The organism is Sphingomonas sp. SP3 (assembly GCF_058514305.1).
The window spans coordinates 1,939,663-2,156,271 of sequence record NZ_JBZSOE010000001.1; the positions used below are offsets into that span (position 1 = coordinate 1,939,663).

The 216,609-nt window shown below is 64.2% G+C and carries 249 protein-coding genes, 1 tRNA gene and 3 pseudogenes (1 of these 253 only partly in view); 172 read left to right on the plus strand and 81 right to left on the minus strand.

Features of this window, described 5'->3' with window-relative positions; all coding sequences use genetic code 11:
- Positions 1-537, minus strand: the 5' end (the start) of a protein-coding gene (locus AC4K8G_RS10025; protein ID WP_491734004.1) for a CDP-alcohol phosphatidyltransferase family protein. The gene continues 585 nt to the left of window position 1, outside the view; 537 of the gene's 1,122 nt are visible here — the first part of the coding sequence; its start codon is at positions 535-537; the stop codon falls past the left edge of the window.
- 96 nt (positions 538-633) lie between these two features.
- On the opposite strand from AC4K8G_RS10025, the gene AC4K8G_RS10030 reads away from it, so the two are divergent.
- From AC4K8G_RS10030 to AC4K8G_RS10045, 4 genes are read left to right on the plus strand one after another with little or no spacing between them, the layout of a single operon-like run.
- Entirely contained in the window at positions 634-1,749 is a 1,116-nt protein-coding gene (locus AC4K8G_RS10030; protein WP_491734005.1) for an MlaE family ABC transporter permease, read from the plus strand.
- On the plus strand, positions 1,749-2,549 hold the full coding sequence (locus AC4K8G_RS10035; protein ID WP_491734006.1) for an ABC transporter ATP-binding protein: 801 nt from the start codon (positions 1,749-1,751) through the stop codon (positions 2,547-2,549). Before AC4K8G_RS10030 ends, AC4K8G_RS10035 begins: the two co-directional genes overlap by 1 nt.
- Entirely contained in the window at positions 2,549-3,502 is a 954-nt protein-coding gene (locus AC4K8G_RS10040) for an MlaD family protein (protein WP_491734007.1), read from the plus strand. The genes AC4K8G_RS10035 and AC4K8G_RS10040 overlap by 1 nt, the downstream gene beginning before the upstream one ends.
- Entirely contained in the window at positions 3,499-4,104 is a 606-nt protein-coding gene (locus AC4K8G_RS10045; protein WP_491734008.1) for an ABC-type transport auxiliary lipoprotein family protein, read from the plus strand. Before AC4K8G_RS10040 ends, AC4K8G_RS10045 begins: the two co-directional genes overlap by 4 nt.
- A gap of 4 nt (positions 4,105-4,108) precedes the next feature.
- Here the strand turns inward: AC4K8G_RS10045 and pepN are convergent, their stop codons facing one another.
- Positions 4,109-6,718: an aminopeptidase N gene (pepN, locus tag AC4K8G_RS10050; RefSeq protein WP_491734009.1), complete on the minus strand. Its 2,610-nt coding sequence runs from the start codon at positions 6,716-6,718 to the stop codon at positions 4,109-4,111.
- A gap of 92 nt (positions 6,719-6,810) precedes the next feature.
- Here pepN and AC4K8G_RS10055 point away from each other — a divergent pair, with 92 nt between their 5' ends.
- The 4 genes from AC4K8G_RS10055 to AC4K8G_RS10070 are packed head-to-tail and all read left to right on the plus strand — an operon-like array spanning position 6,811 to position 8,478.
- Positions 6,811-7,071, plus strand: a complete 261-nt coding sequence (locus tag AC4K8G_RS10055; protein ID WP_491734010.1) for a DUF2171 domain-containing protein — start codon at positions 6,811-6,813, stop codon at positions 7,069-7,071.
- 26 nt (positions 7,072-7,097) lie between these two features.
- Positions 7,098-7,514 (plus strand): hypothetical protein, encoded by a 417-nt coding sequence (locus tag AC4K8G_RS10060; protein ID WP_491734011.1) that lies wholly within the window; start codon positions 7,098-7,100, stop codon positions 7,512-7,514.
- 36 nt (positions 7,515-7,550) lie between these two features.
- Positions 7,551-7,877: a hypothetical protein gene (locus AC4K8G_RS10065; protein WP_491734012.1), complete on the plus strand. Its 327-nt coding sequence runs from the start codon at positions 7,551-7,553 to the stop codon at positions 7,875-7,877.
- A gap of 43 nt (positions 7,878-7,920) precedes the next feature.
- Positions 7,921-8,478, plus strand: a complete 558-nt coding sequence (locus AC4K8G_RS10070) for a hypothetical protein (protein WP_491734013.1) — start codon at positions 7,921-7,923, stop codon at positions 8,476-8,478.
- Here AC4K8G_RS10070 and AC4K8G_RS10075 read toward each other — a convergent pair.
- Complete coding sequence (locus tag AC4K8G_RS10075; RefSeq protein ID WP_491734014.1) at positions 8,470-9,363, minus strand: TSUP family transporter; 894 nt, start codon at positions 9,361-9,363, stop codon at positions 8,470-8,472. The genes AC4K8G_RS10070 and AC4K8G_RS10075 overlap by 9 nt on opposite strands.
- A 107-nt stretch (positions 9,364-9,470) precedes the next feature.
- On the opposite strand from AC4K8G_RS10075, the gene AC4K8G_RS10080 reads away from it, so the two are divergent.
- The 4 genes from AC4K8G_RS10080 (at position 9,471) to AC4K8G_RS10095 (ending at position 11,034) form a co-directional block, all read left to right on the plus strand.
- Positions 9,471-9,803, plus strand: coding sequence for a hypothetical protein (locus AC4K8G_RS10080; RefSeq protein WP_491734015.1), 333 nt, complete (start codon positions 9,471-9,473; stop codon positions 9,801-9,803).
- Between the two features lie 38 nt (positions 9,804-9,841).
- Positions 9,842-10,024, plus strand: a complete 183-nt coding sequence (locus AC4K8G_RS10085) for a hypothetical protein (RefSeq protein WP_491734016.1) — start codon at positions 9,842-9,844, stop codon at positions 10,022-10,024.
- Between the two features lie 68 nt (positions 10,025-10,092).
- Entirely contained in the window at positions 10,093-10,317 is a 225-nt protein-coding gene (locus tag AC4K8G_RS10090; protein ID WP_491734017.1) for a hypothetical protein, read from the plus strand.
- 249 nt (positions 10,318-10,566) lie between these two features.
- The gene (locus AC4K8G_RS10095; RefSeq protein ID WP_491734018.1) at positions 10,567-11,034 is read left to right on the plus strand and encodes a hypothetical protein; all 468 of its coding nucleotides are present in this window, start codon (positions 10,567-10,569) and stop codon (positions 11,032-11,034) included.
- A 6-nt stretch (positions 11,035-11,040) separates the two neighbouring features.
- Here AC4K8G_RS10095 and AC4K8G_RS10100 read toward each other — a convergent pair whose 3' ends face one another.
- Positions 11,041-11,340, minus strand: coding sequence for a hypothetical protein (locus AC4K8G_RS10100; RefSeq protein ID WP_491734019.1), 300 nt, complete (start codon positions 11,338-11,340; stop codon positions 11,041-11,043).
- A 264-nt stretch (positions 11,341-11,604) separates the two neighbouring features.
- Here AC4K8G_RS10100 and AC4K8G_RS10105 point away from each other — a divergent pair, with 264 nt between their 5' ends.
- From AC4K8G_RS10105 to AC4K8G_RS10115, 3 genes are all read left to right on the plus strand, one after another.
- The gene (locus tag AC4K8G_RS10105) at positions 11,605-12,018 is read left to right on the plus strand and encodes a hypothetical protein (protein WP_491734020.1); all 414 of its coding nucleotides are present in this window, start codon (positions 11,605-11,607) and stop codon (positions 12,016-12,018) included.
- A gap of 155 nt (positions 12,019-12,173) precedes the next feature.
- Positions 12,174-12,341 (plus strand): SEC-C metal-binding domain-containing protein, encoded by a 168-nt coding sequence (locus AC4K8G_RS10110; RefSeq protein WP_491734021.1) that lies wholly within the window; start codon positions 12,174-12,176, stop codon positions 12,339-12,341.
- A 10-nt stretch (positions 12,342-12,351) separates the two neighbouring features.
- The gene (locus tag AC4K8G_RS10115; protein WP_491734022.1) at positions 12,352-12,996 is read left to right on the plus strand and encodes a thermonuclease family protein; all 645 of its coding nucleotides are present in this window, start codon (positions 12,352-12,354) and stop codon (positions 12,994-12,996) included.
- Between the two features lie 25 nt (positions 12,997-13,021).
- Here the strand turns inward: AC4K8G_RS10115 and AC4K8G_RS10120 are convergent, their stop codons facing one another.
- The 9 genes from AC4K8G_RS10120 to AC4K8G_RS10160 are packed head-to-tail and all read right to left on the minus strand — an operon-like array spanning position 13,022 to position 18,621.
- Complete coding sequence (locus AC4K8G_RS10120; RefSeq protein ID WP_491734023.1) at positions 13,022-13,363, minus strand: hypothetical protein; 342 nt, start codon at positions 13,361-13,363, stop codon at positions 13,022-13,024.
- Between the two features lie 28 nt (positions 13,364-13,391).
- Entirely contained in the window at positions 13,392-14,039 is a 648-nt protein-coding gene (locus tag AC4K8G_RS10125; RefSeq protein WP_491734024.1) for a hypothetical protein, read from the minus strand.
- 37 nt (positions 14,040-14,076) lie between these two features.
- A complete protein-coding gene (socA, locus tag AC4K8G_RS10130; protein ID WP_491734025.1) occupies positions 14,077-14,655 on the minus strand; it encodes a type VI toxin-antitoxin system SocA family antitoxin in 579 nt (192 codons plus the stop codon).
- 2 nt (positions 14,656-14,657) lie between these two features.
- Complete coding sequence (locus tag AC4K8G_RS10135) at positions 14,658-15,728, minus strand: ribonucleotide-diphosphate reductase subunit beta (protein WP_491734026.1); 1,071 nt, start codon at positions 15,726-15,728, stop codon at positions 14,658-14,660.
- Positions 15,729-15,733: 5 nt separating this feature from the next.
- Entirely contained in the window at positions 15,734-16,045 is a 312-nt protein-coding gene (locus AC4K8G_RS10140) for a hypothetical protein (protein WP_491734027.1), read from the minus strand.
- Complete coding sequence (locus AC4K8G_RS10145) at positions 16,045-16,401, minus strand: hypothetical protein (protein ID WP_491734028.1); 357 nt, start codon at positions 16,399-16,401, stop codon at positions 16,045-16,047. Before AC4K8G_RS10145 ends, AC4K8G_RS10140 begins: the two co-directional genes overlap by 1 nt.
- Positions 16,398-16,625, minus strand: coding sequence for a hypothetical protein (locus AC4K8G_RS10150; RefSeq protein WP_491734029.1), 228 nt, complete (start codon positions 16,623-16,625; stop codon positions 16,398-16,400). The genes AC4K8G_RS10145 and AC4K8G_RS10150 overlap by 4 nt, the downstream gene beginning before the upstream one ends.
- Positions 16,626-16,627: 2 nt before the next feature.
- A complete protein-coding gene (locus AC4K8G_RS10155; protein ID WP_491734030.1) occupies positions 16,628-16,759 on the minus strand; it encodes a hypothetical protein in 132 nt (43 codons plus the stop codon).
- A complete protein-coding gene (locus tag AC4K8G_RS10160; RefSeq protein ID WP_491734031.1) occupies positions 16,750-18,621 on the minus strand; it encodes a ribonucleoside-diphosphate reductase subunit alpha in 1,872 nt (623 codons plus the stop codon). Before AC4K8G_RS10160 ends, AC4K8G_RS10155 begins: the two co-directional genes overlap by 10 nt.
- A gap of 363 nt (positions 18,622-18,984) precedes the next feature.
- Between AC4K8G_RS10160 and AC4K8G_RS10165 the strand changes: the two genes are divergently transcribed.
- The 9 genes from AC4K8G_RS10165 (at position 18,985) to AC4K8G_RS10205 (ending at position 25,901) form a co-directional block, all read left to right on the plus strand.
- Complete coding sequence (locus tag AC4K8G_RS10165) at positions 18,985-19,668, plus strand: ferritin-like domain-containing protein (RefSeq protein WP_491734032.1); 684 nt, start codon at positions 18,985-18,987, stop codon at positions 19,666-19,668.
- Between the two features lie 8 nt (positions 19,669-19,676).
- Positions 19,677-20,111, plus strand: a complete 435-nt coding sequence (locus AC4K8G_RS10170; RefSeq protein WP_491734033.1) for a GtrA family protein — start codon at positions 19,677-19,679, stop codon at positions 20,109-20,111.
- 3 nt (positions 20,112-20,114) lie between these two features.
- Complete coding sequence (locus tag AC4K8G_RS10175) at positions 20,115-21,254, plus strand: glycosyltransferase family 4 protein (RefSeq protein ID WP_491734034.1); 1,140 nt, start codon at positions 20,115-20,117, stop codon at positions 21,252-21,254.
- A gap of 24 nt (positions 21,255-21,278) precedes the next feature.
- A complete protein-coding gene (locus AC4K8G_RS10180) occupies positions 21,279-23,048 on the plus strand; it encodes a M28 family metallopeptidase (protein ID WP_491734035.1) in 1,770 nt (589 codons plus the stop codon).
- Positions 23,049-23,090: 42 nt separating this feature from the next.
- Positions 23,091-23,540, plus strand: coding sequence for a MarR family winged helix-turn-helix transcriptional regulator (locus AC4K8G_RS10185; protein WP_491734036.1), 450 nt, complete (start codon positions 23,091-23,093; stop codon positions 23,538-23,540).
- A 61-nt stretch (positions 23,541-23,601) separates the two neighbouring features.
- Positions 23,602-24,195: a carbonic anhydrase gene (locus tag AC4K8G_RS10190; protein WP_491734037.1), complete on the plus strand. Its 594-nt coding sequence runs from the start codon at positions 23,602-23,604 to the stop codon at positions 24,193-24,195.
- A gap of 39 nt (positions 24,196-24,234) precedes the next feature.
- A complete protein-coding gene (locus AC4K8G_RS10195) occupies positions 24,235-24,630 on the plus strand; it encodes a DUF6632 domain-containing protein (protein WP_491734038.1) in 396 nt (131 codons plus the stop codon).
- An 11-nt stretch (positions 24,631-24,641) separates the two neighbouring features.
- Positions 24,642-25,007 (plus strand): RidA family protein, encoded by a 366-nt coding sequence (locus AC4K8G_RS10200; protein ID WP_491734039.1) that lies wholly within the window; start codon positions 24,642-24,644, stop codon positions 25,005-25,007.
- Between the two features lie 126 nt (positions 25,008-25,133).
- A complete protein-coding gene (locus tag AC4K8G_RS10205; RefSeq protein WP_491734040.1) occupies positions 25,134-25,901 on the plus strand; it encodes a transporter in 768 nt (255 codons plus the stop codon).
- On the opposite strand, the gene AC4K8G_RS10210 is transcribed toward AC4K8G_RS10205, so the two are convergent.
- The 3 genes from AC4K8G_RS10210 to AC4K8G_RS10220 are packed head-to-tail and all read right to left on the minus strand — an operon-like array spanning position 25,898 to position 28,935.
- Positions 25,898-27,073: an LL-diaminopimelate aminotransferase gene (locus AC4K8G_RS10210; RefSeq protein ID WP_491734041.1), complete on the minus strand. Its 1,176-nt coding sequence runs from the start codon at positions 27,071-27,073 to the stop codon at positions 25,898-25,900. The two genes, AC4K8G_RS10205 and AC4K8G_RS10210, sit on opposite strands and share 4 nt — an antisense overlap.
- A gap of 25 nt (positions 27,074-27,098) precedes the next feature.
- Positions 27,099-28,304, minus strand: a complete 1,206-nt coding sequence (locus AC4K8G_RS10215; protein WP_491734042.1) for a serine hydrolase domain-containing protein — start codon at positions 28,302-28,304, stop codon at positions 27,099-27,101.
- A 10-nt stretch (positions 28,305-28,314) separates the two neighbouring features.
- The gene (locus AC4K8G_RS10220; RefSeq protein WP_491734043.1) at positions 28,315-28,935 is read right to left on the minus strand and encodes a trimeric intracellular cation channel family protein; all 621 of its coding nucleotides are present in this window, start codon (positions 28,933-28,935) and stop codon (positions 28,315-28,317) included.
- Positions 28,936-28,953: 18 nt separating this feature from the next.
- Here AC4K8G_RS10220 and AC4K8G_RS10225 point away from each other — a divergent pair, with 18 nt between their 5' ends.
- Positions 28,954-30,726, plus strand: a complete 1,773-nt coding sequence (locus AC4K8G_RS10225) for a PHA/PHB synthase family protein (RefSeq protein ID WP_491734044.1) — start codon at positions 28,954-28,956, stop codon at positions 30,724-30,726.
- A gap of 6 nt (positions 30,727-30,732) precedes the next feature.
- Here the strand turns inward: AC4K8G_RS10225 and AC4K8G_RS10230 are convergent, their stop codons facing one another.
- Positions 30,733-30,954 (minus strand): hypothetical protein, encoded by a 222-nt coding sequence (locus AC4K8G_RS10230; protein WP_491734045.1) that lies wholly within the window; start codon positions 30,952-30,954, stop codon positions 30,733-30,735.
- A gap of 15 nt (positions 30,955-30,969) precedes the next feature.
- Positions 30,970-31,881, minus strand: a complete 912-nt coding sequence (rarD, locus tag AC4K8G_RS10235; RefSeq protein WP_491734046.1) for an EamA family transporter RarD — start codon at positions 31,879-31,881, stop codon at positions 30,970-30,972.
- 119 nt (positions 31,882-32,000) lie between these two features.
- Here rarD and AC4K8G_RS10240 point away from each other — a divergent pair, with 119 nt between their 5' ends.
- Genes AC4K8G_RS10240 through AC4K8G_RS10270 form a run of 7 tightly spaced genes read left to right on the plus strand, consistent with a single transcriptional unit; the run spans position 32,001 to position 36,355 of the window.
- Positions 32,001-32,684 (plus strand): DUF4893 domain-containing protein, encoded by a 684-nt coding sequence (locus AC4K8G_RS10240; protein WP_491734047.1) that lies wholly within the window; start codon positions 32,001-32,003, stop codon positions 32,682-32,684.
- The gene (locus AC4K8G_RS10245; protein WP_491734048.1) at positions 32,681-33,049 is read left to right on the plus strand and encodes a ribose-phosphate pyrophosphokinase; all 369 of its coding nucleotides are present in this window, start codon (positions 32,681-32,683) and stop codon (positions 33,047-33,049) included. The genes AC4K8G_RS10240 and AC4K8G_RS10245 overlap by 4 nt, the downstream gene beginning before the upstream one ends.
- Positions 33,050-33,061: 12 nt before the next feature.
- Positions 33,062-34,174, plus strand: a complete 1,113-nt coding sequence (locus AC4K8G_RS10250; protein WP_491734049.1) for an RluA family pseudouridine synthase — start codon at positions 33,062-33,064, stop codon at positions 34,172-34,174.
- The gene (locus AC4K8G_RS10255; protein ID WP_491734050.1) at positions 34,174-34,785 is read left to right on the plus strand and encodes an FMN-binding negative transcriptional regulator; all 612 of its coding nucleotides are present in this window, start codon (positions 34,174-34,176) and stop codon (positions 34,783-34,785) included. Before AC4K8G_RS10250 ends, AC4K8G_RS10255 begins: the two co-directional genes overlap by 1 nt.
- Complete coding sequence (locus AC4K8G_RS10260) at positions 34,775-35,443, plus strand: HAD-IA family hydrolase (protein ID WP_491734051.1); 669 nt, start codon at positions 34,775-34,777, stop codon at positions 35,441-35,443. The genes AC4K8G_RS10255 and AC4K8G_RS10260 overlap by 11 nt, the downstream gene beginning before the upstream one ends.
- Positions 35,436-35,663, plus strand: a complete 228-nt coding sequence (locus AC4K8G_RS10265; protein ID WP_491734052.1) for a hypothetical protein — start codon at positions 35,436-35,438, stop codon at positions 35,661-35,663. The genes AC4K8G_RS10260 and AC4K8G_RS10265 overlap by 8 nt, the downstream gene beginning before the upstream one ends.
- Positions 35,660-36,355 carry an ATP12 family chaperone protein gene (locus tag AC4K8G_RS10270; protein ID WP_491734053.1) on the plus strand — a complete coding sequence of 232 codons (696 nt, stop codon included), beginning with the start codon at positions 35,660-35,662 and terminating at the stop codon, positions 36,353-36,355. The genes AC4K8G_RS10265 and AC4K8G_RS10270 overlap by 4 nt, the downstream gene beginning before the upstream one ends.
- Here the strand turns inward: AC4K8G_RS10270 and gmk are convergent.
- A complete protein-coding gene (gene gmk / locus AC4K8G_RS10275) occupies positions 36,352-37,008 on the minus strand; it encodes a guanylate kinase (protein ID WP_491734054.1) in 657 nt (218 codons plus the stop codon). The genes AC4K8G_RS10270 and gmk overlap by 4 nt on opposite strands.
- A gap of 140 nt (positions 37,009-37,148) precedes the next feature.
- On the opposite strand from gmk, the gene AC4K8G_RS10280 reads away from it, so the two are divergent.
- Positions 37,149-37,892 (plus strand): phasin family protein, encoded by a 744-nt coding sequence (locus tag AC4K8G_RS10280; protein WP_491734055.1) that lies wholly within the window; start codon positions 37,149-37,151, stop codon positions 37,890-37,892.
- Between the two features lie 133 nt (positions 37,893-38,025).
- Entirely contained in the window at positions 38,026-38,376 is a 351-nt protein-coding gene (gene clpS / locus AC4K8G_RS10285) for an ATP-dependent Clp protease adapter ClpS (protein ID WP_491734056.1), read from the plus strand.
- A gap of 4 nt (positions 38,377-38,380) precedes the next feature.
- On the opposite strand, the gene AC4K8G_RS10290 is transcribed toward clpS, so the two are convergent.
- A complete protein-coding gene (locus tag AC4K8G_RS10290) occupies positions 38,381-38,716 on the minus strand; it encodes a DMT family protein (protein ID WP_491734057.1) in 336 nt (111 codons plus the stop codon).
- A gap of 76 nt (positions 38,717-38,792) precedes the next feature.
- Between AC4K8G_RS10290 and murA the strand changes: the two genes are divergently transcribed.
- The gene (murA, locus tag AC4K8G_RS10295) at positions 38,793-40,079 is read left to right on the plus strand and encodes a UDP-N-acetylglucosamine 1-carboxyvinyltransferase (RefSeq protein WP_491734058.1); all 1,287 of its coding nucleotides are present in this window, start codon (positions 38,793-38,795) and stop codon (positions 40,077-40,079) included.
- On the opposite strand, the gene AC4K8G_RS10300 is transcribed toward murA, so the two are convergent.
- From AC4K8G_RS10300 to AC4K8G_RS10315, 4 genes are all read right to left on the minus strand, one after another.
- Positions 40,076-40,861, minus strand: a complete 786-nt coding sequence (locus tag AC4K8G_RS10300) for a GNAT family N-acetyltransferase (protein ID WP_491734059.1) — start codon at positions 40,859-40,861, stop codon at positions 40,076-40,078. The genes murA and AC4K8G_RS10300 overlap by 4 nt on opposite strands.
- Complete coding sequence (locus AC4K8G_RS10305; RefSeq protein WP_491734060.1) at positions 40,858-42,060, minus strand: DUF445 domain-containing protein; 1,203 nt, start codon at positions 42,058-42,060, stop codon at positions 40,858-40,860. The genes AC4K8G_RS10300 and AC4K8G_RS10305 overlap by 4 nt, the downstream gene beginning before the upstream one ends.
- A gap of 111 nt (positions 42,061-42,171) precedes the next feature.
- Positions 42,172-45,558 (minus strand): efflux RND transporter permease subunit, encoded by a 3,387-nt coding sequence (locus AC4K8G_RS10310; protein WP_491734061.1) that lies wholly within the window; start codon positions 45,556-45,558, stop codon positions 42,172-42,174.
- 20 nt (positions 45,559-45,578) lie between these two features.
- Complete coding sequence (locus AC4K8G_RS10315; RefSeq protein ID WP_491734062.1) at positions 45,579-46,754, minus strand: efflux RND transporter periplasmic adaptor subunit; 1,176 nt, start codon at positions 46,752-46,754, stop codon at positions 45,579-45,581.
- 194 nt (positions 46,755-46,948) lie between these two features.
- Between AC4K8G_RS10315 and AC4K8G_RS10320 the strand changes: the two genes are divergently transcribed.
- Positions 46,949-47,215: a GlsB/YeaQ/YmgE family stress response membrane protein gene (locus tag AC4K8G_RS10320; protein WP_491734063.1), complete on the plus strand. Its 267-nt coding sequence runs from the start codon at positions 46,949-46,951 to the stop codon at positions 47,213-47,215.
- Positions 47,216-47,292: 77 nt separating this feature from the next.
- The gene (locus AC4K8G_RS10325) at positions 47,293-48,015 is read left to right on the plus strand and encodes an SIMPL domain-containing protein (protein WP_491734064.1); all 723 of its coding nucleotides are present in this window, start codon (positions 47,293-47,295) and stop codon (positions 48,013-48,015) included.
- Positions 48,016-48,083: 68 nt separating this feature from the next.
- On the opposite strand, the gene AC4K8G_RS10330 is transcribed toward AC4K8G_RS10325, so the two are convergent.
- The 3 genes from AC4K8G_RS10330 to AC4K8G_RS10340 all read right to left on the minus strand — a co-directional run bounded on the left by AC4K8G_RS10330 (position 48,084) and on the right by AC4K8G_RS10340 (position 49,096).
- Positions 48,084-48,335, minus strand: coding sequence for a GlsB/YeaQ/YmgE family stress response membrane protein (locus AC4K8G_RS10330; protein WP_491734065.1), 252 nt, complete (start codon positions 48,333-48,335; stop codon positions 48,084-48,086).
- Positions 48,336-48,480: 145 nt separating this feature from the next.
- Complete coding sequence (sciP, locus tag AC4K8G_RS10335; protein WP_491734066.1) at positions 48,481-48,780, minus strand: CtrA inhibitor SciP; 300 nt, start codon at positions 48,778-48,780, stop codon at positions 48,481-48,483.
- 91 nt (positions 48,781-48,871) lie between these two features.
- Positions 48,872-49,096 (minus strand): hypothetical protein, encoded by a 225-nt coding sequence (locus tag AC4K8G_RS10340; protein ID WP_491734067.1) that lies wholly within the window; start codon positions 49,094-49,096, stop codon positions 48,872-48,874.
- Positions 49,097-49,182: 86 nt separating this feature from the next.
- Here AC4K8G_RS10340 and mnmA point away from each other — a divergent pair, with 86 nt between their 5' ends.
- The 3 genes from mnmA to AC4K8G_RS10355 are packed head-to-tail and all read left to right on the plus strand — an operon-like array spanning position 49,183 to position 51,864.
- The gene (mnmA, locus tag AC4K8G_RS10345; RefSeq protein ID WP_491734068.1) at positions 49,183-50,298 is read left to right on the plus strand and encodes a tRNA 2-thiouridine(34) synthase MnmA; all 1,116 of its coding nucleotides are present in this window, start codon (positions 49,183-49,185) and stop codon (positions 50,296-50,298) included.
- 43 nt (positions 50,299-50,341) lie between these two features.
- Complete coding sequence (locus AC4K8G_RS10350; protein ID WP_491734069.1) at positions 50,342-50,752, plus strand: NUDIX domain-containing protein; 411 nt, start codon at positions 50,342-50,344, stop codon at positions 50,750-50,752.
- Entirely contained in the window at positions 50,752-51,864 is a 1,113-nt protein-coding gene (locus AC4K8G_RS10355) for an alpha/beta fold hydrolase (protein WP_491734070.1), read from the plus strand. The genes AC4K8G_RS10350 and AC4K8G_RS10355 overlap by 1 nt, the downstream gene beginning before the upstream one ends.
- Here AC4K8G_RS10355 and AC4K8G_RS10360 read toward each other — a convergent pair.
- The 4 genes from AC4K8G_RS10360 to pdxH are packed head-to-tail and all read right to left on the minus strand — an operon-like array spanning position 51,809 to position 54,535.
- On the minus strand, positions 51,809-52,246 hold the full coding sequence (locus AC4K8G_RS10360; RefSeq protein ID WP_491734071.1) for a YybH family protein: 438 nt from the start codon (positions 52,244-52,246) through the stop codon (positions 51,809-51,811). The two genes, AC4K8G_RS10355 and AC4K8G_RS10360, sit on opposite strands and share 56 nt — an antisense overlap.
- Positions 52,246-53,028, minus strand: a complete 783-nt coding sequence (locus AC4K8G_RS10365; protein ID WP_491734072.1) for a PhzF family phenazine biosynthesis protein — start codon at positions 53,026-53,028, stop codon at positions 52,246-52,248. The genes AC4K8G_RS10360 and AC4K8G_RS10365 overlap by 1 nt, the downstream gene beginning before the upstream one ends.
- Positions 53,025-53,963 carry a cation diffusion facilitator family transporter gene (locus AC4K8G_RS10370; protein WP_491734073.1) on the minus strand — a complete coding sequence of 313 codons (939 nt, stop codon included), beginning with the start codon at positions 53,961-53,963 and terminating at the stop codon, positions 53,025-53,027. Before AC4K8G_RS10370 ends, AC4K8G_RS10365 begins: the two co-directional genes overlap by 4 nt.
- Entirely contained in the window at positions 53,960-54,535 is a 576-nt protein-coding gene (gene pdxH / locus AC4K8G_RS10375; RefSeq protein WP_491734074.1) for a pyridoxamine 5'-phosphate oxidase, read from the minus strand. Before pdxH ends, AC4K8G_RS10370 begins: the two co-directional genes overlap by 4 nt.
- Before the next feature lie 78 nt (positions 54,536-54,613).
- Between pdxH and AC4K8G_RS10380 the strand changes: the two genes are divergently transcribed.
- The 4 genes from AC4K8G_RS10380 to AC4K8G_RS10395 all read left to right on the plus strand — a co-directional run bounded on the left by AC4K8G_RS10380 (position 54,614) and on the right by AC4K8G_RS10395 (position 57,689).
- Positions 54,614-55,576 carry a DnaJ C-terminal domain-containing protein gene (locus AC4K8G_RS10380; RefSeq protein ID WP_491734075.1) on the plus strand — a complete coding sequence of 321 codons (963 nt, stop codon included), beginning with the start codon at positions 54,614-54,616 and terminating at the stop codon, positions 55,574-55,576.
- A gap of 63 nt (positions 55,577-55,639) precedes the next feature.
- Positions 55,640-56,620: a YihY/virulence factor BrkB family protein gene (locus AC4K8G_RS10385; protein WP_491734076.1), complete on the plus strand. Its 981-nt coding sequence runs from the start codon at positions 55,640-55,642 to the stop codon at positions 56,618-56,620.
- Positions 56,617-57,420 carry an enoyl-ACP reductase FabI gene (gene fabI, locus AC4K8G_RS10390; RefSeq protein WP_491734077.1) on the plus strand — a complete coding sequence of 268 codons (804 nt, stop codon included), beginning with the start codon at positions 56,617-56,619 and terminating at the stop codon, positions 57,418-57,420. The genes AC4K8G_RS10385 and fabI overlap by 4 nt, the downstream gene beginning before the upstream one ends.
- A complete protein-coding gene (locus AC4K8G_RS10395) occupies positions 57,420-57,689 on the plus strand; it encodes an acylphosphatase (RefSeq protein WP_491734078.1) in 270 nt (89 codons plus the stop codon). Before fabI ends, AC4K8G_RS10395 begins: the two co-directional genes overlap by 1 nt.
- On the opposite strand, the gene AC4K8G_RS10400 is transcribed toward AC4K8G_RS10395, so the two are convergent.
- A complete protein-coding gene (locus tag AC4K8G_RS10400) occupies positions 57,686-58,975 on the minus strand; it encodes an adenylosuccinate synthase (protein WP_491734079.1) in 1,290 nt (429 codons plus the stop codon). The two genes, AC4K8G_RS10395 and AC4K8G_RS10400, sit on opposite strands and share 4 nt — an antisense overlap.
- 166 nt (positions 58,976-59,141) lie before the next feature.
- Here AC4K8G_RS10400 and AC4K8G_RS10405 point away from each other — a divergent pair, with 166 nt between their 5' ends.
- Positions 59,142-59,405 (plus strand): hypothetical protein, encoded by a 264-nt coding sequence (locus AC4K8G_RS10405; protein WP_491734080.1) that lies wholly within the window; start codon positions 59,142-59,144, stop codon positions 59,403-59,405.
- 80 nt (positions 59,406-59,485) lie between these two features.
- On the opposite strand, the gene serA is transcribed toward AC4K8G_RS10405, so the two are convergent.
- Positions 59,486-61,075, minus strand: a complete 1,590-nt coding sequence (serA, locus tag AC4K8G_RS10410; RefSeq protein WP_491734081.1) for a phosphoglycerate dehydrogenase — start codon at positions 61,073-61,075, stop codon at positions 59,486-59,488.
- Positions 61,072-62,211: a phosphoserine transaminase gene (locus AC4K8G_RS10415; protein ID WP_491734082.1), complete on the minus strand. Its 1,140-nt coding sequence runs from the start codon at positions 62,209-62,211 to the stop codon at positions 61,072-61,074. The genes serA and AC4K8G_RS10415 overlap by 4 nt, the downstream gene beginning before the upstream one ends.
- A gap of 371 nt (positions 62,212-62,582) precedes the next feature.
- Between AC4K8G_RS10415 and AC4K8G_RS10420 the strand changes: the two genes are divergently transcribed.
- The 3 genes from AC4K8G_RS10420 to xth are packed head-to-tail and all read left to right on the plus strand — an operon-like array spanning position 62,583 to position 64,797.
- Entirely contained in the window at positions 62,583-63,632 is a 1,050-nt protein-coding gene (locus tag AC4K8G_RS10420; RefSeq protein WP_491734083.1) for a M23 family metallopeptidase, read from the plus strand.
- A gap of 37 nt (positions 63,633-63,669) precedes the next feature.
- On the plus strand, positions 63,670-63,999 hold the full coding sequence (erpA, locus tag AC4K8G_RS10425; protein WP_491734084.1) for an iron-sulfur cluster insertion protein ErpA: 330 nt from the start codon (positions 63,670-63,672) through the stop codon (positions 63,997-63,999).
- A gap of 24 nt (positions 64,000-64,023) precedes the next feature.
- On the plus strand, positions 64,024-64,797 hold the full coding sequence (xth, locus tag AC4K8G_RS10430; RefSeq protein WP_491734085.1) for an exodeoxyribonuclease III: 774 nt from the start codon (positions 64,024-64,026) through the stop codon (positions 64,795-64,797).
- Here xth and AC4K8G_RS10435 read toward each other — a convergent pair.
- Positions 64,794-65,339 (minus strand): hypothetical protein, encoded by a 546-nt coding sequence (locus AC4K8G_RS10435; protein WP_491734086.1) that lies wholly within the window; start codon positions 65,337-65,339, stop codon positions 64,794-64,796. The two genes, xth and AC4K8G_RS10435, sit on opposite strands and share 4 nt — an antisense overlap.
- A gap of 81 nt (positions 65,340-65,420) precedes the next feature.
- Here AC4K8G_RS10435 and AC4K8G_RS10440 point away from each other — a divergent pair, with 81 nt between their 5' ends.
- Positions 65,421-66,479, plus strand: a complete 1,059-nt coding sequence (locus AC4K8G_RS10440) for a winged helix-turn-helix domain-containing protein (protein WP_491734087.1) — start codon at positions 65,421-65,423, stop codon at positions 66,477-66,479.
- Here AC4K8G_RS10440 and AC4K8G_RS10445 read toward each other — a convergent pair.
- The gene (locus AC4K8G_RS10445) at positions 66,476-67,615 is read right to left on the minus strand and encodes a GNAT family N-acetyltransferase (RefSeq protein WP_491734088.1); all 1,140 of its coding nucleotides are present in this window, start codon (positions 67,613-67,615) and stop codon (positions 66,476-66,478) included. The two genes, AC4K8G_RS10440 and AC4K8G_RS10445, sit on opposite strands and share 4 nt — an antisense overlap.
- Positions 67,616-67,715: 100 nt before the next feature.
- Here AC4K8G_RS10445 and AC4K8G_RS10450 point away from each other — a divergent pair, with 100 nt between their 5' ends.
- From AC4K8G_RS10450 to rplQ, 3 genes are all read left to right on the plus strand, one after another.
- Complete coding sequence (locus AC4K8G_RS10450) at positions 67,716-68,819, plus strand: fatty acid desaturase family protein (RefSeq protein WP_491734089.1); 1,104 nt, start codon at positions 67,716-67,718, stop codon at positions 68,817-68,819.
- A gap of 65 nt (positions 68,820-68,884) precedes the next feature.
- Entirely contained in the window at positions 68,885-69,403 is a 519-nt protein-coding gene (locus tag AC4K8G_RS10455; RefSeq protein ID WP_491734090.1) for a CPBP family intramembrane glutamic endopeptidase, read from the plus strand.
- Between the two features lie 168 nt (positions 69,404-69,571).
- Positions 69,572-69,991 (plus strand): 50S ribosomal protein L17, encoded by a 420-nt coding sequence (gene rplQ, locus AC4K8G_RS10460; RefSeq protein WP_491734091.1) that lies wholly within the window; start codon positions 69,572-69,574, stop codon positions 69,989-69,991.
- 11 nt (positions 69,992-70,002) lie between these two features.
- Here rplQ and AC4K8G_RS10465 read toward each other — a convergent pair whose 3' ends face one another.
- Together AC4K8G_RS10465 and AC4K8G_RS10470 are read right to left on the minus strand one after the other, a co-directional pair.
- Positions 70,003-71,328, minus strand: a complete 1,326-nt coding sequence (locus AC4K8G_RS10465) for a surface lipoprotein assembly modifier (RefSeq protein ID WP_491734092.1) — start codon at positions 71,326-71,328, stop codon at positions 70,003-70,005.
- A 63-nt stretch (positions 71,329-71,391) separates the two neighbouring features.
- Positions 71,392-72,225, minus strand: a complete 834-nt coding sequence (locus AC4K8G_RS10470; RefSeq protein ID WP_491734093.1) for a HupA family protein — start codon at positions 72,223-72,225, stop codon at positions 71,392-71,394.
- 172 nt (positions 72,226-72,397) lie between these two features.
- Here AC4K8G_RS10470 and AC4K8G_RS10475 point away from each other — a divergent pair, with 172 nt between their 5' ends.
- Both AC4K8G_RS10475 and AC4K8G_RS10480 read left to right on the plus strand, forming a co-directional pair.
- Complete coding sequence (locus AC4K8G_RS10475) at positions 72,398-72,589, plus strand: hypothetical protein (protein WP_491734094.1); 192 nt, start codon at positions 72,398-72,400, stop codon at positions 72,587-72,589.
- A 132-nt stretch (positions 72,590-72,721) separates the two neighbouring features.
- Positions 72,722-73,303 carry a hypothetical protein gene (locus AC4K8G_RS10480; RefSeq protein ID WP_491734095.1) on the plus strand — a complete coding sequence of 194 codons (582 nt, stop codon included), beginning with the start codon at positions 72,722-72,724 and terminating at the stop codon, positions 73,301-73,303.
- Between the two features lie 58 nt (positions 73,304-73,361).
- Here AC4K8G_RS10480 and AC4K8G_RS10485 read toward each other — a convergent pair whose 3' ends face one another.
- Both AC4K8G_RS10485 and AC4K8G_RS10490 read right to left on the minus strand, forming a co-directional pair.
- Complete coding sequence (locus tag AC4K8G_RS10485) at positions 73,362-73,862, minus strand: SRPBCC family protein (protein ID WP_491734096.1); 501 nt, start codon at positions 73,860-73,862, stop codon at positions 73,362-73,364.
- Positions 73,859-74,200: an ArsR/SmtB family transcription factor gene (locus AC4K8G_RS10490; RefSeq protein WP_491734097.1), complete on the minus strand. Its 342-nt coding sequence runs from the start codon at positions 74,198-74,200 to the stop codon at positions 73,859-73,861. Before AC4K8G_RS10490 ends, AC4K8G_RS10485 begins: the two co-directional genes overlap by 4 nt.
- A 91-nt stretch (positions 74,201-74,291) precedes the next feature.
- Here AC4K8G_RS10490 and guaA point away from each other — a divergent pair, with 91 nt between their 5' ends.
- The 5 genes from guaA (at position 74,292) to AC4K8G_RS10515 (ending at position 79,564) form a co-directional block, all read left to right on the plus strand.
- Complete coding sequence (gene guaA / locus AC4K8G_RS10495) at positions 74,292-75,851, plus strand: glutamine-hydrolyzing GMP synthase (protein ID WP_491734098.1); 1,560 nt, start codon at positions 74,292-74,294, stop codon at positions 75,849-75,851.
- Positions 75,852-75,867: 16 nt separating this feature from the next.
- Positions 75,868-76,785: an NADP-dependent oxidoreductase gene (locus AC4K8G_RS10500; protein WP_491734099.1), complete on the plus strand. Its 918-nt coding sequence runs from the start codon at positions 75,868-75,870 to the stop codon at positions 76,783-76,785.
- A gap of 16 nt (positions 76,786-76,801) precedes the next feature.
- Positions 76,802-77,182: a VOC family protein gene (locus AC4K8G_RS10505; protein ID WP_491734100.1), complete on the plus strand. Its 381-nt coding sequence runs from the start codon at positions 76,802-76,804 to the stop codon at positions 77,180-77,182.
- Between the two features lie 104 nt (positions 77,183-77,286).
- A complete protein-coding gene (locus AC4K8G_RS10510) occupies positions 77,287-77,862 on the plus strand; it encodes a L,D-transpeptidase family protein (RefSeq protein ID WP_491734101.1) in 576 nt (191 codons plus the stop codon).
- 52 nt (positions 77,863-77,914) lie between these two features.
- Complete coding sequence (locus AC4K8G_RS10515; protein WP_491734102.1) at positions 77,915-79,564, plus strand: CAP domain-containing protein; 1,650 nt, start codon at positions 77,915-77,917, stop codon at positions 79,562-79,564.
- Here AC4K8G_RS10515 and AC4K8G_RS10520 read toward each other — a convergent pair.
- From AC4K8G_RS10520 to AC4K8G_RS10530, 3 genes are all read right to left on the minus strand, one after another.
- Positions 79,561-80,919 carry a sensor histidine kinase gene (locus tag AC4K8G_RS10520; RefSeq protein ID WP_491734449.1) on the minus strand — a complete coding sequence of 453 codons (1,359 nt, stop codon included), beginning with the start codon at positions 80,917-80,919 and terminating at the stop codon, positions 79,561-79,563. The two genes, AC4K8G_RS10515 and AC4K8G_RS10520, sit on opposite strands and share 4 nt — an antisense overlap.
- Before the next feature lie 27 nt (positions 80,920-80,946).
- Positions 80,947-81,630: a response regulator transcription factor gene (locus tag AC4K8G_RS10525; RefSeq protein ID WP_491734103.1), complete on the minus strand. Its 684-nt coding sequence runs from the start codon at positions 81,628-81,630 to the stop codon at positions 80,947-80,949.
- Positions 81,631-81,739: 109 nt separating this feature from the next.
- The gene (locus AC4K8G_RS10530; RefSeq protein ID WP_491734104.1) at positions 81,740-81,976 is read right to left on the minus strand and encodes a hypothetical protein; all 237 of its coding nucleotides are present in this window, start codon (positions 81,974-81,976) and stop codon (positions 81,740-81,742) included.
- A 171-nt stretch (positions 81,977-82,147) separates the two neighbouring features.
- Between AC4K8G_RS10530 and AC4K8G_RS10535 the strand changes: the two genes are divergently transcribed.
- Both AC4K8G_RS10535 and AC4K8G_RS10540 read left to right on the plus strand, forming a co-directional pair.
- Positions 82,148-82,585 carry an RrF2 family transcriptional regulator gene (locus AC4K8G_RS10535; protein ID WP_491734105.1) on the plus strand — a complete coding sequence of 146 codons (438 nt, stop codon included), beginning with the start codon at positions 82,148-82,150 and terminating at the stop codon, positions 82,583-82,585.
- Between the two features lie 13 nt (positions 82,586-82,598).
- Positions 82,599-83,030, plus strand: a complete 432-nt coding sequence (locus AC4K8G_RS10540; RefSeq protein ID WP_491734106.1) for a hypothetical protein — start codon at positions 82,599-82,601, stop codon at positions 83,028-83,030.
- Between the two features lies 1 nt (position 83,031).
- On the opposite strand, the gene AC4K8G_RS10545 is transcribed toward AC4K8G_RS10540, so the two are convergent.
- Complete coding sequence (locus tag AC4K8G_RS10545; RefSeq protein ID WP_491734107.1) at positions 83,032-83,229, minus strand: hypothetical protein; 198 nt, start codon at positions 83,227-83,229, stop codon at positions 83,032-83,034.
- A 130-nt stretch (positions 83,230-83,359) separates the two neighbouring features.
- Between AC4K8G_RS10545 and panB the strand changes: the two genes are divergently transcribed.
- A complete protein-coding gene (panB, locus tag AC4K8G_RS10550) occupies positions 83,360-84,229 on the plus strand; it encodes a 3-methyl-2-oxobutanoate hydroxymethyltransferase (RefSeq protein WP_491734108.1) in 870 nt (289 codons plus the stop codon).
- Positions 84,230-84,232: 3 nt separating this feature from the next.
- Here panB and AC4K8G_RS10555 read toward each other — a convergent pair whose 3' ends face one another.
- Entirely contained in the window at positions 84,233-85,654 is a 1,422-nt protein-coding gene (locus tag AC4K8G_RS10555; RefSeq protein ID WP_491734109.1) for a M20/M25/M40 family metallo-hydrolase, read from the minus strand.
- Positions 85,655-85,838: 184 nt separating this feature from the next.
- Here AC4K8G_RS10555 and AC4K8G_RS10560 point away from each other — a divergent pair, with 184 nt between their 5' ends.
- From AC4K8G_RS10560 to AC4K8G_RS10575, 4 genes are all read left to right on the plus strand, one after another.
- Positions 85,839-86,537, plus strand: a complete 699-nt coding sequence (locus AC4K8G_RS10560; protein ID WP_491734110.1) for a tetratricopeptide repeat protein — start codon at positions 85,839-85,841, stop codon at positions 86,535-86,537.
- Positions 86,538-86,545: 8 nt separating this feature from the next.
- Positions 86,546-87,880 carry a PQQ-binding-like beta-propeller repeat protein gene (locus AC4K8G_RS10565; protein ID WP_491734111.1) on the plus strand — a complete coding sequence of 445 codons (1,335 nt, stop codon included), beginning with the start codon at positions 86,546-86,548 and terminating at the stop codon, positions 87,878-87,880.
- 40 nt (positions 87,881-87,920) lie between these two features.
- On the plus strand, positions 87,921-89,270 hold the full coding sequence (gene der, locus AC4K8G_RS10570) for a ribosome biogenesis GTPase Der (protein WP_491734112.1): 1,350 nt from the start codon (positions 87,921-87,923) through the stop codon (positions 89,268-89,270).
- A 79-nt stretch (positions 89,271-89,349) separates the two neighbouring features.
- Positions 89,350-89,784 (plus strand): Hpt domain-containing protein, encoded by a 435-nt coding sequence (locus AC4K8G_RS10575; protein ID WP_491734113.1) that lies wholly within the window; start codon positions 89,350-89,352, stop codon positions 89,782-89,784.
- Here AC4K8G_RS10575 and bfr read toward each other — a convergent pair.
- The 7 genes from bfr to AC4K8G_RS10610 are packed head-to-tail and all read right to left on the minus strand — an operon-like array spanning position 89,781 to position 96,081.
- A complete protein-coding gene (bfr, locus tag AC4K8G_RS10580) occupies positions 89,781-90,263 on the minus strand; it encodes a bacterioferritin (RefSeq protein WP_491734114.1) in 483 nt (160 codons plus the stop codon). The two genes, AC4K8G_RS10575 and bfr, sit on opposite strands and share 4 nt — an antisense overlap.
- Before the next feature lie 52 nt (positions 90,264-90,315).
- Positions 90,316-90,507, minus strand: coding sequence for a (2Fe-2S)-binding protein (locus AC4K8G_RS10585; protein WP_491734115.1), 192 nt, complete (start codon positions 90,505-90,507; stop codon positions 90,316-90,318).
- A gap of 39 nt (positions 90,508-90,546) precedes the next feature.
- Positions 90,547-91,209 (minus strand): CPBP family intramembrane glutamic endopeptidase, encoded by a 663-nt coding sequence (locus AC4K8G_RS10590; protein WP_491734116.1) that lies wholly within the window; start codon positions 91,207-91,209, stop codon positions 90,547-90,549.
- A 51-nt stretch (positions 91,210-91,260) separates the two neighbouring features.
- On the minus strand, positions 91,261-91,710 hold the full coding sequence (locus tag AC4K8G_RS10595) for a hypothetical protein (RefSeq protein ID WP_491734117.1): 450 nt from the start codon (positions 91,708-91,710) through the stop codon (positions 91,261-91,263).
- Between the two features lie 19 nt (positions 91,711-91,729).
- Positions 91,730-93,988, minus strand: a complete 2,259-nt coding sequence (gene purL, locus AC4K8G_RS10600; protein ID WP_491734118.1) for a phosphoribosylformylglycinamidine synthase subunit PurL — start codon at positions 93,986-93,988, stop codon at positions 91,730-91,732.
- A 33-nt stretch (positions 93,989-94,021) separates the two neighbouring features.
- Positions 94,022-95,683 carry a serine hydrolase domain-containing protein gene (locus AC4K8G_RS10605; protein ID WP_491734119.1) on the minus strand — a complete coding sequence of 554 codons (1,662 nt, stop codon included), beginning with the start codon at positions 95,681-95,683 and terminating at the stop codon, positions 94,022-94,024.
- Between the two features lie 59 nt (positions 95,684-95,742).
- The gene (locus AC4K8G_RS10610) at positions 95,743-96,081 is read right to left on the minus strand and encodes a hypothetical protein (RefSeq protein ID WP_491734120.1); all 339 of its coding nucleotides are present in this window, start codon (positions 96,079-96,081) and stop codon (positions 95,743-95,745) included.
- 87 nt (positions 96,082-96,168) lie between these two features.
- Between AC4K8G_RS10610 and AC4K8G_RS10615 the strand changes: the two genes are divergently transcribed.
- The 30 genes from AC4K8G_RS10615 (at position 96,169) to tatC (ending at position 126,475) form a co-directional block, all read left to right on the plus strand.
- On the plus strand, positions 96,169-96,399 hold the full coding sequence (locus AC4K8G_RS10615) for a hypothetical protein (RefSeq protein WP_491734121.1): 231 nt from the start codon (positions 96,169-96,171) through the stop codon (positions 96,397-96,399).
- Positions 96,396-97,127, plus strand: coding sequence for a hypothetical protein (locus tag AC4K8G_RS10620; RefSeq protein ID WP_491734122.1), 732 nt, complete (start codon positions 96,396-96,398; stop codon positions 97,125-97,127). Before AC4K8G_RS10615 ends, AC4K8G_RS10620 begins: the two co-directional genes overlap by 4 nt.
- A 273-nt stretch (positions 97,128-97,400) precedes the next feature.
- Positions 97,401-97,898, plus strand: coding sequence for a division/cell wall cluster transcriptional repressor MraZ (locus AC4K8G_RS10625; protein ID WP_491734123.1), 498 nt, complete (start codon positions 97,401-97,403; stop codon positions 97,896-97,898).
- On the plus strand, positions 97,895-98,851 hold the full coding sequence (rsmH, locus tag AC4K8G_RS10630; protein ID WP_491734124.1) for a 16S rRNA (cytosine(1402)-N(4))-methyltransferase RsmH: 957 nt from the start codon (positions 97,895-97,897) through the stop codon (positions 98,849-98,851). The genes AC4K8G_RS10625 and rsmH overlap by 4 nt, the downstream gene beginning before the upstream one ends.
- Positions 98,848-99,627, plus strand: coding sequence for a hypothetical protein (locus AC4K8G_RS10635; protein ID WP_491734125.1), 780 nt, complete (start codon positions 98,848-98,850; stop codon positions 99,625-99,627). The genes rsmH and AC4K8G_RS10635 overlap by 4 nt, the downstream gene beginning before the upstream one ends.
- Complete coding sequence (locus AC4K8G_RS10640; protein WP_491734126.1) at positions 99,624-101,336, plus strand: peptidoglycan D,D-transpeptidase FtsI family protein; 1,713 nt, start codon at positions 99,624-99,626, stop codon at positions 101,334-101,336. The genes AC4K8G_RS10635 and AC4K8G_RS10640 overlap by 4 nt, the downstream gene beginning before the upstream one ends.
- 9 nt (positions 101,337-101,345) lie before the next feature.
- Positions 101,346-102,761, plus strand: a complete 1,416-nt coding sequence (locus AC4K8G_RS10645; protein WP_491734127.1) for a UDP-N-acetylmuramoyl-L-alanyl-D-glutamate--2,6-diaminopimelate ligase — start codon at positions 101,346-101,348, stop codon at positions 102,759-102,761.
- Between the two features lie 29 nt (positions 102,762-102,790).
- Positions 102,791-104,176 carry a UDP-N-acetylmuramoyl-tripeptide--D-alanyl-D-alanine ligase gene (locus AC4K8G_RS10650; protein ID WP_491734128.1) on the plus strand — a complete coding sequence of 462 codons (1,386 nt, stop codon included), beginning with the start codon at positions 102,791-102,793 and terminating at the stop codon, positions 104,174-104,176.
- On the plus strand, positions 104,164-105,234 hold the full coding sequence (gene mraY / locus AC4K8G_RS10655) for a phospho-N-acetylmuramoyl-pentapeptide-transferase (protein WP_491734129.1): 1,071 nt from the start codon (positions 104,164-104,166) through the stop codon (positions 105,232-105,234). Before AC4K8G_RS10650 ends, mraY begins: the two co-directional genes overlap by 13 nt.
- Complete coding sequence (gene murD / locus AC4K8G_RS10660; RefSeq protein ID WP_491734130.1) at positions 105,231-106,520, plus strand: UDP-N-acetylmuramoyl-L-alanine--D-glutamate ligase; 1,290 nt, start codon at positions 105,231-105,233, stop codon at positions 106,518-106,520. The genes mraY and murD overlap by 4 nt, the downstream gene beginning before the upstream one ends.
- Entirely contained in the window at positions 106,517-107,740 is a 1,224-nt protein-coding gene (locus AC4K8G_RS10665; RefSeq protein ID WP_491734131.1) for an FtsW/RodA/SpoVE family cell cycle protein, read from the plus strand. Before murD ends, AC4K8G_RS10665 begins: the two co-directional genes overlap by 4 nt.
- Entirely contained in the window at positions 107,737-108,897 is a 1,161-nt protein-coding gene (gene murG / locus AC4K8G_RS10670; RefSeq protein ID WP_491734132.1) for an undecaprenyldiphospho-muramoylpentapeptide beta-N-acetylglucosaminyltransferase, read from the plus strand. Before AC4K8G_RS10665 ends, murG begins: the two co-directional genes overlap by 4 nt.
- Positions 108,897-110,306 carry a UDP-N-acetylmuramate--L-alanine ligase gene (murC, locus tag AC4K8G_RS10675; RefSeq protein ID WP_491734450.1) on the plus strand — a complete coding sequence of 470 codons (1,410 nt, stop codon included), beginning with the start codon at positions 108,897-108,899 and terminating at the stop codon, positions 110,304-110,306. Before murG ends, murC begins: the two co-directional genes overlap by 1 nt.
- Positions 110,255-111,199 (plus strand): UDP-N-acetylmuramate dehydrogenase, encoded by a 945-nt coding sequence (murB, locus tag AC4K8G_RS10680; protein WP_491734133.1) that lies wholly within the window; start codon positions 110,255-110,257, stop codon positions 111,197-111,199. The genes murC and murB overlap by 52 nt, the downstream gene beginning before the upstream one ends.
- Positions 111,196-112,122, plus strand: a complete 927-nt coding sequence (locus AC4K8G_RS10685) for a D-alanine--D-alanine ligase (RefSeq protein ID WP_491734134.1) — start codon at positions 111,196-111,198, stop codon at positions 112,120-112,122. Before murB ends, AC4K8G_RS10685 begins: the two co-directional genes overlap by 4 nt.
- Positions 112,119-113,030 carry a cell division protein FtsQ/DivIB gene (locus AC4K8G_RS10690; RefSeq protein WP_491734135.1) on the plus strand — a complete coding sequence of 304 codons (912 nt, stop codon included), beginning with the start codon at positions 112,119-112,121 and terminating at the stop codon, positions 113,028-113,030. The genes AC4K8G_RS10685 and AC4K8G_RS10690 overlap by 4 nt, the downstream gene beginning before the upstream one ends.
- 5 nt (positions 113,031-113,035) lie before the next feature.
- Complete coding sequence (ftsA, locus tag AC4K8G_RS10695; RefSeq protein ID WP_491734136.1) at positions 113,036-114,289, plus strand: cell division protein FtsA; 1,254 nt, start codon at positions 113,036-113,038, stop codon at positions 114,287-114,289.
- Positions 114,290-114,460: 171 nt separating this feature from the next.
- Complete coding sequence (gene ftsZ / locus AC4K8G_RS10700; RefSeq protein WP_491734137.1) at positions 114,461-115,813, plus strand: cell division protein FtsZ; 1,353 nt, start codon at positions 114,461-114,463, stop codon at positions 115,811-115,813.
- A gap of 237 nt (positions 115,814-116,050) precedes the next feature.
- Positions 116,051-117,226, plus strand: coding sequence for a tetratricopeptide repeat protein (locus AC4K8G_RS10705; protein WP_491734138.1), 1,176 nt, complete (start codon positions 116,051-116,053; stop codon positions 117,224-117,226).
- Positions 117,223-118,386: a deoxyguanosinetriphosphate triphosphohydrolase gene (locus AC4K8G_RS10710; RefSeq protein WP_491734139.1), complete on the plus strand. Its 1,164-nt coding sequence runs from the start codon at positions 117,223-117,225 to the stop codon at positions 118,384-118,386. Before AC4K8G_RS10705 ends, AC4K8G_RS10710 begins: the two co-directional genes overlap by 4 nt.
- Positions 118,387-118,453: 67 nt before the next feature.
- The gene (locus tag AC4K8G_RS10715; RefSeq protein ID WP_491734140.1) at positions 118,454-119,422 is read left to right on the plus strand and encodes a hypothetical protein; all 969 of its coding nucleotides are present in this window, start codon (positions 118,454-118,456) and stop codon (positions 119,420-119,422) included.
- A 33-nt stretch (positions 119,423-119,455) separates the two neighbouring features.
- A complete protein-coding gene (gene argS / locus AC4K8G_RS10720) occupies positions 119,456-121,189 on the plus strand; it encodes an arginine--tRNA ligase (RefSeq protein ID WP_491734141.1) in 1,734 nt (577 codons plus the stop codon).
- Between the two features lie 2 nt (positions 121,190-121,191).
- A complete protein-coding gene (locus AC4K8G_RS10725; protein ID WP_491734142.1) occupies positions 121,192-121,926 on the plus strand; it encodes an SPOR domain-containing protein in 735 nt (244 codons plus the stop codon).
- Positions 121,923-122,591 carry an SPOR domain-containing protein gene (locus tag AC4K8G_RS10730; protein ID WP_491734143.1) on the plus strand — a complete coding sequence of 223 codons (669 nt, stop codon included), beginning with the start codon at positions 121,923-121,925 and terminating at the stop codon, positions 122,589-122,591. Before AC4K8G_RS10725 ends, AC4K8G_RS10730 begins: the two co-directional genes overlap by 4 nt.
- On the plus strand, positions 122,591-123,598 hold the full coding sequence (locus AC4K8G_RS10735; protein WP_491734144.1) for a glycoside hydrolase family 3 N-terminal domain-containing protein: 1,008 nt from the start codon (positions 122,591-122,593) through the stop codon (positions 123,596-123,598). Before AC4K8G_RS10730 ends, AC4K8G_RS10735 begins: the two co-directional genes overlap by 1 nt.
- 63 nt (positions 123,599-123,661) lie before the next feature.
- A complete protein-coding gene (locus tag AC4K8G_RS10740; protein ID WP_491734145.1) occupies positions 123,662-124,420 on the plus strand; it encodes a segregation and condensation protein A in 759 nt (252 codons plus the stop codon).
- Complete coding sequence (scpB, locus tag AC4K8G_RS10745) at positions 124,420-124,986, plus strand: SMC-Scp complex subunit ScpB (protein ID WP_491734146.1); 567 nt, start codon at positions 124,420-124,422, stop codon at positions 124,984-124,986. The genes AC4K8G_RS10740 and scpB overlap by 1 nt, the downstream gene beginning before the upstream one ends.
- 26 nt (positions 124,987-125,012) lie before the next feature.
- Positions 125,013-125,288, plus strand: coding sequence for a twin-arginine translocase TatA/TatE family subunit (locus AC4K8G_RS10750; protein WP_491734147.1), 276 nt, complete (start codon positions 125,013-125,015; stop codon positions 125,286-125,288).
- Positions 125,289-125,303: 15 nt separating this feature from the next.
- Entirely contained in the window at positions 125,304-125,639 is a 336-nt protein-coding gene (gene tatB / locus AC4K8G_RS10755) for a Sec-independent protein translocase protein TatB (protein WP_491734148.1), read from the plus strand.
- Entirely contained in the window at positions 125,636-126,475 is an 840-nt protein-coding gene (tatC, locus tag AC4K8G_RS10760; RefSeq protein ID WP_491734149.1) for a twin-arginine translocase subunit TatC, read from the plus strand. The genes tatB and tatC overlap by 4 nt, the downstream gene beginning before the upstream one ends.
- A 123-nt stretch (positions 126,476-126,598) precedes the next feature.
- Here the strand turns inward: tatC and AC4K8G_RS10765 are convergent, their stop codons facing one another.
- Entirely contained in the window at positions 126,599-128,131 is a 1,533-nt protein-coding gene (locus AC4K8G_RS10765; RefSeq protein ID WP_491734150.1) for a sensor histidine kinase, read from the minus strand.
- 27 nt (positions 128,132-128,158) lie between these two features.
- Positions 128,159-128,344 carry a NepR family anti-sigma factor gene (locus AC4K8G_RS10770; RefSeq protein WP_491734151.1) on the minus strand — a complete coding sequence of 62 codons (186 nt, stop codon included), beginning with the start codon at positions 128,342-128,344 and terminating at the stop codon, positions 128,159-128,161.
- Positions 128,345-128,650: 306 nt separating this feature from the next.
- Between AC4K8G_RS10770 and AC4K8G_RS10775 the strand changes: the two genes are divergently transcribed.
- The 4 genes from AC4K8G_RS10775 (at position 128,651) to AC4K8G_RS10790 (ending at position 133,851) form a co-directional block, all read left to right on the plus strand.
- On the plus strand, positions 128,651-129,451 hold the full coding sequence (locus AC4K8G_RS10775; RefSeq protein ID WP_491734152.1) for a response regulator: 801 nt from the start codon (positions 128,651-128,653) through the stop codon (positions 129,449-129,451).
- Positions 129,452-129,789: 338 nt separating this feature from the next.
- Positions 129,790-130,434 carry a sigma-70 family RNA polymerase sigma factor gene (locus AC4K8G_RS10780; RefSeq protein WP_491734153.1) on the plus strand — a complete coding sequence of 215 codons (645 nt, stop codon included), beginning with the start codon at positions 129,790-129,792 and terminating at the stop codon, positions 130,432-130,434.
- 261 nt (positions 130,435-130,695) lie between these two features.
- On the plus strand, positions 130,696-133,383 hold the full coding sequence (locus AC4K8G_RS10785) for a bifunctional [glutamine synthetase] adenylyltransferase/[glutamine synthetase]-adenylyl-L-tyrosine phosphorylase (RefSeq protein WP_491734154.1): 2,688 nt from the start codon (positions 130,696-130,698) through the stop codon (positions 133,381-133,383).
- The gene (locus tag AC4K8G_RS10790; RefSeq protein ID WP_491734155.1) at positions 133,384-133,851 is read left to right on the plus strand and encodes a peroxiredoxin; all 468 of its coding nucleotides are present in this window, start codon (positions 133,384-133,386) and stop codon (positions 133,849-133,851) included.
- On the opposite strand, the gene AC4K8G_RS10795 is transcribed toward AC4K8G_RS10790, so the two are convergent.
- Together AC4K8G_RS10795 and AC4K8G_RS10800 are read right to left on the minus strand one after the other, a co-directional pair.
- The gene (locus tag AC4K8G_RS10795; protein WP_491734156.1) at positions 133,799-135,298 is read right to left on the minus strand and encodes a M20/M25/M40 family metallo-hydrolase; all 1,500 of its coding nucleotides are present in this window, start codon (positions 135,296-135,298) and stop codon (positions 133,799-133,801) included. The genes AC4K8G_RS10790 and AC4K8G_RS10795 overlap by 53 nt on opposite strands.
- A gap of 11 nt (positions 135,299-135,309) precedes the next feature.
- Complete coding sequence (locus AC4K8G_RS10800) at positions 135,310-136,752, minus strand: M20/M25/M40 family metallo-hydrolase (protein WP_491734157.1); 1,443 nt, start codon at positions 136,750-136,752, stop codon at positions 135,310-135,312.
- Positions 136,753-136,878: 126 nt separating this feature from the next.
- On the opposite strand from AC4K8G_RS10800, the gene AC4K8G_RS10805 reads away from it, so the two are divergent.
- A complete protein-coding gene (locus AC4K8G_RS10805; protein ID WP_491734158.1) occupies positions 136,879-137,427 on the plus strand; it encodes a phosphatase PAP2 family protein in 549 nt (182 codons plus the stop codon).
- On the opposite strand, the gene zapE is transcribed toward AC4K8G_RS10805, so the two are convergent.
- Both zapE and AC4K8G_RS10815 read right to left on the minus strand, forming a co-directional pair.
- Positions 137,424-138,530, minus strand: a complete 1,107-nt coding sequence (gene zapE, locus AC4K8G_RS10810; RefSeq protein WP_491734159.1) for a cell division protein ZapE — start codon at positions 138,528-138,530, stop codon at positions 137,424-137,426. The genes AC4K8G_RS10805 and zapE overlap by 4 nt on opposite strands.
- The gene (locus AC4K8G_RS10815; protein ID WP_491734160.1) at positions 138,527-139,021 is read right to left on the minus strand and encodes a PaaI family thioesterase; all 495 of its coding nucleotides are present in this window, start codon (positions 139,019-139,021) and stop codon (positions 138,527-138,529) included. The genes zapE and AC4K8G_RS10815 overlap by 4 nt, the downstream gene beginning before the upstream one ends.
- Before the next feature lie 488 nt (positions 139,022-139,509).
- On the opposite strand from AC4K8G_RS10815, the gene AC4K8G_RS10820 reads away from it, so the two are divergent.
- On the plus strand, positions 139,510-139,629 hold the full coding sequence (locus tag AC4K8G_RS10820; RefSeq protein WP_491734451.1) for an SEL1-like repeat protein: 120 nt from the start codon (positions 139,510-139,512) through the stop codon (positions 139,627-139,629).
- Here AC4K8G_RS10820 and AC4K8G_RS10825 read toward each other — a convergent pair.
- Positions 139,626-140,402, minus strand: a complete 777-nt coding sequence (locus tag AC4K8G_RS10825) for a succinate dehydrogenase iron-sulfur subunit (RefSeq protein ID WP_491734161.1) — start codon at positions 140,400-140,402, stop codon at positions 139,626-139,628. The two genes, AC4K8G_RS10820 and AC4K8G_RS10825, sit on opposite strands and share 4 nt — an antisense overlap.
- 82 nt (positions 140,403-140,484) lie before the next feature.
- Positions 140,485-140,892 (minus strand): hypothetical protein, encoded by a 408-nt coding sequence (locus AC4K8G_RS10830; protein ID WP_491734162.1) that lies wholly within the window; start codon positions 140,890-140,892, stop codon positions 140,485-140,487.
- Between the two features lie 115 nt (positions 140,893-141,007).
- Between AC4K8G_RS10830 and AC4K8G_RS10835 the strand changes: the two genes are divergently transcribed.
- Entirely contained in the window at positions 141,008-141,382 is a 375-nt protein-coding gene (locus tag AC4K8G_RS10835) for a VOC family protein (protein WP_491734163.1), read from the plus strand.
- A gap of 53 nt (positions 141,383-141,435) precedes the next feature.
- Here AC4K8G_RS10835 and AC4K8G_RS10840 read toward each other — a convergent pair whose 3' ends face one another.
- Complete coding sequence (locus tag AC4K8G_RS10840; RefSeq protein WP_491734164.1) at positions 141,436-141,789, minus strand: hypothetical protein; 354 nt, start codon at positions 141,787-141,789, stop codon at positions 141,436-141,438.
- Between the two features lie 201 nt (positions 141,790-141,990).
- Here AC4K8G_RS10840 and mdh point away from each other — a divergent pair, with 201 nt between their 5' ends.
- The 7 genes from mdh (at position 141,991) to AC4K8G_RS10875 (ending at position 151,146) form a co-directional block, all read left to right on the plus strand.
- Positions 141,991-142,953, plus strand: a complete 963-nt coding sequence (gene mdh, locus AC4K8G_RS10845; protein WP_491734165.1) for a malate dehydrogenase — start codon at positions 141,991-141,993, stop codon at positions 142,951-142,953.
- Positions 142,953-143,837, plus strand: coding sequence for a succinate--CoA ligase subunit alpha (gene sucD / locus AC4K8G_RS10850; RefSeq protein WP_491734166.1), 885 nt, complete (start codon positions 142,953-142,955; stop codon positions 143,835-143,837). The genes mdh and sucD overlap by 1 nt, the downstream gene beginning before the upstream one ends.
- Positions 143,838-143,851: 14 nt before the next feature.
- Positions 143,852-146,641 (plus strand): 2-oxoglutarate dehydrogenase E1 component, encoded by a 2,790-nt coding sequence (locus tag AC4K8G_RS10855; protein WP_491734452.1) that lies wholly within the window; start codon positions 143,852-143,854, stop codon positions 146,639-146,641.
- Positions 146,642-146,650: 9 nt separating this feature from the next.
- Positions 146,651-147,961: a 2-oxoglutarate dehydrogenase complex dihydrolipoyllysine-residue succinyltransferase gene (gene odhB / locus AC4K8G_RS10860; RefSeq protein WP_491734167.1), complete on the plus strand. Its 1,311-nt coding sequence runs from the start codon at positions 146,651-146,653 to the stop codon at positions 147,959-147,961.
- Positions 147,962-148,377: 416 nt separating this feature from the next.
- Positions 148,378-149,769 (plus strand): dihydrolipoyl dehydrogenase, encoded by a 1,392-nt coding sequence (gene lpdA / locus AC4K8G_RS10865; protein ID WP_491734168.1) that lies wholly within the window; start codon positions 148,378-148,380, stop codon positions 149,767-149,769.
- Between the two features lie 142 nt (positions 149,770-149,911).
- Positions 149,912-150,631: a hypothetical protein gene (locus AC4K8G_RS10870; RefSeq protein ID WP_491734169.1), complete on the plus strand. Its 720-nt coding sequence runs from the start codon at positions 149,912-149,914 to the stop codon at positions 150,629-150,631.
- A gap of 26 nt (positions 150,632-150,657) precedes the next feature.
- On the plus strand, positions 150,658-151,146 hold the full coding sequence (locus AC4K8G_RS10875) for a hypothetical protein (protein WP_491734170.1): 489 nt from the start codon (positions 150,658-150,660) through the stop codon (positions 151,144-151,146).
- Here AC4K8G_RS10875 and sppA read toward each other — a convergent pair.
- A complete protein-coding gene (gene sppA / locus AC4K8G_RS10880; protein WP_491734171.1) occupies positions 151,143-152,999 on the minus strand; it encodes a signal peptide peptidase SppA in 1,857 nt (618 codons plus the stop codon). The genes AC4K8G_RS10875 and sppA overlap by 4 nt on opposite strands.
- Before the next feature lie 66 nt (positions 153,000-153,065).
- Between sppA and AC4K8G_RS10885 the strand changes: the two genes are divergently transcribed.
- The 4 genes from AC4K8G_RS10885 (at position 153,066) to groL (ending at position 157,113) form a co-directional block, all read left to right on the plus strand.
- The gene (locus AC4K8G_RS10885) at positions 153,066-154,460 is read left to right on the plus strand and encodes an MATE family efflux transporter (protein ID WP_491734172.1); all 1,395 of its coding nucleotides are present in this window, start codon (positions 153,066-153,068) and stop codon (positions 154,458-154,460) included.
- A 30-nt stretch (positions 154,461-154,490) separates the two neighbouring features.
- Complete coding sequence (locus AC4K8G_RS10890; protein WP_491734453.1) at positions 154,491-154,967, plus strand: GNAT family N-acetyltransferase; 477 nt, start codon at positions 154,491-154,493, stop codon at positions 154,965-154,967.
- 128 nt (positions 154,968-155,095) lie between these two features.
- Entirely contained in the window at positions 155,096-155,383 is a 288-nt protein-coding gene (gene groES, locus AC4K8G_RS10895) for a co-chaperone GroES (protein WP_491734173.1), read from the plus strand.
- Between the two features lie 86 nt (positions 155,384-155,469).
- Complete coding sequence (gene groL, locus AC4K8G_RS10900) at positions 155,470-157,113, plus strand: chaperonin GroEL (RefSeq protein WP_491734174.1); 1,644 nt, start codon at positions 155,470-155,472, stop codon at positions 157,111-157,113.
- 276 nt (positions 157,114-157,389) lie between these two features.
- Here the strand turns inward: groL and AC4K8G_RS10905 are convergent, their stop codons facing one another.
- Positions 157,390-157,641: a circumsporozoite protein gene (locus AC4K8G_RS10905; protein ID WP_491734175.1), complete on the minus strand. Its 252-nt coding sequence runs from the start codon at positions 157,639-157,641 to the stop codon at positions 157,390-157,392.
- 166 nt (positions 157,642-157,807) lie between these two features.
- On the opposite strand from AC4K8G_RS10905, the gene AC4K8G_RS10910 reads away from it, so the two are divergent.
- The 5 genes from AC4K8G_RS10910 to AC4K8G_RS10930 are packed head-to-tail and all read left to right on the plus strand — an operon-like array spanning position 157,808 to position 165,356.
- Complete coding sequence (locus AC4K8G_RS10910; protein WP_491734176.1) at positions 157,808-158,767, plus strand: ArsR/SmtB family transcription factor; 960 nt, start codon at positions 157,808-157,810, stop codon at positions 158,765-158,767.
- Positions 158,764-159,666 (plus strand): methylenetetrahydrofolate reductase, encoded by a 903-nt coding sequence (metF, locus tag AC4K8G_RS10915; protein WP_491734177.1) that lies wholly within the window; start codon positions 158,764-158,766, stop codon positions 159,664-159,666. The genes AC4K8G_RS10910 and metF overlap by 4 nt, the downstream gene beginning before the upstream one ends.
- Positions 159,663-160,709, plus strand: coding sequence for a homocysteine S-methyltransferase family protein (locus AC4K8G_RS10920; protein WP_491734178.1), 1,047 nt, complete (start codon positions 159,663-159,665; stop codon positions 160,707-160,709). The genes metF and AC4K8G_RS10920 overlap by 4 nt, the downstream gene beginning before the upstream one ends.
- A gap of 2 nt (positions 160,710-160,711) precedes the next feature.
- A complete protein-coding gene (gene metH / locus AC4K8G_RS10925; RefSeq protein ID WP_491734179.1) occupies positions 160,712-163,342 on the plus strand; it encodes a methionine synthase in 2,631 nt (876 codons plus the stop codon).
- Positions 163,343-163,373: 31 nt separating this feature from the next.
- Positions 163,374-165,356, plus strand: a complete 1,983-nt coding sequence (locus AC4K8G_RS10930; RefSeq protein WP_491734180.1) for a protein-disulfide reductase DsbD family protein — start codon at positions 163,374-163,376, stop codon at positions 165,354-165,356.
- Here AC4K8G_RS10930 and AC4K8G_RS10935 read toward each other — a convergent pair.
- Positions 165,322-166,968 carry an amidohydrolase gene (locus AC4K8G_RS10935; protein WP_491734181.1) on the minus strand — a complete coding sequence of 549 codons (1,647 nt, stop codon included), beginning with the start codon at positions 166,966-166,968 and terminating at the stop codon, positions 165,322-165,324. The two genes, AC4K8G_RS10930 and AC4K8G_RS10935, sit on opposite strands and share 35 nt — an antisense overlap.
- Before the next feature lie 69 nt (positions 166,969-167,037).
- Here AC4K8G_RS10935 and AC4K8G_RS10940 point away from each other — a divergent pair, with 69 nt between their 5' ends.
- On the plus strand, positions 167,038-168,252 hold the full coding sequence (locus AC4K8G_RS10940) for a threonine ammonia-lyase (RefSeq protein WP_491734454.1): 1,215 nt from the start codon (positions 167,038-167,040) through the stop codon (positions 168,250-168,252).
- Positions 168,253-168,371: 119 nt separating this feature from the next.
- Positions 168,372-169,184 (plus strand): arginyltransferase, encoded by an 813-nt coding sequence (locus AC4K8G_RS10945; protein ID WP_491734182.1) that lies wholly within the window; start codon positions 168,372-168,374, stop codon positions 169,182-169,184.
- Here the strand turns inward: AC4K8G_RS10945 and AC4K8G_RS10950 are convergent.
- A complete protein-coding gene (locus AC4K8G_RS10950) occupies positions 169,181-170,005 on the minus strand; it encodes a trypsin-like serine peptidase (protein WP_491734183.1) in 825 nt (274 codons plus the stop codon). The two genes, AC4K8G_RS10945 and AC4K8G_RS10950, sit on opposite strands and share 4 nt — an antisense overlap.
- A 115-nt stretch (positions 170,006-170,120) precedes the next feature.
- Positions 170,121-170,834 (minus strand): response regulator transcription factor CtrA, encoded by a 714-nt coding sequence (ctrA, locus tag AC4K8G_RS10955; RefSeq protein ID WP_491734184.1) that lies wholly within the window; start codon positions 170,832-170,834, stop codon positions 170,121-170,123.
- A 171-nt stretch (positions 170,835-171,005) separates the two neighbouring features.
- Here ctrA and AC4K8G_RS10960 point away from each other — a divergent pair, with 171 nt between their 5' ends.
- The 3 genes from AC4K8G_RS10960 to AC4K8G_RS10970 are packed head-to-tail and all read left to right on the plus strand — an operon-like array spanning position 171,006 to position 172,532.
- Positions 171,006-171,653 carry an RluA family pseudouridine synthase gene (locus AC4K8G_RS10960; RefSeq protein ID WP_491734185.1) on the plus strand — a complete coding sequence of 216 codons (648 nt, stop codon included), beginning with the start codon at positions 171,006-171,008 and terminating at the stop codon, positions 171,651-171,653.
- Complete coding sequence (gene arfB / locus AC4K8G_RS10965) at positions 171,643-172,053, plus strand: alternative ribosome rescue aminoacyl-tRNA hydrolase ArfB (RefSeq protein WP_491734186.1); 411 nt, start codon at positions 171,643-171,645, stop codon at positions 172,051-172,053. The genes AC4K8G_RS10960 and arfB overlap by 11 nt, the downstream gene beginning before the upstream one ends.
- Positions 172,053-172,532 (plus strand): GAF domain-containing protein, encoded by a 480-nt coding sequence (locus AC4K8G_RS10970; protein ID WP_491734187.1) that lies wholly within the window; start codon positions 172,053-172,055, stop codon positions 172,530-172,532. Before arfB ends, AC4K8G_RS10970 begins: the two co-directional genes overlap by 1 nt.
- On the opposite strand, the gene AC4K8G_RS10975 is transcribed toward AC4K8G_RS10970, so the two are convergent.
- Positions 172,529-173,002 carry a universal stress protein gene (locus AC4K8G_RS10975; protein WP_491734188.1) on the minus strand — a complete coding sequence of 158 codons (474 nt, stop codon included), beginning with the start codon at positions 173,000-173,002 and terminating at the stop codon, positions 172,529-172,531. The genes AC4K8G_RS10970 and AC4K8G_RS10975 overlap by 4 nt on opposite strands.
- Before the next feature lie 122 nt (positions 173,003-173,124).
- Between AC4K8G_RS10975 and AC4K8G_RS10980 the strand changes: the two genes are divergently transcribed.
- The 8 genes from AC4K8G_RS10980 to AC4K8G_RS11015 all read left to right on the plus strand — a co-directional run bounded on the left by AC4K8G_RS10980 (position 173,125) and on the right by AC4K8G_RS11015 (position 180,788).
- Positions 173,125-174,438 carry a pyruvate dehydrogenase complex dihydrolipoamide acetyltransferase gene (locus AC4K8G_RS10980; protein ID WP_491734189.1) on the plus strand — a complete coding sequence of 438 codons (1,314 nt, stop codon included), beginning with the start codon at positions 173,125-173,127 and terminating at the stop codon, positions 174,436-174,438.
- Positions 174,439-174,745: 307 nt separating this feature from the next.
- On the plus strand, positions 174,746-175,123 hold the full coding sequence (locus AC4K8G_RS10985) for an acyl-CoA thioesterase (protein ID WP_491734190.1): 378 nt from the start codon (positions 174,746-174,748) through the stop codon (positions 175,121-175,123).
- Between the two features lies 1 nt (position 175,124).
- A complete protein-coding gene (lpdA, locus tag AC4K8G_RS10990; protein ID WP_491734191.1) occupies positions 175,125-176,540 on the plus strand; it encodes a dihydrolipoyl dehydrogenase in 1,416 nt (471 codons plus the stop codon).
- Positions 176,541-176,555: 15 nt separating this feature from the next.
- A complete protein-coding gene (locus tag AC4K8G_RS10995; protein WP_491734192.1) occupies positions 176,556-177,833 on the plus strand; it encodes a Xaa-Pro dipeptidase in 1,278 nt (425 codons plus the stop codon).
- Positions 177,830-178,759 (plus strand): cation diffusion facilitator family transporter, encoded by a 930-nt coding sequence (locus AC4K8G_RS11000; protein ID WP_491734193.1) that lies wholly within the window; start codon positions 177,830-177,832, stop codon positions 178,757-178,759. The genes AC4K8G_RS10995 and AC4K8G_RS11000 overlap by 4 nt, the downstream gene beginning before the upstream one ends.
- Before the next feature lie 6 nt (positions 178,760-178,765).
- Positions 178,766-179,107, plus strand: coding sequence for a DUF3140 domain-containing protein (locus tag AC4K8G_RS11005; RefSeq protein ID WP_491734194.1), 342 nt, complete (start codon positions 178,766-178,768; stop codon positions 179,105-179,107).
- A 41-nt stretch (positions 179,108-179,148) separates the two neighbouring features.
- Positions 179,149-180,066: an aminotransferase class IV gene (locus AC4K8G_RS11010; protein WP_491734195.1), complete on the plus strand. Its 918-nt coding sequence runs from the start codon at positions 179,149-179,151 to the stop codon at positions 180,064-180,066.
- A complete protein-coding gene (locus tag AC4K8G_RS11015) occupies positions 180,063-180,788 on the plus strand; it encodes a sulfotransferase-like domain-containing protein (protein ID WP_491734196.1) in 726 nt (241 codons plus the stop codon). The genes AC4K8G_RS11010 and AC4K8G_RS11015 overlap by 4 nt, the downstream gene beginning before the upstream one ends.
- Here AC4K8G_RS11015 and AC4K8G_RS11020 read toward each other — a convergent pair.
- Positions 180,785-181,003 carry a hypothetical protein gene (locus tag AC4K8G_RS11020; protein WP_491734197.1) on the minus strand — a complete coding sequence of 73 codons (219 nt, stop codon included), beginning with the start codon at positions 181,001-181,003 and terminating at the stop codon, positions 180,785-180,787. The two genes, AC4K8G_RS11015 and AC4K8G_RS11020, sit on opposite strands and share 4 nt — an antisense overlap.
- A gap of 278 nt (positions 181,004-181,281) precedes the next feature.
- Here AC4K8G_RS11020 and rpsL point away from each other — a divergent pair, with 278 nt between their 5' ends.
- The 27 genes and pseudogenes from rpsL (at position 181,282) to AC4K8G_RS11155 (ending at position 198,216) form a co-directional block, all read left to right on the plus strand.
- Positions 181,282-181,653, plus strand: a complete 372-nt coding sequence (gene rpsL / locus AC4K8G_RS11025) for a 30S ribosomal protein S12 (protein ID WP_028969180.1) — start codon at positions 181,282-181,284, stop codon at positions 181,651-181,653.
- A 58-nt stretch (positions 181,654-181,711) separates the two neighbouring features.
- Complete coding sequence (gene rpsG / locus AC4K8G_RS11030) at positions 181,712-182,182, plus strand: 30S ribosomal protein S7 (RefSeq protein ID WP_491734198.1); 471 nt, start codon at positions 181,712-181,714, stop codon at positions 182,180-182,182.
- A 66-nt stretch (positions 182,183-182,248) separates the two neighbouring features.
- Positions 182,249-184,342 carry an elongation factor G gene (gene fusA, locus AC4K8G_RS11035; protein ID WP_491734199.1) on the plus strand — a complete coding sequence of 698 codons (2,094 nt, stop codon included), beginning with the start codon at positions 182,249-182,251 and terminating at the stop codon, positions 184,340-184,342.
- A gap of 75 nt (positions 184,343-184,417) precedes the next feature.
- Positions 184,418-185,608 (plus strand): elongation factor Tu, encoded by a 1,191-nt coding sequence (tuf, locus tag AC4K8G_RS11040; protein WP_491734200.1) that lies wholly within the window; start codon positions 184,418-184,420, stop codon positions 185,606-185,608.
- Between the two features lie 118 nt (positions 185,609-185,726).
- On the plus strand, positions 185,727-186,038 hold the full coding sequence (rpsJ, locus tag AC4K8G_RS11045) for a 30S ribosomal protein S10 (RefSeq protein WP_028969184.1): 312 nt from the start codon (positions 185,727-185,729) through the stop codon (positions 186,036-186,038).
- Positions 186,039-186,230: 192 nt separating this feature from the next.
- Positions 186,231-186,896, plus strand: a pseudogene (gene rplC / locus AC4K8G_RS11050) (50S ribosomal protein L3); the annotation flags it as partial.
- A 274-nt stretch (positions 186,897-187,170) separates the two neighbouring features.
- Positions 187,171-187,797, plus strand: coding sequence for a 50S ribosomal protein L4 (rplD, locus tag AC4K8G_RS11055; RefSeq protein WP_491734201.1), 627 nt, complete (start codon positions 187,171-187,173; stop codon positions 187,795-187,797).
- Positions 187,790-188,110, plus strand: coding sequence for a 50S ribosomal protein L23 (locus AC4K8G_RS11060; RefSeq protein ID WP_491734202.1), 321 nt, complete (start codon positions 187,790-187,792; stop codon positions 188,108-188,110). The genes rplD and AC4K8G_RS11060 overlap by 8 nt, the downstream gene beginning before the upstream one ends.
- Positions 188,110-188,946 (plus strand): 50S ribosomal protein L2, encoded by an 837-nt coding sequence (gene rplB / locus AC4K8G_RS11065; protein ID WP_491734203.1) that lies wholly within the window; start codon positions 188,110-188,112, stop codon positions 188,944-188,946. The genes AC4K8G_RS11060 and rplB overlap by 1 nt, the downstream gene beginning before the upstream one ends.
- Positions 188,947-188,949: 3 nt before the next feature.
- A complete protein-coding gene (rpsS, locus tag AC4K8G_RS11070) occupies positions 188,950-189,222 on the plus strand; it encodes a 30S ribosomal protein S19 (protein WP_491734204.1) in 273 nt (90 codons plus the stop codon).
- A gap of 2 nt (positions 189,223-189,224) precedes the next feature.
- Entirely contained in the window at positions 189,225-189,602 is a 378-nt protein-coding gene (gene rplV / locus AC4K8G_RS11075) for a 50S ribosomal protein L22 (protein ID WP_491734205.1), read from the plus strand.
- 1 nt (position 189,603) lies between these two features.
- Entirely contained in the window at positions 189,604-190,317 is a 714-nt protein-coding gene (gene rpsC / locus AC4K8G_RS11080) for a 30S ribosomal protein S3 (RefSeq protein ID WP_491734206.1), read from the plus strand.
- Positions 190,318-190,337: 20 nt separating this feature from the next.
- Complete coding sequence (rplP, locus tag AC4K8G_RS11085; protein ID WP_491734207.1) at positions 190,338-190,772, plus strand: 50S ribosomal protein L16; 435 nt, start codon at positions 190,338-190,340, stop codon at positions 190,770-190,772.
- A 1-nt stretch (position 190,773) separates the two neighbouring features.
- Positions 190,774-190,983, plus strand: a complete 210-nt coding sequence (gene rpmC, locus AC4K8G_RS11090; RefSeq protein WP_491734208.1) for a 50S ribosomal protein L29 — start codon at positions 190,774-190,776, stop codon at positions 190,981-190,983.
- Between the two features lie 14 nt (positions 190,984-190,997).
- Positions 190,998-191,243, plus strand: a pseudogene (rpsQ, locus tag AC4K8G_RS11095) (30S ribosomal protein S17); the annotation flags it as partial.
- Between the two features lie 169 nt (positions 191,244-191,412).
- Positions 191,413-191,781: a 50S ribosomal protein L14 gene (rplN, locus tag AC4K8G_RS11100; protein WP_491734209.1), complete on the plus strand. Its 369-nt coding sequence runs from the start codon at positions 191,413-191,415 to the stop codon at positions 191,779-191,781.
- 2 nt (positions 191,782-191,783) lie between these two features.
- On the plus strand, positions 191,784-192,104 hold the full coding sequence (gene rplX / locus AC4K8G_RS11105; protein WP_491734210.1) for a 50S ribosomal protein L24: 321 nt from the start codon (positions 191,784-191,786) through the stop codon (positions 192,102-192,104).
- Positions 192,105-192,261: 157 nt separating this feature from the next.
- Entirely contained in the window at positions 192,262-192,837 is a 576-nt protein-coding gene (gene rplE / locus AC4K8G_RS11110) for a 50S ribosomal protein L5 (RefSeq protein WP_491734455.1), read from the plus strand.
- A gap of 31 nt (positions 192,838-192,868) precedes the next feature.
- A complete protein-coding gene (gene rpsN, locus AC4K8G_RS11115) occupies positions 192,869-193,174 on the plus strand; it encodes a 30S ribosomal protein S14 (protein WP_491734211.1) in 306 nt (101 codons plus the stop codon).
- A 10-nt stretch (positions 193,175-193,184) separates the two neighbouring features.
- Positions 193,185-193,580 (plus strand): 30S ribosomal protein S8, encoded by a 396-nt coding sequence (gene rpsH / locus AC4K8G_RS11120; RefSeq protein WP_491734212.1) that lies wholly within the window; start codon positions 193,185-193,187, stop codon positions 193,578-193,580.
- The gene (gene rplF, locus AC4K8G_RS11125; protein WP_491734213.1) at positions 193,580-194,116 is read left to right on the plus strand and encodes a 50S ribosomal protein L6; all 537 of its coding nucleotides are present in this window, start codon (positions 193,580-193,582) and stop codon (positions 194,114-194,116) included. The genes rpsH and rplF overlap by 1 nt, the downstream gene beginning before the upstream one ends.
- 3 nt (positions 194,117-194,119) lie before the next feature.
- Positions 194,120-194,473 carry a 50S ribosomal protein L18 gene (gene rplR / locus AC4K8G_RS11130; RefSeq protein WP_491734214.1) on the plus strand — a complete coding sequence of 118 codons (354 nt, stop codon included), beginning with the start codon at positions 194,120-194,122 and terminating at the stop codon, positions 194,471-194,473.
- Between the two features lies 1 nt (position 194,474).
- On the plus strand, positions 194,475-195,293 hold the full coding sequence (gene rpsE, locus AC4K8G_RS11135) for a 30S ribosomal protein S5 (protein WP_491734215.1): 819 nt from the start codon (positions 194,475-194,477) through the stop codon (positions 195,291-195,293).
- 5 nt (positions 195,294-195,298) lie between these two features.
- On the plus strand, positions 195,299-195,478 hold the full coding sequence (rpmD, locus tag AC4K8G_RS11140; RefSeq protein WP_491734216.1) for a 50S ribosomal protein L30: 180 nt from the start codon (positions 195,299-195,301) through the stop codon (positions 195,476-195,478).
- A 53-nt stretch (positions 195,479-195,531) separates the two neighbouring features.
- The gene (gene rplO / locus AC4K8G_RS11145) at positions 195,532-196,068 is read left to right on the plus strand and encodes a 50S ribosomal protein L15 (protein WP_491734217.1); all 537 of its coding nucleotides are present in this window, start codon (positions 195,532-195,534) and stop codon (positions 196,066-196,068) included.
- Between the two features lie 99 nt (positions 196,069-196,167).
- Positions 196,168-197,535 (plus strand): preprotein translocase subunit SecY, encoded by a 1,368-nt coding sequence (gene secY / locus AC4K8G_RS11150; RefSeq protein WP_491734218.1) that lies wholly within the window; start codon positions 196,168-196,170, stop codon positions 197,533-197,535.
- 36 nt (positions 197,536-197,571) lie between these two features.
- Positions 197,572-198,216, plus strand: coding sequence for an adenylate kinase (locus tag AC4K8G_RS11155; protein WP_491734456.1), 645 nt, complete (start codon positions 197,572-197,574; stop codon positions 198,214-198,216).
- Here AC4K8G_RS11155 and AC4K8G_RS11160 read toward each other — a convergent pair.
- Positions 198,213-198,704 carry a dihydrofolate reductase gene (locus AC4K8G_RS11160; protein WP_491734219.1) on the minus strand — a complete coding sequence of 164 codons (492 nt, stop codon included), beginning with the start codon at positions 198,702-198,704 and terminating at the stop codon, positions 198,213-198,215. The genes AC4K8G_RS11155 and AC4K8G_RS11160 overlap by 4 nt on opposite strands.
- Before the next feature lie 47 nt (positions 198,705-198,751).
- Here AC4K8G_RS11160 and AC4K8G_RS11165 point away from each other — a divergent pair, with 47 nt between their 5' ends.
- Positions 198,752-200,167: an FAD-binding oxidoreductase gene (locus AC4K8G_RS11165; RefSeq protein ID WP_491734220.1), complete on the plus strand. Its 1,416-nt coding sequence runs from the start codon at positions 198,752-198,754 to the stop codon at positions 200,165-200,167.
- Here AC4K8G_RS11165 and AC4K8G_RS11170 read toward each other — a convergent pair.
- Positions 200,164-200,619: an arginine repressor gene (locus tag AC4K8G_RS11170; RefSeq protein ID WP_491734221.1), complete on the minus strand. Its 456-nt coding sequence runs from the start codon at positions 200,617-200,619 to the stop codon at positions 200,164-200,166. The genes AC4K8G_RS11165 and AC4K8G_RS11170 overlap by 4 nt on opposite strands.
- Positions 200,620-200,735: 116 nt before the next feature.
- Positions 200,736-200,812: transfer RNA gene (locus tag AC4K8G_RS11175), tRNA-Arg, on the minus strand.
- Between the two features lie 59 nt (positions 200,813-200,871).
- Here AC4K8G_RS11175 and AC4K8G_RS11180 point away from each other — a divergent pair.
- Positions 200,872-201,618 carry a queuosine precursor transporter gene (locus AC4K8G_RS11180; protein ID WP_491734222.1) on the plus strand — a complete coding sequence of 249 codons (747 nt, stop codon included), beginning with the start codon at positions 200,872-200,874 and terminating at the stop codon, positions 201,616-201,618.
- Between the two features lie 61 nt (positions 201,619-201,679).
- A complete protein-coding gene (locus AC4K8G_RS11185; protein ID WP_491734223.1) occupies positions 201,680-201,889 on the plus strand; it encodes a hypothetical protein in 210 nt (69 codons plus the stop codon).
- Here AC4K8G_RS11185 and purQ read toward each other — a convergent pair.
- Entirely contained in the window at positions 201,886-202,554 is a 669-nt protein-coding gene (gene purQ / locus AC4K8G_RS11190) for a phosphoribosylformylglycinamidine synthase subunit PurQ (RefSeq protein ID WP_491734224.1), read from the minus strand. The two genes, AC4K8G_RS11185 and purQ, sit on opposite strands and share 4 nt — an antisense overlap.
- Before the next feature lie 63 nt (positions 202,555-202,617).
- A complete protein-coding gene (gene purS, locus AC4K8G_RS11195; protein WP_491734225.1) occupies positions 202,618-202,857 on the minus strand; it encodes a phosphoribosylformylglycinamidine synthase subunit PurS in 240 nt (79 codons plus the stop codon).
- Positions 202,858-202,993: 136 nt separating this feature from the next.
- On the opposite strand from purS, the gene AC4K8G_RS11200 reads away from it, so the two are divergent.
- The 3 genes from AC4K8G_RS11200 to AC4K8G_RS11210 all read left to right on the plus strand — a co-directional run bounded on the left by AC4K8G_RS11200 (position 202,994) and on the right by AC4K8G_RS11210 (position 205,966).
- Positions 202,994-203,146: a hypothetical protein gene (locus tag AC4K8G_RS11200; protein WP_491734226.1), complete on the plus strand. Its 153-nt coding sequence runs from the start codon at positions 202,994-202,996 to the stop codon at positions 203,144-203,146.
- A gap of 66 nt (positions 203,147-203,212) precedes the next feature.
- Positions 203,213-205,291, plus strand: a complete 2,079-nt coding sequence (locus tag AC4K8G_RS11205) for a 3-hydroxyacyl-CoA dehydrogenase NAD-binding domain-containing protein (RefSeq protein WP_491734227.1) — start codon at positions 203,213-203,215, stop codon at positions 205,289-205,291.
- A gap of 51 nt (positions 205,292-205,342) precedes the next feature.
- The gene (locus AC4K8G_RS11210; protein ID WP_491734228.1) at positions 205,343-205,966 is read left to right on the plus strand and encodes a cytochrome b; all 624 of its coding nucleotides are present in this window, start codon (positions 205,343-205,345) and stop codon (positions 205,964-205,966) included.
- Here the strand turns inward: AC4K8G_RS11210 and AC4K8G_RS11215 are convergent.
- Positions 205,926-207,110: an MFS transporter gene (locus AC4K8G_RS11215; RefSeq protein WP_491734229.1), complete on the minus strand. Its 1,185-nt coding sequence runs from the start codon at positions 207,108-207,110 to the stop codon at positions 205,926-205,928. The two genes, AC4K8G_RS11210 and AC4K8G_RS11215, sit on opposite strands and share 41 nt — an antisense overlap.
- 151 nt (positions 207,111-207,261) lie before the next feature.
- On the opposite strand from AC4K8G_RS11215, the gene AC4K8G_RS11220 reads away from it, so the two are divergent.
- Positions 207,262-207,603, plus strand: a complete 342-nt coding sequence (locus tag AC4K8G_RS11220) for a MarR family winged helix-turn-helix transcriptional regulator (RefSeq protein ID WP_491734230.1) — start codon at positions 207,262-207,264, stop codon at positions 207,601-207,603.
- Here AC4K8G_RS11220 and AC4K8G_RS11225 read toward each other — a convergent pair.
- Positions 207,600-207,824, minus strand: coding sequence for a plasmid stabilization protein (locus tag AC4K8G_RS11225; RefSeq protein WP_491734231.1), 225 nt, complete (start codon positions 207,822-207,824; stop codon positions 207,600-207,602). The genes AC4K8G_RS11220 and AC4K8G_RS11225 overlap by 4 nt on opposite strands.
- A gap of 117 nt (positions 207,825-207,941) precedes the next feature.
- Between AC4K8G_RS11225 and typA the strand changes: the two genes are divergently transcribed.
- From typA to AC4K8G_RS11250, 5 genes are all read left to right on the plus strand, one after another.
- Positions 207,942-209,774: a translational GTPase TypA gene (gene typA / locus AC4K8G_RS11230; RefSeq protein WP_491734232.1), complete on the plus strand. Its 1,833-nt coding sequence runs from the start codon at positions 207,942-207,944 to the stop codon at positions 209,772-209,774.
- Between the two features lie 358 nt (positions 209,775-210,132).
- The gene (locus tag AC4K8G_RS11235) at positions 210,133-210,357 is read left to right on the plus strand and encodes a hypothetical protein (RefSeq protein ID WP_491734233.1); all 225 of its coding nucleotides are present in this window, start codon (positions 210,133-210,135) and stop codon (positions 210,355-210,357) included.
- 122 nt (positions 210,358-210,479) lie between these two features.
- On the plus strand, positions 210,480-211,553 hold the full coding sequence (locus AC4K8G_RS11240; RefSeq protein WP_491734234.1) for a sensor histidine kinase: 1,074 nt from the start codon (positions 210,480-210,482) through the stop codon (positions 211,551-211,553).
- A gap of 22 nt (positions 211,554-211,575) precedes the next feature.
- Positions 211,576-211,764 carry a hypothetical protein gene (locus AC4K8G_RS11245; RefSeq protein ID WP_491734235.1) on the plus strand — a complete coding sequence of 63 codons (189 nt, stop codon included), beginning with the start codon at positions 211,576-211,578 and terminating at the stop codon, positions 211,762-211,764.
- Positions 211,765-211,866: 102 nt separating this feature from the next.
- Positions 211,867-211,998: a hypothetical protein gene (locus AC4K8G_RS11250; protein ID WP_491734236.1), complete on the plus strand. Its 132-nt coding sequence runs from the start codon at positions 211,867-211,869 to the stop codon at positions 211,996-211,998.
- A gap of 103 nt (positions 211,999-212,101) precedes the next feature.
- Here the strand turns inward: AC4K8G_RS11250 and AC4K8G_RS11255 are convergent, their stop codons facing one another.
- From AC4K8G_RS11255 to AC4K8G_RS11265, 3 genes are all read right to left on the minus strand, one after another.
- Positions 212,102-212,326 carry a hypothetical protein gene (locus tag AC4K8G_RS11255; RefSeq protein WP_491734237.1) on the minus strand — a complete coding sequence of 75 codons (225 nt, stop codon included), beginning with the start codon at positions 212,324-212,326 and terminating at the stop codon, positions 212,102-212,104.
- A 1-nt stretch (position 212,327) separates the two neighbouring features.
- Entirely contained in the window at positions 212,328-212,663 is a 336-nt protein-coding gene (locus AC4K8G_RS11260; protein ID WP_491734238.1) for a hypothetical protein, read from the minus strand.
- Between the two features lie 116 nt (positions 212,664-212,779).
- A complete protein-coding gene (locus AC4K8G_RS11265) occupies positions 212,780-212,989 on the minus strand; it encodes a S1 domain-containing protein (protein WP_491734239.1) in 210 nt (69 codons plus the stop codon).
- Positions 212,990-213,136: 147 nt separating this feature from the next.
- On the opposite strand from AC4K8G_RS11265, the pseudogene AC4K8G_RS11270 reads away from it, so the two are divergent.
- Positions 213,137-213,325, plus strand: a pseudogene (locus AC4K8G_RS11270) (translational GTPase TypA); the annotation flags it as partial.
- 7 nt (positions 213,326-213,332) lie between these two features.
- Here the strand turns inward: AC4K8G_RS11270 and AC4K8G_RS11275 are convergent.
- The 3 genes from AC4K8G_RS11275 to AC4K8G_RS11285 form a co-directional block, all read right to left on the minus strand.
- Complete coding sequence (locus tag AC4K8G_RS11275) at positions 213,333-214,019, minus strand: DUF1223 domain-containing protein (RefSeq protein WP_491734240.1); 687 nt, start codon at positions 214,017-214,019, stop codon at positions 213,333-213,335.
- 150 nt (positions 214,020-214,169) lie between these two features.
- Positions 214,170-214,754: a hypothetical protein gene (locus AC4K8G_RS11280; protein WP_491734241.1), complete on the minus strand. Its 585-nt coding sequence runs from the start codon at positions 214,752-214,754 to the stop codon at positions 214,170-214,172.
- A gap of 126 nt (positions 214,755-214,880) precedes the next feature.
- Positions 214,881-215,090: a cold-shock protein gene (locus AC4K8G_RS11285; RefSeq protein ID WP_491734242.1), complete on the minus strand. Its 210-nt coding sequence runs from the start codon at positions 215,088-215,090 to the stop codon at positions 214,881-214,883.
- Between the last annotated feature and the right edge of the window lie 1,519 nt (positions 215,091-216,609).

Below are 216,609 nucleotides of genomic sequence, written 5' to 3' on the forward strand. Positions count from 1 at the left end.
CGTCAGGCCAGCCCGCGCCGCCCAGCGCGTCAGGTAGAAGGCGGGCCTACGCCACAGGTACAGCGTCAGGACGTCGGTCACGCCCTTGTATGAGGCGTCATAGGCCGCGCGCTCGACCGGTTCGGGGTCGGCCGGGTCCAAGGGCAGCACGAACGGCCGGTCGCGCTTGCGCAATTCGGCGTAGTTCAACTCAGCCGTTTCTGAGGCGAGCACCTCATAGCCTTCGAGCGCTTTCCCGCTATCGAGAGCCGCCGCCACGGGCGTTCGATCTTCGCCGGCGGGCACATGGGCCATTACCGGCTTGCCGCCGAACGTCAGGACTGTCCGCGGCCGGTTGCGCATGGCTTTCAGCCATGCCGGATCCCAGGCGTAGGCCATGCTCGATAAGAGCGCTGATCGCGTCAGGTCCGCCTCATCGCCGCAATCGAACCCGGCGTTCGTCGCCAGGCGGCATGCACGGTCGCGCGAATCCATCCCAAATGGCCGCGCAGGGTTCGTTCCAACCGGTACGAATTTCAGGCGCGTTTCGTCGTTCATGAACTCGCGCATAAAGCTGGGTGGCGGGGCAGGGAAGGCCGGTTAACTTTCTGGCGACTTGCCCCACTCGCCCATTTCGCGCATCAATTCCCTCGGATGGCCGACCAGGACCAGACAGAGGGGCACCAAGACCACGGGGGGCACGGCTCGGTTTACCGGGTGGCGGGTGCGCTGACGATCACGCGCGCGGCAACGACGCAGCGCGAAATCGATTCCTTGCCAGACCCCCTGACCATTGATCTGTCCGAGATCGACCGCATGGACACGGTCGGCGCCTGGATCGTCTATCGCACCGTTCGCGACCGCAAGGCGCAGGTCATTGGTGCCAGCCGCGACGAAGTCAGCCTGTTGAAGCAGGTCGGCGAGTTCGACGAGCCCGCCCAGGTCCACCCTGACGAAAAGCCTGGCTTCTTCCGGATGCTCACCGAGCTTGGGGAGTGGGTCTCCGAGATGGGGACGACGCTCGTCGGGTTGCTCGGCTTCTTCGGGGCAGTGCTGATCGGCTTCGCCAATGTGATTCGCCGGCCGGCGCGCCGCTTCCGCCTCAACGCCGTCGTCACCCGCTTCGATGTGGTCGGCGTTCGGGCGCTCGGCATCATCGGCCTGATGAGCTTCCTCATCGGGATCGTCATTGCCCAGCAGGGCGCGGTCCAGCTCGCCCAGTTCGGCGCCGAGATTTACACGATCAACCTCATCGGCCGGATTACCGTGCGCGAGCTTGGCGTGCTGATGACCGCGATCATGGTCGCGGGTCGGTCGGGCTCGGCCTTCGCGGCGCAGATCGGAACCATGAAGATCACCGAAGAAATCGACGCCATGCGCACCATCGGCGTGTCGCCGATCGAAGCGCTCGTGCTTCCGCGCATGATGGCGGCGATCCTGATGATGCCGCTGCTCGCCTTTTGGGCGATCCTGACGTCGCTTCTCGGCGGTGGCCTGTTCGTCTGGCTCGATCTCCAGATCCCGCCGCTGACATACATCCAGCGCCTCCAGGAAGTAACGCCGCTCACCGACTTGTGGATCGCGCTCATCAAGGCGCCCGTGTTCGGATTCATCATCGCGCTGGCCGGCTGTTTCCAGGGCATGCTGGTCCAGGGCGACAGCGAACAGGTCGGATCCAAAACGACGACTGCCGTGGTCCAGTCGATCTTCATGGTCATCGTCCTCGACGCCGTGTTCGCGGTCTTCTTCAGCTCGATCGGCTGGGTGTGATGTCGACGGGCGACGACAACGATCCGGTGATCACCGTCCGCGGGCTTCGCAATGCCTTCGGCGAGCAGCTTATCCACGACAATCTCGACCTGACCGTCCGCCGTGGAGAAATTCTTGGCGTCGTCGGTGGCTCGGGCACTGGCAAGTCGGTGCTGCTTCGCTCGATCATCGGTCTTCAAACCCCGGAAGCGGGCGAGATTGAAGTTCTCGGCGAGAACATGATCGACCGCGATGAGGATGAAGCGAAGAACATCCGCCGCCGCTGGGGCATCCTGTTTCAGAATGGCGCTTTGTTCTCGACCCTGACCGTCGCGGAAAATGTCGAGGTGCCGATCCGCGAGTATTTTCCCTACATCAAGGAAGACCTGCTCGACGAGATCGCGTCCTATAAGATTGCCATGGGCGGTCTTCCGGCCAACGCCGGCCCCAAGTATCCGTCGGAACTTTCGGGGGGCATGGTCAAGCGCGCGGGCCTTGCGCGCGCTCTCGCGCTCGATCCGGAGCTGCTATTCCTCGACGAGCCGACCGCGGGCCTCGACCCGATTGCGGCCGCGGCGTTCGACGAATTGATCCTGTCGCTGCAGAAGCGGCTCGGCCTTACCGTTTTCCTGATTACGCACGATCTCGACACGCTTCACGCCATTTGCGACCGCATCGCGGTGCTGGCGGATAAGAGGGTCCTGGGTGTGGGTACGATCCCCGAGCTATTGGCTTTGGATCATCCTTGGATACAAGAGTATTTCAACGGGCCGCGGGGGCGAGCTGCTGCTGCGAGCTATGAGCACGAGGTAGTTGCCTGATGGAAACCCGGTCCAACTACATCATGGTGGGCGCAGTGACCGTCGCGCTGTTGGCGGGCGTACTGCTGTTCATCGTTTGGCTTGCGGGTCTCTCGAACAAGCAAACCAAATGCTTCGACATCTATTTCGCTCAAGCGGTTGGCGGTTTGAACAAGGGTTCCAACGTCACCTTCTCGGGCGTGCCGGTCGGCCAGGTGCAGAAGATTTCGCTGCTGCCAAGCCGGCCAGAATTCGTTTGGGTGCGGATCGAGGTCCAGGAGGAGACGCCGGTGCTCCAGGGCACTAGCGCGCAGATCAAGGGTGTCGGCTTCACCGGCGTCAGCGAAATCCAGCTCGACGGAGCGGTCCGCGGTTCGCCGCCAATCACGCAGCTGGGCCCGCAGGGATGCCCGGTCTTACCCGCGACGTCGGGGGGCCTCGGTGCTCTTCTCAACAGCGCGCCGGAGCTGATCGACCGCATCCAACGCCTGACCGAGCGCCTGACCGAGCTGCTCAGCGACAAGAACCAGAATGCGATCGCCGACATTCTCGAAAACATCGATGTGACGACCAAGGTCATCCGCGAGCGTGCGCCGGAGCTTGGCGACACGATCAAGGAGATAAGGTTGGCGTCGCACAATGCCGCGATCGCCGCGAACAACGTTGCGGCGCTCAGCGACAGCACCAACCGCCTGGTCAATGATCAGGGTAAGCCGGCGATGGAGAATCTCAACAAGGCGATCGTCTCGGCGCGCCAGGCGGCGGACAATCTTGACGCGATCATCTCCGACGCACGGCCCGGAGTCCAAAACTTCAGCAAGTCGACACTACCTGAAGCGAACAAGCTGGTCCGCGACCTTCGCCAGCTTTCACAGTCGCTTCAAGACGTGTCGAACCGAGTAAATCAGCAGGGAATTGGCGGCGCCCTCGGGCCCGACAAGCTGCCCGACTACAAGCCAGGGAAACGCCAATGAAGCTGCTCATCAGGATGTTCGCGACGGCGGCCGCTGCTGCCGCGCTCGGCGGTTGCTCGCTCGGCGGCCTGCTTGGCGGTGGCGGAAAGCCGCCTGCAACCTTGCAGACCCTGACTGCTCAGGCGCCTGACCCCGGACCCGTGGCCCGCGCCGTCAATGCGGGACAGGCGGTAACGATCGGCACGCCAACTGTTCCCAAAGAGCTGCGGACGGTACGCGTTCCGGTCCAGCTCAACGCTACAGACATCCAATATGTGACCAACCTTCAGTGGGTCGACACGCCCGACAAGCTGTTCCAGGACCTGCTTGAAGAGACGGTTCGGCGGACCACCAACCGCGTCGTCCTTGACCCGGCGCAACCGTCATTTGACCCGGGCCTAGTCGTGACGGGCGAGCTTCAGCGCTTTGGCTATGACGCCGCATCCGGCCAGGCGGTGGTGGTGTACGATGCATCGCTCTCCACCGCAGGCGGCAGCCGGGTCGAGGCTCGCCGTTTCACCGCAAGCGTCCCCTCGGATGGAACGGGCCCCAGCGTCGGCCCGGCCCTGAACAGCGCCGCGAATCAGGTCGCCGCCGAAGTCGCGAAATGGATCGGCGGCTAACGCTCTAAGCCAGTGACTTGCTGACCTGCTCGAACACGTCCTTCGACAGGCCGGGCGTGCCGACAATCCGTTCCAGCTCTTCGCGCATCATCTGCGCGCGCTTGGGCTCGAATCGGCGCCAGCGGCCGAGCGGCGGCACGAGCCGCGCCGCGACCTGCGGATTGATCTCGTCCGCCGCGATGATCATGTCGGTAAGGAACTTGTAGCCGCGCCCGTCGGCTGAATGAAACGCCCAGTGATTGCCGCCGAACGTGCCCGCCAGCGAGCGCAGGCGGTTTGGATTGGTCATGGCGAAATCCGGGTGCGCGACGAGCTTCAACACCTGGTCGACGGTGTCCTTCCGCTGCGCCGAGGCCTGCAGCGCAAACCACTTGTCGAGCACAAGCGGATCGTCGTGGAAGCGCTCATAAAATGCATCAAGCGCTTCCTGCCGCTCCGGGGCGTCGAGCGAAACGAGCACGCCGAGCCCGCCCTGACGATCGGTCATGTTGTCGGCCGCATCGAACTGGGCCTTCGCGAGGTGGGCCGCCTTGGCTTCATCCGCCGCGCCTAACATGCCGAGTGCGATCGTACGAAGACGCCGGACGCCCTTCGCGGTCGGCGACAGGTCATGCCCAGCGGCCCCGTCGCTACGATGCGCAGCAAGCAATTGGTCGCCCAAGGCCGAGGCGATAGCGCGGCGGAGATTCTCGCGAGACTCATGGATCGCATCGGGATCGACGATGTCCATCCGGTCCGCAATCACGCTTTCGCTGGGCAGCAGGATCGCCTCGGCCTTGAACGCGGGATCGAGCGAGTTGGACTGGAGCGTTGATCCTATGGCGCGGATCACCGGCTCCGCATCGACCTCCTCGCCTCTCGCACCGGCGATCAGCGCGCACATCATCAGTTCCTGCATCGCTTCGTAGCGCGCAAAGGGATCGGTGTCGGTTTGGGCGAGCCGCTCGAGTTCGTCCGGCGCCCGTTCGGCGCTCATGATGATCGGCGCGGAAAACTCGCGATTGATCGATAGCAAAGGCGTTTCGGTGACGTTTTCGAAGGTCACGCTCTGCGTGGCCTCGTCCAAAACAATGAGCCGCTCGGGGCAAATTTCTGCGCCGCTCTCGCTTCCGATCAACGACGTCCTGAGCGGGATCGGCATCGGCTTCTTGACCGGTTGGCCGGGCGTCGGGTCGACATGCTGCTCGAGGTGGAGCGTGGCTGTCCTCGCGGCGGCATCATGCTCCAGCCGCGCCTTGACCTTTGGCGTCCCGGCCTGGCTGTACCAGATCTTGAACGTCGACAGGTCGACGCCGCTGGCGTCCTCGAGCGCCTTCACGAACTGGTCGCAGGTGGCCGCTTCGCCGTCGTGGCGCTCGAAGTAAAGGTCTGTGCCCGCTCGGAACTTCTCGGGTCCAAGCACGGTGTGGAACATGCGGATGAGCTCCGCACCCTTGTTGTAGACGGTCGCCGTGTAGAAGTTCGAAATCTCGATGTAGCTGTCGGGCCGGACCGGATGGGCCAGCGGTCCCTGGTCTTCTGGAAACTGGACGGCGCGAAGGATGCGCACATCCTCGATCCGCTTGACCGGCGGGCTTCCGACATCGGCCGAAAAGCTTTGGTCGCGGAACACGGTGAAGCCTTCCTTGAGGCTGAGCTGGAACCAGTCGCGGCAGGTGACGCGGTCGCCGGACCAATTGTGGAAATATTCGTGGGCGACGACACGCGCGATATTGTCGAAGTCGGCGTCCGTCGCGGTTTCCTGGTCGGCGAGCACATAGGCCGAGTTGAAGATGTTGAGGCTCTTGTTCTCCATCGCGCCCATGTTGAAATCGCTGACGGCGACGATGTTGAACTGGTCGAGGTCATATTCGCGCCCGTAGACCTTTTCGTCCCAGGCCATGGACAGCTTGAGGCTTTCCATCGCGTGTGCGGTTTTTGGCAAGTCGGCTTCGCGGACCCAGATGGCGAGGTCGACCTTGCGCCCGCTCATCGTCGTGAAGCTGTCGCGGTTGGGCTTCAGGTCCCCGGCAACGAGCGCGAACAGGTAACAGGGCTTGGGGAAGGGGTCGTGCCATTCAGCCCAGTGCCGCCCGTTCTCGCCCTGGCCCTCTGCAGTCCGATTGCCGTTTGACAGCAGGATCGGGAATGCCTTGGCATCCCCTTCCATCCGCACATGATATTTGGACAGCACATCCGGCCGGTCGGGGAAGAAGGTGATGCGACGGAAACCCTCCGCTTCGCACTGTGTGCACAGCATACCGTTCGAGGCATAGAGGCCCATCAGCTTGGTATTGGCTTCGGGATTGATCTCGACCTCAATCTCAATCGTGTGCGAATCTAGCGGCAGATCCGTGATGACCAGGTCGCTGCCGTCCATATGCCAGGAGGTTTCGTCGTCACCTCGGGAACGGACGTGAAGCGGGACGAGGCCGTCACCATTCAGTCGCAAGGACACGCCGCTTTCCGTGTTTTCGTTCCGCTCAACCTGGAGCACGCTGCGGACGATGGTCCGTTCGATGCCCAGGTCGAAGTCGAGTTGAATCTCGGGCACCAGCCAGTCGGGCGGGCGATGATCCTCGCGGCGGATTGCAGAGTGTGTGGGGACGGCGGGAGCGGTGCGGATATCGGCCATAAGGCGGCGGGCCTAAGGTCAAATGGTTAAGGCGGCAACCGCTCCGCCGCATAATGTGTTATGGGCCCGACAAACCGCAGCAGGAGATGGTTATGAGCGGCTTCGAAGACATTCGCGAGCATATGGAAGTGATCGGCGCGGACGGCGTGCATCTGGGCACGGTCGACCGGGTCGAGGACAACCGCATCAAGCTCACCCGCCCCGACAGCGGCATGGGCCACGAGGAGCATCACCACTACGTCCCGCGGGGGCTTGTCGCGGAAGTCGAAGGCGACAAGGTGCGCCTGTCCGCGAATGGCGACGTCGTTGCTGACCTGTTTGAGCAAGAGCAGAGCGGCGATCCGATCGGCTGACCTGTTTGCGGGGGGAGGGAAGAGCAATGCGAAAGACGGTGCTGCTGCTCGGCGCGGCGAGCCTTGCCGCGTGCGGGCAGGGTGGTGACCAGACGACCAACCAGCCTGCGCCCGCGCCGAAGAAGGAGAAGCCGAAATATTGCTTCTTCAAGGACGCGGAAAGCAAAGGCTGGGCGGCCAAGCGCGGCAAGGACGGGAACATCACCGTCACCGGCAAGCTCTACCGCTCGGACGGGCGTTACATGGCCGTTCTCGGCGAGCCGAAGGTCGCCGGGTCGACCGTTGAATTGTGGCCGTCGATTACGGTCAACAACACAGGCGCTTCGATGGCCGACGGCTGGTGGGATCTGAAAGCGACAATCCCCAACAGTGCGGCGATCGACACGGTCGACGTGAAGTGCGGCAGCAAGACCTTCGCCCACTTCGTGGTGAAGCCGGCCTAGTTGCAATCGCGGGTCCTCGCGCCCAGTTCGGGCGCGATGGACGACGAGAGGGTAGCGAGTCCACGGGCGGGCCATGATTGGACCCGCCCCGGCGATTATCTGACGGCGCTGGCGAGGCGACGCACGGCGCGCAGGTCGCGAGCACCAAACCCCGAGAACCAGCACGAAGCGACCCGCTTCCCGGTGCACATGGTGCCGTTCGTCGCGCTGATGGCCGTGCTGGCGATCCTGGTCGTCGCGACGGTCCTGATCGCCTTCCCCGGAAACCAACCACCGCCGCGGGCCAAGTCTGCCGAGAAGGCGGAGCGAGGCTATGCCCCCAAGGGCTGGATGCAGGAGGCGGAAAGGGAATTCCACCACTAGCCGACATTGCCGGTTCATCTGTCCTGAGGCACATCGCTAACCGATGAGCGCGTTTGGCCTCACCTTGTTGCTCCTCGCTGGCGATCTCGCCGGCCCGCCCGCGCCGAAGGCGGCGCCGGCAGCAGCGCCGTCACCCCAAGCTCCCCCAGCCCCTGCTTGCGAAGACCGCCAGCAACGCGAAGGTGAGATCGTCATCTGCGCGCAAAAACCAAGCGGCTACCGGCTTGATCCCGACGTGCTCGAGGCCAAGCGCCAGTATCGGGGGAGCAAGCGCAAGCGGCCCGAGAATTTCGTCCACAACGATTGCGCCACCGTCGGGCCCATGGGATGCCGCGGCGGGCCAACCATCAACCTCATTGGCGCCGCGCTGACCGCGGCCGAAATGGCCAAGCGGGTTGCCCAGGGCAAAGAGATCGGCAGCATGTTCATCACCGATCCGCACCCGACCGAATACCAGCTTTACGTCGCGGCCAAGCACCGCCGCGAAGCCGAGCAGGCGGATGCGGCAGCTGCAGCCAAGGCGAAAGCGGATGCGGCAAAGCAGCAGCCGCCGCCGGCCGACCTCGCGGCGACGGCAACGGTCCCGGCGCCGTCAAACTGATTCGGCCGCGATGGCCGCCTCGCTCGGCTCCCGCCCGCGCTCACTGATCGCCGCGCGCAGGACAACCGCACCGGCGTAGACCACCACCAGCGCTACCAGCCAGCGCAGCATCTCTACCGGCATGCTTTTGACCAGGAAGGCGGCGATCAGGACCGCCGGAATGCCGCCGATTGCGAGGCCGAGCGCGACCTTGAGGTTGATCTCGCCAACGCTGATGTGCCGTGCGCCTGCTCCGGCCGCGGCAAGCGCCGCGCCACCGGCCATGATCGGGAAGGCGAGGCGCGGGTCCATGCCCATCAGGCTGAACATGGCTAGCGACGGGGCGTAATTGCCGACCCCGAAGTTGAGGAGGACGCCGAACAGGAAATTGGCGACGATGGCGATGATCATCAATGTCACGGGAAGCGAGCCGGCGGTACCGCCGCCCGGCATCAGCTGGAGGTTGGTCAGGATGTAGAAGGCCGCCGCGACCAGCAGCGCGACTCCGACCACCATTTGCACCACCCACACCCGCGACCGCACCACCAGGGGAACGCCGAAGAGAGCGCCCATCAGCACCGCGATCACACAGCCGATGAGCAAGAACGGGTCTACCAGTACGCCAAGCAGCACGAGGAAGATCAAGGCCTGGGCGAGCGTCGGCAGCGTATGCCCGACGAGCATCGTGCAGGGGATCAAGCGGTCCGGGACCAGGCGGCGGAACTTGAACCAGGCCATGGTCGGCGCGAAAGATCCGATCCCCAGCGTGTCGAAGAAGTTGGTGATGGCGCCGAGCGCGATTGTTTCCGGCATCGGCCAGGCCCGCGCTTTGATGACGGCGCGGCCGAGAATGACGAGATAGGCAAGGCCGGCGAGCGCCAGCGGAACCAGAAGCGCGATCAACATGCCTTGATCCCCTGAAGGCTGCGTCGGTTGCGCGACGATAAGCGCAAAGCCCAAAATCGCGAAATAGGGTAAGAAGAGCGTAAGCTCTGGGGCTTAGAGGGCGGGGGATGACGGGCATCAGCTCACTGTGGATCAGCCGCAAGGAGAAGGAGCGGCGGCGCATTGCCACGCTCCGCTCGCGCGACGGCGAAGATTGCCGCCGCTGCCGCCGGCCGCTGCGCTTCGACCTGCCGAGCGGACACGACCTAGCGCCCAAGATCGAGCCGATGGCGGTCGATGCGAAGGCCGACGAGCTCGAGCAGATGTGCCTCACCCACTGGCGCTGCAACCCGTCGATGCTCGACCATACCGGTGAGGTGCTCGACCGCGTCCGGCGCAAGGCCGAAGCGGAGCTTCTGGCCAAGCCCAAGCGGCGCAAGAGGGCCGCAGGCGCCCGCTAACCTTCCGGAAACCACGTGTCGGCTAGACGACACGCGCGATGAAGCATTGGAACCCCGAGGAAGAACTGGCGCTCGCGCATGCCCGCGAGGCGAAAGCGCAAGCCAAGCCGCGCTGGCCGCAAGGCGCGACCGCCGGCCTGGCGCTGGTCGCGGTCTGCTGCGTCGGCCTCGGCGTCCTGTTCTACCAGCTTGCCGGCCCGCGCGACGTGTTCGCGCCATAAACCGCCCGCGCGACGTGTTCGCGCCATAAACCGGACGTCAACCACTTCGCCGTAGAAACACCCACGTCATGAGTAAGACGTTCAACAAGAAAACCGTGGAGCTTCAGCAGCCGGCGCGCCCGTCGCGAATCCGGCGCGAGCCCGCGCAAGTCGCCATCGCCCAGCAGCTGTCGCGCAATGCCTGGTGGGAATCGCGCGAGTGGGAGATCCGGCTGGCGATCGTTGGCATCGTCTTTTTCGCGCTCGGCATCAGCGCCATCGTGATCGACGTCGGGCATCTGTTCGGCCAGTAACGGCGCGAAAAGTCCCAAAGTTCACAAGCCTACGCGTGCGTGCGCGAGGGCGGCACGCGAAATCCTACGAAGTATACGAAGTACACGCCCTAACGCGCGCGAGAGTCTCCGGGCCTGAGGAGCAGCGGGCATCGCTGAGGATAAGCCACAGACCGGCCGCTGTAGGACAGCGAAATCAGCCGATGCATTCAGCACCGTTGGTCGAAGGGGCTTTGACCACATCCGCTTATTGTCGCAGACCGTGCAGCGATGATCGCCGCATTACTTTTCGCCGCAGCCGCGGGCGCCGCTGAACCGGCGGAACCGCGCAGCGGCACGCCCGCGATCGTCTCGTCGGCCACCGACCCGTGCAAGGCCGCCAATGGCAAAGACATCCTGGTGTGCGGCAAGCGCGGCGACGACCGTTTCAGGATCGACCGTAACGTGCTCGAGGCCGATCGCGCCGCGAATGCGCTTCCGCCCAAGCCGCCGGCAGACGCGACCGCGTCGACCGGCAATGCCTGTGTCGGGCCCGATGCGTGCAAGGACGGGGTGATCCCGCTGGTCGGCATGGCGCTGGCCGCGGCCAAGGCCGCCGCGCTCGCCGCGAGCGGCGGCGACTGGCGCGACGCGATCCGGACGCATGAGGACGAATACCGGCTCTACAAGCAGGCCGAGGAGCGCCGCCGTAAGGAGCGCGGGATCAAGATCGGCGTGAGCGTCGGCGACGCAAAGTAAGTCGAATTAGAAGGGAATGCCCACCGTCGCCATCTTGCGGTTGCGGCGGGTTGGGCCGCGATTGGTCGCCTGCGCGCCAACCTTTACGCCTTTGCCATTAGTCGCCCGCGGCGCGGCGGGGCCATATCTCGGGAGGCGATAGCCGAGCTGCTGCTGCGGGATCGCCTTGCACTCGACGGTGTCGCTGCCAGGTGCCTGGCGGCAGACCTTGGTCGGCGGCGGCGTTGGTGCCGTCGTCGGGGCAGGCGCAGCGTCCGGCGCGGGGGCCGCGGCTTGGGCGGCGAGCATGAGGAATAGAGCGATCATGCGACTTTGCTGGTAATGACCCGTCACAGGGGGACATTTCAAATGAAATCAGCGCTAACTATCCCGTTTTGACAAATGACGGTGGCGAAACTATCTGCGCCAACCCTTCAACCCCAACGAGAGGTGCGAGAATGTTCAAATGTCGCTTTGCGCCTCTGATGAGGCATCCAGGTCGCTGACCTGATCATAGCCCAGCCCAACTGAGGCCGGGCATCACAACAAGCTAAATCGATGCCGGCGCGGGCAAGCGCCGGGGGGTATGTCATGAACTACGTGCGTTTCATCACGCCGGCGCGACGCTTGCGCCGCGTCCAGGCAGACTGCGGGCCGTTCGGCCCGGCCTATCAGGCTGCGTGGGACCCGCGGGTTCCGGCGGTCCTGCAGGATGCCATCTGGCACGAGATCCAGTGGTTCGAGACGAACCTCCCGGTCCCGTCGCCGCGCAAGGATGCGTTCTGCGTCAAGTCGCGCGGACGCTGGTATCCCGACGGCATCTGCTGGTTCGTCGCGGAAGCGCGCGAGATGATCGCACACGCGTTCGTTCTTGCGTCATTGCTGCGCGAAACCGGCATTCCGGTCCGGAAGGTCTGGGCCGACCATGCCGGTACAGTCCTGTACCGCGACCGGTGGCAGATCGTGGCGAAGCCGATCGAGGCGACGCCCACGGTCTGGTGCTGAAGGTGGGGCGGAGCTTCGGCTCCGCCTCATCAATATCTGAAGGAGAGGAACGATGACGACAGACAAACACGCCGACCTGCCCTGCTTTCGAGCGGACGTCCAAGCGGCGTAAGGGCTTCCCGAGCGAGACCAACGTTAAGCGCGGCCTGCGCTTCGTGCGCGGCGGCGAGAAGGAGCTGGTCGAGAAACTCGGCCGGAACGACCCTTGCCCGTGCGGGTCGGGGAAGAGATTTCAAGAAATGCTGCATGCACTCGGGCCGGTTTCGACGGCGCCGAGCGCGACGACTATTGGCGCTAACCGGGTCGTAACCCCGCAGGCGTAGCCTGTGGCGCGTGAGCAGGCACTGGAAACCTGACCGGCGCAGTCAGTGGACCGTCATCGACGGATACGATGGCGCGCGCCCGAAGACGACCGGCGTGCTGCCGCTCGCGGTGCTCGGCGCGATTTCGCTCGGCCTGCTCGGCGGGCTCGGTTGGCAGCGATGGTCAGCGCCCGCGAGCAATCCCTATTCGGACATCGAATGGAATGCGGTCCAGGCCGTGCCCAAGGCCAAGGCCGATCCGGCGGACGCCGAATGGTCGGCGCGGGCGGTGGAAGGCCCCTCGACCAGCGCGGGACAAGCGGAAGCGATGCAGGCGGCGTTCGGCTATTGCTACGCGGGCGGCGGGACCAATTGCGTGGTCGACGGCGACACTTTCTATATCGGCGAGGCAAAGGTGCGGATCGCGGGCATCGACGCGCCCGAAACGCACCCGTCGCGCTGCGATTACGAGGCACAGCTCGGCAATGAAGCGACGACCAAGCTGCACGATCTGCTCAACAGCGGCGCGGTAACGATGACCAGCATCGACCGCGACCGTGATACCTATGGGCGGCTGCTGCGCAATGTCGCGGTCAATGGCGAGGATGTCGGCGAGGCGATGATCCGCGACGGCGTCGCGCGGCAGTATGCGGGCGGGCGAAGGCCGTGGTGTTAGGATTTGGGTCTCAACGTGCGGAAATTTATCTTCTCCACATTTCCCCAAACACAAGAACGGCTGCGATAATGGTGTAGATTAGGACGTAGACATCGATGCCGTTGCCGTTGCCGTTGTCGTTCTCTACCCTGCCTTCGCTACGCGATCGGTCAATTTCTCGGATCATCAGCGGGAAGAGCAACCAACCAGAAATCATCGACACGAGAGCAATACCGAACGCGAGAAGGCCCGCCTCCAGATAAACGTTCAGCACATTGCCAGCGAAATCTCGAAGGCCGTCTGATCGAAATGCGAGACCGATCAAAGTGGCGATTACGGTCGTCACGGACCAGTAGAGATTCTGCTTTTCTAAAAGAGGCCTGAGCATGCTTCTCTGACACCACGAATTGCTGGCGCTAGCGACTTACTGTTCCGAATAGCCCTTCGTCCCAATCATCTTCGGGCCGCGTCGCTGAATGCCGACGCTCTTCGAGCACCGAACGCCAGAGATGATACGTCTCTCGCACCATCACTTCGAGTTCATCATAGCCGAACAGCCGCATTCCCTTCTCAGAGATGATCCGGATGGCCCGGTCTGATGTGTCGGACAGATGCAAAATTTCGTGTTCGACTTGGTGATAATCCGGGTTGTTCTCGCGTAGTGCGATATGCATTACGCTGAACATGAAACGGCGTCCCTCTCGGGTCAGCTTATAGGTCCGACGCATATCGAAGAACGGAACCGCCATCCGATCCTTGTATAGGAACAGGGCGGGGGACCAACATCGAAGCTTTACGCCGATAGGGAAGGAAAGCGGGAACCCTTCAAGTTCGCGCGCTTCAACCTCGTTATCGACGCAGTATTGATGGATCGCTCGCGAGGCCGTTTTGTTCATGCGCTCTTCGTGCGGTGTTTTCGAGAGCCGAGAGAGGTCGTCTTCGATTTGCTGCCAAGCCGTTCGTTTTGATGCGAACGCACCGGGGTGGCGATTGACGATATCCGGCAATTTACGGCGGGTGGGTTCATAGCTACCGGAACCGCCGCCGGACTTCACTTGCTTCAATGCGTGGAGCCGCTCCGAGGGCTCCAAAGTCGCAACTCTAGCCAAGTCCGTGATGGGCAAGGGGCGTATCTTCACTTGGTTCTCCAACGTCGAATAGGTTGCACGTGGACAATTTGTGAAATTGGAATCTTTCCGCGATCAATTCGTTCGAAATTCTCAACCCGATTGTGTTTTGAGACTGTGCTGCTTTGCTGACGACATGCCACGGCCCATCCCGGGCGTGGGACAAGCGTACGAGCTGGCCCGCCGTTAGGTCGCCGTATGAATTCAAGGTTTGTTTGATGACCCGTCGCGCCTCATCGTCTTTAAGCTCGGGAAGGTTTTGTAATTCGCCAGTCCTCAAGTCCTTTCTACGGGCCAAGGAGTCGATAGGGCCGCTGCCACTTTTCTTGAAGGATGCGTACACCGCAGGATGAACGGGCCCGTAGGTCCAGGCTTCGAAGTAACCTGACACCAACGGACGCCGATGCCGCAGCAAAAACAGCCCATGCGCGAAATAGAGAAGCTTCTGCAGCGCGATATGAGTGACAGGATGGCGTTCATCTAAGGCACGGCTGATGATCGCGTTTGCTACAACGCGAGGATCGTATGCGTTATCTTGCCTAAGATCAGTCACTGTTACTCCGCCGCGACTCCCGCCGCGCTGAACATATCGCCTTCGCCTGACGCTTCCGCCTCAGCCGCCGCGCCTTCGTTGGCGTTCGCGGCCTTGGCCTTCTGGCGGCGGTCGAAATTGTCCCACACGGTGTTCCAGTCGCCGCGGGTCGCGGCCTTCGAATATTCGGTCGCGCGGGTTTCGAAGAAGTTGGCGTGCTCGACCCCGTTGAGGAGCGGCGCGAGCCAGGGGAGCGGATGCTCGTCGACCATGAAGATCGGCGAGAAGCCCAGCTGCCCCATGCGCCAGTCGGCGATGTAGCGGATGTACTTCTTGATCTCCTTGGGGCTCATGCCGTTGATCGGCCCCATCTCGAACGCGAGGTCGATGAACGCATCCTCGAGCGCGACGGTGTTGTGGCAGATGTCGCGGATGTCGTTCTTGACCGACTTGGTCAGGCAATCGCGTTCCTTCACGAAGGTGTGGAACAGCTTGATGATGCCTTCGCAGTGAAGGCTCTCGTCGCGGACCGACCAGCTGACGATCTGGCCCATGCCCTTCATCTTGTTGAAGCGCGGGAAGTTCATCAGCATCGCGAACGACGCGAATAGCTGCAGCCCCTCGGTGAAGCCGCCGAACATGGCGAGCGTCTTGGCGATGTCCTCATCGGTGTCGACGCCGAAGGTCGACAGGTAATCGTGCTTGTCCTTCATCTCCTTGTACTGGAGGAAGGCGCTGTACTCGCTCTCCGGCATGCCGATCGTGTCGAGCAGGTGCGAGTAAGCCGCGATGTGCACCGTCTCCATGTTGCTGAACGCCGTCAGCATCATCTTGATCTCGGTCGGCTTGAACACGCGGCCGTATTTGTCGTGGTAGCAATCTTGCACCTCGACATCGGCCTGGGTGAAGAAGCGGAAGATCTGCGTCAAAAGGTTGCGCTCGGTCTGCTCGAGCTTTTGCGCCCAGTCGCGGCAATCCTCACCGAGCGGCACTTCCTCCGGCATCCAGTGGATTTGCTGCTGGCGCTTCCAATATTCGAACGCCCACGGATATTCGAAGGGCTTATACTGCTTGCGGGCTTCGAGAAGAGGCATGTGCGTTACTCCTGAATTCTGCGCGCGCGAACGTTGATGACGTTGTCGCGATAGACGACGTGGGACTTGCGGGCGCCGACGCCGAACACGACGATGCCGAGGAAATAGCCGAAATCGTACCAGCCGCCGTTGTTGGGCACCGCGTAGACCGCGACCTGGCTGGTGAAGAGCGAGACGATCCAGGCGACCGGGAAGATGAAGCCGTGCCACAGGCCGAGGAGGAAGCCGGGCGCTCCGGGCGCGACGGCCGCCGCATCCTGCGTCGCTGCGCAGGCGCTAAGCGCGAAAACTGCGAGGAGGGGAGCAAAACGCCGCATCAGCCGCGCGCCGCGTAGAAAGCCGCAGCGAGGGCGGCGAGGATCGGCACGAGCCCGATGATCGCGGCAATCGAGGCAAGCGTGCGGTTGCGCCCGCGGCCGCGGTGGATCCTGGTCCACAGCAGCAGATAAATGCTGCCGGTCGCGGCGGCTGCGATCGCAGTTACGTCGCGCACCGACGAAATGCGGTAGCTGCCGAGCTCGTCAGGGACCATCGGCGGCACCGACAGCGCGCCCGCAACGGTCACCGCCGCTGCCGCGATCGCGCCGACGCGCTTGGGGATTCCGCTGTGCGACACCAAAGCGAGCCACAGGAGGGCCGCGACGGGCACCAGGAGGAGCATGGTGAAGATCATCGACCCTGACCCTTCAGCGCGTCGAGTTCGCTCTCGCTCGGGTGATAATCGAGCCCGCCAAGCGCGTGGATGGCCATGATCACGCCGACAACGAGCAGGAGCACCGCGCCCTGGCTGCCATATTGCGGGTCGGCCCCGTCCTTTCGGCGATAAAGCCAGACGGCGGCGATGAGGAACATCACCGCCGCAACCAGCTCGATCATTCGCCCAGAGGACAGGCCCATCGTCACCGCTTTAGCACTGTCAGGCCGAGCACGACCGCTGCCGCGCCTGCGGCGAGGTCGAGCGCAACGAGGCCGAGCACGACCATGCCGGCCCGCTTGGCAAACTTGCGGGTGCGGTCGGAGATCACTGGCATGCCAGGCACTCGTCATAATCGGTCGAGGAGGCGAGCTGGATTTCCTTGAGCTCGGGCGTGTTGTCCGCCTCGACCCCGCCGGCAAAGCCCGCGCGCTGCACCGACTTCGAACGCAGGTAATAGAGCGACTTGATGCCGAGCTCCCACGCGCGGAAGTGGAGCATCATCAGGTCCCACTTGTCGACGTCGGCCGGGATGAACAGGTTCAGCGACTGCGCCTGGTCGATGAACGGCGTGCGGTCGGCGGCAAGCTCGATCAGCCAACGCTGGTCGATCTCGAAGCTGGTCTTGAACACGTCCTTTTCTTCCTGCGTCAGGAAGTCGAGGTGCTGGACCGACCCGCCATTCTCCAGGATCGAATTCCACACCGTGGCGCTGTCCTTCGCCTTCTCCTTGAGCATCTTCTCAAGGTACGGGTTCTTGATCGAGAAGCTGCCCGACAAAGTCTTGTGGGTGTAGATGTTAGCCGGGATCGGCTCGATGCAGGCGGACGTGCCGCCGGTGATGATCGAAATCGACGCGGTCGGCGCGATCGCCATCTTGCACGAAAAGCGCTCCATCACGCCCATGTCGGCGGCGTCGGGGCACGGCCCGCGCTCCTTCGCCAGCATCATCGACGCCTGGTCGACCTGCGCGCGGACATGCTTGAAGATCTTGAGGTTCCAGCTCTTGGCCATCGCCCCTTCGAACGGGATATTGCGCGCCTGGAGGAAGGAGTGGAAGCCCATCACGCCGAGGCCGACGCTGCGCTCGCGCTCCGCCGAATATTTGGCGCGCGCCATCTCGTCCGGCGCGCGGGCTATGTAGTCGCTGAGCACATTGTCGAGGAAGCGCATCACATCCTCGATGAACTGCTTGTCGCCGTTCCACTGGTCCCAGGTTTCGAGGTTGAGCGACGACAGGCAGCAGACCGCGGTGCGGTCCGCGCCCAAATGATCCTTGCCGGTCGGGAGCGTGATTTCCGAGCAGAGGTTCGAGGTCGAAACCTTGAGGCCGAGGTCGCGGTGATGCTTCGGCATCGACCGGTTCACCTGGTCGATGAAGATGATGTACGGCTCGCCGGTCGCGAGGCGGGTTTCGACCAGCTTCTGGAACAGCGAGCGGGCGTCGACCGTGCTCCGCTCCGAGCCGTCGCGCGGAGAGCGAAGCGTGAACTCGCTGCCTTCGCGCACCGCCTGCATGAACTCGTCGGTGATGAGCACGCCGTGGTGGAGGTTGAGCGCCTTGCGGTTGAAGTCGCCGCTCGGCTTGCGGATCTCGAGGAACTCCTCGATCTCCGGGTGCGAGATGTCGAGGTAGCAAGCAGCCGAACCGCGCCGGAGCGAGCCCTGGCTGATCGCCAGGGTCAGGCTGTCCATCACGCGGACGAACGGAATGATGCCGCTGGTCTTGCCGTTGAGGCCGACGGGCTCACCGATCCCGCGGACGTGGCCCCAGTAGGTGCCGATGCCGCCGCCGCGGCTCGCCAGCCAGACATTCTCGTTCCAGGTGCCGACGATGCCTTCGAGGCTGTCGGATACGCTGTTGAGGTAGCAGCTGATGGGGAGGCCGCGGCCCGTTCCGCCGTTCGACAGCACCGGGGTCGCCGGCATGAACCACAGCTTCGAGATATAATCGTAGACGCGCTGGGCGTGCTCGTCGTCATCGGCGTAAGCAGCAGCGACGCGCGCGAACAAGTCCTGATAGCTTTCGCCGGGGAGCAGGTAGCGGTCCTTCAGCGTATCCTTGCCGAACTCCGTCAGGAGCGCGTCGCGCTCGGAATCCGTCTTGACGTCGAACTTGGGCGCATCGACGCGCTTGGATGCGGACACGGTGGTCGAAACGTCATCGCTCGGTACTTCTGAGCTGGTCGAAAAATCCATCGCGCTACCCCGTCCTTCCGCGACCCGTTCATGGGTCGTTTGTTCTGCAATTGTTCGACTCGGAGCCATGGCCGGCATCCTAGCCTCTTTTCGCGCTCGACGGGGCTTTTTCACTCCCGTCCCCTGTGGAAATCGGGGACGAGCGCGCCCGTCACCGGAATATAGTGATTCCGGCGCCGAACACCAGTAATTGAGAGTTCCCCCTCTCGCGCTACTACCTATTGTGCCTCAACTGAAATCAGACGCAAGCGGGTAAATGATGGTTAACGCATTTTTTCCTGTGGATTGACCGCAGTGCCACAACCGGCCGGCGCATCGACCAGCAGCCTTGCGCCCGGGGTGATCGACCTCTAGCCCGTGGGCATGCGTACATGGTTCCGGAATCGATACCTGGATGTTCTCGGGTCGATCTACATTTACAACGAGCACCGCGGTTACACCGCCATCGACGACCTCCTCGCGGCAGTGCAGTGGCGCTGGCCGGATAATAGCGAGCTGATCGACCGGATCGAGAAACACCGAGCCGACGAGCGAAAGCATTATTTGATGTTCCGCCGCTGGTTCGAACGGCGCGGGATGATGCCGCTGGCGGTCGACAGCGCGTTCGGCCACATCGACCGCTTCGTCGAAATCATGTTCGGGAAGAAGATCGACGATCTCGACAAGCGCGAAGTCGTTGAGGACGAGGATCTGTTCGGCCGGCTTTGCCGGGTCATCTCGCTGACGGAAAAACGCGGCTACAAGCAGGTCGAGATATTGCTGCGCAATTCGCACGTGCGGAGCGATCGGCAGCTGGCGAAAATCTTCGACATCATCGAGCAGGATGAGCCGAGCCACTGGCAGCCCTATGACGACTGGCTTGCCGCCAATGGCGTGCGCAACGCCAAATGGTGGGAGCGGGCGGTCGACAGTTTCATCCATTCGGAACTACTGTTCCTGAAGCTGCCGTTCCTATTCGTTCACCCGCGGCTGAAGCGGAGCACCAGGTTCGCTGACCAGGGCGAAGCGGTACGACGCTCGTCGCCAATCACGGCACGCGCAGCCTGAGCGAAGGCATGGCCGGCCGGCCCGTTCCCGAAGCTGGGCTGCTGCGTCGGATTTGGTCGCGCCACGCCGCGAACATGCTCGCGCGCAACACGGTCGTCAGCTGCGGCGTGTTCGCGTTCGACCTGGCCTTGTTATGGCTGCTGGTCACCGAATCGGAGCTGGACAAGGTCGTGGCCGCGGCAGTGGCCTTCGTCGCGGCCAACTCGATCCACTACGCGTTGGGCCGGACGTGGATCTTTCGCGGCACGGACCGGCACGTTGCCACCGGCTATTTCTACTTCCTGGTCAACGCGGGCGTAGGGCTCGCGATCACGCTTATCCTGTTTGCGGCGATGATCCGCTGGACGCCGATCAATTACCTGGTGGCGAGGACGTTGGTTTCGGTCGTTGCCGGCCTCGCCGTGTTCCTGCTCAACGCGATCCTCAATTTCCGTCGGCTGTAAGCGATGCGGATCGCGCTCTTCTCCGGCAATTATAATTATGTGCGCGAAGGCGCGAACCAGGCACTGAACAAGATGGTGGGACTGGCAGAGCGCCAGGGCCATGAAGTGCGGGTTTATTCGCCTGTCACCGACACGCCGGCATTCGAGCCGGAAGGCAAGCTGGTCCCCGTACCGTCCGTGCGATTGCCGGTGCGCGGCGAGTTCCGGCTGGCGCTCGGTATCCCAAAAGGCATTCGCCGCGACATCGCGGGCTTTTCGCCCGAGGTCTTGCATGTCTCGACGCCCGACATCCTCGGCACGCGTGCGCAGACGCTGGCGAAGCGCATGGGCGCGCCGATCGTCGCGAGCCTTCACACCAGGTTCGAGACCTATTTCGAACATTATGGCGCGGGCTGGGCGAAACCGCTGGCGGAAGCGCACCTGCGCCGCTTCTATCGTCGCGCGGACCATGTGCTGGTTCCGACGCCCGCCACGATCGGCGAAATAAAGGCGCTGCGTGGCGATGATCATGTCAGCCTGTGGAGCCGCGGCGTCGACCGCAAACGCTTCAACCCGGCGCGGCGAGACGCCGGCTGGCGACGATCAAAAGGCTGGGACGACCAGGATGTGGTCCTCCTGTTCTTCGGGCGGTTGGTCCTTGAGAAAGGCACCGAGGAATTCGTGCACGTGGTGCGACGCCTGAGCGATCAGGGGATCAAGGTCCGCGCATTGGCCGTCGGGGAAGGGCCGGCGCGGAACGCATTCGACTCGCTCGGGGGCGCAGTGCTTACCGGCCATCTTGATAATGAGGCTCTCGGTCGTGCTGTCGCAAGCGCTGACATCCTGCTCCAGCCAAGCCGGACCGAAGCGTTCGGCAATGTCGTGCTGGAAGCGATGGCGTCGGGCCTCGCGGTCGTCTGCGCTGACGCCGACAGCGCGCGGGCGCTGGTCGAGGATGGAGGTACCGGCCTACTCTATCGGGATGAGGGCGAAGCGGTGGCGGCGATTGCTGAGCTGGCCCGCGAGCCGCAGAAGCGGAAGACGCTCGGGATGGCCGCGCGGGAAGCGAGCGCACAGTTCGATTGGGACGCGGCGTCGCAAAGCGTGCTCGACACTTATCGAAAGGTCGCGGGATCAGGACCGAAAGGCCGACAGAGCCGTTAGGCGAGCGGGGCGGATTGGAGGATTATGATGCGGACCTGGCTGCCTTTCGCGACAATGTCGCTGCTCGCGGGTTGCGCGACGCACGAGGCTCCCCAGTTGCTGCCGGCCGATCATAACGGACCGCCCGAACTGCCGGCGGCAATGCCGCATGTAGACCCAGCCGACATCAGCACCGAGCGGATGAGCGAGGTCACGCGCGTGCTGGCTTCCGAAGATTTCCAGGGCCGGTCGATGGGCACGCCGGGCGAAGAGAAGACGATCACCTACCTGATCCAGCAGTTCCACTTGGCGGGGCTGGAACCGGGCGGAGAGAACGGAACCTGGACCCAGACGGTGCCGATGATCCGCACCAAGCTGCAGTCGCCGATGAGCTTTTCGGTGAAGCAGGGCGCGTCGACGACGGCGCTGCGTTTTCCCGACGACATTTACCTGAGCACCGTGCGCGACACGAATGAGGCGCGGATCGCCAACGCGCCGATCGTGTTCGTCGGATACGGGGTCAACGCGCCGGAGCGGAACTGGGACGATTTCAAAGGACAGGATCTCAAGGGCAAGGTCGCGCTGATCCTGGTCAACGATCCGGACTTCGAGGCCGCGGCGGGCGACCCGGTTGCGGGCAAGTTCGGCGGCCAGACAATGACTTATTACGGGCGCTGGACCTACAAATATGACGAGGCCGCGCGGCGCGGGGCGATCGCGGCGCTGATCATCCACGAGACCGCAGGCGCGGGCTACGGCTGGAACGTCGTCCAGTCTGCGATGGGCGAAAACTTCAATATAGTGCTCCCGCAGGGCGCGCAGCAGCCGGTGCTTCTGCAGGGTTGGATCCAGCGGCCGGCCGCCGAAGCCCTGCTGAAGCGCGCGGGCTATGATTATGAAACCTTGAAGCGGCAGGCGCGGAGCGCCGCGTTTAAGCCAATCGACCTCCACGCGACCTTCTCCGCACAAGCGCCGGTCGAGCTCACGCGCCTGACCAGCCTCAACGTGATCGGCAAGCTCACCGGCTCCGCCTATCCGAATGAGACGGTGAGCTATGGCGGGCATTGGGATGCGTACGGGATCGGCGCGCCCGACGCTGAAGGCCGTACAGTCCGCCCGGGCGCTGCCGACGACGCACTCGGCCTCGCCGCGATGATCGAGGTGGCGCGCAAGTTTGCGTCAGGCCCGCGGCCGCAGCGCACCTTATTGTTCACGGCATGGACGGGCGAGGAACGCGGGCTACTCGGCAGCGAATATTACGCGCAGCATCCGCTTTATCCGCACGAGACCATGGCCGCGAACCTGACCTTCGACACGCTCCAGTTTGCGGGACCGGTGAACGATGCGGTGCTGGTCGGGCGCGGGCAGAGCGAGCTCGAGCGCTACATGGAAGAAGAGGCGAAGGCGCAGGGCCGCTACGTCACACCCGAGAGCCATCCGGAGCGCGGCCTCTTCTATCGCGCCGACCATTTCTCGCTCGCCAAGCGCGGCGTACCGGTGCTGCTCGATATGGCGCTTGCCGGCGCTTACGACATGAAGGATGGCGGGCGCGTGGCGGGCAACCGCTGGCTCGATGCCTTCACCGCCAAATGCTACCACCAGCCCTGCGACGCCTGGTCGTCGAGCTGGAACCTCGAAGGCGCCAAGCAGGAGGCCGAGCTGTTCTACGCAATCGGCGCGCGCATCTCGAACAGCCGCGACTGGCCGCAGTGGAACCCGAACTCCGAGTTCGCGAAGGTGAGGGCGCAGAGCCATGACGCGCGCCCGGGCGAGCAGATCGTCGTGGCACCCAGAGGAGAACGGGGCCGCCGCTGATACTTGATTGACGCACCAATCGTACGTGCATATACACGCATCATGTCGTCGGAAGTCTCTCAAGTCGCGCAATCGGTACTCGACCGCTGCCTGTGCAAGCGGACGCGCGCGGCGGCGCGCGCGATCACCCGCTTCTATGACGACGAGATGCGCGCGACCGGGCTCCGCCCATCCCAGGTTGAGGTCTTGGTGACGATCGCCGCGAAGGAAGAGCTGTCGATCAGCGCGCTTTCCGACGAGCTTGGAATGGACCGCACTACGCTCACCCGGAACCTGCGGCCGCTCGAGGCGCGCGGCCTTGTGGCTAGCGTGACAGAAGGACGCACGCGTTTGGTCCGGCTGAGCACGGCGGGGTCGCAGGTCCTGGGCCAGGCAGTCGGACACTGGGAGCGTGCGCAGGCCGAAATGGAGCGAATCCTGGGCGAAGCCGGCGTCGCGACCGTTCGTCGTTCATCGGCAGCAATCGCTTCCGCCGCCCGTTCAGCCGGCTAGTCGTATCTCAATCCAGTACCGCGTTATCTTAACATATGTGCATATACACTAAAGGTGCAGCATGAACGATCTAACCAAATTTGCCTTCAGCTCCACGAAGGGCTTCGACGAAGCCGCCGTGCGCGAGGCTTTCTCCCACGCCGTGCCCCTGAAAACCGTGGTGATTTACTGCTACGATCCACGCGCGGCGCGAATTCCCGAGCTCGTGGCCGAGCGACTGGGAGACGTTTACCCCGGCGAAATCCTGTTTGACGACCAGGGCTTGAAGGTCGCGTCGACCGCGACAGTGTTTCCGATCGTAGTTGCCGGTGGACGGGCGTTCGACGCGCTGCGGTCGATCGCCGTCGCCCAGCATCTCTTCGGGATCGAGAATATCGTCGTCGTCCACCACAGCTATTGCGGCGCCACGACGTTCACCGCGGACGGAATCATCGACGCGTTCCGGCACGAGCAGGAAGCGGACATCGCGCATGCCTTCCCGCGCGAGGCGCTGTGCATCACCGATTACGAGCAGTCGCTGAAGAGCGACGTGCAACTCATCCGCGACCAACCCGGTACACCCAAGTCGGTGGACATTTTCGGCTTCTTCTACGACATCGACAGCGGTGAGCTGGTCCCGGTTGCGACCTCTCCCGGCGTCCCCCGGTCGAAGTAAGCGTAACCTCTCCACGAACCTCTCCAAGAAAGGACAGACATGTCCAAAAGCAATCCTTTGTTGTCCGTCGCGCTGATCGTCTTCGGACTCGCATTCTGTTCGCTCTACGCCATGCTGATCATCTGGCCGTCCGGCTGGGCGTGGCATGAGGGAAGCCCCGCCTCGAGCGATTATTTCATGATGATCGCCGGGGTTTACGTGGTGCTCGGCGTTTTCATGATCCGGGCGGCCAAGGACCCCGCGGCCAACGCGTCGCTGATCTGGTTCGTCGTCTGGTCGAGCGTCGCTCACGCGCTGGTCATGGGATGGGAAGCATTCCGTACGCCGATGATGAAAGGTCATCTCGTCGGCGACGTGCCGTTCCTGCTGGTCATCGCGCTGGTGCTCGGCGTGCTGATGAACCGGACCAGTTCCGTACAGCTGAAAGCCGCTTGATGCCCAAGCGAGTGATCGAGAGTGCAGATATGCCGGCCGCGCTGGGACCCTATTCCCAGGCGGTCGGCGCCTTCGGCGAACTGGTCTTCATTTCCGGGCAGGCGGGCCTTGCTGCCGACGGCAGCGTTTCCGGCGAGTTCGCAGCGCAGGCGCGGCAAGCATTCGAAAATATCAAGAATGTGGTCGAAGCGTCCGGCCTCAGCATGACGGACGTGGCCAAGACGACGATCTACCTAGCGGATGCATCGCAGTTTCCCGTGCTGAATGACTTGTTCGGCGAATATTTTCCGAAGAATCCGCCGACGCGGGCGGTCCCGATCACGCAACTGCCCAAGGGCCTGCTGATCTCGATCGAAGCGATTGCCGTGCGTCCGTAATAAAGGCGTATGAATCGATGGAGGGTGCGTGAAGTTTTCATGAACTTCACCTCCCTCCCTCTCGACGAATAAGTGGCTTCGGCGCAGACAAGCCGCATGGGGGCTTTCACACGATTGATGTTTGGCGTGGCGACGCTTGGGGCGGCCGCAGTCGCGCACGCTGAGGACGCACCGATCTGCGCGGCGCGGCCGGGGAAGTCGACGCCACCCTGCACAGTGCCGGCCGGGCGCTTCCAGATTGAAACGGGCCTTGCCGACTGGAGCCTGCAGAAAAATGCCGGCGAGCGCGATACGTCGCTGGCGATCGGCGAGACGACCTTCAAATATGGGCTGACCGACCGATCGGACATCGAAGTCGATGTGACGCCGTGGCAGCGCGCGACCAGCAAGGCCGGCAGTCTCCATGACCGCGCATCGGGTTTTGGCGACATCACGGTCGGCTACAAACAGCAGCTCACCAACAATGACTCGCACATTCAGGCGGCGCTGCTTCCGGTGGTGAAAATCCCGACCGCCAAGCATTCGCTCGGCAACGGCAAGTGGGAGGCAGGGTTGCTCATCCCAATCGGCTTTTCGATTGCCCGGTCGCCGCTAAGCGTTGGCTTGACGCCCGAGCTCGACTGGGCCGCGGATGGGGACGGGCGCGGACATCATGCGGCGATGGCGCAAGTCGTCAGCCTGGGCTGGCAGGTGACTGATAAGCTCAATGTGTCGGGCGACTTGTGGGGCCAATGGGACTGGGATCCGGCAGGCACCGGCAAGCAGGCGAGCGCGGATGGCTCGATCGCTTATCTCGTGAACAGCGCTGTGCAGGTCGATGCCGGCGCGAACTTCGGCCTCAACAAGCAGACCCCGGATATCGAGTTCTACGCCGGAATCTCGAAGCGCTTCTAAGTGCCGAGCATCTTCTTGATGCCTTTCGCCGCCTGGCGAAGTCGCTGCTCATTCTCGACCAGCGCAAGGCGGACAAAGCCTTCACCTTCCTCGCCGAAACCGACGCCCGGAGCGACCGCGACGTGGGCTTCGGTGAGAAGGCGCTTGGCGAATTCCATCGAGCCCAAATCGCGAAACTGCTCCGGGATCGGCGCCCACGCGAACATCGACGCCTGCGGCACGGGAATGTCCCAGCCGGCGCGGCCGAAACTTTCGACAAGTACGTCGCGGCGCTTCCGGTAGAGATTGCGGTTCGCCTCGATAATGTCCTGGGGACCGTTCAATGCGGCACAAGCAGCCGCCTGGACCGGCGTGAACGCGCCATAATCGAGGTAAGATTTTACACGCGTCAGCGCCTCGATCAGTTTGGCATTGCCGACCGCGAACCCCATCCGCCAACCGGCCATCGAGTAGGTTTTAGACATGGAGGTGAACTCGACCGCGACATCCTTCGCGCCGTCGACCTGCAGGATCGACGGGGTCGGCTCGTCGCCGAAGTAGATCTCGGCATAAGCCAAGTCCGAAATGACGATCAGGTCATGCTCGCGGGCAAAGGCGACAAGCCGCTCGTAGAAGGCGAGGTCGGCGACATAAGCGGTGGGGTTCGACGGGTAGCCGACCACCAGCACCTTGGGCCGCGGCACGCTGTAGTGCATCGAGCGCTCGAGCCGGACGAAAAAATCGTCGCCGGGAGCGGCCGGGATCGAGCGGATCGCGGCGCCGGCGATGATGAAGCCGAAGGTGTGGATCGGGTAGCTCGGGTTGGGTGCGAGGACGACGTCGCCGGGCGCCGTGATCGCCTGCGCGAGGTTGGCCAGACCCTCCTTTGATCCCAGCGTGACAATGACCTCCTTGTCGGGATCGACGGTCACGCCGAAGCGGCGCTGGTAATAGTTCGCCTGGGCCTTGCGCAGGCCGGGGATGCCGCGGCTCGCCGAGTAGCGGTGCGCGGTGGGCTTCGCCGCTACTTCGCAGAGTTTGTCGATGACATGCTTCGGCGGCGCGCCATCGGGGTTGCCCATGCCGAGGTCGATGATGTCCTCGCCGCGCGCTCTTGCAGCGGCCTTCATCGCGTTCACTTCGGCGAAGACGTAGGGCGGAAGCCGGCGGATGCGGTAGAAATCAGTGTCCATCGCCGCGCCTCATGGCGTCGCGCGCCTAGCGCGGCAAGAGCGCGTAGCTGCGGCGGAACGCGGCGGTCTCCGCGGGCGCGAAGGCGCTGGCCTCCGGCGGATCGTCGGGCACGGCGGTAACGAAGTAGGCAATGCCGACGCCGCGCGCCCGGTCGATCCAGATGCCCGAGCGGAGGCCATAGGCGTCGCCCGCGTGGCCGACCAATGTCGCACCCTTTGTCCCGGGGTCGTCGGGGCAGCCTGGGCGGTAGTTGGGGATAGTCTGCGTCGACAGGCCGTAGGCGCAGATGGTCGTAGTCTCGCCGTCGCGGGCGCCATTGCTGCCGTCGTAGCGCCAAAGCGGGGTCAACATGGTGTCGACCGATTCCGGAGAGAGGATTCGCACGCCGTCGAGGGTGCCACGGTTCAGCAGCATCCGGCCGATACGCGACAGGCCGCGAACCGAGATGCGAAGCCCGCCTTGCGGCGAGAACATCGCGCCATTCTCGCCGGGCTTCCAACGGCCGAGGTCACAGGCGTCGCCATCGTTGACTGCGACCGGGCAGGCCGGCCGAACGCCGTGGAGGTCGTCCTTGAGCGGCTTGCCGTCGGGCGCGTCGAGCTCGACCGCGCGAGCGATCAGGGCGCCGCCGCACGTCGCCCAGTTGAAGCAGGCATCGACCTTCATCGGTTCGAGCACATTGCGGCGCATCCACAGGTCGAAGCGCTCGCCGGTCACGCGCTCAACCACCGAGGCGACGATCGGGAAGTTCATGTTGGTGTAGGCGAGGTAATTGGCGGCCGGCCCGTGCACATGGTCCCACTCGCCCGGATCCTGCATCGCCACCTGGAGCGACGCGCCAAGCGGAAGCACGTAATTGTCGTCATGCTCGCGAACCGAGCTCGTGTGGCTGAGCAATTTGCGCAGGTTGATCGGCTGGTCGGGGAAACTGGGGTTGCGCAGGGACCAGCCGAGATAGTCGGAAACGTCGCGGCCGAGGTCGAGCTTGCCCGCCTCGACCAGCTTCATCACGCCGATTGCGACGACGAGCTTGGTGACCGAGGCGACGCGGGCGGGATCGTCGATGGTGATGCGGCGGCCAGCCTGGCGGTCGGCGAAGCCATCGGCATAGCTGGCGATCTCGCCGCGAGAATCGAACGCGATACCGGCTTCGGCGCGGGCGGCGAGTTGCGGCGGGATCGTCGCGCAGGCGGTCAGCACCAGGGGCAGGAACACTAGGGCAGCGCGCATGGCGGCGAGCTTAATCGCGATAGGCCGGCAAGGACCAGCCGCGCGTGATCGCCGCGCCGCGCAGCAGAAATCCGGCGACGATCGCAAGTCCCGCCGCTGGCCAAATATCGAGGCCCAGCAGGATCGCCGCGACATAGAGACCGGCGGAAAGCGCCGCGGGCGTGACGTAGAGCTCGCGCCGCATCAGCACCGAAGGCTCGCCGGCGAGCACGTCGCGGATGATGCCCCCGACACAGGAGGTGAGCACCCCCATCGCGAACGCCGGAACCGGCGCAACGCCAAAGCCTAGCGCCTTCGCCGAGCCGTAGGCCGCATAGGCCGCCATGCCGGCCGCGTCGGACCACAGCAGCGCCTTGCCGGCGAAACGCCGCCGGCGGGCGAACCACACGAGCGCTGCTGCGCCGAGGCAGATCAGCAATGTCGCATTGGTACGTACCCAGAACACGGGCGCGCCGATGAGCAGATCGCGCAGTGTGCCGCCGCCGACGCCGGTCACCACCGCGAAGAAGACGAAGGTAAAGAAGTCCTGCCGCTTCTCCGCCGCGACCAGCGCGCCGGAGATCGCGAACACCGCGATTCCGAAAAAATCGAGCGCCACCAATGCTGTCGGGATTTGCGACGATACCTGCATGACGCCTACATAGCGGCGATGGCGGAAGACACGAACATGGGCAACGCGATCCCCAGCCTTGAGGATTGGCAGCATTGGACCTTGGTGATGGGCCGCGCCCAGCAGATGCTGATGGAATTCTGGGCCGACAGCCTGAAGAAGGACCAGCCGTTCCCCGGAATGAACCCAAGCGCTTTCGGATTCGGCGAAGCGCAGCCGGCTGCCGATCCGATGGCACTGATGACGGCGGGCGCGCAGGCCTGGGCCAAGGGGCTTGAGACGTGGGGCAAGATGCTTGGCGGGGTCCCCGTCGGCGGGGCCGGCGACGAAAAGGAGCGCAAGGACCGGCGCTTCGCAGCGCCCGAATGGCGCGAAAACCCGATCTTCGACACCATCCGCCAGACCTATTTGCGGGTGTCCGACCAGTTGCTCGGCACGGTCGACGAGATCGAGGGCCTCGATCCGGAAATGCGCGAGAAGATGCGCTTCGCCACGCGCAGCTTCGTGGATGCAATGAGCCCGTCGAACTTCGCGGTCACCAACCCGCAGGTGTTGAAGCGCACGCTCGAAAGCCGCGGCGAGAATCTGCTCAAGGGCCTCGCCAACATGTTGAAGGACATTGCCGCGGGGCAACTTACGCAAACCAAGGCGGGCGCGTTCGAGGTCGGGCGCAACCTTGCGACGACGCCCGGCAAGGTGGTCAAGCAGACCAAGCTCTACCAACTGATCCAGTATACGCCGACGACCGACGAGGTGATGACGACTCCCGTCGTGATCTTCCCGCCGTGGATCAACCGCTTCTACATCCTCGACCTCACGCCCGAAAAAAGCTTCGTCAGATGGTGCGTCGACCAGGGCATCTCGTTGTTCATGGTCAGCTGGAAATCGGCCGACGAAACCATCGCCGAGGCCGGGCTCGACGATTATGTGCTGAACGGCCAGATCGACGCGATCGACACGATCCGCGACCTGCTCGGCGTCGATGGCGTAAATGCGATCGGCTATTGCGTCGCGGGCACGACGCTGGCGGCGACGCTCGCTTACCTCCAATCGAAGGGCGAGGCGGACAAGGTCAAATCGTCGACCTTCTTCACGGCGCAGGTCGACTTCGCGGAGGCCGGCGACCTCAAACTGTTCACGGGTGACGAGACCATGTCGCTACTTGACCAACTGACCAAGGAGAAGGGCTATCTCGACGGCCGTTACATGGCCGCGACCTTCAACCTGCTGCGCGGCCGCGACCTCATCTGGAATTATGTCGTCAATAACTACCTGCTCGGCGACGAGCCGGCGCCGTTCGACCTGCTGCACTGGAATTCGGACACGACCAACCTGCCGGCAAGCTGGCACCGCGACTATCTCGAGAATCTCTACAAGGGGAACAAGCTGGCGGTGAAAGGCGGCATCTCGGTCGCCGGGACCGCGATCGATATCGACGCCGTTGCGACCCCGACTTACGTCCAGGCCGGTCGCGAAGATCATATCGCTCCACCCCAAAGCGTGTGGAAGATCATGGACCATTTCACCGGTCCGAAAAGGTTCGTGCTCGCGGGGTCGGGCCACATCGCGGGCGTGGTCAATCCGCCGGCTGCGCAGAAGTACCAATATTGGGTCAACGAGCAGCCCGCGGCCACCTTGCAGGCATTCGTCGACAAGGCCGAGGAACATAAGGGGAGCTGGTGGCCGGACTGGCTCGTCTGGCTGAAGCGGATCGACGGATCGACCGTAAAGGCGGAGGGCGCGCGGGTGCCCGGAAAGGGCAAGCTCGAGGCAATCGAGGACGCGCCCGGGAGCTACGTGAAGGCGCGCTAGTCGCGGCTAGAGAATGCCGCCGCCGAGCATCAGGCGGACGACGCCGATCACAATTACGAACAGGTTGAGGTTTCGCCCGGCCGTGCCGCTCGAAACCATGCCGACGACCGCGCCGATGATGGCGAGGGGAATGATCAGCCAGTTCGCCCAACCGAGCAAAGGTAGGAAGGCAATGGCGGCGAAGATCATCGCGACGAAGCCGATGATCAGGGACACGAGATTAAACATCTCGGTTGCCTAGCATCATTCCGGCGCTTGGGGCAGCCGCGGCTTGCGCACCATTGCCACGACGTAAAGCGCAAGCGCGGTCCAGATCGCCGCGAAGGCGACGGCGTGGGTGGCTTTGAATGGCTCCCCGTAGAGCAGAACCGCAATCATGAACTGCAGGGTCGGGGCAATGAATTGCAGCATCCCCATGGTCGAATAGGGCAGGCGCTTCGCCGCGGCCGTGAAGAGCAACAATGGAGTGGTCGACACGACGCCGGCGAGCAGCAGGAGCATCGCCTGGTGCTGGTTGAAGCCCATGACCGGCTGGCCCGCGACCCATTGCCAGGCGAGCCAGGCGATGGCGACCGGGAACAGGAGTGCGGTTTCCACGCCGAGGCCCGTGATCGAATCGGCCGGGACCACCTTCCGCAGAAGGCCATAGAGAGCGAAGGTGATGCAAAGCGTAAGGCTGATCCACAATTGGCTGAGCGCGCCGGCGGCAAGAACGGAGATGCCCGCGGCTGCGATTGCAACCGCCGCCCACTGCAGCTTGCTCAGCCGCTCCTTGAGGGCGAACCGGCCAAGCAGCACGTTGGCGAGCGGGTTCAGGTAATAACCGAAGCTCGCCGCGAGGATGTGCCCGCTAGTGACCGCATAGACGTAGAGCAGCCAGTTGCCGCCAATTAGCAGCGCGGTAACAGTGAGAATGCCGAGCGTTCGTGGCCGGGTTACGGCGGCCCGAACCTTGTCCCATCCCTTTGAAATGAAAATGAGGAGGGCCAGGAAGGGCAGCGACCAGAGCACGCGGTGGGCCACGATGTCGAACGCCGGGACCGCCTTGATCAGCTTGAAGTAGATCGGGAGGACGCCCCACAGCGCATAAGCGGAGAGGCCGAGGACGAATCCGGCGCGCGGGTGATCGAGCTTTTTGGCTGCTGGTGCGTTCATTACGGGTGCGCCTAGACGCGGCGAGCGCTGCATGAAAGGAGATGATGAACATCGCCTTTGTTGAAACTGTAGCGGCGCACTGTCAGTTTGGTGGCGGAATGACAAAGGGGCGTTCAAGGGTGGGTCAATTCCGTAAATCGGCTGCCGCCATCGGAGGCGCTCTGGCGCTCGCGCTGTTGGCGGGCTGCGCACTGAAGCCCAAGCTGCCGCCCGGTGTGAAGCCAAGTGTCGAGGTCGGTGCCCCGCTGAAGTCTGAGATCTGGAAACACCTCGCGACCGTTCCCGACCAGGACCGCCTCGCGCGGCTGGGCCTCGCCTGGCAGGAAGCGCTGGCCGACGCCAAGAGGTCCAACGCCGCCGATATCCGCCGTGAGGGAAAGCTGCTGATGCCTCGCGCGGCGCTCGCCCGGCCCGCGCCGACGCCGGGCAGTTATAACTGCCGGCTGATCAAGCTCGGCAAGGCGACGACCAAGAGCAAGCCTTACGAGAGCTTCAAACCCTTCTTCTGCTACGTCGAGGTGGACGAGGATCTGTTGTCGATCGTGAAGCAAACCGGAAGCCAGCGACCCGCCGGTCGGTTGTGGGAGGACGACGACCAGACACGGTTGGTCTTCCTCGGTAGCCTTGCGCTTGGCGACGAGCAGCAGCCGCTCGCCTACAGCGACGACCCCAAGCGCGACATGGCCGGTGTGCTCGAGCGGATCGGCCCGTTCAAATGGCGGCTGGTGATCCCCTGGCCGCAAAGCACCTCGAAGCTCGACGTGTTCGAGCTGACTCCGGTCGCGCAACAGCCGGAAGGGTGAACGACGCCGCTGGTTTGCTCGCCGATCCGCAGGAGGTTCGCGCGATTCTGGTCGCCTCGGCGAAGGCCGGTCAGTCAATCACATATTCGGAAGTGCTCGGGTTGCTCGGTCACGCATTCTCGCGGCCGAAGATGCGGCAGTTGTGCAAGGTGCTGACCTTCGTCGACGATGAAACGGCGGAGCGCGGCGAGCCTGAGCTCGCGGTCCTGGTGGTACGCCAGTCCGATGGGCTGCCGGGTCAGGGCTGGTGGATCGGCGGCGCCAAGAAGCATGGCTACAAAGGGCTGTGGGAAGGGCCCAAGGCGGCCAAGCTGATCCGCAAGGTCCAGACCCAAGCGTTCGACTATTGGGAGAAGCGCGGATAAGCAGCCCGCGCAATGGCTGAGCGAACTTTCACTGTCGATGACGATGACGACGGCATCCGCCTGGATCGCTGGTTCAAGCGACACATGCCCGACGTCAGCTTCAACCTCGTGTCGCGCTGGGCACGGACCGGGCAACTACGGCTGGCGGGAAAGCGCGCTGTGCCTGGCGACCGGATCGAAGCGGGGCAGGAGATCCGCCTGCCGCCGCTCGACACGCAGCCCGCGCGGAGCGGGCGGCCGCAGCCGAAGCGCGACCCCCTGACGGAAGAAGAAGAGCAGATGGTCCGCGACATGGTCATCCACCAGGACGCGAACGCGTTTGTGCTCAACAAGCCGCCGGGCCTTGCGACGCAAGGCGGGACCAAAACGCACCAGCATCTCGATCGGCTGCTCGACGGGCTCGCCGATGACGGCGGACGCCCGAAGTTGGTCCACCGGCTCGACAAGGACACGTCGGGCGCGTTGCTGGTCGCTCGATCCGCGCGCGCCGCTGGGCATTTCTCCAAGTCCTTCTCGGGCCGCACCGCTCGCAAGGTCTATTGGGCGCTGGTGGTCGGCGACCTGTCGCCCGACGAGGGGATGATCGACGCGCCGCTCGCCAAGCAGCCCGGCACCGGCGGCGAGAAGATGCATATCAGCGAAGAGCATGGACTTCCGGCCAAGACGAAGTGGCGGCTGATCGACCGGGCGGGCAACCGCGCCGCCTGGGTCGAGCTGCAACCGCTAACGGGCCGTACGCACCAGCTGCGCGCGCACATGGCGTCAATTGGCCACCCGATCGTCGGCGATGCTAAATATGGCGGGCCGGACTCGTTCCTGACTGGCGGGATCAGCCGCAAGCTCCACCTACATGCGCGGCGCATTCGCATCGATGCGCCGGGCGGCGGCAAGATCGACGTGACGGCCGAACTGCCGCCGCACTTCGCCGAAAGCCTGTCGACCCTGGGCTTCGAGCCGATGGCCGGCGATATGATGCCGCTCGAGCAGCCGAAGGCCTCGCCCGAGGCGAAACAGCGCAAGATTGCGGCGGCGGCCAAGACGCGGCGACGCGAGCGCCGCGGGGAACGACGGTCGCGGGGGTCTTCGCAAGGAAAAGCCAAACCAAAACCGCGGGGCAAGCGCTAATGCATCCGGGCGGCACCTTTGATTGGACCGATCGGGAAGCGATGCTGCGCTTCGTCGGCCAACAAGCATTCGCACACATCTTTGCCGCGTCGGACGCGGGCTTGTTCGTGGCCCACGCGCCCGTTCTTGTCACGGCCGAGGGCAAGGTCCGTTTCCACCTCGGGCGGCGCAACCGGATCGTCGATCATCTCGGTGGCCGGAGCGCGCTGATCAGCGTCCTCGGCCGCGATTCCTATCACAGCGCCAACTGGTACGTGTCGACCAACCAGGTCCCGACCTGGCATTATGAATCGGTCGAGGTTGAAGGGCCTGCGCGCCGGCTCTCGCACGAGGAGCTGGTCGACCAGCTCGATGGCCTGAGCGCGGAGATGGAAGGCCGCTTCTCGCCGGACAAGCCGTGGACCCGGTCAAAGATGGACGACAGCGCGTTCGCAGCGATGACCAAGGCGCTGGTCGGTTTCGAGGTCGATCCAAGCGACGTTCGCGGCACCCGCAAGTTCAACCAGCACAAAAAGCGCGCGGACCTCGATGCGACGATCGCGGGCCAGCGCGCCGCGGGTCGCGAGGACATTGTGGCGGCGATCGCAGAAATGGCGGCGCGTGACGAATAAGCTGGCGGTTTTCGACTGCGACGGGACCCTGGTCGACAGCGGCGGCACGATCCACGCGGCGTTGCGCCAAACCTTTGCCGAGCACGGGCTCGAGATCCCGCGGTCGTCAGTGGCGCGGCGGGTGATCGGCCTCAGCCTGATTGAGGCGATGGCGATGCTGGTGCCCGAGGGATCGGCGGAGCAACACCATCGGCTGGCCGAAGACTATAAGCTGGTGTTCCAGCGGCTGCGCGCCGCCGGCAAGGTTGAGGAGCCGCTGTTCGATGGCGTGCTCGAATTGCTCGACGCTTTGGAAGCTGATGGCTGGCTGCTCGCGGTCGCGACCGGCAAGTCGGACCGGGGCCTCAAGCATTGCCTCGACGAACATGGGCTGCACGCGCGCTTCATTTCGCTGCAAACGGCCGACCGGCACCCGTCCAAGCCGCACCCGTCGATGGTCGAGCAGGCAATCGCGGATGCCGGCGCGTCGCGCGAGCTGACGATCGTTGTCGGCGACACCAGCTTCGACATGGCGATGGCGGTGGCGGCGGGCGCTCGCGGGATCGGGGTCGCCTGGGGCTATCACGACGCGCAGGAGCTGATGGACGCCGGCGCGGTGGCCGTTGCCGAAGAGCCCGGCGACGTTCTCAAACTGGTCAGGAGCCATGTCGATGGATGACATCAAAGCCCGCAACCGGCTGCTGGCCTACACAGCGGTCCGGGCCGCCGGCCTCGCGGTCTTCTTCCTCGGGATCGCGATTATCTACACCGACCTGCTTCGTCCCGGGGGGTGGCCTCAGGTCGGCGCCATCGTCGCAATCATGGGCGTGATCGACGGCCTGTTCGCGCCCAAACTGCTGAAGCGCGCCTGGGACGAGCGGGACCGCGACGCCCAGTGAAACGCTTCTGGGAAGACGTGGATGTCGAGGCCGGCGACGGTGGCTTCGGCGTGCTGCTCGACGGGCGCCCGGTGAAGACACCCGCGCGCGCCGCGCTGGCCGTGCCGACCGAGACCTTGGCCGAAGCGATTGCCGATGAGTGGCGTGCGGTCGACGGCGACATCGACCCTGGCGCCATGCCGCTGACCGGGCTTGCCAACGCCGCGATCGACCGGGTTGCGGCCGATAAGTCGACTTTTGCGAGCGGCCTTGCGCGCTACGCCGAATCCGACCTCACCTGCTATCGTGCGACCGGGCCGCGCGAGCTCGCCTCAGTGCAGGAAATGGCCTGGGACGCACTGCTCGGCTGGGCACGCCGCCGCTACGACATTGATTTCGCGATCACGCAGGGCGTGACCCATGTCCCGCAACCCGCCGGAACGGTGGAACAGCTCAGCCACGCCGTCGAGGCGCTTGACGCATTCCACCTCGCCGGCCTTTCGCCGATCGTGACCATCGGTGGCTCGCTGGTCGCCGGACTGGCCTTGCTGGAACGAGCGATCACCCCCGACCAGGCCTGGGACGCGGTTAGCATCGATGAGCGCTGGCAGATCGAGCAATGGGGCGCGGACGAAGAAGCCGAGCGGGCAATCGAGAACCGGCGCAGCGAATTGCTGGCCGGGGCGCGATTCCTGGAGTTGCTGGACGCTTAGTGCTCGGGGCCGATCAGGCTTCGGACGAATTCATTGAGGCTGGTCTGCCGAACGCGTTTCGAGCGCTCCGCCGCGATGATTGCCCGAACACGCGCGAGGCAATCGTCCATCTCGTCGTTGACCAGAACATATTCATATTCTGCCCAGTGGCTGATCTCATCTGAAGCGCGCTGCATCCGGTCCGCGATGACTTCCGCCGAGTCGGTTCCCCGGGCGCGGAGGCGCTGCTCTAACTCAGACATCGACGGCGGGAGCAGGAAGATCGTGACCAGCTGTCCCTTGAAATCGGGTTCGAGTTGCCGCGCGCCCTGCCAGTCGATGTCGAATAATATGTCGCGGCCTTCGCGAAGCGCGTCCTTCACCGGCTGCTTGGGGGTGCCGTAGCGGTAACCGAAGACGGTGGCCCATTCGACGAACTCATTTTCAGCGATCATTCGATCGAATTCGCCGTCGGCGACGAAGTGGTAATCCTTCCCGTCATGCTCACCCGGGCGCATTGGGCGCGTGGTTGCCGAGACCGACATCGCAATCTCATCGTCTGCGTCGAGCAGCATCCGCGAAATCGTCGTCTTTCCGGCGCCCGATGGCGACGAAAGTACGATCAAAAGCCCGCGACGGTGGCGAGCGATCGCGTCGGTTTGCGAACGGTCCATGACCGCTCTTGCTTCGGGTGAAGCGCTTTCGTCAACATGGGGCCGTCACGCGACGAAATGATGCACTGCACAAAAATATGCTTGAAATGGTGCGGCGCAATGATTATTGTGCAGTGCAACAAATTCGGAGGAATGACATAATGGCTGACGAAACCAAGGTTGAAGCTGAGGTTGTTGCCGAGGCTCCGGCCAAGGTTGCCGAAGCGGTTGCCGAGACGATCGAAGCGGTCGTCGAGGAAAGCGCCAAGACCGCCAAGCGCACCCGCGCTTCGAAGGCTCGCCGCGCCAAGCGTGAAGCGGTTGCCGCCAAGGCTGCGCCGCGTCGTGCCAAGGCAGCCAAAGTCACCCGCCGCAAGACCCGTATTTCCGCCCGCAAGGCCACCAGGAAGGCCGTGCGCGCCACTCAGAAAAGGATTGAAACCGTGACCAACAACAATTTCTTCAAGGGCTTCGACGCCGTTCCGGCCTTTGCCCCGTTCCAGTCGTTCTTCGCTGACGCGAGCGAGCGCAATCAGGAGCTCGCCAAGAAGACCCAGAAGGTCGCTGGCGAACTGGCCGAACTCGCCAAGGCGAATGTCGAGGCGGTGGTCGAGGCCAGCCGCGTCGCCGCCGAAGGCGCCAAGGCGCTCGGTCAGGACGTCGTCGCCAAGCAGCGTGACAGCTACGAGCAGGCCGCGGACGCGATCCGTTCGCTCGCCGAAGCGAAGTCGCCGACGGAATATCTCCAGCTGCAGGGCGATTTCGCCCGCGCCTCGTTCGACCGTGCGGTCGCCGAGAGCTCGAAGCTGACCGAATCGCTGGTCAAGCTGGCCGGCGAAGCGTTCCAGCCGATCTCGAATCGCGCGTCGGCCAATGCCGAGCGCTTCAACACCCTCGTTGCCTGACCCTCTCCCCTCCTAAGTTAGGCAACGATATGGCGGTCGCTCCTGTAACCGGAGCGGCCGCCATTTTTTTAAGTCCAATGCTGCTAGATGCCGTCTTGCCGCGTTTCTTGCGCTTGCCATATTCTAGAGTGGAATGAGCATTCGACCTTACATGACCGCGAACGGCGACGGCGATGACGGTATCGACGAGATCGAGACCGGCGTTGCGACGCGCACGCGCCCCAAAACCAAGAAGCCTTCAAACTACAAAGTGCTGATGCTGAACGACGACTACACGCCGATGGAGTTCGTCGTGCTCGTCCTGCAGCGCTTCTTCACCATGGGAATCGAGGACGCGACGCGGGTGATGCTCCAGGTACACCAGCAGGGCGTCGCCGTGTGCGGTGTGTTCACTTACGAAGTCGCCGAAACAAAAGTCACGCAGGTGATCGACTTCGCGCGGGAGAACCAGCACCCGCTTCAGTGCACGCTGGAGAAAGCCTGAGGGTTTAGACCCGGCCGACGAACATGAAGGCGGCCGCGCCGGCGAGGCAGGCGAAGGCGCCGAGATAGCGCCAGCCGATCGGTTCCTTCAGGACGATTGCCGCGAAGACCGCGAACACGCCGAGCGTGATCACTTCCTGCATGACCTTGAGCTGGCTCCCGCTGAACCCCTGCGCATAGCCGATCCGGTTGGCCGGCACCGCGAACGAATACTCGATCAGCGCGATGCTCCACCCGATCAGGATCGCGGTCAGCATGGGCAGGTGCGGAAACTTGAGGTGTCCGTACCAGGCCAACGTCATGAAGATGTTGGAGACGACAAGCAGGGCGATGGTAAGCATCCCGCACCTCTAATCCCTCCACGCGCGCTGTTCCACCTGCGCTTGTCACGCGAAAGTCACACGCTAAAGCGCGGCGGTGGACAGCATCTGGATCAAGGGCGGCAACGCCCTCAAAGGCGAAATTCAAATCAGCGGCGCCAAGAACAGCGCCCTAGCCCTGCTGCCGTGCGCGCTTCTCACCGAAGAGCCGGTCACGCTCGGCAACTTGCCGCGCCTGGCCGACGTCGACAGCTTCGGTCACCTCCTTAACGAGCTTGGTGTTTCCACGAGCGTTTCCGGCGCCAGGAAAGGCGACCAGGCGAAGCGCCGAATGACCCTGACGGCCGACGACATCGCTTCGACGGTTGCGCCCTATGACATGGTCCGCAAGATGCGCGCGTCGATCCTGGTGCTCGGGCCGATGCTCGCGCGCATGGGTGAATCGACCGTGTCGCTCCCCGGCGGCTGCGCCATCGGCGACCGGCCGATCGACCTGCACCTGAGAGCGCTCGAGGCGATGGGCGCCGAGATCGAGCTGGCGGCGGGCTATGTGAAAGCCAGCGCCCCCAAGGGCCGTATCCCCGGCGGCGATTTCAGCTTTCCAGTCGTCTCCGTTGGCGCGACCGAAAATGCGTTGATGGCCGCCGTCCTCGCCAAGGGCAAAACGCAGCTGTTCAACGCGGCGCGCGAGCCCGAGATCGTGGACCTGTGCAACCTCCTGGTGGCCATGGGCGGCAAGATCGACGGCATTGGCTCATCCCACCTGACGATCACCGGCGTCGAAGGCCTGCACGGCTGCGATTATGACGTGATGCCCGACCGTATCGAGGCGGGCAGCTACGCCTGCGCGGCAGGCATTACCGGCGGTTCGCTGCACCTCGTCGGTGTCCGGCCCGAAGAGATGCTGGCGACGACCAACGTGCTCGCGCAGGCGGGGCTGGCGATCGAGTTCACCGAGCGCGGAATGCGCGTCACCGCGCACCAGCCGCTGAAGCCGGTAGCGGTTTCGACCGCGCCGTTCCCCGGCTTTGCCACCGACATGCAGGCGCAGCTGATGGCCATGCTGTGCCTCGCCGAGGGCGACAGTTTCCTCGAGGAGACGATCTTCGAGAATCGTTACATGCACGTGCCGGAGCTGCGCCGCATGGGCGCCGACATCGACATCCACGGGCGCTCCGCGATTGTTCACGGCGTCGAGAAGCTGACCGGCGCCAGCGTAATGGCCACGGACCTCCGCGCATCGATGAGCCTGGTGCTCGCCGGCCTCGCCGCGGAGGGCGAGACCGAGGTGCTGCGCGTCTATCACCTGGACCGCGGCTATGAGCGGCTGGAAGAGAAGCTCAGCGCGGTCGGGGCGACGATCGAGCGGCGCAGTACCGGCTAGAGCTTCTTCATGAAGCGGATGCTGGTCCGCTCGTATCCCATGTGGCGGTAGAAAGCGTGGGCGGCGGTCAGCCGATCGTTGCTGGTGATCTCGACCATCCCGCAACCGAGCTTCTTGAGCAGCGCCTCCGCGGCGTGGGTGAGCTCTCTTCCGACGCCGCTGCCGCGGGCTTCCTTATCGACGACCAGGATCGTGATGCGCCCGACGGGCCGGTCGCGGTGGATCGCGACCATCGCGTGGAGGCCGGCGAGGCCGACCACCTTCTTGTCCAGCGTCGCGACCAGTTGCGAAAGTTTTTGCTTGGCGAGCGCGGCCATTCGCTTGCGCACGCCTTTCGCGTCGACGTCGTGTTCGAGGAGCTTCATCAGACGGACCAGGTCGGCGGCGTCGGCCGGCTTCGCTTCGCGGATCTTTAGGACGGGTTCGGGCTTCGGCTTGGGAGGTTTGGGCGGCCTCGGTGCGGTCTTGGGCTTTTCGACCGGGGGTTCGCGGTCGTTCGCGGCATCCGGCTGGCGCGTGGGTTTGCGCTTGCGCGGAAGCACCGCCACATCGAGTGACGCGCCCCAGTCGGACGCGCCGAGGTTGCGAAGATAGCTCTCGATATCCTCGGGTTTTCCGATCGGGCCCTTGTCGTCCATGCCGAACACGGATTTGCCTTTGGAATCCGTGAGGCCCGCGCGGCCGAAGCGGCGCTTTCCGGGCGACCGAACGCGCGAGCGGACGAGCTTCAGCCCACGATTTCGGGCCATCTCCGACAGCATATCGAGCCGTTCGTCGCTCATATCGTGTCCAGCACGTGCAGGATGAGTCCGACCAGCCCGCCGACGATGGTTCCGTTGATCCGGATATATTGGAGGTCGCGGCCGACCGCGGCCTCGAGCCGGTTGGTCACCGTTCGCGCATCCCAGCCGCGCACCGTCTCCGAGACCAGCTTGACGATCGAGCTGCCGTAACTGGCCGCCATGCCGACTGCGGCGCGGCGCGCGAACTGATTGATCGCCGCGCGGATCCGCCGGTCTTTCTCCAGGGTCGAGCCCATCGACTTCAGCACTTCGCCGAGCTTGCCGGCGAGCACGGCATCGGGGTTGCGAGCCGCCTTGATCATCGCTTCGCGGCCCTTCTGCCAAAGCGTGTCGAGCCACAGGCTGACCGACTTGTTGTCGAGCAACTGCTCCTTGATCGTCTCGACCCTCTCGCGCGTCTCGGGCCGCGTCTGCAGGTCGTTGGCAAGCTGGGCGAGCGCCTCCTCAGCCTTGACCCGGACCGGATGGGCAGGATCGGTCGACATCTCCGTCGTGAGCTTGCGCAAACCGTCGATGATGGCGTCCGCAAGCTTGGCATCGAAGCCGGCGAGCTTCAGCGCCCAGTTCGCCTTCTTTTTGACCATCTGGCGGATCAGTTCCTCATTCGCTTCGAGCGCGCGCGCCATCCAACGGATCGACGCCTCGAGCATCGGCACGTGGCGATCCTCGTTGATCGCGCTCGCCAACGCATGGCCGAGGAGGGGGGACACCTCCATCTTGCGAATCCGCGAAGAAATTGCGCCTTTGACGATGCCGCCCAAGCGCTCGTCGTCCAGGCTTTCGAAGATGTCGGCGATTAGCCGCGAGGCACCGGCGCGGATGCGGTTGCCCTCGCTCGCAGGCGTCTGGAGGAACCGGCCGGTGGCGCCGGCGACGTCGATATTTTGCATCCGCCGCGCGACCACCGACGGGATCAGGAAATTTTCCTTTAGGAAATTGGCGAGCGCTTCGCCGATCCGGTCCTTGTTGCGCGGGATGATCGCTGTGTGCGGGATAGGCAGGCCGAGCGGGTGGCGAAACAAGGCTGTGACCGCGAACCAATCGGCGAGGCCGCCGACCATCGCCGCTTCCGCAAACGCCTTCACATAAGCGAGCCACGGATATTGGGGCTGGAACGCACGCGCGGCCACGAACACGCCGGCCATCGCGACCAGCAAGCCGGTCGCGACGACCTTCATTCCCTGCGCCCCGGGCTGGGCAGGGTTAAAGCGGGATAGAGCGCCGTTGGTCATTGCCCTCATGCCCGCTCAATAAACGAGCGGGCGCCAAGGTTCACAAGCCCTTGTCCATCACTCGGCGGGTACGGCGATGCCTTCGCGGTGCGCACCCTGGCCGATGAAGCGATGGAACAGGCGGCCAATCCTGGTTTCGATCGAGATGGCAATCGAGAAATAGGATGGCACGAGGACCAGGGTCAGAAGCGTCGAGAAGATCAGGCCGCCGATGACGGTGATGCCCATCGGCGCGCGCCAGCTGCTATCGCCGCTCAGCGAGATCGCGGTCGGCAGCATGCCGAACACCATCGCGACCGTGGTCATCACGATGGGCTGTGCGCGCTTGTGCCCGGCCTCCCAGATTGCCTCGTTCTTGCTCATGCCGTGGTTCATCATCTCGACGGCGAAATCGACCAGAAGGATCGAGTTCTTGGCGACAATGCCGAACAACATGAGGATGCCGATGAGCACGAAAAGGGAGATCGGCTGGTTAGCGATGTGCAGCGCTACGGCCGCGCCCAAAGGGGCAAGCAGGAGCGAGCCCATGTTCACGAACGGGGCCAGGAACCGGCGGTAAAGCAGGACCAGCACGGCGAACACCAGCAGCACGCCCGCAATCAACGCTACAGCGAAGTTGAAGAGCAGTTCCGACTGCCACTTCTGGTCGCCCAGGTTCATCTTCTGCACGCCTTGCGGCAGGTTCTTCACGGTGGGCAGTTCATTCACCTTTGCGAACACGTCCCCTTGCGCGAAGCCAGGCGCGAGATCGGCGCCGATCGACAGGCGGCGGAGCTGGTTGGAGCGATTGATCGTCGTCGGACCCGAGCCAAACCCGATCTCGGCCACCGCTTTCAGCGGAACCGACCCGCCGCTGGAGGTCGGAACCGGCAAGTTCTCGAGCGTGCTTATGTCACGCCGCGCATTCTCCGACAGCGAAACATTGATCGGCACCTGGCGATCGCTGAGCGAGAATTTGGCGCTGTTCTGCTCGATCTCGCCAAGCGTCGCGATACGGATCGTCTGGCTAAGCGCTGCGGTGGTGACGCCAAGGTCGGCGGCAAGGTCGAAGCGCGGCTTGATGGTGATTTCCGGCTGCGCGAGGTTGCTCCCGATACGCGGTGCGCGAAGCCCGGGAATGGTTGCCATTTCCTTCGCAATCTCATTGGCCACCGCGTTCAGCTGAACCGGGTCGTCGCCGCCGAGATACAGCATGATGTCGCGCGAATCGGGATCCGGGCCGCCGCCTTGCTGGCTCTGGAAGCTCACGCGCGCGTCGGCCATCGCGGCGAGCGCCGGCGACAGATTGCGCTCAAATTCGGAACTCTTGAGCGGGCGATGTTTCTTCAGAACGATATTCAGGTGGCCTTCGCCGACGTTGATCCGCTCAAACACGCGATCGACGTTCTCATCGCGGCTGACGATCGCCGACGCGCGATCAACGACGGCTTCGGTTTCCTTGAGCGTGCTACCCGGCGGCATGGTGATGTTGACCCGCGAGTAGTCGCTGTTCTGCGGTGGGAAGAAGGACAGTGACAGCGTCCCGAACAGGACGATGCTCAACAGCAGGGTGACGAAGCCTGCGCCGACCATGGCCATGCGATGGTCGTGCATGCGCGCGTTCCAGCGGGCGACGAGGACCCCGTGCCATTCGGCAAAGCCGCTGCCGAACTGCTGGACGAGCCAGGCGACGCCCTTTGCTGCGAAATAGCCCACGGCGCCTCCAACGACGACCGCGATGGCGAAGCCGATCGCGCCGGGCAGGCCGAGCTTGCCAAGGCCAGCCATCGCCGCGCCGGTTCCGGCCCCGAACGCCACGACGACGGGCACAACGAGCAAAGCCGCAAGCGCGTAATAGCCAAAGTGACGCGGCAGCTTTGGCAGCCTGGCGAGAAGCGTATGCGCCTTGGACGTGTCGAGGCTCCAGTTGAGGACCTTCAGGTAGAAGTCCATCCACTTCCAGTTGGCGTGCGGCTGCTCGCCGTGGGAGCGGAGGAAATAGGCCGCGATAAGCGGGGTGATCATTCGGGCGACGAACAAGCTCATCAGCACCGAGAGAACGATCGTGAAGCCGAACGCCTTGAAATACTGGCCGGCGATTCCGGGCATCAGCGCGACGGGGAAAAACACCGCGACGATCGCCATCGTCGTCGCAAGCACGGCTAGCCCGATCTCATCGGCTGCGTCGAGCGCGGCCTGATAGCCCGATTTTCCCATGCGCATGTGGCGGACGATATTCTCGATCTCTACGATGGCATCGTCGACGAGGACGCCGGCGACGAGGCCCATGGCCATAGTCGACATGAAATTGAGGGTGATTCCCATCATGCTCATGAACCAGAAGGCGGGGATCGCCGACATCGGGATCGCGAGCGCCGAGATGGCAGTTGCGCGAATGTCGCGAAGGAACAGCAAAACGACCAGGACGGCCAGGATCGCGCCTTCGACCAGTCCTTCCATCGCCGAATGATATTGGGCCTTGGTGTAGTCGACGGTGGTGAACACCTCCGAGAAATGGATCTTCGGATTTTCCTTCTGGAGCTTGTCGAGCTCCTTCCACATCCCCTCATAGGCCGTGACTTCGGACGAGCCCTTGGCGCGCTGGACCATGAAGGTCACCACCTGCCGGCCGTTCTGCTTGGCGATCGAGCGCTGTTCCGAATTGCTGTCCTGCACCGTTCCGAGATCGGCCAGCCTGACGAAGCGGCCGCCAGGCAACGCGATCTGCGTCTGCGACAGCTCATAGGCGTCCTGCGCATTGCCCAGCACGCGCACCGATTGTTCGGAGCCGGCAATTTCCGCGCGGCCGCCGGCACCGTTCATATTGCTCTGGCGGAGCTGTTGGTTGACCTGCGCCGCCGTGATGCCCTGCGACTGAAGCGCCGCTGGGTCGAGGATGACTCGGATCGTCCGGTCCACGCCGCCGACGCGCTGAACCGCCGCGATGCCCGTGATCCCAAGCAGGCGCTTCGAGACGTTATTATCGATGTACCAACTCAACTGCTCGAGCGTCATGTCCGTCGCTTGCGCGCCGACATAGGAGATCGGCTCGTTATTCGCGTCGATGCGCGTGACTTGGGGCTCAAGGATGCCGTCAGGCAGCGTCCCGCGGATCTGCGCGATGGCGTTGCGCACGTCGTTGACCGCGCGGTCGGTTGGCGTTCCGATCTCGAACTGGACGAAGGTGAAGCTGTTGCCTTCGCTTACGGTGCTGCTGATTTCCTCAACGCCGTTGACGCCGCGGATCGCCGATTCGACGCGCTGGGTGACCTGGGTTTCAAGCTCGTTCGGCGCCGCGCCGGGCTGCGTGACCGAAACGCTCGCCGCCGGGAAGTCGATGTCCGGCGCGTTGTTCACCTGCATGCGGGCGAACGACACGATCCCGCCGAGCATTAACGCAACGAACAGAACGATCGGAAAGACCGGGTTGCGAATGCACCAGGACGAGATGTTACGGAAATTCATCGGTACGACTTCCTAGCGCTTCAGCGCGCAGCTTCCCGCCGCGGATTCACTTTCTGGCCCGGGTTGAGGAATGGGCCGGCCGACAGCACGACCGCTTCATTCCCCGAAATGCCCGCGGCGATTGTGACACCATTCTCGTTGACGGTGCCGATCTTGATGTCGCGGCGCTCGACCTCTTTATTGCCGTTGATGATGTAGACGTAATTACCCTTGTCATCGCTGAGCACGGCGCTTTGCGGCAGCTGCGGGGCGGTGGTCGAACCCGCCGTGATCTTCGCTTCGGCAAAGCCACCCGGCTTGATCGCGGGGTCGTATGGAACGGCAATCCGCACCGCGCCGAGTCGTGATTGCGCGTCGATCATCGGCGCGACCTGCCACACGGAGCCCGAGAAGGCGCGATCCGAGCCCACCGGCGTAACGCTGGCCGGCATGCCGGTGTGGACGAAAGCAAGGTCCTGCTGCGAAAGCTGGGCCTGCATTTCCATCTGACCGCCCTCCGCGAGGCGGAACAGCGCCGGCGAACCTGCACCCACGATCTGTCCGACCTCGACGCTGCGGGCCATGATCAGGCCCGAGGCCGGCGCGGTCACATTCAATCGGCCAATCTCCGCGCGGGTTGCGCCAAGCTGCGCTTGCGCCACCCGGACCTGCGCATAAGCCGCGTCGCGCGTTGCCTTTTTCGAATCGATTTCGGCCTTGGACACGAAGCCCCGGCCCTGAAGCGCGACTGCACGCTCGTAATTGGATTGGGCGAGCGCCGCGTTGGCGCGGGCAGCATCGACCTGCGCGGCCAGCTGCGCCGCCTGCTGCGCCTGAACGGAGCGGTCGACAACCGCGAGGACCTGCCCTGCGCGGACCCAGCTGCCGGCATCGACGAGGACCCGGACGACCTTGCCACCGGCGCCGGCGATGCCGACCGGCTGGTCGCGCTTGGCTGCGAGCGGGCCGCTGGCCGTGACGACGCGGCCCACCTGGCTGCTACCGGGAACGATGACCGTGACAGTAGGAATTTGGCCGGCGCCAGCGCCTGCGGCGGGCGTATCGCTCTTGGTCGCACCGCGGCCGAGCATGACTGCAGCAACAATAATCAACAGCGCCCCAAGGGCAGCCGCAATGATCATCCACCGCCGCCGTTGGCGAGAGCGATCGGTGACCACGAGCGTGTCCGAAGAGTAGATCGAGGTTTCCCGGTTCATCATTCCCTGCCCAGTTCGCGAATCCATCGTGGTGACGGTTCACTGTATTAGCCCGATAAGTCACCTAGCGCAACCGCCGCCGCGCTCGCCATCGCTTTTCGACTAACGGTGGCACTTGTCTGGCAAGCGCGCGTTGCCGCATTTGACGTGAAGGTCCGTTGAACGACTCGAGGGACAAACAGAGGGGATGCGCGATGGAGAATTACGGGATCATCGGCTGGATTGTGATCGGCGGCCTGGCCGGTGCGATCGCCAAGCTGCTAATGCCTGGCCGGGATCCCGGCGGATGCATCATCACCGTGTTGCTGGGCATTGCCGGAGCGCTCGTGGCCGGCTGGGCCGGACGCGCGGTCGGGTGGTACGGACCCAATGACCAGGGCGCGGGCTTTGTCGCGGCGATCGTCGGCGCGTTCCTGTTGCTGCTGATCTATCGCCTGGTCGCAGGCCGCCGCCGCGTCTGAGGAAGCCCGTTCAGCAAAGATGCATGGCTGCGGCGCGACCGTTATGGCGGTGCAATGACTGTTCGGGGACAAAGACCATGAAACATATCCTGATAGCGGCGCTAATGCTCGGCGCGGCCGGATTGCCTGCCACCGCGGAAGCGCAGCAGGCGCAGATCAACCAGACGATCGCGGGAACGCGGCTCGACATCAGCGCGACGGGGGACGTGACTCGAGTGCCCGACGTCGCGATCATCACCGCCGGAGTCGTCACCCGCGCGATGAGTGCCGGAAGCGCGCTTCAACAGAATGCGACGCGGATGGACCGGGTAATCGCAGCGCTGAAGCGGGCGGGGGTCGAGGACCGCGACATCCAGACCAGCAACATCAGCCTCAACCCAGAATATACCTACGCGAACAACCAGCCGCCCAAGATCAACGGCTATTCGGCGTCGAACCAGCTGACTATCAAGTTCCGCGATATCGCGAATTCGGGGAAGATCCTGGATGCGCTGGTCGCTGAAGGCGCGAACCAGATCAACGGACCGAACCTGACCATCGACAAGCCCGAGGCTGCGCTCGACGAGGCCCGGGCGAAGGCGGTCGCGGCAGCGCGGGCGCGGGCGGACCTTTATGCACGGTCGCTTGGAATGCGGGTGGTGCGCGTGGTCGCGGTCAGCGAGAGCGGCGGCAATTATCCGGCGCCCCCGCCAATGCCGATGATGATGCGGGCGGAAGCGGCACAGGCGGCGGACACTAAGATCGTGCCGGGCGAGCAGAAGCTGTCAGTCACGCTCAGCGTTACGTACGAACTGCAATAACCGCGGACATGAAAAAGGCCGCGCGGGAAGCCCCGCGCGGCCTATATCTTGTGCTGCGATGAGCGCCCTTAGCGCACTGAGCCGCGGCGAATGAGGTTCACGATCGCGAGCAAGATAACGGCGCCAAGAAGCGCGTAGAGGAAGCTCTCAATCGTGATGCCGGCGTTCATGTTAACGCCGAACAGAAGGCCCGAAATAACTGCGCCGACGATGCCGACGACAATGTTGAGGATGACGCCCTGCTGCGCGTCGGTGCGCATGATCATGCTCGCAAGCCAGCCGCAGACACCGCCGACGATCAGTAAGATGATGATTCCCATGAGATCATTCCCTCCTGTTTTTGCAGCCGCCATTGAACTGGGCGGCCGTTCCGGCATCACAGACGCGTGACGCGCGCCGGTTGTTCCGGATTCGGAAGGTTCTGTCCAATATTTAGGTTAACGTCCCGGTCGCCCGGGCCGAGGATCAGTAGCGCTGCTGGCGCTCGTACTGATCGCGATACTGCTTGATTCGCGTGACTCGAAGGCCCGGCATGCCGCTACGGTCGACCGCGCGCTGCCAGCTGGTGAATTCCTCGAGGCTCAGCGTGTAGCGCTTGCAGGCCTCATCGACCGTGAGCAGCCCGCCGGACACCGCGGCCACGACTTCGGCCTTGCGGCGAACCACCCAACGAGTGGTTTCGGCAGGCGGCAGCGAGTCGAGCGTCAGGGGCTCGCCGAGAGGTCCGATGACCTGGGCCGGACGAATCTTCTGGTTCTCGAGCATCTTCCGTCACACCTGCTTAATCATTGAAACTGGACACGGCTTAATCCCCGGGCGTTGAAAATATTGTGAAACGCGGTGGTTAATGACCCGGTTAGTCAGCCTTACGCTCCTTTAACCCTGACTCTCCCTCGGCGAATGCGCCGCCGAGGGACTTCACTGCATCCCGCCATCCCTCGCTCCCCGAGAGGTAGCAAGCGATCGCGTCTTCCCGACTCTGACCGCCCGCGTCACCAGTGACGGCAAGTAGGTCGAGCAGCTCGTTGAGGCTCAGCTGCGCTTCGTCAGACCTTACAAAGTCCTTCTCGAAACGCGCCAAATTTGCCCCCCTCGCTGCCGTCGGCTTGCCCTCGGTCTAGCCGCGAGGAGTGAAATTCGGGTAAAGATCGACGCAAGAGACCTCCATTGCGGACAGATTTTCAGCTCGGCCGCCCCTCGGGCGATGCCAGAATCGTCGTCGCCATGTCTGGCGGCGTCGATAGTTCGGTCACGGCCGCGCTTGCCGCGCGCACCGGCAACGAGGTGATCGGCGTAACCTTGCAACTCTACGACCATGGCGAAGCGGTGCGCCGTTCAGGCGCCTGTTGCGCGGGCCAGGATATCTATGATGCGAAGATGGTCGCCGACCGCCTTGGCATCGCCCATTACGTGCTCGATTACGAAAGCCGCTTCCGGAACAGCGTGATCGACCGCTTCGTCGACGAATATGCGGCGGGCCGGACGCCGGTGCCCTGCGCTTCCTGCAACCAGGGCGTGAAGTTCGTCGACCTGATCGCCTTCGCTCGCGAGCTTGGTGCCGATTGTCTCGCGACCGGCCATTATGTGCGCCGCATCCTCAACGGCGACCGGGTAGAGATGCACAAGGGCGCCGACCCGCGCCGGGACCAGAGCTATTTCCTTTACGGCACGACCCGCGACCAACTCGACTTCCTGCGCTTTCCGCTGGGCGACATGCCGAAGGACGAAGTGCGCCGAATCGCCGTTGAGGTCGGGCTCGAGGTTGCCGCGAAGCCCGACAGCCAGGACATCTGCTTCGTGCCCGACGGTGATTATGCCGGCCTGGTGAAGCGCATCCGCCCCGAGACCGAAGCGCCAGGCGACATTGTCGACCTCGAGGGCCGGGTGCTTGGGCGGCACCGCGGAGTGATTCATTTCACGGTCGGACAGCGCCGCGGGATCGAGATCGGCGGCCAGAAAGAGCCGCTGTACGTGATCCGCATCGACCCTCGGAATGCGCAGGTCATTGTCGGCCCGCGCCGCGCCCTCGCGGTTGAAGCCCTAAGGGTCGGGGAGTGGAATTGGCTCGCCGAAGACCAGGACGAGGTGAGCGTAAAGGTTCGTTCCCTCGCACCCGCCGTTCCCGCGGCGCGCGACGGCGACTGGATCCGCTTCGGCCAAGCAGAATATGGCGTCGCGCCGGGGCAGGCGGCGGTCGCTTATGACGGAACGCGGCTGCTCGGCGGGGGCTGGATTGCGGAAACGATCGCGGCAAGCGCGGACGTGGATGCCGCCGCCGCGTAGCGCCGGGGTCCTGCTCTTCCGTCAATCGGGAGAGCGACTGGAAGTGTTGCTGATCAAGCCTGGCGGCCCGTTCTGGAAGAACAAGGATGCGGGCGCTTGGATGATCCCCAAGGGCATGATCGAAGCCGGCGAAGCGCCCGCGGAAGCGGCGCTGCGCGAATTTGAAGAAGAAACGGGCACGAGGCTGACTGCCGTGCCCTTCCCGCTGGCGACGGTCAGGCAGGCAGCGGGCAAGATGGTCGAGGCGTTTGCGGTAGAAGGCGACCTCGACCCAACCAAGATCAAATCCATTGAGTTCGACGTGGAGTGGCCGCCGAAGAGCGGCCGCATGAAGCGGTTCCCGGAAGTTGCAGAAGCGCGCTGGATGATCTTGGACGAAGCGCGCGGCCTGATGCTGCCGAGCCAGCTGCCATTGCTCGATGCGTTGGAAGAAAAGCTGAGGGGAGTGAAGTGATGCTGTTGTTTCTTATGGCGATGGCCATGCAGCCCGCCGCGGCCCCCACCGGCTGGGGCTCGCCGCCACCCGCCTCAGCCAAGACCTGGCCGGTCCGTGAAGGCGACGTCATGCTGAAGGACTTCCGCTTTCGCTCGGGGGAGGCGCTGCCGGAAATCCGGATGCACTATACGACGCTCGGAGAGCCGCATCGCAACAAGGCGGGCGAAATCGACAATGCGGTGATGGTGCTTCACGGGACCGGTGGCGACGGCAAGCAGTTCCTGCGACCCCAGTTCGCCGATGAGCTTTACGGCCCGGGCCAGCCCCTCGACATTCGTCGCTACTTCGTCATTCTTTCGGACAATATCGGGCACGGCAAATCATCGAGGCCGTCCGACGGCCTCCGGATGCATTTCCCCAAATACGACTATGACGACATGGTCGCCGCTCAGCATGCGATGTTGGAAGCCCTGGGCATTACGCATCTCCGACTGATCTTCGGCACGTCGATGGGCTGCATGCACGCTTTCGTATGGGGCGAGACCTACCCGACCTTCGCGCAGGCGCTCATGCCGATGGCGTGCGAGCCGATCGAGATTGCCGGCCTGAACCGCATGTGGCGGCAGCTGGCGATCAACGGGATCGAGGCTGACCCGGCGTGGAAGGGCGGCGAATACACAAGCCAACCGCTGACCGGCCTTCGTGCGGCGGAGAATTTGTTGTTCGTCGCGGGATCGGCGCCGCTCAACTGGCAGACGCAATATCCGACGCGGGCCGCGGCAAGTGCTTATGCGGAGGAGCGGGTCGCGAGCGGGCTCAAGGAACTCGACGCCAACGACCTGATCTATCAGCTCGACGCTTCCCGGAATTACAATCCTTGGCCGAAGCTTGAGGCGATCAAGGCACCGATGATGTGGATCAACTCGGCGGACGACTTCATCAATCCGCGCAACCTCGATGTCCCGCAACGCGCGCTGAAGCGTATGCCGACCGCGCGATTCCGGCTAATCCCGGAGACAGCTGACACCCACGGGCACGGCACCCACACCTGGGCGAAGTTTTGGAAAGCGGACCTTATTTCGCTGTTGGCGCGGTCGGAACGTCGTAAGCCGAGACGTGGTTCACGGTGATCAGCCAGTGCCCATGACGCTTCCGGAATAAACGCGTGTTGACCCCTTCGGTGACGCGGGCGCCGCGTTCGAGCCGGTACTGGCCCACCAGCATCGCCGCGTCGGGCGCGAGCATGTCGATCTTCATGTTGTAGAAGTGGATTTTTCCGCGGCGCTCGGCTGAGCCGCCATAGTCGCGAACATAATGGTCGAGCGTGCCCTGCCAGCCGTCCTGGAATTTGCCGCCGGAGACGAACACAACGTCCGGGTTTGCGAAGCCCGCCATGTAACCTTTGAAGTCGCCGCGATTCCACGCCGCTTCCATGTGTTCGACGGTGCTGAGAATTTGCGCGCGCTCGACCGACGGATTGCTGGCCGCGAGCGCGAGGAAGGCCAGCAGCATCACAGCTGGAATTGGCCGACGATCACCGTGAAACAGCGCCCGCCAAGGAGGACTCGATCGTCTTCGAGGCGGCATTGCAGGATGCCGGTGCGCCTGCTCGCCTGGAGTGCACTGAACTCGTTGCGGCCAAGGCGCTTTGCCCAATACGGCACCAGCGCGGCGTGCGCCGATCCGGTCACCGGGTCCTCGTCGATCCCGCAGTAGGAAACGAACACGCGGCTGACGATGTCTTCGGAAATGCCGGGCGCGGTGACGATCGGCATTCGGTGGATCTTCGCAAGCGCGGCGAAATCGGGCGAGACCGCGCGAACCGCGGCCTCGTCGTCGAGCGCGATCACCGCCGCATCATTGACCCCGTCCGCGAGGAGGACCGGCATATCGGGGAGATTCAACGCCGCACACAATTCCGGTTCGCGCACTTCCTTGAGCGGCGCTGCGGGCAGGTCGAGCTCGAGCGCATCATCGCGGCGGTTGACGACCAGGATACCGGAGCGGGTCGAAAAGCGGACCGACTGACCCGCCATCAGGGCGTGGCCGGCGGCGATGGTCGCATGGCCGCACAGGTCGACCTCGGTCAGCGGCGTGAACCACCGCAGGTCGAAATCGGCGTCGTCGCGTTCGCTCGGAACGGTGAACGCCGTCTCGCTGAGATTATTCTCGGCGGCGATCGCCTGCAGGACCTCGTCGTCGAGCCACTTTTCGAGCGGCATCACGGCGGCGGGGTTGCCCGTCAACGGTCGCTCGGCGAAGGCATCGACCTGAAAGAAGGGGATGCTCGTCATTCCGCTTTCTCCGTGATCTCCGATGGCAGGAGCGTTTCGCGGTCGGTCTGTCCCTCAGGATCGACGTGGATCAGGATTTCCGTGTTTGGAAAGCGCTGTTGCAATTCTTCCTCGATGGCGTCGAGCCGGTCATGCGCTTCCTGGACGGTCCAGTCGGCCGGCACCCACACGTGGAACTGCGCGAAATCATGCGTGCCGCTGCTCCGGGTGCGAAGGTCGTGCAGGCCCTCGAGCTCAGGATAGTCCTTGCACGCATCGAGGAATCTCTTGCGCAGCTCGTCCGGCCATTCGCGATCCATCAACTGGTGCAGCGCGTTGCCTGACGCGCTCCAGGCACCCCAAAGCAGCCACAGTGCGATTAGAAGCCCAAAGATCGCGTCGGCTCCGACGAGGCCGAGGAACTGGTCGAGGACCAGTGCAATGATGACCGAGCCGTTGAGCAGAAGATCGGATGAATAGTGCAGGCGGTCAGTGCCGATGGCGAGCGAACCGGTCCTTTTCACGACATGGCGCTGATAGGTGATAAGCGCGATCGTCAGAACGATCGCGACAATCGACACGCCAATGCCGAGCTCTGCCTGGCCGGTCTCGGCGCCGGCAAGCAGGCGCTGTACGGCTCGGAAACCGATGAAGATTGCCGACACCGTGATGATGATTATCTGGACGAGCGCGGCGAGCGCTTCCGCCTTGCCGTGGCCGAAGCGATGTTCTTGGTCGGCGGGGGTGGCCGCGATCCGTACGGCGAGCAGGACGATGAGGCTGGCGACCAGGTCGAGGCTACTGTCGGTCAGCGAGCCAAGCATCGCCATCGACGAGGTCTGAAGGGCTGCATAGGCCTTCATCGCGATCAGGGTCACCGCCAGGGCGCTACTGGCGAAGGCCGCGCGAGCGGTCAGGCGTGCGCGCTGTTCGGCACTGATCGTTGATTCCGTCATGGGTAGAGCAGCCCTTCCGACCAGCCTTCGCCCGTCATCGTGAACAGGCGGCGTTCGTGGAGACGGTGCTCGCGGTCGATCCAGAATTCGATGCGGTCGGGCACCACGCGATAGCCGCCCCAATGCGGCGGTCGCGGCACGTCCTGGCTCTCGTAACGCGACTTCATCGCTTCGAAGCGGGCCTCGAAGGTCGCGCGCTGGTCGAGCGGCCGTGATTGGTCGGAGGCCCAGGCGCCAAGCTGGGAATCCCGCCCGCGGGTCGCGAAATAGGTGTCTGCCTCGGCGTCCGAAACACGCTCGACGGCGCCTTCGACCCGGACCTGGCGGCGCAGCGATTTCCAGTGGAAGAGCAGAGCCGCTTTCGGGTTTGCCGCGAGCTGGCCGCCCTTGGCACTCTGTTCGTTGGTGTAAAAGACGAAGCCTTCCGGCCCATGGCCCTTCAGAAGCACCATTCGCGCCGACGGCTGGCCATCAGCGGCGGCCGTCGCGAGGGTCATGGCGCCTGGATCATTCGCCTCCGCCTCGCGCGCCTCGGCATACCAAATGTCGAACAGGGCAAACGGGTCGGTCATCTCTCGCGGCATTAGGCTTGGCGCCGACGAAACGGCAACCCATCTGGTCAGGCCACGATCGTTGCGGCATGGAGCGGCATGGCTTTGGACCTGTACCAGCGCTTGGGGCTGAAGCGCGGCGCGAGCGAGGCGGAGATTAAGAAGGCTTACCGCAGCCTCGCCAAGCAGCTTCACCCCGACCGGAACAAGGACAACCCCGACGCTGCCAAGCGGTTCGGCGAGATCACGCACGCCTATGATTTGCTGTCCGACAAGGACAAGCGCGCCCGCTACGACCGGGGCGAGATCGATGAGGACGGCAACCCCAAGATGCCGTTCGGATCCGGCTATGGCGGTTATTCACCAGGAGCGGGGGGGGCGCAGCCGGGCGGGGGGCCGCAGGGCTTCGAAAATTTCAACTTCGGCGGTGCTGACGCGGCGGACTTGAGCGACCTGTTCGATGGCCTGTTTGCCCAGGCAGGGCGCGGACGAGGAGGCGGCGGGCCGTTCAGCGGCTTTCGCCAGCGTGCGCGGGCGCCCCAGAAGGGAGCCGACGTCGCCTATCGGTTAAAGGTGTCCTTCGATGACGCAGTCGCGCTGAAAGCGCAGCGGATCACGCTTGCCGATGGCAAGACCATCGACCTGAAACTGCCGCAGGGCCTCGACGACGGAACCAAGATCCGGCTTGCCGGCAAGGGGCAGGAAGGGCCGGCCGGGCGCGGCGATGCTATCGTCACCCTGGAGATTGCGCCGCATCGTTTCTTCACGCGCGATGGCGCCAATATCCGCCTCGAGCTTCCAGTCACGCTCAAGGAAGCGGTGCTCGGCGCCAAGGTGAAGGTGCCAACACCGGAGGGCCCGGTCATGCTGACCGTTCCGAAGGGCACGACCTCGGGCAAAGTGCTCCGCCTCAAAGGGCGCGGATTCACGTCGAAGAGCGGCAAGCGGGGCGACCAGCTGGTAGCGATCGAGATCGACGTTCCGGCGGATGATGCCGAGCTTCAGAAATTCGCGGAAAAATGGAGCGGCGGCGGCAACCCACGCTCCGGGCTGGGTGTTTAGCGCCGCCTAATGCGCGACGTTTCCCCCCAATCGCCGGAAGCAAGGCGCAAGCGGCTTGCAAGCATGCGCGCGGCCTTCGGCACGGAGGTCGAGGAGAAGCTCAAGTCGCGGGTCACTCCCTGGGAGATCGTCAAGCGGGTCGCGATCGGCGTCTACAACGACGGCTTCATCCACGCCGGCAACCTGGCGTACCTTTCGGTGCTCGCGCTGTTTCCCTTCTTCATCCTCGCCGCCGCTGTCGCCCACCTGTTCGGCCAGAGTCAGGATGCGCAGCTGACTGTCTTCAACGTGCTCCGCCGGCTGCCGCCCAACGTCGCCGAGACGCTGCAGGGGCCGATCCAGGAAGTGCTGAACGCGCGCACCGGGCCCTTGCTGTGGTTCGGCGCGGTCGTCGGACTGTGGACTGCGGCGAGCTTCGTCGAGACGATCCGCGATATCCTGCGGCGGTCCTATGGCGTTAAATTCTGCGCGCCGTTTTGGGAATATCGGCTGGGATCGATCCTGCTGATCCTTGGTGCGGTGCTGCTGCTGATGATCGCATTCGCGGCAAGCGTGATCCTGAGCTCGCTCCACCACGTGCTGGTCGAATGGTTCCCATTCGCGGGCGGGATCGCAACGCGGCTCGGGATCTACCGGCTGGTGCCTGCTTTCACCCTGTTCGGCACCTTCTATGCTTTGTTCTTCGCGCTGACCCCGGCACGTTATCGAAAGCATGGTTGCAGGAAGTGGCCGGGCGCCTTGTTCATCACCCTGTGGTGGCTGGCGACGGTCGAGATCCTGCCGTTCGCGCTCGGCCTGTTCGGCGGCTACAGCCTGACCTACGGCAGCCTCGCCGGGGTCATGATCACCCTGCTGTTCTTCTTCGCGGTCGGCCTCGGCGTGGTGATCGGCGCGGAGCTGAACGCGGCGCTGGCAGAAAGCGGCGCGACCGCGCTAAAGGGCGAGGTCTACACCGGGCCGTACAGCGATGAGCTCGAGGTCGAAGAACCGCAGCCGGGAGAGGATGTCGTGGTGGAACTGGAGACAGGGGGGCCGCAGCTTTGACGGGGTTGATGCAGGGCAAGCGCGGGTTGATCATGGGGCTTGCCAACGATCGCTCGCTGGCATGGGGTATTGCGCGGGCGGTAGCCGGGCAGGGCGCGGAGCTGGCTTTCTCCTACCAGGGTGAGGCGCTTGAGAAGCGCGTCCGGCCGCTCGCCGGTGAGCTTGGTTCAGAGCTGCTGGTCGACTGCGACGTCAGCGACATGAAGGCGCTCGACAAGACGTTCGACGAGCTGAAGGAGCGGTGGGGCAAACTCGACTTCGTGGTCCACGCGATCGGCTATTCCGACAAGAATGAGCTGCGCGGGAAATTCGTCGACACGTCGATGGACAATTTCCTGATGACCATGAACATCTCGGTCTACAGCTTCGTCGCGGTCGCGCAGCGGGCGAAGGCGATGATGGAGCCCGGCGGATCGCTGCTTACGCTTACCTATTACGGCGCCGAGAAAGTCATTCCGCACTACAATGTCATGGGCGTGGCCAAGTCCGCGCTCGAGACGAGCGTCAAATATCTCGCGGCCGACCTGGGTCCCGACGGCATCCGCGTCAACGCCATCTCCGCGGGGCCGATCAAGACGCTGGCTGCCAGCGGCATCGGCGACTTCCGCTACATCATGAAGTGGAACGAATATAACTCGCCGCTCCGCCGCAACGTCACCATCGAGGATGTCGGCGGTGCGGGACTCTACTTCGTTTCCGACCTGTCGTCGGGCGTGACCGGCGAGATCCACCATGTCGACGCCGGCTATAACGTCGTCGGCATGAAGGCCGAGGACGCGCCCGACATCGCCACCGTTTGATGCTCGCGCGGCGGGTCCGGATCACCGGCCTGGTGCAGGGCGTGTTCTTCCGCGCATGGACGCGCGAGGAAGCTAAGCGGCTCGGCCTGGTCGGCTGGGTGCGAAATTGCGCGGATGGCTCGGTCGAAGCGCATATCGAAGGCGATCCCGGCATGGTCCGGTGGATGATCGACAAGCTCGCTTACGGCCCGAAAGGCGCGCGGGTCGACGGCTGTGAAGCGCGCGACGTCGAGCCGGAAAACCTAAAGGCGTTCGAAATCCGGCCCTAGCCGGCGAACGGATCCCGGACGAGGATCGTGTCGTCGCGTTCGGGGCTGGTCGACACCAGTGCGACCGGGCAGCGGATCAGCTCTTCGATGCGGCGCACATATTTGACCGCGCGGGCCGGCAAATCGGCCCAGCTGCGCGCGCCGCGCGTCGAGCCCTCCCAGCCCTTGATCTCCTCATAGATCGGCTCGACCCGCGCCTGGTCCGCGGTATGTGGCGGGAGGTAGTCGAACTTCTTCCCGTCGATCTTGTACCCGGTGCAGATCTTCACCGTGTCGAAGCCGTCGAGCACGTCGAGCTTGGTCAGCGCGACGCCAGTCACACCGCTGACGGCGACGGCCTGGCGGACCAATACCGCGTCGAACCAGCCGCAGCGGCGCTTGCGGCCCGTTACCGTGCCGAATTCATGGCCGCGTTCGCCCAGCTGCTGCCCGACCTCATTGTCCTGCTCGGTTGGGAAGGGGCCCGAGCCGACGCGGGTGGTGTAGGCCTTGACGATACCAAGCACGAAACCGGCGCCCGACGGACCGATGCCGCTCCCCGACCCGGTCGTGCCGGCGACAGTATTGGACGAAGTAACGAACGGGTAGGTGCCATGATCGACATCTAAGAGCACGCCCTGAGCGCCCTCGAACAGGATGCGCTTGCCCTTGCGCAGCGCGCCGTCGAGGTCGCGCCAGACCGGCTTGGCGAAGGGGAGGACGAAGTCGGCGATCTCGGCGAGGTCGCGCTTCAGCCGATCGCGATCGACCGGTGGCTCGCCAAAGCCGGCGCGGAGCGCGTCGTGGTGCGCGCACAGGCGATCAAGCTGCGGATCGAGGTCGTCGAGATGGGCGAGGTCACAGACGCGGATCGCGCGGCGGCCGACCTTGTCCTCATAAGCGGGGCCGATGCCGCGCCCGGTGGTACCGATCTTGCCGGAACCCGCCGCATTTTCGCGCAAGCCGTCGAGGTCGCGGTGGATCGGCAGGATCAACGGGCAGGTTTCGGCGAGGCGCAACACCTCTGGCGTGACGTCGATGCCCTGGTCGCGGATGCGCTCGATCTCGGCCTTCAGCGCCCATGGGTCGAGCACGACGCCATTGCCGATGACCGACGGCGTGCCGCGCACGATCCCGCTCGGCAGGAGCGACAATTTGTAGGTCTGGTCGCCGACGACCAAGGTGTGGCCAGCATTGTGGCCGCCCTGGAAGCGGACCACCATGTCCGCGCGGCTGGCGAGCCAATCGACGATCTTGCCTTTGCCTTCGTCGCCCCACTGGGCGCCGATGACGGTCACGTTACCCACGAGAAATCCTTGTTTTAAGCGGTCCGCAGGCTCCTAGGGTGCAAGGCGCGGCGCGTCCACCCGGTGCGAATTGTTGGCTAAGCGGAACAGAAAAGCCGGGCCGGGCGTATTGCTCGCCTGGACGTGCCCCGGCGCGGCCTATTGAGACCACATAAGGGGAAAGCAAATGAAGACCACCACCGTTCTCGCGATCGCGCTCGGCCTGGGTTCGCTCGCGGCTTGCAACAAGAGCCCGCAGGAACAGACCGCCGACAACATCGAAGCGAATGCCGAGAATGTCGCGGACACGATGGAAGCGAACGTCGACAACGCGGCTGACGCGATGCAGGCGAATACCGAGAATGCTGCTGACGCCGTCCGCGATGCGGGCGAGCAGAAGGCTGACACGGTCCGCAACGGCGCCGACGCCGACGGCAACAGCGCCAACTAATCTATCAAGTACCGGCCGTCCGCACGCAGGCGGCTGGCCACAGGGCGCCCCTCCGACCGGAGCGGGCGCCCTTTTCTTATCTAGAAGCTGAGCGGGACGACTTCGCGGACGCCCGGGATGGCGTGAAGCTCGCCCGCGACATCGCGGCTGATCGGATCGTCGACCGAGACCAAAGCTACCGCCTCGCCGCCGGCTTCATGACGACCGAGGTTGAAGGTCGCGATGTTGATCTTGTTCTCGCCAAGCCTGGTGCCGAGCGCGCCGATGAACCCGGGCGCGTCGTCGTTGACGATGTAGATCATCTGGCCGTCGAGCTCGGCTTCGACCTGGATGCCGAAGATCTTCACGAGGCGCGGCGCGCGGTTCCCGAACAGGGTGCCTTCGACGCGGCGCGGGCCATGGTCGGTGCCGACGGTGACCGCGATCAGGGTGTGATAGTCGCCCTCGCCTTCGTTGCGGATTTCGCGCACGGCAATGCCCCGCTCCTTCGCAAGGTACGGTGCGTTGACCATGTTCACCGTGTCCGACCAGGTGCGCATCAGCCCTGCAAGAACCGCGCCGGTGATCGGCTTGATGTTGAGTTCGGCGGCATGGCCTTCGACCTCAATATCGATCGAGCGAATCTCGGTGCCAGCGATCTGTCCGACCAGGCGGCCGAGCTTCTCGGCAAGACCCATATAGGGCTTTAGCCGCGGCGCTTCCTCGGCCGACAGCGACGGCACGTTCACCGCATTGGTGATTCCGCCGAGCAGCAGGAAATCGGCCATCTGCTCCGCGACCTGGATCGCGACGTTGACCTGCGCTTCGGTGGTTGAGGCCCCCAGGTGCGGGGTGCAGATGAGGCCCGGCGTGCCGAACAGCGGATTTTCCTTGGCCGGTTCCTGGCTGAAGACGTCGAGCGCCGCGCCCGCGACATGGCCGCTTTCGAGCGCGTCTTTCAGAGCCGCTTCGTCGATCAGGCCGCCGCGCGCGCAATTGACGATGCGTACCCCCGGCTTGGTCTTGGCCAGCGCATCGCGGCTGATAATCCCGCGGGTCTGGTCGGTCAGCGGCGTGTGCAAGGTGATGAAGTCGGCGCGGGCGAGCAGCTCATCGAGCTCGACCTTGTCGACGCCGAGTTCGACCGCGCGTTCTGGCGACAGGAACGGGTCGTAAGCAGCGACCTTCATCTTGAGGCCATGGGCGCGGTCGGCGACGATCGACCCGATATTGCCGCAGCCGACGAGGCCCAACGTCTTGCCCGCGAGCTCGACGCCCATGAAGCGACTCTTTTCCCATTTGCCGGCCTGCGTCGACTGGTCTGCCTGCGGGATGTCGCGGGCGAGCGCGAAGAGCATCGCGATCGCATGCTCGGCGGTGGTGATGGAGTTGCCGAACGGGGTGTTCATGACGACGATGCCGCGTGCCGAAGCGGCGGGCACGTCGATCGTGTCGACACCGATTCCGGCGCGACCGATCACCTTCAGGCGGGGGAGCGCGGCATCCATGATTGCGGCGCTGATCTTGGTCGAACTACGGACCGCAATGCCGTCATAGTCGGCGGCAATCGCCGCCAGTTCTTTCGGCGCGAGCCCGGGCTTTTCGTCGACGTGAATGCCGCGGTCGCGGAAGATCGCCGCGGCCCTGGGGTCCATCTTGTCGGCGATGAGAACGCTTACTTGCTCGGTCATTTGGTCTGCTCCCCAACCTGAGCCCAGGCCCAATTGAGCCACGGCCCAAGGGCCTCGATGTCGGCGGTGTCGACGGTCGCTCCGCACCAGATGCGGATACCCGGCGGTGCATCTCGATAGGCCCCGATGTCGAAGCCCGCGCCTTCGGCTTCGAGCAGCTTCGCGATCGCCTTCTGCCGGGCCCTATTGGCTTCGACATTCGAGCGATCGGCGAATTGTAGGCAGAGCGAGGTGTTGGAGCGGATCGCGGGGTCGGGCACGAGATGCTCGATCCAATCGGCCGACTGGACCCAACGGTCGAGCGCCGCGGCGTTGGCGTCGGCGCGGGCGACGAGCGCCGAAAGGCCGCCGGTCCGTTCGGCCCAGTCGATGCACAGCAGCCAGTCCTCGACCGCCAGCATCGATGGCGTGTTGATCGTCTCGCCGCGGAAGATGCCGTCGATCAACTTGCCGCCTTTGGTCAGGCGGAAGATCTTGGGGAGCGGGCGCGGCGCAGGCCGTTCGAGCCGCTCAACCGCGCGGGGAGAGAGCACGAGCATGCCGTGCGCCGCTTCGCCGCCGAGCGCCTTTTGCCAGCTGAAGGTACCCACATCGACCTTCGCCCAGTCGATTCGCTGGGCAAAGGCGGCGGAAGTAGCGTCGCAGATCGAGAGGCCGGTGCGGTCAGCCACGATCCAATTCCCGTCGGGCACGCGAACGCCGCTGGTCGTGCCGTTCCAGGTGAAGACCACGTCGCTCGACGGATCGATGCCGGACAGATCCGCGATCTCGCCATAGCCGGCGGTACGGATATCGGCGTCGAGCTTCAGCTGCTTGGCGACATCGGTAACCCAGCCGGCACCGAAGCTCTCCCACGCAAGCATGGTAACGGGCGCTTCGCCGAGCAGCGACCACAAGGCCATCTCCATCGCGCCGGTGTCGGACGCGGGGACAATGCCGAGGCGGTAGTCGGCGGGAAGCTCGAGCAAGGCGTGGGTGCGCTCGATCGCTTCGGCGAGGCGGGCCTTGCCGAGCGCCCCCCGATGCGAACGGCCGAGGACCGATGTGTCGAGGGCTTGCGCCGACCAACCGGGCGGCTTGGCGCAGGGTCCGGAAGAAAAGAAAGGACGCGCCGGAAGCGCGTTAGGACGTGTCATCAATTTCACTCTCCTCGCAGAGAGCTCGCGCCGCGTTGGGACGGCGTGGCCCGAAGCCGGCTCTAGTGGCTGGACTCGGGAAGGCAATGGCGCGCGTGAAAGATTCGCGACGAGGCGCTTCAAGGGCTTGGAATTGCTCGAATCCGGAGCGGATGAGCGCCAGATGAACGATTCATCGCAAGAGTCCGCCGACTCGTCCCGCCTTCAGGAACCGTAGGTTGAATTTGTTAACCATCCGGAAGCAGGGTCTGCCTGCCGATACACGTGGCGGGCAACCGCGTTGCAGGCTGGGGGCGGGGAGCTCCTAATTCGAGTGGACGAGCGTGGCACGCAAGAAGCGTGTGGCGTTGAAGCTTTGGAGCGGGGACACAATGACGCAAGTACTGGCCGCGACGTCGGGCCTATTTCGCGATCGCGATCTGTTCGTGCACGACGGCTCCAAGCTTCGTCGATTCCGCATTTCCGCGCCCGTTCAAGCCGTCCTCTTCGTCATCCTGCTCGGCCTCGTGGCCTGGGCCAGCTACGCCACCGCCCGCCTGATTACCCGCCCGCACGGCATCAACAGCCTCGCAAGCCTCTCCGCAGCGACCGAGCAGCGTGCTCGCATGATCGAGCAGCGCCAGGCGCTGATCGAGGCAGCGCTGAGCGGCCAGAAGATTGATGCGAAGATGGTTGCAGCGGCCGCCGGTGGCCAGCTCGTCAAGGATGGCCCGCTCGCTCGTGTCGAACAGCAGCAGATGGAGCAGGCCGCGCTCGTCGCCGCTGCGCTCGACGTCCGCTACCAGGTCACCGCCGCCGAGCTGAAGAAGCTCGGCATCAGCCCGGCCCGCGTCGGCGCCGATGGAGTCGGCGGCCCGTTCGAGTCCGCCGGCAACCCGACCTTCAAGGCGCTGTTCAACAGCTGGAAGAAGCTCGACCAGCTCCAGGACGGCGTGATCGCCATTCCTTCCGATAAGCCGGTCAGGTCCGACGTGTCGTTCAGCAGCGGCTTCGGCGTCCGCTCCGACCCGTTCCATGCCGGTGCGGCAATGCACCCGGGCATCGACCTTGCGGGCGCTTATGGCACGCCGATCTACGCGACTGCAGACGGCACCGTGCTTCGCGCGGGCTGGAACAGCGGCGGTTACGGCAATTTGGTCGAGATCGACCACGGCCGGGGCATCACCACCCGTTACGGCCACATGTCGGCGGTTCTGGTTTCCGCGGGCGAGCATATCAACCGCGGCCAGCTGATCGGCCGCATGGGTTCTACCGGCCGCTCGACCGGCAATCACCTGCACTATGAAGTGCGGATCGACGGCCGCGCCGTGAACCCGATCCCGTTCATGAAGTCGACCGATTACGTCCTTGCCATGCAGCGCCGCGCCAACGCCGCGCCGATGGAATCGCTGGCGATCGGCGGACCGGGCGGCGGCAAGTAAGGTTGTCGCGCCCGCCGGCGCTTCCTATCTCGCTCTTGTGAGCGAAGCAGACATCATCCTCACCGAGAATGCAGCCAAGCGCGTGGCGTGGATCGCCGAACGCCAGGCCAAGCCCGCGATCCTGCGTCTCGCGGTCGACGGCGGCGGCTGCGCGGGTTTCACCTACAAGTTCGAGCTCGGCGATCAGGCCGATGACGACACCGTCACCGAGACCGACGGTGTGAAGCTGGTCGTCGACCCGATGAGCCTGGAGCTGGTCAAAGGTTCGGCGGTCGATTTCGTCGAGGATTTGGGTGGCGCGGCGTTCAAGGTCACCAATCCGAACGCCCAGTCGGGGTGCGGCTGCGGATCGAGCTTCTCGGTCTGATTTCGAACGGCTAGGGCGGGCGCCATGAAGCTCGTCACTTACAATCTCAATGGCATCCGCGCGCGCCTCCCCCGGCTCCTCGAATGGCTCGACCGCGAGAAGCCCGACGTGGTCGCGCTGCAGGAGCTGAAATGCGCCGACGAGGCGCTGCCGATCGCGGATATCGAAGCTGCCGGATACAGCGCGGTGTGGCACGGGCAGAAGGGCTTCAACGGTGTCGCGATCCTGGCAAAAGGCGCGACCCCCGAGCTGCGGCGCGTGGGACTTCCGGGTGATCCCGACGATAGTCACAGTCGCTATATCGAGGCCGAGGTCTACGGCATTATCGTCGGCTCCATCTATCTCCCGAACGGCAATCCGGTCGGCACCGAGAAGTTCGAGTACAAAATCCGCTGGATGGAGCGGCTGCGCGAGCGCGCCGCGGAACTGATCAAGGAAGAGAAGCCGGCGATCCTGTGCGGCGACTGGAACGTCGTGCCCGAAGATCGCGATGTCTTCTCGGTCCGCGCAACCCAGCATGACGCGGTGATGCAGCCCGAAGCGCGCGATCAGTGGCGTCGGATCGTCAATCAGGGCTGGACGGACGCGCTGCGCTCATTCCATCCGGACGAGCCCAAGCTCTACACCTTCTGGGACTATACGGCCGGCTGTTGGCAGCGCGACCTTGGCTTCCGGCTCGATCACCTACTCTGCTCGCCCGAGGCGGCCGACCGGCTGCGGGGCGCCGGCGTGGATCGCTGGGCGCGTGGCGAAGAGAAGGCCTCCGACCACGCGCCGACCTGGGTTGAGCTCAGCTAATCGGAATCGCTCCGGGCTGCGGCTCGGAAGAAAGCTGCAGAGGTCAGCCACAGCAAGGCGAAGAATCCGTTGAACAGCAAAGCCCTCGGCGCTCCGCCGGGAAAGCTTTCGGCGGACGGTGCGGTCGCGATGGCGATTCCGACCAGCACCTGCATCACAGCGACGCCGGTCATAGTTCGCGACATTCCGGCAGGCCGGAACCAGGCGGCGAACGAGCCGACAACCGCCGCCATCACCAATTCGAAGAAAATCATGCCGTCGCCATTATCGCGAACGATCGTCGTCCACACCGTCATCAGGCAGGTGACGAGCGCGAGGCCGGCGCCCGCACGGTAAGCGCGACTTCCGCTCGCGCGTTCGGCGAGCTCGTAGAGCAGCGTCACCCCGCCAATCATCGTTCCGGCGAACAGGAAGTCGCCGATGCCCCAATTCCACTCATCGCTGACCTGCATCATCACCGCCGGCAAGAGCAGCAGGACCAGCACAGCGGTCCATCGCGCGATCCGCCACGCGTTCCAAAGTCGATCGGTCGATTCAGTCATGCTTGCGCCTCCGATTGCGGCACCGGTCTTGGCACGACAGAATATGATCAGCATGAGCATCTTGTGAGGATGTGCTGAAGAATGACGGCGGGCAGCTTTCGCTTCGGAGACTTTACGTTCGATCCGGCTGAGAGGCTGCTTCGGCGGGGCCCGGAGCGGCTCGACGTCAGCAGCCGCTACCTCGATGCGCTAACCTTGCTGCTTCGTGATCGTGGGCGCCTCGTCACCAAGGACCGCTTCATGGACGAGGTGTGGCGTGGGGTCCCAGTGACCGACGAGGCGCTGACCCAGTGCATAAGGACCTTGCGCCGCGAGCTCGGTGACGATGCCGCGCGGCCACGTTTCATCGAGACAGTGCCCAAGCACGGTTACAGATTCATTGGGGATGCCGAGTGGTCGGGCGGTGGCGCGAAGGCATCCGCTGCGATTACTTCGCAAGCCGCCCGCATTGTGTTGCGCACCGCCGCCGCCGGCGGTGGCGGCGGCGCTGTCGCGGGAATCGCCGGCGGCCTGCTCTACGGACTGGTCATGTCGCGAGCGCCCGGCGATGAGATCGGCACATTATCCGTGCTGCTCGTGTTGTCGACGCTGACGACCTTGATCGGGCTGGTCGGCGGATTGGGCGTCGGCGCGGGGATCGGCGCGGCCAAGCTGATACCGGGCGACAAGTGGCAAGCAACCGCGGGCGGCGGGATGCTGGGCGGCCTCGCGACCGGCGCCATTGCCCGCCTCCTCGGCCTCGACGGGTTCGCATTGCTGTTGGGCCATTCCCCAGTCGCAATGACGGGCGCGGCGGAGGGAGCGCTGCTGGGCGCCGCGCTCGGACTATCGGCGTGGATCTCGTCTCGCCGTGGCCTCGATGTCCGCCGCAGCGCGGCGGTCGGAGGTCTAGCCGGTGCGATTGCCGGGCTGCTCGTCCCGCTGCTCGGTGGTCATTTGCTGGGCGGGAGCCTCAATCTTCTGTCGCAAGGATTCCCGGATGGCCGGCTGCGGTTGGACGCGATCGGTTCGCTCGTCGGAGAGCAAGGCTTCGGTCCGATCAGCGAAGCGCTGACCGCGACGATCGAGGGCGGCGTTTTTGGGCTGTGCCTTGCCGGCGCGCTAGCGCTCGGCCGGCGTAGGGCCAAAGCTGCGGGTTAGAGCGCCTTCTCGAAGATCCGGTAGCGGTGGTTGACCTTCGCGCTCGGCAGCTGGGCGATCGACAGCATCCCCTTATTGTCCTCGAGGATCCAGCCGAACTCGCCAACCTTGATGCCGAACTTTCCGACGCAGTCGCGCCGTGTATATTCGATCAGCATGAAGGCGAGCTGGCTCGCCAGGCGCGTCTGGTGGAGCTTTTTCGCGACGCCCATCAACGGCACGCGTGAACGCCGCGTCTTCGGGTTGTGGAGGCGCCACAGCAGCTTGGCCCAGCCGAACGGGAGCATCTCGCCGTTCAGATCGGCGATCATCTCGTTGATGTCGGGAAGCGTGATCATGAAGGCGACCGCTTCTCCATCGACCTCGGCGACCCGCACCAGCTCATTGTAGATGATCGGCTTTAGCTTCTTGCCGGCGTAGGCGATCTCGGCCTCGGTCAGCGGGACATAGCCCCAATTGTTCGACCAGGCGTCATTCAAGAGGTTGAGGATGATCCTCGCTTCCTGGTCGAACTTCGACTTATCGATCATCCGGATCTTGATGTGCGGGTTGCGCTCGCCCATCGCGATCAGGCGGTTGATCATCGGGTCGTCCCAATGTTCGATATCGACTTCGTAGGTCAGGAGGTCCTTGGCCTTGGTGTAGCCGGCGGCCGTGATCCAGGCATGATATTCGGGCTTGTGATGGCCCATCATCACCGTCGGCGGCTCGGAGAAACCTTCGATCTCAAGGCCCGGCTCATCCCAGATCGACAGGCTGATTGGGCCAAGCGACTGGGTCATGCCCTGCGCGCGAAGCCATTCCTCGGCCTTGGCGATGAGCGCGGCCGACGCTTCGCCGTCGAGTGCGTCGAAGAAGCCCCACTGGCCGATGCCTTTGCCCATATGTTCCTGGACGAGATCGTCGACCTGCGCGCTGATCCGGCCGACGACCTTCCCGCCGCGCTCGGCCAGCCACAGCTGCGCCTTGGCATGTTCGAACCAGGGGTTCTTGCCCGGCGTAATGAGTCCGTGGACTTCATCCTTGAGGGGCGGGATCCACGCCGGATCGTCCTTGTAGACCTCCCACGCAAAGTCGACGAAGGCTTTTTTGTCCTTCTTGGTTTCAACCGGGCGGATGGTGACGGCGTTGCTCATGGCGCGACTGGCTAGCGGCTGAATGCGTTCAGCGCCAGTGAACCTTCAAACGCCCAATTCGCGCCACTATCTCCTGCGAAAGAGAAGTTTCAGCAAAGCCATGACGAAAACCGCGACCCTCCAGCGCTCGACCGACGCTGCCGCGCCCAACGGGCAGCGGGCGCCGCTGCGCGCCAAGGACGATGCCGCGATGCTAAAGGCCGCGGCGAACCTGACGCGCGACCTCAACGTGCCCCGATCTTCAATCTACTGGGCGGACATGCTGGGATCGGCGCTGCTCGGTTATGCCGGGCTGTTCACCGCGATGCTGGTCAGCGGCTGGGTTGCGATCGCGGCCGGACTCATAGCCGTACTCTCGCTCTATCGCGCGGGGTCGTTCATTCATGAGCTGACCCACATCAAGAAGGGCTCCGTGAAGGGCTTCCGCTTCACCTGGAACCTGGTCGTTGGCGTGCCCCTCCTGGTGCCGAGTTTCATGTATGAGGGCGTCCATAACCAGCACCACGCCAAGCGCTATTACGGGACGGTCGACGATCCCGAATATCTGCCGCTGGCGCTGATGCACCCGTGGACCCTGCCGGTATTCCTGATCGCGGCCGCACTGGCGCCGATCGGCATGCTGATCCGGTTCGCGATCCTGGCTCCGCTGTCGCTGCTGTTTCCGAAACTGCGGGCCTTGGTCGTCGGCCGCTATTCGGGCCTGCAGATCAATCCGAAGTTCGTTCGTCCCAAACCCGAGGGCGACTTCGCGCGCGACTGGGCTTGGCAGGAAGCGGCGTGCAGTGTCTGGGCGATCGCGCTGCTCGCAATGGTCGCGACCGGCGTCGTCCCAATGCGCGATTTCCTGATCTTCCTCGGCATTTCGTCTGGCGTGATGTTCCTCAACCAGATCCGCACGCTGGTCGCGCACCTGTGGGAGAATGACGGCGAGCCGATGTCGGTGACCGCGCAGTTCCTCGACAGCGTCAACGTGCCGCCGCCAGGCACCCTGCCGGCGCTGTGGGCACCGGTGGGCCTGCGCTACCACGCGCTTCACCATTTGCTCCCGGGCCTGCCCTATCACGCGCTCGGCGAGGCGCACCGCCGGCTGTGCAAGGAGCTGGAATCCGGATCACCCTATCATGCGTCCAGCCACCGCGGCCTGACTCCGCTAGTCCGCCGCCTCGCGGGAAGCACCCTTCGCGGAGCTCAAGCCCGCATCTAGCGCTTGACTCATGTAACTCAAAGGTTACAAGTAACCCATAGGTTACTTATCTTTGGGGTTTTCACGTGAGTGCAATCACTTCGGCGGCGATGAAGGTCGCCGTCTCCGGCGGCGCGTTGGCAATTGTCCTGTTCCGGACTCGCGAAGTGCCGCGCGAGCGGATGGGCCTCGTTCGGCCACTAATCGTCCCGTCACTGCTGTTCGTTGTCGTCTATCTCGGCTGGATGCTGGCCAGCGACGCGGCCCTCGGCTGGCGTGGTGCCTGGGATTGGCGCCCGTGGCTGGCAGCCCCCCTCGCAGCTTCCGCGATGAGGGTAATTGCCGTCTGCTTCCTCGGCCCGGCCGTGGAAGAGTTGCTGTTCCGCGGATTCCTGTTCGGCTGGCTCCAACCACGGATTGGCACCGCCTTCACGATCGCGGCCACCGCCGCGTCCTGGGCGGTCCTTCATTACGAATATAGCTGGCAGGTAATCCTGGTCATCGTCGTTGATGGCATCCTGCTGGGCCTGACGCGCTGGCGGACGCGGTCAGTGATCACGCCGATCGTCATGCATATGCTCTATAATCTCTACGCGATCTGGTGACGGCGAAGGCCATAAGCTTGACTAAGCGGCCGAATTCCGCTTGAGGGCACGGCGTCCGGCGGGCTCCAAAGCTCGCCGTTGTCATTTAGGGCTTTGCGCAGTCGCCCCGAAGAACTGCGTGGCCGGGTCTACCTCACACGGGACCCTGACGAACGAAAGGACTGACCCATGCGCCATCGTGTTGGCCACCGTAAGCTTCAGCGCACCTCGAGCCACCGCGCGGCCCTGTTCCGCAACATGGCGGCTGCCCTCATCAAGCATGAGCAGATCACCACGACCACGGCCAAGGCGAAGGAGCTTCGCCCCTACGTCGAGAAGCTGGTGACGCTGGCTAAGCGCGGCGGGCTGTCGAACCGCCGCCTCGCCCAGTCGCGGCTGATGGACGACGCGCAGCTGGTGAAGCTGTTTGACGTGATCGGCCCGCGCTACGCGGCGCGCAACGGCGGCTACATCCGCATCATCAAGGCGGGCATCCGCGCCTCGGACGCCGCCCCGATCGCCGTGATCGAATTCGTCGACCGCGACGTTTCGGCAAAGGGCCAGGATTCGGGCCCGGTGATGGTCGAGGAAGAGTTCGAAGCCGCCTAAGCGGCTTCGCCTCAAAAACTCCGAGACACCCCGAAATCGAGGCGTGTGCGATGGTAATCGTACAGCGCGATATTCGCTTGGCTGTCGCTATGGGTGACGCGAATTAGCGGCGAGAAGCCGGCCAGCCGAACCTTGTCGAAAATGACCCCGCCGCTGAGGTCGATGCGCCAGTCGTGGCGCGTCTTGCCGAACAGGAACAAGGGCGCGAGCCCGCGCGTCCGGTTGTAGGCGAAGTCGACGTAAGCGGTGATCGTCGGGAAACGCTTGGCAAGCAGCAGCTCCGCACCAAGCTGGCGCAGGCTTTCCGGCTTCACGCGCGCATCGAGCGCGGCGAAGCGCAACGACAGGCGCGCGGTGGAATCCGGCGCCAGTTGCCGTGCAATGTCGGCGCTGAGCGAGGTCCGCCACGCGTCCTGGTCGCGATTGGGCTGGATGTTTTGACGGACTCGCGAAGCGTTGAGCTCGAGCTGGGTCTTCTCGCCGAGTTGCTTCAGCCAATTGAGTGATGCACCGAACCCGGTCGAATAAGGATGTCCACCATACCAGCGCCGCTCGTAGAGGGCGGCGGGGCGAATACGCCCGAACTTGCCGTCCAATTCGGGGCCGCTGTCGGCGGTGACCTGGGTGTCGTTGAAGCGCGACTTGGTGAAAAGGTCGGCGTGCGCGCCGGCGCGGCTCAATAGATCCAAGCTTCCGATGGCGTTGCGGGTGAAGGCTTGGCCGCCGAAGGCGAAGCCAATCCCCGACTGCGCGCGCGCGTCCGGGTCGAGCTCGAACGGCGCGATGATCGTGTCGACATATTGTGCGCTGGTCGCGCGGTTGATGTTCGAATCCGGGCCTGCCGACATTTCGAGCGACAGACCGCGCCGTTTTGTTGAGGGAATGGCGTTGGCGAAACGCCGTACGCTCTGCTCGACCTCCAGCGGGAGCCCAGCGCGCTCGGCAACCGCGATCTCTTTGCGGGCTTCTTCATTTTTGCCCATTCGAGCGAGGATCCGCGCGAGCTCAAGCCGCGCCGGATTGGCGTTCGGTTGCTCGGCCAGCAGATCGCGAAGCGCCTGCGCCGCGGCCGGAAGATCGCCCATCTTTTCGCGCAAGGCCGCCAGCCTAAAACGCGCCTCGGCGCGAAGCTCAGGGTGGATATCCTGGGTGAGCGCCTGAAGGATCCCAGCCGCGCCCTCGGCGTCACCTTGTTCGTAGAGCGTGTCGGCAAGCGCGAAGAGCTGTGCCGGGCCGGTCCGCACGCATCCCTTTTCGGGAACGCAGTCGTCAGAAGGCATCGAGGGAGGCGTGGCGGCCGCCTGGCCAAGCGCCAGGGCGGCAAGAAGTGTCAGCATCGGCCAGCCCGGACAAAAAGAGACGGAGGAAAGGCGGTGCCCTCCCTCCGTCCGTGCATCGAATTAATTGCCGACGATGACGCCGGTGCCGTTTCCGTTGTTGCCACGGATCCGGAACGTGCCGCCGACTTCCTGGGCCGTCGGGCCGTAGAAGTTGCCGGCGACGTCCATTGCATAACCACCGCCGTTGGTGACGCCGGTGCCCTTGAAGCTCGCGCTCGCCGTGGCGATCGAGCCGGTGCCGGTCATCGTGCCGAACGAGAAAGCGGTACCCGAAGTCTCAGGCGTCGCGTTCGCAGTCGTGCTGTAGGTGAGCGTTCCGCCCGATGCGCCAAAGTTCGCGGTGAACGTGCCGGTGCCGCTGACAGAGTAGGAGCCGGTCTTGTTGACGAACGTGCCGTCCACGATCGTCGAATAGGTGCCCGTGCCGCTGCTCACTGCCGACGACGGCGACTTAGTGCCGAAGACGACATAGGTGTCGTTGACGCTGGTCGTACCGCTCGCGGTCGAGGTCCGGCGCCACTGGCCATAATCGACGTAGCTCAGCGAAATCAGCGGAGCCCCACTGTTCAGCACGCGGAGCGTCTCCGTCGTGCCGGTGCCCGGCTTGCTGTAGGTCGTGAAATTGGCGTTGGTCGAAGAGATGTTCGACGGCCCAAAAGTCGACGTCGTCGTGACGCTGCCGGTGTCGCGCACTGTATAAGTGCCCGCGACCGGATCATAGACGACCGTGCTGGTTGCACGCGTGAAGTTGCCCCACCCGGAGGCCGCGGTCGACGTCTTCGAATATTTGAACGTCGACTGCGTCGCCGAATAGGTCGTTGGCGCTGCCACCGAAGGAGTCGCAGTGAAAAACAGGGCGACACTGGTCGCCGCTAGGCCACTGATAATACGCATCTTTGCCCCTCCTTGAGATCCAGCGACCTTAGCTTTCGAAAGCGGTCTTGGCGAGATCGCAATTTGAGCCGGATCGAAGGGAGGTTTTCCGCGCCGTGATTGCCCCCCGTGACTCGGCGCGCCTGTGGATAAGTGGTATGGCTCGACTCGCTATCAGTCGGGATCCGGGGGGATGCTCTACTATCGCCTGTATTTCATGGACCGGTTCAGCGGTCACATCGATCATTTCCGCGAGTTCGAAGCGGAGAATGATGATGAGGCTGTTCAAATCGCGGATGGTTGGAAAAGCGGCCGGGCGATGGAACTGTGGAACAGGCATCGCAAACTGAAGCGCTGGGACGAACAAGTCGGCTTGCCGGATTAACGGTAGCAATACAGCAGCTTAACCGCAGCAAACAGGCGGTTCAGCCATCATGCAACGCCGTAACGATATTGGACGAATTAGACGGCCGTGCGTTGTGCCCGGCGAGTCAGGGAAATGTGAGGAGTAAGGGCCATGAAGGCTTTCACGAAGTTTCTGGTTGGTGGCGGCGTCGCGATTGCCGCATTGGCCAGCGCGGCCCCGGCCGCGGCGCAATATTACCCCGGCACCGGCTACGGCTACCCGGGTTACGGCAGCGGCAATGTCGTCGGCCAGGTGATCAACCAGGTCCTCGGCGGCGGCTATAATGGCTATGGCTATAACGGCTACGGCTACGGCCAGGCGAACAGCCAGGCCGCGGTCAGCCAGTGTGTCGGTGCTGTCCAGGCTCGCCTGAACGGCGGCTACGGCAGCTACGGCTACAACGGCTATGCCAACAACGGTTATGGCCAGGCCCGCGTGCTTGGCATCAGCCGGGTCGAGCAGCGCTCGAACGGTGGCCTCACCGTTCGCGGCGTCGCCAACAGCGGCCGCTATGCCGGTGCCTATGGCTACAACGGCCAGCAGCAGGTCGACCTGACGTTCAAGTGCAAGACCGACTATCGCGGCTTTGTCACCGACGTCGACGTTGACCGTGCCCAGGGTGCGTATGGCTACAACAGCTACACGCCCTATTCGAACTACGACTACTCGCAGTACGGCTACCGCCGCTACTAAGGGACTTTAGTCCAAGCGAACGGATGCGCCGGGGTCGAAAGACTCCGGCGCATTTCGTTCAAGCGTTTGCGGTGAGGCCCTGGGCATATTCCTCGAGCTGGGTTGCGACCGTCCCCCAGCCGTCTTGGAAGCCCATTTGCTCGTGCTTCTCGCGGTCGGCCTCGTCCTTGTGGAGAGAAACTGCACGGTAGGCTGTCTTGCCGTTTCCGGCGTCTTCGAACGTGATGATTGCCGTCATCGGAAAGGCCTCGCAGCCTTCGCCGGTTTCGTTTGGCCGGTAACCGGGACCAAGCGCGCTGGTCCAGCTGAGCTTCTGTTTCTCGACAACCTCGAGCACGCAGCCGGGAACGCCGTGCCCGGTGTCGAAACCGTCAGGCCCGACCATGCGAATGCGAAACACGCCGCCCGGGCGGAGATCCAGGTCGCACTCCGTGATCTGATACGGCTTGGGCGCGAACCACTGCTTGATATGCTCGGGATTGGTATAGGCTTCCCACACCAGCTCGACCGGAGCGTCGAGGGTTCGTTCAAGCACAAGGTCGGTGTTACCGGCCATCATTCTTCTCCTTTGGTTTTCAAAGTTGCGACGTAATTTTCGAAGCGGTCGAGCTGCGCTTCCAATTCCTTTCGCCGGCGGCTGAGCCAGTCCTCGGCGAGGCCGAGCGCATCGGCCTGCATGCGCACGGTGCGGACCCGACCCTTTTTCTTCGACGCGACGAGGCCGCTCGATTCCAGCGCCTTCAGATGCTGGAGGACGGCGGGGAGACTGATCGGAAGAGGGGAGGCGAGCTCGCTGACGGAGGCAGGCCCCTTGGCCAGCCGCGCGAGCATCCCGCGGCGGACAGGGTCGGCAAGGGCGGCGAACGCGCGGTCGAGTGCGAGCGAATCGTTAAGCATGCGCTTAAGTATCGCGCGTTCGAAGCCCAAGCAAGATACTTAATGCATCGCTTAACTTTACTCTTTCTTCCGCTCTCTCTATCGGCCCCCAATGACGGTCCAGCCCACTGAATCCATCCTCATCGTCGACTTCGGCAGCCAGGTGACGCAGCTGATTGCGCGCCGCATCCGCGAAGCCGGCGTCTATTCCGAAATCGCCCCGTTCAACTCGGCCGACGAGGCGTTCGAGCGCCTCCAACCTAAGGGCATCATCCTGTCTGGCGGCCCCTCGTCGGTGACGTGGGAAGACAGCCCGCGCGCTCCGCAGCACTTTTTCGACAAGGGCCTGCCGGTCCTCGGCATCTGCTACGGGCAGCAGGCGATGGCGGAGCAACTCGGCGGCGCCGTTGCGCCAGGCGACAATCGTGAGTTCGGCCGCGCCTTCATCGACATCATCGACGACAGCGCTTTGTTCGACGGCCTGTGGAAGGTCGGCGAGACGCATCAGGTGTGGATGAGCCACGGCGATCGCGTCGAGCAATTGCCCGACGGCTTCAAGATTGTCGCAAGGTCAGAGGGCGCGCCTTATGCGATCGCGACCGACGAAGACCGGCGTTTCTATTCGACCATGTTCCACCCGGAGGTCGTGCACACACCGGACGGCGGCAAGCTGCTCGCGAATTTCGTTCGTCACGTTTGCGGCTGCGCTGGCGACTGGACCATGGCCAGCTTCAAGGACGCGAAGATCGCCGACATCCGGGAACAGGTCGGCGATGGCCGGGTCATCTGCGGGCTTTCGGGCGGCGTCGACAGCGCGGTTGCGGCGGTGCTGATCCACGAAGCGATCGGCGAGCAACTGACCTGCGTGTTCGTCGACCATGGGCTGATGCGCATGGGCGAGGCCGAGCAGGTCGTGTCGCTGTTCCGCGGTCACTACAACATTCCGCTGGTCCACGTGGACGCGAGCCGCGACTTCCTCGGCGGCCTGGAGGGTCTCAGCGACCCCGAGAAGAAGCGCAAGTTCATCGGCGCCGAGTTCATCAACGTGTTCGAGGCAGAGGCCAAGAAGATTGGCGGCGCGGACTTCCTCGCGCAGGGCACGCTCTATCCGGACGTGATCGAAAGCGTCAGCTTCACCGGCGGCCCGTCGGTGACGATCAAGAGCCATCACAATGTCGGCGGGCTGCCCGAGCGCATGAACATGAAGCTGGTCGAGCCGCTGCGCGAATTGTTCAAGGACGAGGTGCGCGAACTTGGCCGCGAACTCGGACTGCCCGAGATCTTCGTTGGCCGCCACCCGTTCCCGGGCCCGGGCCTCGCCATCCGTATCCCGGGCGAGGTCACCGAGGAGAAATGCGATATCCTGCGCAAGGCCGACGCCATCTATCTCGAAGAGATCCGCAATGCCGGCCTGTACGATGCGATCTGGCAGGCGTTCGCGGTTCTGCTTCCGGTGCGAACGGTCGGGGTCATGGGCGACTACCGTACCTATGACAGCGTCTGTGCGCTGCGCGCGGTGACCTCGCTCGACGGCATGACGGCGGACATCTACCCGTTCGATGCCGAGTTCCTGAGCCGCGTCGCGACCCGCATCGTCAACGAGGTCAACGGCATCAACCGCGTGGTCTACGATTACACGTCGAAGCCGCCCGGAACGATCGAGTGGGAGTGATCCAGGAGGCGTTTCGATGAAAGCGATTGTCGTCATCGATCAGGCTGCGGGAACAGCGGGCATGAAGCGGGTGGAACGTCCCGAGCCGGCGGCAGCGATCAACGACGTTATCGTCGAGGTTCATGCTGCCGGGTTCGTCAACACCGAGCTCGCCTGGCCTTCGACCTGGACGGACCGGCTCGACCGCGACCGGAGGCCGACGATTCCCGGGCACGAGGTCGCGGGAGTCGTCACCGCGCTTGGCTATGGGACAACGGGATTTTCGGTCGGAGAGCGGGTGTTCGGCCTTACCGATTGGTATCGCGACGGCACCCTGGCCGAAGTCGTCGCGGTCGAGGCGCGCAACCTGGCGCCTCTGCCGGACGAGATCGACTTCACGGTCGGCGCGAGCCTGCCGATCTCTGGACTGACCGCGTGGCAGGGATTGTTCGTGCACGGCCGTCTTCGCGCTGGGCAACGAGTGATTGCGCATGGCGCGGCCGGCGCGGTCGGGTCGATGGTGGTTCAGATCGCTCATGAGTTCGGCGCTCACGTTATCGGCACCGGGCGCGCGCCCGACCGCCAGAAGGCGCTCGATTTCGGCGCGAACGAGTTCATCGACCTCGATCACGAGTCTTTGGAAGACGTCGGCGAAGTCGACCTGGTGTTCGACCTCATCGGCGGGGACATCGGCAAAAGGTCGGTGCGGTTGGTTCGACCCGGCGGTGCCTTGGTATCGATCGTCGGCGCCGTCGAAGAGCCGCCCGCCGAGGGCCGCGCGATCGACTTCGTGGTCGAGGCGGATCGCGCGCAATTGGAAGAGATCGTCCAGCGGGTGCGCGATGGAAGGCTGCGCACGAACATCGGCACCGTGGCGTCGCTCGACGATGCGGTCGCGGCGTTCAATCCGACCGAGCGTCGGCCGGGGAAGACCATCATCCGCGTTCGCCCGTGAAGAAGAAAGCAGCAGCATGCACCGTTCGCGCATCAACGGCATTTTGATCGACTGCAACGTCGACGACATCGACGGAGCGGCGCGCTTCTGGGCGGAAGCCCTTGGCCGCCCGATCGATCCCGACCATCCGGGCACGCGCGGCGATTATGTCATGCTCGAAAACCGGCCGGACCAGGTGAGCGTGCAGATCCAGCGCGTGGACCATGAAAGCCGCGTCCATCTCGACATTGAGACCGACGATATCCCTGCTGAAGTCGAGCGGCTCGAGAAGCTCGGCGCGGTTGTCGATCGACGGCTTGAGCGCTGGGTCGTGATGCGCGCGCCGAGCGGGCAGCGCTTTTGCGTTGTTCGCGTCCAGCGCGAAGGCTTCGAGAAAGACGCGAACAACTGGAAATAGCGCAATAATCCCTAGTTAACAGTAACTTCGCGTTTACCGACGGATTGACTCGCAACCACTGCTCGCGCTGTCAGTTGCAGCCGAAACAACAGGCGGAAACGGCAGTGCGGACGATCACAAAATGGAGTGTTGCGGTCACGGCCGCCTTGCTTGCCGGCTGCTCCACCGCGCCGCCGCCAAAGGTTGCGGAAGCCCCACCGCCTGCGCCGAAGAACGAGCCGCCCTATCTGTGGACTCAGGGGGCCGCACCGCAAGCCTACAAGGACATGGTCGCTGAGCTGGGCCGTACCGGCCTCAAGCCCGGCGAATATGTCTGGGCCTCGTCGATCCCGACCGCGGGCGACACGCGCATCGTGATCGACCGCCTGATCCAGATGGCTTACGTTTACCGTGGCGATAAGCTTGTCGGCGCGGCGAGCGTTTCAACCGCCCGGCAGGGCCGCATCACGCCGCTCGGATTCTGGTCGGTGCTGGAAAAGCGGCCGATGTACCGCTCCAAGAAATACGACAATGCGCCGATGCCGTGGATGCAGCGCATCGACAGCTACGGGATCGCATTCCACGGCGGCGCGAACCCCGGCTATCCGGCGAGCCACGGCTGCATCCGCATGCCGATGAAGTTTGCCGAGAAGCTCTATGGCCTGACCAAGGTTGGGTCGAAGGTCGTGATCGAGGGCTGACTCCGCCTCGCCGGTGGCGTATCTTCTCCGCTTCCACTGAGCGGAGGGGGCGATGCTCAGGCTTTCGAAGTTGGTTTTGGCCGGCGTCGGCTCAGTCGCGCTCATTGCTGGCGACGCGGCATCGGCGCAGGGAGGACTCGGGGCCCGGATTACCGCGGCCGGGACGAAGCTCGACCAGGACGTCCAGACCTGCAAGCCGGTCGATCTCGGCGATTATCAATCGCTGCTCAATGAGGCGGCGCAAAACAAGATTCGTGCGGAAAAGGCGGCGAAGAAGGGCGTCCCGATCAACCAGGCTCAGGTAGATGCCGACCTGGCGAACGCGAACGCATTGTTTCAACGCGCGGTTGCCGCGCACGTCGGGCAGTGCGTGCGTCAGGCTCAGCAGACGCAACCCCAGCGCAAGACGACGGGGGCGTTGCCGGGTGGTCCGACTCCGGCGGTCGGCGGCGGACAAAGCTGCACGCCGACCCCGACACCCGCGGCGGCCGCTTCGGATGGTCCACGGATCCCGACCGAGGACGAGGTCAGGCACCTCGGTGAGCTCATGGACGACGCAGGGTCGTTTCACCGGGCGAGCGAGGCCGACTACGTATTGCGCGAGCTCGACGAAATGTCGGCGAAGCTTTCGCAAACGATCAAAGACGCCAAGAAGGCTGGCGAGTTCAGCAATATCGACGTCAAGGAGGCCGAAAAGCGGCTCAAGCTGATCGACGTATATCGGCTGGCGGGCGAGAGGTTCCGACTGCCGTGCCCGCCGCCCCAGCCGAAAAAGCCGACCGAAACGTCGATGAGACTCCCATCCTGGGCTCAGGACATTCTTACCGCGCACAATGCGGCGAGGGCCGCGGTCGGCGCCCCGCCGCTCAAATGGAATCCGGAGCTTCAGGATCATGCGGCCCAGCGCGCCGGAGAGCTCGCCCAGATCCGCCAGCTGGTCCATGCGCCGCGCGAGGGTCGCGGCACGGAGCGCGAGAACATTCTCAGTGCGCCAATCGGCTATTCGCCGCGTCAGTGGGTAAACCTCTGGACCAAAGAGAGCAGCAATTTCCGGCCCGGCCTTTTCCCAGACGTCAGCAACACCGGCAACTGGATGGACGTCGCGCACTACACGCAGATGATCTGGCCGCAGACCACGGAAATCGGCTGCGGCTACGCGCCGGGCGGCGGGTTCAACTGGCTCGTATGTCGCTACAATCCCGGCGGCAACAAAGACGGCAAGCCCGTGATCCGGCCGCGGCTGATCGGCGGCGATTACGGGGCTCCAAATGGACCAGTGTTGGCCGACAACGCTGCGGGTGTGGCTCCCGAAACGTCTACAACGACAACCGAGCGCCCGCCGCCACCTCCACCTCCAACCGCGAGAGATGAAGCGCCCGGCGGGAACGAGGATAACCACCCGCTGGTCGGCTATGGCGCGGAGGCCTTCATCCGACATTCGGCGGCGGTCGATTGTGGAAACCAGGCCGCCGCGGACGCCGAGCTGGCCAAGCTGCGCTACGCGATCGCCGAGCTGCGCAAGCGGCTGAAAGCGGCGAAGAAGGCCGGGGCAATGTCGGCGGTGAAGCCCGACGACGTTCAGCGGCAGATCAACCTGCTCGAATCATTCCTTCGTGCCGCGGAGCAAAGGAAACCGAAGGGCGCGTGCCCTGCGCCTCCTCCGCCGCCGCCGCCACCGCCGCCCCCGCCGCCGCCGCCTTAATTTGCGTTCTGGGTCTCGCGGTGAAGCGGCAGGGTCATGATCGTGAGCAAGCCCGGATGATTGTCCTCGAGCATCAGCTTGCCGTTGTGCAGGTGGGCGATCGCCTGCGCGAGCGCGAGGCCGAGGCCAGCGCCTTCATCCGAGCGGCTTGAATCGAGCCGGCCGAAACGCCGCAACGCTTCGGCACGAAGCGCTTCGGGAATGCCCGGACCCCGGTCCGCGACTTCGATCCGGACTTCACCCTCTCGCGGCAGCACGCCGACCCGGATTTCCTGGCCCGACGAGCCGTAGCGGATTGCGTTTTCAAGCAGGTTGCTGATCGCCTGGGCGAGCAGCTGGCGATGGCCGTAGAGCGGCGTGGCCCGCTCCGGTCGGTTGAACTTCAGGACCGCGCCCTTTTCCTCGACCAGCGGCTCGTACATTTCACTGAGCTCGGCCGACAGTTCGCCGGCGTCGAACCAGGCGAACTGGTTGCGGCCGGTCAGGGCTTCGGAGCGACTGATTTCCAGCACCGCGGTCAGGATACGCATGAGCGAATCGGCCTGGCGGATGACGCTCCCGAGCAATTCCTCCTGCTCTTTCGGATCGGTCGTCTCGGCCGCGGCATGCGCTGCCGTACGAAGCCGGCTTACCGGTGAGCGGAGATCGTGCGCGAGGCTGTCGGTCAGCAGGCGAAGCTCGCCCATCAGCGCGCTGATCCGGTCGAGCATAAGGTTGATCTGTCCGCCAAGGCGATCGAATGCGTCGCCCGTACCGGTCAGCGGGACTCGCTGCGACAGATCGCGCGCGCTGATCCGGTCCGCCACCTCCGTGATGCCGGCGATCCGCTGCCCGACATATTGGGCCAGGATGACGCCGCAGAGCAGCCCGAGAAGCCCGGCGAACATCAGGCCGATCAGCAGCGAGCTCTCCAGCGTTTCGCGAAGCGCCAGGCCCTCGCCGAAAATGCGCCCGGCGACGACCCACTGGCCGTTTGGCAGCTTCTGCATCACGATCGCACCTTCGTGCGGGGTCGTCTGGCCACGCAGTCGAATGAGGCCGTTCCGGTAGCCCTCGCGCCACGGCTGAGGGTCTGGCGGGACGGCGGCGAGATTGCCGATCAGCTCGCGGCCATTCCGGTCGAACAGGCCCACCGCAGTCTGCGGATCGCCATAGGTCAACGTATCCTCGACTGCGTCGTCTAGCGCCGCCTTGCCGCCGGTACGGTAGACGTCGGACAGGACCTTGCCTTGCTCCACCACCTGGCGGCGCACGGTCGACACCGCCTCGTCGTGGGTGCGCCAGTAGATGAAGCCGATCACCGCGATGTTCGACAGCAGCGCAAGCAACCCCGCGAGCAGGGCTATCCTCAACATGGTAGGCACGGGCGCGACCTTAGAAGGTTATGCGGCGAGCATGTAGCCCGCGCCTCTCACCGTATGAAGAAGCGGCTTTTCGAAGCCTTCGTCGAGCTTGCGACGCAACCGGCTGACATGAACGTCGATGACGTTGGTGCCCGGATCGAAATGGTAATCCCACACTTGCTCGAGCAGCATCGTGCGGGTGACGACGCGCCCTTCATTGCGGGCGAAATATTCGAGCAGGAGATATTCCCGCGGCTTGAGGTCGAGCTTCTTGCCCGCGCGCCTGACGCTCCGTGAAAGCGGATCAATCTCCAGGTCGCCAACGGTCAATCGATGATCAGCGGGATCGATTCGCGCTTCGCGCCGGCGCAGCAGGGCATTCACCCGGGCAAGGAGTTCGGCGAAGGAGAATGGCTTTACGAGATAATCGTCCGAACCGCACTCCAGGCCGTCGATGCGGTCGCCGACCGACGCCAAAGCGGAGAGGATCAGGACTGGCGTTTCGATATGCGCCGCGCGCAGTGCCCGAAGCACAGAAAGCCCGTCGAGGACGGGCAACATGCGGTCGAGGATGATGAGGTCAAAGGTGCCATCGGTCGCGCGGAACAGCCCGTCCTGGCCGTTGGTCGCCTCTTCGACGCTATGACCCTCCTGCGTCAGTCCCTTGGCAAGGTAGCCCGCGGTTTCGCGATCGTCCTCAATCAACAGGATCTTGCGGCCCATTAGCCCTCCTTTCGGCAGTGTTCATAACACGATTGGATGAAAGGCTCCCGCGCGGCGCGCCGAAAGGGGGAGGGAGTCGGGAGTCTGCGCCGCGCGGGAAACTTGTTACTTAAGCGGGCTTCTTGGCCGGTGCGGCCTTCTTGGCGCTGGCCGTCTTGACCGTCTTCTTCGCATGCGTCTTGGCCTTGGCGTGAGCCTTGCCCTTCGCAGGCGTGACCTTGGTCGTCGTGGTCGTGCTGACCTTCGCGCCGGCCGTCTTGGTCGTCATGGTGGTGGATTTGGTGGTCGCAAGCGCGGGGCTGGCAACGAGGCCGACCGCCGCGAGCGATGCGATAACAGCTTTCATTCGAGCTTCCTCCAATTTGCCGGCCAAAATGCGCCGGCTGTGGGCCCAATTAGGATTTGCGGAATCTCACGGCCGTGGCGGCAAGGTTAAATGGCGTTCATTTGCTATGGGTTGCTTCCAAGCCGGCTCACTTGTGCCGATCCACTGTTGCGCGCTAGGGTTTGGCCCTGAATGATTGCCCAAAAGACCCGGTACGCATTGCGTTCGCTTCTCTTCCTTGCTGAAGAGCAGGGCGGATTGCCGGTTCAGCTCGGCCGCATTGCCGAGACTCAGCGGGTGCCGCCGAAATATCTCGAGCTGATCATGCTCGACCTGAAGAAGGCGGGGCTGGTGAAAAGCGTGCGCGGGCCGAAGGGCGGCTACAAACTGTCGCGCTCGCCGGAGGAAATCTCCTTCGGCGAGATTGTCCGCTCGATGGAAGGGCCGATCGCCCTGGTTTCCTGCGCGAGCGTCAACTTTTATGCTCCGTGCGGCGACTGCCAGGACGAGGCGACGTGCGCGATCCGCCGCGCTTTTGCGGTCCTGCGCGACCAAAGCACTGCAGTGCTCGACTCGATTTCGCTCGCGCAAGGGGCGCAGTGGGAAGAGCGCCTGGCGGCTGAGATCTAAAAGGGGGGGAAGCATGGACAAGCGATACGCGCCGCGGCCTGTCACGCGTTGGTATTTGCCGGCCGCGGTTGCTGCGTTGGTTCTAATGGCCTTGCCGCTGGTCGGTGCAGCGATTCACTTGTCGACGGATCCCTCGACGCTGCCGCTCGATGAGCGCGCACAATATGCGGCCGAACCTTTGTGGATGGTGCTCGCCTTCGGGCTGACTGGCCTTGCGGGTGCTCTTGGCGGACTGATGCTGGTCTTGCGCCGAACTGCCGCCCAACCGCTGATGCTAGTGGCACTGGCCGCGATCGCAATCTGGTTCGTAGGGCTGTTCGTAAATGCCGGGCTGCGGGACTTATTGTCGACCGGGCAGATCGCCGCTGCGATCATCGTCGTCGCAATCGTGTGGACGATATTCTGGTTTGCACGCCACTCGCGGCAGCGGGGCTGGCTCCGCTGAGTTAGCGCGGGAAGTTGAACCTCTTTTCGGCGGTCGTCTGCTCGACAATCGCCGCCTTCTCCACCATCGGTGCGTCAGCAGTCTCGTGCTGAGGGGGCGGCGTCTGCGGCCGGGCTAGCGCCAAGGTCGGAAAGGCAAGCAAAACCGCCAAGCCGACATCGCCAATCAAATGGCGGTCGATCATCGAATTCTCCATCATTCCACTCGGGCGGCTGCGCCCGTGCACTTGCGTGGTGTGACGCGCAAAACTGGTTCAGGTTCCAATAATTACGGGATCGAAACAGCGTTTCGCTGGCGGGGTTAACGTTGGGCCGTTAGAAGGCCGCGCCATGTCGACCTTCACGATCGATACAAGCACGAGCCGCGCAACTCCGTCGCCGGTACCCGGAAAGCGCATGACCGCGCCGTCGATCCGCGCTCGCAAGGCCAATGGAGCGACCGAGCAGCCCATCGTGATGCTGACCGCCTATACGATGCGCACCGCGCAATTGCTCGACCCCCATTGCGACATGCTGCTGGTCGGGGACAGCCTCGGCCAAGTCATATACGGCCTGCCGTCGACCATTCCCGTCACCATGGAGATGATGTGCGCCCACGGCGCCGCCGTAGTCCGTGGCAGCTGGCACGCGCTCGTCGCGGTCGACATGCCGTTCGGATCCTATGAAGGATCGCCGGAGCAGGCGTTCGCCAGCGCATCGCGGCTAATGAAGGAAACCGGCTGCGCGGCCGTCAAGCTCGAGGGCGGCGAAGCGATGGCGCCAACGGTCGACTTTCTCACCCATCGCGGGATCCCGGTGATCGGCCACGTCGGGCTGACCCCGCAGGCGGTCAACATGCTTGGCGGGTATGGCGCTCGGGGCCGCGAGAAGCGCGAGGCCGAGAAGATCATCGCTGACGCGCAAGCGATCGATCGGGCCGGCGCGTTCTGCATCGTGCTCGAAGGCGTGCTCGAGGATATTGCGAACGACGTTGCGAAGGCGGTCGAGGCGCCGGTCATCGGGATTGGCGCTTCGGCCCAGTGCGACGGGCAGGTGCTGGTCACCGAGGACATGCTCGGCCTGTTCGAGCGCACGCCGCGGTTCGTGAAGCGCTACGACGATCTCGCGTCGCGCATTGGCGAAGCTGCGCGGACCTATGCCGACGAGGTCCGGGCGCGAACCTTCCCAACGGCGAACCAGACCTATCGGCCGAAAGGCTGAACCTCAGTTCGGCTGGTTGGCGTAGATCTTCATCAATTCGAAGAGATAGTCGCGACTTCTATACAGGTCGGCCACGTTCGCCTTCTCGTTGAGACCGTGGATGCCGTTCAGATTTGAATCGAGGAACATACCGGAGATTCCATAGGTCGGAATCCCGACCGGGGTGAGGAACGCCCCGTCGGTGGCCCCGGCCTGCATCAGCCGCAACTGCGGCACGCCGGGGTACATTTTGGCCGCGAGCGACTCCGCCGGGCCAAGGACCTTCGGATCAAGCGGCGGTGGCGCAGCAGCGGCGCTCCGCACTTCCGGAATCGAGACCGCCACCTTCGGATCGCCGATGACCTCAATCAGGGTCTGGCGAACATCCTCTGAAGTCGCGCCGGGGAAGATCCGGCAATTCACATTGGCCCGCGCGCGCTGCGGAAGAGCGTTGGTGGCATGTCCGCCGTCGAGCATCGTCGCGACACAGGTGGTGTGGAGGATCGAGTTCCACGCCGGGTTACGCTCCAGGGTCTCGCGCGCCGCCGGATCGGCCGGGTTGGCGACGATCGCCTTCATCGCTGCCCCTTCTTCGCCGCCGCGGATCACGGCCATCTTGGCGAAAAAGTCTCGCGTGGTGGCGTTGAGAGTGACCGGGAAATCATAACCCTCGATCCGGACGAGCGCGTGGGCGAGGTGATAGATCGCGTTGTCCGGCACGGGCCGGGAGCTGTGACCGCCCGGATTGGTGACTTCGAGCTGATAGTTTTGCGGCAATTTCTCGCCGACCTGGACGCCGAGGTAAGTGGGTTTGCCATCAGCATCGAGCTGGCCGCCGCCGCCTTCGTTGATGGCGAACTCGGCGTCGATCAGCTGACGCTGGTTCTTCGAAAGATATTCCGCGCCGTTGAACGCACCGGCGGTTTCCTCGCCGCAGGTCAGCGCCAACTTCAGGGTCCGACGCGGATGGAAGCCCTCTTTCTTGAAGCGGGCCATGGTGTCGACCCAGATCGCCGCCATCGCCTTATCGTCGATCGTCCCGCGTCCGTAGAAAAAGCCGTTCTCCTCGACGAGCTTGAACGGGTCGCGAGTCCAGTCTTCGCGCTTCGCTTCGACGACGTCGATATGGGCAAGCATCAGGACCGCCCGCGCCTTCGGATCCCGGCCGGGCAGAATCGCCACCAGCCCGCCTTCCTTTGGATGATCCGCGACGCTGAAGGGGTGGAGATCGGATTCAGGGAATCCCGCAGCGCGAAGATGATCGGCCATTTTTTTCGCCGCGAGCGTGCAATCGCCGACCGAAAGCGCCGTGTTGGTTTCGACCAGCTCCTGGTAGAGCGCCCTGAATTCGGCCTGGTCCGGGCGGATCGGCGGCGCGGCCGGTGCGGGGGTGGCCGCCATGCTGCTCGTGACCAGTAGAAATCCTGCCAGCGCGTTCCTGATCATGTTTTTCCCCCCTGCGACCGCGGAGCCTGCGTCGGCTGAGGGGGCAGCGCAAGAGTTCATCGTCTGCCCCTTTGCCTTTCGCGGCGCAGCCGCTAGACGATGCGCCGCCAGCTTCCGTTCATCTAGCGTGCGAAAGGAAGCGACCGGCATGAGCATTCCCGATCACGTGGACTGAGGAACGTCTTTGGCGCAGCCCCCTGATATCAGTGACACTTTCCTTCGCGAGGTCGACGAGAATCTGCGCCGCGATCGCGCGCGCGATTTCGCGAAGAAATACGGCAATTGGATCATTGCCGGCCTGATTCTGTTCCTCGCCGCAAGCGGCGGGTTCATCTGGTGGAAGCAGCACCAGGTCGACCGTTCCGAGGCACAGGTCGAAGAGCTGTCGACGATCTATCGCGACATTGGGTCGGGCAAGTTCGACAAGGCGCCGAAGCAGCTCGACGAACTGGCGACCAGCGGCAGCAAGGCGGTTCGCGCATCGGCGCTGTTCGCAAGCGCGGCGCTCGCCCTCCAGAAAAATGACAACAAGCAGGCGATCGCCAAATATCGCGAGATTGCCGGCGATGGCGGCCTGCCGCAGCCGTATCGCGACGCGGGCCTGATTCGCCAGACCGCACTCGAATTCGACCAGATCAAGCCTGACGAAGTCATCTCGCGCATGCAGCCCTTCAACAAGGCGGGCAATCCGTGGTTCGGAACGGCCGGAGAAATGACCGCGCTGGCCATGATCAAACAGGGCAAGCGCGCTGAGGCGGGCCGGCTCTTCGCTGCCATCGCCAAGGACAAGACCGTGCCGGAGACGATCCGCGGCCGCGCCGTCCAGATCGCCGGAAGCCTCGGCGTCGACGCCAGCAGCGCGCTCGACAGCCTGGCCCAGTAGGACCGACAATGAACAACCCCAAGTTTTTCCGCGTAACCGTGCTCATCGCTGCCGCGCTTGCTGCGAGCAGCTGCGGCATTTTCAAGAAGGGCTCGGGTCCCAAGACTCCGGTCCTTGGCCAGCGCATTCCCGTGCTGACCAGCGACGCCGACGCCCAGGTCGACCCGGATACGGCTATCTTGCCGATGTCGCTGCCGGATCCGGTGGCGAATGCCGACTGGGCGCAATCGGGCGGCGACGCCGACAAGTCGATGGGCCATGTCGCGCTCGGACAAGCACTCAGCCAGGCTTTCCTGGTCCAGGCCGGTCGCGGCAGCAGCCTCACGATGCGGCTGGCGGCCGCGCCGATCGTCGCCAATGGCCGCGTCTACACGATCGACACGCTCGGCGCCGTTCGCTCGTTCAACGCGCAGACCGGCGCGATGTACTGGGCAAGCCAGACGCCCAACGAAAAGGGCAACGAACGTTCGCTCTACGGGGGCGGCATCGCGTTCGACAATGGCCGCATCTACGCGACCAACGGCCTCGGCTACGTCTCGGCCATGAGCGAACAGACGGGCGGCATCCTCTGGCAGGTCCGGCCCGGCGGGCCGCTGCGGGGCGCCCCGACCGTCGCCAACGGCGCGCTCTATGTGATGAGCCAGGACAACCAGATCTATTCGCTCGATGAAAGCAATGGCTCGACCAACTGGTCGCAGGCCGCCTCGCTCGAAATCGCGGGCGTGTTCGGGACCGCTTCGCCCGCCGTGGCGCAAGGCACCGTCGTCGCCGGCTTCTCGTCGGGCGAGCTTAACGCCTATCGCTACGAAAACGGCCGCCAAGTCTGGCAGGACGCGCTTCAGCGGACCAGCATCACCACCAGCGTGTCCTCGCTATCCGACATCGACGCCGATCCGGTGATCGACAACGGCCAGGTCATCGCCATCGGCCAGGGCGGCCGCATGGTCGCGCTCGAGCTGACCACTGGCCAGCGCCAGTGGGAGCTCAACATCGCCGGCATTACGACGCCGTGGGTCGCGGGCGACTGGATCTTCGCCATCACCGACGATGCCAAGCTGCTCTGCATCTCGCGGCAGAACGGCCACATCCGCTGGATCAACCAGATGCCGCAGTTCGAGCACCCCAAGGGGAAGAAGGGCCAGATCGATTACCTTGGTCCGATTCTCGCCGGCGGACGGCTGATCATCGCCGGCTTGAACGGGACGTTGATCAACGTCGATCCGACCACCGGTAACTTCCAGAGCCAAACGAATGCGGGTGCTGGGATCAGCGTTCCTCCGGTCGTCGCCAATTCGACGCTGTACGTTTACGACGACGCCGGCCGGCTCCACGCGTATCGCTAGGCTATCGCGGCGCGGCTAACGCGCTGCTATCGCCCTCACCATGCCGCTTCCCACCGTCGCCATCGTCGGCCGTCCGAATGTCGGCAAATCGACCCTGTTCAACCGGCTCGTCGGCAAGCGCCTGGCGCTGGTTGACGATCGCCCGGGCGTGACGCGCGACCGGCGGGAGGGCGAAGCGAAGCTGGTCGGGCTCGAGTTTAGGGTGATCGATACCGCTGGATTCGAGGATGAGGACCCCCAGACGCTGCCGGGACGGATGCGCCAGCAGACCGAGGCAGCCGTACGCGACGCCGACGCAGTCCTCTTCATGGTTGACGCGCGCGAGGGCCTGACTCCGCTCGATGAGGAGATTGGCCGCTGGCTCCGGGTCGAAACGACCCCGGTGATGGTCGTCGCCAACAAGGCCGAGGGCCGGGCGGCCGAATCCGGAATTTTCGAAGCTTTCCGTCTCGGCCTCGGCGACCCGATCGCGATCAGCGCCGAGCATGGCGAGGGCGTCGTCGACCTGTTCGAGGCGCTGCGTCCCCACGTCGAGCGCACCGGGGCGGATGAGGAAAGTGAAGAGCCGGCCGAGGGTGGCCCCCTCCACATCGCGATCGTCGGGCGGCCCAACGCCGGCAAGTCGACCCTGGTCAATCGCATGCTCGGCGAGGAGCGGATGATCACCGGCCCCGAAGCCGGGATCACGCGCGATTCGATCAGCCTTGAATGGGAGTGGGAAGGCCATCCGGTCCGGCTGGTCGATACTGCGGGCCTTCGCAAGCGCGCCAAGGTCGAGGACAAGCTGGAAAAACTGTCGGCTGCGGACACCCGGCGCGCGATCGATTATGCCGAAGTCGTCGTGCTTCTGCTGGATGCAACGCGGGGCCTCGAATCGCAGGACCTCAAGATCGCCGACCAGGTGATCGAAGAGGGGCGGGCGCTGATCATCGCGCTCAATAAATGGGATGTCGCCGACAATGCGTCGTCGCTGTTCAACGGGGTCAAAGCGGCCCTCGCCGAAGGCCTCGCGCAGTTGAGGGATGTGCCCCTGCTCACCGTGTCGGCGAAAACCGGCAAGGGCATCGACATGATCCTGAAGGTCGGGTTCGAGCTTCGCGAAGCCTGGAGCCGGCGCGTCCCAACCGGTGAACTCAATCGCTGGTTCGAAGAAGCGATAGAGGCCAACCCGCCGCCCGCACCCAAGGGCAGGCGGATCAAGCTCCGTTACATCACCCAGGCGAACACCAGACCGCCCACCTTCGTGGTGTTCGGTAATCGCACCGACGAGCTTCCCGAGAGCTACCGGCGGTACCTGGTCAACGCGCTCCGGCGCGATCTCAAGCTGGGATCGGTGCCATTACGGCTCAATTTCCGTGGGCGAACCAATCCGTTCGACCGAGGCCGCTAAGGCAAAGTTTACTGTTTGAAGTCTATCCCTGCAGCCGTGGGACCACGGCCGATCTCGTTCGGCTTTTGAGGAGTAAGGTGTGACCGACGAAGCTCGGGACATCGTCGATTGGGCGTATTTCGAGAAGAACCGGTCCGAGCTCGGCCCGGGCTTCATCCGCATCTTGAGCTATTTCAAGGAGGATGGAGTTAAATCGATCGCCCAGATCGAAGCCGCCATGCGCGAGCAGAATACGACTGCGCTGGTCATTCCCGCGCACACTTTGAAAGGCGAGTCGCGACAGCTCGGCGCTGAGCCACTGGCCAAGATTGCCGAGCTTATCGAGACCACCGCGCGCTTCTGCATCGAGAGCCACCGTTTCCCCGACGAGCTGGTGCCCAAGGTGGTCGAGCTGCGGCAGCTGTTCGATCAGACGATCGAGCTGTTCGACAAGGCAACCAATCCGCTGATGACTCGCGCCGCGCCAGGTGGTTTCGGCCGCAAGGTCGGCAATCAGGGATTTGGCCGGATCTAATCGGCCTCCGCAGCTTCGCTCTGAAGCTGGATGTAATTCTGCATTCCCATCCGAGTGATCATCTCGAACTGTTGTTCGAGCGTGTCCACATGCTCTTCCTCATTCTCGAGGATCTCGGAGAATAGGTCGCGGCTGACGTAGTCGCGAACCTTCTCGCAATGCTGGATCGCACCGCGCAGCTGGATTAGCGCCTCGAGTTCAAGCTCGAGGTCGGCCTTTAGAACTTCCTCGACGTTCTCGCCGATGTGGAGACGTCCGAGGGCCTGGAAATTGGGCAGGCCGTCGAGGAAAAGGATCCGCTCCGCCAAGCGGTCGGCATGCTTCATCTCGTCGATGGATTCGCTGCGTTCGAACTTGGCGAGCTTGTGAACGCCCCAATTATCGAGGAGCCGGTAGTGCAGCCAGTATTGGTTGGTGGCGGTCAGCTCGTTCTTCAGCGCTTCGTTGAGCAGCTCGAGGACCTTGGCGTCGCCCTTCATTCGTCAGCCTCCCGTTGCCGGGCGGATGCGCGTTCAAGTGGCGACGGTCAAGTCAGGCGACGAGCTTGAGGCGTGGCCGCTGGCCAACCGCTTCGTCGATCACTTCTTGGGCATAATCGAGGCAACAACCGCACTGCACCTCGCAGCCGAGCTTCGCATAAGCGTCCTCGGACTCCCGTGCGCCGGCGAGTGCCGCTTCGCGCACTTCCTTCTCGGTGATTCGATTGCAGACGCAGACGATCATGAAGCGCCATATAGCGCTAATGCGACTTACTCGCAACTATTAGCTGCCAGCTCCGAGCAGCGGAAGAAGGACGTTCGGAACGAAGTCCACCGTGAAGTGCGCGATGATGTTGGCGACCAGGTCGCGTTTCCACAGATAGAAAGCGGTGAGCACCGCCCCCAGGACCAAGGCGATCAACATACCGGCCCAGCCCTGGCGAAAATGGAAGGCCGCGAACAGGACCAGCGCAATGCCGGCGGCGATCCACTTGCTGCCGGTCAGCGACTGCAGACGCTCGATCGCATAGCCGCGGTACATAACCTCTTCCGAAATGCCCGCTCGAAGCACGGTCAGGCTGGTCACGGGCAGCGTCCGCGAGATCGACTGGCCTTCGCCGTAGTGAATCCCGAGCGCGCTGTAGGCGGCCAGCATCCCGATCGCGGCCGCGAACGAGACCACAGCGAACAGAATGCCCCAGCCTAAAGAGCGGCCGAGCCGGTCCGTCCGGATCCCGATCGACGACAGCGGCAGGCGTTCGCGGGATACGACAAGCCACAGCAGCAGGCCGGTGATCGCCAGGATGGAGAGCTCGCGCACGACGATCGCGCTGCTCGCCATCGGATCGGGCGCCAGCATCCGGTGCAGGGTGGTCACGGCCGGGATGCCGAGGAGCGCAATCGCGAGCCCGGCAAAGGTCCATTTTGAATCGAGGCGGCTGGTCATCGCTCAATCCTATATTGATTCGAGGGCGTAACAATATGGTTTGAGCGGTACCTATGCCGTGCGCGACTGGAGATAGCGCTTCGCGACATACGTCATCGGAATGCCGACCAGCACAATGTGCGCGAAGGCCTGCGTGACGATCGACAGGGTCTTGGGTGGCAGCGGCGTGCCGAAGCGCAGCGGCACCACCAGCCAGTTCATCACGAAATAGGTGATCACGCCGAATGCAATGCCGGTACGCACCGGTGTCCCGAGCCGTTCGGGCTTCCAGCGGAGGAGGAGCATCAGCGCGGTCGCCATGACCGCCATCAACGTGAAGTGGACGACAAGGCCTAGGATTGCTCCGCTCGTCCCCATACCAGTAGCCGCGGGGAACGGACCGGACGCGACGTAGCGAAGCATGTCGGGGATGTGCCGGCCGAACGCGACGGTCAGGATCATGGCGAACAATATGTCGAGCGTCCCGCTGATCGCGGTCGCGATGGCAATCGGTCGAAGCATGATCCCCCCGTTTCTGCGGCTAGAACTCCGGCGTCAGCTCGCTTCCCATGAGCTTCGGGAAGAAGCCCTCGTGCGCGGTGCGGAGATTGGTGAGTGAGATGGACTGCGGGCCGCCCCGCTCGACTAGGTCGAACGTAAGGGAATCGCCGCCGGTGGTGCCGATCGGCACGGCGAACAATTGCGCGTCATTGGCCAGCGCGCGAACCCGGTCGGGATCGCTGGTCGTCACCACATAGCGGCCCTGGTCTTCGCCAAACAGGATCGCGCCGACGTTCGGGATTTGAGGCACGACGGTCATCGTCATGCCGATGCCACCGGCTAGGGCCATTTCCGCAATGGCGATCCCTGCGCCGCCATCGGCACAATCGTGCACCGCGCTAACCAAGCCGTGATTGATGAGCTTGCGGATGCACTCGCCGGCGCGCCGCTCGACCGCGAGGTCGACCGGCGGGGGCGAGCCTTCACGCCGCCCGTGACACACCTCGAGCCAAAGGGACTGGCCGACGTGGCTGTCGCTGTGACCGATCAGGATCAGCTGCTCGCCTTCGCGCTTGAACGCGATGGTGGCGCTCGCTTGCCAATCGTCGAGCAGGCCGACCCCGCCGATTGCGGGGGTGGGCAGTATGGAGCTGCCGCCGCCCGTCGCCTTGCTCTCGTTGTAGAGGCTGACGTTGCCGGAGACGATCGGGAAATCGAGCGCGCGGCAGGCGTCGCCCATGCCGCGCAGCGCCTCAACGAACTGGGCCATGATCTCGGGCCGCTGCGGGTTGCCGAAGTTGAGGCAATTAGTGACTGCCAGGGGCCTCGCGCCGACCGCGCAGAGGTTACGATAGGCTTCGGCGATCGCCTGCTTCCCGCCTTCGTACGGGTCGGCATAGACGTAGCGCGGCGTGCAATCGGTGGTGATCGCCAAGGCCTTCCGGCTGCCGTGGACGCGCACCACCGCCGCATCGCCCCCCGGCCGCTGTACCGTGTCGGCGCCCACCGACTGGTCGTACTGCTCCCAGATCCAGCGGCGGCTGGCGAGGTTGGGCGAGCCCATCAGCTTTAAGAGGTCACCGGCGATGTCCGTGCTTTCGGGCGCCTCGCTGAGAGGCTTCACCTTCGCCCAGGCTTTGTAGTCCTCGAGGCTCATGTATGGGCGCTCGTAGCAGGGCGCGTCGTCGGCGAGCGGGCCGAGCGGAATATCGCACACCACCTCGCCGTTGAACTCGAGCACCATGTGCCCGGTGTCGGTCACCTCGCCGATCACCGCGAAGTCGAGCTCCCACTTCCTGAAGATCTTCTCGGCCTCTGCCTCGCGGCCGGGCTTCAGGACCATCAGCATCCGCTCCTGGCTTTCCGAGAGCATCATTTCATAGGGCGTCATGCCGGTCTCGCGGCACGGCACTTTGTTCATGTCGAGGCGGATGCCGGCGCCGCCTTTGCTCGCCATTTCGACTGACGATGACGTGAGGCCTGCCGCGCCCATATCCTGAATGGCGACGATCGCATCGGTCGCCATCAGTTCGAGGCAAGCTTCGATGAGCAGCTTCTCGGTGAACGGGTCTCCGACTTGCACGGTCGGGCGCTTTTCATCGCTATTCTCGTCGAAATCGGCGCTGGCCATGGTCGCGCCGTGGATGCCGTCGCGGCCGGTTTTGGAGCCGACGTAGACGATCGGATTGCCGATTCCGGTCGCGGCCGAATAGAAAATCTTGTCGGTCTTCGCGACGCCGACGGTCATCGCATTAACGAGGATGTTGCCGTCGTAAGCGGTGTCGAAGTTCACTTCGCCGCCAACCGTGGGGACGCCCACGCAATTGCCGTAGCCGCCGATGCCGGCGACGACGCCGGCGATCAGGTGACGCATTTTGGGGTGGTCGGGCCGGCCAAAGCGCAGCGCGTTCATGTTGGCGACGGGCCGCGCGCCCATGGTGAAAACGTCGCGAAGGATGCCGCCAACGCCCGTCGCCGCGCCCTGGTAGGGCTCGATGTAGGATGGGTGGTTGTGGCTCTCCATCTTGAAGATGCACGCGTCGCCATCGCCGATGTCGATTACGCCAGCGTTCTCACCGGGGCCGCAGATCACCCACGGCGCTTCGGTCGGCAGCTTTTTAAGGTGGAAGCGCGAGCTTTTGTAGCTGCAATGCTCCGACCACATGACCGAGAAAATGCCGAGCTCCACCAGGTTCGGCTCGCGGCCCATGGCTTTCAGGATGCGGTCATATTCTTCTTCGCTGAGCCCATGCTCGGCGACGATTTGCGGGGTGATGGTCGGGGCTTCGAGAACGTCCATGGCGGCGCTCCTAGCCGTGCTGGCGTCGCAAGCCTAGATATCGCGGCGGACGAACTTCTCGCCCGAGAAGATCAACGTCTGCGGACGCCCGTCGACGACGTCGGCAAATGAGGCGCGTTCCGGTGACCAGGCTTCCTCGCCGACGCGCCAGAGATTGTCGCCAATTTTGGTGAGCGGCGTGTCCGTGCCCATCCACAGCTTGCCGCCGCGCTCGACGATGGTCCCGATGCCGGTCCACCACGGATTGTCGCTGGCATAATGCCCGGCGAGCCGCGCGAGCGCGGGATCCGAGGCCGGAACGCTACCGCCCGACCCATTGTGGACATAGGCATTGGGGCCCCACGCCGCGCCGACGACCGCGGGCCCCTTTCTGTCGACCGTCAGGGCGAAGCGGCGGAAGGTCGGATGGAGCGTTCGGAAGACGTTTCCGCCGACATATTCAAGGTCGGCCGAGCGGCCGTCCGCGACGATGATGAGCGGCTTTCCGGCGCGGATTTCAAATGATCCCCCCGGGCCGGAATAGCGGCCGATATAGGCCGCGGGACTGGTCAGGGGCGTGTCGACTCGCGGTGGCGATGGCAGCGGCTTTCCGGCCAGCGCGGAAGTCAGCGCATCGACCGCGAAGCGCGACAACAGGCGCGGACGGTAATCGGCGAAGGCGGTGATCGTGGAGCTCGCAAATGCCCCCACGCCGCTCGCCACGTCGATATGGAACGACGAAGAAAAACTGACCATCCCGCCAGTGTGGTGGAGATAGGATCGGCCGGGGCTCGCGACATGCATCAGGCCGTTGCCGTAGGTCATTCCCGGCGTGTCGCTGAGGACCGCGTGGGTTGTGTAAGCCTTCGCAGATGCCGCTGGCAGCCCAAGCCCGCCGCGGCCTTGCGCGGCGTCCGCCAGCGATCGCATAAAGCGGTTCATGTCGTCGGCCGTCGAGGCGACGCATCCCGCGCCTTCCACAACATCGACCCACGCCGCCGGCGCGAGCGGGACCCCGCGAACGAACGGCGTGATCTGGTCGGCTGCCTCATAGCCTTGCGCGTAAAGCAGCCGGTCGGGAGCGAGGATTGCCCCTCGCGAGCGATTCATGCCGAGTGGCGTGAACAGCCGGTCTTCAAGCAAGCGGCCGAGCGGCTTGCCGCCGGCATGCTCCGCGAGCTTCCCGAGCATCGCGTAAGCCGTGTTCGAATAATGCCAGTGAGCGCCCGGCGCGTAAGCCGTCCACAGTCCGCCTGCGGGGAACATGGGGGCGTCGCCGGGAAGGCCCGCGACATGATCGAGCAAATGCTGCACCTGGATCGCATTTCCGGTCGGCAGCGCAAGACCGGGAAGCAGTTTATCGATGCGGTCGGTGAGACTGAACCTCCCCTCGGACGCGAATTGATGGAGCAACGCTGCGACCATCAGCTTGCTGATGGAGCCGACCTGGAACAGGCTATCGCCGGTGATCGGCGCTCGCGCTTCGGCGTTGGCAAAGCCGAAGTTCAGGACGGTCGCGAACCCGTCGGGGGTCGTCACCCCCAAGGTCATCCCGGGGAGCCCGTAATAGCTGCGATGCTGCTCGCCGTAGGATTGGATTGCGCTGAGGGCAGCGGCGAGGCCCGGGCGTCCCTGGGCCAAGGCGGGCAGGCTGAACTGGCCCGCCAGGGCTGCGGTCAATGCGCCGCCCGTGAACCCGCGCCTTGTAAGATGCATGGATGAAACCCTTCCCTCCGCGACCTGATCAAAGGCCGCGGAGGGAGAGTCAAGCAAGGTCAGGCCTTGCAGCTCTGCCCGTTGTAGCTGACGGTCGAGCCGTGGGCGTCGCCCTTGAGGCTCGGCGAACCGGCCGCAACCACCGTGCCGACGTCATCGCTCTTCTTCTTCACGCGCGCGCTGCCGTCCGACAGCCAGTCGATGTAGACGAGGCTGTTGTCCTTGCAGCGGTACGACTTGCTGGCCGCGACTGACGGCGGGAGAACGACCGGCCCGTTGGCGGCGTCGTTGAAATCGTCCTGTACCGGACCACCGGCGACGATCGTGTGATCTTCCTTGTTGCAGCCGGCTAGCGCGGCGGCGGCAGCAAGCGTGATGAGCAGAGCTGTGCGAGTCATGGTTCCGGCCCCTTCGCGACTGCAACAAGCAGCGTCAAGCGTGATGCTTGCATATTGTCGAGGCGAGCCATAGCTTCGTCGATATCGATGCCTTACCAAGCCGGAAGCAGCGCGCAGCGCATTCGCATCGGGCTCACCGGCCTCGCTTTCGCATTCCTGTTGGTGCTTCTCGGCTCGATCATCAGCCGTTCCAGCCGCGATGGCGTCATGAACGCAGCCGAGCAAGCCGCGGCCAATGAGCCGAGCGAGCCCTTGGCCGAGCTCGGGGTTGCGCCGGGCGCTTCGGATACGACGAACAACAGCAGCGAGAAGAAATGACTCGCGCCCGCGGGCGTGCGATTTTCGGTATCGTCGCGCTGCTCATCATCGCAGCTGCAAGCCTCGCTTATGCGCTGAGGCGGCAGCCGGCGGCGAGCCCATCTACGCCGGCGGCCAAGCCCGTACTCTTGCTGCTCACCACTTTGCCGCTGATGTTCGGCGAGGATTTTTCGCTCGAAGGTGGCGGATCGCCGGCCCTCACCGCGCTCCAGGCGCACTATCGCGTGATCCCGATCAGCACGACCGACGGGTCGGAGCTCGCCAAGGGGCGATTGCTGCTGATGGCGCATCCGCAAGCGCAAACCGCCGAGAATTTGGTCGTGCTCGATTCCTGGGTGCAACGCGGCGGCCGGGTGATGATCCTGGCCGACCCGATGCTCGAATGGCCGAGCGAGCACCCGTTGGGCGATCCGCTGCGGCCCCCACCGATGTTCGCGGACACCGGTCTTCTCGGTCATTGGGGATTGCGCCTCTTTGCGCCCGATCAAAGGGGCCGGAAGGCCGCGACGCTTGGGGGCTATCCGGTGGTCACCGAGTCACCGGGCGAACTTGAAGGCGAGGGGAGCTGCGCGGTCAGTAAGGACCGCCTGGCCGCCCATTGCCGGATTGGGGAGGGCCGCGCGACGATCATCGCCGATGCCGACTTGCTGGACGTTGCGGACCTCGGAAACGGCGCCGACCATAATCTCGATGCCATGTTGTCCGAGCTTTCGGAGCTTCACCGTTGATTCGGAAGCGATTCGCTAAATCACAGACTTATCCACAGGGTTGTCACCGCGGTCCGGGGCCCGCCCAAGCCCGTTCTGACCCACGAAAAAGCCGCGGAAATCCGCGCTTTCCCACGATCTACCCATGAAATCCCATAAAATCCCATTGTATCCCGCCCAACCTTGAGTTACCAACACAGGCTGTAGCGCGGGGGCTGACCCTAAGATTCGAACCCGGACGTGGTGCGCGTGATGACGCGCAACCGCGAACGATAGCTCGCGCGCGAACGGGGAGTGGACGTGGCGCTAGAGCATCTGTTTCAGGGCAGCGCGCTGAACGCGGTCGACGGGAAGGGCCGCGTATCCATCCCGTCATTCCTGCGAAGCGTGATCGAGCGCCGCGGCGATGCGCGCACGATCGTCCTCGCTAAGCACGAAGCCTTTCCCTGCCTCAGCGCCTATGACCCCGCCTACGCGGCGCTGAAGCACGCCAAGCTCGAACGGCTGCTCGAAAAGGAAGAAACCAGCGCCGACGCGCAGCTCGAATATCAGCAGCGCAACCTGATGGCGTTCGCGGCGACCGAAGAGGTCCCGTACGACAGCTCCGGCCGGATCCTGTTTCCGCCGATGATGCGCCGCAAGGGCGAGATCGGCGAGCTCGCGCTGTTCCTCGGCACCGGCGAGACATTCCAGATCTGGAACCCTGAGCTGCTGCTCAAGGACTCACGGATTCCCGACGACCTCAAGGACATCGCTCGCTTCCGCCTCGAAGAGCGCGGAGCTTCGTCATGACCAGCACTGGCTCACGCAAGGCCCCGCATGTGCCGGTGCTGGTCAGCGAAGTGATCGCAGCGCTCGAAATCCGGGAAGGCCAGACCTTGGTCGATGGCACCTTCGGAGCAGGCGGCTATACGCGCGCCATGCTCGCCGCGGGGGCGGGACGAGTGATCGGTTTCGATCGCGACCCCGATGCGATTGAAGCCGGACGGTCGCTCGTCCCGGACTCCCGCCTGACCCTGGTCGAGGAACGGTTCAGCCAGATGGATCGCGCGCTCAGCGAGCGCGGCATCGGCCTGGTCGACGCGATCGCACTCGATATCGGCGTGTCGTCGATGCAGCTCGACCGCGCCGACCGCGGGTTCTCGTTTCAGGCTGACGGCCCGCTCGACATGCGGATGTCGAAATCCGGCCTGACCGCTGCTGAATATCTGAATTCGGCCGAAGAGGCCGACATCGCCCGGGTCCTGCGCGACTATGGGGAGGAGCCGCGCGCCCGGGCGATAGCCCGCGCAATCGTTGCCGAAAGACCGGTTGAGCGCACCGCCGAGCTGGCCGCGATCGTTCGCCGCGCCGCAGGCTTTCGCCCCGGCCAGAAGAGCGATCCGGCGACGCGCACCTTCCAGGCAATCCGGATTCACCTCAATGCCGAGCTCGACGAGCTCGAGCAGGGACTGGCGGCGGCCGAACGCTCACTGCGCCCCGGCGGGCGTTTGGCTGTCGTCACCTTCCACAGCCTCGAAGACCGGATCGTGAAGCGCTTCTTCCGTGAACGCAGCGGCGCCACGCCTGCGGGATCGCGCCATCGCCCGGTGATGGTCGATCCGACCGAACCGACCTTCGAGCGCGTCGCGAAGCCCGTTTCGCCGAGCGAGCAGGAGCTTGCCGCGAATCCGCGCGCCCGTTCCGCGCGCCTTCGTTCCGCCGTCCGCACGTCCGCTCCGGCCAGAAAAGAGAGCCTGCAATGAGCGCCCCCAACTTCCGCTCCCTGACCATGGCCGCGACTTGCGCCGCGGCTGCGCTTGGTTGCTACCTCGTCTCGCTTCGTGTCGCGTCGGAGCGCTCATCGCTGGAAGACGTCGAAACCAAGATCGTTCTTGCCCAGCGCGACCTGCGAGTCCTGCAGACCGAGATCGGGACCCGCGGCCGCCTGTCGCAGCTGGAGCGCTGGAATGCTGGCGCGTTCGCGCTCTCCGCGCCATCGGCCGACCAGTTCCTTCGCGGCGGGTTTGAACTCGCGCGGCTCACCCAGCCTCAGCACAAGGTCGATTTCCAGGCGCCGGTGGTGCTTGCGTCGGCCCCGGCTCCTGAACCGCATAAGGCCCCGATCGGGGAAGAGGTCACCGATGATAGCGGAGCAACGGCGACAGTCGTGGCGCCGGCCCTGCTTCATCAGGCAAGTCTGAAAACCGAGACGCGCGAGGTCCCGGCAAGGCCAGTCGCCTCATTGCCCGAGGCGACGGGAACAAAGTCCACGGACAGGCCGGTCACAGCGGCGAAGCCGGCCCCATCCAAGTCCGCGGATAGACCGGGCCTCGCGGCCGCCCAATCTGCGCCAAAGAAGCCGGTCGTGAAGACTGCTTCGGTGGCGGCCAAGCCAGCGCCGAAGAAATCGGTGGATAAGGTCGTGCTCGCTGCGCCGAAGCCGGTGACAAAGCCCGTGCGGCTTGCGAAAGCTGACCCGCTTGCGCCGTTGCCGGCCAAGCAATCCGGTAAATCCAAGGACGCTTCCGCCGCCCGATGAACGCTCCGACGCCCGCTCTCGTCGCGCCACGGCCCGAGCGGCTCCGTCTGGTCGGTCAGCGGCGGCAAACGCTGGCCGTCATGCACCAGCGGCTTATGTTCGGCATGCTGGTTTACGCCGGCATCGTCGCCATCATCGCGCTTCGCATTCTCTATCTTGCGGTCTTTGGTGATCACGCCGGGCGCAAGGAAGGGCTGACCAGCCTCATTCCCGAACGGGGCGACATCGTCGATCGCGACGGCGAGCCGCTGGCGCGGACGATCGATGCGTGGACCATCTCTGTCCACCCGACCAAGATCATCGGCGATAAGCTAGCGCTCGCCCGGCAGCTTGCGCGCCTGATGCCCGAACAGACCGAAGAGCAATATTTTGCGCTCCTTCGCTCGGGTAAGCCGTTCTTCTACCTGCGCCGGCGCGCGTCGCCGGGCCTGGTCGAGGCGGTGAATGCGCTCGGCGAGCCCGGCCTCGCGATCGAGCGCGAGCCCGACCGCCTCTACCCGCAAACGACGCTTGCGGCGCACGTGCTCGGCTACACCGATATCGATGGGCAGGGCGTTGCCGGCATGGAGCGCGCGTTCCAATCGCAACTGGCGGATCCGAGCACGCGCGGGACGCCGCTGGTCCTGTCGATCGACAGCCGCGTCCAGCAGGCGCTCGAGCATGAGCTCAACGACGCTATGACCCACTTCTCGGCGATCGGCGCCGCAGGCGTGATTCTCGATGTCCACACCGGCGAAGTCCTGGCGATGACCTCGCTTCCCGAGATCAATCCGAACCTGCCCGGGGCCTCGCCTCCCGAAGCCCGGTTCAACCGCGCGACCCAGGGCGTTTACGAGCTCGGATCGACGTTCAAGCCGTTCACCGTCGCCATGGCGATGGACAGCGGCATCATCAAAAGCTTCGGACAGCAATATAATTGCCCGAATGCGCTCCCCGCGTACGGTCATATCGTCCATGACACGCACCCGTTCGGTCGCATCTGCACCGTTGCTGAGATCATGGAGGAAAGCTCCAACATCGGCACTGCGCAGATCGCCGACCAGCTTGGCACGGAGCGTCAGAAATTCTGGCTCAAGAAGATGGGCTTCACCGGCCCGGTCCCGATCGAGCTCAAGGAGCGCGGCCGGGCGCTGACGCCAGGGGTGCGCTGGGGTCCGTTCGAAACGATGACGGTCGGCTTCGGCCAGGGCATCGCCGTCGCGCCGCTCCAGCTCGCGATGGGCTACCAGACCCTGTTCAACGGCGGCGTCTATCATCAGCCGACCCTGCGCAAGATCGGCCCCGGCAACCCGCTCGGTCCGGGCAAGCGCGTCTTCACCGCCGATACCAGTTACCGGATGCGCGCTCTGCTGCGGCTCGTGGTGATGAAGGGCACCGGCAAGAAGGCCGACGCGCCGGGCTATCGCGTCGGTGGCAAGACCGGCACCGCGCAGAAGCTGATCAACGGCCGTTATAGCCAGACAATCAACATCACCAGCTTCGCGGGTGTGTTCCCGATGGACGATCCTCGTTATGTGATCGTCGTCATGCTTGATGAACCCAAGGCGACTCCTGAAACATATGGCTTCACGACCGCCGGTTGGAATGTCGCGCCAGTAGTCAGCCGTACGATCAGTCGGATCGCGCCGATGCTCGGAGTCCAGCCGCAAATGAACCGTGAGCCCGACATGTCGCAGGTCATGCCCTTCGTTCACGAAACGAAGGAGTAAAATACGACAGTGCGGCTACGCGACTTGGCTGACGTCGATTCGGATTCGACGGTGACCGGCTTTGCACTCGACCATCGGAAGGTCGCGCCGGGCAGCGTGTTCGGCGCCTTCAACGGCGCAATGTTCAATGGTGAGGATTTTATCGGCGACGCCGTCGGCCGCGGCGCGGTGGCGGTCGTTGCCCGTCCCGAGGCGACGGTCGGCCAGGTGCCGCACCTTGCCGACGCTCAGCCGCGCCGTCTGTTCGCGGATCTCGCGGCCAAATATTACGCCCCCTATCCGGGAACGGTGGTCGCCGTGACTGGCACCAACGGCAAGACTTCGACCGTCGAAATGACGCGCCAGATCTGGCGCATGTCGGGGCACCGTTCGGCGTCGATCGGGACGCTCGGCGTGACTACTTCGGACGACCAGGTAAAGACCGGGCTGACCACGCCCGACATCGTCACCTTCCTCAGCAACATGGCCGGCCTCAAGAAAATGGGCATCGACCATGTCGCCTATGAGGCATCGTCGCACGGTCTCGACCAGCATCGCGCCGAGGGCGTGCCGCTGGCCGCCGCCGCGTTCACCAACTTCAGCCGCGACCATCTCGACTATCACGGGACGATGGACGATTATTTCGAAGCCAAGATGAGGCTGTTCGATGAGCTTCTGCCCGCGGGCAAACCGGCGGTCATCTGGACTGACGATCCGAAGTCGGACGAAGTCATCGAACGCGCGCAGAAGCGCGGCCACGACCTTCTGACAGTTGGCAGCAAGGGCGACACGATCCGTCTTGTCGACCGCTCTCCGAGCGCGCTCGGCCAAACCCTGATGCTGGAACATGGCGGCAAGCCGTATCGCCTCGCGCTGCCGCTGATCGGCGCTTACCAGGCCGCCAATGTGCTGACCGCCGCGGGCCTCGCGCTTGCGACCGGCGGGAAGTGGGATGCGACCTTCTCGGCCATGCAGCGCGTCGCGCCGGTGCGCGGCCGCCTCGAGCGCGCGGTGATCAGCCGCGACGGCGTCCCGGTCTATATCGATTATGCGCACACGCCCGACGCGCTGGAGGCGGCGATCGCCGCGCTTCGCCCGCACGTTGAGGGCCGTCTCATCACCGTGTTCGGCGCCGGCGGCGACCGCGACCAGGGTAAGCGCCCGCAAATGGGCGAGGTCGCGACGCGGCTGTCCGACGTCGTCATCGTCACCGACGACAACCCTCGCAGCGAAGACCCGGCGGTGATCCGCGCGGCAGTGATGGCGGGGGCGCCGGGGGCGACGGAGGTCGGCGGGCGGCGCGAGGCGATCGCCGAGGCGATTCGCATCGCCAAGGCCGGTGACATCATCCTCGTCGCGGGCAAGGGCCATGAGACGGGCCAGATCGTCGGCGATCGGGTGCTGCCGTTCGACGACGCGCTGGTGGCGCGGGAGTGCGCAGCTTGACGGAGCACGCAAACAAAGACTCGCGCGGCATGAGCGCGCTCTGGACTAGCGAGGAGATTGCCGCGGCGACAGGCGGCACCGCGAGCGCTTCGTTCGAGGTCAGAGGCGTCACCTTTGATAGCCGCGAGGTCGGTGCCGGCGACCTGTTCGTCGCCATGCCGGGCACCGCCCATGACGGCCACAAGTTCGTCGATGCAGCTTTTGCCGCAGGCGCGACCGGGGTCATCGTCTCGCAGCCCGTCGACGGCCCGCATGTGCTGGTAGACGACACGTTCGCCGCGCTTCAAGCGCTCGGCCGCGCGTCCCGCGAACGATCGAGCGCGACGATCGTCGGGGTCACTGGTTCGGTCGGCAAGACCAGCACCAAGGAAGCGCTCTATGCAGCGCTCGACCGCAACCGCCCGGGCAAGGTCCATCGCTCGGTCAAGAGCTACAACAACCACACCGGCGTTCCGCTGAGCCTCGCGCGCATGCCGCGTAATGCCGAATATGCGGTGCTCGAAATGGGCATGAACAATGCCGGAGAGATCGCAGCGCTGACGCGGCAGGTCCGGCCGCACGTCGCGCTGATCACCGCCATCGCGCCCGCGCACATCGAAAACCTCGGTTCGGAAGAAGCCATCGCCGATGCGAAGGCCGAGATATTCGAAGGGCTAGAGCCTGATGGCGTTGCGATCATTCCGAACGACACCCCGCACCGCGACCGGCTGCTCAAGGCCGCGCGACGCAGGGCCGACCGGATCGTCACCTTCGGCGCCGGCGACGCGGACGTCCATGCGATCCACGCCGTCAGCGCGGAAGGCGGCGGCAGCCTGATCAGCGCGGCGCTGCTTGAGCGCGAACTGACCTTCACCATCTCGCAGCGCGGCGAGCATTGGGTGTCGAACGCGCTTGCAGTGCTGGCCGCGGTCGAAGCGGTCGGGGCCGATGTCGCGCTGGCCGGACTTGCGCTGGCTGATCTCGGCGGCCTCAAGGGCCGGGGCGAGCGCCACCTCATCCACGTAGACGGCGGCGAGGTGCTGCTGATCGACGAAAGTTACAACGCCAATCCCGCGTCCATGGCCGCGACCTTAAAGAGCCTCGGCGATGAAAAAGACATCTCGCGCCGGATCGCGGTGCTCGGCCCGATGCGCGAGCTGGGCGAGCATGGCGACGCTCTGCACGCAGGCCTAGCGCCCGCAGTGCTGGCCGCGCAGGTCGATCGGCTGATCCTGATTGGCGAGGACATGAAGCCGCTCGCCGAACAGGTCGTTGGCAAGATCTCGCTCGACCTGGTCGATGGCGTCGACGAAGCGACCGACACGCTGATCCGCCTGCTTCTGCCCGGAGACGCGGTCCTGGTAAAGGCATCCAACTCGATTGGGCTTGCGAAGCTGGTCGACCGCGTGGTGAGGGAACCGGCATGCTCTACGTAATCGCCGAGCAGCTCGGCTTCCCCGGCGTCCTCAACCTCATTCGCTACATCAGCTTCCGGGCTGGCGCGGCGAGCGCGACCGCACTGATCATCGGCCTGCTGCTCGGTCCGTGGTTCATCAGCTGGCTTCGCGCCACGCAGGGCAAGGGCCAGCCGATCCGGGCCGATGGGCCGCAAAGCCATCTCGCCAAGCGCGGCACACCGACGATGGGCGGCCTGCTGATCCTGATCTCGGTTTCGATTTCGGTGCTGCTGTGGATGGAGCTTTCGAACCCCTACGTCTGGGCGTGCCTGCTGGTGACCGCCGGTTTCGGCCTGATCGGCTGGCTCGACGACTATGACAAAGTGAAGAAGGCGCACCACGCCGGCCTCTCGGGCAAGACGCGGCTGGCGCTGGAATTCATCATTGCGGGTGTCGCAACCTGGCTGATGGTCCGCACCGGCGGCACCGCGCTGCACTTGCCGTTCGTCAAGGAGACGGTGGCCGACCTCGGCTGGTTCTACATCGCGTTCGGCGCGTTCGTGATCGTCGCCTTCGGGAATGCGGTGAACCTCACGGACGGGCTCGACGGGCTTGCGACCATGCCGGTCGTCATCGCCTCGATCGCCTTCCTCCTCATCTCCTACCTCGTCGGCAACGCGAAGTTCGCCAACTATCTCGGGATCCCGCACGTGCCCGGGGTGGGCGACCTCACCGTTTTGCTACTGGCGATGGTCGGCGCCTGCCTCGCCTTCCTCTGGTTCAACGCGCCGCCGGCCGCCGTCTTCATGGGCGACACCGGAAGCCTCGCGCTGGGCGGGGCGCTGGGCGCAGTTTCGGTCGCGACCCACCACGAATTCGTGCTGGTGATCGTCGGCGGCCTGTTCGTGGTCGAGGCCCTGAGCGTCATCATCCAGGTCGCGGTCTACAAGCGGACCGGCAAGCGCGTGTTTCTGATGGCACCCATCCACCACCATTTCGAGCATTTGGGCTGGTCCGAGCCGACCGTCGTGATCCGCTTCTGGATCATCAGCTTCGTGCTGGCGCTCGCGGGGCTCGCGACGCTGAAACTGCGGTGATCACGGCCAGGGCGTTCGCCGGCAAGCATTACGCGGTTTACGGCCTCGCGCGGTCGGGCTTGGCGACGGTCGAAGCGTTGCTCGCGAGCGGGGCGAAGGTCACGGCGTGGGACGGCAAGGAAGAAGCGCGGGCGAAGGCGCCGGCGGGGGTTGAGATCGCTGACCTCGATCAAGTCGACCTTGGTCAATTCGACAGCCTCGTCGTCACGCCCGGCCTTCCCCTCAACCGCCACCCGATCGCCAAGCGCGCGCGGGACGCCGGGGTCGAGATCATTGGCGATATCGAGCTGTTCGCCCGCGCCCGGCCTGAGCTTCCGCCGCACAAGGTGGTTGGCATCACCGGCACCAACGGCAAGTCGACCACGACCGCGCTGATCCATCACATCCTCAAGACGGCCGGAGTCCCGACGACGATGGGCGGCAACATTGGCTTGCCGATCCTCGCCCAGGACCCACTCCCCGAAGGCGGGGTCTATGTGCTCGAGCTGTCGAGCTACCAGATCGACCTGACGCAGAGCCTCGATTGCGATGTCGCCGTGCTGCTCAACATCACGCCGGACCATCTTGATCGGTACGAGAGCTTCGAAGCCTATCGCGATTCGAAGCTTCGACTTTTTCGTATGCAGTCAAAGTCGCACGCTCCGGTGTACGACTTTGATACCGACGTATCGATCTTGCTGGAGCATCTGCTCGCTGATTTTCCAATCAATTTTTGGTTCACGCGTGACCAAATTGGTGTGCTGGCAAATCAGCCAGATTGGCCGGCGCTTCAGGGACCTCACAACCTTCAAAATGCTGCCGCGGCTGCTCGGGCTGCCGGAGTTCTGGGCGTCGACGACGACGTGATTGCACAAGGCCTCCGTACCTATCCCGGCCTGCCGCACCGCATGGAGCGCATCCGCGAGAAGGACGGCGTCCTGTTCATCAACGACAGCAAGGCGACCAACCCGACGGCCACCGCGCCCGCGCTCGCCGCCTTCGACAAGATCCGCTGGATCTGCGGCGGACAGGCCAAGACCGACAATCTCGACGAATGCGCGCCGCACTTCGGCCATGTCGAGTCAGCCTACACGATCGGTGAGGCTGGCGAATTGTTCGCGCGGCTCTTGTCCCCGCACATGTCTGTGAAAAACTGTGGAAAACTGGACGAGGCGGTGCGTCAGGCCGCTGCGGACGCGGCGAGCGGTGATACGGTGCTTCTGTCGCCGGCCTGCGCGTCGTTCGACCAGTTCAGGGATTTCGAGGAGCGGGGGGACCAGTTCAGGGCGCTGGTGGAGGGGTTATGATCAAGAGCATCTCCGGCAAGATCAAGGCCAAGGCGGCGCTGATCGACCCGGACCGTTACGGCCGCTCGGACACGTCCGCGCTCGGCCGCTGGTTCTGGGAAATCGACAAGGTCCTGCTGCTGCTGGTGACCGTGCTGATCGCGATCGGCCTGATCGCGGTCGCCGCCGCATCGCCCGCCGCGGCCCATCGCTATTCGGGCGGCAACGTCCGCTTCAACGAGCTTTATTATTTCTGGCGCCAGCTCGCTTGGATCGCGCTCGGCATTCCGGTGATGATCGGCATTTCGATGATGCCGCGCGACCGCGCGCGGCGGCTCAGCCTGTTCGGCGCGGCCTTCTTCTTCGTGCTGCTGATCTTCGTTCCGATCGTCGGGCCGGAGCATAATGGCGCCCGCCGCTGGATCGAGTTCGGGGTCGGGCAGGTCCAGCCGTCGGAATTCCTGAAGCCCTTCTTCGTGGTGGCGATGGCCTGGCTGCTGTCGCTGCGGGACGGCGACAAGTCGCTGCCGGTCTACTGGATTTCGGCGGTGATAACCGGCGGCATCGCCTTCCTGCTGATGAAGCAGCCCGACTTCGGATCGACCATCATCTTCTGCGCGGTGTGGCTGGCTATGCTTGCGCTCGCGGGGGTCAACCTTCGCGTCCTGATCGCGCTCGGCGTAATCGGGCTCGTCGGCGTCGTGCTCGCTTATTTCTTCTACGACGTCGCCACCCAGCGCATCGACGAGTTCCTGTTCGGCGCGGGTGACACGTTTCAGACCGACAACGCGATGCGCACCCTGACCGCCGGCGGCCTGTTCGGCATGGGGCCGGGCGGAGGCACGCGCAAATTCGGCCTGCCCGAGCCGCACACCGACTACATCTTCTCGGTCATCGGCGAGGAATTCGGGCTGATCGCCTGCCTGGCCATCGCCGCGCTCTACCTCGGGATCGTCGCGCGCGTGCTGATCAAGCTGCTCGACGAGGATTCGGGCTTCGCGATCCTCGCCGCGGCAGGGCTTGCGATCGAGTTCGGGCTCCAGGCGCTGATCAACATGATGGTCAACGTCCAGCTCGCCCCGTCCAAGGGCATGACCCTGCCCTTCATCAGCTATGGCGGCTCCTCGATGCTCGCGCTGTCCATCGGCATGGGCTTGCTGCTCGCTTTCACGAGGCGGAACCCGTATCTCACGCGCTCGCCCTATGTCGTGAAGTGGAGCGGGGAGCAGCTGACTACATGAACTTCGTTCTGGCGGCCGGAGGGACCGGCGGTCACATGATCCCGGCGCATGCGTTGGCCGCGGAGCTCAGGGGCCGCGGCCATGGCGTTCTGCTGATCACCGACGATCGCGGCGCGCGCTTCCCCGGCCTGTTCGAAAATGTGCCGGTCCACATCCTGCCCGCAGGAAGGCTCGGCGGTGGGCCGATCGGCTGGCTCAAGGCGGCGCTGGCAGTGGCGCGTGGGCGCGGCGAGGCGAAGGCGCTCTATCGCGAGCATCGGCCAGACGCGGTCGTCGGCTTCGGCGGCTACCCGGCGTTCCCGTCGCTGCTCGCGGCGAGCGCGATGAACATCCCCACCGTGCTTCACGAGCAGAATGCGGTTCTCGGGCGGGTGAACCGCCTGCTCGCCGGTGAGGCCGAGGCCATCGGCACCGCTTATGCCGAGGTCGACCGGCTGAAGGCGAGCTATGCGGACAAGACCGTGCTCGTCGGCAATCCGGTTCGAGAAGAGATCGCGAAGCTGGGCGAGTTGCCATTCCCGCCGTTCGACGACGTCGCGCCGCTCAAGATTCTTGTCACGGGCGGGAGCCAGGGTGCGACGATCCTCGGCCAGATCGTACCGACCGGGCTCGGCCTTCTGGGCCCATCGCTGCGGCGTCGCTTGCAGGTCATCCAGCAATGCCGGCCCGACGATATCGAGCGCGTGCGGGCTCAATATGCGGAGCTGGGCATTCCGGCCGAATTGCTGACTTATATCGAGGATATGCCGGCGAAGCTTGCCGACGCGCATCTGGTGGTCGGCCGCGCGGGTGCATCGACGATCGCCGAACTGACGGCGGCGGGGCGGCCCGCAATCCTGATCCCGTTTGCTGCAGCGACCGACGATCATCAGACCGCCAATGCGCGCGAGATGGTCAAGGCGGGCGGTGCGCGCAGCATCCAGCAGTCCGCATTCACGCCGGACGTGCTCGCCCGCCAGATCGAGGCGATGGCGGCCGATCCGGTTGCCCTCAACAACGCCGCGGCGCGCGCCTTGTCGGTCGGCCGCCCGCATGCGGCGCGCGACCTCGCCGACCTCGTCGAGCGCATCGCCAACGGCGCGGCCCCGGTGGCGATCGGGCTTGCACTGACTCCGCGCAAGCGGGTCACGGCGCCGGTGGGGGGAGTCCCGGCATGATGAAGGCAATGGGCACGGACATCGGCACGATCCATTTCGTGGGGATCGGCGGCATCGGTATGTCGGGCATTGCCGAGGTGATGCACCAGCTCGGCTACAAGGTGCAGGGCTCGGACGTTGCCGACAGCTACGTCGTCGAAAAGCTGCGCAAGCAGGGCATTCCGGTCAACATCGGCCATGCGCCCGACAACCTTGGCGATGCCGCGGTCGTTGTGTGCTCATCGGCCATCAAGGACGACAATCCTGAGATCGGGGCCGCGGCCGAACGCCGTCTGCCGCGGGTCAAGCGCGCCGAAATGCTGGCCGAGCTGATGCGCATGCAAAAGACGGTCGCGGTCGCCGGCACGCACGGCAAGACCACGACCACGTCGATGATTGCGGCGCTGCTCGACGGCGGGGGCATCGACCCGACCGTGATCAACGGCGGCATAATCAATCGCTACGGCTCCAACGCGCGTCTCGGAAAGAGCGACTGGTGGGTGATCGAGGCGGACGAGAGCGACGGCAGCTTCCTCCGACTCGACGGCACCATCGCCGTCGTCACCAACATCGATCCCGAGCATCTCGAACATTACGGCGACTTCGACGCGGTCAAGGACGCCTTCGTCGAGTTTATCGAGAATGTGCCCTTCTACGGCCTCGCCGTGCTGTGCGTCGATCATCCGGAAGTGCAGAACATCATCGGCCGTATCCGCGACCGGCGGATCGTGACGTACGGCTTCTCGGCGCTCGCGGATGTGCGCGCCGACAATGTGACTCCGGTTCCGGGCGGAAGCCGGTTTGACGCACTGATCCTCGACAAGGACGGCGGGCGGCGGACTGTTCCGCTGCATGTGCCGATCCCGGGCCGCCACAATGTTCAGAATGCGCTGGCGGCGATCGCCGTCGCGCTTGAGCTCGGCATGTCCGACGAGGCGATCCAGGTGAGCTTCGAGAAGTTCGAGGGGGTCAAGCGCCGCTTCACCAAGGTGGGCGAAGCGGATGGCGCGGTCATCATCGACGACTACGCCCACCACCCGACCGAAATCCGCGCGGTGCTGGCTGCGGCGCGCGAGGGTGCCGAGGGCCGCGTGATCGCGGTCATGCAGCCGCACCGCTACACCCGGCTCGAAGCGCTGATGGACGACTTCCAGAACGCCTTCAACGACGCCGACGTGGTGTTCGTTACTCCGGTCTATCCGGCAGGCGAGGAGCCGATCGAAGGCGTCGACAGTGTCGCGCTCGCCGAAGGCCTTCGCGCGCACGGCCACCGCATGGTCCGGGCGGTTGCCGACCTCGATGAGCTCTGCACCAACCTTCGCGACCTCGCCGCGGAGGGCGACATGGTGATCTGCATGGGCGCGGGCGACATCACCAAATGGGCCGGCTCGCTTGCCGGGTGCCTGACCGATGCGAGGACGCGAAAGTGAGCGCGGTTGCGGCATTGCCCAAGGTTCGCGGCAAACTTACCCCCAACGCGCCGCTGGGACCGCTCGTCTGGTTCAAGAGCGGCGGCAACGCGGAATGGCTGTTCGAGCCGGCCGACACCGACGACCTGATCGCCTTCCTCGCGGAGCTCGATCCGACGGTGCCGGTGATGGCGCTGGGGCTCGGCTCCAACCTCATCGTGCGAGACGGTGGCGTGAAGGGCGTTGTGGTCCGCCTCGGCAAGGCCTTCGCGAAGATAGACCGGGTCGACGAGACGACGCTTCGTTGTGGCGGGGGCGCGAGCGGCATCCTGGTTTCCTCGACCGCGCGGGATGCCGGCGTTGCCGGTCTGGAGTTCCTGCGCGGCATTCCGGGGACGGTCGGCGGCTTCGTGCGAATGAACGGCGGCGCCTACGGCCGCGAGGTCAGCGACGTGCTGGTCTCCGCGCGGCTCGTGCTTCGTTCCGGGGACCTGGTGGAGTGGCCGCTCGAGAAGCTCGGTTACACCTATCGTCACAGCGACGTGCCCGAAGGCGCGGTCGTGGTTGAGGCGACTTTTCGCGGAACGCCCGGCGACCCGGCGGCGATTGGCGCCGAGATGGATGCGATCGCCCGCGCTCGCGAAGAATCGCAGCCGCTGCGAAGCCGCACCGGCGGCTCGACCTTCAAGAATCCGGACGGCCACAAGGCCTGGGCGTTGATCGACGCGGCGGGCTGCCGCGGACTTACGGTGGGCGACGCACAGGTTTCGGAGAAGCATTGCAATTTCCTGCTCAACCTCGGTAGCGCGAAGAGTGTCGACATCGAGGCTTTGGGCGAGGAAGTCCGCCGCCGCGTGGAGGCGAAAACCCACATCCTCCTCGAATGGGAAATCCAGCGGGTCGGCGTCGAATGAACAAGAAGTTGCATGTTGTGGTGCTGATGGGTGGCTGGTCTGCCGAGCGCGAAGTCTCGCTCACAAGCGGCAAGGGTGTCGCCCAGGCGCTTCGGGAGCGCGGTTGGTCCAATGTGACCGAGCTCGACATGGACCGCGACGTTGCGCACCGGCTCGAGGAGCTGAAGCCGGATATCGTCTTCAACGCGCTGCACGGAACGCCCGGCGAGGACGGCACCGTCCAGGGCATGATGGACCTGATGGGCCTTCGGTATACGCATAGCGGCCTTACCACCTCCGCAATCGCAATCGACAAGGAACTGACGAAGCTCGTCCTCGTCCCGCACGGGATCCGCATGCCGGCGGGCAAAGTCGTGTCGAGCGAGAGCCTTTACCAGGAAGACCCGATCGCCCGTCCCTATGTCGTAAAACCGGTCAATGAAGGCTCGTCCGTCGGCGTCGCCATCGTCACCGCGGACGGCAATTACGGCAATCCCATCGGCCGCGACGTTGAGGGCCCGTGGCACCAATTCGATGAGCTTCTCGCCGAGCCGTTCATCAAGGGGCGCGAGCTCACCGTCGCGGTGATCAGCGGAGAACCGCTTGCCGTGACCGAACTCAAGCCAACAGCCGGCTTCTACGATTACGACGCCAAATATACCGACGGGCTGACCCAGCACGTCTGCCCCGCCGAAATCCCCTACGAAATCGCGGCGGTGATGATGGACATGGCTGCGCGCGCCCACAAATTGCTCGGCTGTAAGGGTGCCTCGCGGTCGGACTTTCGTTGGGACGATGAGCTTGGCGAAGCCGGTATCTACCTGCTTGAGGTGAACACCCAGCCTGGGATGACTCCGCTCAGCCTCGTTCCGGAGCAGGCCAAGCTCAAAGGCGTCAGCTACGGCGAGCTGGTCGAGCGGTTGATCGACGAGGCGATCGAATGAGCGCCGCGCATGTTCGCCGCGGTGGCGGCTCGGCTCGCTCAAAGCCGCGCAAAGCGGCGAAGGTCGCCGTCCCCAAGCGCATCGCCAAGCGGCTTCCGGTCGACCAGGCCCGTGCCAACAAGCTCGCCGGGATCGTGCTCGCGGCCTTCCTGCTAGCTATCGCCCTTGTCGTCTTGGTTGCGCTCGACATTCCAGCGAAAGCGGAGCGTGCGGCCGGCACCGCGATCGGTGAAGCCGGCTTCACCGTCAGCGGCTACCAGATCGTCGGCATCAACCACATGGACCGGTCGCTGATCGACCGGGTGGTCACCGACGAACTTCGCCGCGCAAGTGACGAAGCCGGAACAGGCAAGGCGCCGCAGGCGCTGGTCGATGTCGCGAGGATTCGCAGCCAGTTGCTCGGTTTCGGCTGGGTCAAGGACGCGCGTGTGTCGCGGCGGCTGCCGGACACGTTGGTGATCGATATCGTCGAGCGCACACCGTCGGCGCTCTGGCAGAACCAGGGCCAGCTTGCGTTGATCGACAAGGAAGGCGTCGTCCTGGACCGTGTCCCAGTCGACAAGATGCCTGACCTGCCGCTGCTGATCGGCCCCGGCGCCAATGGCCAAGCGGAGCAGCTCGGGCGGCTCATGGACACTGTTCCGACATTGAAGCCGCAACTGGCGTCGGCGACCTGGGTTGGCGGCCGCCGCTGGGACCTCAATTTCCAATCCGGCGAAACCGTCGCGCTTCCCGAAGGCGAAGGCGATGCGCGCGCCGCGCTGACCAAATTTGCCAAGCTCGACAAGTCGAGCGGACTCCTCGGCCGTGGCGTCCTGCGGTTCGACCTTCGCGTGCCAGGCAAGATGGTGGTGCGGCTGCCGAGAGCGCCAGGCGAGCCAATCGCTCCGCCGGCGCAGGAGGGCTGAGCGCGATGGCCGCGCCTACTGACCAACCGCTCGTTGCCGCGCTCGATATCGGCTCGTCGAAGGTCAGCGCGATGATCGCGCGGACCGATGACGAAGGCCGGCTAACCGTGCTTGGCACCGGCCAGCGGGAAAGCCGGGGGGTCAAGCGCGGCTACGTGACCGACATGACCGCGAGCGAGTCCGCGGTTCGCGAAGCGGTCGAGCTAGCCGAGCGCATGTCCGGGGTGACGGTCGAGGAAGTGTGGGCGAGCTACGGCGCCGGCGGTCTCGTCAGCGACGTTGCCAATGTCGAAGTCGAACTCGGCGGCCACGCGGTCGAGCAGTCGGATGTCGATGAATTGCTGCGCGGCGGGCAGGACGCGATCAATCGCAATGGTCAGGTCGTACTCCATGCACATCCCGCACTCTACACGATAGACCGGGCGCACGGCGTGCAGCAGCCGATCGGGCTCCATGCCAATCGCCTCGGCGTCGACATCCACGTCATTGCCGCTGATCCATCGCCGCTGCGCAACATCGACACCGTAATCCGCTCCGCGCACCTGGGCGTCAAAGCAATCGTCGCCTCGCCGATCGCGGCCGCGCTCGCTTGCCTGAACGAGGAAGAGCGCGAGCTTGGCGTGGCGCTGGTCGAGCTTGGCGCCGAGGTCACCAACGTTTCGGTGCACTTCGGCGGCATGCTCGTGGGCCTACGTTCGATCCCGCTTGGCGCGCGGGACATCACCAACGACATTGCCTGCGCTTTCGCGGTCCAGCGCCGCGACGCAGAGCGGCTCAAATGCTTCTACGGTTCGGCGATGACCTCGCCGCGCGACAACCACGAAATGATCGAAGCGAGCCAGATCGGCGCCGAGCAGGGGCAGGAGCCGATGAAGATCACGCGCGCGCAGTTGATGATGGTCATCCGCCAGCGCGTCGAGGAGGTTGTGGGGGAGATCGAGAGCGCGCTGAAGGGCCTTGGTTTTACTGGCCCGGTCGGCCGCCAGGTCGTGCTGACCGGTGGTGGTGCGGAGCTGAAGAATATCGCCGATTACATGCAGGGAGTGCTCGGGCGCGCGGTGCGGGTCGGCCGGCCGAAGCAGATCACGGGACTTCCCGACGCGCATAGCGGGCCTGCTTTCTCGACCCTCGTCGGGCTTGCCCTGCTGGCAAGCGGCGGCAGCGGCGACCTTCGCGATATCGGAATTCCAGTCATCCAGCGAAAGCCGGCGAGGGGTATGGTCGGGCGCCTGATCGCGGCGATGAAAGGCGGCTATTAGTCCTCAATTCGGAAGCTTTTTCGAATCGGGGCGGCAAAGTGAGTCTTTCGGGCGACACTCATCCCCACTTTTTTCGCCGCCGTTAACTTTTCTGCTTGGCTTGGGACTCGCAATGATTCAAAGATTCATCCTGAAGGCTCAACGCGTTGCGCTTTGGGAGGGGATTTAGGGATGAGCATCGATTTCATTCGTCCGGAGGTCGACGAGCTCCGCCCGCGGATCAGCGTGATCGGCGTCGGCGGCGCGGGCGGCAACGCCATCGCCAACATGATGCGCGCCGACGTCCAGGGTGTCGATTTCGTCGTTGCCAACACTGATGCCCAAGCGCTCAACAGCTCGCTCGCTGATCGCCGCATCCAGCTCGGCCTCAAGATCACCCAAGGCCTAGGCGCCGGCTCGCGGCCCGAAATCGGACGTGCGGCGGCCGAAGAGTCGCTAGATGAAATCATCGCTGCTCTCGATGGCGCCCACATGTGCTTCATCGCCGCCGGCATGGGCGGCGGCACCGGCACCGGGGCCGCCCCGGTCATCGCCAAGGCGGCCCGCGACCGCGGCATTCTCACCGTCGGGGTGTGCACCAAGCCGTTCGCGTTTGAAGGGTCGCGTCGCGGCCGTTCCGCCGATTCCGGAATTCAGGAGCTTCAGCAGCACGTCGACACGTTAATCGTGATCCCGAACCAGAACCTGTTTCGCCTCGCCAACTCGGAAACGACTTTCAAGGAAGCGTTCGAGATGGCCGACGAAGTGCTTCAGCAGGGTGTTCGCGGAATCACCGACCTGATGGTTATGCCTGGCCTCATCAATCTCGACTTCGCCGACGTCCGCTCGGTGATGAGCGAAATGGGCAAGGCGATGATGGGCACCGGGGAAGCCGACGGTGACAATCGCGCGATCGAGGCCGCCGAAAAGGCGATCTCCAACCCGCTGCTCGACGGCGTTTCGATGAAGGGCGCTAAGGGAGTCATTATCTCGATCACGGGCGGCGAGGACATGCGCCTGATGGAAGTCGACGAAGCGGCCAGCCACATCAAGGAACTGGTCGATCCCGACGCGAACATTATCTGGGGATCGGCTTTCAACAATGACCTTGGCGGCAAGATTCGTGTCTCGGTCGTCGCCACCGGCATCGAAGCGGACGCGGTCGCTCAGCCGACCCCGGCGAAGGTGTTCAGCTTCCCGGCGCGCACGACTCCGACAGCGGCGACGCCTGAAACCGACGCTGCGGACGAAGTCGCCGACGATGATGCTGGCATGGAGCCCGAAGCCATCATTGAGGACGAGGATGAAGAGCTGGTGCTCGGCTCCGACGACATCCTAACCAGCCCGGTCGGCGCGCCGCCGATCGCTCCTCCGGAAGACGAGGACGAAGCCGATCAGCCGACTGCGTCTGGCGGTGGCACCTTATTCGAGCGCATGTCCAACATCGCTCGGGGGGCTCCAAAGGCGCAGATCGACGATGAATCAGGGTATCAAAGCGACCCGATCGACATTCCGCGTTTCCTTAATCGGCAAAATAACCAGTAATTCTAAGTGCAGGAATGAATAAGGGCAGTCTCCGCCGGAGGCTGCCCTTTCGTTTACTTTCGATTCGTAATTGAAACTGATCACGCGCCTCACCGATGACCCTGCACGGCTCACCGTAAAGCCTCTAGGCAGAAAGCTCTCGGTAAGATTCTCTCGGTGATGGGAGGGATGATGCGGGGATTTCTGCATATGCGATTCATTGGGACGCTTCTGGCGTGCGCTAGCGCTGCGGTTGTTATGACCGCTCCGCCTGCCGCTGCGCAGGGCAGCTACTCGCCCTATGATGAGGGGCCCGGAGCGGCTCTTGCTCGCTATGTTCGCGCGCTCGCCTCAGACCCACAGGACTTCGGCTCGCTGATCGGGGCCGGCAAGGCCGCGCTCGCGCTCGGCGATACCCAGGCAGCCGCCGGCTTCTTCGCCCGCGCAGACGAGGTCAATTCCAAGAGTCCGCTGCCGCAAGCCGGTATGGGCGCGGTGTCGGTCGCCAATGGCGAGCCGCAAGCTGCCTTGCCTTACTTCAAGCGCGCCCAGCAGCTCGGCGCGCCGCTCGCCACGATCGCCTGCGATCGCGGTCTCGCTTACGACCTTCTTGGCCGGCAAGCCGACGCGCAGACCGATTATCGTGCCGCGCTTGGCGGCCTCGACAGCGACGAAGCGCGCCGCCGCCTTGCTTTGAGCCTGGCGATCAGCGGGAATCGTGCCGGCGCTCTCGATGCGCTCGCGCCGCTGGCGGCCAAGGGAGATGCCTCAGCAAATCGCGTCCGCGCCTTCGTTCTCGCGCTGAGCGGCGATTCCAACGGCGCGATGGTGGCGATCGATGCGGCCATGCCGGGCAGCTGGTCGCGCGTTTCCCCGTTCCTGCAAAGGCTCCCGGGCCTTGCCCCGGGGCAAAAGGCAGCAGCGGTCAACCTCGGCATTTTCCCGGACGCGAACGATGCGGCTTATGCTTACGCATCGCCGCCGCCCGTTCCCGGGCGCGTTGTGACCGCTAGCACTGATCGCCTCGCGGGCATCGATTCATTGCTTCGCCCTCCGGCGCCACCGCCGGTGCAGGCCACGTCGCCCGCTTCGGTCACGCAAGTGGCTTACACTGCGCCAGTACGGGCGGTCCCGGCCCCGCAGAGGACTGTTGCAGCGGCGTCCAACAAGGTTTGGCTGCAATTGGCCAGCGCCGCGGACGCTGGTGCACTTCCGCGTCGGTTCCAGCGCCTGAAATCGCAAAATCGAGAGCTGTTCGACGGGATTACGGGTTTCGTCGCCAGCGGGCCGGATCAGGCGCGCCTGGTGATCGGGCCGTTCCGCGGGCAGTCGGACGCGGAGATATTTGCCCAGGATCTCCAGACGGTGGGCATCGACGCGTCGAAATGGACGAATTCCGCTTCTGACAGGATTGTGCCAGTCACTGCGGAATGAAGCTTCCATCAGGCGTCGCCGCTGATCCCAGCCAATCGCGCGGGCGCCTCCATCAAGAGCAGCAATCCGGCCCACGTGGCCCACGCGATATCTTCCAGCGCGACCGCGACCGGATCATCCATTCGGTCGCATTCCGCCGTCTTCGCTACAAAACGCAGGTGTTCATTGCCCCTGACGGCGACCACTTCCGCGTCCGGCTGACCCACAGCCTCGAAGTCGCGCAGATCGGCCGCACTATCGCCCGGGCGCTCGGCCTCAACGAAGACCTGACCGAAGCCTTGTGCCTCGCTCACGACCTCGGCCATCCGCCGTTCGGCCACGCCGGTGAGGACGCGCTGACCGCGGCGCTCAGCGACAGCGGCGGGTTCGATCACAATGCGCACACGCTGCGGATCGTCACTTGCCTTGAAACGCCGTACCCGGATTTCGACGGGTTGAACCTCAGCTGGGAAGCGCTGGATGGTCTAGCCAAGCACAATGGCCCGGTCGCCAGCCCCCCATGGGCGCTGGAGGAAGCCAACGCTGAGTTCGACCTCGAACTCGCGACTTGGCCCAGCCTGGAGGCGCAAGTCGCCGCGATTGCCGACGATATCGCCTATGACAATCACGACATCGACGACGGCCTACGCTCCGGCCTGCTCCAGCTGGACGAGCTGATCGAGCTGCCCCTTATTCGCCGCTTGTGGGATGCGGCAGGCAAGCGCCACCCCGGCATTTCCGTCGAGAAACGCCAGCGCGCGCTCGTCCGCGACCTCATCGGGACGATGGTCGAGGATGTGCTCGCGGAAACGGTTCGCCGGGTCGGTGAGGCGGGGGTCGAGTCCATTGACGGCGTTCGGGCGGCAGGCCGGCAGCTTGCGGGTTTCTCGGAGCAGTTGGCGGTCGATGAGCGCGACCTCAAGCGCTTCCTCTACGCACGCCTTTATGACCTGCCCGAGCTCAAGCCGATCCGGATCGAAGCCGAGCTTGTGGTGGCCAACCTTGCGGCCGCCTATCGCGACGATCCGACCTTGCTACCAGAGCCATGGCAACGAGGCGGAGACCGCACACGGCAGCTTCGCACGATCGGGGACTTCATCGCCGGAATGACCGATCGCTTTGCTATTGCGCGCCACGAAGAGCTGGTTGGACCGGTCAGCTTGCCCGCGGGCAGGTTCTAGATCGCGAGACGAGTCCGATAGGCTATATCGCGATGATGCCGATTCTCACCTTCAGGACCGCTTTCGCGTGAATCTCAGGCACTCAGGAACGTCTGGGGACAACGTATGGACGGTCAAGGCTGCCGCGCGGGGCCTGCTGCGCACCGCCCTGACGCCGAGAGGAGTCGCGGCGGTTCGAAGGTGGCGAACGCACGGCCTCAACGGATTTCTCAGAACCAAGGAGGATCGCAGGCTTCTCGAGGTCGCGCGCGCCTGCTTCGAGGAGGCCGATCGCTTCAATTGGTACGATTCCAAGTTCCTGAGGCAGTTCGAGGCAGCCAGGAAATTCGTGGCAAAGGTCCGACCGGATCGCCTGGACGAGTTCGTATCGGCATTCGACGTGCTGCGCACCGATCCCGCGTTCAAGACCAAGCTCCTCGAGCCGGTGTTCGATGCCGACACGTTCAGGCAAGTGATCGAGACCGTGCACGCTCTGCCCAAGGTTTCGCTGCAATACCATGAAGGTGATAGCTTCGGCCGTTCGCTCCTACGCCGTCATCCATTCTTCACGCGCCTGCAGTCGTCGGTGACGGAGCGGGTGAGCGAGCTGGTCGGCGAGCCAGTTGTGCCGGCATATAATTTCCTCAGCTTGTACGGCGGCAAGGGCCGTTGCGATCCGCACCTCGACCAGCCCTTGTCGAAATGGACGCTCGACATCTGCATCGAGCAGAGCGTCGAGTGGCCGATCTACTTCAGCCAGGTGATCGATTGGCCCACCGGGGAAGGCGAATACGAACCGACCATCGAGGAGCTTCGGGCAAACCCGTCGCTTCATTTCGATTCCGTCGTTCTCAACCCCAACGGCGGCGCCATCTTCTCGGGCAGCTCGCAATGGCATTTCCGCGATCCGCTGGACGCGCGGGACACCGATTACTGCACCCTCCTCTTCTTCCATTATCTGCCGAAGGGGGCCGAACCGCTCGCTGACCCGCAACAATGGGCGAGCCATTTCGGTATTCCCGAGCTCAGGATCCTGGCGGCCGCGGACAACGGGTGACGCGCGGCATCGCGCGCGATAGGAGGCGCGGCGATGTCTTTATACGCTCAATATGCCGCGCTCCTCGACGGAGTGCTCGACGACCTCGTTGCCGAAGGTGTCATTCCGCCCGATGCGCCACGCAAAGGGATTGTCGTCGAACCGCCGCGCGATGCCTCGCACGGCGACCTCGCCACAAATGCGGCCATGGTTCTCGCAAAGCCGGCGGGGACTAATCCGCGAGCCTTAGCCGAGCTGATCAAGCCCAAGCTGGAGGCGCTTCCGCCGGTCACGTCCGTCGAGATCGCCGGGCCGGGCTTTATCAATATTCGCCTCAAGCCGGACGCGTGGCGCGATGAACTCAAGACCATTCTTCGCGAGGGCGAAAAGTACGGCCTGTCGACGATCGGCGGGAACGAGCGGGTCAATGTCGAATATGTGTCGGCCAACCCGACCGGGCCGATGCACGTCGGCCATTGCCGCGGCGCGGTCGTCGGCGACAGCCTCGCGCGGCTGCTCGAGGCCGCAGGCTTCCGCGTCACCAAGGAATATTACGTCAACGACGCGGGCGCGCAGGTCGATACGCTCGCTCGCTCAGTCCACCTCCGCTACCGCGAGGCGCTCGGCGAGGACACCGGCGAAATTCCCGAAGGCATGTACCCCGGCGATTATCTGAAGCCTGTCGGGGTTCTGCTCGCCGCGCAATATGGCGATCAATATGCGGAGGCGGCGGAAGAGTCGTGGCTGCCACTGTTTCGCGAAGCAGCGATCAAGGCGATGCTCGACCTGATCCGCCACGACCTCGGCCTGCTCAACATCCACCACGACATCTTCGCGTCGGAGGCTGAAGTACAGCGGACGGGCGCCGCCGATAAGGCGATGCAGGTGCTGCGCGAGAAGGGGCTGGTCTATGAAGGCGTACTCGAGCGGCCCAAGAGCCTCGATCCGCACGACGAGTGGGAGCCGGTCGAGCTGACCTTGTTCCGCTCGACCCGGTTCGGCGACGATCAGGACCGGCCGATGAAGAAGTCGGACGGCAGCTGGACCTATTTCGGCTCGGACGCAGCTTACCATTGGCAAAAGGCCCGTGACGCCGACCACCTCGTCAACATCTGGGGCGCCGACCACGCCGGTACGGTCAAGCGCATCCAGTCGGCGGTTACTGCATTGACCGACGGCCGCGTCGACCTCGACGTGAAGCTCATCAACATGGTCCGGCTGTTCCGCGGCGGCGAGCCGGTGAAGATGTCGAAGCGCGCCGGCGACTTCGTCACGCTCGCGGACGTCGTGCAAGAGGTGGGCAAGGACGTCGTCCGCTTCATGATGCTGACCAAGCGGGCCGACACGCCGCTCGACTTTGACTTCATGAAGGTGGTCGAAGCATCGAAGGACAATCCGGTCTTCTACGTCCAATACGCGCACGCCCGGATCAGTTCGCTGAAACGCAAGGCGGCGGACGCGGGTGTCGACTTGGCCAGTCAGGCCGACCTGTCGTTGCTCGACGACGAGGAGCTCGGCCTGGTGAAAGCGGCGGCGCAATATCCGCGCGTGCTCGAAAGCGCGGCGACGAGCCACGAGCCACATCGGATCGCCTTCTATCTTTACGATCTGGCGGCCGAATTCCACGCGCTGTGGAACCGCGGCAACGACGACCCCGGACGGCGCTTTCTCATTGAAAACAATCCACAACTTTCTCGGGCGCGGCTGGAATTGGCGCTTGGAATAGCGCAGGTCATCAAGAGTGGCCTCGGCCTGATGGGGGTCGCGGCAATCGAGGAGATGCGCTGATTATGACCGACGCGCGGACGGCATCCGGGTTCGACCGCTTGCCGTGGCTCGCGGACGAACCAGCGCCGCCGGCGAAGGGCCGGTCGCTCAGGCTTTTGCTGCTGATCACCACCGGCGCCCTAGTCATTGCCGGAGCGTCTTACTGGATGGGCCGGACGACCGGGACGCAGTCGCTCGCGACGCCCAAGGCCTCGCGTCCTTCGACCACCCTTCCACTCCCCGAAGCGCGGCCTGCCGAGCCGCAAGTGCCGTTAGAGCGCGTTCCCGAGGTTCAGCCGGAAGCAGTCCCGACCATCACACCTGAACCGCAACGAGAAGTGTCGATTCCGCGACTACCTGCTCGGCCCATTGCCAAAGTCGCTCCGGCCAAAAAGGCATCGAAGACAACCGCGCCAAAACCCCCGCCGGCAGCGAGGGTCCAACCCGCGCCATTGGCGCTTTGGCCGTCAGCGCGATCAGCGGGTGCGGCAGGGCGGCTGATTCAGGTTGGCGCATTTGGCACCCGCTATCAGGCCAAGCGCGGCTGGTGGGCGATGGTGCGGGCTTATCCGGCGCTCAAGGGCCTGCCGACAGTCGTGGCCGACGCGCGCAATTCGCGAGGGAAGCGGTTCTACCGGCTCCAAATCGGGACAACCTCGCAAGCCCACTCGGAAGTTCTGTGCCAGCGCATGGAAAAGATCAGCTATAGTTGCGCCGTAGTTGGCCTGCCGTGGAAGCCGAAAGGCGTTGAACGATGAGCGATACGCGCCCCTCTTATGACGACCAGCTGCCGTGGCTGCAGGCAGTCGACGACGAGGACGAGCCGCGCGGCGTTTCGGCGCGCAAGATGTTCGCGGCTCTGGCCGTCCTCGTGCTCGCGGTGGTGATCGTCGCGGCAACATTTTTCTGGCTGGGAATGCGCGACAACACGGTCAACGGACCGCCCGAGCTGATCCGCGCCCAGCCCGGCCCTTACAAGGTCAAGCCGACCAACCCTGGCGGTCTCGACGTTGCCGGCGAGAGTGAGACCGCGTTCGAGACCAGCGCTGGCGAGGACAAGGATTCCCAGCTCGACCTGAGCAAAGTGCCCGAAACCCCCGTCGCCAAGCCAGTTCCCCAACCGGTCCAACATCTGCCGACCAACGAAACCAAGACGAAGGTGGCTCCCGAGCCCGCGCCGAAGCCCGCGGAGGGCGGGTCGGGTAGCGTGATCCAGCTTGGCGCTTTTGCCAATCAGGCGCAGGCCGAACGCGCATGGACCGCCTTGTCTGCGCGGTTCCCGTCCGTCGGGGCGATGAACAAGCTGATCGTGCCGTTCCAGGGGGGCATCCGGCTCCGGGCAAGCGCGGCGTCAGCGGCCGATGCCAAAGCGGCGTGCCAAACGCTGAAAGCTGCCGGCGAAAACTGTTTCGTGGCCCAGTAGTGCAAGCCGCTATCTACGCCCCAGCGGGGTTCGAGCTAACCGATGACGAGCGAGCGTTCTTTCGCGACGCGGACCCGACCGGCTACATATTGTTCAAGCGCAATTGCGATACGCAGGACCAGCTCCTGCGCCTCACCGACTCGCTGCGTGCGTTGAGCGGCCGCGACGATCTGCCGATCCTGGTCGACCAGGAAGGCGGCCGCGTGGCGCGGATGAAGCCGCCGGCCTGGCCGGCATTCCCGGCCGCCGACGCCTTCGCCAAGCTCTATCTCGCCGCGCCATCGTCGGCGATCGAGGCGGCGCGCAGCAATGCGCGCGCGATCGGCCTGATGGTCCGGTCGGCTGGCCTGAACGTCGACGCCTTGCCGCTGCTGGACGTCCGCCAGGAGGGTGCGAGCGACATCATCGGCGATCGGGCGCTGGGATCAAATCCGATGCAGGTCGCGGCGCTCGGCCGCGCGGTGCTCGACGGCCTGGCGTCGGCCGGCGTGGTCGGGATCGTCAAGCACATGCCGGGGCACGGTAGGGCCTTGGTCGACAGCCATAAGGAATTGCCGATCGTCAACGCTAGCGCCGAGGATCTGGAGATCGACCTCGAGCCGTTCGAGCGACTGGCCTCGGCGCCGATGGGGATGACCGCGCATGTTGTCTACGAAGTGTGGGATCCTGACCTTCCGGCGAGCATGTCGCCAACGGTCATCGGCGACATCATTCGCGGACGGATCGGTTTCGACGGCTTTTTGATGAGCGACGATATCGGGATGGAGGCGCTGCAGGGCGACTTCGGGTCGCGCGGCGCGGGGGTGGTTGCCGCAGGCAATGATGCCGCGCTTCACTGCTCGGGCAATATGGAGGAGATGGTCGCGGTCGCGGCCGCCGTTCCGGCGCTGAGCGCGGAGGGCGAAGCCCGCTTGTCGCGGGCCATGGCGCTGACCCGCCTCGAGCTTGAAGGCATGGAATTCGCGGACGCGATCGCGAAGCGCGACACGCTGTTGGCCCAAGCCTAGTTATCCACGACATTTCGTGGTTCGGACTTCGCATAGCCACCACTAATTGTTATTCTGCGGTCCGTGGATGATGAGGATTTCGAGGAACGGCCGGTCCGCCAATCGGATGAGCTGACCTTGGCGCTGGACGGGTGGGAAGGCCCGCTCGATCTGCTGCTGAATCTCGCACGCTCGCAGAAGGTCGATCTCACCCAAATCTCGATTCTTCAGCTGGTCGAGCAGTATCTGGCCTATCTCGCCGAAGCGCGCGCGTTAAAGCTTGAGATTGCCGCCGATTATCTCGTGATGGCCGCATGGCTCGCCTACCTCAAATCCTGCCTCCTGCTGCCCAAGGACCCCGAGCAGGACCCGAGCCCGGAAGAGATCGCCCTCCGGTTGCAGCAGCGGCTCCTGCGGCTGGACGCGATGCGCGAAGCCGGTGCCCGGCTTTTGGGACGCGACCGCGTCGGACGCGACGTGTTCCTTCGTGGCGCTCCCGAAGGTTTGCGGCTGGTGCGCAAGGCCAGGTGGCAAGTCCGCGACTTCGACCTGTTCGCCGCTTACGGCGCGGTTCGCGCGAGAACCCAGCCGGCGATGCACGTTGTCCATGCCCGCTCGGTGATGACCCTCGATGAAGCCATCGACCGCGTCAGCCGCATGATCGGCGCGGCCCTCGATTGGACATTGCTGGAAAGCTTCCTGCCCGAGACTGAGGATTTGCAGCTCCGCCGCTCGGCGCTTGCCTCCAGTTTTCTCGCCATGCTCGAACTGGCGCGGCGCGGGCGCCTCGATTTTCTTCAGGACGAAGCTTTTGCCCCGATCAGCCTCAAGAGGGCGGCCTGATGGAGGACCTTACCCGCGCCGTCGAAGCCACCCTGTTCGCGTCGGCGGAAGCGCTCACGCTTGAAGAAATTGCCGAACATGTCGGCGAGGGTGACATCAATGCGGCGCTGACCGAACTCGGCGCTCATTACGAAGGTCGTGGGATCGAACTGGTCGAGCGTGGCGGGCGCTGGCATTTCCAGACCGCTCCCGACCTCGCGCATTTGCTCCGTCGCACGCGTGAGGAGCCCCGGCGGTTGTCGCGGGCAGCGACCGAGACGCTCGCGATCATCGCCTATCACGAGCCCGTCTCAAGGGCGGAGATCGAAGCAATCCGCGGTGTCCAAATCTCGAAGGGTACGCTCGACGTGCTGATGGATGCCGGTTGGGTGCGGCCGGCCGGGCGCAGGGAGGGCCCCGGCCGGCCGTTGCTTTATGCAACGACGCAGGACTTCCTCACCCATTTCTCGCTTGGCTCACGACGCGACCTGCCCGGCATCGACGATTTGAAGGCCGCGGGACTTTTAGACCCACTCGACGAGTCGATGTTCCAGCTTCAACTGGAAACGGAAGAAGAGGCGGACTAGAAGCACCGCCCAAAGGAGTTTTCGCGATGGGCGGTTTCAGCATTTGGCATATTCTCATCCTGGCGGTCCTCGTGCTGCTGCTGTTCGGCGGTAATCGCTTCAGCAACATGATGGGCGACCTCGCCAAGGGCATGAAGCAATTCAAGCAAGGCATGGCGGACGAGGACGAAGACAAGCGCCGCCGCTACGACGAGCAGCGCCCGCGCCAGCTTCCGCGCGACCAGGAGCCGATCGACGTCACGCCGCGTTCGTCAGAACCTGCCGCGCCGCCGCCGCCGCCGCGAGACGACGAAACCCGCTAAGAAATCCGTTTCGCCATGTTCGGCGTCGACTCCTCCGAGCTCGCAGTCGTCGCGATCCTCGCGCTGATATTCATCGGCCCCAAAGACCTGCCCAGGGTCCTGCGCACGGTCGGCTATTGGGTCGGCCGGGTGCGCGGCATGGCGCGCCATTTCACGTCCGGCATCGAAAATATGGTGCGCGAGGCCGAGCTTGAGGAGATGGAAAAAAAGTGGCGCGAGGAGAATGAGCGCATCATGCAGGTTCACCCGCCCGATGCGCATTATCCCGAGCCGGGTCAGCCCGACGAGATGCCGCCGGTAGCGGAACCGGAGCCGGACGAGCTTCCCATTGAGAAGCGGCCGCTGCCGTGAAGGATATCGACGAGACCAAGCAGCCGCTGCTCGAACATCTGATCGAACTTCGCCGGCGCTTATTGTGGTCGCTGGCGACCTTGGTGGTCTGCTTCTTCGTCTGCTTCCACTTTGCGACCAACATCTTTGCAGTGCTCGTCCAGCCATTGCTCAAGGCCGGGCAGGGCAAGTTAATCTACACAGACGTGTTCGAGGCTTTCTTCACGCAGGTGAAAGTGTCGCTGTTCGCAGCGCTGATGCTGAGCTTTCCAATGATCGCGACGCAGCTGTGGCGGTTCGTCGCGCCCGGAATGTACGTGAAGGAGAAGAAGGCGTTCCTGCCGTTCCTCCTGATGACGCCGCTGTTCTTCGGCGCCGGTGCATGTTTTGCTTATTTCGTCGCGATGCCGTGGGCACTCCATTTCCTGCTCAGCTACCAAGGCAATGTCGGCGGTGTGCAGCAGGAGGCGCTGCCGGGCGTCGGCAATTACCTGAACTTCGTCACCCGCTTCCTGTTCGGGTTCGGAGCGGCTTTCCTGCTTCCGATCCTGCTGATGATCCTCGAGCGGGCGGGGATCGTCACGCGCGAACAGCTGGCCAAGTCGCGCCGCTATGCCATTGTCGGCGCCGCCGCGGTCGCTGCGGTGCTCACGCCGCCCGACGTCGTTTCGATGCTGCTGCTGCTGGTGCCCCTGTATGGGCTTTATGAATTCGCGATCCTCGCGATCCGGATCACGCACTGGCGCGCAGCGCGCAAAGCCGCTCGTTCAACCACTTCGGATTCTGGAGCCCAGACGCAAGAGGGCCCGGAAGCGCCACCGGGGGGGGGGAGGGTTGGCGGTTCCGGGCCCATTTAAGCGGATAGCGAGAGCGGGGGGGCAAAAGGTCACTATCCGAAGAGCACAACGCCCCTTGTTCGAGATCAGTTCCGAGGGTTTTGAACTTTTTTCGATGGCGGCGTAACGACTTGTGCTGCCGTCTCAAACAGGCGGAAATACTGGCAAATCAACGCTGTAGCGTCCAAGTTTGCGGTCTAGGGTGGAGCGCAGTTGCTTGGCCAGGCCGCCGACGATGCGTTCGAACTGAACTTTTTCGACTTTTTCTTCTTCGTCGGGGTTCAGAACTCGGCTGCTGAGCGTCAGCCGCGCGGTCAGCTCGCTGGTCCGCCGCAACGATAGCTCGACGGGGTCCTTCGGTGCATTGAGCATCGCGAACTCGACGATCTCGGTGATCAGGAAAGCAACCGCCACGGCGGCATCCTGGGTCGTGTAAACCGTCTCGATGTCGAGATCGATCGTGACCCCGCGCGCCTCTTCCGGGGCGCCCGCGCGAAGCTCGGCCGCTAGCTCCGAAATGAGCGGCCGGAGCGAGATCCCACGGTTTTCTTCCATCTCCGCGAAATGGTTGCGATGGACGATGGACAAGGCGCCGACGCGGCGGCTGATCCCGGCGTAAGCCGAACGCGCCTCCACCGTTTCCGCCGTCCGGCCGTGGATGTTGAGCAGCGAGGCGACCACCTGGAGGTTGTTCTTCACGCGATGGTGGACTTCGCGGACCAGGCGCCGCTGGCCCTCAAGCGCGCCGGTCATCTCGCGTTCCGACTGGTCGACCCGGGTCACGGCCCGGGCAAAGGCGTCTCGAAGCTCCTGGATTTCTGTCGCCGGACCAAGCTTTCGCGGCAAATCCAATTCGGCTTGTCCCGGTTTATATTCGCGAACCGAGCGCTCTAGCCGCCGGAGAGGCCGGACCAGCAGGCGGCTCACCAGGAGCCAGGTGATGAGTGCGGCAAGGATCCACATCAGAACCGGGAGCAGCAGCATCAAGCGGTCGAGGGTGGTGATGCGGCGCGGGACCGAACCGACGCGCGCGGTCAGCTTCCCGTTGCTGACCGGCCACTCGCTGAAGCTCAACTGATCGTTGGATCCGCTCGGCCGTCCGATCACCAGCAGCTGGCCATGCGCGTCGGACAGCACCAAGGTCTCGATCGACCCGCCGGAGTCTGTTGCCGCGGTCCGCAGCTCCGGGGTGGAAACGATCGCGGTCGCCATTCCGCCGATGACTCCGGTACGGATCGCTACGCCGTTCATGTCCGGCGAGATGCTGACCCCGATGTCGCCCGGCGCGATTCGCGATAGGCCGCCTGTGTCGCCGACGTCTCCAACCGCGCAGAGCGGCGTGCCGTCGAGCGCCTCGAGCTCGAATCGCTGGGCGACGGCGGGCGCAATCGACAAGGATCGCTGCATTCGCTCGCATGCGCCCGATGCACCCGTCGCCAGCGCACCGTTGGCGGCGATGCGCAGCGCCAATGCATTGCGCGCGATCAGGCTTTCGGTGGCCTTGGCCGCCGTCCGTGACTGGTCGTGCTGGCGGCCTTCAAGTGCGTTGTTTGCCTGGCGAATCCCACCTTCACCGATGAGTGTGAGGCCGATCCCTATCGGAAGCAGAACTGCGGACAGGATGAGTAAGAGCTTCGCGGCCGTCGGTAGCCGCCCGAACCGCTCTCCGAGCGTCATTCGATATTCTCTGGAATGCGCCGCTCGCTAGCCGAGCTTGCCGATGAGCTTGAGGAAATCGTCGGGTACCGCCTCGCGAAGCGTGTCGTCATAGACTGAGCGAAGGGCACGACCAAGGTCGCCCTTGCGAGCGTTACGGTCTGGAGTCGCGGGCTTCTTAGAGCGCCTGGAATGCCCAGATCCCTCCGTCTCGCTTCGCTTCTTAACACTCAACTCCTAGTCCCCCCTCGGCGCGGGTTCTTTGGCGCGCGTCATACAATTCTCAATAACCGGCGCAACGGGTTCGAACCATTGCTCCCACTTTCATACAATTCGACCAGGAACCGCATGGCGAAAGGGTTCACCTTGCAGAAGCCCGGCCAGTCACGGAAACCAAATGGCCAGTGCTTTGTTCCAGAGGGGCTTCACATCTTGGGGGCGGTGAAAGCTAGGTAAGCGCACGGTCCTTCCAGGGTTGCAACAATTCCGACGCGCCGCCAAAGACGGCGCAAATTTGTTTTCCAGGGAGAAACCCCACTTATGTCCCTTGGCCAGGAACTCGCTCCGCACCTGCCATTTCTTCGCCGTTATGCCCGCGCGCTGACCGGCAGCCAGTCGCACGGCGACGCCTTTGTCCGCGCGACCCTCGAGGCGATCGTCGCCAAGCCCGACGAATTTCCGCGGGACGTCGATCCGCGGCTAGGGCTTTACAGGACGTTCCACGCGATTTGGTCGACCGCCAACATCGAGGAGGGTGAGGAGCCCGTGCAAAGCGCGACGGGCGCCGAGACGATTGCGCAGGCTCGTCTTTCGCGAATCACCCCCCTGTCGCGCCAGGCACTGCTCCTGACGTCGCTCGAGGGATTTTCTTCGGAAGACACGGGCTATTTGATCAGCGCCTCCGCCGCGGATGTCGATTCGCTGGTTGCCGAAGCGCTCGAGGAAATTGAGCGCCAAACCCTCGCCGACGTCCTGATCATCGAAGATGAGCCGATCATCGCGATGGATATCGAGACGATCGTCCGCGACCTTGGCCATAATGTTACTGGCGTCGCCGTCACTCGCGACGAGGCGGTTGCGCAGGCGCGCCAGAGCCCGCCGGGCCTTGTCCTCGCCGACATCCAGCTTGCCGACGATTCGAGCGGTATCGATGCCGTGAAGGACATCCTCGCCGAGTTCTCGGTTCCTGTGATTTTCATCACGGCGTTCCCGGAGCGGCTGTTAACCGGAACGCGGCCGGAGCCGACGTTCCTGATTACCAAACCGTTCCAGCGGTCGACGGTGAAGGCTGCGATCGCGCAGGCTCTCTTCTTCGACGCCGCGACGGTCCCCGCCGCCTGAATTCGGAAAGTTTCGGGTTCCAGCCGTTACGCACGGAACACGATTCCATCCCAGCGCGTTGGCCGGTGGAACTGTGATTTTGTGATGAGAACTAATGGCTGACCCGCGACACTCCGAACCTTCGGTGCATGAAACCACGACGGAGGCGCGTGCCGGCTCAACTCCGGGCGTTGCTCGGTACGTGCTCGTGGTCGGAACCTTGCTCGTGGTGATACTTTTTGCCGTGATCGTCTTGGTTGGCCGGGCCTGAGCACCTAGCTTCTGTCACAATCGCCGTTCATCATTTCGACAACCGCGCGCGGCCAAAGCCGCGGGCGTAAGCAGGGTGGGGTTTGAGCTTGGCTGAAGATCGTGATCAGGACCAACCAGCGGCCGTTTCGGCTGATTGGGTTCCGCTGTCCGATCCCGAATTCAAGGATCAACTGGCGGCCGTCATCCCGCACCTGCGCGCATTCGGACGTTCACTATCGGGAAGCCGCGATCTAGCTGACGACCTCGTCCAGGAAACGCTGCTGAAGGCATGGGCCGCGCGCAAGCGGTTCCAGGCGGGCACGAACATGCGCGCCTGGACCTTTATAATCCTTCGCAACTTGTTCCTGAGCCAGATGCGCCGGGCGCGCTTCAAGGGGGAGTGGGACGACATTACCGCGTCCAAGATCCTTGCGGCGCCGGCAAGCCAAGACCGTCACATCGAGCTTGGCGACATGCAGCGCGCGCTCATGCACCTGCCTCAGCCCCAGCGCGAGGCGCTCATCCTGGTTGGCGCAGGCGGCTTTGCATACGAAGAAGCGGCCGAGATTTGCGGCTGCGCGGTCGGCACGATCAAAAGTCGGGTGGCGCGCGGGCGCGTTGCGCTCGAGCAACTGCTTTCGAGTGGTAAACTGCCTTCACGTCGGCAGCACAAAACCGATCCGGACAAGTCGGCGCTTCAAACCATCATGGGTGAAGTCGACAGTCTGAGCCGCGACCACGAGCGCGATTAGGCGGGCGTTAGTTCAGCCGCCTCAACAAATCGGCAAAGTCGCGGTCGCACGGCTCCCGCGCCGCCGCCTCGAAGGCTCGGCGGAGGGCAGCCGTGATTCCGGCATGAGCGGGCGGAATGTCCACTCGAATGACCTGACGGTCCGTACTGTGCAATTCCGACGCCGCAACGGGTTCGCGTTCCAGCTTCATTTGCCCTTCTAACGGCCGAGAGGCCGCGGAAGTTTCCAGCTTCATGATTTTGCGGCAATGAGGCGCCGCTGATGGCTCGTCCAGATCCCCAGAATCCTCGCGAAGACGCGCTACGCCGGGCGGTCGATCACTCGCCGTTTCTGCGCGAAGCACTCCAGGCAAACCCGGGAATTGAAGAGGCGTTTCGTGCCAGTGGAGCAGAAGCCGCAGTGGCTGCGGCCCTGTCTTTCCACGCGGAGGATCTCGATGTCGCGCTTCGCAGGCGGCGACACGCGTTGGCACTGGCCGTCGCGCTTGGCGACTTATCGGCCGAGATGTCGCTTGAGCAGGTCACCAAGATCCTGTCGGACTTCGCCGACCGGGCGCTCGATGCAGCGGTCAAGCAGGCCATCGACGAGCGAGTGCCCGGCGCCCATGCCGATGGCTTCGCGGTCATCGCCATGGGCAAGCTCGGGAGTCACGAGCTCAACTATTCTTCGGACGTGGATCTTTTGCTCCTGTTCGATCCGGACGCGCTGCCCAAGCGGGCTCGTGAAGACGCTGGGGAAGCGGCAGTCCGTATCGGCCGGCGCCTGATCGAGACCATGCAGAAGCGGACTGCGGATGGTTACGTGCAGCGGGTCGATTTGCGGCTTCGCCCTTCGCCGGAGGTGACGCCGATAGCGTTGCCTCTCGACGCGGCCATTTCCCATTACGAATCGTCAGCCCTGCCCTGGGAACGCGCTGCCTTCATTCGCGCCCGCGCCGCCGCCGGCGATGTGGCGCTCGGCAAGCGCTTCCTCGAGGCGATCGAGCCATTCGTGTGGCGTCGCTCGCTCGATTTCGGCGTAATCGAGGAGGTGCGACAAATTTCGGCCCGCATTCGTGACCATTTTGCGCAGAATTCGGAGATCGGTCCGGGTTACGACCTGAAGCGCGGTCGCGGCGGCATCCGCGAGGTCGAGTTCTTCGTCCAGATCCAGCAGATGATTCATGGCGGCCGCGACACGTCCGTTCGATCTCCCGCGACGATGGATGCAATTGACGCATTGCTCGCCGCTGACCGGCTAGACGAAAGTACGGCGCACAAGCTCAGCGACAGCTATCGCCTGTTTCGTACCGTCGAGCATCGCGTACAGATGGTCGAGGATGCGCAGACGCATCTGCTGCCGTCCGAACCTGGCGCGCTCGAAAATCTCGCGCAATTGCACGGCCTCGATAGTAGCAATGATCTCCTGGATCTGCTGCGACCCCACGTGGAAAAAGTCGGACTGATCTTTGACGGCCTCGCGCCCGACGAGCGGGGGCAGCTGTCCAATGACCCCGACATTTTGAACCGCGAGCTTGGGCAGCTCGGTTTCGCGGACGCGGAATCAGCGGCGAGGCACGTCGCCGATTGGCGATCCGGCAAGGCGCGATCGCTCCGATCCCCGGCTGCCCAGCAGGCTTTCGAAGCGATGCTCCCTGGCCTGCTGCAGGCCATCGCCTCCGGCGCCGACCCCAACCATGCTCTCAACAGGTTAAGCGACATCGTCGAGCGGCTGTCGAGCGGCGTGAACCTGTTCCGGCTGCTCGAGGCACGCCCCCCGTTGGCGCGGCTGCTGGCCAAGGTGCTCGCCCATGCGCCCGCGCTTGCCGACCAGCTCGCTCGCCGCCCCGAGCTGTTCGAAGGGCTGTTCGACGCATCCAGCTTCGCGATGCCGCCGCCCGCGAAGGAGTTCGCGGCAGTTCTGTGCTCGGCGATAGAGGGCCAACCCTATGACGTCGCCATCGATCGGGTCCGACGCATCGTCAACGAGCGCCGCTTCGCGCTTGGCGTTCAGCTGATCGACCGTCGCCGCGACCCGCTTGAGGTCGCACAAGGCTATTCGCGGGTTGCGGAGGGGACACTCGTCGGCCTGGGCGAAGCCGCAGTCGCCGAATTCGAGGCAGCACATGGTCGTTTCCCCGGCGGCGAACTGGTCGTGCTGGGACTCGGGCGGTTGGGCGGATGCGCCTTGACCCATGCCTCCGACCTCGACCTCATCTACCTGCACAGCGCCGACCCTGAGAATATGTCTGACGGGAAGAAGCCGCTCGGCCCGAACGACTATTTCAACAGGCTGGCGAGCCGCGTGACCGCGGCGCTCAGCGTTCCAACGGCGGCGGGGCCGCTTTACGACGTCGACACGAGATTGAGGCCCGAAGGCTCGACCGGCATGCTCATCGTGTCGCTCGACGCGTTCGAGAAGTACCAGCGTGAGAACGCCTGGACATGGGAGCATATGGCGCTGTGCCGCGCGCGGCCGGTCTTCGGCTCGCCGGAAGTCCGGGAACGCGCGGCCGGCATCATCGATGAGGTGCTGCGGCTGCCGAGGAACGCGAAGCAGGTCGTCGGCGACGCAATCAAGATGCGCGCCGAGATGGCGCGTCACAAGCCACCGCAGAGCAAGCTCGACGTGAAGCTCGGGCCCGGCGGCCTGGTAGATCTCGAGTTTGCCGTGCACGTGCTCCAGCTAACGCGCCATGTCGCGCTCGATCCCCGACTGGATGTGGCGATCGAGGGACTAGCGGAGGAGGGCTTGATTTCGGCAAACATTGCCGATGCACAAAAATTGCTTGCGCGAATGCTGGTGATGATGCGGCTGGTTGCACCAGGCGACGTCAAGCCGACCCCCGAGACATGGCAACTGGTCGCCGAAGCCTGCGGAGCGGCAAGCTGGGACTCCTTGCTTGCCGAGCATGACGCGGCGCGCCAATGCATCGCGGAGCTTTGGGCGACAATCAAAGGTGAGCAATAGATGATCAACGAAGCCGAAAGGGCACCCGCAATCAAGACAACCGCGAGCGACGGCAGCACGATCGACCTCGCTTCACCAGGCCAGCCGCTGGTGCTCTATTTCTATCCGAAGGACGACACGTCCGGCTGCACCAAGGAAGCGCAGGATTTCACCGCGCTTGCCGGCGACTTCAAGAAGGCCGGCGTGAAGGTCGTCGGCCTGTCGCGCGACCCGATGAAGAAGCACGACAAGTTCATCGCCAAATATGACCTCGCCGTGCCACTCGTGTCGGACGAGGACGGCGCGATCTCAGACGCGTTCGGGACCTGGGTCGAAAAGTCGATGTACGGCCGCAAGTATATGGGGATGGAGCGCGCGACCTATCTGATCGGTGCCGACGGACGAGTCCTGAAAGCGTGGCGGAAGGTGAAGGTGCCTAACCACGCTCAGGAGGTGCTGAAGGCTGCACGGGCGCTGACGCAGGCGTAGGAGCACCTGCGGGTCCAGTGAGCTCGCGCAGGAGGGTCTCCCAATAGACCACGTCGTCGTACATCGCGCGGACGGGAATGCGTTCGTCCAGGCCGTGCGCGCGATCGTCGAGCGGGGAAATGCCCCAGCTTCCGTCGACGTCGTAGACAGGCATTCCTTGCGCGCGGAAGAATGAGCCGTCGCTTGCGCCCGCGGCCATCACGGGGAACACGTCAAAATTGGGGTCGACGACGGTGTGTATGGCCTTGGTCACCGCCGAAAGAACTTCAGGCGGGAGCGGGGAGGCGGGCGTCGGCGAGCCCAGATAATTCGGGTCAGGCGTCACCTCGACTTTGGGTCCTGCCATCGCCTGAAGCTCGGCCTGGACGTCCTTCGGCTGCACGTTCGGCATGATACGGCAGTTGACGGTTGCCTGCGCGCTTTGCGGAAGCGCGTTGTCGGCATGGCCGCCCTTCAGCATCGTCGCGACACAGCGCGTCCGCGTGAGACCAACATCAATCGGGCTCGCCTCGACGATATCAGCCGCCGCGCCGTCATTGGGATTGGCCAGCCAGCGCCGGATCGCCTGGCCCAGCTGGCTATTGCCTTCCTGCTTCGCGCGCTGCTCGAAATAGCCGCGGTTGGCCGGGTTCAGCATCGGCGTGAAGCGATGGGTGCGCAGCTTCTCCAGCGCATCCGCCAGGTCATAGATGGCGTTGTCAGGGCGTGGGCGGCTGCTGTGGCCGCCGGGGTTGTGCGTGGTCAGGAAGTAAGTCTGGAAGGTTTTCTCGGCGATCGAGAGTTGGCAGCCGAGCGGGCGGAAATTCTGGTCGTAGCCGCCGCATCCGCCGTCGGCGTTAAGCCCGAACTCCGCGTCCGTCAGATTGCGCCACTTGCTGGCACCTAGGGTCGCGCCGACCCCGCGCGTTTCCTCGTCGCCGCTGTAGAAGAAGATGATGTCGCGGCTGGGCTTGAACCCCTCGCTGATCAGCTTGACCGCCGCCATGGTAGTCGCGACGTCGCCGTTTTTCATGTCGCTGGTGCCGCGTCCAAGGAAGTAGCCGCCTTCTTCGCGGAAAACGAACGGATCGAACTTCCAGTCCTCGCGCTTGGCCTCGACCACGTCCATGTGGCCTAGGATCAGGATCGGTTTCTTGGTGGTTTGCGGCGCGCGCCAGCGAACGATCAGGGCAACTGTATTGTCGCCGGGCAGCGCCTCGTAGGGCATGATGTGGATATCGGATTCCGGAATGCCGGCGGCACGGAACTGCGAGGCGAGAAGCTCCGCAACACGATGGGTTTCACCGCGGTTATGAACGCTCGGGATTTCGATCGCCTGCTTGAACACGTCGCGAGTCTTGGCCTGCCATTCGGGCGAGAGCTTCGTCGGAAGTGTACGCGGGTCGGTGGCGGCGACGGCCGCGCTCGACAGGGCAGCGCTCAGTGCGAGAGCGATAAAATGCTTCATGACTCGAACTCCTATTTGCCGGCGAGGTCGCGCAGCATGATCTCCCAATGGACGACATTATCGTACAGCGATTTGACCGGAAGCCGCTCGTCCTTGCCGTGGGCGCGGTTGTCGATCGGAGTCACGGTCCACCCTCCGTTGACGCCATAGACCGGAACACCGGCGACGCGGAACGGCCGCGCGTCACTCGCGCCGGTCGACATTTCGGGGAACACGGGCGTCCCCGGGTGGAGCGTCTGAACGGCGCGCGTGAAGGCTGCCGTCATGTCGGGCCGCAGGGGCGAGGCGATCGAGGAGACATAATCGTCGTTGCGGGTGACGACGACGGTCGGGTCGCCCACCACCTTCTCCAACTCCGCCTTGATCGCATTGGGATCCACGCCAGGGAATATGCGGCAGTTGATCATCGCCGTCGCAAGTTGCGGCAACGCATTGTCGGCGTGGCCCGCGAACAACCGCGTCGGCACGCAGCGGGTGCGGGTCAGCCCAACCTCGGACTCGCTCGCTTCGATGAGGTCAGCGGCCTCTCCGTCATTCGGATTGGCGAGCCAGCGCCGCATTGCGTCGCCGAGCGGGCCTTTTTCGAGCTTCTGGCGACCATCGAAATAAGCGCGCGTCGTCTCGCTCAACATCGGGGTGAAGCGATAAGCTTCGATCTTATCGAGGGCGTGGGCGAGGCTGTAGATCGCATTGTCCTTGCGCGGCTTGGACGAATGGCCGCCACGGTTGCGAACGGTCAGTGTGTAACCGGCGAAGGTCTTTTCAGCGGTCTGCATCGTGAAACCGGCCGGACTGCCGTCTTCGTTCACCCCGCCACCGCCGCCGTCGGCGTTGAGCCCGAACTCCGGATGGCCGAGCAGGTCGAGCCACTGGGTCGCGCCGTTCCTTGCGCCGATGCCGTTGGTTTCCTCGTCGCCCGTAAACAGCACGACGATGTCCCGCTTCGGCTTCCAGCCGGCCGCCTTGAGGTCGATCATCGCCCGGGTGATGGCGACGATGCCGTCCTTCATGTCGATGGTGCCCCGGCCGTAATAATAGCCGTCCTTCTCGACCATCTTGAACGGATCGGTCGCCGACCAATCCTCTGGCTTCGCCTCGACTACGTCCATGTGGCCCATCAGAAGGATCGGCGGAGCACTTGGCTTGCCAGCCGCGCGCCAGCGGACGATCAGCGCGGCGGTGTCGTCGTCGCCGGTGGTGGCGCTACCGGTGTGGTAGGGCATGACGTGGATGTCAGCCTCGGGGAAGCCCGCCGCCTTGAACTGGTCGGCGACATATTGCGCCATCTCGGGAACGTTGTGACGGCCGATGACTGTCGGAATGTCGATCACATGCTCGAACATCGCATGAGTCGCCTCGCGCTGGGCGGGCGTGAGCGCCGGTGCGGCAGCGCCGGCAGGTGAAGATAGAGCGGCAAAGGCGAGCAAGGACGTGGCGGCCATCAAGCGACGCATGAAATTCTCTCCCCCGGATTTTCAGTTGCGCGAAGCTACGCGTCATTGCCGAAGCGTCAAGACGGGCTCTGGTCAGTCACCAATTTTAATGAAATCCAGGACAGGATTGGCGCTATGTCGGATGCAATGCGCATCACCGAGTCTGTCGGGTTGGCGCTACTTGCGGGAACTTCGCTCGCGACCGCTCAACCAGCGAAGGCAAGTGCCGCCGACTGGGATACCGCCAGCACCGTCGGGCGAGACGCGCTCGTCGCTGCTGCCGTCGGCGCGCCATTGGTGGAAGGCGACGGGACGGGGCTCAAGCAAGCCGCATTCTCCCTGGGCGCGGCGCAGCTTGTCACATCCGGACTGAAGGGTGTCATCCATGAGGAGCGCCCCGACGGCAGCAACGACAATAGCTTTCCATCGGGGCATACCTCGATCAGCTTTGCGGCGGCCGCCACGCTTGAGAAGCGCTACGGTTGGCAGGTCGGAATCCCCGCTCACGTCGTCGCCGCTTTCGTCGGGTTAGCCCGCGTCGAGGCGCGCAAGCACTACGTGCATGACGTGGTGGTGGGTGCAGCGATCGGCGAAACGGCCGGCTGGCTAATCACGAGCAAGCGAGACAGCAAAGTCCAATGGTTTCCGTGGGGCGATGCGCACGGCGGCGGTGCCAGTGTTGCGATCCGCTTTTAGGCTATCGCGATGCCGTGGCCCTCCGCCAGATATTCGGCGCTCTTCATTTCCTCGAGACGGCTGACGGTGCGCTGGAACTCGAAGCTGCCATCGCCCTGGGGGTAGAGACCCTCAGGTTCCGCGTCGGCGGCCGCAAGCAGCTTCACCTTATGCTCGTAGAGCGCGTCGATCAGGGTCACGAAGCGCGAGGCTTCGTTGCGCATGTCGCGGGTCATGACCGGAATGCCGACGATGATCACCGTGTGATAGCGCCGCGCGATGGCGAGGTAGTCTGCGGCGCCGCGCGCCTGGCCGCACAGCCGCTTGAACGAAAAAACCGCAACGCCCTTCAGACTCTTTGGCACATGGAGGGTCCGGCCACCGCCGACGTCCAGTTCTTCCGACGGCACCTTGGCGCGATCCTCAACCGGATAATCGGTCAGCTGGAAGAAGGCCTTGCTGAGCGCGGCGGTGGCTTCGGGCCCATTGGGCACGTGCCACACCTCAACGCCTTCGAGGCGATCGAGCCGGTAGTCGGTCGGGCCATCGACAGCGACGACCAGCATCCTTTTCTCGATGAGTTCGATGAAGGGGATGAACAGCTCGCGATTGAGCCCGTCCTTGTACAGATCGCGGGGCGGGCGGTTTGACGTCGTCACGACCTTCACGCCTTCCGCGAGGAGTTTCTCGAACAGGCGCGACAGGATCATCGCGTCAGCCGGGTTGGTGACCTGCATCTCGTCGAAGCAGAGAAGCCTGGCCTCAGCCCCGATTTCTTCCGCGACGGGCTCGATCGGGTCGCCCTCCTGGCGTTCCCGCGCCTTGCGCAGCCGGCCATGCACCTCAAGCATGAACTCGTTGAAGTGGACGCGACGCTTCGGGGTGATGTCGATCTCGGCAAAGGCGAGGTCCATCAGCATCGACTTGCCGCGCCCGACGCCGCCCCACAGGTAAACGCCGGCCGGGCCGTCGGACCTTTTCAGCAGCCGCGACAGGAGTCCGTAGCCGGCGATGCTTGCCGCAAGGCGATCAAGCGCCGTAACCGCCTTGGCCTGCGCTGGATCGGCCTTGAGCTCTCCCGCGCTCAGCAGCTGGTCGTACGCCGGGCGTACGGGACCGGTCATGCCGGCGCGTTGCGTTCGCGAATACGCTTCAGCGTGCCGCTGAAGCTGTAGCAGGGCGCGTCGTTCTGCCTGACGACGCCCTGAAGGAATGCATGCCCGCGAGTCTGCTTGATTAGCTCGACATGGCAATCGAGCGGGCTGCCGGGCCGGCCGCGCGCGAGGAAATGGGTGGTGAGGTCGAGCGTTACGTAATGGCCGCGCTCCATGCCTGCGCACAGCCCACCGGCGAACATCGACATGTCGATGAAGCTCATCACCGATCCGCCATGGAGCGAGCCACCCATGTTCATATGCTCTTCCGTCGGGAAGATGCGGCATATGGCACGGCCAGGTCCGTCCGGCTTGAACAGCAGGCGCCCGGTAGCCGCTGCGAAGGAGCCGCGCGGGAAATCGCCCCAGCTCAGCCAGCCCGGATTATCGGCGTCGGGCGTCGCGCCGGTCGGCACGCCGACGTCTTCCATCAGCTCGGTGGGATCGTCAGTCACGGCCATTCGCGTAATCTTCAGATCGGCGGGGTGCAACTGGATGCACCAGCGCCCGCGTGATAAGTCTGGTGCTCGGTCGTTCGAAGGGAATACCGACTATGCTGTTGGCCGCAGCTGCACTCTTCTGGGTGGGACCACTCGACACATGGTCAATGGGTGGAGGTCGGACGTGGCTCTCCAGGCCAGGCTGCGTAAACCATCCTGAGCAGTGCCGAGACCCGCGGATGTGCGTAACGTTTCCCGGTACATGCGTTCGAACATGGCGTAATCAGGACACCTGCATCGGATTGCCCCAGTTCTGCAAAACCCACGATCTGACAGTACTCGTCAAAAAAGACGATTTGGACCTGATCAAATCTCTAGCTCGTCATCGGGATGTGATTGCAATGCGCACCCTTGCCGCATTGCTTTGGGAGGGTCGGTGGATGGCCAAAGATCGAGAGGCCGCGGTGGGATGGCTCTACGAAGCGGCGATCCGCAATGACGTCCCATCAATGTATCTGCTCGGTCGAGCTTTCGCAGACGGAGATGGGGTAACTGCCGACCAAAAGCTTGCTGCGTTTTGGCTAGATCGCGCGGCTGGACGTCAGCGCATCGCCCCCGTTACGCGTTAGCCGACGCGTTCGGCGATCAGCTTCTTCGTTTCGGCGATCGCCTTGGCTGGATTAAGGCCCTTCGGGCAGACGTTGGCGCAGTTCATAATCGTGTGGCAGCGATAGAGGCGGAACGGATCTTCAAGGCCGTCGAGGCGCTCGCCGGTCGCCTCGTCACGGCTGTCGGCAAGCCAGCGATAGGCCTGCAGCAGGATCGCTGGTCCAAGGAAGCGGTCCGCATTCCACCAATAGCTCGGGCAGCTGGTCGAGCAGCAGAAACAGAGGATGCACTCGTAAAGGCCGTCGAGTTTCGCGCGGTCCTCGGGAGACTGTGTGCGCTCGCGCGACGGCGCCGGCGAGGCGCTCTTCAGCCACGGCTGGATCGACGAATATTGCGCGTAGGCGTGGGTCAGGTCCGGCACCAGATCCTTCACGACGTCCATATGCGGCAGCGGCGTGATCTGGATATCGCCTTTGAGGTCCTCGATCGCCGTGGTGCAGGCAAGGCCGTTCTTCCCCTCCATGTTCATTGAACACGAACCACAAATGCCTTCACGGCAGGAGCGGCGGAATGTCAGCGTCGGGTCGATCTCGTTCTTGATCTTGATCAGGGCGTCGAGAACCATCGGCCCGCACTTGTCGAGGTCGATCGTGTAGCGGTCCCAGCGCGGGTTCGAGCCGCCGTCAGGATCGTAGCGATAAATCTTGAAGGTCCGGAGCCGCTTGCCCTCTTCGGGCTTCCACTCGCGTCCGCGCGTGATCTTGCTGTTCTTGGGAAGCGTGAACTCAGCCATGGCGGGCCGCTAGCACGGTGGCCACGCATAAGAAAAGGCCGCCCGGTGAACCGGACGGCCTCTTCTGATCGATTCGGAAGACTTAGCGGAGCAGCGCCGCGATCGCCTGTTGGACGACCATCGTGCGCGGGTCGACGCCGTACAGATAGCCGTTGTTGTAGTAATAATTGCTATACGGGCTGAGGCCGTACTGATTGCGCAAATTGTACGGAATCTGGTTGTAGGCGTAGGGGCTGATGCCGCCGGCCTGGAAACGTTGGCCGACATTATACAGCTTCTTCGCCTGGCCCGGCGGGACGCACGAGGGATTCTTCTTGGCAAGGCCCGGTGGGCAACCGCCCGCGCCATAACCGTAGGCTTGGCCGTTTGCGCCGTAGGCGTAGGCGTTTCCATGCCCGTTTCCATGTCCATGACCATTGCCTGGCTTGGCCAGGGCAGGGCCGGCGACGCCGAGCGCAAGTGCGCCGGCCATGAGGAGGATGTGCTTCATAATGCTGTCCTTTTATCGTTCCGGACATGAACGAACGTTGAGTGGAATGGTTACCGGGCCGGATACAGGAACGCCGATTGAGCGCCTCCGTTGATGTTCAGCAAGGAGAGCAAGGATGATCGGCAAATCGGACGCAACCCCGATGATCGCGGTCAAGGACCTCGACCGGGCACGCAGCTTTTACGAGGGGACGCTCGGACTTTCTGAAGTCGAGGATTTTGGCGAGGGCTTCATGCTCAAGAGCGGCGACACGAAGCTCAGCATTTATCGCTCGGCATTCGCAGGGACGAACAAGGCCACCGCGCTCACCTTCGATGTCGACGACATCGAAGGTGAAATGAAGGCACTCAAGGACAAAGGCGTCCTGTTCGAGCATTACGACCTGCCCGGGCTTGAGCGGCAGGGCGATTGCTATGTCGCCGAGGGCATGAAGACCGCTTGGTTCAAGGATCCGGACGGCAACATTCTAAGCCTCGTCGAAGGCGATTGAGTCCTGCGCAACAGTGGCCGCCGGGTGGTCCCGGCGGCGCCAAGCCAGTCCGGTTAGCGAACAATCCCGTTCAGGATGCGCGTGATGGCGTAGCTCGTCGGATCAACGACGTAGATTGTATTGCCGCTGTAAACGTAGCGATAGTCGGGACTGAGATGGTAGCGCGTGACGTAGCGCGACGGCAGCGAGCTGTAGGCGGTGTAGCCGTAGCTCGGCCCGAAGACATAACCAGTGCGATAGCGGGTTCCATGACGGACCATCGCCGGTCGAGCGGTGCGCGCGTAGCGGACGCAATGTCCGTGGCGATAGTTGACGCAGGTCATCGTGCGAACGTGGCGGGCCGCTTCGGCGGGCGCCGCCGTGGCGACAACGGCAACTCCGGCCAGCGCAAGCAGTGCAATTTTCATGGTCGTTCTCCGTGAGATGTTAGGTTTCGGAAACGAGCCCGAGGGGGCACCAGTTGCTCCCACCCTTCACTTGTAATCTGCTTTTAATGTTCGGACCTGTGGACGGTTGCCCGACTCCCCCTCGCGGTCTAGAGCGCCGCCAAATCCGCAGCGCCGGAACCTCGGCGCGCCCAAAAGCAGCAGAGGAAAGCAGCAGCTCAAATGGCTCGAAAGAAGATTGCGCTCATCGGCGCCGGAATGATCGGCGGCACCCTCGCTCACCTCGCGGCGATGCGCGAGCTTGGCGACATCGTCCTGTTCGACGTGGTCGAGGGCATTCCCGAGGGCAAGGCGCTCGACATCGCGCAGGCCGGGCCGGTCGACGACTTCGACGTGAACCTGAAGGGTTCGACCGACTATGCCGACATTGCCGGGGCTGACGTGTGCATCGTCACCGCCGGCATTGCGCGCAAGCCGGGCATGAGCCGCGACGACCTGCTCGGCATCAACTTGAAGGTGATGAAAGCCGTCGGCGAGGGCATCAAGAGCCATGCGCCGAACGCGTTCGTCATCTGCATCACCAACCCGCTCGACGCCATGGTGTGGGCGCTGCGTGAATTCTCCGGCCTCCCGCACAACATGGTCGTCGGCATGGCCGGCGTCCTCGACAGCGCGCGCTTCCGCCATTTCCTCGCGGACGAGTTCAAGGTCAGCGTCGAGGATGTCACGGCTTTCGTGCTTGGCGGGCACGGCGACACCATGGTCCCGGTGGTCGGCTATTCGACCGTCGCGGGCATCCCAATCCCCGATCTCATCAAGATGGGCTGGTCGACGCAGGAGCGGATCGACGAGATCGTGAAGCGCACGCGCGGCGGCGGCGGCGAGATCGTCGCGCTGTTGAAGACCGGCTCGGCTTATTACGCGCCCGCCACCTCCGCGATCGCGATGGCCGAGAGCTTCCTGAAGGACAAGAAGCGCGTCCTGCCCTGCGCCGCGAACCTCACCGGCCAATATGGCGTCAACGACCTTTACGTCGGCGTGCCCTGCGTGCTCGGGGCGGGCGGCGTTGAGAAGATTGTTGAGATCGAACTCGACGATGCCGCCAAGGCCAATTTCCAGGTCAGCGTCGATGCGGTGAAGGAGCTGCTCGACGCCTGCAAGCAGATCGACGGAAGCCTCGCCTGATGTCGATCCTCGTCGACAAGAACACCAAGGTCATTACGCAGGGGATGACCGGGGAGACCGGCACCTTCCATACGCAGCAGGCGCTCGCTTACGGCACGCAGATGGTAGGCGGCGTGACGCCGGGGAAGGGCGGATCGACGCACCTCGACCTGCCTGTGTTCAACACCGTGCACGAGGCGGTCTCGAAGACCGGCGCGACCGCCTCCGTCATCTACGTGCCGCCGCCGTTCGCGGCGGACTCGATCCTGGAGGCGATCGACGCCGAAGTGCCGCTGATCGTCGCGATCACCGAAGGTATCCCGGTGCTCGACATGGTTAAGGTCAAGCGTGCGCTGTCCGGCTCTAAATCGCGGCTGATCGGCCCCAATTGCCCCGGCGTCCTGACTCCGAACGAGTGCAAGATCGGGATCATGCCCGGTAATATCTTCAAGAAGGGGAGCGTCGGCGTCGTCAGTCGCTCCGGCACGCTCACTTATGAAGCGGTATTCCAGACCAGCAACGAGGGTCTTGGCCAGTCGACCGCGGTCGGTATTGGCGGCGATCCTGTGAAGGGTACTGAGTTCATCGACATGCTCGAGATGTTCCTCGCCGACGACGAGACGAAGTCGATCATCATGATCGGAGAGATCGGCGGCAGCGCGGAGGAAGACGCCGCGCAATTCCTCGCCGACGAAGCGAAGAGGGGCCGGAAGAAGCCCGTCGTCGGTTTCATTGCCGGGCGCACTGCCCCACCGGGACGCCGCATGGGCCATGCCGGCGCGATCGTCTCGGGCGGCAAGGGCGACGCCGCAAGCAAGATCGCGGCGATGGAGGCGGCTGGAATCACCGTCTCCCCAAGCCCATCTGAGCTCGGCAAGACGCTCAAGGAGTTGCTCTCGGCGTGACCGACGCCATTGGAATGATCGAACGCGAGGCCGGACCAAGCTGGGAGCGGCCCAACTGGCCCGTGTCTGAGCTCGACGACGTCAATCTCGGGCTCGATCCGACCCAGGCGACGATCGAGAAGCTCAAGGCCGCGGTCGCGGAGAAGGCGGCTGCGGCCGGCGCGACCCCCGACGAAATCCGCCGCGCGGCCGAGGACAGCATCCGGGCGATGATGCTGATCCGCACCTACCGCGTGCGCGGCCATCTTGCGGCGGCGCTCGACCCGCTCGGCCTGACCCGGCGGGATGTCCCGGCGGACCTGACCCCGGCATATCACAACTTCGGCGAGGGCGACCTTGACCGGCCGATCTGGATCTGCGGCGCGCTCGGCTTCGAGCAGGCCACGGTGCGGCAGATCGTGAAGGTGCTGCAGACGAGCTACTGCGGGCACATCGGCTTCGAGTACATGCATATCAACGAGGTCGAGGAGCGCCGCTTCATCCAGGACCGGATCGAAGGCGCCGAAGAGACCGTCCAGTTCACGCCCGAGGGCAAGCAGTCGATCCTGCAGAAGGTCATCCACGCCGAGCAGTGGGAGAAATTCCTCGCCAAGAAATATGTCGGGACCAAGCGCTTCGGGCTCGACGGCGGCGAAGGCGCAGTCCCGGCGCTCGAAGCGGTGATCAAATATGGCGGGATGATGGGCGTCGAGGAGATCGACGTCGGCATGGCCCACCGCGGGCGCCTCAATGTGCTCACCAATGTGATGGGCAAGCCTTATCGCGCGATCTTCCATGAGTTCGCGGGCGGCGCGACCAACCCGGCCGATGTCGGCGGGTCGGGTGACGTCAAATATCACCTCGGCACGTCGTCGGATCGCGAGTTTGACGGCAACAAGGTCCACCTGTCGTTGCTGCCCAACCCGTCGCACCTCGAGGCGGTCGACCCGGTTGTGCTGGGCAAGGCGCGCGCTGTGCAGACGATCAAGGGCGACAAGCACGGCCGCCACGTGCTGCCGATCCTGCTCCATGGCGACGCGGCGTTCGCAGGCCAGGGCGTAGTGTGGGAGTGCCTGAGCTTCTCCGGTCTTCCCGGCTACGGCACGGGCGGCACGATCCATTTCATCATCAACAACCAGGTCGGCTTCACCACGAGCCCGCAATTCGCACGCTCCTCGCCATACCCGTCGGACGTCGCGAAGGGCGTCCAGGCGCCGATCCTCCACGTCAACGGCGACGACCCCGAAGCGGTCACCTTCTGCTGCAAGCTCGCGATCGAGTTCCGGCAGACCTTCGGCCGCGACATCGTCATCGACATGTGGTGCTACCGCCGGTTCGGGCACAACGAGGGCGATGAGCCGAGCTTCACCCAGCCGTTGATGTACGCGGCAATCAAGAAGCACCCGGCGATCAGCCAGATCTACGGCGCTCGCCTGATCGCCGAGAAGGTCGTCGACCAGGCATGGATCGACCAGCAGACGAAGGCATACGTCGATCATCTCGAGCAGGAATTCAGCTCAGCCACGTCCTACCTGCCCAACAAGGCGGACTGGTTCGAAGGGCGATGGGCAGGGCTTGGCCGCCCGGACGAGCCGGTGCTCGGCCGCCGCAACATCGCGACCGCAATCAGCGAAAACGAGCTTCAGCGGCTGGGCAAGGTTTTGACCACCGTTCCCGACGGCCTCACCGTCCACAACACGCTGAAACGCGTCCTCGACGCGAAGAAGGCGATGTTCGACAGCGGCGACGGCTTCGACTGGTCGACGGCAGAGGCTCTCGCCTACGGCAGCTTGGTCGCCGAAGGGCAGGGCGTCCGCTTGTCGGGCCAGGATAGCGGCCGCGGCACTTTCAGCCAGCGTCACGCGGTCTGGGTCGACCAGAAGACCGGCGAAAAATACATCCCGTTGACGACCGTCGGTCCGGGCCGCTTCGAGGTCCGCGACAGCCCCCTGTCCGAATTCGGCGTGCTCGGCTTCGAATATGGCTATTCGCTCGCCGACCCGAAGTGCCTGGTGCTGTGGGAAGCGCAGTTCGGCGATTTCGCCAACGGCGCGCAAAGTATCATCGACCAGTTCGTCGCGGCGGGCGAAGCCAAGTGGCTCCGCGCCAGTGGCCTTGTCATGCTTCTACCGCACGGCTTCGAAGGGCAGGGGCCGGAGCATAGCTCGGCGCGGCTCGAGCGGTACCTGCAGCTCTGCGCCGAGGATAACCTGCAGGTCGCGAACTGCACGACGCCGGCGAACTATTTCCACATCCTGAGGCGGCAGATGCGGCGCGATTTCCGCAAGCCGCTGATCCTGATGACGCCCAAGTCGCTGCTCAGAAACAAATACGCCGTTTCTGCCCAAGCCGATTTCACCGGCGAGAGCCATTTCCGGCGGATCGTCTCCGACCTCAATGCGCCGGCCGAGGGCGAGACGCGGCGGCTGGTGCTGTGCTCGGGCAAGCTCGCTTACGAGTTGATGGAGGCGCGCGACGAGGCCGGTGACCTTGGCGTCGAGATCATTCGCATCGAGCAGCTTTATCCGTTTCCTTCAGAGCCGCTACTGAAGCGATTGAAGGCGATGCCCAAGCTTCACGACCTTGTCTGGGCGCAGGAAGAACCGAAGAACAACGGGGCCTGGAGCTTCGTCCAGCCCCTGCTCGAAACCTGTCTCGCCGACGCGGGTTTCTCCGACTTGAGGCCGCAATATGCAGGCCGTGACGCGAGCGCTTCTCCCGCAACCGGCCTCGCCAAGCGGCACGCGGCCGAGCAGGCGGCCTTGATCGCTGCGGCGCTAGGCCATAGCAGCCAGCCCGCAACCCCGGCCGTCGCGGCGCAATAAAGGGAAACCATGGCTACCGACGTCCAAGTTCCGACCCTCGGAGAATCCATTACCGAAGGAACGCTCGCGCAGTGGCTGAAGCAGCCGGGCGAAGCGGTGGCCGAGGATGAGCCGATTGCAAGCCTCGAGACCGACAAGGTCAGCGTCGAAGTTCCGTCGCCCGTTGCCGGTGTGCTCACGGAACAGCTGGTGAAGGAAGGCGATACGGTTGCGGTCGGTGCGCTGATCGCGCGGATTGATGCTGGCGCGGTCGCGGCGGCGTCCGCTCCGGCCAAGGCTGCGGCCGATGCGACGACTAATCCCGCGGGCCCGAGCGAGACCCCGGCGCTCCGCGGCGACGATCATGCGCCAGAACCGACCGCTGAGATCGCCAATCCTGACGGTCCGCCGCAGGATCCGGGCGTGACCACCATGTCTCCCGCGGTTCGCCGGGCGGTGCTCGAACATCACGTCGACCCGACCAAGATCGTGGGCACCGGCAAGGACGGGCGGCTGACCAAGGACGACGTCCTCGCTGCAGCCGAAGCGCAGAAGAACGCCCCGGCGCCGCAGGCGAAAGCGCCGACACCGGCTCCGGCCGCCCTGGCTCCGCAGAACAAGGCTCCGGTGGCTGCCGGCGAGCGGCGCGAAGAGCGCGTCAAGATGTCGCGCCTGCGCCAGACGATCGCCAAGCGCCTGAAGGATGCGCAGAACACGGCGGCGATGCTGACGACGTTCAACGACGTCGACATGTCGGCGGTGATCGACGCCCGCGCCCGCTACAAGGATCTGTTCGAGAAGAAGCACGGCATCCGCCTGGGCTTTATGGGTTTCTTCGTGAAGGCCTGCGCGCTCGCCGCGAAGGATGTGCCGAGCGTCAACGCGAGCCTAGAGGGCGACGAGATCGTCTATCATGACTATCTCGACGTCTCGGTCGCGGTGTCCGCGCCAAAGGGCCTCGTCGTGCCGGTGGTGCGCAACGCCCAGGCGATGAGCTTTGCGGAGATCGAGAAGACCATCGCCGACTTCGGCAAGCGCGCCAAGGACGGCACCCTGACGGTCGACGAGATGCAGGGCGGCACTTTCACCATCTCCAACGGCGGCGTGTTCGGATCTTTGCTGTCGACGCCGATCATCAACCCGCCGCAGTCGGCGGTGCTCGGCATGCACCGGATCGAGGAGCGCCCGGTCGTCAAGGACGGCCAGATCGTCACCCGCCCGATGATGTATCTCGCGCTTAGCTACGACCACCGCATCATTGATGGCCGCGAAGCGGTCACCTACCTCGTGCGGGTGAAGGAAGCGATCGAGGACCCGACCCGGCTCCTGATCGACTTATGATCGGTCTCCAATTCGAGCATGGCGCAAGTTGATTGTGAAGAGACGTTCGAACAGATCGCGATCTCGCACTTGCCCAGCGGTTGTGATCGTTTTGATGTTGCAAGCTTGTGGTCCACGAGCAGCGACACAAGATAGCGGTTCTGGAAAGGCATACGACGCAAGTTTCAAGACCAGTTTCCTAACCTCGTTTGCTCGTTCCTGTCGCCAGAATGGAGTGGCGGACGGAGTGCCAGCAGCTGAGATGGATCGGGTGTGCTCATGCGCCACCAAGAAGCTGGGAAGGTATAACGTCAAAGCGTTGAAGGATCTCACTCCCGAAGAGGGAATGAGGCCGATGGCGGCATGCGGAAAAGAACTGGGTTATTTGCACTGAGGCTTCGCTCGTGAGCGAACACTTCTAATTTAGAGAGCATATGATGGCTGATTACGATTTCGACGTCCTGGTGATCGGCGCCGGCCCCGGCGGCTACGTCGCCGCGATCCGCGCCGCGCAGCTCGGCCTCAAGACCGCCTGCGCCGAAAGCCGCGAGACGCTCGGCGGCACCTGCCTCAACGTCGGCTGCATCCCGTCCAAGGCGCTGCTCCACGCGTCCGAATATTTCGAGGCGGCGGCCGGCGGAGCGATGGCCAAAATGGGGGTCAAGGTTACGCCCGAGCTCGACCTTCCCGCGATGCACGCGCAGCGCATCGACGCCGTGAAGGGCCTGACCGGCGGCATCGAGTTCCTGTTCAAGAAGAACAAGATCGAATGGTTGAAGGGCCATGCGAGCTTCGAGAGCGCCGATACAGTCAAGGTCGGCGACCGCACCGTGCGTGCGAAGGACATCGTGATTGCCACCGGCTCGTCGGTGACTCCGCTGCCCGGCGTCGAGATCGACGAGAAGATCGTCGTGTCGTCGACCGGCGCGCTCGAGCTGGCCAAGGTCCCCGAGCACCTCGTCGTCATCGGCGGCGGCGTGATCGGGCTCGAGCTCGGCAGCGTGTGGCGGCGCGTCGGTGCGAAGGTCACCTGCGTCGAGTTCCTCGACCAGATCCTGCCCGGCTTCGACGACGATGTGCGCAAGGAGGCCAACAAGATCTTCAAGAAGCAGGGGATCGAGTTCCGGCTCGGGACTAAGGTCACCGGGGTGAAGGTCGACGGCGGCAAGGCGACCCTGACGGTCGAGCCGGCCAAGGGTGGCGCGGCGGAAACTATCGAGGCCGACGCGGTGCTCGTCTCTATCGGGCGGCGGCCGAACACCGAAGGCCTGGCGCTCGACAAGGCGGGCCTCAAGGTCAACCAGCGCGGCCAGGTCGAGACCGATCACAGCTTCAAGACTTCGGTTCCCGGCGTGTGGGCAATCGGCGACGTGATCCCCGGCCCGATGCTCGCTCACAAGGCGGAGGACGAAGGTATTGCGGTCGCAGAGAATATCGCTGGTCTCACGGGCATCGTGAACCACGATGTGATCCCGAGCGTCGTCTATACGATGCCGGAAATCGCCGGCGTCGGCCTGACCGAAGCGCAGGCGAAGGAGCATGGCGAGGTGAAGGTCGGCAAGTTCCCGATGCTCGCCAACAGCCGCGCCAAGACCAACCACGAGCCCGACGGCTTCGTAAAGGTGATCGCCGACGCCAAGACCGACCGCGTGCTCGGCGTGTGGATGATCGCCAGCGTTGCCGGCACGATGATCGCCCAGGCGGCGCAGGCGATGGAGTTCGGCGCGACGAGCGAAGACATCGCTTACACGTGCCACGCCCATCCGACACATTCGGAGGCGCTCAAGGAAGCGGCGATGGCGGTGCAGGGCAAGCCGATCCACATCTGACCATGGAAAGGCAAACCCCGACGTTGCTGGTGATCGCCGGCTTTGCCTTGCTTGGCGGCGCGCTGCTCTGCGGGCTGATGTGCCTCGCTTCGTATCACCATTGATCGGGAAGCCGATCCGCATCTGAGGCGTTCAGGGGTCCATGCCCGGCTTTCACACCGAATGGACAGTTTTTCCCCACGGCCCCGTCGGAACCATCGACGACGGGATCCTCAGCGTCGAAGGCGAAATCCACATGCCGCTGGGGACCTTTCCGAGGCGCATGACCGTCGCGGCGCTTGAGGCGGGCGGCTCGGTCGTATTTAGCCCCGTCGCGCTTCACGAGCCGGCCATGCGGGAGATCGAAGCGTTCGGCACCCCGAAGTTCATCGTGGTCCCGAACGGCTTCCATCGCCTCGACGCGCAGATCTGGAAGCAGCGCTATCCGCAGGCCAAAATCCTCTGTCCGCCCGGAGCGAAGAAGCGAGTTGCGCAAGCGGTGAAGGTCGATGCGACTAGTGATGTCATGGGCGATGACGCGGTCAGCCTTGTGATCGCCGACGGGACTCGGCGAGCCGAGAGCGTGCTGCTGATCCGTCGCGACCGCGGATCGACCCTGGTGGTCAACGACCTCATCTCGCACGTCCGCCATCCCAAGGGGCTCGGCGCAAAAATCTTCGCCCGGGTATTTGGGTTCGGGGTCAAGCGGCCGCAGATGGCGCGCGAGGTGCGCTGGTTGCTCGTCAACGACAAGGCCGCCCTCGCGCGTCAGCTGCGTCAGTGGGCGGAAATCCCCGACCTGAGGCGGATCATCGTGTCGCACGGCGATATCATCGATCGCCCACCCGAGACGCTGAAGGCGATCGCCGCCCGCTTAAGCTAGTCGGGATCCGCTGCTATGTCGGCGGAATGATCGCCGCTCTCCTACTCGCATCCCAAGTGGTTTCGCAGCCGGCGGACCTATCATCGTTCAAGCCCTTCCTGGACGCCTGCTGGCGTGCCGACTTCAGCCCGACCGTGCGCGACGTACATTGCTTCGAGCCGATGTACGGCGGCGCGCATGTTCGTGACCGGCACGAAGTTCAGGAGAGCGGCAAGACCGTCTATGCCGGTGAGACCATCTACAGCGCTGACGGCCCCGACCTCGTTTTCACTTATTACAATTCGCTAGGTGGAGTGGGTCAGGGGAAGGTTGGGTCGGCCGACAGGATGCTCGGCTTTACCGGGGACATGCGGGCCTCGCCCGATAAGCCCGAACAGGCGATCGACTCCGAATGGCGGCTGATCGATGCCGACCACTATGAGGTGCGATCGCTTGTTCCGGACAAGACGGGTCAGCTGGATAAGCCCCTGGTCTTTACGCGCGTCGCGGTAACTCGGCGGAAGTCAGCGCCCTAGCTAAGCCAGTTCGCGATCAGCTCCAGCAAGCTCTTGTCGCGCACCTTGAGGGGCGCCGGAGCGCTGACCTGGCATTCCAGGCACCGGGCCTGGATGCTCGGCCCGTCGAGCATCGACTGGACCTCGCCTATCACTGCGGCGATCTGCTGCTGGGATTTGCGCGATAGCATGGCGAAGGCATCTTCCGGCGCGGCGCTATCGCTGTCCTCATCCGAAAGCGATTGAAGCAGTTCGTCGCGGAAGCTGAGCGGGGGCTCGAGATAGCGAACACTGCGGTCGTCGCCGAGCTTGGCCAGCTCGGCTGCCTTGGCGATCGCCTCGTTCATTCCTCCGAAGCCGTCGACGAGGCCAAGCTGGTGAGCCATACCGCCATCCCACACTCGACCCTGCGCGATCGCGTCGATCTGCTGCGGGCTCTTGTGGCGCGATTGGGCGACCAAGTTGATGAACCGCGCATACATTGCGTTCACGCCGCCCTGGATCAGCTGGCTCGCTTCGGGCGACGGTCCCTTAAGCAGGTCGGGCTCGCCAGACAGCGGGGTCGTCTTAACTCCGTCGGCGCCGATACCCAGCTTCTGCAAGGTTCCTTGAAAGCTCGGCAGGACGCCGAACACGCCGATCGAACCGGTGATGGTCGACGGCTCGGCATAAATGAAGTCGGCCGGGGTCGAAACCCAGTAGCCGCCTGAAGCAGCGACGCTGCCCATCGATACGACCACCGGGATTCCGTCGGCCTTGGCGTTGAGGAGCGCCTGGCGAATGCGTTCGGAGGCGAGCACCGATCCGCCCGGGCTATCGACCCGCACAACCAACGCCTTGACGCCTTTGTCGACGCCCGTCGCAATCTCCTTGGCGATCGTGTCGCCACCCGCGGTGCCGGGGCCCGCCTTGCCGTCAACGATCAGGCCCGCGATCGTCACGACGCCGATCGGGCCGCTCGGCTTTTCGTCCACCACGTCGCGGACATAGGACGCGAGCTTTATCCGGCTGAAACCCGCCTCGGCATCGGCATTCTTGGTGCCGCCGAGCTGGCCCAGACGCGCTTCGAAGGCGGTTCGGTCACCGATCTTGTCGACCAGGCCCGCCGAGAGCGCGGCCTTGGCCATGTCTCCGCCCGCGGCAGCAACGGCCGCGTTCGTGTTCTGGAGGAACAGGTCGACGTTGGCCTTGGGCCGCGCCTGCTTCACGCTCTGCCGCCACGCTTCAAGCGTCGCATGATCGAGCGCCTCGTAATTCTGCCTGGCTTCGGGCGACATGTCGTTCCGGATGTATGGTTCGACCGCCGACTTGTAGGTGCCGACGCGATAGACGTTCGCGGTAACGCCGAGCTTATCAAGCAAGCCCTTGTAATAGAGGTTCGATCCGCCAGGGCCTGCGATCAGGACCGCGCCGAGCGGGTTGAGCCAGATCTCCGACGCCGCGGAGGCGAGCTGATAGCTGTCGTCGGTGTAGCCGACGCCGTAAGCGACCACCGGTTTGCCCGCCGCGCGCACCGCGCGAACGGCGTCGGCGAGGTCGCCGATCGCGGTCTGGCCGCCTCCAGTAAAGCCGTCGAGGTCAAGCGCGACCGCCTTCACCCTGCTGTCGTCTTTGGCCTTGCCCAGCGCTGCAATGAGGTCGCGCAGCCGGTATTGATCGAGCCTCGACCCACCCGCGACCTCCGACCAGCTGGCTTTGGCGGGCTGCTCGACCACGCTGCCATTGAGGTTGAGGTCGAGGACGCCGTCCTTCACCGGGGCCGGACGCGCCGACAGCGCTGCGTAGATCATGCCGAAAAACAGCAGCATAAAGATCAGGACGAGCGCGTCCTTGATCCCCACCAGCAGCTTCCAGATTGCGCGAACGAACTTCATTTGAGTGCCTCGACTGTTGCTCGGCTGCGCTAGCCGAACCCCGGCCTTACAGCTAGGCGCCTAGCTATGCACGGCGGGGTCAAAATTACAGCGGCAGAGCCAAAAAATGCGTGGCGCGATGAGTTGCGCTCGACGCTGGCGCTCGCCTGGCCGCTGATCCTCGCCAACCTCACCCAGCAGGTGATCCAGGCAACCGACGTGCTCCTCATGGGCCGTCTCGGTGCGACGCAATTGGCGGCAGCAACGCTGGCGCTCAACCTGACCTTTACCTTCAACCTGCTGATGCTGGGCCTGATCATCGCCTCTTCGCCGATGATGGCGACTGCGCTTGGGCAGCGTTTCAATGCGGTGCGTGATGTTCGGCGGACGTTTCGCGCAGGCCTGTGGCTCATCGCGATGATGCTGCCGCCTTACTGGTTGGTGCTGTGGCACGTCGGCTCGATCATGCGCGCATTCGGAATTTCCGACGAGCTAGCCAGCCAGGGTCAGACCTTCCTTCGCGCCTATATGTGGTGCACCGCGCCGTGGCTGCTGTTCCAGCTTCTCCGCAATTTCGTCGCCGCGCTCGAGCGGCCGAGAATCGTGCTCTGGCTGAGCATTGCAGGAATTGCGGTCAACGCATTGCTGAGCTGGGCGCTGATCTTCGGCCATTTTGGTCTGCCCGCGCTCGGGCTCATCGGGGGCGGTCTCGGCAGCACGCTGACCTGGCTAGCGATGTGCGCAGCGCTGGTTGCCGTCGTGCTGACCGAAAAGCGCTTCCGTCGCTTCCACCTGTTCGGGCGCTTCTGGCGGTTCGACGGTCAGCGAACGATGGCCATGGTCCGCTTGGGCTGGCCGATCGGCGTCACGATGGCACTGGAAATGGGCGTGTTCGCGCTCGCCGCTTATTTCATGGGCTGGATCGGCGCGCCCGCCGTCGCTGCCCACGCCATCGCGCTGCAGCTTGCGGCCATCACCTTCATGGTGCCGCTGGGACTGGGCCAGGCGGCGACGGTGCGAGTCGGGCTAGCGCTCGGCAGAGGCGACAATGCGGGCATCGCCCGCGCGGGCTGGACCGCCTGGGTGATAGGCGTCGGCTTCATGGGCGCGATGGCGCTCGGCATGTGGCTGTACCCGCGCACTCTGGTGACCCTGTTCCTGGACGATCTGCCGCAAAACGCGGGCGTGATCCTGCTAGCGATCAGCTTCCTCAAGGTCGCGGCCGCCTTCCAGCTGGTCGACGGCGCGCAGGTGATTGGCGCGGGCATGTTGCGCGGACTGCACGACACGCGCTGGCCGCTGATTTTCGCTCTGGTCGGCTATTGGGGTGTCGGGCTTGGCGTCGGGGCATGGCTCGCGTTCGGCGCGGACTGGAAGGGCGTCGGCATCTGGATCGGGCTCGCCAGCGGGCTGGCCGCCGTGGCGGTGCTGATGCTAGCGCGGTGGATCTTGCGCGATCGGATCGGCTTGATTTCGAAGTAACCCTCGGCGTTCGCGGCGCGAATAGTGGCCATGGAGATCCGCCTTCATCAAGGTCCCCGCGAAGCCCTGCAGCCGCTTTTTGCCGAGGCGGACGATTCCGAAGACCAAATCGCCAGCTACCGCGACCTCGGTGAGGTGCTGGTTGCCGTGGAGGAGGGCAGGATCATCGGGCACGCGCTCGTCGTCGAAACGGACGAGGAGGGTATATTCGAGATCAAGAGCCTAGCCGTACGAGAGGACCGTCGATCCCGGGGGATCGGCGCCCGACTCATTACGGCGGCCTGCGATTATTGCCGCGCCCGCGGTGGGCGATCCGTGGTCCTCGCCACCGCTGCGGCGAGCATTCTGGCCCTGAAATTCTACCAGCGGCTGGGGTTTCGCATTCAGCGCATCATTCGTGACTTCTACTCGGCGGAGCGCGGTTACGTCCCGCTGGAGCTCGATGGCATCGTCCTGCGCGACGAAGTCATTCTCGACCTCGACCTGACCCAGCCCGCAACCGCCTAAACAAAATCGGTACGTGCCGCCGTTGACAGATGAACGGCGCGCAACCACATGCGCGGCATCGTTGGCACTCTCGCATCGGGAGTGCCAACGGAAGAAGTTCAACCAAGCTGTTAAAGAGGGTTCAACCTATGGGTTTCAGGCCGCTTCACGACCGCGTCCTCGTCCGCCGGGTCGAGGCTGACGAAAAGACTGCGGGCGGGATTATCATTCCCGACACCGCCAAGGAAAAGCCGCAGGAAGGCGAAGTCGTCGCCGTCGGCGCCGGCGCCAAGTCCGAAGAGGGCAAGCTCACGCCTCTCGACGTCAAGGCCGGCGACAAGATCCTGTTCGGTAAGTGGTCGGGCACCGAGGTCAAGATCGACGGTGAAGACCTGATCATCATGAAGGAAAGCGACATTCTGGGCATTGTTGGCTGACGCCAGCCGGCTCGGGATCTTCCTCAATTAATTCAATTCCCCGGCTGTGAACCTGTTCAAAGCCGAAGTCAGGAAAGGGTAGCCAGATGGCAGCCAAAGACGTGAAATTCAGCCGCGACGCGCGTGAGCGCATTCTCGCCGGCGTCGATATCCTCGCCAATGCGGTGAAAGTGACTCTGGGCCCCAAGGGCCGCAACGTCGTGATCGACAAGAGTTTCGGAGCGCCGCGCATCACCAAGGACGGCGTTACCGTCGCCAAGGAAATCGAACTCAAGGACAAGTTCGAGAACATGGGCGCGCAGATGGTGCGTGAAGTGGCCTCGAAGACCAACGATCTCGCCGGCGACGGCACCACCACCGCGACCGTTCTCGCCCAGGCGATTGTTCGCGAGGGCATGAAGTCGGTTGCGGCCGGCATGAACCCGATGGACCTGAAGCGCGGCATCGACATTGCCGTCACCAAGGTTGTCGCGGACCTCAAGAGCCGCTCGAAGGATGTGTCGGGCAGCCAGGAGATCGCCCAGGTCGGTATCATTTCGGCAAACGGCGACAAGGAAGTCGGCGAGAAAATCGCGGAAGCGATGGAAAAGGTCGGCAAGGAAGGCGTGATTACCGTCGAGGAAGCCAAGGGCCTCGAGTTTGAGCTCGACGTCGTCGAAGGCATGCAGTTCGACCGCGGTTACCTGTCGCCTTACTTCATCACCAACCCGGAAAAGATGCAGGTCGAGCTTAGCGACCCCTACATCCTGATCCACGAGAAGAAGTTGTCGAACCTCCAGGCGATGCTTCCGATCCTGGAAGCCGTGGTCCAGAGCGGCCGTCCGCTGCTGATCATCGCCGAGGACATCGAGGGCGAAGCGCTCGCGACCCTGGTGGTCAACAAGCTGCGCGGCGGCCTCAAGGTTGCGGCCGTGAAGGCGCCGGGCTTCGGCGATCGCCGCAAGGCGATGCTCGAGGACATTGCGATCCTCACCGGGGGCGAGATGATCAGCGAGGATCTCGGCATCAAGCTGGAGACCGTCTCGCTGAACATGCTCGGCCAGGCCAAGCGCATCACGATCGACAAGGACAACACGACGATCGTCGACGGCAATGGCACCCGCGAGAACATCGAGGCCCGGGTCGGCGCCATCCGCCAACAGATCGAGTCGACGACGTCCGACTATGACCGTGAGAAGCTGCAGGAGCGGTTGGCGAAGCTCGCCGGCGGCGTTGCAGTGATCAAGGTCGGCGGTGCTTCCGAGGTCGAGGTGAAGGAGCGCAAGGACCGCGTCGATGACGCGCTCCACGCGACCCGCGCCGCGGTCGAGGAAGGCATCGTTCCGGGCGGAGGAACTGCGCTGCTTTACGCCACCAAGGCCCTCGATGGCCTCAAGGGCGAGAACGATGACCAGACCCGTGGCATCGACATCATCCGCAAGGCGCTCCAGTCGCCCCTCCGGCAGATTGCCGAGAATTCGGGCCACGATGGCGCGGTGGTGGCCGGCAAGCTGATCGACGGCAATGACCCGACGCTTGGCTTCAATGCCCAGACCGAGGTTTACGAGAACCTGGTCAAGGCTGGCGTGATCGATCCGACCAAGGTGGTTCGTGCGGCTCTGCAGGACGCAGCCAGCGTCGCTGGGCTCCTGATCACCACGGAAGCGTCGATCGCCGATGCGCCGGAAGACAAGCCTGCTCCGGCGATGGCCGGCGGCGGCATGGGCGGCATGGGCGGAATGGACTTCTAAGCCAGTCGCTTAATCCGACGAATTGGAAGGGCCGGGGGAGCGATCCTCCGGCCCTTTCTCTTTGGCTGCTTCAGCGTTCAGCATGTCCTCGGCTTCATTCAGCTGCGCGGATTGCGCGGCGCTGGGCTGGGGCGGGGCTGTATCCCTGCAAGACGCAACCAGTAGCAGAAGGGCGAACGGAAGCTTTCTCACTCGCCCAAAGTATCACTTCGGGCGAAGACAAAAAAAGAGCCGCCCCGAAGGACGGCCCTTTCCTTTATCGCTTTAGAAGAACGATTAGCCGTTCGTCGTAGCGTTCGCGACAGCATTGCTGGCGTTGTCGACGGCGTTGCCGGCGGCATCAGCAGCGTTGCCCGCAGCGTTCAGCGCGGCATCGGCGCTGGCGGCGGCGTCGTTGGTCGCGGCGTTGACGTCCGCGTCTGCATTGTTCTCGACCGCAGTCTCGTTGGCGGCGGCGTTGTCGGCGTTCTTCTGGCACGCGGCGAGGCCGAGCGCGAGGACCGCAACGGTCAGAGCAACTTTCTTCATGATCGTTCCACTCCCTTCTTAGAGGGTCCTAAGACCCAGCGTCGGCCTGCCCGTGCGAGTCGTCCAGGCCAGACCGGCGGGCATAGCGGCAATCTCTACCTGCGTACAAGGGATTATTTCGAAAGGTTGATTTGACCATATAAAGATATCTTTATATCCTTATCTGGTGAACGTCGCCCTTCCGCTCGCTGATCGATTCCAGGCCCTGGCCGACCCGACGCGGCTGCGGATCGTCGCTTTGCTGCGGTTGATGGAATTGTCGGTGGGCGAGCTCGCTCAAATCCTCGCCCAAAGCCAGCCGCGCGTTTCGCGCCACCTGAAGATCCTTGCGGACGCCGGCGTACTCGAGCGGCGCAAGGAAGGAAGCTGGGTTTTCCTAACGCTCGCCGATTCTCATGATCTCGAAGCGATGTTCGCGCTCATCGATCTTTGGGCTGACGCATCGACCCGCGCGCTTTTCTCGTCCGACGCGGCTCGCACCGAAAAAATCCGCGCCGAGCGCGCCGAAGCGGCGTCGCGTCACTTCGCGGGCATCGCCGATGTTTGGGATCGGATCAGGTCGCTCCATGTGGCCGAATGCGATGTCGAGCAGGCAATCGATCGCAGCCTCGGCCGACGTCCCCTCGGCCGGCTGGTCGACATCGGTACCGGCACGGGCCGCATGATCGAGTTGTTCGGTCCGCGCGCGAGCCAGGCCATCGGGATCGACCGGTCGTCGGAGATGCTACGACTAGCGCGGGTAAAGCTTGAGGCTGCGGGGATCGCGTCGAGTTTGCGCCAAGGCGACATGTACGCGCTGCCGCTCGCCGACAGCAGCGCAGACACGATCGTGATCCATCAGGTGCTCCACTATGCGCACTCGCCGGCATCGGCGATCGCGGAGGCCGCGCGCGTGCTTGCGCCGGGCGGCACCCTGCTGGTCGTGGATTTCGCGGCGCACGACCGCGAGGAGCTGCGCGAGCGCGACGCCCACATCCGGCTCGGCTTTGAGGATGAGGCGATGAGCGGCTGGTTTTCGGCGGCCGGATTGACGGTCGATGAAATCCGTCACCTCAAGGGCGGTGAACTCACTGTGACCTTGTGGCGCGGCGTCAAGGAAGCTCTGTCGGAAAGGAAGGCGGCATGAACGCCTTCGAGCGCCTCAGTCATCACCTGCCGCTGTTCGCCGAAGCGCGCGGCGACATCCAGGTCAGCTTCGAATTTTTCCCGCCGAAAAGCGAGGCCATGGCCGAGACTCTGTGGAGCTCGATCCAGACACTCGCGCCGCTCGAGCCGCGTTTCGTCTCGGTCACCTACGGCGCTGGCGGGTCGACTCGTGAGCGCACGCACCAAACGGTCGAGCGCATCCTCAAGGAGACTTCGCTGACGCCCGCCGCGCATTTGACCTGCGTCGGGGCAAGCAAGGACGAGATCGATTCAATCGCTCGCGATTATTGGGACCTTGGCGTTCGCAACATCGTCGCGCTGCGCGGCGACTCCTCTGAGCCGGGTTCGAAGTATCAGCCCCATGCCGAAGGCTATCGCGACGCGGTCGAGCTGGTCGCCGGCCTCAAGCAGGTCGCACCGTTCGACATTTCCGTCGCGGCGTATCCCGAAGTGCATCCGGATTCCTCGTCGCGGGCGTTCGACCTCGAGAATCTGAAGCGCAAGGTCGACGCCGGCGCCGACCGCGCGATTACGCAGTTCTTCTTCTCGGCCGATTGCTTCTTCCGCTTCCGCGACGAGGCCGCCGACGCCGGGATCGATGTCGAGATCGTCCCCGGGATCCTGCCGGTCTCGAACGTCGCCACCACGCGCCGTTTTGCAGACCTGTGTGGGGCCAGCATTCCGCCTTGGCTCAACGAGCTATTCGAGGGCTTGGACGACCTGCCTGCCGCGCGACAGCTGATCGCAGCGACGGTCGCGGCGGAACTGTGCGGCCAGCTTTACGCGGGTGGCGTTCGCCACTTCCATTTCTACACGCTCAACCGCGCGGAGCTCAGCTACGCGATCTGTCATCTGCTGGGCGTAAGGGCGAAAGCATGAGCGCCACTGAAACCTTCCGCGCTGCTGCGGCCAAACGCATCCTGATCAAGGACGGGCCTTACGGCACCGCGATCCAGGCCGAGCGATTGTCAGCCAGCGACTATTGTGCCGGGCTCGACCTGCTGCGCGACCAGAAGGGCAACAACGACCTCATCAACATCACGCAGCCGCAGATCGTTCGGGCCACGTGCGAAGCCTTCGCCGAGGCTGGTGCCGAAATCCTCGCGACCAATACGTTCAATGGCAACCGCATCAGCCAAGCCGATTATGGCGCGGAGGAATTGACCGCGGAGATGAACCGAGCCTCGGCACGGATCATCCGCGAAGTCGCGGACCGCTACACCGCAAAAGACGGCAAGCCGCGCTGGGTCGCGGGGGCGATGGGCCCGACCAACAAGACGCTGTCGCTGTCGCCCAACGTCAACGACCCCGCCTTCCGCGAGGTCGATTTCGACCAGGTCAAAGCCGTCTATCGCGAACAGGTCGATGCTTTGGTCGAAGGCGGAGTCGATTTCATACTCATCGAGACGATCTTTGACACGCTGAACGCCAAGGCAGCGATCATGGCGACATTGGAAGCGGAGCAGGCGCTCGGCCGCGCGCTTCCGCTCATGATCTCCATGACCCTGACCGACCTTAGCGGGCGCAATCTTTCGGGCCACACGGTCGAGGCATTTTGGGCCTCGGTGCGCCATGCGCGCCCGATCACCGTCGGCCTCAATTGCTCGTTCGGCGCCGCGCAGCTGCGCCCGCACCTGGCCGCCCTGTCGGCGGTCGCGGACACGTTGGTCATGGCCTACCCGAACGCGGGCCTTCCCAATGAGCTTGGAGAATATGACGAGGCCGCGGAAGAAACCGCGGCGCAGGTCCGCGAGTGGGTCGAAAGCGGGCTCGTCAACGTCGTCGGCGGCTGCTGCGGGACAACCCCGCAGCACATCGCCGCAATTGCCGGGGCGGCGCGCGATTGCACGCCGCGCGCCGTTCCGGCCGCTCCCGCGGGCACCTTGCTCGCCGGGCTCGAACCGATGCTGATCGCGGCCTGAAGGTGGAGCTGAGCAAGGTCGAGCAAGCCGGCGCGGGCGCGCGCTTCGTCAATATCGGCGAACGCTGCAACGTCACCGGCTCGGCGCGTTTCAAGAAGCTGATCCTGGCCGGCGATTATGACGCGGCGGTCGAGGTCGCGCGCGACCAGGTCGAAAACGGTGCGCAGATCATCGACGTCAACGTCGACGAGGCCTTGCTCGACAGTGAAGCCGCAATGACGACCTTCCTCAAGCGCATCGCGGCCGAGCCGGATATCGCGCGCGTGCCAGTGATGATCGACAGCTCGAAATGGAGCGTGATCGAAGCCGGCCTGAAATGCGTGTCGGGAAAGCCGATCGTCAATTCGATCTCGATGAAGGAAGGCGAGGGGCCGTTCCTTGAGCTCGCGCGCAAGTGCCGTGCCTATGGCGCCGCAGTTGTGGTCATGGCCTTCGATGAGGTCGGTCAGGCCGACACGGAGCTCCGGAAGGTCGAGATTTGCGAGCGTGCATACCGTCTGCTGACCGCCGACGGCACTTCGCCGAGCGACATCATCTTCGACCCCAACATCTTCGCGGTGGCGACCGGCATCGACGAGCATCGCCGCTATGCGATCGACTTCATCGAGGCGTCGCGCGAGATCCGCCGGCGCTGCCCAGGCACGCATATTTCAGGCGGCCTGTCCAACCTCAGCTTCTCGTTTCGCGGCAACGAGCCCGTGCGCCGCGCCATGCACAGTGTTTTTCTCTATCACGCCATTCCGGCGGGGATGGACATGGGCATCGTCAACGCGGGTCAGCTCGACGTTTACGACCAGATCGATCCTGAGCTTCGAGAGGCGTGCGAAGATGTGATCCTCGATCGCCGCGACGATGCAACCGAGCGGCTCATCGCGCTTGCCGAGCGCTTCAAGGGCACTGACGAAGCGGAAGAGAAGAAGCTTGCCGAGTGGCGCTCGTTGCCGGTCGGCGAGCGATTGTCCTACGCGCTGGTGAAGGGCATCGACGCGCATATCGTCGACGATACCGAGGAAGCGCGGCAGCAGCTCGCCGACAGCGGTGGCCGCCCGATCGAGGTCATCGAAGGCCCGCTGATGGACGGGATGAACGTCGTCGGCGACCTGTTCGGCAGCGGCAAGATGTTCTTGCCCCAGGTGGTGAAGTCGGCCCGTGTGATGAAGCGCGCGGTCGCCCACCTGATCCCGTTCATCGAGGCGGAGAAGGAAAAGACCGGCGCAACCCAAGGCAAGGGCCGGATCGTCATGGCCACCGTGAAGGGCGACGTCCACGACATCGGCAAGAATATCGTCGGCGTGGTCCTGCAGTGCAACGGCTTCGAGGTGATCGACCTCGGCGTCATGGTGCCGTGGCAGGACATCCTCCAGGCCGCGAACGACAACCAGGCCGACATGATCGGCTTGTCGGGCCTGATCACCCCGTCCCTCGACGAAATGGTGACCGTCGCGGGCGAGATGCAGCGGCTCGGCCTGTCGACGCCGTTGCTCATCGGTGGTGCGACAACGAGCAAGGCGCACACCGCACTGCGCATCGACCCGGCGTACGAAGGGCCGGTGATCCACGTGGTCGACGCCAGCCGCGCGGTCGGCGTCGCGTCGAGCCTGGTGTCGGATACGCAGCGCGAGCCGCTGATCGCAGTCACCGCCGACGACTACGACAAGCTGCGGAAATCGCGCGAGCGCAGCGGCCAGAGCGAGCTTGCGAGCCTCGAGGAAGCGCGCGCTAACGCCTTCGCTTACGATCCGTCGGGCCAGGCGCCCGCGCCCGCCTATCAGGGCCTGCACAGCTTCGGCGACTGGCCATTGAAGGACCTGCGCGCCTCGATCGACTGGACGCCCTTCTTCCGCGCGTGGGAACTTGCCGGCAATTACCCTGCGATCCTCGACGACCCGGTCGTCGGCGAGAGCGCGACCAACTTGTTCGCCGACGCGCAAGAGATGCTTGAGAAGATCATCGCCGAACGCTGGGTCACGCCCAAGGCCACCGTCGGCCTGTGGCGTTGCAAGCGGGAAGGCGACGACGTGCTCGTCCTCGTCGGCAATGATTGGACGCGGCTGCCCTTCCTTCGCCAGCAGGTGAAGAAGCGCGAAGGCCGCGCGAACCTGTGCCTCGCCGACTTCATCAGCCCCGACGGCGAAGACTGGATCGGCGGCTTCGCGGTCGGCATTCACGGCCTCGAACCGCACCTCGAGCGCTTCAAGGAAGCGCATGACGATTATTCCGACATCCTATTGAAGGCGCTCGCCGACCGGCTCGCCGAAAGCTTTGCCGAGGTCCTGCATGCGGAAGTACGCCAGCGGTTGTGGGGCTATGCCGAAGAGCATCTGTCGAACGAGCAGCTGATCCGCGAGAAATATCAGGGCATCCGCCCAGCGCCGGGCTATCCCGCTTGCCCCGACCACAGCCTGAAGCCTGTGCTGTTCCAGATGCTTGGCGGAAACCCGGGCGAAGTCACGCTGACCGAGAATTTTGCGATGCTTCCGACGTCAGCGGTGTCGGGGTTCTATTTTGGCCATCGCGACAGCCAGTATTTCGGCGTCGCGCGGATCGGCCGCGATCAGCTCGAGGATTATGCCGCGCGCTATGGCGCCAGCGTTGAGCAGGCCGAACGCTGGCTGCGGCCGAACTTGGATTGAACTGCCGCGCTCGTTACGGGCACAGCGAAACATGCTCCGCCGCCTGATCCTTCTTCTCACGCTCCTGCTCGCGCCCGCGATGGCGCAAGCGCGCGGGATTGAGCCGGAACTCGTTGCGGAAGGACCGGCGACACCCGGCGGGGAGGTCGACCTTGCGCTGCACATGCGCACCAACCCCGGCTGGCATGGTTATTGGCTTAACCCAGGCGACGCCGGCCTGCCGATGAACGTGAAATGGCAGCTGCCGAAAGGCTTCTCCGCCGGTTCGCTGCGTTACCCCGTTCCAACGCGCCTGACCGTCGCCGGCCTAATGAACTACGTCTACGAGCAGGATTATGCGGTGCTCGTTCGGTTGAAGGTGCCGGCGGACGCGCGCGGCACCATCCCGATCCGCGCTGAAGCGCATTGGCTCGCCTGCACCGACAAGGTCTGCGTGCCCGAGCAAGGGGAACTGTCGCTCGACCTACCTGTCGGCAGCGGAGCGCCCAACCGCGCTCAATTCGACGCGTGGCGGCGCGCGCTCCCGCAACCGCTCGTCACGCCGGCCCATTATGCCTCGCAAGGTGGCAAGCTGAGGGTCGCGATCCCGCTCCCGGCGTCGGTCACCGTCGATCAGCCCTACGTGTTTGCGATGACGGATCGCGTGGTCGATTACGAAGCACAGCAATCCTTCCGCCGCGTTGGCGACCAGCTTGTCGCGGAGGTGCCGACGACCGGCCTGCCGACCGACCATTTCGACGGCGTGATCGCGATCGGCGACGGGAAAGGTCTGCAATTTCACGCGCTCGCCGGCCTGGTTCCGGAAGGGGGCAGCGAGATCGGCGCGCTCGGTGCCAGGGCGGTGCTGTGGGCGGTGCTTGCAGCGATCCTCGGCGGGATCCTCTTGAACCTGATGCCCTGTGTCTTTCCCATCCTCGCGTTGAAGGCGCTGCACCTCGCCCGCGCTGGCGAGGACAAGGGGCACGCGCGGCGCGATGCCCTGGCCTATACTGCGGGCACAATCGTCGGCACGGGCGCGCTTGGCGGCGTGCTGCTCGCCATTCGGGCGGCGGGAGCGGAGGCGGGCTGGGCATTCCAGCTCCAGGATCCGCGAACGATCATGCTGTTGCTGCTGCTGGCGGTCGCGATCACGGCGAACCTGCTCGGCCTGTTCGAGCTTCCCGTGCTCGGCGGCGGCGCTCGCCCGGCGGGCAGCTTCGGCACGGGAGCGCTTGCCGCATTCGTCGCGACACCATGTGCCGGACCATTCCTCGGCGCCGCGCTCGGCACAGCATTGCTACTTCCGCTGGCCGGGTCGATCGCGGTGTTCGCCGCGCTAGGACTTGGCCTTGGTTTGCCTTTCCTGGCTGTGGCCCTGATCCCGGCGCTGCAGGATCGCTTGCCCAGGCCGGGGCGCTGGATGAAGCGCCTCCAGCGCTTCCTCGCCATCCCGATGGCCGCAAGCGCCGTTGCTGCGCTGTGGCTCCTCTACCGTCAAGCGGGCGATGGAGCGCTTTTCGATGCGGCCTTGCTGTCGATCCTCCTGCTAGTGGTCTTCGCGATTTTTGGTCGCAGCCAGAGAGGTGAATGGAACCTCCAGTGGATCGCGCTCTTCGCAATCGGTGCGATCCTAGTTGAGGGTCTTGTGATTGCACCGCCGCATTGGTCAACGCAGAGACAGGCCCCGGTTGGTGCCGAGGCGTGGAGCGAGGCGAAGGTCGCGAACTACACCGCGCAGGGCAAGCCGGTGTTCGTTTATTTCACCGCCGACTGGTGCCTCACCTGCAAGGTCAATGAAGAGGCGGCGATCGACCGGAGCGAGGTGCGCGACGCGTTCAGGAAGGCGGGCGTGAAAGTTCTCGCCGGCGACTGGACCAACGGCGACCCGGCGATCACGCGCTTCCTCGAAAGCCGCGGCAGGGCCGGCGTGCCGCTCTACCTATGGTACCGACCGGGAGAGGCGCCGGAAGAGTTGCCGCAGGTCCTGACGCCCGGAATGCTTATCTCCCGCGCTCAGGCGCAGCCGAAGCGCTAGGGGCGCGCTCGAACACCCTTTTACCGCCGACCCAGGTCTCGAGAACCTGCGTATTTCCGAGCGAAACCGGGTCAACCTTGGTCGGATCGCGGTCAACCAGGATGAAGTCGGCATATTTTCCGGGCTCAAGCGCGCCGATCTTGTCCTCGGCGAAGCCGGCGTAGGCCGAGCCGCGTGTGTAGGCATAAAGGTCTTGCGCGAAGGTCAGGCGCTCGGATGGGATCCAGCCACCCGGCGGCTGGCCGTTCATGTCCTGGCGGCTGATTCCGGCGGCGAGGCCCGGGAAGGGGTTCGGATTCTCGACGGGGAAGTCGGTGCCAAATGCCAGGCGCGCGCCATCCTTGAGCACCGTTTGCCAGGCATAAGCGCCCGCCAGCCGGTTCGGCCCAAGCCGCGCTTCGGCCATCAGCCGGTCACTCGTCTGGTGGGTGGGCTGCATCGACGCGATAATCCCGGCCGGCGCGAGGCGAGCGATGTCGGCCGGATCGACGATCTGGAAATGCTCGATGCGCCAGCGACGGTCAGCGCCATATTTCTTCGACAATTGCTCGTAGACGGTGATCACCTGGGCGTTGGCGGCATCGCCGATCGCATGGGTCGCAACCTGGAAGCCGTGCGAAGCCGCCGTGTCGGCAAGCTTCAGCAGCTCGGCATCGGAATGGAATTGCAGGCCGCGCGATTCCGGCTTGTCGGCATATGGCTGCTTCAGCCACGCACCGCGCGAACCGAGCGCGCCGTCCGCGAACAATTTGATCCCGACCACGCGCAGGCGGTCGCCATAGAGCCAGCCGGTCGGCTTGGGCACCGCCGTCATCGACTCCGTCCCTGACAGATAGCTCATCAGCCGGACGTTCAGCGTGCCAGCGGCGCCGGCGCGCTTGAAGGCCTCCCAGTCGGCGACGCGGGTGCTCATCGAACCGACGCCGGTCACGCCATAGCCGAGCAGGATTTCCTGGGCCTTGGCGAGCGCCTGATCATTCTCCGAAGCAGTAGGCTTCGGGATCGCATCGTTGATCAGCCGTTCGGCATTATCGACGAACACGCCGTCGTGGATTTCGCCGCCGGCTGGCGCCTGGGTTGCCGCCGTCACCCCGGCCGCCTTCATCGCTGCGCTGTTGGCGACGATCGCATGGCCGTCGACACGCTCGAGCACGACCGGTCGATCGGAAACGATTGCATCGAGGTCGGCGGTGGTCGGGAATTTCTTCACCGGCCACAATTCCTGGTTCCAGCCGCCGCCGAGGATCCATTTGGTATCCGGATGCGCGGCCGCATAGTCGCGCAACCGCTGCTGGAATTCGGCCAGCGATTGGACGCCGGTCACGTCTAGCCGAAGGGCGTAGAAGCCGAGATCGATGACGTGCCCGTGGCCGTCGATGAGTCCCGGCAGCAGCGTCTGGCCGTGGCCGTCCACTGTATGGTCGAAAGTGATTGGGGGAGGCGGGCCGGTGAGAAGTGTTTTGACCTTACCGTCGTTCGCGATGATGAGCCCGCTGAAATGCTGGAGCTGGCCGTCGCTGCCGGCCTGGATGCCGTTGACATTGGTGACCAAAGTGTCGGCCAGGGCCGACGTCGAAAGCAGCGCGGTGAGCGCGAGGAGCGGCTTGATCATTACGCTGGCATAGCATTGTTTGCGCCGCCGCGAAGGGCTAGTCCCGCGTCCGTGCTCAAGACGACTTCCATGCAGCCGCCGACGATCGACGATATCCGCGCCGCGCGCGAGCGCATCGGCGGCCAGGTCGTGCGGACGCCGATGCTGGTCAGCCAGACCTTGTCGGAGATCATCGGCGCGGAAATCTGGCTGAAGTTCGAGAACCTCCAATTCACCGCCGCCTACAAGGAACGCGGCGCGCTCAACAAATTGCTGCAGCTGACGCCCGAGGAACGCGCGCGCGGAGTTATTGCGGCGTCGGCCGGCAATCACGCGCAGGCGGTCGCCTATCATGCCAAGCGCCTCGGCATCCCCGCGGTGATCGTGATGCCGGAGCCGACTCCGACGGTGAAGGTGACGCAGACGGCGGGCCATGGCGCCGAAGTCGTCCTCTACGGCCAGATCGTCGACGATGCCTTCGCCAAGGCGCGCGAGCTGGCGCTCGAAAAGGGCTATGTCTTCGTCCACGCGTTCGACGATCCGCAGATCATTGCCGGGGCGGGGACGGTGGGCCTCGAAATGCTGGAGGACGCGCCCGACCTGGACACGATCGTGGTGCCGATCGGTGGCGGCGGGCTTATGTCGGGCATTTCGATCGCCGCGCGCGCGGTGAAGCCGGATATCGAGCTGATTGGGGTCGAGGCCGAGCTTTACCCGTCGATGAAATGCGAGATTCAGGGCTGCAACATGAACCTCGGTGGCGACACGCTCGCCGAAGGCATTGCGGTCAAGCAGCCGGGTGAGCTGACGTCGCGGATCCTGCGCGAGCTTGCCAACGATGTCGTGCTGGTGCCCGAACGCGATCTCGAGCGCGCGGTCGCCATGCTCGTCGGCATCGAGAAGACGGTTGTCGAAGGCGCAGGCGCGGCCGGTCTCGCCGCCATCTTGTCGGACGCCGAGCGCTACAAGGGCAAGAAGGTCGCGACGCTGCTGTGCGGCGGCAATATCGACACGCATTTGCTTGCGAACGTGCTGGTCCGCGACCTCGTTCGCCAGGGCCGCATCGCGCGGCTCCGGGTCAGCGCCGAAGACCGGCCTGGAGCGCTCGCCGCGATCACCGCCAAGTTCCACGAGGCGCGCGTCAACATCATCGAGATCAACCACAGCCGCATCTTCACCCGGCTGCCGGCCAAGGACACGCTGATCGAAGTCGAATGCGAGGCGCGCGACGCGCAGGCGATCGACGATGTCGTGGCGCGACTCGAAGGCGCCGGCTTCCAGGTCGAGCGCGCTCAGCTCGACTGATTTCCTGTCCCTTGGCGGGACAGTGCCCGCCTTCTGTCGAGTTTGGCGCGTCCGGACCCTTTTCATCGGCGTTTACCAGCCGCATAAAGAGGTCGGTAACCAGTTGAGCGAGGTCCCGGGTGAGCGCACCCTTCCGCTTTCCCAAGTTTTTTGTGACGAACCCGAGCCCGTGCCCGTATCTTCCGGGCAAGGTCGAGCGGAAGGTCTTCACCGAGCTTAACGGCCGTCATTCCAGCGAATTGAACGAAGCGCTCGGCCGGATCGGTTTCCGTCGCAGCCAGTCGGTCGCGTATCGCCCGAGCTGCATCGATTGCTCGGCGTGCGTGTCGGTCCGCGTGCTGGCCGGCGAGTTCGGGGCCAACGCGACTCAACGCAAGCTGCTCCGCCGCCACGCCGACCTCGAGGTCACGGCGTGCAAGCCGTGGACCAGCGAGGAGCAATATCAGCTGCTCCGACGCTACTTGGCCCAGCGCCACCCCGGCGGCGGGATGGCCGAGATGGACGAGGGCGATTTCGCCGACATGGTCGAGCAAACGCCCGTCCGCACCTTCGTCATCGAATATCGCGAGCCGTCGGTCGACGGTAAGCCCGGCCGCCTGGTCGGCGCCTGCCTCAGCGACCAGCAGAGCGACGGCCTGTCGATGATCTACAGCTTCTTCGACGTCGGCCCAGACGCTCGCAAGGGCCTCGGCACCTACATCATCCTCGACCATATCATCCGCGCCGCGCGGGCTGGCCTGCCGTACGTCTACCTCGGCTATTGGGTCGAAGGCTCGACGCGCATGGCCTACAAGACGGCGTTCCGGCCGCTGGAGCGCCTCGGCCGCGATGGCTGGCGCCGGATGGATGATGCGGATCTCGATGCCGCTTCCGGCACGACGATGATCCTGCCCGAGCGCCGCTCGGCGCGGCGGCTCCTCATCGACGCCTAGTCGCGCTTGGCCTCGTTGAGGCCGGCGATCTCCATCGGCTGATCCACAGCGCTCTTGATATGCGCTCGCCCGATCAGCGCCTCGATGTGCGGGATGATTCCCGACATCGGCGTCGCGACATTCGCCCGCGCCGGGTTGAACGGGATCGGCGTGCGCGAGTCATGCGCCGCCGATTGCATCGCGTAGACGTAAAGCACCGTGCGGCCGTTTCGCGGCACCTCGCTGAAGATCGGGCTGCCCGAATTGCCGGCGAGCGCAGCGCAATCGTTGAGCCAAACGCGCTCTCGGGTGCCGGCGACGCGGCACGCCGGGTCGATGGTGATCCCGCCGCTTTCGCGCCGGTCATAGGGATAGCCCGCCGACATCAAGTCGCGCGCCAGCGAGGGTTCGCCGGGTGCCAGAGTCACAAAGCCGAGTTTCTTGCCGATGCATTTGTCGAGGCGCAGCAAGACCCAGTCGGCTGCGCGCTGGGCATCGTAATCGGCGGGATCGCCCTCGATCTCGCCAGCGGCCACCACGCTCCCCCAGCTTGCCGTCCAGTGATCCGCGTCCTTCGCGTCGGCGCTGAACACCGCACGTCGACCGATTGCCGGCGCAGGGCCTTCAAAAACATGCCGGACCGAAAGCACGTGGCAGGGACTGACGAGGAAGCCGGTGGCGAGCTTGTCCGCCCACATCACGCCGATCGGCGAAGTGGCGCTGTGCGCCGCCGTGGCCTCGGTAATCCGGTCGTCTTGATCGAATACGCTGGCTTCGAGGCGTGATTGTGGAATCGCCGCAAGCAGCAGCCAAAGCCACCCGAATAATGCGACCCCCCGCATGCGCGGCGCATGGAAATATCGTTACGTGAACGCAACTATACTTTGGAAAGTATCCACAAAAAAAGCGGGACCTTTCGGCCCCGCTTCTCTTCCCCCGGGGTCTCCCCCGTAATCGTTAAGCGACTGCCGCTTCCGGCAAGGGCTCGCTGACCTCATCCGGATCGCGCAGCACATAGCCGCGACCCCAGACGGTCTCGATATAATTCGCGCCGCCGCAAGCGAGGCTGAGCTTCTTACGCAGCTTGCAGATAAACACGTCGATGATCTTCAATTCGGGCTCGTCCATGCCGCCATAGAGATGGTTCAAGAACATCTCCTTGGTCAGCGTCGTGCCCTTGCGGAGCGAAAGCAGCTCCAGCATCGCATATTCCTTGCCGGTCAGGTGCACGCGCGCGCCGTCGACTTCGACCGTCTTGGCGTCGAGGTTCACGGCCAGCTTGCCGGTGCGGATGACCGATTGCGAATGACCCTTCGAGCGGCGCACGATCGCGTGGATGCGAGCGACCAGCTCGTCGCGGTGGAACGGCTTGGTAACGTAATCGTCGGCGCCGAAGCCGAGCGCACGAACCTTGCTGTCCATTTCACCAATCCCCGAAAGGATCAGGACCGGCGTGCCGACCTTCGCGGTACGAAGTTTCTTCAGCACGTCATAACCGTGCATGTCGGGCAGGTTCAGGTCGAGGAGGATGATGTCGTAATCATAGAGCTTGCCGAGATCGAGGCCCTCTTCCCCGAGATCGGTCGTGTAGACGTTGAAGCCTTCCGTGCCGAGCATCAGCTCGATGCTCTTTGCGGTTGTCGGCTCGTCTTCGATCAGCAGCACGCGCATCTCTAATTCCCCCGTTCCCGGCCGAAAGCGTTACGCGCTCTTAACGGCCTTGAAGCGTCCATTAACCATTCGATGTCTGAAGGGAAAAGGTTAATAATGTGTAACACGCTGGATTCCTTGGATTCGTTGCAAGGGAGTCACAAACGGCTTTCCAGCGGCTATGGCCGGGCCATGCTCGAAGACCGCATCCTCTTCATCGACGCCGAGGCAATCGTGCTCGACAAGCCGGCCGGCCTGCCGGTCGACACGCCGCGCCGCGGCGGGGATTCGATCGTGTCCAGGCTGGATGAATTGCGCTGCGGCTTCAAGCGGCCGCCGACGCCGATGCACCGGCTCGACACCGACACCAGCGGTTGCCTGCTGTTCGCGCGCTCGCCCAAGGCGCGCGCCTCGTTCCAGCAGGCGCTGGAGGCGCGCCGGGTCGAAAAATATTACCTTGCGGTCGTCGGAACCGAGATCGCCGAGGAAGCGGGTACGATCGACATGCCGCTCGGCAAGACGTCGAGCGCCGAGGCGGGGTGGCGGATGGTCAAAGACGAGCATGGGCTTGAAGCGACAACGCACTGGCGGCGTCTTGCTGTCCGCGATGGCGCCACATTGGTCGAATTTCGCCCGGTCACCGGCCGCACCCACCAAATCCGCGCGCACGCCCGCGAGGCGTTCGGCCGCGGAATCGTCGGCGACCGTGTTTACGGAATCCCGGGCGGGCCGATGCTGCTCCACGCATCGCGGCTGGTCGTCCCACGGGAAGGAAAGTCGGCGATCGACGTGACCGCGCCGCTGCCATCTTATTTCGCCGAGTGGGCCGATGCGACCTGAGGACATCCAAATTCCGGAGGATGCGCTCTCCGAGAGCTTCCTCGCCGCGACCGGGCCCGGCGGGCAGAACGTCAACAAGGTCGCGACCGCGGTCCAGCTGCGCGTCGACCTCTTCCGGTTGGGCCTTCACCCCGACGTCTACGAGCGGCTCAAGACCATCGCCGGTAACCGGATCACCGGCGGCGGCGAATTGCTGATCACGGCCCGGCGCTTCCGCACGCAGGACGCCAACCGCACCGATGCGCGGGCGCGGCTGGCGGAAATGATTGCGGCTGCCCATATCGCGCCGCGCAAGCGTAAGGCGACCCGTCCGAGCCGTGCGGCAAAGGCGGCGCGGGTGGACCAGAAAAAGCAGCGCAGCGCCGTCAAGCAGGCGCGCGGAAAGGTGAGCTTCGACTGATGTACGACTTCAAGATTGCAGCCGGGGATAGCGAAACGCTCTACCGCGACCTCGCTTCGGCGCTTCAGGGGCTGGTAGCCGGCGAGCCCGATGGAATCGCGAACATGGCCAATGCAGCGGCGCTGATCTGGGAGACGCTGCCCGACCTCAACTGGGCCGGATTCTATCGCAGCGTCGGCGGCGAGCTGGTGCTCGGGCCGTTCCAGGGCCGCCCGGCATGCATCCGGATCAAGTTCGGCGAGGGCGTCTGCGGCACCGCGGCTGCGACAAAGCGGGTGCAGCGGGTCGACAATGTCCACGCCTTTCCCGGCCACATCGCGTGCGACAGCGCGTCGAACAGCGAGTTGGTTGTGCCGATCGTCCGTGACGGCGAGCTAATAGCGGTGCTCGACCTCGACAGCCCGAAGCACGCACGCTTCACCGCGGAGGATGAAGCAGGCTGCGTGAAGCTCGGGGAAATCCTAGCGAAGGTTCTTTAGCTCAGTTGCTCGAGCCGCTCGTCGGTGAGCGAACCGGGAATCAGCATGACGGGGCAGGGCAGCTCACCCGCGCCGTTGCCGCAGAAGCTCCCGACCAGGATTCCGGGATTGCCACTCGGCGCCGCGCCGAGCACTAGCGCCGCGACATCGGGCCGGCCGCTCACATAGTCGCGCACCGTCTTCACCGCTTCGCCCTGCTGGATGATGATGTTCGCTTCGACCCCGGATTCGTCGAGGATCTCGCCTATTGCCGCGCTGACCACGCCTTCGATGCGCAGGCGCTGCTCTTCCTCGATCGCCGCCTGGACGCCGCCGAACTGCACGAAATCCTGCGGCTCGACCACGCCCAGCACCTCGACCCGGCCGCTGGTCTTGGCGGCGCGACGCGCAGCGAAACGAAGCGCGACGCGCGCTTCTTCGCTGTCGTCCACGACCACCAGATAGGTGCGTTTCTTGCCTGCGGCCCCCATGCTTCGACGGTTGCTGCGTCAAAGTGCGGATAAGCGCAAGCGGCCCCCGCTGAATTGGTCCGAGACTTGACCCTGACCGGCGCATTCGCTTTGAGCCGCCGAAGCCTTTCAGGACTTAGCCCATGCCCATTGAACTCAAGATGCCCGCTTTGTCTCCGACCATGGAGGAGGGCACGCTCGCCAAATGGCTGGTCAAGGAAGGCGACGACGTGAAGTCGGGCGACATCTTGGCCGAGATCGAGACCGACAAAGCGACGATGGAGTTCGAGGCGGTCGACGAGGGCAAGATCGCGAAGATCCTGGTTCCTGAAGGCAGCGAAGGCGTGAAGGTCGGCGCGCCGATCGCGATCCTCGCCGGCGAAGGCGAAGATGCGTCCGCCGCGGCGCCGAAGGCCGACACCGCGCCCCCGGCTCCGCCCAAGGCGCCTGCACCGCCCAAGGCGGACGCGACTCCGAAGGCGCCGCCAGCGCCCGCGCCGGTCGAAACGCCCGCGGCACCCGCTGCGCCCGCCGCCCCGCCGCGCACCGAGGGCGACAGGGTGAAGGCGTCGCCGCTCGCCAAGCGGCTGGCCCAGGCGCAGAATATCGATCTCTCTTCGATCCAGGGCAGCGGCCCCGGCGGACGTATCGTCCGCGCCGACATCGACGCCGCCGCCGGCAAGGCGCCCGCGGCTGCTGCTCCGGCTGGCACTGCAGCTCCAGCCGCCGCCGGGCATTTGGTCATGCCCGGCGTGATCGAGCAGGCGATCCCGCACGAAGAGGTCAAGCTCTCCAACATCCGCAAGACCATCGCGCGCCGCCTGACCGAGGCGAAGCAGCAGGTCCCGCACATTTACCTGACCGTCGACATCCAGCTGGATGCGCTGCTCAAGCTTCGCGGCGAGCTCAACAAGGGTCTCGAAAGCCGCGGCGTGAAGCTCAGCGTCAACGATTTGCTGATCAAGGCGCTTGCCCAGTCGCTGATCGACGTGCCGGAATGCAACGTCGCCTTCGCCGGCGATCACATGCTGAAATACAGCCGCGCCGACGTTTCGGTGGCGGTGTCGATTCCCGCTGGCCTCATCACGCCGATCATCGTCGGCGCGGACAGCAAGAGCGTCTCCGCCATCTCGACCGAGATGAAGGAGCTCGCGGCCCTCGCCAAGGACGGCAAGCTCCAGCCGCAGCAGTATCAGGGCGGCACCGCGAGCCTGTCGAACATGGGCATGTTCGGGATCAAGCAGTTCGAAGCCGTCATCAATCCGCCGCAGGGCATGATCATGGCCATCGGCGCGGGCGAGAAGCGGCCCTACGTGATCAATGACTCGCTGCAGATCGCGACGATCATGTCGGCAACCGGCAGCTTCGACCATCGCGCCATCGACGGTGCCGACGGCGCCAAGCTGATGAAGCGCTTCAAGGAGCTGGTCGAGAACCCTCTGGGGATGCTGGCTTGAGCGAACCCATTCGCGCTGAATGGGCAAGTGGCCGAAGAGAGCAGCCTTCCACCTCCCTGCTTCTTCTGTTCTTTGGCGCTGCAATGTTGCTCGCCGTCGGCGTACTGGCAGCCCAAGGCCTCGTTGGAGGGGCGAAGGGCTTTCCACTGAGTTGGTCGTGTGGCGCTGCGATTTGGGGCGTAGGAGCTGTGCTACTCGCGTTTGCGACGCGTCGTGGCTCCGGCAGACCGCTTCGGATGGCTGCGCTGATGTGGTGGTTTCCCTTCTGGCTTATAGTCCTCGAAGGCAGCCGGCTGGGGTTGTTCCGGTGACCGCCCGCACGCCCCTGATCCGTGTCACCGCCATGCCCGCCGACACCAACCCTTATGGCGGCGTGTTCGGCGGCTGGCTGATGGGCCAGATGGGCCTCGCTTGCGGCTCCTTCGCCTCGCGGCGGACGGCCGGGAAAGCGATCCTCGTCGCGGCCGACCAGGTCAAGTTTCCTGGCGCGATGGCGGTCGGTGATGAGCTCAGCGTTTACGTCGAACTTCTGAAGCAGGGGCGCACATCGCTTCGCCTCAAGGCCGAAGCGCTGGCACGCGAGCGGGACGGAGACCTTGAAACCCTTGTGGCGGAGGGCGAGTTCACCTTCGTCGCGCTCGACGAAGCAGGAAAGCCGCGCGAGATCGCGGCAGAGGAAGAATAGAATGGCTGACACTTACGACCTGATCGTCCTCGGCTCCGGGCCCGGCGGCTATGTCGCCGCGATCCGAGCCGCGCAGCTCGGCCTCAAGACCGCAATCGTCGAGCGCGAGTTGCTGGGCGGCATCTGCCTCAATTGGGGCTGCATCCCGACCAAGGCGCTGCTGCGCACGGCCGAAGTGTTCCACTACATGACCCACGCCCACGCTTACGGTCTTTCCAACGAAAAGCCGTCGTTCGATCTCGCCAAGGTCGTTGCGCGCAGCCGCGCGGTCGCCAAGCAATTGAACCAGGGCGTCACGCACCTGATGAAGAAGAACAAGATCGATGTCGTGATGGGCGAGGGCGCGATTACCGGGAAGGGCAAGCTGTCGGTCAAGGGCGCGGATGGCAAGGCGACCGAGCTCGCCGCCAAGCACATCATCGTCGCGACCGGCGCGAGGGCGCGCGACCTGCCGTTCGCCAAGGCCGACGGCAAGCGCATCTGGACCTACCGCCACGCCATGACTCCGCCGGAAATGCCGACCGAGTTGCTGGTCATTGGCTCGGGCGCGATCGGGATCGAGTTCGCGAGCTTCTACGCCGACCTCGGCGCCAAGGTGACGGTGGTCGAAATGCTCGACCGCATCGTTCCGGTCGAGGACGCTGACGTCAGCGCGCAGCTCGCCAAGAGCATGACTAAGCAGGGGCTGACCATCCTGACCTCGGCTGGGGTCGAGAGCCTGACCGCCGACGGCAAGGGCGTGACCGCGAAGATCAAGACCAGCGACGGCAAGTCGGCCGACCATAAGTTCAGCCACTGCATCGTCGCGGTCGGAATCGTGCCGAATACCGAAAATATTGGGCTGGAGGCGCTCGGCGTGAAAACCACCAAGGGTCACATCGACACCGACCCGATGTGCCTCACCAATGTTCCGGGCGTCTGGGCGATCGGCGACGTCACCGCGCCGCCCTGGCTCGCGCACAAGGCTAGCCACGAAGGCGTCACCGCGGCCGAAGCGATCGCGAAGGAGCTCGGCAACAAGGATGCTCATCCGCACGCGACCGACCCGAAGAACATCCCCGGCTGCACCTACTGCCGCCCGCAGGTCGCTTCCGTCGGCCTGACCGAGGCCGCAGCCAAGGAAAAGGGCTACGAGGTCAAGGTCGGCAAGTTCCCGGCGATCGGAAACGGCAAGGCGATCGCGCTCGGTGAGGTCGACGGCTTCGTGAAGACCGTGTTCGATGCGAAGACTGGCGAGCTATTGGGCGCGCACATGATCGGTGCGGAAGTCACTGAGCTGATCCAGGGCTATACGATCGGCAAGACAGCGGAGCTGGTCGAGGACGATTTCATGCAGACCGTCTTCCCGCATCCGACTCTGTCTGAAATGATGCACGAAAGCGTCCTCGCCGCGTTCGGGCGAGTCATCCACATCTGACCGGGGGCTATACTGATGAGATGCATGTTGCTGGCCGCAGCCGCGGCGATTTCACTCGCTGTGCCCGCAGGCGCTACGACCGTGGTGACCGCCGACCGGATGCTCGACGTCACGACCGGCCGATACGTGGATCATCCGGCGATCGTGATCGGCGACGATGGCCGCATCCAGCAGATCGGCAACCTCGCGTCGATGCAGCTTCCGGCGGGCACCAGGCAGATCGATCTTCCCGGTGAGACCCTGCTTCCGGGCCTGATCGACATGCACGTCCACCTGACCAGCCTGGCCGAGGTCGGCGGCTATCAGGGCCTCAAGTACACCGACAACTTCTGGACCGCCGTGGGCGTCGCCAATGCGGTCAAGACGTTGAACGCCGGCTTCACCACCGTGCGCAACGTCGGCTCTTCCGACTTCGACGATGTTGCCTTGGAGCAGGCGATTGACGGCGGCTGGATCCAGGGTCCGCGGATCGTGCCCGCAACCTATGCGATTGGCGCGACCGGCGGGCATTGTGACGATACGGGCCTGCCGCCCTACTACGACAAGAAAGGCCCGTCGGTGATCAGCGGCGCGGAGGATGCGCGCGAGAAGGTGCGCTGGCTCCACAAATATGGCGCCGAAGTGATCAAGATTTGCGCGACCGGGGGCGTGTTCTCGCTGGGCGACAGCGTCGGCGCGCAGCAGCTAAGCCTCGCCGAGATGAAGGCGATCGCCGACGAGGCTCACATGCTCGGCCTCAGGGTCGCAGCGCACGCGCATGGCGACGAAGGCATCCACGACGCGATCCTCGCGGGCATCGACACGATCGAACACGCAAGCCTTGCTAGCGACGCCACGATCCAGCTCGCCAAGCAGCACGGCACCTGGTTCGACATGGATATCTATAACGACGACTACATTCTCGCGACTGGCACCTCGAACGGGACCGAGCAGGAGAGCCTCGACAAGGAAAAGGCGATCGGCCTCAAGCAGCGCCAGACCTTCCAACGTGGCGTGCGCGCCGGGGTGAAGATGCTGTTCGGGACCGATGCCGGGGTCTATCCGCACGGCGACAACGCCAAGCAGTTCGCCAAGATGGTGCAGTGGGGAATGACCCCGATCCAGGCGATCCGCGCAGCGACTACCAGCGCTTCGGAAGCGCTCGGCCGGCCGGACGTCGGCACGATTCAGCCAGGCGCCTGGGGAGATATCATCGCGGTTCGCGGCGATCCGCTCCAGAACGTCGCCGTGCTTGAGCATGTCGATGCGGTCATCAAGGGCGGCGTCCTGGTGAAGGGTCATTCCGCGCAGTGAGCGCGCCGACCACCAGCACTCGGACGCTCGTCATCGCGCTCCTCGCGAACCTCGGCATCGCCGCGTCCAAATTCGCCGCGGCGATGGTCACCGGATCATCGGCGATGCTGACCGAAGGCGTGCACAGCGTCGTCGATTCCACCAACCAGCTGCTGCTGATGTGGGGCCGGCACGCGTCAAAGCGTCCCCCGGACCGCAAGCATCCACTGGGCTACGGGCGCGAGCTTTACTTCTGGAGCTTCGTCGTTGCCGTCCTGGTCTTCTCGCTGGGCGCCGGCGTGTCGATCTACGAAGGCATCATACATATCGCCCATCCAGAGCCGGCGGTGTCACCGCTCATTGCTTATGCAGTGCTGGTCATTGCCTTCCTGCTCGAAGGATGGTCGACGCTTGAGGCCTTCAAGGAATTCAAGGCCGCCAAGGGGAGCCTGAGCTGGCTCGAGGCGATCCGCGATTCAAAGGACCCGCCGTCGTTCATCGTCCTGCTTGAAAATGGTGCAGCGATGGCCGGCATCGTCGCGGCCGGGATAGGCCTGGCTTTGTCCCAGCTGACCGGTGACCCGTTCTTTGACGGTGCTGCGTCGATCGTCATTGGGATCATTCTCGGCGTGACAGCCTGCCTGCTTGCTTACGAATCCAAGGGCCTGCTGATCGGCGAGGCCGCGGATCCGGAGCTCGTCGAAGGTTTGCGAAAGCTCGCTTGCGGCAAGAAGGGAATCGTGGGTGTGGGGCACGTGCTGACGGTCCATTCCTCTCCCGACCAGGTCACCGCCTTGATGAGCGTCGATTTCCGCGACAGCATCACCGCGGGGGATGTCGAGCGCATCGTGAGCGAAGTCGAAAAGGAGGCCCACGAGACCTGGCCGCAAGTCCGACGCTTATTCATTCGCCCGCTCCAGGGTGCCGCCAAGCAGCTCAAGAGCTAGTAGCAGGTGGCTGGAGCGGACCGCGCGGAGATCCGACGCAATTTCCATTCACTCGTCAACATGACTGCTTCGGAGATCGAGCAGTGGCTTGAGACCGAGGAGAGCCGCGCGGTCGGTTGGAAGGGAAAGGACGGCGCGGCACACGAGAGCGTCGGTCACGCCAGTGGCCGCCGGATTGTCGGGATCCTCCGCAAGAAAGCCGCGCAGCTGGACGACGAAGACTATGCGCACATGCGCAAGGTCATCGGCTTTATTCGCCGCCATTCCGCGCAGCGGCCCGACAACATCTACACGTCGCGCTGGCGGTACAGCCTGATGAACTGGGGGCATGACCCCGTGAAGGGCTGACCATAGTTGCCAAGCGCCGCGATGCGCTTCATCGATCCGCCATGGCAAAGTCGATGCACGACGTTTCCGACCCGCGGAACGCGTCGATCCAGATCAACGTCAATGGCGAGCTGAAGCCGCGCTCCGAGGCCATGGTCTCGGTGTTCGACAGCGGTTTCATGCTCGGCGATGGCGTTTGGGAGGGCCTGCGGGTCCACAAGGGCAAGCTCGGCTTCCTCGGCCGTCATCTCGACCGCTTGTTCGAAGGCGCCAAGGCGATCGCGATGGACGTGGGGCTTACCCGCGAGGAGCTGACGCGGCGCCTTTACGAGACGCTAGACGTGAACGACATGAAGGATGGGGGTCACGTCCGGCTGATGGTCACGCGTGGGGTTCGCTCGACTCCGTACCAGGACCCGCGCGTCGTGTTCACACCGGCCACGGTGGTGATCATCGCCGAGTATAAAGAACCGGATCCGGCCGTGTACGAGCGCGGGCTCAAGTTGTTCACGGTCCACGTCCGTCGCGGCGACCCCGCGGTCCAGGACCAGAAGATCAACTCGCATTCGAAGCTCAACTGCATCCTCGCCTCGGTCCAGGCGACGCAGGCCGGGGCCGATGAAGCGCTGATGCTCGACCCGCACGGCTTCGTCGCGACGTGCAACTCGACCCACTTCTTCATCGTCCGCAAAGGCGAGATCTGGACGTCGAGCGGCAAATATTGCCTCGGCGGGATCACGCGCCAGCTGGTGCTCGAGATCGCCCGCGAAGCCGGTATCCCGGCGATCGAAAAGGACTTCTCGCTGACCGACGTCTATGGCGCCGACGAAGCCTTCGTCACCGGCACCTTCGCGGGCATCGTGCCGGTGCGCGAGATCGACGGTCGGCAGCTGACCTGCCGCGGCCCGATGGTCGAGCGGCTGCAGCAACTCTACGCCGAACGCGTCGATCGCGACGCGGAGGAGCAGAAGCGGCCGTGACCACGCGCATCGCGATGTGGTCGGGTCCGCGAAACCTCTCCACCGCGATGATGCGAAGCTTTGGCAGCCGCTCGGACACGTTCGTTTCGGACGAGCCTTTCTACGGCTGCTTCCTGAAGGAGGCGGGTGCCGACCACCCGATGCGCGACGAGGTGATCTCGGCCATGGACTGCGATTGGTCGAGCGTCATGGCGTCGCTCCGCGGCCCGCCGCCGGATGGACAGCCGATCTGGTACCAAAAGCACATGTGGCACCACATGACCGGGCCGATCGGCTACGAGGACTTCGAGGGTTTCACCCACGCCTTCCTGATCCGCGAGCCGGAGCGGATGATCGCCTCCTACCTCAAGAAGCGCGAGGGCGCGGAATTCGAAGGGTTTGGGCTCGACCGTCAGGCTGAATTCTTCGACCGCGAGGCCGACCGCCTCGGCCATGCGCCGCCGGTGGTCGACGCCAACGACGTGCTGGCGAACCCGGCCGGGGTGCTGTCGGCGCTTTGTGTCGCCCTCGATATTCCGTGGGACGATGCAATGCTCAGCTGGGTGCCGGGACGGCGTTCGACCGACGGACCGTGGGCGCCGCACTGGTATGGCGCGGTCGAAAAGAGCAGCGGCTTCGGTCCGCCGGAAACGGAGCCGGCGACCTTACCCGACGACGCGCGGCGGCTCGCCGAACGCTGCCGCCCTTATTATGAGCGGCTCGCCCTGCATCGGCTGCGTTAGGCCAACACCCTCACGCCGTTTTCGGCCCACTCGTCGTCGACATTAACGTCGTCCTCGGCCCACGCGTCGCGGGTCCGGCATTCGATGGTTCCGATGCGCGTTCCGGTGATCGGCTCCATGCGCAGGCAATAAAGGGCGCTTGGCGAAGCTTCCGGCGCGGGCATGCCGGGCAGCAAAGCAGTGCTCATGCTCATGGCGACGAACAGGTTCATCATGATCGGTTCCTCCTCATGGCGGCGGCCGCCAGATCCGCATACACCGCAACCGCGAACGAGTCGCCATCCGACGGGTTCCGATTGTTACGCCTGGTCCGGTTGACCGTTCAGCGCCCCCTCGCTATGTGGCCGCCGTCCGCGCGACTAATCGCCGGGCAAGAGCTGAACATTGCTCAATCTGCGCGTGGCCGGGCGGCCTTAGGCTGCTTGGGCGTCGCGCTTTTTGTGTTGAGCAAAGTAACCGCCGGGCTTTCCGGCAACGAAAGGTGAAGGGCTTCATGCCAACGATTAACCAGCTGATCCGCAAGGGTCGCGAACCGCAGAAGGCCAAGTCCAAGGTCCCTGCGATGGAGCAGAACCCGCAGAAGCGCGGTGTCTGCACCCGTGTCTACACGACGACCCCGAAGAAGCCGAACTCGGCGCTGCGCAAGGTGGCCAAGGTCCGTCTGACCAACCAGCGCGAAGTGATCAGCTATATCCCCGGCGAAGGCCACAACCTCCAGGAGCACAGTGTCGTGCTGATCCGCGGCGGCCGTGTGCGCGACCTTCCGGGCGTTCGCTATCACGTGCTTCGCGGCGTGCTCGACACCCAGGGTGTGAAGGATCGCCGCCAGTCGCGTTCCAAGTACGGCGCCAAGCGTCCCAAATAATCGACAGCAGTAAGCCCCGGACGGGTTCCGGATCGGCTGAAGAGAAAGGAATTATCCAATGGCTCGTCGTCGTCGCCCAGAAAAGCGCGAAATCCTTCCCGATCCGAAGTTCGGGGATGTCGTCCTGTCCAAGTTCATGAACTCGGTCATGCTCGACGGTAAGAAGTCGGTCGCCGAAGGCATCGTCTACGGCGCTCTCGACAATGTCGAAACTCGCCTGAAGCGTGAGCCGATCGGCGTGTTCCACGATGCGCTGAACAATGTGAAGCCGGGCATCGAGGTGCGTTCCCGCCGCGTCGGCGGTGCGACCTATCAGGTCCCGGTCGAGGTTCGTCCGGAGCGCGCCCAGGCGCTTGCTATCCGCTGGCTCATCTCCGCTGCGCGCTCGCGCTCGGAGAAGACCATGGCCGGCCGTCTTTCGGGCGAGCTGATGGATGCCGCGCAAAACCGCGGCAACGCCGTCAAGAAGCGCGAAGACACGCACCGCATGGCCGAAGCGAACCGCGCCTTCAGCCACTACCGCTGGTAGAAATCGTACCTATATTTGGGGAAGCCGGGTCCGCTGGCTCCCCACATCGCTAAGGAAATTGTGAAAATGGCCCGCAGCCATCCGCTCGAACGCTATCGCAACATCGGCATCATGGCGCACATCGACGCCGGCAAGACGACGACGACCGAGCGCATCCTTTATTACACCGGCAAGTCCTACAAGATCGGCGAAGTCCACGAGGGCTCGGCGACCATGGACTGGATGGAGCAGGAGCAGGAGCGCGGGATCACCATCACGTCGGCGGCAACGACGACGTTCTGGAAGGCCGAGGACGGCCAGGGCCCCGAGCACCGGATCAACATCATCGACACCCCGGGCCACGTCGACTTCACCATCGAAGTCGAGCGTTCGCTGCGCGTGCTAGACGGCGCGGTTGCGGTGTTCGACGGCGTTGCCGGCGTTGAGCCGCAGTCGGAGACCGTTTGGCGGCAGGCCGACAAGTACGGCGTTCCGCGGATGTGCTTCATCAACAAGCTCGACCGTACCGGCGCCGATTTCTACTTCTGCGTCCAGTCGATCATCGACCGTCTCGGCGCGAAGCCGCTGGTCCTCACGCTGCCGATCGGCGCGGAGAGCGACCTCAAGGGCATCGTCGACCTCGTCAGCAACCGCGGCATCGTCTGGAAGGACGAGAGCCTCGGCGCGAAGTTCGACTACGTCGACATCCCGGACGACCTTGCCGACAAGGCGGCTCAGTATCGCCACGACCTGCTCGAGACGATCGTCGAACAGGACGACGATGTCATGATGGCCTATCTCGAAGGCGAAGAGCCCGACGTCGCGACCATCAAGCGGCTGATCCGGAAGGGTACGCTCGAGCGCGCGTTCGTTCCCGTGCTGTGCGGTTCGGCCTTCAAGAACAAGGGCGTCCAGCCCCTGCTCGACGCCGTGGTCGATTATATGCCGAGCCCGATCGACGTTCCGGCGATCAAGGGTGTGAAGCCCGACACGGAAATCGAGGACTCGCGTCCGGCCGACGACAATGCGCCGTTTGCCGCGCTTGCGTTCAAGATCATGAACGACCCGTTCGTCGGTTCGCTGACCTTTGCCCGCATCTATTCGGGCAAGCTCAGCAAGGGTTCGTACCTGAACTCGGTCAAGGACCGGGACGAGAAGGTCGGCCGCATGCTTCTGATGCATGCGAACAGCCGTGAGGACATCGAAGAGGCTTATGCCGGCGATATCGTCGCTCTGGCGGGCCTCAAGGAAACCACGACCGGCGATACGCTGTGCGCCAAAAATGCTCCGATCATTCTCGAGCGGATGGAATTCCCGGATCCGGTCATCGAGGTCGCGGTTGAGCCCAAGACCAAGGCCGACCAGGAAAAGATGGGCATCGCGCTCAACCGCCTCGCCGCCGAAGATCCGAGCTTCCGCGTCACCACCGACCATGAATCGGGCCAGACGATCATCAAGGGGATGGGCGAGCTCCACCTCGAGATTCTCGTCGACCGCATGAAGCGCGAGTTCAAGGTCGAGGCCAATGTCGGCGCTCCGCAGGTCGCCTATCGCGAGTATCTCGCGAAGCCGGTCGAGCTGACCTACACCCACAAGAAGCAGTCGGGCGGCTCCGGCCAGTTCGGCGAAGTGAAGGTGAAGGTCGTTCCGGGCGAGCGCGGCACCGGCTTCCAGTTCGTCGACGAGATCAAGGGCGGCAATATCCCGCGCGAATATATCCCGTCGGTCGAGAAGGGCTTCCGCGAGACTGCGGAGACCGGCTCGCTCATCGGCTTCCCGATCGTCGACTTCGCGGTTCACCTGATCGACGGCAAGTATCACGACGTCGACTCATCGGCGTTGGCGTTCGAAATCACCGGCCGCGGCGCGATGCGCGAAGCTGCGCAGAAGGCCGGGATCAAGATCCTCGAGCCGATGATGAAGGTCGAGGTTGTGACGCCGGAAGATTATCTCGGCGACGTGATCGGCGACATCAACAGCCGGCGCGGCCAGATCCAGGGCACCGACAGCCGCGGCAACGCGCAGGTGGTCGAGGCGATCGTGCCGCTGGCCAACATGTTCGGCTACGTCAACCAGCTGCGTTCGTTCACGCAGGGACGTGCGCAGTACACGATGCAGTTCTCGCATTATGACGAAGTGCCGCAGAACGTCGCCGACGAGGTGAAGGCGAAACTAGCGTAACCGCAATTTTGTAGTTATGGGCGCGCTCGCGAGACGGGCGGCTGCCCGAATTTCCTAAAGAAGAAGAGGCGTAAAATGGCTAAGGCTAAATTCGAGCGGAATAAGCCGCACGTGAACATCGGCACCATCGGTCACGTCGACCATGGCAAGACGTCGCTGACGGCTGCAATCACCAAGGTGCTGTCGAAGCACGGCGGCGGTGAAGCCGTCGACTTCGCCAACATCGACAAGGCGCCGGAAGAGCGCGAGCGCGGCATCACCATCTCGACCGCGCACGTCGAGTATGAGACCGAAAAGCGCCACTATGCGCACGTCGACTGCCCGGGCCACGCCGACTATGTGAAGAACATGATCACCGGCGCTGCCCAGATGGACGGCGCGATCCTCGTCGTGTCGGCTGCTGACGGCCCGATGCCGCAGACCAAGGAGCACATCCTGCTCGCGGCGCAGGTCGGCGTTCCGACCATGGTCGTCTTCCTCAACAAGGTCGACCAGGTCGACGATCCGGAACTTCTGGAACTCGTCGAGCTCGAAATCCGCGAGGAGCTTTCCAAGCGCGGCTTCGACGGCGACAACATTCCGATCGTTGCCGGTTCGGCCCTTGCCGTCCTCGAGGATCGCGATGCCAACATCGGCGACGAGAAGGTCATGGAGCTGATGAAGGCCGTGGACGATTGGATTCCGCAGCCGGAGCGTCCGCTCGACAAGCCGTTCCTGATGCCGATCGAGGACGTGTTCTCGATCTCGGGCCGCGGCACCGTCGTGACCGGCCGTGTCGAGCAGGGCATCGTCAAGGTTGGCGAGGAAGTCGAGATCGTCGGCATCCGCGACACCCAGAAGACCGTCGTCACCGGCGTCGAGATGTTCCGCAAGCTGCTCGATCAGGGCCAAGCGGGCGACAACATCGGCGCGCTGCTTCGTGGCGTCGGCCGTGAAGACGTCGAGCGCGGCCAGGTGCTGTGCAAGCCCGGCTCGATCACGCCGCACACGGACTTCTCGGCTGAGGTTTACGTCCTGTCGAAGGACGAGGGCGGCCGTCACACGCCGTTCTTCGCCAACTACCGTCCGCAGTTCTACTTCCGCACGACCGACGTGACGGGCGAAGTTCAGCTGCCGGAAGGCACCGAGATGGTCATGCCTGGCGACAACGTCAGCCTGGGCGTGAAGCTGATCGCTCCGATCGCGATGGACCCAGGTCTTCGCTTCGCAATCCGCGAAGGCGGCCGTACGGTCGGCGCGGGGGTTGTCGGAACGATCTCTAAGTAATATAGGGCGCCAACCGCGCGATTCTGGATCAGGGTCGCGCGGTTCGCTTTTGAGTTTGTTTGATTAGCGGGCTTTGGCTCAGGCCAAGGCTCGTTGGCTCTTTCGCATCGGTAGGGACATGGAAACGCAGAACATCCGGATTCGCCTGAAGGCTTTCGATCATCGAGTGCTGGATCAGGCTACTGGCGACATCGCCGACACGGCGCGCCGTACGGGTGCTCTCATTCGCGGACCCATTCCCCTGCCGACGCGTATCGAGAAGTTCACCGTCAACCGCTCGCCGCACGTCGACAAGAAGTCGCGCGAGCAGTTCGAGGTCCGGACTTACAAGCGGCTGCTCGATATCGTGCAGCCCACGCCGCAGACGGTTGACGCGCTGATGAAGCTCGATCTTGCCGCCGGCGTCGATGTGGAGATCAAGCTCGCGTAAGCGAGCTTGCCTTTAGTCCCCGCGAAGGCGGGGATGGCGAGGCAAACTGGGTGATACCGCCGGAGGTTAGCTCCGGGCTGCGTCCCCGCCGCTTCCTTCAGGGAAGCTCTAGCCCAGGCGGGGCACGCAAACATTTGGATGGGCTTCACGCACATGGGATTTCCCCGTGTGCCTCTGTTGAGGAGTTTGATCATGCGCACCGGCGTGATCGCGAAGAAGGTCGGAATGACCCGCTTGTTCCAGGCGGACGGACGGCATGTGCCGGTTACCGTTCTGCAGCTGGACGACGTGCAGGTTATCGGCCGCCGCGAAAAGGACCGCGACGGATACACCGCCGTTCAGCTCGGCGCTGGCAAGGCGAAGGCGAAGAATGTCGCCAAGCCGCAGCGCGTTGCGTTCGGCAAGGCGGAGGTCGAGCCCAAGGCCCGCGTCGCCGAATTCCGCGTCGCTGACGACGCTCTCCTCGACATCGGATCCCACATCAGCGCCGACCATTTCGTCGCCGGCCAGTTCGTCGACATCTGCGGCGTGACGCAGGGCAAGGGCTTTGCCGGCGCGATGAAGCGCTGGGGCTTCGGCGGTCTCCGCGCGACCCACGGCGTCTCGGTTTCGCACCGTTCGCACGGTTCGACCGGCAACCGCCAGGATCCGGGCCGCGTGTTCAAGAACAAGAAGATGGCGGGCCACATGGGCGCCCGCAATCGCACTCAGCAGAACCTCGAAATCGTGCGCACCGACGCGATCCGCGGCCTGCTCTTCGTCAAGGGCTCGGTTCCGGGCCACAAGGGCAGCTGGCTGACGGTTCAGGACGCGGTGAAGCTGCCGCGTCACGACACCGCGCCTTATCCGGCTGGCATCCTCGAAGAGATGAAGCCGGAAGAGGCCGAAGTTCCGACCGCCGGCCTGGTCGACGACGCCGCGGTTCACGAGATTCCGGCGCTGCCGAGCGATGAGGAAGTCGCCGCCATCGCCGCTGAGCAGGAAGCCGGTGCTGCCGCCGCGGCGGAAGCCGCCGAGGCAGCGGACGCCGATGCCGCCGACGCAGCTCAGGCTGAAGACAATGAAAAAGCCCAAGCGGCCGAGGACAGCGCGAAGCCTGCCTCTGACGCCGACGAAGGCAAGGAAGGCTAAGATGAAGGTCAAGGTACAGACCCTCGACGCCAAGGCTGGTGGCGACATCGAGCTCAAGGACGATATTTTCGCCGTTGAGCCGCGCGCCGACATCCTTCACCGCGTCGTTACGTGGCAGCTCATCAACCGTCGCGCCCCGGCGCGTGCGGCGCGTGAGCGCAGCGACGTTGCCCGCACCGGCAAGAAGTTCGGTCGCCAGAAGGGCGGCGGTACGGCTCGTCACGGCGATCGCCGCGCCCCGATCTTCATCGGCGGCGGCAAGGCCCACGGTCCCCGCGCCCGCGTGTTCATCTCGAGCCTCAACAAGAAGGTTCGCCAGCTGGGCCTGAAAATGGCGCTGTCGTCGAAGGCGAAAGAGGGCAACCTCCTCGTGCTCGACAATCTCGACGTCGCCGAGGGCAAGACCAAGACGCTGAAGGCGCAGCTCGGCAAGCTGGGGTTCGGCAAGACGGCGCTGGTGATTGACGGTGATGCGCTCAACGTCGGTTTCGCCCGCGCTTCGTCGAACCTCGAAAGCATCAACCTGCTGCCGGCAGTTGGCGCCAACGTCTACGACATCATGCGCCACGAGACGCTGGTTCTGACCCGCGCCGCGGTCGAAAAGCTGGAGGCCCGGTTCAATGGCTAAGAAGCCGCAGACGGCGCTCGATGCGCGCCATTTCGACATCGTGCTCGCGCCGCACATCACCGAGAAGTCGACCATGCTGTCGGAAACCAATTCGGTTGTGTTCCGCGTCGCGCCCAAGGCGACCAAGCCGGAGATCAAGGCGGCGGTCGAAGCGCTGTTCGGCGTGACCGTCGTCGGCGTGAACACCATGGTCACCAAGGGCAAGACCAAGAAGTGGAAGGGCAAGCCCTACCAGCGCTCGGACATGAAGAAAGCGATCGTTCGCCTGGCTGAAGGTCAGTCGATCGACATTACCGAAGGGGTGCGGGCATAATGGCTCTCAAGCAATATAAGCCGACCTCTCCGGCCCGCCGCGGCCTGATCCTGGTCGACAAGTCGGCGCTTTGGAAGGGCAAGCCCGTCAAGGCGCTTACCGAAGGCAAGCGCAAGACCGGTGGCCGCAACAACAAGGGCCATGTGACCTCGCGCGGCATCGCCGGCGGTCACAAGCAGAAGTACCGGATCATCGATTTCAAGCGCCGCACCTGGGACGTCCCGGCGACCGTCGAGCGCCTGGAATATGACCCGAACCGGTCGGCCTTCATCGCGCTCGTGACCTACGAGGGCGGCGAGCAGGCTTACATCATCGCGCCGCAGCGCCTTGCGCCGGGCGACAAGATCGTTGCCGGCAAGAAGGTCGACGTGAAGCCGGGCAATGCGATGGAGATCGGCCAGATGCCGGTCGGCACGATTGTCCACAACGTCGAGATGAAGCCCGGCAAGGGTGGCCAGATTGCTCGCGCCGCCGGCACTTATGTGCAGGTCGTTGGCCGCGATCGCGGAATGGTCATCGTCAGGCTCAATTCAGGCGAGCAGCGCTATGTGCGCTCGGACTGCATGGCGACCGTTGGCGCGGTGTCGAACCCCGACAACGGCAACCAGACGCTGGCCAAGGCGGGCCGCACGCGTTGGATGGGCAAGCGCCCGCTGACGCGCGGTGTCGCCAAGAACCCGGTCGACCACCCGCACGGCGGTGGTGAGGGCCGGACCTCGGGCGGCCGTCACCCGGTCACTCCGTGGGGCAAGCCGACCAAGGGTGCCCGCACCCGTCACAACAAGGCGACCGACAAGTTCATCATTCGGTCGCGTCACGCGAAGAAGAAGGGTTAATCCATGGCCCGTTCCATCTGGAAAGGTCCGTTCGTCGAGCTTTCGCTTCTTAAGAAGGCGGAAGCTGCGCAGGACAGCAGCAAGCGCGCGCCGATCAAGACCTGGTCGCGCCGTTCGACGATCCTGCCGCAGTTCGTCGGCCTGACCTTCAATGTCTACAACGGCCGCAAGTTCGTGCCGGTGTCGGTCAATGAAGACATGGTCGGAATGAAGCTCGGTGAGTTCGCCCCGACGCGCACCTTCCACGGCCACGCGTCCGACAAGAAGGGCCGCTGATCATGAGCAAGCCAGCGGCACCCCGTAAAGTCAGCGACAAGGAAGCGCTCGCGATCGGCAACACGATCCGTGGCTCGGCCCGCAAGCTGAACCTCGTCGCGACCATGATCCGCGGCCTCAAGGTCGAGGAAGCGCTCAACATCTTGAAGTTCTCGCCCAAGGCGATGGCCGATGACGTACGCAAGGTGCTAGCGTCCGCGGTCGCCAATGCCGAGAACAACCACAACCTCGACGTCGACGCGCTCGTCGTCGCCGAGGCCAGTGTCGGCAAGTCGATCTCGATGAAGCGCTTCGCGACCCGTGCGCGTGGCCGCTCCAGCCGGATCGTCAAGCCGTTCAGCCGCATCCGCGTCGTCGTTCGCGAGCAGGAAGAAGCTTAAAATGGGTCAGAAAACCTCTCCTGTCGGGCTTCGCCTGCAGATCAACCGTACCTGGGACAGCCGTTGGTTCGCGGAAGGCGCCGATTATGGCCGCCTGCTCCTAGAGGACCTGACGATCCGCAAGTATATCCTGAAGAAGGCGCCGCAGGCGGCGATCTCCAAGGTCGTCATCGAGCGTCCGGCGAAGATCTGCCGGATCTCGATCTATGCCGCACGCCCGGGCGTGATTATCGGCAAGAAGGGTGCCGATATCGAGAAGCTGAAGAAAGAGCTGTCGAAGATGACCGGCTCCGAAGTCAGCCTCAACATCGTCGAGATCCGCAAGCCGGAGATCGACGCCAAGCTCGTCGCCCAGGGCGTTGCCGACCAGCTCGAGCGCCGCATCGCTTTCCGCCGCGCGATGAAGCGCGCCGTTCAGTCGGCGCTTCGTCTCGGCGCCGAAGGCATTCGTATCACCTGCTCGGGCCGTCTCGGCGGCGCGGAAATCGCGCGCACCGAATGGTACCGCGAAGGCCGGGTTCCGCTGCACACGCTGCGCGGCAACGTCGATTATGCCGAGGCCGAGGCCCACACCGCTTACGGCGTGTGCGGCGTCAAGGTTTGGGTCTTCAAGGGTGAGATCCTCGGGCACGATCCGCTCGCTCAGGACCGGCTGATGATGGAGGCTCAGACCTCCGGTGTCCGCCCGGCGCGCGAAGAGCGCGGCAACCGGTAAGCGCGAAGGAAAAGTAAGACATGCTGCAACCTAAGCGCACCAAGTTCCGCAAGGCCTTCAAGGGCCGCATCCATGGCAATGCCAAGGGCGGGACCGAGCTCAACTTCGGCGCTTTCGGCCTCAAGGCCATGGAGCCGGAGCGGATCACCGCGCGCCAGATCGAAGCGGCCCGCCGCGCGATCACGCGTCACATCAAGCGCTCGGGTCGCTTGTGGATCCGCATTTTCCCGGACGTTCCGGTAAGCTCGAAGCCGGCCGAAGTCCGCATGGGCTCGGGCAAGGGCTCGCCCGAATTCTGGGTCGCTCGGGTGAAGCCGGGCCGGATTCTGTTCGAGCTCGATGGCGTTCCCGGCCACCTTGCCAAGACCGCGTTTGAGCGCGCCGCCGAGAAGCTGCCGATCAAGACCAAGGTCGTTGCCCGTCTGGGCGAGACCCTGGCCGAGGAGGAAAAGTAAGATGCCTGCGATCGATGATCTCAAGCAAAAGACTGACGACCAGCTGCAGCAGCAGCTTGGCGAGTTGAAGCGCGAGCAGTTCAACCTGCGCTTCCAGTCGGCGACCAACCAGCTCGAGAAGCCGAGCCGTGTGCGCGAAGTTCGCCGCACCATCGCGCAGATCAAGACGCTGCAGACCCAACGTGCCCGCGCCGAAGCGGCGAAGGCCTGAGGAGAGTATAGAAGATGCCTAAGCGCGTCCTCACCGGCACCGTGGTGTCAGACAAGGGTGACAAGACCGTGGTGGTCCGTGTCGAGCGTCGGGTGAAGCACCCGCTCTACGGCAAGATCATCAAGCTGTCGAAGAAGTACCATGCCCATGATGAGGGCAACGCCTTCAAGGCGGGTGAGCAGGTGCGCATTGAGGAATGCGCCCCGATCTCCAAGCTGAAGACGTGGACGGTGCTCGACCGTATCGGCGCGGCCAAGGCCGTCGCGGTCGAAATCGCCGATCCGGAAGCGCTGAACCCGGAGGCCCAGCCTTCGGCGCCAGCCGAGGAAAAGGCCGAAAAGAAGCCCGCGAAGAAGACGGCAAAGGCGAAAGCCGAAGACGTCGCCGACGCGGACGCCTGAGTGAATTTGAGAGGATAAGGGTCGAACCATGATCCAGATGCAGTCCAACCTGGACGTTGCGGACAACAGCGGCGCCAAGCGCGTTCAGTGCATCAAGGTGCTGGGCGGCTCCAAGCGGCGCACCGCGGGCGTTGGCGACATCATTGTCGTTTCCGTCAAGGAAGCGCAGCCCCGCGGCCGTGTGAAGAAGGGTGACGTGCACCGCGCCGTCATCGTTCGCACGGCCAAGGACATCCGCCGTCCGGACGGTTCGGTGATCCGCTTCGATTCCAACGCGGCGGTGCTGGTCAACAAGAACGAGGAGCCGATCGGCACCCGTATCTTTGGCCCGGTCGTCCGTGAGCTTCGTGCGCGCAAGCACATGAAGATCATCAGCCTTGCGCCGGAGGTGCTGTAACCATGGCTGCTGCCAAGATCCGCAAGGGCGACCAAGTCGTCGTCCTGACCGGCAAGGACAAGGGCAAGACGGGTGAAGTTATCCGCTCGATGCCCAAGGAAATGAAGGTCGTCGTGTCGGGCGTGAACGTCCACGCGCGCCATCGCAAGCCGTCGCAGCTGAACCCGCAGGGCGGGATCGAGCGCAAGGAAGCGCCGCTGCACATGTCGAACGTCGCGATTGCCGACCCCAAGGGCGGCAAGGCCACGCGAGTCCGCTTCGAAGTGCGTGACGGCAAGAAGGTCCGCGTTGCGGCCAAGTCTGGAGAAATGATCCATGGCTGACGAAAAGAACCCGGTCGAAGAGACCGAAGTCCCGGCGGCCGATCAGGTCGAGCTCGTCGGTGACGCCGAGAAGGCCGAAGCCGAGCAGATCGAGGCTTTGCCGAAGGTCGAAGAGGCGGCGGTTCCCCAGGCACCGAAGGCGGCAAAGCCGTCCAAGATGCCGAAGGACTATAAGCCGCGCCTTCGCGCCGACTATGACGATCGCATCGTCAAGGAGATGACCGAGCGCTTCGGCTACAAGAACAAGCTCGAAGTGCCGCGCCTTGAAAAGATCGTGATCAACATGGGCGTTGGCGAAGCGACCCAGGACAAGAAGAAGGTCGAAACCGCGGCGGGCGAGATGCAGCAGATTTCCGGCCAGAAGCCGGTGATCACCAAGGCCAAGAAGTCGATCGCGCAGTTCAAGCTGCGTGAAGGCATGCCGATCGGCTGCAAGGTCACGCTGCGCCGCGAGCGCATGTACGAATTCCTCGATCGTCTGGTGACGATCGCGCTGCCGCGCGTGCGCGACTTCCGCGGTCTTAACCCCAAGTCGTTCGACGGCCGCGGCAATTACGCCCTCGGCCTCAAGGAGCAGATCATTTTCCCCGAGATCAACTACGACCAGATCGACAAGGTCCGGGGAATGGACGTCATCATCACCACCACCGCGAAGACGGATGAGGAGGCGCGGGAATTGCTGCGCCTGTTCAACTTCCCCTTCCCGGCTGAGGAGCAGCGGGAGGCCGCGTAAGCGGGCTCCCCTTAGGAGAAGAACTTAAGTCATGGCGAAACTGAGTTCGATCAATAAGAACGAGCGTCGCAAGAAGCTCGTTGAGAAGAATGCAGCGAAGTACGCGAAGCTCAAGGAGATCGCGAACGATGAGTCGCGTGATGAGACCGAGCGTCTGATCGCGCGCCTGAAGATGGCCGAGCTGCCCCGCAACGGGAACCCAACCCGGGTTCGTAACCGCTGCGAGCTGACCGGCCGGTCGCGCGCTTATTACCGCAAGTTCCGCTTGTCGCGGATCATGCTCCGGGAACTGGCCAATAAGGGCCTGATCCCCGGTGTCACCAAGTCGAGCTGGTAAGGGACCTCGAATGGCAATGACCGATCCCTTGGGTGATATGCTCACCCGCATTCGCAACGGCCAGTCGGCGCGCAAGGATTCGATCCTTACGCCGGCCTCGAAGCTGCGCGCGAACGTGCTCGATGTGCTTCAGCGTGAAGGCTACATCCGCGGCTATTCGGAAGAAGAGCTGGCGGGCCAGAAGGGCCTTCGCATCGAGCTTAAATATTTCGAGGGCCAGCCCGCGATCCAGCATCTGGCGCGCGTGTCGAAGCCCGGTCGTCGGGTCTACTCCGGCGCTCAGGAACTTCCGAGGATCCGCAACGGGCTTGGCACGATCATCGTGTCGACCCCGCGCGGCGTTCTGTCGGATGCCGAAGCGCGTGAGCAGAACGTCGGCGGCGAAGTCCTGGCGGAGGTATTCTAATGTCTCGCATCGGTAAAAAGCCGGTGGCGATGCCTTCGGGTGTCAGCGCCGCGGTCGAGGGCCAGATCCTCACCGTCAAGGGCCCGAAGGGCACGCTGTCGATGCAGCTGCTCGACGATCTCGTGAAATATGAGATCGCCGAAGGCGAGATCCGCGTGACTCCGCTGACCGATGCGCAGCGCAACCGCGCCGCGTGGGGCATGACCCGCACCAACGTGCAGAACCTCGTCACCGGTGTGACCGAGGGCTTCACCAAGGTGCTTGAGATCAACGGCGTCGGGTACCGCGCCCAAGCCCAGGGCAAGAACCTGCGACTTCAGCTTGGCTACAGCCACGACGTGAACTTCCCGGTGCCTGAAGGCGTCGAGGTCAAGACTCCCGACCAGAACACGGTCGAGATCAGCGGCATCGATAAGCAGAAGGTCGGTCAGGTCGCCGCCGAGATCCGCCGCTGGCGCAAGCCCGAGCCGTACAAGGGCAAGGGCATCAAGTATCGCGGCGAGTACATCTTCCGCAAAGAAGGCAAGAAGAAGTAAGCCATGGCTCATCTCTCTCTCTTCGAACGCCGCCGCCGTCGTGTCCGCACCGCGCTTCGCGCGCGTGCCGCAGGCAAGCCGCGGCTTTCGGTCCATCGTTCGGGCCGGCACATTTATGCCCAGGTCATCGACGACACGGCGGGCGTTACGCTCGCTTCGGCCTCGACCCTCGACAAGGACGTCAAGGGCAAGGCGGGCGCGACCAAGGACGGCGCTGCCGCTGTTGGCAAGGCGCTCGCCGAGCGTGCCAAGAAGGCCGGGGTCAGCCAGGTCGTGTTCGATCGCGGCGGCTTCCTGTTCCATGGCCGGGTGAAGGCCCTCGCCGACGCTGCCCGCGAAGGCGGACTGGAGTTCTAGAATGCAAGACGAGAACCAGCAGACCAACGACGCTAACACCGATCCGGTCGAGGCCCCGGCAGTTGCCGAGGCAACTCCGGCACCGGCTGAGCAGTCAACGCCCGAGCAGCCTCAGGCCGCCGAGCAGGTCCAGGCCGAAGAGCAAGCGGCGCCCGAGCAACCGCATCAGCAGCGCGGCCCGCGCGGCGGACGCGGCGGTGGGCGTGGCCGCGATGGCGGCGGTGGACGTGGCCGTGGCGGCCGGCGCGACGATCGTCGTGGCCGTGGCGGCGACGATGAGGGTGGCGAAGAGTTCATCGAGAAGCTCGTCCACATCAACCGCGTCTCGAAGACCGTGAAGGGCGGTAAGCGCTTCGGTTTCGCGGCGCTCGTGGTGGTCGGTGACGGCAAGGGCCGCGCCGGTTTCGGTCACGGCAAGGCGCGCGAAGTGCCGGAAGCGATCAGCAAGGCGACTGCTGCAGCGAAGAAGGCGATGATCCGCGTTCCGCTACGCGATGGCCGCACGCTTCACCACGATGGCGTAGGTCATTTCGGTGCAGGCCGCGTGGCGCTCCGCTCGGCTCCGGCCGGAACCGGCATTATCGCCGGCGGTCCGATGCGCGCGATTTTCGAAAGCCTCGGCGTTGCCGACGTGGTCACCAAGTCGGTCGGCACGTCCAACCCGTACAACATGATCCGCGCGACCTTCGAGGCGCTCAAGGAGCAGACGAGCCCGCGCTCGGTCGCTCAGCGTCGCGGCAAGAAGGTTGCCGACCTGCTCGGTCGCGGTGGCGCCAGCGCCGCTGAAGCCGAGGCCCAGGCCGAAGCGGTGACGGAGTAATAGTCATGGCGAAGATCAAGATTACGCAGACCGGGTCGCCGATCCGCCGCGACAAGACGCAGCGCGCGACGCTCGTCGGGCTCGGCCTCAACAAGCTCCACCGCACGGTGGAGGTTGAAGGCACGCCCGAGGTGCTCGGCCAGGTGCGAAAGGTCGCTCACCTGCTCAGCGTCGAAAACGCCTAACCCAATCCCGCCCTAAAGGGCTGCGCGACAAAAGCGAAAGCGAGTGCAACGACATGAAACTGAACGAACTCAAGGACAATGCTGGCGCCCGTAAGGGACGCGTTCGCGTCGGCCGCGGCATCGGTTCCGGCCTCGGCAAGACCGCCGGCCGCGGACAGAAGGGCGCCAAGGCGCGCTCGGGCGTTTCCATCGCCGGCTTCGAAGGCGGCCAGATGCCGCTTCACATGCGCATGCCGAAGCGCGGCTTCAACAACATCTTCGCCAAGGATTATGCCGAGGTGAACCTTGGTGCGGTCCAGAAAGCGATCGACGCCGGCAAGCTCGATATCAAGGGCACGCTGGACCATGATGCGCTGAAGGGCGCGGGCCTGGCTCGTGGCGGCAAGGACGGCGTTCGCCTGCTCGGCAAGGGCGAGATCAAGGCGAAGCTGGCGTTCAAGGTCGCCGGCGTGTCGAAGGGCGCGCGCGAGGCGGTCGAGAAGGCCGGTGGTTCGATCGAGCTGATCGAGCGCAAGAACCCGGCCGAGCTTGCCGCAGCCAAGAAGGGCAAGGTGCGCGAGGCGCGTCTGGCCGCCAAGGCCCAGGCCTAACTGCCAAGGGCCTTAGACAAGCGGCGTTGAGCCACTATATCGGCGGCGGGGGGCGTTCAGCCTAACGCCGCCGTTTGTTTTTCCGGAGAAGTTCACTCGATGGCATCCGCAGCCGAACAATTTGCCTCCAGCCTGACGCTCGGCAACTTCAAGAAAGCGACCGAGCTCAAGAAAAGGCTGTGGTTCACGATCGGCGCGCTGATCCTGTTCCGCCTGCTGTCGTTCGTTCCGGTGCCGGGCATCGATCCGGTTGCGATGAACGCGCTCTATGAAACCCAGAGCGGCGGCATCCTCGACGTTTTCAACACCTTTTCGGGCGGTGCCTTGTCGCGCTTCTCGATCGTCGCTTTGGGTGTGATGCCCTACATTACGGCGTCCATCGTCATCCAGCTGGGGGGCACGCTCTACGGGCCGTGGATTGCGCTTAAGAAGGAAGGCGAGACGGGCCGTAAGCGGCTCAATCAATATACTCGCTACCTGACCGTCGCGATCACCCTGGTCCAGGGTTATCTCGCGGTGCGCGGGCTGGAATCGCAGTCCGTTAGGCAGGGCATTAGCGCGGTCGTCGCGCCCGGCCTGCTGTTCGAAGTCGCGGGAACCGTGAGCCTTGTCGGCGGCACCATGTTCCTGATGTGGATCGGTGAGCAGATCACCAGCCGCGGCATCGGCAACGGCGTCTCGCTGATCATCATGGCCGGCATCGTCGCCCGGCTTCCGCAGGCCATCGGCCAGTTGCTCGAAGGCGGCCGCACCGGCTCATTGAGCGGCGTCCTCATCGTCGGCATTGTCGGCCTGACCGCGGCCCTCGTGCTGTTCATCTGCTTCATGGAGCGAGCACAGCGCCGCGTCCTGATCCAATATCCCAAGCGCCAGACCGCGCGGGGAATGCAGCAGGAGCGCTCGCACCTTCCGATCAAGCTCAACACCGCCGGCGTGATTCCGCCGATCTTCGCTTCTTCGCTGCTGCTGATGCCGCTGACATTTCTCAACTGGGCCGGCAATCGCGCGAGTGCGGATAGCGGTGCAAGCGACTGGCTGATCACCATCAGCACCTGGCTACAACACGGGTCGGGCCCGTACGAGCTGCTCTACGGCCTCGGCATTGCTTTCTTCTGCTTCTTCTACACAGCGGTGCAGTTCAACAGCGAGGAAACGGCCGAAAACCTGAAGCGCCACGGCGGCTTCATCCCGGGCATCCGCCCGGGCAAGGCCACGGAAGAATATTTTGATTATCTACTCAACCGCATCACCGTGGTCGGCGCGTCATACCTGGTGCTGATCTGCCTGATCCCGGATATTCTCTCGTCGCAGGCCGGCGTGAACTTCCGCTTGGGCGGCACCAGCCTGCTGATCGTGGTCAACGTGACGATGGATACGGTGAGCCAGATTCAGAGCCACCTGATCGCGCACCAGTACGGTGACCTGATCAAGAAGGCGAAGCTCAAGACCACGCCGCGCAGGCGCTAGTTTCACCGGCGAGCTGGGGGAGAGGGCGCCGCGATGCTGAATATTATCCTGTTGGGCCCGCCGGGCGCGGGCAAAGGCACCCAGGCCGCGCGCCTCCAGGCCAACCGCGGCATGATCCAGCTGTCGACCGGCGACATGCTGCGCGAAGCAGTTGCGGCCGGCACGCCGGTCGGCATCAAGGCGAAGGCCGTGATGGAGCGCGGCGAGCTGGTCAGCGACGCGATTGTCAGCGCTCTGATCGGGGAGCGGCTCGATGCCGCCGACGGCAAGGGCGCGATTTTCGACGGATTCCCCCGCACCAAGCACCAGGCCGAAGCGCTCGAGCTGCTGCTCGGTGAACGCGGCCGCAACCTCGACCATGTGATCGAGCTGGTGGTTGACGAGGACGAACTCGTTCGGCGGATTGTCGGACGCTTCACCTGCGCCAACTGCGGCGCACCCTACCATGACGAATTCAGGCGGCCGGCCGTCGATGGCGTCTGTGACGTCTGCGGTTCGACCGAGTTCAAGCGCCGCCCGGACGACAACGAGCAGACCGTGCGCACGCGCATGGCCGAGTACCGCGCCAAGACCGCGCCGATTCTTCCTTACTACGAGGAGCGGGGTCTCGTACGACGGGTCGACGGCATGGCTTCGGTCGACGAGGTGGCCGCGCAGATCGACGCGATTCTGGACCGCTAGTCGCGGACTAAAGTCACGAAGCGGAAGGCCGGCCGTCCGTCCGCCGCCTCATGCTCCTCGCTGCCGGTCTCGTGCCATGATCCGCTTTCGCGCGGGTCGGGCAAATGCGTGTCGCCCGGGATGTCGGCCAGCACTTCGGTGAGCTCGATGCTATCGGCGAGCGGCAGGAATAGCGCGAAGACCTCCGCGCCGCCGATCACTGACACCGGCTCCCCGCCCACCAGCCTCAGCGCTTCGTCCACATCATGCGCAACCTCGGCGCCCTCGGCCTGCCAGTTCCGGTCGCGCGTGATCACCACATGCCGTCGCCCCGGCAGAACGCCCGGTAGGCTCTCGAACGTCCTGCGGCCCATCACCATCACGCTCCCCATGGTCAGCGCCTTGAAGCGCTTGAGATCGGCTGGAAGGTGCCACGGCAGCCCTCCGTCGCGGCCGATCACGCCGTTTTGTGCGCGCGCAACGATGAGGGTGATGGGCGGGTGATCCATTCCGCTGCTTTGACGCGGGCGGGCGCTCGTGCCAAGCGCCGGGTCCGATGGACGCGCAGGCGCAGCTGATCGCCGAGGCCGGGCAAGAGCTCGGTCCGAAGGCGGTGATCACCGATCCCCGGGAAATCGAGCCCTGGATCACCGACTGGCGCGGCCGCGTCCATGGCGCGTCGCCCGCCTTGCTCGCTCCCGGATCGACCGAAGAGGTTCAGGCCATCGTCCGCCTCGCCGCGAAGCATCGCGTGCCGCTGGTGCCGCAGGGCGGGAACACCGGCATGGCAGCAGGAGCGACGCCGCCGGCGGACGGCTCGGCAATCCTCATCTCGATGCGCCGCATGAACCGGATCCGCTCGATCAGCACCGAGGACCGGGTTGCGGTCGCGGAAGCGGGCGTCGTGCTGGAAACGCTCCATCACGCCGCGCACGATATCGGCATGCGCTTTCCGCTGACCATCGGCTCGCGCGGCAGCTGCACGATCGGCGGCCTGACCTCGACCAACGCCGGCGGCACGCAAGTACTGAAGTTCGGGATGATGCGCGCGCTGGTCGCTGGGGTCGAAGCGGTGCTTCCCGACGGCAGCATCCACAGTGGCCTTTCCGGCCTCAAGAAGGACAATCGCGGCTACAGCCTCGACCAGCTGCTCATCGGCGCGGAGGGCACGCTCGGAATCATCACCGCGGTCGCGCTGAAGCTCGTGCCGGCCGTCGCCTCGCGCGCCGTCGCCTGGACCGGCGTCGATAGCCCGCAGAAGGCGCTCGACCTGCTCCGCTTCCTCGAGGCGCGGACGAGCGCGGTGGAGGGGTTTGAGCTGGTGCCGCAGGATTCGCTCAATCTCGTCCTCAAGCACGTCCCCGACACGCGCGCGCCGCTCTCGGGAACGCACGCCTGGCACGCGCTGGTCGAGGTTACGACCGCCGATCCCGATCAGGACATCAATGGCGAGCTCGAGCGCCTGCTCGCTGCCGCGCTCCAGCAGGGGATCATCGGCGACGCCGTGATCGCCGCCAACGACGCGCAGGCCGAAGCTTTCTGGAAGCTCCGCGATACCATCTCGGAGGCCGAGCGCGCCGAGGGCCAAACCCTTGCACACGACATCTCCGTGCCGGTCGCCGACATGCCGCGCTTCATCACGGACGCCGCGGTCGAGGTGGAGCGCAAATTCCCGGGCGTGATCGCCAGCGGCTTCGGCCATCTCGGTGACGGCAATATCCACTTCCACGTCCGCGCCGCCGGCCATGCTGCGCCTGACTGGTACGAGGCGGAGGGCGCCAACATCACCCGGCTTGTCGACGATCTCGTTACTGCGGCCGGCGGCTCGATCTCCGCCGAGCACGGCATCGGTCAGCTCAAGCTCCGCGAATTCGAGCGCCTCGCGCCGCCCGGGCGAATCCACGCGCTCCAGGCGATCAAGCACGCGCTCGACCCGCTCGGCATCATGAACCCGGGGAAACTGGTCCCTTAATGCTCGCTCAGCATTTCGCGCAGCCGTAGCGCGAGCGGCTCGGGCGGAAGGTTGGAGCGAATCGCGACGAAGATCGCGTCATCGCCCGCGATCGTCCCTACCACTTCGGGGAACTTCGCCTGGTCGATCGCCAGCGCAACCAGGTGCGCTGAGCCCGGCGGAGTCCGCACCACGATCATGTTTCCCGACGTGTCCACTGCGTGGGCCCATTCTGAGAATATGCGCCTCAAGCGTTCGTCAGCCTGGTCGCGTTTTCCGAGCCTTTCGGGCAGCATATAGGCCAGCTTGCCGCGCCGCTTCATCTTGACCGCGCCGATCTGTTCCAGGTCGCGCGCGACAGTCGCCTGGCTGACCTCGAACCCGGCTTGGGACAGCAATCTTACGACTTCGTCCGCGCCGCGCGGACTCTCTGTCAGCATGTGGACAATCGCGCGTTGGCGTTTCATCGGCATGCTGGTCATTTCCCTACCTGATAATAATGGCGCGCCCGGCACGAGTCGAACCCCCGCGGCGGGACGGCCGCAATAGCAAATGACTCAGCAGGTTCGACCGCTCACTTTGTGAAAGCTGGCGCGCCCGGCAGGAGTCGAACCTGCGACCTCATGCTTAGAAGGCACGTGCTCTATCCAGCTGAGCTACGGGCGCGCACGCGCAACGCCTAACCGCAATTGACGCGAAGCGGAACCGCGCTAGCCTCCCGCGTCATGGACGCCGAGGGGGAGGGGCTACGCCACGTCGAGGCACGCGCGCTGCACGGCGCGCGCTTCCGCTACTTCGACTTCGTCATGGTCGCGTTCGTGGTCGTGCTGCTGCTGTCGAACGTGATCGGCGCGGAGAAGCGCTCGGTCGTCGACGTGCCCGGTATCGGCCCATGGCCGTTCGGCGCGGGCATCCTGTTCTTCCCGATCTCCTACGTGATCGATGACGTCCTGACCGAGGTCTATGGCTTCGCCCGCGCCCGCCGCGCGCTCTGGGCCGGCTTTGCAGCGTTGCTGTTCATGGCGGTGATGGAGTGGACTGTGGTCCACCTGCCCGTCGCGGAGGGCTGGACCGGCCAGCCGGCCTATGAGCGGGTCTTCGGGTCGGGCTGGCGGATCATCCTCGCGTCCATGACCGCTTTCTTCGTCGGCGATTTCCTGAACTCGGTCGTGCTCGCCAAGATGAAGATCTGGACCAAGGGCAAGATGCTGTGGACCCGCACCATTGGCTCGACCATCGTCGGTGAAGGTGCCGACAGTTTGATCTTCTACCCGCTCGCTTTTTACGGAATGCCCGACTGGCCTGTCACGGCGCTTGGCGCGGTGATGCTCAGCCAGTTCATCCTGAAGGTCAGCTGGGAAGCGATCCTGACGCCGGTCACCTACGCAGTCGTCGGCTGGCTCAAGCGACGCGAGGGCGTGGATGTCTATGACGTTGGTACCGACTTCACGCCCTTCACCGTGGACGACTGACACCGTTCATTCGGCATTCAATCGTTTCGGCCGAAGTCGGAGCCTAACAGGGGGTTTGCGGATGAGAGTCTTAAGGCTCGCGATTGCCGCCGGATGTCTGGCTTGCGCCTCGGCCGCGCAGGCGACCACTGTCATCATCTACGTCGAGCCAATGACGCTGGAGCGCTACACCCGCGTGTTCGACACGCCCGGGCCCGACCGCTTCCTGATGTGCCCTGCGCCGCCTGCGGCGGGCAGCTGCACCGAGCTTCCGATCAAGCGCCGCCACTAGGCGGCGACCGTCTCCAGCAGTCCTTCGAACAGCCGGCGGCCGTCGGTCGCGCCGTGCGCGGGTTCGATCGCCCGCTCCGGGTGCGGCATCAGCCCGAGCACATTGCCGCTATCGTTGAGGATTCCGGCGATGTCGCGCGCCGAACCGTTGACCTGGTCGAGGTAGCGGAACGCGACCCGGCCTTCGCCTTCCAGCCGATCGAGCGTCGCCTCGTCCGCCTGGTAATTGCCGTCATGGTGCGCAACCGGGAAATGCACCTGCTCGCCAGCATCATATTGGGCGGTGAAGAGGCTCTGGCTGTTCTCGACCCGAAGCGGCACCGGGCGGCACACGAAGCTGAGCCGCGCATTGCGCATCAGTGCGCCGGGGAGCAGGCCGGTCTCCGTCAGCACCTGGAAGCCGTTGCAGATGCCGATCACTGGCACGCCCTTGCCTGCGGCGTCCTTGACCGCGCGCATGATCGGCGATCGCGCGGCCATCGCGCCCGAGCGCAGGTAATCGCCGTAGGAAAATCCGCCCGGGATGCCGACGAAATCCGTGCCTTCGGGCAGCTCACTGTCCTTGTGCCAGACCATCGCCGGCTTCTTGCCCGTGACTTCCTCAAGCGCGACGGCGAGGTCGCGGTCGCAGTTCGATCCCGGAAAGACGATGACGGCGCTCTTCATTCCATGGCTCCTGGCGGCGGACATGCGCTTGTTACCCGCAAAATATGCGGGAAAAGTGGCAGCTCAGGCGTCCGCCAAGCGCTCGATGCGGAAATTCTCGATCACCGTGTTGGCGAGGAGCTTGCGGCACATGTCCTCGATGGCGCTGTCCTCGGTGCCGTCGGCGAGGTCGAGCTCGATTAGCTTGCCCGCGCGCACGTCATTCACGCCCGAAAAGCCGAGCCCTTCCAGCGCGTGGTGGATGGCCTTCCCCTGCGGATCGAGCACGCCGGATTTGAGGGTGACGAAAACGCGCGCTTTCATGAAAAATCGCCTGCCGGTTGGGTGTGCGGCCCCTATGGCAATGAGGTTTCGGCGGAGCAAGCTTTAGACTCTGTTTACCATGTTCGGCCATCATTGGGCGGAAGCCGGACAGTGTTTCGTCGGCGGGAGGAGTAACATGGTCGGTGCACTGGCAATCGCGATGTTCGTCGCGCTGGTTGGCTTCGGATCCAAATATTTCGGCTGGAGCGATCCCGACGGAAAGGTTCAGCTCGCCCTCGTAACCAGCTTCATCCTCGGAATCATCGGCGGTTACAAAGCCAAGGGCTGATCCGGTCCCAAGGCGGCTTGCAAGCCTGTCAGTAGCGCCTTAGCCCCGTCGCCGGAGACTGCGACGATGACCGATACGCTCGAAAAGCCGACCACCAGCCCGATTTCCGCCCGCAAGCACGGCGACGTGCTGATCGTCCTCAGCAACAACCCGCCGGTGAACGCGCTGTCGACCGCGGTGCGGCAGGGCCTGGTCGAGGCCATTGCCGAGGCGGAAGGCGACGACAGCGTGAAGGCCGTCGTGATCGCCTGCGAAGGCCAGACCTTTTTCGCCGGCGCGGACATCACCGAATTCGGCAAGCCGCCGCAGCAGCCTTGGCTTCCCGCCGTTGTCGACACGATCGAGAATTGCTCGAAGCCCGTCGTCGCGGCGATCCACGGTACCGCGCTCGGCGGGGGCCTCGAGGTCGCGCTCGCCTGCCATTATCGCGTCGCCGACCCGTCGGCGAAGCTCGGCACGCCTGAAGTGAAGCTTGGGCTCCTCCCCGGCGCCGGCGGTACGCAGCGCCTGCCGCGCGTCGCCGGCGTCGAGAAAGCGCTGCAGATGTGCGCCACCGGCAACCCCATCGGCGCCAAGGAGGGCTTTGAATGCGGGCTGGTCGATCGCCTCGTTGAAGGCGAGCTGATTCCGCACGCGGTCGCTTATGCCGAGGAAGTGCGCGGCATCCGGCCGCTCCCGAAAAGCTCGGAGCGGCACGACCGTATCGACGCTGCCGCGCCGTCGGTTTTCGACGACTTCCTGAAGACCAACGCCAAGAAATTTCGCGGCTTCGAGGCACCGCTCAAGAATGTCGAAGCGGTGCGGGTTGCGACCCGGAAACCCTATGCCGAAGGCGTCATCGAAGAGCGCAGATTGTTCATGGAGTTGATGGGCAGCGAGCAATCGGCCGCGCAACGCTATTTCTTCTTCGCCGAGCGCAAGGCGTCAAAGATCGAGGGGCTTCCTGAAAACACCGAGCCCCGCCCGATCAGCAAAGTCGGCGTAATCGGCGCCGGCACGATGGGCGGCGGCATCTCGATGAATTTCCTGTCGGCCGGGATCCCCGTGACCATCATCGAGATGGGCCAGGAAGCGCTGGACCGCGGCACCGGCCTGATGCGCAAGAATTACGAAGCCAGCGCCGCTAAGGGGAAGCTGACCGAGGCGCAGGTGTCGAACGCCATGGGTTTGCTGACGCCGACGCTGGACTTCGCCGCGCTCGCCGACTGCGACCTCATCATCGAGGCGGTCTACGAGAACATGGACGTGAAAAAGGAGGTGTTCACGCGCCTCGACAAGATCGCGAAGCCCGGCGCTATCCTCGCTTCCAACACGTCCTACCTCAACCTCAACGAGATCGCGGCGGTCACATCGCGCCCCAGCGACGTCGTCGGCATGCATTTCTTCTCGCCGGCCAACATCATGAAGTTGCTGGAGGTCGTTCGCGGCGACAAGACGGCGCCGGATGCGCTGCTGACCGCGATGGGGCTCGGTAAGAAGATCAGGAAGGTCCCGGTGGTCGCCGGCGTGTGCCACGGCTTCATTGGCAACCGCATGCTGATGCCGCGCCAATATGAAGCGACCAAGCTGCTGCTCGAAGGCGCGACGCCCGAACAGGTCGACCGCGTCCATGTCGAATTCGGCATGCCGATGGGGCCGTTCCAGATGGCCGATCTCGCCGGTGTTGATATCGGATGGCACCGCGACCCGACGCGGATTGAGACGATCCGCGACCAGCTTTGCGCGATGGAGCGCTGGGGCCAGAAGAAGGGCGCGGGCTTCTACGATTATGACGAGAAACGGCGGCCGACGCCGTCACCGGTGGTCCAGCAGATCATCGAGGAATTCGCCAAGAAGCAGGGGGTCGAGCGCCGTGAGATCAGCGACCAGGAAATCGTCGAGCGGACGCTTTACACGATGGTCAACGAGGGCGCGAAGATCCTGGAGGAAGGCATCGCCCAGCGGGCGTCCGACGTGGATGTCGTGTGGGTCTACGGCTACGGCTGGCCGGTATATCGCGGCGGCCCGATGTTCTGGGCTGACAGTGTGGGGCTTCAGAACATCGTCGACGGACTGAAGCGCCAGGAAGCGCGGATGGGAAGCGACTTCAGCTTCTCGAAGCTGCTGCTCGATAAGGCCGCCAAGGGCGAGAGCTTCACGCGCTGAACAAGCGTCTTCCCCGCGCGTTTCGTTTCGCGCGAGGTGTCCATGGACCGAATGATCGAACACACCAGCGGCGACGGTCCAGTCCGTCGCTATTCAAACACGGCGGTCGCCATTCACTGGATTACGGTTGCGTTGGTGCTGTTCCAGATCTGGCTTGGCCTCAGCTTCGCTGACATGGAACAGGGCCCCGCGCGCGGCGAGCTGTTCACTTGGCACAAGACCATTGGCGTGATCATCCTTCTCGCGACCATTGCCCGGTTGACCTACCGGTTGAACAACCCGCCGCCCTTATACTCCCCCGACCTGCCGCGCTGGGAGCGCGCCGCCGGCGTGTGGAATCATCGCTTGTTCTACATTCTGCTGATCGCGCTTCCGATCGGCGGCTATCTGGCGGTCTCGGGCCACAGCAAGGGGCCGACAACGACGTTGCTTGGCGGCATTCCCGTTCCGGTGCTGCCGGGTGTTTCAGAGCAGATGGGCGAGTTGGCCGGCGACATCCACAAATATGCCGCCTTCCTACTGATCGCGCTGATTGTGCTTCACGCCGCGGCGGCGCTCAAACACCAGTTCATTGACCGGAATCCCGTTTCAGGCCGGATGCCGCCGTTCCAGCCTCCGCATGGCGAACCGGTGGTTATCGGGCAGGGCGGCGATCGTCAGGCTCGAGCAGGCTGAGCATCGCAAGCGCGACCGCGGCGATGGCGGCGCTCGTGAAGAAGGTCGCGGAAGCGCCTTCACGGTCCCACAAATAGCCCGCGCCAAGGCTCGCGAGGAGCCCTGCAACACCGGTCACGAACCAGAATGCGCCGAAGCTCGTCGCGCGCAATTCCTCGGGCGCACTATCCGCGATCATTCGGGACAAAATGCCTTGGGTCAGCGCCATGTGCGCGCCCCACAGGATCACACCAAGCGCGAGCAGTCCGAAGCTGTCGGCCTTGGCGAGAACGACGTTGCCGGCGACCAGAGCGCCCATGCCGACCATCAGGATGGCGCGCGGGCTCATCCGGTCGCTGAGCGTTCCCGCCGGATAGGCGAGCGCCACATAAGCGAGATTAAACAGTGCCAGGGTGATCGGCGACATCGCTTCGCTGAGGCCGATGTCGAGGCCTTTGAGGATCAGGAAGGCTTCGGAAAAGCGCGCGAGGCTGAACAGGAAGCCGACCGCGAGGAGTCGCTTGGTCGCCTTGTCCAGGTGCCGGAAGCCCGAGAAGAATGGCGACTTCTTGAGCGGCGCGAGATGCTTTTCGGGTTCCCTGAGCGCGATCCAGCCGAGGAGCGCCGAGGCAAAGGCCGGGATGATCGCCAGCCAGTAGACCATGCGAATGTCGCTCGCGAACCAGGCCATCAGGCCGATTGCCACGACCGGCGCAAGAAGCGCGCCGACCGTATCGAGCGATTGCCTGAGGCCGAAGGCGCGGCCGCGGATCTCGGGCGGGGTCTCATCGGCGACCATTGCGTCCCGCGGTGACCCGCGGATCCCCTTGCCGATCCGGTCGGCGAACCGCGCGACCATCGCCGCGGGCGCGCTCGCAGCCAGCGGGAACAGCGGCTTGGACAGCGCCGCAAGCGCATAGCCGCCAACAATCCACGGCTTGCGCTTCAGGCTTCGGTCCGAAAGCCGGCCCGACAGCAATTTCGCGAAGTTGGCAGTGGCCTCGGCAATGCCGTCAATGGCGCCCAGAGCGGTGGCCGGCAGACCAAGCACAATGGTGATGAACGCCGGCAGCAGCGCGTGATAGATCTCGCTCGACAGGTCCATCAGCAGGCTGACGAAGCCAAGGATCCAGACGTTGCGGGGTAGGGGCGGGCGGCTTGCCATTCGCTTTCATTTGCGGTCGCGCGGGGCCTGAAGCAACCCGGTCGCGCGGCAATATTGCAGGCGACGTAAATATTGCTATGTTACAAATGTGTTTGGGGGGTCGACACCAGCCGCGATTGCATCGCGATTCAGCGCCGTCGCCCATAATTGGGTGGCCGACGGACCGGCGGAGCGTGCAGAGCGCGCCCGCCGCAAATTGTTGACCGCGATCGGCAGCGCCGAGCCCGCAACCCTGAACCAGGTTGCGAAAAGCGTTGGCCGGGGGGCGCCTGCGGTCAGCCGCTCGGTCGATAGCCTGGTGCGCTCCTCACTCGTCGAACGCACGCAGGATCCCAACAACCGCCGCCGGCTGGCGCTTCGCCTCACAGAGAAGGGCAAGGCGGAGCTCGCCAGCGCGGGTGCGAGCGGTAGCGCATTGATGGCTAAGCTCGAACGGCTCGCACATAGCGAGCTGCGCGCGGTCGAACGCGCGATCGAAATTCTCGAACGCTAGCTTTTCGCCCGCTTGCGGCGGGTCTCCCAGCCCTTCTTGGCGGCGGCGCTGCGGCTGCGCGAGCGGCCCGAGCCGTCGTTCTTCCCGCCCTTGTCCTGCTTGTTGACCGTCGCCCAGGCGCGGCTTTCGGCTTCCTTCTTGGAAACGCCGCGCTTCTCATAGCTCTTCTCGATATGGTCGGCCTTGCGGTCCTGCTTGGCCGTGTACGCTCCACGGGGCATGTCGCCATCTCCTCTTCCATGCCCTAAACGCTTCGACGCCACCCCCGTGCCATGCTGCATTGCAACATCGCGCACTTTTCACTATGTGCGCGCGACATCTTTTTTCCGGGAAAAATCATGAATCTGCGCAACGTCGCGATCATCGCGCACGTCGATCACGGCAAGACGACCCTCGTCGACCAGCTCTTCCGCCAGTCCGGCACCTTCCGCGACAACCAGCGCGTCGAGGAGCGGGCGATGGATTCGAACGACCTCGAGAAGGAGCGGGGGATCACCATCCTCGCCAAGTGCACCTCGGTCGAATGGAGCCCCGAGGGCGGCCAGACGACGCACATCAACATCGTCGACACGCCCGGCCACGCCGATTTCGGCGCCGAGGTCGAGCGCATCCTGTCGATGGTCGACGGCGTCATCCTGCTGGTCGACGCGGCCGAAGGCCCGATGCCGCAGACCAAGTTCGTCACAGGCAAGGCGCTGTCGCTCGGCCTCAAGCCGATCGTCGTCGTCAACAAGATCGACCGCCCCGACGCGCGGCCCGCCGAAGTGCTCGACGAAGTGTTCGAGCTGTTCCTGAACCTCGAGGCGAATGACGAGCAGCTCGACTTCCCGACGCTCTACGCCTCGGGCCGCGCCGGCTATGCCGGAACCACGGACGACGTCCGCGACGGCGACCTGACGCCCTTGTTCGAGACCATCGTCAGCCATGTCCCGCGTCCGCGCGTCGACGGCGGCCCGTTCCGCATGCTCGCGACCCTGCTCGACCGCGACCCGTTCCTTGGCCGCATCCTGACCGGCCGGATCGAGAGCGGGAAGCTCACCACCAACATGCCGATCAAGGCGCTCGACGTGAACGGCAACGTCGTCGAGGAAGGACGCGCGACCAAGGTCTTCGCCTTCCGCGGGCTTGAGCGCGTTCCCGTCGACAGCGCCGAAGCGGGCGAGATCGTCGCCATCGCCGGCCTCATCAAGGCCACCGTCTCCAACACCTTCGCCGACCCGTCGGTGCAGGCGCCGCTGCACGCGAGGCCGATCGACCCGCCGACCCTGGCGATGAGCTTTTCGGTCAACGACAGCCCGTTTGCCGGTCGCGACGGCGACAAGGTGCAGAGCCGCGTCATCCGCGAGCGGCTGGAGCGCGAGGCCGAGGGCAATGTCGCGATCCGCGTCACCATGTCCGCCGACAACGACAGCTTCGAGGTCGCCGGCCGCGGCGAGCTCCAGCTCGGCGTGCTGATCGAGACGCTTCGCCGCGAAGGCTTCGAGCTCGGCATTTCGCGCCCGCGCGTCCTGTTCCGCGACGGTCCGTCGGGCCGCGAGGAGCCGTACGAGACCGTCGTCGTCGATGTCGATGACGAATTCAGCGGCACGGTCATCGACAAGATGGCGATCCGCAAGGCGGAGATGATCGACATGCGCCCGTCGGGCGGCGGCAAGACCCGCCTGACCTTCAGCGCCCCGTCGCGCGGCCTCATCGGCTATCACGGCGAGTTCCTGTCCGACACGCGCGGCACCGGCATCATGAACCGCCTGTTCGAGCGCTACGGGCCGTACAAGGGCCCGATCAGCGGCCGCCAGAACGGCGTCCTCATCTCGATGGAGCAGGGCCCCGCGGTCGCCTACGCGCTCAGCGCGCTGGAAGAGCGCGGCATCCTGTTCATCTCGCCGGGCGAGATGCTCTACGAAGGCATGGTCATCGGGGAGAACGCCAAGGTCCAGGATCTCGAGGTCAACCCGCTGAAGTCCAAGCAGCTGACCAACTTCCGCGCCAGCGGCCCCAAGGACGAAGGCATCCGCCTGACCCCGCCCAAGCGAATGAGCCTCGAACAGGCGATCGCCTACATCCAGGACGACGAGCTGGTCGAGGTCACGCCCAAGGCCATCCGCATCCGCAAGCGGTACCTCGATCCGCATGAACGGAAGCGGCAGTCGCGGAAGCTGGAGGCGGCCTGAGCCCTGCGGGCCCGGACGGCCGCTTGCGGGCGACCGCGTATCAATCCTCAGGCCCTGTTCATCGCGCCCCGGTAGAATGGCGCATCACCTGAGATCGCAATCGAGCGCCCTGTGACAGAGAGACATTCATTGCTCTCGCTCGCAGGAGATGACTTATGGATCAGGAATATTGGCTTGGGCGAAAACGGGCTTCAATGAAGTCCGCTAAAGCAGCCACCAGTTCGAGAGCCCGGTTGATTCACTACGATCTTGCCGGCCGCCACAGCCTGAGAGCCATGTCGCTTCAAGAGACGTCAGCCAGCCTGGCCGATGTTCTCCCTCCGCCACTCTATGCCGCCCGCGGCAAGGGCGGCGCCAGGTGATCGGGGCATCACACATCCTCGGCTTTGCATCAGTGGCTCTGCTGACGCTCGCCGTCTCCTTTTGGTGGAGACTGTGGCGTAGCCCGGAGCTGGCGCGCCTTGACGGCATCAAGGGATCCAAACTTGCAGAGGGCGAGATTGCATCTCGCCTTCTGGTGCTTGCAGCGGCTTTCAGCGCCGTCGCGGCGCTCGTGGCGATCGCTGGATGGTTCGCAACCTGAAGTAACGCGCCTGATTAGGCGCCTACGCGAAAGAGGCGTATGATCGTTGCATCACTGGCATCGCAGGCGCGCCGGTGCCTGAGAGTGGTGCGACGCTCCCGCCAAATGGAGCATGACATCCAATGAAAGAGGTCCGCGATCTAGCCGAGGCGCAAGCACTTGCGCTGGCGATCGTCGATACCTTGCCTGAACCGTTCGTGGTCCTCGACGAAGCGCTCTGCCTGCTTGCGGGCAGCCGCTGCTTCTACGAAGTTTTCAACGAAGATCCGGCGACCGCGCGGGGACGCTCATTGTTCGAGCTTTCGAACGGCCAATGGGACATCCCGGGCCTGCGCCAATTGCTAGCATCCGTCGTGCCGCAGCATGTCGCCGTTGAGGGGTTCGAGTTTGAGCAGGACTTTGCCCATCTCGGGAAGCGCACGCTTCAATTGAATGCCCTGCCGCTTCGCGACGAGGAGCTTCACGGCAAGATGGTTCTGCTCGCGATCCGGGACATCACCGATCGCAGAGAAGCGGAGCAGGAAAAGCAACGGCTGCTCGAGCATACCGAGCAGCTCCTCGAACAGCAGAAGACCCTTCTTCGGGAGATGCGGCACCGCATCGCAAACAGCCTGCAGATCATCGCAAGCATCCTGCTCCTGAAGGCGGGCTCGGTGTCGTCCGAGGAGACAAAGAATGAGCTTCGCGCTGCCCACCAAAGGGTCATGTCGGTCGCGACCGTGCAGGGTCATTTGCAGGAGTCCGACGGCATCGAGCAGATCGAGATGGGACCATACCTCAAAAAGCTCGGGGCCGGGCTTGAGTCCTCAATGGTCGGGCCGAAGCAGAAAATCGACATTGTGGTCGCGGCGAGCGAGGGAGCCTTGCCGACCAGTCACGCCGTCAGCATCGGCCTGATCGTCACCGAGTTGATCATGAACGCGATTAAATATGCCTTTCCCGAACCCCGCGCGTCGGCGCGCATCCGGGTGACGTTCGAAAAGGCGAATGCCGATTGGAAGCTGACGGTATCCGATAATGGCGTGGGACGAGTGCCAAGCAATGCGCCGCAAACGTCGACTGGCCTTGGCACGGCATTGATTGGCGCACTCGCCAAGCAGCTCAACGCGCAGATCACGGAGCCAGAGACGGCCAAAGGGCTTACCGTGGAAATCACTCGCTCCACGTTTGAATCTTTAATGCCGGTGGCAGCTTGAACCGGCCAGGTAAAGAGGCCCTGTGAGCGAAAATTGGCATGAGGAACGCGACCGCCTGGTGGAGCTTCTCGAAGGCATCGAATCGGGTGAAGTCACGCACATCGACAAGTTAAACGACCGGCAGCTCGAGGCGACGAGCCCAAAGAATGTTGCCGAATTGAAAGAGCGCGTTGCGAAGCTGAACGCGCGCTTGGGAAGCGACGGCACATAGTGGGATCGGTGGCTTGATCTCTGGCCGATTAGGCATGGGGCGCCAGCAGGCCTAACGTGACAGAAGCCGCCGCGCATGGGCGCCCGGCTAAGGAGAGCAGGAATGGCCAAGGGGCAACGCAAGTCCAATAAGGAAATCCGCAAGCCCAAGGCGGAAAAGCCCAAGAAGCAGAACGCGTCGAACCCGTCCGTTAAGGAAGGCGTCGTCCGTGGGCTGGAGAACTTCAGGGCCTAGGGCCGACGGGAGGGAGGCCGCATCATTGGCCGTTACACTGGCCGAGGCAATCTATGACGTTGCGTCTCTCGTTCGAGGCAGTCCCGACGCCTGAGGCTAGCGGCTAAGCAATATGATGTTCCCCGCCCGCGAGCATGACTGTGCAATCCGGATGCATGCGTTTGACTGCCTCTACCGCTTCAGCCACAGTTGCTGCTTCGACGATAGCGGAGCGCGCCAGTCCAGATGGCGCGGCGTCGGCGCTTCCCTTTGGCTCTCCGGCAATCCAGTATTTCCGCCAATGGGCTTCCTGGCCTCGCTCGACGATCGCGATTTTAAACTTGCCCATGTCAGTCGCCGTCACTTCTTAGCGGGCTCGCGTCCCGCTCGTAGAGAGTGCGGCGGGCGGGCGGCACGGGCGTGTTGCGCCGGATGAACGCCTCGGCCTCGCGGATGGTCGAAAAGGGATGTTCGCTGTCGTTCCCGCCCTTGTGCCTTAGGATCGCCTTGTAAGGCAGGTCGCCGCCCGGCGTGCTCACTACTAGCCCCGACGACGAGGAGCCCAGTTGTCCGCCCTCATTGGTCCACGCGTCCTCGCTGGACTTCATCGCGAGCTCTTCCGCAGCGGAGCGGAACGGCGTGAAATGCTTTGGGGGTTTGAATGGCGGTGGGATGCGAGCAGACATTTGCGAAATCTCCCGGATGGCCAGAGAGACCGTCGGGCGGCAATCCGAAGATTCCCGCCCACCGGCCCGTACGCGTTACAGTAGCAGGCGGAGGTCAGCGGTCTCCGCCTGATCGATTAGATGGTCTGAAGGTTCAGCGCGCAGGGCTGACGCTGCTCGTTCGTGCCAACGTCGTAGGAAAGACGCTGGCCGACCGTGGGAATGGTGTCGCCGGTCCAGGCGAAGGCGCTGCGTTCAAAGCCGAGCATATCGCCGCCGGTTTCCGGCTTGATTTCGCCATGGCCCTTACCCGTGTCGAAAGAGCTGACGGTTCCAAAATATTTCATGGTGTGTTCCTTGTTTGGCAGGAACCAGAATTGGCGTCCTGCCACGCTAGGAGGCGTCAAAGATGGGAATAAGGTGCGGCTTAGCGCCCAAGACCGTCGATAGCGACTGGTAGCAAATCTATAACGGCCGAGGATGGGGTTAGGTTGCGGGTCAGCGGCCCAAAGGACGAAGGCATCCGCCTGACCCCGCCCAAGCGAGTGAGCCTCGAACAGGCGATCGCCTACATCCAGGACGACGAGCTGGTCGAGGTCACGCCCAAGGCCATCCGCATCCGCAAGCGGTACCTCGATCCGCATGAGCGCAAGCGTCAAAGCAGGAAGCTGGAAGCGGCTTAATCCCCCCTCAGACCCGCGCCGCGGCGATGATCGGCCCGGCAGCTCCGGACTGGACCAGGATTGCCGAGCTGAGGCCCGGCTTGGCCGGCGGTAGGGCCAAGGCGAGTGCTTGCCCGTTCCAGGTTCCAAGCGCGGAAAGCGAGCGGACGACATTGCGGTGCGCGATGGTGCGGCCTTCGTTTTCGCCGGCGCGGATCGGGACATTCACCAGCTTGGGATTGTAGCGGACGAGCCAGACGGTTGCGGCTTGCTTGCCGCTGGCCTGCCCGATGATGAGCTTGTTTCCCTCGACCCGGATCGTCGGTCCGCTGGTGCCGCGATCCGCGGCACGGATTGCCGCGGTCAGCGCTTTTGCATCGCCGCCATTGGTGAAAACCTTGCCGTTGATGATCGTCTGTGGCGTCGCGACGCCTTGGTGCCCATTGGCGCGCGAGAAGGCATATTGGCGCTCGGTGAACTCGGGCCGCGCGAACGTGTCCTTCCAGCCAAGGTCGTCCCAGTAGGTCACAGCGAAGGTCAGCGCGAGCACGTCCGGTCGATTAGCGATCGCATTGATGTTGGCGATCGCCGACGGGCAGGAAGAGCAGCCCTGGCTCTGGTAGAGCTCGACCACGGTCGGATGCGAAGCGTCGTTTGCCAGGGCTGGGTTCGACGCGAGTACGACGGCGCCGAGGATTCCAACGGCTAAACGCATGATGTGTCTCCGCTCTGCTTTCAAAGCGAATACGTGCGGTAAACCAGTCTGGATACATCGGCAGTCGTCGCCACCGAGCTATTGTCCGCTTTCGACCCATTGCAGACATTCGCCCCGCGACTGTTCGCGACTCTCGCCGCGGTCCGCCCCTTAGTAACGGCGGTAGGTCGTGGTGTGGCGCTCGACGTGCAGGCTGCTGACCAGGCCGGCGGTATCGAGGTTGCAGCGGAACGCGAGGTCGTTGTTGCTGGGATTGCGCGTGGCGTAGGGCTGGCCGCCGCTGCCTGCGCCCTGATAGGCCTTGCTGCTGTAGCCGCCCTGATAATCGACTCCGCTATCGATCAGCCCCTTGACGCGCATCCCGTCGGACCGGCGCTGGACGTCGGTGATGGCGCTGACCCGCATGGAAGTGGCGATGCCGGGAAAGCCGGGCACGCCGGCCGCTCCCGGGCGATAGGCGCCGGCATAGGCCGCATAGCCGTCGGTGCCGGCATAGCCGTTGACGCCGTACAGGATCGCGCCCTGGGCAAGCGCGGCGGTGACGCAGCGGGCGACGGCCTCCTTGTCGCTGGCGCCGTAGCGGGTGCCGAGCTGTTGATCGACGATCTCGCGGATCGGCGGCGGCGCGATGAAGGGGGCGGGGAGCGGTTGCGGAGCGGCGGCGGGCTGCGCCGCGGCTGGTGCGGACGCGCCGGCAATCGCCGCCAGGGCGATGAGCGCCGAATGGGTCTTCATGGGAATTCCTTGGAGCTCACCCGGGCGACGGCGAAGGCTTTTGCAGCCGCTCAGCCGCCGCCCGGGGTCGGCCCCACTTGCGATCGAGAACGCGGGCGGGACGTTGGCCCCGCCCAGCTCGATCGATTAGGCAGTCTGCAGGTTCAGCGCGCGTGCCTGGTGCTGATCGTTGGCACCCAGCTCATAGCTGAGACGCTGTCCGACCGACGGGACCGGCGTGGTTCCCCACGAAATCGCGCCCTTGTCGAAGCGAACGACCTCGGTCGTGTTTTCCGGCGTGATTTCGCCGTAGCCCTTGGCGGAGTCGAATGACTTGATGATGCCAAATAGCTTCATGGTGAGTTCCTTTATGGGCACGCGCCGAAATTGACGGCGTGCCGGCTAGGAGACGTCAAAGATGGAAAAAGGAGCGACTTAGCGCCAAGGACCTTCGATACCGGCTGGTAGCAACAAAAGAGATACGCCGGGATGGCGACTTAAGCAATACGATTGGTAAAATATAAATTGTGGCTACTGAAGCAACTAAACTAGCTCACTATTTTCAAGCAAAAGGAAACGATATTTCAACTAATCCAATTTATAGTGAAGAGACAATCACTATATTTTGCATTAATGTTTATCGCTAACCTATCGGTACTTAACAAATAGGTCGGTCGGCGACTTGCGCCACCTCTTGGTAAGCGGAAGGCTCCGTTGGTAGGAGCGCGGTCAACCGCGCCCTTCTTCGCGCTCGAGCTGGGCAATAAGTTGGTCGAGACCTGCAATCCTAGCGCGAACTTTCCCGGCCCGATCCGGCACTTGGTCGCGCCGGCCGTCCGTTGTCAGAATAGCGTCTTCCTGAGGGAGCCGGCCAATCTCGTAGGTATCAAGTAAGTTTTGAAGCCGAGCGCGCTCGGTGAGCGCCTGTGTCTTGTTCATACTGTCTCCAAGCGAGCAACGATGGTGCGATGAGGTCGCCTAGGCGCCCTCGGGCACAATTCGAATGGCATCGATGGGACTGGCACTGGTGCGCATCAGATCCGTCGCGTCCCGTATAAGCGCCTCGAGCTGCGCAGGATCAAACCCCGGGTACCCCGGGCGCAACTCCAAGGGAGTTGCTACGCAAAGTACGATCCGCCGTTCGCCATCCCTGACCTCCCATTCGTGCCAGGACCGCAACGTACTTCGATCGTTGTCCGCGCTAGAGTCGCGGTTTGCACTTTGGCCCACTAAGCATCTCGCTCCTCGTTCCAAAGACGGTCCTGGCTCGCCTTGCCGCTCACCAGAGCGGAGTCGTTGGGCGGCGCCTCTCTCTTGTGACCACGCCATCTATCAGGTGCGGCTTGAACCTGCGCGCCATGCGGGCTGCCCCGTCCATCGAGTTGCAGACGAGCCGAACGCCGCCGCTCGTCAAATGCTCGATTGTGGAAATGCCTACGTTCTCCGCCAGGCAAGCGCTCACAACTTGCCCCTCGTCGAGAGCAACAAGAAGTACGCGGCTCATCGTTTTGCGGCCCGTTTGGCGGCTGCAATCGCATCGCCGGCATTGGTGTAGCGGTAACCCTTCCAGAGAAAAATTTCGGCGGGAACCCTTTGAATGCCGTGCCGCGCAAGCTCCTCCGCCATCGTGCGGGACGTTTCCGTTTCTCTCATATCAACGCTCCGCAACTTCGATCTGTCGCATGCTTGCGACCTAAATCGCCGTGAAGGTCTTGCTCTCGCTCGACGTCAAACAGTGCCTGGACGCGCTTAAGCCCTTCGTCGCTTGCGATCGCGAGGTGGAGCGGCTGAGCTTCAAGGCTAGCATGACGGGTGTTCAGGAAGGCAATTACGGGCCCAGTCGCGCCGAAGTGGCGCCATGTAGACTGGAGGACAT

Bases quoted from the DNA above. Each gene is read 5' to 3' on its own strand.
- AC4K8G_RS10090 (WP_491734017.1), top strand. From the start codon at position 10,093: ATGAGTAAGACGTTCAACAAGAAAACCGTGGAGCTTCAGCAGCCGGCG.
- ftsZ (WP_491734137.1), top strand. From the start codon at position 114,461: ATGAGCATCGATTTCATTCGTCCGGAGGTCGACGAGCTCCGCCCGCGG.
- AC4K8G_RS10485 (WP_491734096.1), bottom strand. From the start codon at position 73,862: ATGATGGCCGGTAACACCGACCTTGTGCTTGAACGAACCCTCGACGCT.
- AC4K8G_RS10750 (WP_491734147.1), top strand. From the start codon at position 125,013: ATGGGCGGTTTCAGCATTTGGCATATTCTCATCCTGGCGGTCCTCGTG.
- AC4K8G_RS10690 (WP_491734135.1), top strand. From the start codon at position 112,119: ATGAGCGCCGCGCATGTTCGCCGCGGTGGCGGCTCGGCTCGCTCAAAG.
- AC4K8G_RS10725 (WP_491734142.1), top strand. From the start codon at position 121,192: ATGACCGACGCGCGGACGGCATCCGGGTTCGACCGCTTGCCGTGGCTC.
- scpB (WP_491734146.1), top strand. From the start codon at position 124,420: ATGGAGGACCTTACCCGCGCCGTCGAAGCCACCCTGTTCGCGTCGGCG.
- rpsN (WP_491734211.1), top strand. From the start codon at position 192,869: ATGGCGAAACTGAGTTCGATCAATAAGAACGAGCGTCGCAAGAAGCTC.
- AC4K8G_RS10155 (WP_491734030.1), bottom strand. From the start codon at position 16,759: ATGCCAGTGATCTCCGACCGCACCCGCAAGTTTGCCAAGCGGGCCGGC.
- murB (WP_491734133.1), top strand. From the start codon at position 110,255: ATGGGCCGGCTCGCTTGCCGGGTGCCTGACCGATGCGAGGACGCGAAA.
- AC4K8G_RS10225 (WP_491734044.1), top strand. From the start codon at position 28,954: ATGGCGGAAGACACGAACATGGGCAACGCGATCCCCAGCCTTGAGGAT.
- rpsL (WP_028969180.1), top strand. From the start codon at position 181,282: ATGCCAACGATTAACCAGCTGATCCGCAAGGGTCGCGAACCGCAGAAG.
- AC4K8G_RS10595 (WP_491734117.1), bottom strand. From the start codon at position 91,710: ATGCTTCGACCGATTGCCATCGCGACCGCGATCAGCGGGACGCTCGAC.
- AC4K8G_RS10835 (WP_491734163.1), top strand. From the start codon at position 141,008: ATGATCGGCAAATCGGACGCAACCCCGATGATCGCGGTCAAGGACCTC.
- AC4K8G_RS10795 (WP_491734156.1), bottom strand. From the start codon at position 135,298: ATGAAGCATTTTATCGCTCTCGCACTGAGCGCTGCCCTGTCGAGCGCG.
- murG (WP_491734132.1), top strand. From the start codon at position 107,737: ATGAACTTCGTTCTGGCGGCCGGAGGGACCGGCGGTCACATGATCCCG.
- AC4K8G_RS10280 (WP_491734055.1), top strand. From the start codon at position 37,149: ATGGCTGACGAAACCAAGGTTGAAGCTGAGGTTGTTGCCGAGGCTCCG.
- AC4K8G_RS11265 (WP_491734239.1), bottom strand. From the start codon at position 212,989: ATGAAATATTTTGGAACCGTCAGCTCTTTCGACACGGGTAAGGGCCAT.
- AC4K8G_RS10160 (WP_491734031.1), bottom strand. From the start codon at position 18,621: ATGGATTTTTCGACCAGCTCAGAAGTACCGAGCGATGACGTTTCGACC.
- AC4K8G_RS10790 (WP_491734155.1), top strand. From the start codon at position 133,384: ATGATCAACGAAGCCGAAAGGGCACCCGCAATCAAGACAACCGCGAGC.
- bfr (WP_491734114.1), bottom strand. From the start codon at position 90,263: ATGAAGGGCGACGCCAAGGTCCTCGAGCTGCTCAACGAAGCGCTGAAG.
- rplQ (WP_491734091.1), top strand. From the start codon at position 69,572: ATGCGCCATCGTGTTGGCCACCGTAAGCTTCAGCGCACCTCGAGCCAC.
- AC4K8G_RS10230 (WP_491734045.1), bottom strand. From the start codon at position 30,954: ATGTTTAATCTCGTGTCCCTGATCATCGGCTTCGTCGCGATGATCTTC.
- AC4K8G_RS10960 (WP_491734185.1), top strand. From the start codon at position 171,006: ATGCTCGAAGACCGCATCCTCTTCATCGACGCCGAGGCAATCGTGCTC.
- AC4K8G_RS10435 (WP_491734086.1), bottom strand. From the start codon at position 65,339: ATGACTGAATCGACCGATCGACTTTGGAACGCGTGGCGGATCGCGCGA.
- rplO (WP_491734217.1), top strand. From the start codon at position 195,532: ATGAAACTGAACGAACTCAAGGACAATGCTGGCGCCCGTAAGGGACGC.
- AC4K8G_RS10875 (WP_491734170.1), top strand. From the start codon at position 150,658: ATGATCGCCGCTCTCCTACTCGCATCCCAAGTGGTTTCGCAGCCGGCG.
- AC4K8G_RS10565 (WP_491734111.1), top strand. From the start codon at position 86,546: ATGAACAACCCCAAGTTTTTCCGCGTAACCGTGCTCATCGCTGCCGCG.
- AC4K8G_RS10330 (WP_491734065.1), bottom strand. From the start codon at position 48,335: ATGGGAATCATCATCTTACTGATCGTCGGCGGTGTCTGCGGCTGGCTT.
- AC4K8G_RS11010 (WP_491734195.1), top strand. From the start codon at position 179,149: ATGGCAAAGTCGATGCACGACGTTTCCGACCCGCGGAACGCGTCGATC.
- AC4K8G_RS10870 (WP_491734169.1), top strand. From the start codon at position 149,912: ATGCCCGGCTTTCACACCGAATGGACAGTTTTTCCCCACGGCCCCGTC.
- AC4K8G_RS10885 (WP_491734172.1), top strand. From the start codon at position 153,066: ATGCACGGCGGGGTCAAAATTACAGCGGCAGAGCCAAAAAATGCGTGG.
- AC4K8G_RS10325 (WP_491734064.1), top strand. From the start codon at position 47,293: ATGAAACATATCCTGATAGCGGCGCTAATGCTCGGCGCGGCCGGATTG.
- ftsA (WP_491734136.1), top strand. From the start codon at position 113,036: ATGGCCGCGCCTACTGACCAACCGCTCGTTGCCGCGCTCGATATCGGC.
- clpS (WP_491734056.1), top strand. From the start codon at position 38,026: ATGAGCATTCGACCTTACATGACCGCGAACGGCGACGGCGATGACGGT.
- rplX (WP_491734210.1), top strand. From the start codon at position 191,784: ATGGCTGCTGCCAAGATCCGCAAGGGCGACCAAGTCGTCGTCCTGACC.
- rplV (WP_491734205.1), top strand. From the start codon at position 189,225: ATGAGCAAGCCAGCGGCACCCCGTAAAGTCAGCGACAAGGAAGCGCTC.
- AC4K8G_RS11210 (WP_491734228.1), top strand. From the start codon at position 205,343: ATGATCGAACACACCAGCGGCGACGGTCCAGTCCGTCGCTATTCAAAC.
- AC4K8G_RS10605 (WP_491734119.1), bottom strand. From the start codon at position 95,683: ATGCATCTTACAAGGCGCGGGTTCACGGGCGGCGCATTGACCGCAGCC.
- AC4K8G_RS10135 (WP_491734026.1), bottom strand. From the start codon at position 15,728: ATGCCTCTTCTCGAAGCCCGCAAGCAGTATAAGCCCTTCGAATATCCG.
- AC4K8G_RS11275 (WP_491734240.1), bottom strand. From the start codon at position 214,019: ATGCGTTTAGCCGTTGGAATCCTCGGCGCCGTCGTACTCGCGTCGAAC.
- AC4K8G_RS10290 (WP_491734057.1), bottom strand. From the start codon at position 38,716: ATGCTTACCATCGCCCTGCTTGTCGTCTCCAACATCTTCATGACGTTG.
- AC4K8G_RS10635 (WP_491734125.1), top strand. From the start codon at position 98,848: ATGAGCGCCCCCAACTTCCGCTCCCTGACCATGGCCGCGACTTGCGCC.
- rplF (WP_491734213.1), top strand. From the start codon at position 193,580: ATGTCTCGCATCGGTAAAAAGCCGGTGGCGATGCCTTCGGGTGTCAGC.
- AC4K8G_RS10210 (WP_491734041.1), bottom strand. From the start codon at position 27,073: ATGGACACTGATTTCTACCGCATCCGCCGGCTTCCGCCCTACGTCTTC.
- AC4K8G_RS10775 (WP_491734152.1), top strand. From the start codon at position 128,651: ATGTCCCTTGGCCAGGAACTCGCTCCGCACCTGCCATTTCTTCGCCGT.
- AC4K8G_RS10440 (WP_491734087.1), top strand. From the start codon at position 65,421: ATGACGGCGGGCAGCTTTCGCTTCGGAGACTTTACGTTCGATCCGGCT.
- AC4K8G_RS10145 (WP_491734028.1), bottom strand. From the start codon at position 16,401: ATGATCTTCACCATGCTCCTCCTGGTGCCCGTCGCGGCCCTCCTGTGG.
- AC4K8G_RS10445 (WP_491734088.1), bottom strand. From the start codon at position 67,615: ATGAGCAACGCCGTCACCATCCGCCCGGTTGAAACCAAGAAGGACAAA.
- AC4K8G_RS10995 (WP_491734192.1), top strand. From the start codon at position 176,556: ATGAGATGCATGTTGCTGGCCGCAGCCGCGGCGATTTCACTCGCTGTG.
- AC4K8G_RS11060 (WP_491734202.1), top strand. From the start codon at position 187,790: ATGGCTAAGAAGCCGCAGACGGCGCTCGATGCGCGCCATTTCGACATC.
- AC4K8G_RS11240 (WP_491734234.1), top strand. From the start codon at position 210,480: ATGAAAGAGGTCCGCGATCTAGCCGAGGCGCAAGCACTTGCGCTGGCG.
- AC4K8G_RS10105 (WP_491734020.1), top strand. From the start codon at position 11,605: ATGAACTACGTGCGTTTCATCACGCCGGCGCGACGCTTGCGCCGCGTC.
- typA (WP_491734232.1), top strand. From the start codon at position 207,942: ATGAATCTGCGCAACGTCGCGATCATCGCGCACGTCGATCACGGCAAG.
- rpsE (WP_491734215.1), top strand. From the start codon at position 194,475: ATGCAAGACGAGAACCAGCAGACCAACGACGCTAACACCGATCCGGTC.
- rpmD (WP_491734216.1), top strand. From the start codon at position 195,299: ATGGCGAAGATCAAGATTACGCAGACCGGGTCGCCGATCCGCCGCGAC.
- AC4K8G_RS10305 (WP_491734060.1), bottom strand. From the start codon at position 42,060: ATGAAGGTCGTCGCGACCGGCTTGCTGGTCGCGATGGCCGGCGTGTTC.
- sppA (WP_491734171.1), bottom strand. From the start codon at position 152,999: ATGAAGTTCGTTCGCGCAATCTGGAAGCTGCTGGTGGGGATCAAGGAC.
- AC4K8G_RS11280 (WP_491734241.1), bottom strand. From the start codon at position 214,754: ATGAAGACCCATTCGGCGCTCATCGCCCTGGCGGCGATTGCCGGCGCG.
- AC4K8G_RS10185 (WP_491734036.1), top strand. From the start codon at position 23,091: ATGTCGTCGGAAGTCTCTCAAGTCGCGCAATCGGTACTCGACCGCTGC.
- AC4K8G_RS10520 (WP_491734449.1), bottom strand. From the start codon at position 80,919: ATGTTGAGGATAGCCCTGCTCGCGGGGTTGCTTGCGCTGCTGTCGAAC.
- AC4K8G_RS10310 (WP_491734061.1), bottom strand. From the start codon at position 45,558: ATGAATTTCCGTAACATCTCGTCCTGGTGCATTCGCAACCCGGTCTTT.
- AC4K8G_RS10475 (WP_491734094.1), top strand. From the start codon at position 72,398: ATGCTCTACTATCGCCTGTATTTCATGGACCGGTTCAGCGGTCACATC.
- AC4K8G_RS11020 (WP_491734197.1), bottom strand. From the start codon at position 181,003: ATGATGAACCTGTTCGTCGCCATGAGCATGAGCACTGCTTTGCTGCCC.
- AC4K8G_RS10385 (WP_491734076.1), top strand. From the start codon at position 55,640: ATGCGCGCGGCCTTCGGCACGGAGGTCGAGGAGAAGCTCAAGTCGCGG.
- AC4K8G_RS10970 (WP_491734187.1), top strand. From the start codon at position 172,053: ATGTACGACTTCAAGATTGCAGCCGGGGATAGCGAAACGCTCTACCGC.
- AC4K8G_RS10065 (WP_491734012.1), top strand. From the start codon at position 7,551: ATGGACGACGAGAGGGTAGCGAGTCCACGGGCGGGCCATGATTGGACC.
- xth (WP_491734085.1), top strand. From the start codon at position 64,024: ATGAAGCTCGTCACTTACAATCTCAATGGCATCCGCGCGCGCCTCCCC.
- AC4K8G_RS10545 (WP_491734107.1), bottom strand. From the start codon at position 83,229: ATGATGGAGAATTCGATGATCGACCGCCATTTGATTGGCGATGTCGGC.
- AC4K8G_RS10710 (WP_491734139.1), top strand. From the start codon at position 117,223: ATGAAGCTTCCATCAGGCGTCGCCGCTGATCCCAGCCAATCGCGCGGG.
- AC4K8G_RS10150 (WP_491734029.1), bottom strand. From the start codon at position 16,625: ATGGGCCTGTCCTCTGGGCGAATGATCGAGCTGGTTGCGGCGGTGATG.
- AC4K8G_RS10785 (WP_491734154.1), top strand. From the start codon at position 130,696: ATGGCTCGTCCAGATCCCCAGAATCCTCGCGAAGACGCGCTACGCCGG.
- AC4K8G_RS10975 (WP_491734188.1), bottom strand. From the start codon at position 173,002: ATGGGGGCCGCAGGCAAGAAACGCACCTATCTGGTGGTCGTGGACGAC.
- arfB (WP_491734186.1), top strand. From the start codon at position 171,643: ATGCGACCTGAGGACATCCAAATTCCGGAGGATGCGCTCTCCGAGAGC.
- AC4K8G_RS11285 (WP_491734242.1), bottom strand. From the start codon at position 215,090: ATGAAGCTATTTGGCATCATCAAGTCATTCGACTCCGCCAAGGGCTAC.
- AC4K8G_RS10380 (WP_491734075.1), top strand. From the start codon at position 54,614: ATGGCTTTGGACCTGTACCAGCGCTTGGGGCTGAAGCGCGGCGCGAGC.
- rpsJ (WP_028969184.1), top strand. From the start codon at position 185,727: ATGGAAACGCAGAACATCCGGATTCGCCTGAAGGCTTTCGATCATCGA.
- rpmC (WP_491734208.1), top strand. From the start codon at position 190,774: ATGCCTGCGATCGATGATCTCAAGCAAAAGACTGACGACCAGCTGCAG.
- AC4K8G_RS10685 (WP_491734134.1), top strand. From the start codon at position 111,196: ATGAACAAGAAGTTGCATGTTGTGGTGCTGATGGGTGGCTGGTCTGCC.
- metF (WP_491734177.1), top strand. From the start codon at position 158,764: ATGAACGCCTTCGAGCGCCTCAGTCATCACCTGCCGCTGTTCGCCGAA.
- AC4K8G_RS10360 (WP_491734071.1), bottom strand. From the start codon at position 52,246: ATGCTGCTGGCCTTCCTCGCGCTCGCGGCCAGCAATCCGTCGGTCGAG.
- rsmH (WP_491734124.1), top strand. From the start codon at position 97,895: ATGACCAGCACTGGCTCACGCAAGGCCCCGCATGTGCCGGTGCTGGTC.
- AC4K8G_RS10855 (WP_491734452.1), top strand. From the start codon at position 143,852: ATGATCGAACGCGAGGCCGGACCAAGCTGGGAGCGGCCCAACTGGCCC.
- rplP (WP_491734207.1), top strand. From the start codon at position 190,338: ATGCTGCAACCTAAGCGCACCAAGTTCCGCAAGGCCTTCAAGGGCCGC.
- AC4K8G_RS10840 (WP_491734164.1), bottom strand. From the start codon at position 141,789: ATGAAAATTGCACTGCTTGCGCTGGCCGGAGTTGCCGTTGTCGCCACG.
- AC4K8G_RS10490 (WP_491734097.1), bottom strand. From the start codon at position 74,200: ATGCTTAACGATTCGCTCGCACTCGACCGCGCGTTCGCCGCCCTTGCC.
- AC4K8G_RS11205 (WP_491734227.1), top strand. From the start codon at position 203,213: ATGACCGATACGCTCGAAAAGCCGACCACCAGCCCGATTTCCGCCCGC.
- AC4K8G_RS10505 (WP_491734100.1), top strand. From the start codon at position 76,802: ATGCACCGTTCGCGCATCAACGGCATTTTGATCGACTGCAACGTCGAC.
- pdxH (WP_491734074.1), bottom strand. From the start codon at position 54,535: ATGACCGACCCGTTTGCCCTGTTCGACATTTGGTATGCCGAGGCGCGC.
- AC4K8G_RS11185 (WP_491734223.1), top strand. From the start codon at position 201,680: ATGAGAGTCTTAAGGCTCGCGATTGCCGCCGGATGTCTGGCTTGCGCC.
- AC4K8G_RS10640 (WP_491734126.1), top strand. From the start codon at position 99,624: ATGAACGCTCCGACGCCCGCTCTCGTCGCGCCACGGCCCGAGCGGCTC.
- groES (WP_491734173.1), top strand. From the start codon at position 155,096: ATGGGTTTCAGGCCGCTTCACGACCGCGTCCTCGTCCGCCGGGTCGAG.
- argS (WP_491734141.1), top strand. From the start codon at position 119,456: ATGTCTTTATACGCTCAATATGCCGCGCTCCTCGACGGAGTGCTCGAC.
- AC4K8G_RS10555 (WP_491734109.1), bottom strand. From the start codon at position 85,654: ATGATCAGGAACGCGCTGGCAGGATTTCTACTGGTCACGAGCAGCATG.
- AC4K8G_RS10665 (WP_491734131.1), top strand. From the start codon at position 106,517: ATGATCAAGAGCATCTCCGGCAAGATCAAGGCCAAGGCGGCGCTGATC.
- ctrA (WP_491734184.1), bottom strand. From the start codon at position 170,834: ATGCGCGTGCTGCTGATCGAAGACGAGCCGACAACCGCAAAGAGCATC.
- rpsH (WP_491734212.1), top strand. From the start codon at position 193,185: ATGGCAATGACCGATCCCTTGGGTGATATGCTCACCCGCATTCGCAAC.
- panB (WP_491734108.1), top strand. From the start codon at position 83,360: ATGTCGACCTTCACGATCGATACAAGCACGAGCCGCGCAACTCCGTCG.
- AC4K8G_RS10250 (WP_491734049.1), top strand. From the start codon at position 33,062: ATGGCTGAGCGAACTTTCACTGTCGATGACGATGACGACGGCATCCGC.
- AC4K8G_RS10730 (WP_491734143.1), top strand. From the start codon at position 121,923: ATGAGCGATACGCGCCCCTCTTATGACGACCAGCTGCCGTGGCTGCAG.
- AC4K8G_RS10095 (WP_491734018.1), top strand. From the start codon at position 10,567: ATGATCGCCGCATTACTTTTCGCCGCAGCCGCGGGCGCCGCTGAACCG.
- AC4K8G_RS10030 (WP_491734005.1), top strand. From the start codon at position 634: ATGGCCGACCAGGACCAGACAGAGGGGCACCAAGACCACGGGGGGCAC.
- mraY (WP_491734129.1), top strand. From the start codon at position 104,164: ATGCTCTACGTAATCGCCGAGCAGCTCGGCTTCCCCGGCGTCCTCAAC.
- AC4K8G_RS10920 (WP_491734178.1), top strand. From the start codon at position 159,663: ATGAGCGCCACTGAAACCTTCCGCGCTGCTGCGGCCAAACGCATCCTG.
- AC4K8G_RS10935 (WP_491734181.1), bottom strand. From the start codon at position 166,968: ATGATCAAGCCGCTCCTCGCGCTCACCGCGCTGCTTTCGACGTCGGCC.
- AC4K8G_RS10800 (WP_491734157.1), bottom strand. From the start codon at position 136,752: ATGCGTCGCTTGATGGCCGCCACGTCCTTGCTCGCCTTTGCCGCTCTA.
- AC4K8G_RS10610 (WP_491734120.1), bottom strand. From the start codon at position 96,081: ATGACTCGCACAGCTCTGCTCATCACGCTTGCTGCCGCCGCCGCGCTA.
- AC4K8G_RS10930 (WP_491734180.1), top strand. From the start codon at position 163,374: ATGCTCCGCCGCCTGATCCTTCTTCTCACGCTCCTGCTCGCGCCCGCG.
- rplN (WP_491734209.1), top strand. From the start codon at position 191,413: ATGATCCAGATGCAGTCCAACCTGGACGTTGCGGACAACAGCGGCGCC.
- rpsG (WP_491734198.1), top strand. From the start codon at position 181,712: ATGGCTCGTCGTCGTCGCCCAGAAAAGCGCGAAATCCTTCCCGATCCG.
- mdh (WP_491734165.1), top strand. From the start codon at position 141,991: ATGGCTCGAAAGAAGATTGCGCTCATCGGCGCCGGAATGATCGGCGGC.
- AC4K8G_RS10045 (WP_491734008.1), top strand. From the start codon at position 3,499: ATGAAGCTGCTCATCAGGATGTTCGCGACGGCGGCCGCTGCTGCCGCG.
- AC4K8G_RS11160 (WP_491734219.1), bottom strand. From the start codon at position 198,704: ATGGATCACCCGCCCATCACCCTCATCGTTGCGCGCGCACAAAACGGC.
- rarD (WP_491734046.1), bottom strand. From the start codon at position 31,881: ATGAACGCACCAGCAGCCAAAAAGCTCGATCACCCGCGCGCCGGATTC.
- AC4K8G_RS10040 (WP_491734007.1), top strand. From the start codon at position 2,549: ATGGAAACCCGGTCCAACTACATCATGGTGGGCGCAGTGACCGTCGCG.
- AC4K8G_RS10615 (WP_491734121.1), top strand. From the start codon at position 96,169: ATGCCTTACCAAGCCGGAAGCAGCGCGCAGCGCATTCGCATCGGGCTC.
- AC4K8G_RS10650 (WP_491734128.1), top strand. From the start codon at position 102,791: ATGAGCGCGCTCTGGACTAGCGAGGAGATTGCCGCGGCGACAGGCGGC.
- purS (WP_491734225.1), bottom strand. From the start codon at position 202,857: ATGAAAGCGCGCGTTTTCGTCACCCTCAAATCCGGCGTGCTCGATCCG.
- AC4K8G_RS10470 (WP_491734093.1), bottom strand. From the start codon at position 72,225: ATGCGTATTATCAGTGGCCTAGCGGCGACCAGTGTCGCCCTGTTTTTC.
- gmk (WP_491734054.1), bottom strand. From the start codon at position 37,008: ATGGACCGTTCGCAAACCGACGCGATCGCTCGCCACCGTCGCGGGCTT.
- rplR (WP_491734214.1), top strand. From the start codon at position 194,120: ATGGCTCATCTCTCTCTCTTCGAACGCCGCCGCCGTCGTGTCCGCACC.
- AC4K8G_RS10825 (WP_491734161.1), bottom strand. From the start codon at position 140,402: ATGGCTGAGTTCACGCTTCCCAAGAACAGCAAGATCACGCGCGGACGC.
- AC4K8G_RS10805 (WP_491734158.1), top strand. From the start codon at position 136,879: ATGCGCATCACCGAGTCTGTCGGGTTGGCGCTACTTGCGGGAACTTCG.
- AC4K8G_RS10080 (WP_491734015.1), top strand. From the start codon at position 9,471: ATGACGGGCATCAGCTCACTGTGGATCAGCCGCAAGGAGAAGGAGCGG.
- AC4K8G_RS10320 (WP_491734063.1), top strand. From the start codon at position 46,949: ATGGAGAATTACGGGATCATCGGCTGGATTGTGATCGGCGGCCTGGCC.
- AC4K8G_RS10590 (WP_491734116.1), bottom strand. From the start codon at position 91,209: ATGACCAGCCGCCTCGATTCAAAATGGACCTTTGCCGGGCTCGCGATT.
- rplD (WP_491734201.1), top strand. From the start codon at position 187,171: ATGAAGGTCAAGGTACAGACCCTCGACGCCAAGGCTGGTGGCGACATC.
- AC4K8G_RS11250 (WP_491734236.1), top strand. From the start codon at position 211,867: ATGGCCAAGGGGCAACGCAAGTCCAATAAGGAAATCCGCAAGCCCAAG.
- AC4K8G_RS10620 (WP_491734122.1), top strand. From the start codon at position 96,396: ATGACTCGCGCCCGCGGGCGTGCGATTTTCGGTATCGTCGCGCTGCTC.
- AC4K8G_RS11165 (WP_491734220.1), top strand. From the start codon at position 198,752: ATGGACGCGCAGGCGCAGCTGATCGCCGAGGCCGGGCAAGAGCTCGGT.
- sciP (WP_491734066.1), bottom strand. From the start codon at position 48,780: ATGCTCGAGAACCAGAAGATTCGTCCGGCCCAGGTCATCGGACCTCTC.
- rpsS (WP_491734204.1), top strand. From the start codon at position 188,950: ATGGCCCGTTCCATCTGGAAAGGTCCGTTCGTCGAGCTTTCGCTTCTT.
- zapE (WP_491734159.1), bottom strand. From the start codon at position 138,530: ATGACCGGTCCCGTACGCCCGGCGTACGACCAGCTGCTGAGCGCGGGA.
- AC4K8G_RS11225 (WP_491734231.1), bottom strand. From the start codon at position 207,824: ATGCCCCGTGGAGCGTACACGGCCAAGCAGGACCGCAAGGCCGACCAT.
- AC4K8G_RS10820 (WP_491734451.1), top strand. From the start codon at position 139,510: ATGTATCTGCTCGGTCGAGCTTTCGCAGACGGAGATGGGGTAACTGCC.
- AC4K8G_RS10365 (WP_491734072.1), bottom strand. From the start codon at position 53,028: ATGACGAGCATCCCCTTCTTTCAGGTCGATGCCTTCGCCGAGCGACCG.
- AC4K8G_RS10465 (WP_491734092.1), bottom strand. From the start codon at position 71,328: ATGCTGACACTTCTTGCCGCCCTGGCGCTTGGCCAGGCGGCCGCCACG.
- rplE (WP_491734455.1), top strand. From the start codon at position 192,262: ATGCCGAAGGACTATAAGCCGCGCCTTCGCGCCGACTATGACGATCGC.
- guaA (WP_491734098.1), top strand. From the start codon at position 74,292: ATGACGGTCCAGCCCACTGAATCCATCCTCATCGTCGACTTCGGCAGC.
- AC4K8G_RS10315 (WP_491734062.1), bottom strand. From the start codon at position 46,754: ATGAACCGGGAAACCTCGATCTACTCTTCGGACACGCTCGTGGTCACC.
- tatB (WP_491734148.1), top strand. From the start codon at position 125,304: ATGTTCGGCGTCGACTCCTCCGAGCTCGCAGTCGTCGCGATCCTCGCG.
- sucD (WP_491734166.1), top strand. From the start codon at position 142,953: ATGTCGATCCTCGTCGACAAGAACACCAAGGTCATTACGCAGGGGATG.
- AC4K8G_RS10405 (WP_491734080.1), top strand. From the start codon at position 59,142: ATGAAGACCACCACCGTTCTCGCGATCGCGCTCGGCCTGGGTTCGCTC.
- AC4K8G_RS10480 (WP_491734095.1), top strand. From the start codon at position 72,722: ATGAAGGCTTTCACGAAGTTTCTGGTTGGTGGCGGCGTCGCGATTGCC.
- AC4K8G_RS10450 (WP_491734089.1), top strand. From the start codon at position 67,716: ATGACGAAAACCGCGACCCTCCAGCGCTCGACCGACGCTGCCGCGCCC.
- AC4K8G_RS10540 (WP_491734106.1), top strand. From the start codon at position 82,599: ATGGACAAGCGATACGCGCCGCGGCCTGTCACGCGTTGGTATTTGCCG.
- pepN (WP_491734009.1), bottom strand. From the start codon at position 6,718: ATGGCCGATATCCGCACCGCTCCCGCCGTCCCCACACACTCTGCAATC.
- AC4K8G_RS10085 (WP_491734016.1), top strand. From the start codon at position 9,842: ATGAAGCATTGGAACCCCGAGGAAGAACTGGCGCTCGCGCATGCCCGC.
- AC4K8G_RS11255 (WP_491734237.1), bottom strand. From the start codon at position 212,326: ATGGGCAAGTTTAAAATCGCGATCGTCGAGCGAGGCCAGGAAGCCCAT.
- AC4K8G_RS10140 (WP_491734027.1), bottom strand. From the start codon at position 16,045: ATGCGGCGTTTTGCTCCCCTCCTCGCAGTTTTCGCGCTTAGCGCCTGC.
- AC4K8G_RS11215 (WP_491734229.1), bottom strand. From the start codon at position 207,110: ATGGCAAGCCGCCCGCCCCTACCCCGCAACGTCTGGATCCTTGGCTTC.
- AC4K8G_RS10950 (WP_491734183.1), bottom strand. From the start codon at position 170,005: ATGCGGGGGGTCGCATTATTCGGGTGGCTTTGGCTGCTGCTTGCGGCG.
- AC4K8G_RS10070 (WP_491734013.1), top strand. From the start codon at position 7,921: ATGAGCGCGTTTGGCCTCACCTTGTTGCTCCTCGCTGGCGATCTCGCC.
- tuf (WP_491734200.1), top strand. From the start codon at position 184,418: ATGGCTAAGGCTAAATTCGAGCGGAATAAGCCGCACGTGAACATCGGC.
- AC4K8G_RS10500 (WP_491734099.1), top strand. From the start codon at position 75,868: ATGAAAGCGATTGTCGTCATCGATCAGGCTGCGGGAACAGCGGGCATG.
- AC4K8G_RS10905 (WP_491734175.1), bottom strand. From the start codon at position 157,641: ATGAAGAAAGTTGCTCTGACCGTTGCGGTCCTCGCGCTCGGCCTCGCC.
- der (WP_491734112.1), top strand. From the start codon at position 87,921: ATGCCGCTTCCCACCGTCGCCATCGTCGGCCGTCCGAATGTCGGCAAA.
- AC4K8G_RS10395 (WP_491734078.1), top strand. From the start codon at position 57,420: ATGCTCGCGCGGCGGGTCCGGATCACCGGCCTGGTGCAGGGCGTGTTC.
- AC4K8G_RS10370 (WP_491734073.1), bottom strand. From the start codon at position 53,963: ATGACGGAATCAACGATCAGTGCCGAACAGCGCGCACGCCTGACCGCT.
- AC4K8G_RS10060 (WP_491734011.1), top strand. From the start codon at position 7,098: ATGCGAAAGACGGTGCTGCTGCTCGGCGCGGCGAGCCTTGCCGCGTGC.
- AC4K8G_RS10765 (WP_491734150.1), bottom strand. From the start codon at position 128,131: ATGACGCTCGGAGAGCGGTTCGGGCGGCTACCGACGGCCGCGAAGCTC.
- AC4K8G_RS10180 (WP_491734035.1), top strand. From the start codon at position 21,279: ATGATGCGGACCTGGCTGCCTTTCGCGACAATGTCGCTGCTCGCGGGT.
- AC4K8G_RS10585 (WP_491734115.1), bottom strand. From the start codon at position 90,507: ATGATCGTCTGCGTCTGCAATCGAATCACCGAGAAGGAAGTGCGCGAA.
- purQ (WP_491734224.1), bottom strand. From the start codon at position 202,554: ATGAAGAGCGCCGTCATCGTCTTTCCGGGATCGAACTGCGACCGCGAC.
- rplB (WP_491734203.1), top strand. From the start codon at position 188,110: ATGGCTCTCAAGCAATATAAGCCGACCTCTCCGGCCCGCCGCGGCCTG.
- fusA (WP_491734199.1), top strand. From the start codon at position 182,249: ATGGCCCGCAGCCATCCGCTCGAACGCTATCGCAACATCGGCATCATG.
- AC4K8G_RS10055 (WP_491734010.1), top strand. From the start codon at position 6,811: ATGAGCGGCTTCGAAGACATTCGCGAGCATATGGAAGTGATCGGCGCG.
- AC4K8G_RS10830 (WP_491734162.1), bottom strand. From the start codon at position 140,892: ATGAAGCACATCCTCCTCATGGCCGGCGCACTTGCGCTCGGCGTCGCC.
- AC4K8G_RS10300 (WP_491734059.1), bottom strand. From the start codon at position 40,861: ATGAGCGACGAACGGCTCGATATGCTGTCGGAGATGGCCCGAAATCGT.
- AC4K8G_RS10515 (WP_491734102.1), top strand. From the start codon at position 77,915: ATGCTCAGGCTTTCGAAGTTGGTTTTGGCCGGCGTCGGCTCAGTCGCG.
- AC4K8G_RS10215 (WP_491734042.1), bottom strand. From the start codon at position 28,304: ATGCGCGCTGCCCTAGTGTTCCTGCCCCTGGTGCTGACCGCCTGCGCG.
- AC4K8G_RS10120 (WP_491734023.1), bottom strand. From the start codon at position 13,363: ATGCTCAGGCCTCTTTTAGAAAAGCAGAATCTCTACTGGTCCGTGACG.
- murC (WP_491734450.1), top strand. From the start codon at position 108,897: ATGAAGGCAATGGGCACGGACATCGGCACGATCCATTTCGTGGGGATC.
- AC4K8G_RS10265 (WP_491734052.1), top strand. From the start codon at position 35,436: ATGGATGACATCAAAGCCCGCAACCGGCTGCTGGCCTACACAGCGGTC.
- serA (WP_491734081.1), bottom strand. From the start codon at position 61,075: ATGACCGAGCAAGTAAGCGTTCTCATCGCCGACAAGATGGACCCCAGG.
- AC4K8G_RS10195 (WP_491734038.1), top strand. From the start codon at position 24,235: ATGTCCAAAAGCAATCCTTTGTTGTCCGTCGCGCTGATCGTCTTCGGA.
- purL (WP_491734118.1), bottom strand. From the start codon at position 93,988: ATGGACGTTCTCGAAGCCCCGACCATCACCCCGCAAATCGTCGCCGAG.
- AC4K8G_RS10170 (WP_491734033.1), top strand. From the start codon at position 19,677: ATGGCCGGCCGGCCCGTTCCCGAAGCTGGGCTGCTGCGTCGGATTTGG.
- lpdA (WP_491734168.1), top strand. From the start codon at position 148,378: ATGGCTGATTACGATTTCGACGTCCTGGTGATCGGCGCCGGCCCCGGC.
- AC4K8G_RS10705 (WP_491734138.1), top strand. From the start codon at position 116,051: ATGACCGCTCCGCCTGCCGCTGCGCAGGGCAGCTACTCGCCCTATGAT.
- AC4K8G_RS10890 (WP_491734453.1), top strand. From the start codon at position 154,491: ATGGAGATCCGCCTTCATCAAGGTCCCCGCGAAGCCCTGCAGCCGCTT.
- lpdA (WP_491734191.1), top strand. From the start codon at position 175,125: ATGGCTGACACTTACGACCTGATCGTCCTCGGCTCCGGGCCCGGCGGC.
- AC4K8G_RS10075 (WP_491734014.1), bottom strand. From the start codon at position 9,363: ATGTTGATCGCGCTTCTGGTTCCGCTGGCGCTCGCCGGCCTTGCCTAT.
- AC4K8G_RS10035 (WP_491734006.1), top strand. From the start codon at position 1,749: ATGTCGACGGGCGACGACAACGATCCGGTGATCACCGTCCGCGGGCTT.
- AC4K8G_RS11180 (WP_491734222.1), top strand. From the start codon at position 200,872: ATGGACGCCGAGGGGGAGGGGCTACGCCACGTCGAGGCACGCGCGCTG.
- AC4K8G_RS10255 (WP_491734050.1), top strand. From the start codon at position 34,174: ATGCATCCGGGCGGCACCTTTGATTGGACCGATCGGGAAGCGATGCTG.
- AC4K8G_RS10165 (WP_491734032.1), top strand. From the start codon at position 18,985: ATGCGTACATGGTTCCGGAATCGATACCTGGATGTTCTCGGGTCGATC.
- AC4K8G_RS10355 (WP_491734070.1), top strand. From the start codon at position 50,752: ATGCTGTTGTTTCTTATGGCGATGGCCATGCAGCCCGCCGCGGCCCCC.
- secY (WP_491734218.1), top strand. From the start codon at position 196,168: ATGGCATCCGCAGCCGAACAATTTGCCTCCAGCCTGACGCTCGGCAAC.
- AC4K8G_RS11200 (WP_491734226.1), top strand. From the start codon at position 202,994: ATGGTCGGTGCACTGGCAATCGCGATGTTCGTCGCGCTGGTTGGCTTC.
- AC4K8G_RS10525 (WP_491734103.1), bottom strand. From the start codon at position 81,630: ATGGGCCGCAAGATCCTGTTGATTGAGGACGATCGCGAAACCGCGGGC.
- AC4K8G_RS10420 (WP_491734083.1), top strand. From the start codon at position 62,583: ATGACGCAAGTACTGGCCGCGACGTCGGGCCTATTTCGCGATCGCGAT.
- AC4K8G_RS11170 (WP_491734221.1), bottom strand. From the start codon at position 200,619: ATGCCGATGAAACGCCAACGCGCGATTGTCCACATGCTGACAGAGAGT.
- AC4K8G_RS10220 (WP_491734043.1), bottom strand. From the start codon at position 28,935: ATGCAGGTATCGTCGCAAATCCCGACAGCATTGGTGGCGCTCGATTTT.
- odhB (WP_491734167.1), top strand. From the start codon at position 146,651: ATGGCTACCGACGTCCAAGTTCCGACCCTCGGAGAATCCATTACCGAA.
- rpsC (WP_491734206.1), top strand. From the start codon at position 189,604: ATGGGTCAGAAAACCTCTCCTGTCGGGCTTCGCCTGCAGATCAACCGT.
- AC4K8G_RS10175 (WP_491734034.1), top strand. From the start codon at position 20,115: ATGCGGATCGCGCTCTTCTCCGGCAATTATAATTATGTGCGCGAAGGC.
- AC4K8G_RS10530 (WP_491734104.1), bottom strand. From the start codon at position 81,976: ATGAAAGCTGTTATCGCATCGCTCGCGGCGGTCGGCCTCGTTGCCAGC.
- AC4K8G_RS11260 (WP_491734238.1), bottom strand. From the start codon at position 212,663: ATGTCTGCTCGCATCCCACCGCCATTCAAACCCCCAAAGCATTTCACG.
- groL (WP_491734174.1), top strand. From the start codon at position 155,470: ATGGCAGCCAAAGACGTGAAATTCAGCCGCGACGCGCGTGAGCGCATT.
- AC4K8G_RS10415 (WP_491734082.1), bottom strand. From the start codon at position 62,211: ATGACACGTCCTAACGCGCTTCCGGCGCGTCCTTTCTTTTCTTCCGGA.
- AC4K8G_RS10190 (WP_491734037.1), top strand. From the start codon at position 23,602: ATGAACGATCTAACCAAATTTGCCTTCAGCTCCACGAAGGGCTTCGAC.
- AC4K8G_RS10980 (WP_491734189.1), top strand. From the start codon at position 173,125: ATGCCCATTGAACTCAAGATGCCCGCTTTGTCTCCGACCATGGAGGAG.
- AC4K8G_RS10940 (WP_491734454.1), top strand. From the start codon at position 167,038: ATGCAGCCGCCGACGATCGACGATATCCGCGCCGCGCGCGAGCGCATC.
- AC4K8G_RS10815 (WP_491734160.1), bottom strand. From the start codon at position 139,021: ATGGCCGTGACTGACGATCCCACCGAGCTGATGGAAGACGTCGGCGTG.
- AC4K8G_RS10535 (WP_491734105.1), top strand. From the start codon at position 82,148: ATGATTGCCCAAAAGACCCGGTACGCATTGCGTTCGCTTCTCTTCCTT.
- AC4K8G_RS10100 (WP_491734019.1), bottom strand. From the start codon at position 11,340: ATGATCGCTCTATTCCTCATGCTCGCCGCCCAAGCCGCGGCCCCCGCG.